Annotated in this window: 189 protein-coding genes, 3 tRNA genes and 4 pseudogenes (2 of these 196 running past the window's edge); 90 read left to right on the top strand and 106 right to left on the bottom strand. The window is 72.0% G+C overall.

The genetic code is table 11. The annotated features are described in order from the left end of the window. Positions 1–4, top strand: partial view of an ATP-binding cassette domain-containing protein gene (locus tag O7626_RS05200; protein ID WP_278059774.1) — the end only. The gene continues 653 nt to the left of window position 1, outside the view; the window shows 4 of its 657 coding nt (coding positions 654–657); its start codon lies beyond the left edge, outside the window; it ends in the stop codon at positions 2–4. Then, positions 1–861 (top strand): branched-chain amino acid ABC transporter permease, encoded by an 861-nt coding sequence (locus O7626_RS05195; protein WP_278059772.1) that lies wholly within the window; start codon positions 1–3, stop codon positions 859–861. Before O7626_RS05200 ends, O7626_RS05195 begins: the two co-directional genes overlap by 4 nt. After that, positions 858–1,970 carry a branched-chain amino acid ABC transporter permease gene (locus tag O7626_RS05190; RefSeq protein WP_278059770.1) on the top strand — a complete coding sequence of 371 codons (1,113 nt, stop codon included), beginning with the start codon at positions 858–860 and terminating at the stop codon, positions 1,968–1,970. Before O7626_RS05195 ends, O7626_RS05190 begins: the two co-directional genes overlap by 4 nt. Before the next feature lie 45 nt (positions 1,971–2,015). Here O7626_RS05190 and O7626_RS05185 read toward each other — a convergent pair whose 3' ends face one another. The 3 genes from O7626_RS05185 to O7626_RS05175 all read right to left on the bottom strand — a co-directional run bounded on the left by O7626_RS05185 (position 2,016) and on the right by O7626_RS05175 (position 7,113). Continuing rightward, on the bottom strand, positions 2,016–3,347 hold the full coding sequence (locus O7626_RS05185) for a PHB depolymerase family esterase (protein WP_278059768.1): 1,332 nt from the start codon (positions 3,345–3,347) through the stop codon (positions 2,016–2,018). A 205-nt stretch (positions 3,348–3,552) separates the two neighbouring features. Next, complete coding sequence (locus tag O7626_RS05180; protein WP_278059766.1) at positions 3,553–4,932, bottom strand: endo-1,4-beta-xylanase; 1,380 nt, start codon at positions 4,930–4,932, stop codon at positions 3,553–3,555. Between the two features lie 66 nt (positions 4,933–4,998). Further along, on the bottom strand, positions 4,999–7,113 hold the full coding sequence (locus tag O7626_RS05175; RefSeq protein ID WP_278059763.1) for a family 43 glycosylhydrolase: 2,115 nt from the start codon (positions 7,111–7,113) through the stop codon (positions 4,999–5,001). Between the two features lie 618 nt (positions 7,114–7,731). Here O7626_RS05175 and O7626_RS05170 point away from each other — a divergent pair. The 4 genes from O7626_RS05170 (at position 7,732) to O7626_RS05155 (ending at position 14,096) form a co-directional block, all read left to right on the top strand. Continuing rightward, a complete protein-coding gene (locus O7626_RS05170; protein WP_278059762.1) occupies positions 7,732–10,062 on the top strand; it encodes a beta-L-arabinofuranosidase domain-containing protein in 2,331 nt (776 codons plus the stop codon). A gap of 49 nt (positions 10,063–10,111) precedes the next feature. Beyond that, the gene (locus O7626_RS05165) at positions 10,112–11,761 is read left to right on the top strand and encodes a ricin-type beta-trefoil lectin domain protein (protein WP_278059760.1); all 1,650 of its coding nucleotides are present in this window, start codon (positions 10,112–10,114) and stop codon (positions 11,759–11,761) included. A gap of 200 nt (positions 11,762–11,961) precedes the next feature. Beyond that, positions 11,962–13,359 carry an enolase C-terminal domain-like protein gene (locus O7626_RS05160; RefSeq protein ID WP_278059758.1) on the top strand — a complete coding sequence of 466 codons (1,398 nt, stop codon included), beginning with the start codon at positions 11,962–11,964 and terminating at the stop codon, positions 13,357–13,359. Between the two features lie 14 nt (positions 13,360–13,373). Continuing rightward, on the top strand, positions 13,374–14,096 hold the full coding sequence (locus O7626_RS05155; protein ID WP_278059756.1) for a FadR/GntR family transcriptional regulator: 723 nt from the start codon (positions 13,374–13,376) through the stop codon (positions 14,094–14,096). A 65-nt stretch (positions 14,097–14,161) separates the two neighbouring features. Here the strand turns inward: O7626_RS05155 and O7626_RS05150 are convergent, their stop codons facing one another. The 4 genes from O7626_RS05150 to O7626_RS05135 form a co-directional block, all read right to left on the bottom strand. After that, on the bottom strand, positions 14,162–15,001 hold the full coding sequence (locus tag O7626_RS05150; RefSeq protein WP_278059755.1) for an ATP-binding cassette domain-containing protein: 840 nt from the start codon (positions 14,999–15,001) through the stop codon (positions 14,162–14,164). Continuing rightward, complete coding sequence (locus tag O7626_RS05145) at positions 15,001–16,056, bottom strand: ABC transporter substrate-binding protein (RefSeq protein WP_278059753.1); 1,056 nt, start codon at positions 16,054–16,056, stop codon at positions 15,001–15,003. Before O7626_RS05145 ends, O7626_RS05150 begins: the two co-directional genes overlap by 1 nt. A 43-nt stretch (positions 16,057–16,099) precedes the next feature. Continuing rightward, positions 16,100–17,104, bottom strand: a complete 1,005-nt coding sequence (locus tag O7626_RS05140) for an ABC transporter permease (RefSeq protein WP_278059751.1) — start codon at positions 17,102–17,104, stop codon at positions 16,100–16,102. A 278-nt stretch (positions 17,105–17,382) separates the two neighbouring features. Beyond that, on the bottom strand, positions 17,383–19,101 hold the full coding sequence (locus tag O7626_RS05135) for a family 43 glycosylhydrolase (RefSeq protein WP_278066058.1): 1,719 nt from the start codon (positions 19,099–19,101) through the stop codon (positions 17,383–17,385). Positions 19,102–19,967: 866 nt separating this feature from the next. On the opposite strand from O7626_RS05135, the gene O7626_RS05130 reads away from it, so the two are divergent. Both O7626_RS05130 and O7626_RS05125 read left to right on the top strand, forming a co-directional pair. Then, positions 19,968–21,008: a LacI family DNA-binding transcriptional regulator gene (locus O7626_RS05130; RefSeq protein ID WP_278059749.1), complete on the top strand. Its 1,041-nt coding sequence runs from the start codon at positions 19,968–19,970 to the stop codon at positions 21,006–21,008. Positions 21,009–21,433: 425 nt separating this feature from the next. Beyond that, complete coding sequence (locus tag O7626_RS05125; protein ID WP_278059747.1) at positions 21,434–22,756, top strand: hypothetical protein; 1,323 nt, start codon at positions 21,434–21,436, stop codon at positions 22,754–22,756. Positions 22,757–22,845: 89 nt separating this feature from the next. Here the strand turns inward: O7626_RS05125 and O7626_RS05120 are convergent, their stop codons facing one another. The 3 genes from O7626_RS05120 to O7626_RS05110 are packed head-to-tail and all read right to left on the bottom strand — an operon-like array spanning position 22,846 to position 25,990. After that, the gene (locus O7626_RS05120) at positions 22,846–23,670 is read right to left on the bottom strand and encodes a carbohydrate ABC transporter permease (protein ID WP_278059745.1); all 825 of its coding nucleotides are present in this window, start codon (positions 23,668–23,670) and stop codon (positions 22,846–22,848) included. Continuing rightward, positions 23,667–24,629, bottom strand: a complete 963-nt coding sequence (locus O7626_RS05115) for a sugar ABC transporter permease (RefSeq protein ID WP_278059743.1) — start codon at positions 24,627–24,629, stop codon at positions 23,667–23,669. Before O7626_RS05115 ends, O7626_RS05120 begins: the two co-directional genes overlap by 4 nt. Next, positions 24,626–25,990 carry an extracellular solute-binding protein gene (locus O7626_RS05110; RefSeq protein ID WP_278059742.1) on the bottom strand — a complete coding sequence of 455 codons (1,365 nt, stop codon included), beginning with the start codon at positions 25,988–25,990 and terminating at the stop codon, positions 24,626–24,628. The genes O7626_RS05115 and O7626_RS05110 overlap by 4 nt, the downstream gene beginning before the upstream one ends. A gap of 481 nt (positions 25,991–26,471) precedes the next feature. Here O7626_RS05110 and O7626_RS05105 point away from each other — a divergent pair, with 481 nt between their 5' ends. Together O7626_RS05105 and O7626_RS05100 are read left to right on the top strand one after the other, a co-directional pair. Next, positions 26,472–27,497 (top strand): LacI family DNA-binding transcriptional regulator, encoded by a 1,026-nt coding sequence (locus O7626_RS05105; RefSeq protein WP_278059740.1) that lies wholly within the window; start codon positions 26,472–26,474, stop codon positions 27,495–27,497. A gap of 27 nt (positions 27,498–27,524) precedes the next feature. Continuing rightward, positions 27,525–28,496, top strand: coding sequence for a glycosyl hydrolase family 32 (locus O7626_RS05100; RefSeq protein ID WP_278059739.1), 972 nt, complete (start codon positions 27,525–27,527; stop codon positions 28,494–28,496). Between the two features lie 214 nt (positions 28,497–28,710). Here O7626_RS05100 and O7626_RS05095 read toward each other — a convergent pair whose 3' ends face one another. Next, on the bottom strand, positions 28,711–29,394 hold the full coding sequence (locus O7626_RS05095) for a TetR/AcrR family transcriptional regulator (protein WP_278059736.1): 684 nt from the start codon (positions 29,392–29,394) through the stop codon (positions 28,711–28,713). 101 nt (positions 29,395–29,495) lie between these two features. On the opposite strand from O7626_RS05095, the gene O7626_RS05090 reads away from it, so the two are divergent. After that, positions 29,496–30,425 carry an NAD-dependent epimerase/dehydratase family protein gene (locus O7626_RS05090; protein WP_278059734.1) on the top strand — a complete coding sequence of 310 codons (930 nt, stop codon included), beginning with the start codon at positions 29,496–29,498 and terminating at the stop codon, positions 30,423–30,425. A gap of 194 nt (positions 30,426–30,619) precedes the next feature. Further along, positions 30,620–32,134, top strand: coding sequence for a glycerol kinase GlpK (gene glpK, locus O7626_RS05085; RefSeq protein WP_278059733.1), 1,515 nt, complete (start codon positions 30,620–30,622; stop codon positions 32,132–32,134). 85 nt (positions 32,135–32,219) lie between these two features. On the opposite strand, the gene O7626_RS05080 is transcribed toward glpK, so the two are convergent. Then, complete coding sequence (locus O7626_RS05080) at positions 32,220–34,883, bottom strand: RICIN domain-containing protein (RefSeq protein ID WP_278059731.1); 2,664 nt, start codon at positions 34,881–34,883, stop codon at positions 32,220–32,222. A gap of 558 nt (positions 34,884–35,441) precedes the next feature. After that, complete coding sequence (locus tag O7626_RS05075) at positions 35,442–36,578, bottom strand: epoxide hydrolase (RefSeq protein ID WP_278059729.1); 1,137 nt, start codon at positions 36,576–36,578, stop codon at positions 35,442–35,444. 85 nt (positions 36,579–36,663) lie between these two features. On the opposite strand from O7626_RS05075, the gene O7626_RS05070 reads away from it, so the two are divergent. Together O7626_RS05070 and O7626_RS05065 are read left to right on the top strand one after the other, a co-directional pair. After that, on the top strand, positions 36,664–37,317 hold the full coding sequence (locus O7626_RS05070; RefSeq protein WP_278059727.1) for a TetR/AcrR family transcriptional regulator: 654 nt from the start codon (positions 36,664–36,666) through the stop codon (positions 37,315–37,317). Between the two features lie 175 nt (positions 37,318–37,492). Further along, positions 37,493–38,536: an RNA polymerase subunit sigma-70 gene (locus O7626_RS05065; RefSeq protein ID WP_278059725.1), complete on the top strand. Its 1,044-nt coding sequence runs from the start codon at positions 37,493–37,495 to the stop codon at positions 38,534–38,536. A gap of 183 nt (positions 38,537–38,719) precedes the next feature. Here O7626_RS05065 and O7626_RS05060 read toward each other — a convergent pair whose 3' ends face one another. Beyond that, positions 38,720–39,610, bottom strand: a complete 891-nt coding sequence (locus O7626_RS05060; protein ID WP_278059723.1) for a LysR family transcriptional regulator — start codon at positions 39,608–39,610, stop codon at positions 38,720–38,722. Positions 39,611–39,716: 106 nt separating this feature from the next. On the opposite strand from O7626_RS05060, the gene O7626_RS05055 reads away from it, so the two are divergent. Further along, positions 39,717–40,376: a VOC family protein gene (locus O7626_RS05055; RefSeq protein ID WP_278059721.1), complete on the top strand. Its 660-nt coding sequence runs from the start codon at positions 39,717–39,719 to the stop codon at positions 40,374–40,376. A gap of 24 nt (positions 40,377–40,400) precedes the next feature. Here the strand turns inward: O7626_RS05055 and O7626_RS05050 are convergent, their stop codons facing one another. The 6 genes from O7626_RS05050 to O7626_RS05025 form a co-directional block, all read right to left on the bottom strand. After that, positions 40,401–43,334, bottom strand: coding sequence for a hypothetical protein (locus O7626_RS05050; RefSeq protein ID WP_278059720.1), 2,934 nt, complete (start codon positions 43,332–43,334; stop codon positions 40,401–40,403). Between the two features lies 1 nt (position 43,335). Next, complete coding sequence (locus O7626_RS05045) at positions 43,336–44,586, bottom strand: ATP-binding protein (RefSeq protein ID WP_278059718.1); 1,251 nt, start codon at positions 44,584–44,586, stop codon at positions 43,336–43,338. After that, complete coding sequence (locus O7626_RS05040) at positions 44,583–44,969, bottom strand: hypothetical protein (protein WP_278059716.1); 387 nt, start codon at positions 44,967–44,969, stop codon at positions 44,583–44,585. Before O7626_RS05040 ends, O7626_RS05045 begins: the two co-directional genes overlap by 4 nt. A 314-nt stretch (positions 44,970–45,283) precedes the next feature. Then, on the bottom strand, positions 45,284–46,510 hold the full coding sequence (locus O7626_RS05035; protein ID WP_278059713.1) for a hypothetical protein: 1,227 nt from the start codon (positions 46,508–46,510) through the stop codon (positions 45,284–45,286). Then, the gene (locus tag O7626_RS05030; protein WP_278059711.1) at positions 46,507–47,898 is read right to left on the bottom strand and encodes a hypothetical protein; all 1,392 of its coding nucleotides are present in this window, start codon (positions 47,896–47,898) and stop codon (positions 46,507–46,509) included. The genes O7626_RS05035 and O7626_RS05030 overlap by 4 nt, the downstream gene beginning before the upstream one ends. Before the next feature lie 18 nt (positions 47,899–47,916). Next, on the bottom strand, positions 47,917–48,609 hold the full coding sequence (locus O7626_RS05025) for a LuxR C-terminal-related transcriptional regulator (protein ID WP_278059709.1): 693 nt from the start codon (positions 48,607–48,609) through the stop codon (positions 47,917–47,919). A 150-nt stretch (positions 48,610–48,759) separates the two neighbouring features. Between O7626_RS05025 and O7626_RS05020 the strand changes: the two genes are divergently transcribed. The 3 genes from O7626_RS05020 to O7626_RS05010 are packed head-to-tail and all read left to right on the top strand — an operon-like array spanning position 48,760 to position 52,499. Next, the gene (locus O7626_RS05020) at positions 48,760–49,323 is read left to right on the top strand and encodes a sigma-70 family RNA polymerase sigma factor (RefSeq protein WP_278059707.1); all 564 of its coding nucleotides are present in this window, start codon (positions 48,760–48,762) and stop codon (positions 49,321–49,323) included. Beyond that, positions 49,313–49,756 carry a hypothetical protein gene (locus O7626_RS05015; RefSeq protein WP_278059705.1) on the top strand — a complete coding sequence of 148 codons (444 nt, stop codon included), beginning with the start codon at positions 49,313–49,315 and terminating at the stop codon, positions 49,754–49,756. Before O7626_RS05020 ends, O7626_RS05015 begins: the two co-directional genes overlap by 11 nt. 1 nt (position 49,757) lies before the next feature. After that, positions 49,758–52,499, top strand: a complete 2,742-nt coding sequence (locus tag O7626_RS05010; protein ID WP_278059704.1) for a CHAT domain-containing protein — start codon at positions 49,758–49,760, stop codon at positions 52,497–52,499. 134 nt (positions 52,500–52,633) lie between these two features. Here O7626_RS05010 and O7626_RS05005 read toward each other — a convergent pair whose 3' ends face one another. The 10 genes from O7626_RS05005 to O7626_RS04960 form a co-directional block, all read right to left on the bottom strand. Further along, a complete protein-coding gene (locus tag O7626_RS05005) occupies positions 52,634–53,896 on the bottom strand; it encodes a S8/S53 family peptidase (RefSeq protein WP_278059702.1) in 1,263 nt (420 codons plus the stop codon). Positions 53,897–53,995: 99 nt separating this feature from the next. Beyond that, positions 53,996–54,142 carry a hypothetical protein gene (locus O7626_RS05000; RefSeq protein ID WP_278059700.1) on the bottom strand — a complete coding sequence of 49 codons (147 nt, stop codon included), beginning with the start codon at positions 54,140–54,142 and terminating at the stop codon, positions 53,996–53,998. After that, entirely contained in the window at positions 54,139–54,561 is a 423-nt protein-coding gene (locus O7626_RS04995; RefSeq protein ID WP_278059698.1) for a hypothetical protein, read from the bottom strand. The genes O7626_RS05000 and O7626_RS04995 overlap by 4 nt, the downstream gene beginning before the upstream one ends. An 18-nt stretch (positions 54,562–54,579) precedes the next feature. Then, positions 54,580–55,476, bottom strand: coding sequence for a hypothetical protein (locus tag O7626_RS04990; RefSeq protein ID WP_278059696.1), 897 nt, complete (start codon positions 55,474–55,476; stop codon positions 54,580–54,582). A gap of 12 nt (positions 55,477–55,488) precedes the next feature. Then, positions 55,489–56,523 (bottom strand): GH25 family lysozyme, encoded by a 1,035-nt coding sequence (locus O7626_RS04985; protein ID WP_278059695.1) that lies wholly within the window; start codon positions 56,521–56,523, stop codon positions 55,489–55,491. 272 nt (positions 56,524–56,795) lie between these two features. Next, positions 56,796–58,229 carry an endo-1,4-beta-xylanase gene (locus O7626_RS04980; protein WP_278059693.1) on the bottom strand — a complete coding sequence of 478 codons (1,434 nt, stop codon included), beginning with the start codon at positions 58,227–58,229 and terminating at the stop codon, positions 56,796–56,798. Positions 58,230–58,676: 447 nt separating this feature from the next. Beyond that, a complete protein-coding gene (locus O7626_RS04975) occupies positions 58,677–58,901 on the bottom strand; it encodes a hypothetical protein (RefSeq protein ID WP_278059691.1) in 225 nt (74 codons plus the stop codon). Continuing rightward, entirely contained in the window at positions 58,901–59,179 is a 279-nt protein-coding gene (locus O7626_RS04970; RefSeq protein ID WP_278059689.1) for a hypothetical protein, read from the bottom strand. The genes O7626_RS04975 and O7626_RS04970 overlap by 1 nt, the downstream gene beginning before the upstream one ends. Positions 59,180–59,471: 292 nt before the next feature. Continuing rightward, positions 59,472–60,524, bottom strand: coding sequence for a peptidoglycan DD-metalloendopeptidase family protein (locus O7626_RS04965; protein ID WP_278059687.1), 1,053 nt, complete (start codon positions 60,522–60,524; stop codon positions 59,472–59,474). A gap of 501 nt (positions 60,525–61,025) precedes the next feature. After that, positions 61,026–61,101 (bottom strand) — tRNA-Lys (locus tag O7626_RS04960). A 188-nt stretch (positions 61,102–61,289) separates the two neighbouring features. Between O7626_RS04960 and O7626_RS04955 the strand changes: the two genes are divergently transcribed. Together O7626_RS04955 and O7626_RS04950 are read left to right on the top strand one after the other, a co-directional pair. Further along, the gene (locus O7626_RS04955) at positions 61,290–62,531 is read left to right on the top strand and encodes an Ig-like domain-containing protein (RefSeq protein WP_278059685.1); all 1,242 of its coding nucleotides are present in this window, start codon (positions 61,290–61,292) and stop codon (positions 62,529–62,531) included. Positions 62,532–62,770: 239 nt separating this feature from the next. Next, positions 62,771–64,081, top strand: a complete 1,311-nt coding sequence (locus tag O7626_RS04950; RefSeq protein ID WP_278059683.1) for an Ig-like domain-containing protein — start codon at positions 62,771–62,773, stop codon at positions 64,079–64,081. A gap of 79 nt (positions 64,082–64,160) precedes the next feature. Here O7626_RS04950 and O7626_RS04945 read toward each other — a convergent pair. Both O7626_RS04945 and orn read right to left on the bottom strand, forming a co-directional pair. Further along, positions 64,161–64,236, bottom strand: a tRNA-His gene (locus O7626_RS04945). A gap of 188 nt (positions 64,237–64,424) precedes the next feature. After that, positions 64,425–65,021: an oligoribonuclease gene (gene orn, locus O7626_RS04940; protein WP_278066057.1), complete on the bottom strand. Its 597-nt coding sequence runs from the start codon at positions 65,019–65,021 to the stop codon at positions 64,425–64,427. Between the two features lie 68 nt (positions 65,022–65,089). Between orn and O7626_RS04935 the strand changes: the two genes are divergently transcribed. Then, positions 65,090–66,391 carry a glycosyltransferase family 87 protein gene (locus tag O7626_RS04935; protein ID WP_278059681.1) on the top strand — a complete coding sequence of 434 codons (1,302 nt, stop codon included), beginning with the start codon at positions 65,090–65,092 and terminating at the stop codon, positions 66,389–66,391. A gap of 190 nt (positions 66,392–66,581) precedes the next feature. Here the strand turns inward: O7626_RS04935 and O7626_RS04930 are convergent, their stop codons facing one another. The 3 genes from O7626_RS04930 to O7626_RS04920 form a co-directional block, all read right to left on the bottom strand. Then, positions 66,582–68,498, bottom strand: a complete 1,917-nt coding sequence (locus O7626_RS04930; RefSeq protein WP_278059679.1) for a hypothetical protein — start codon at positions 68,496–68,498, stop codon at positions 66,582–66,584. 194 nt (positions 68,499–68,692) lie between these two features. Then, the gene (locus O7626_RS04925; protein WP_278059677.1) at positions 68,693–69,439 is read right to left on the bottom strand and encodes a YcnI family protein; all 747 of its coding nucleotides are present in this window, start codon (positions 69,437–69,439) and stop codon (positions 68,693–68,695) included. Between the two features lie 11 nt (positions 69,440–69,450). Then, positions 69,451–71,331: a copper resistance protein CopC gene (locus O7626_RS04920; RefSeq protein ID WP_278066056.1), complete on the bottom strand. Its 1,881-nt coding sequence runs from the start codon at positions 71,329–71,331 to the stop codon at positions 69,451–69,453. 359 nt (positions 71,332–71,690) lie between these two features. On the opposite strand from O7626_RS04920, the gene O7626_RS04915 reads away from it, so the two are divergent. Genes O7626_RS04915 through O7626_RS04905 form a run of 3 tightly spaced genes read left to right on the top strand, consistent with a single transcriptional unit; the run spans position 71,691 to position 74,168 of the window. Beyond that, a complete protein-coding gene (locus O7626_RS04915) occupies positions 71,691–72,248 on the top strand; it encodes a MauE/DoxX family redox-associated membrane protein (protein WP_278059674.1) in 558 nt (185 codons plus the stop codon). Beyond that, the gene (locus O7626_RS04910) at positions 72,241–72,960 is read left to right on the top strand and encodes a thioredoxin domain-containing protein (protein WP_278059672.1); all 720 of its coding nucleotides are present in this window, start codon (positions 72,241–72,243) and stop codon (positions 72,958–72,960) included. Before O7626_RS04915 ends, O7626_RS04910 begins: the two co-directional genes overlap by 8 nt. After that, complete coding sequence (locus O7626_RS04905; RefSeq protein ID WP_278059671.1) at positions 72,957–74,168, top strand: hypothetical protein; 1,212 nt, start codon at positions 72,957–72,959, stop codon at positions 74,166–74,168. Before O7626_RS04910 ends, O7626_RS04905 begins: the two co-directional genes overlap by 4 nt. 29 nt (positions 74,169–74,197) lie before the next feature. On the opposite strand, the gene O7626_RS04900 is transcribed toward O7626_RS04905, so the two are convergent. The 4 genes from O7626_RS04900 to O7626_RS04885 all read right to left on the bottom strand — a co-directional run bounded on the left by O7626_RS04900 (position 74,198) and on the right by O7626_RS04885 (position 77,084). Beyond that, positions 74,198–74,998, bottom strand: a complete 801-nt coding sequence (locus O7626_RS04900) for an ABC transporter ATP-binding protein (protein WP_278059668.1) — start codon at positions 74,996–74,998, stop codon at positions 74,198–74,200. After that, positions 74,995–75,765: a cobalt ECF transporter T component CbiQ gene (cbiQ, locus tag O7626_RS04895; RefSeq protein ID WP_278059666.1), complete on the bottom strand. Its 771-nt coding sequence runs from the start codon at positions 75,763–75,765 to the stop codon at positions 74,995–74,997. Before cbiQ ends, O7626_RS04900 begins: the two co-directional genes overlap by 4 nt. A 12-nt stretch (positions 75,766–75,777) precedes the next feature. Then, positions 75,778–76,302, bottom strand: coding sequence for a PDGLE domain-containing protein (locus tag O7626_RS04890; RefSeq protein WP_278066055.1), 525 nt, complete (start codon positions 76,300–76,302; stop codon positions 75,778–75,780). A 62-nt stretch (positions 76,303–76,364) separates the two neighbouring features. Then, positions 76,365–77,084, bottom strand: coding sequence for an energy-coupling factor ABC transporter permease (locus tag O7626_RS04885; RefSeq protein ID WP_278059664.1), 720 nt, complete (start codon positions 77,082–77,084; stop codon positions 76,365–76,367). A 141-nt stretch (positions 77,085–77,225) separates the two neighbouring features. Here O7626_RS04885 and bcp point away from each other — a divergent pair, with 141 nt between their 5' ends. From bcp to O7626_RS04870, 3 genes are all read left to right on the top strand, one after another. Then, a complete protein-coding gene (gene bcp / locus O7626_RS04880; RefSeq protein ID WP_278059662.1) occupies positions 77,226–77,702 on the top strand; it encodes a thioredoxin-dependent thiol peroxidase in 477 nt (158 codons plus the stop codon). A 30-nt stretch (positions 77,703–77,732) separates the two neighbouring features. Continuing rightward, positions 77,733–77,813, top strand: a tRNA-Leu gene (locus O7626_RS04875). 152 nt (positions 77,814–77,965) lie between these two features. Further along, entirely contained in the window at positions 77,966–78,484 is a 519-nt protein-coding gene (locus O7626_RS04870; protein WP_278059660.1) for a GNAT family N-acetyltransferase, read from the top strand. A gap of 54 nt (positions 78,485–78,538) precedes the next feature. On the opposite strand, the gene O7626_RS04865 is transcribed toward O7626_RS04870, so the two are convergent. From O7626_RS04865 to O7626_RS04855, 3 genes are all read right to left on the bottom strand, one after another. Then, complete coding sequence (locus O7626_RS04865; RefSeq protein ID WP_278059658.1) at positions 78,539–79,561, bottom strand: expansin EXLX1 family cellulose-binding protein; 1,023 nt, start codon at positions 79,559–79,561, stop codon at positions 78,539–78,541. 97 nt (positions 79,562–79,658) lie between these two features. Continuing rightward, entirely contained in the window at positions 79,659–80,495 is an 837-nt protein-coding gene (locus O7626_RS04860) for an MOSC N-terminal beta barrel domain-containing protein (protein WP_278059657.1), read from the bottom strand. Between the two features lie 101 nt (positions 80,496–80,596). Next, positions 80,597–81,430 carry a class I SAM-dependent methyltransferase gene (locus tag O7626_RS04855; protein ID WP_278059655.1) on the bottom strand — a complete coding sequence of 278 codons (834 nt, stop codon included), beginning with the start codon at positions 81,428–81,430 and terminating at the stop codon, positions 80,597–80,599. A gap of 68 nt (positions 81,431–81,498) precedes the next feature. Between O7626_RS04855 and O7626_RS04850 the strand changes: the two genes are divergently transcribed. The 7 genes from O7626_RS04850 (at position 81,499) to O7626_RS04820 (ending at position 90,106) form a co-directional block, all read left to right on the top strand. Continuing rightward, positions 81,499–82,365, top strand: coding sequence for a MurR/RpiR family transcriptional regulator (locus tag O7626_RS04850; protein ID WP_278059653.1), 867 nt, complete (start codon positions 81,499–81,501; stop codon positions 82,363–82,365). Positions 82,366–82,516: 151 nt separating this feature from the next. Further along, positions 82,517–84,166, top strand: coding sequence for a urocanate hydratase (hutU, locus tag O7626_RS04845; protein ID WP_278059651.1), 1,650 nt, complete (start codon positions 82,517–82,519; stop codon positions 84,164–84,166). Between the two features lie 11 nt (positions 84,167–84,177). Then, entirely contained in the window at positions 84,178–85,404 is a 1,227-nt protein-coding gene (locus O7626_RS04840; protein WP_278059649.1) for an allantoate amidohydrolase, read from the top strand. 152 nt (positions 85,405–85,556) lie between these two features. Next, complete coding sequence (locus O7626_RS04835; RefSeq protein WP_278059647.1) at positions 85,557–86,897, top strand: formimidoylglutamate deiminase; 1,341 nt, start codon at positions 85,557–85,559, stop codon at positions 86,895–86,897. Positions 86,898–86,958: 61 nt separating this feature from the next. After that, entirely contained in the window at positions 86,959–88,134 is a 1,176-nt protein-coding gene (hutI, locus tag O7626_RS04830) for an imidazolonepropionase (RefSeq protein ID WP_278059645.1), read from the top strand. Continuing rightward, positions 88,122–89,672 (top strand): histidine ammonia-lyase, encoded by a 1,551-nt coding sequence (gene hutH / locus O7626_RS04825; protein WP_278059643.1) that lies wholly within the window; start codon positions 88,122–88,124, stop codon positions 89,670–89,672. The genes hutI and hutH overlap by 13 nt, the downstream gene beginning before the upstream one ends. A gap of 158 nt (positions 89,673–89,830) precedes the next feature. Further along, positions 89,831–90,106 (top strand): DUF4190 domain-containing protein, encoded by a 276-nt coding sequence (locus O7626_RS04820; RefSeq protein WP_278059641.1) that lies wholly within the window; start codon positions 89,831–89,833, stop codon positions 90,104–90,106. A gap of 270 nt (positions 90,107–90,376) precedes the next feature. Here O7626_RS04820 and O7626_RS04815 read toward each other — a convergent pair whose 3' ends face one another. After that, on the bottom strand, positions 90,377–91,078 hold the full coding sequence (locus O7626_RS04815) for a TetR/AcrR family transcriptional regulator (RefSeq protein WP_278059640.1): 702 nt from the start codon (positions 91,076–91,078) through the stop codon (positions 90,377–90,379). 83 nt (positions 91,079–91,161) lie between these two features. Between O7626_RS04815 and O7626_RS04810 the strand changes: the two genes are divergently transcribed. Together O7626_RS04810 and O7626_RS04805 are read left to right on the top strand one after the other, a co-directional pair. Further along, positions 91,162–92,484 (top strand): glycosyltransferase, encoded by a 1,323-nt coding sequence (locus tag O7626_RS04810; RefSeq protein ID WP_278059637.1) that lies wholly within the window; start codon positions 91,162–91,164, stop codon positions 92,482–92,484. Continuing rightward, positions 92,481–92,681 carry a hypothetical protein gene (locus tag O7626_RS04805; RefSeq protein WP_278059635.1) on the top strand — a complete coding sequence of 67 codons (201 nt, stop codon included), beginning with the start codon at positions 92,481–92,483 and terminating at the stop codon, positions 92,679–92,681. Before O7626_RS04810 ends, O7626_RS04805 begins: the two co-directional genes overlap by 4 nt. On the opposite strand, the gene O7626_RS04800 is transcribed toward O7626_RS04805, so the two are convergent. Next, complete coding sequence (locus tag O7626_RS04800; RefSeq protein WP_278059633.1) at positions 92,653–93,774, bottom strand: EamA family transporter; 1,122 nt, start codon at positions 93,772–93,774, stop codon at positions 92,653–92,655. The genes O7626_RS04805 and O7626_RS04800 overlap by 29 nt on opposite strands. Before the next feature lie 142 nt (positions 93,775–93,916). Here O7626_RS04800 and O7626_RS41430 point away from each other — a divergent pair. Continuing rightward, positions 93,917–94,075: pseudogene (locus O7626_RS41430) on the top strand (GntR family transcriptional regulator); the annotation flags it as partial. Positions 94,076–94,149: 74 nt separating this feature from the next. Then, complete coding sequence (locus tag O7626_RS04790) at positions 94,150–95,142, top strand: PLP-dependent aminotransferase family protein (protein ID WP_278066054.1); 993 nt, start codon at positions 94,150–94,152, stop codon at positions 95,140–95,142. Between the two features lie 81 nt (positions 95,143–95,223). Here the strand turns inward: O7626_RS04790 and O7626_RS04785 are convergent, their stop codons facing one another. Next, entirely contained in the window at positions 95,224–96,012 is a 789-nt protein-coding gene (locus O7626_RS04785; RefSeq protein WP_278059631.1) for a helix-turn-helix domain-containing protein, read from the bottom strand. A gap of 63 nt (positions 96,013–96,075) precedes the next feature. On the opposite strand from O7626_RS04785, the gene O7626_RS04780 reads away from it, so the two are divergent. Together O7626_RS04780 and O7626_RS04775 are read left to right on the top strand one after the other, a co-directional pair. Beyond that, complete coding sequence (locus O7626_RS04780) at positions 96,076–96,657, top strand: TIGR03086 family metal-binding protein (RefSeq protein ID WP_278059629.1); 582 nt, start codon at positions 96,076–96,078, stop codon at positions 96,655–96,657. Positions 96,658–96,883: 226 nt separating this feature from the next. Next, positions 96,884–98,491, top strand: a complete 1,608-nt coding sequence (locus O7626_RS04775; RefSeq protein WP_278059626.1) for an ABC-F family ATP-binding cassette domain-containing protein — start codon at positions 96,884–96,886, stop codon at positions 98,489–98,491. A 42-nt stretch (positions 98,492–98,533) separates the two neighbouring features. Here O7626_RS04775 and O7626_RS04770 read toward each other — a convergent pair whose 3' ends face one another. Further along, positions 98,534–99,535 (bottom strand): DUF6346 domain-containing protein, encoded by a 1,002-nt coding sequence (locus O7626_RS04770; protein ID WP_278059624.1) that lies wholly within the window; start codon positions 99,533–99,535, stop codon positions 98,534–98,536. Positions 99,536–99,545: 10 nt separating this feature from the next. Next, the gene (locus O7626_RS04765; RefSeq protein WP_278059622.1) at positions 99,546–105,968 is read right to left on the bottom strand and encodes an RHS repeat-associated core domain-containing protein; all 6,423 of its coding nucleotides are present in this window, start codon (positions 105,966–105,968) and stop codon (positions 99,546–99,548) included. A gap of 337 nt (positions 105,969–106,305) precedes the next feature. Between O7626_RS04765 and O7626_RS04760 the strand changes: the two genes are divergently transcribed. Continuing rightward, positions 106,306–110,091: a ricin-type beta-trefoil lectin domain protein gene (locus O7626_RS04760; protein WP_278059620.1), complete on the top strand. Its 3,786-nt coding sequence runs from the start codon at positions 106,306–106,308 to the stop codon at positions 110,089–110,091. Positions 110,092–110,108: 17 nt separating this feature from the next. Here O7626_RS04760 and rdgB read toward each other — a convergent pair whose 3' ends face one another. The 7 genes from rdgB to O7626_RS04725 all read right to left on the bottom strand — a co-directional run bounded on the left by rdgB (position 110,109) and on the right by O7626_RS04725 (position 115,149). After that, positions 110,109–110,723 carry an RdgB/HAM1 family non-canonical purine NTP pyrophosphatase gene (rdgB, locus tag O7626_RS04755; protein WP_278059618.1) on the bottom strand — a complete coding sequence of 205 codons (615 nt, stop codon included), beginning with the start codon at positions 110,721–110,723 and terminating at the stop codon, positions 110,109–110,111. Further along, complete coding sequence (rph, locus tag O7626_RS04750; RefSeq protein WP_278059616.1) at positions 110,720–111,448, bottom strand: ribonuclease PH; 729 nt, start codon at positions 111,446–111,448, stop codon at positions 110,720–110,722. Before rph ends, rdgB begins: the two co-directional genes overlap by 4 nt. Before the next feature lie 142 nt (positions 111,449–111,590). Further along, on the bottom strand, positions 111,591–112,337 hold the full coding sequence (locus O7626_RS04745) for an MBL fold metallo-hydrolase (RefSeq protein WP_278059614.1): 747 nt from the start codon (positions 112,335–112,337) through the stop codon (positions 111,591–111,593). Between the two features lie 279 nt (positions 112,338–112,616). Beyond that, positions 112,617–113,093, bottom strand: coding sequence for a hypothetical protein (locus O7626_RS04740; RefSeq protein ID WP_278059612.1), 477 nt, complete (start codon positions 113,091–113,093; stop codon positions 112,617–112,619). Between the two features lie 143 nt (positions 113,094–113,236). Continuing rightward, entirely contained in the window at positions 113,237–114,202 is a 966-nt protein-coding gene (locus O7626_RS04735) for a pyridoxal-phosphate dependent enzyme (protein ID WP_278059610.1), read from the bottom strand. Positions 114,203–114,212: 10 nt separating this feature from the next. Next, complete coding sequence (locus O7626_RS04730) at positions 114,213–114,590, bottom strand: MoaD/ThiS family protein (protein ID WP_278059608.1); 378 nt, start codon at positions 114,588–114,590, stop codon at positions 114,213–114,215. Positions 114,591–114,660: 70 nt separating this feature from the next. Further along, entirely contained in the window at positions 114,661–115,149 is a 489-nt protein-coding gene (locus O7626_RS04725) for a M67 family metallopeptidase (RefSeq protein WP_278059606.1), read from the bottom strand. Positions 115,150–115,304: 155 nt separating this feature from the next. Between O7626_RS04725 and O7626_RS04720 the strand changes: the two genes are divergently transcribed. After that, on the top strand, positions 115,305–116,165 hold the full coding sequence (locus O7626_RS04720) for an aldo/keto reductase (protein ID WP_278059604.1): 861 nt from the start codon (positions 115,305–115,307) through the stop codon (positions 116,163–116,165). Between the two features lie 38 nt (positions 116,166–116,203). Here the strand turns inward: O7626_RS04720 and O7626_RS04715 are convergent, their stop codons facing one another. The 3 genes from O7626_RS04715 to O7626_RS04705 form a co-directional block, all read right to left on the bottom strand. Then, positions 116,204–116,725 carry a DUF2017 domain-containing protein gene (locus O7626_RS04715; RefSeq protein ID WP_278059602.1) on the bottom strand — a complete coding sequence of 174 codons (522 nt, stop codon included), beginning with the start codon at positions 116,723–116,725 and terminating at the stop codon, positions 116,204–116,206. Then, the gene (gene clpS / locus O7626_RS04710; RefSeq protein ID WP_278059599.1) at positions 116,701–116,991 is read right to left on the bottom strand and encodes an ATP-dependent Clp protease adapter ClpS; all 291 of its coding nucleotides are present in this window, start codon (positions 116,989–116,991) and stop codon (positions 116,701–116,703) included. Before clpS ends, O7626_RS04715 begins: the two co-directional genes overlap by 25 nt. A 70-nt stretch (positions 116,992–117,061) precedes the next feature. Next, the gene (locus O7626_RS04705; protein ID WP_278059597.1) at positions 117,062–118,747 is read right to left on the bottom strand and encodes a hypothetical protein; all 1,686 of its coding nucleotides are present in this window, start codon (positions 118,745–118,747) and stop codon (positions 117,062–117,064) included. Positions 118,748–118,898: 151 nt separating this feature from the next. On the opposite strand from O7626_RS04705, the gene O7626_RS04700 reads away from it, so the two are divergent. The 4 genes from O7626_RS04700 to O7626_RS04685 all read left to right on the top strand — a co-directional run bounded on the left by O7626_RS04700 (position 118,899) and on the right by O7626_RS04685 (position 125,010). Continuing rightward, positions 118,899–121,655, top strand: a complete 2,757-nt coding sequence (locus tag O7626_RS04700) for a LuxR C-terminal-related transcriptional regulator (RefSeq protein WP_347404750.1) — start codon at positions 118,899–118,901, stop codon at positions 121,653–121,655. Between the two features lie 151 nt (positions 121,656–121,806). After that, positions 121,807–123,105 (top strand): nicotinate phosphoribosyltransferase, encoded by a 1,299-nt coding sequence (locus O7626_RS04695; RefSeq protein ID WP_278059593.1) that lies wholly within the window; start codon positions 121,807–121,809, stop codon positions 123,103–123,105. A gap of 2 nt (positions 123,106–123,107) precedes the next feature. Beyond that, complete coding sequence (locus O7626_RS04690; RefSeq protein ID WP_278059590.1) at positions 123,108–123,689, top strand: isochorismatase family protein; 582 nt, start codon at positions 123,108–123,110, stop codon at positions 123,687–123,689. 67 nt (positions 123,690–123,756) lie between these two features. Next, the gene (locus tag O7626_RS04685) at positions 123,757–125,010 is read left to right on the top strand and encodes an MFS transporter (RefSeq protein ID WP_278059588.1); all 1,254 of its coding nucleotides are present in this window, start codon (positions 123,757–123,759) and stop codon (positions 125,008–125,010) included. A 139-nt stretch (positions 125,011–125,149) separates the two neighbouring features. On the opposite strand, the gene ctaD is transcribed toward O7626_RS04685, so the two are convergent. From ctaD to eda, 4 genes are all read right to left on the bottom strand, one after another. After that, positions 125,150–126,910, bottom strand: coding sequence for a cytochrome c oxidase subunit I (ctaD, locus tag O7626_RS04680; protein WP_278059586.1), 1,761 nt, complete (start codon positions 126,908–126,910; stop codon positions 125,150–125,152). 165 nt (positions 126,911–127,075) lie between these two features. Further along, on the bottom strand, positions 127,076–128,182 hold the full coding sequence (locus O7626_RS04675; protein WP_278059584.1) for an FAD-dependent monooxygenase: 1,107 nt from the start codon (positions 128,180–128,182) through the stop codon (positions 127,076–127,078). A gap of 110 nt (positions 128,183–128,292) precedes the next feature. Then, positions 128,293–129,390 carry a sugar kinase gene (locus O7626_RS04670; protein ID WP_278059582.1) on the bottom strand — a complete coding sequence of 366 codons (1,098 nt, stop codon included), beginning with the start codon at positions 129,388–129,390 and terminating at the stop codon, positions 128,293–128,295. A 123-nt stretch (positions 129,391–129,513) separates the two neighbouring features. Further along, entirely contained in the window at positions 129,514–130,137 is a 624-nt protein-coding gene (gene eda, locus O7626_RS04665) for a bifunctional 4-hydroxy-2-oxoglutarate aldolase/2-dehydro-3-deoxy-phosphogluconate aldolase (RefSeq protein ID WP_278059580.1), read from the bottom strand. A gap of 90 nt (positions 130,138–130,227) precedes the next feature. Here eda and O7626_RS04660 point away from each other — a divergent pair, with 90 nt between their 5' ends. Further along, positions 130,228–131,037 carry an IclR family transcriptional regulator gene (locus tag O7626_RS04660; RefSeq protein WP_278059577.1) on the top strand — a complete coding sequence of 270 codons (810 nt, stop codon included), beginning with the start codon at positions 130,228–130,230 and terminating at the stop codon, positions 131,035–131,037. Between the two features lie 262 nt (positions 131,038–131,299). Further along, positions 131,300–132,436, top strand: a complete 1,137-nt coding sequence (locus O7626_RS04655; protein WP_278059575.1) for a cellulose binding domain-containing protein — start codon at positions 131,300–131,302, stop codon at positions 132,434–132,436. A gap of 77 nt (positions 132,437–132,513) precedes the next feature. On the opposite strand, the gene O7626_RS04650 is transcribed toward O7626_RS04655, so the two are convergent. Next, complete coding sequence (locus O7626_RS04650; RefSeq protein WP_278059573.1) at positions 132,514–133,563, bottom strand: hypothetical protein; 1,050 nt, start codon at positions 133,561–133,563, stop codon at positions 132,514–132,516. Between the two features lie 217 nt (positions 133,564–133,780). Next, a pseudogene (locus tag O7626_RS04645) lies at positions 133,781–134,512 on the bottom strand (aldo/keto reductase). Between the two features lie 129 nt (positions 134,513–134,641). Here O7626_RS04645 and O7626_RS04640 point away from each other — a divergent pair. The 3 genes and pseudogenes from O7626_RS04640 (at position 134,642) to O7626_RS04630 (ending at position 138,741) form a co-directional block, all read left to right on the top strand. Beyond that, positions 134,642–135,860, top strand: a pseudogene (locus O7626_RS04640) (DNA polymerase ligase N-terminal domain-containing protein). Between the two features lie 148 nt (positions 135,861–136,008). Continuing rightward, positions 136,009–137,226, top strand: coding sequence for a threonine synthase (locus tag O7626_RS04635; RefSeq protein ID WP_278066053.1), 1,218 nt, complete (start codon positions 136,009–136,011; stop codon positions 137,224–137,226). Positions 137,227–137,262: 36 nt separating this feature from the next. Then, on the top strand, positions 137,263–138,741 hold the full coding sequence (locus tag O7626_RS04630; protein ID WP_278059571.1) for a hypothetical protein: 1,479 nt from the start codon (positions 137,263–137,265) through the stop codon (positions 138,739–138,741). A gap of 73 nt (positions 138,742–138,814) precedes the next feature. Here O7626_RS04630 and O7626_RS04625 read toward each other — a convergent pair whose 3' ends face one another. Further along, on the bottom strand, positions 138,815–139,207 hold the full coding sequence (locus O7626_RS04625) for a cupin domain-containing protein (RefSeq protein WP_278059569.1): 393 nt from the start codon (positions 139,205–139,207) through the stop codon (positions 138,815–138,817). Between the two features lie 542 nt (positions 139,208–139,749). After that, positions 139,750–140,181, bottom strand: coding sequence for a hypothetical protein (locus O7626_RS04620; RefSeq protein WP_278059567.1), 432 nt, complete (start codon positions 140,179–140,181; stop codon positions 139,750–139,752). A 261-nt stretch (positions 140,182–140,442) separates the two neighbouring features. On the opposite strand from O7626_RS04620, the gene O7626_RS04615 reads away from it, so the two are divergent. Both O7626_RS04615 and O7626_RS04610 read left to right on the top strand, forming a co-directional pair. Continuing rightward, the gene (locus tag O7626_RS04615; RefSeq protein WP_278059565.1) at positions 140,443–141,162 is read left to right on the top strand and encodes a fibronectin type III domain-containing protein; all 720 of its coding nucleotides are present in this window, start codon (positions 140,443–140,445) and stop codon (positions 141,160–141,162) included. A gap of 159 nt (positions 141,163–141,321) precedes the next feature. Continuing rightward, complete coding sequence (locus O7626_RS04610) at positions 141,322–142,371, top strand: NAD-dependent protein deacetylase (RefSeq protein WP_347404749.1); 1,050 nt, start codon at positions 141,322–141,324, stop codon at positions 142,369–142,371. 71 nt (positions 142,372–142,442) lie between these two features. Here O7626_RS04610 and O7626_RS04605 read toward each other — a convergent pair. From O7626_RS04605 to O7626_RS04590, 4 genes and pseudogenes are all read right to left on the bottom strand, one after another. Then, positions 142,443–142,883 (bottom strand): annotated as a pseudogene (locus tag O7626_RS04605) (GNAT family N-acetyltransferase); the annotation flags it as partial. 79 nt (positions 142,884–142,962) lie between these two features. Further along, positions 142,963–143,937: a DMT family transporter gene (locus O7626_RS04600; protein ID WP_278059561.1), complete on the bottom strand. Its 975-nt coding sequence runs from the start codon at positions 143,935–143,937 to the stop codon at positions 142,963–142,965. A 302-nt stretch (positions 143,938–144,239) separates the two neighbouring features. Further along, the gene (locus O7626_RS04595) at positions 144,240–144,554 is read right to left on the bottom strand and encodes an adhesin (protein WP_278059559.1); all 315 of its coding nucleotides are present in this window, start codon (positions 144,552–144,554) and stop codon (positions 144,240–144,242) included. A 331-nt stretch (positions 144,555–144,885) separates the two neighbouring features. Next, a complete protein-coding gene (locus O7626_RS04590) occupies positions 144,886–145,989 on the bottom strand; it encodes an NAD(P)-binding domain-containing protein (RefSeq protein WP_278059557.1) in 1,104 nt (367 codons plus the stop codon). 83 nt (positions 145,990–146,072) lie between these two features. Between O7626_RS04590 and O7626_RS04585 the strand changes: the two genes are divergently transcribed. The 5 genes from O7626_RS04585 to O7626_RS04565 all read left to right on the top strand — a co-directional run bounded on the left by O7626_RS04585 (position 146,073) and on the right by O7626_RS04565 (position 153,601). After that, a complete protein-coding gene (locus O7626_RS04585) occupies positions 146,073–147,377 on the top strand; it encodes a phospholipase D-like domain-containing protein (RefSeq protein WP_278059554.1) in 1,305 nt (434 codons plus the stop codon). Positions 147,378–147,507: 130 nt separating this feature from the next. Beyond that, positions 147,508–149,088: a malate synthase A gene (gene aceB / locus O7626_RS04580; protein ID WP_278059552.1), complete on the top strand. Its 1,581-nt coding sequence runs from the start codon at positions 147,508–147,510 to the stop codon at positions 149,086–149,088. Positions 149,089–149,183: 95 nt separating this feature from the next. After that, positions 149,184–150,650: an FAD-linked oxidase C-terminal domain-containing protein gene (locus O7626_RS04575; RefSeq protein ID WP_278059550.1), complete on the top strand. Its 1,467-nt coding sequence runs from the start codon at positions 149,184–149,186 to the stop codon at positions 150,648–150,650. 27 nt (positions 150,651–150,677) lie between these two features. After that, positions 150,678–152,099 carry an FAD-binding oxidoreductase gene (locus O7626_RS04570; RefSeq protein WP_278059548.1) on the top strand — a complete coding sequence of 474 codons (1,422 nt, stop codon included), beginning with the start codon at positions 150,678–150,680 and terminating at the stop codon, positions 152,097–152,099. Next, positions 152,099–153,601: a heterodisulfide reductase-related iron-sulfur binding cluster gene (locus tag O7626_RS04565; RefSeq protein ID WP_278059546.1), complete on the top strand. Its 1,503-nt coding sequence runs from the start codon at positions 152,099–152,101 to the stop codon at positions 153,599–153,601. The genes O7626_RS04570 and O7626_RS04565 overlap by 1 nt, the downstream gene beginning before the upstream one ends. Before the next feature lie 33 nt (positions 153,602–153,634). On the opposite strand, the gene O7626_RS04560 is transcribed toward O7626_RS04565, so the two are convergent. From O7626_RS04560 to O7626_RS04545, 4 genes are all read right to left on the bottom strand, one after another. After that, a complete protein-coding gene (locus tag O7626_RS04560) occupies positions 153,635–154,270 on the bottom strand; it encodes a pyridoxamine 5'-phosphate oxidase family protein (protein WP_278059544.1) in 636 nt (211 codons plus the stop codon). A gap of 101 nt (positions 154,271–154,371) precedes the next feature. Further along, a complete protein-coding gene (locus tag O7626_RS04555; RefSeq protein ID WP_278059543.1) occupies positions 154,372–155,295 on the bottom strand; it encodes a hypothetical protein in 924 nt (307 codons plus the stop codon). After that, positions 155,295–156,917, bottom strand: coding sequence for a Mu transposase C-terminal domain-containing protein (locus O7626_RS04550; protein ID WP_278059541.1), 1,623 nt, complete (start codon positions 156,915–156,917; stop codon positions 155,295–155,297). Before O7626_RS04550 ends, O7626_RS04555 begins: the two co-directional genes overlap by 1 nt. A gap of 5 nt (positions 156,918–156,922) precedes the next feature. Then, positions 156,923–157,105 (bottom strand): hypothetical protein, encoded by a 183-nt coding sequence (locus O7626_RS04545; RefSeq protein WP_278059539.1) that lies wholly within the window; start codon positions 157,103–157,105, stop codon positions 156,923–156,925. Between the two features lie 230 nt (positions 157,106–157,335). On the opposite strand from O7626_RS04545, the gene O7626_RS04540 reads away from it, so the two are divergent. The 4 genes from O7626_RS04540 (at position 157,336) to O7626_RS04525 (ending at position 162,139) form a co-directional block, all read left to right on the top strand. Next, entirely contained in the window at positions 157,336–157,923 is a 588-nt protein-coding gene (locus O7626_RS04540) for a hypothetical protein (protein WP_278059537.1), read from the top strand. 385 nt (positions 157,924–158,308) lie between these two features. Next, positions 158,309–158,830, top strand: coding sequence for a SigE family RNA polymerase sigma factor (locus O7626_RS04535; RefSeq protein WP_278059535.1), 522 nt, complete (start codon positions 158,309–158,311; stop codon positions 158,828–158,830). Beyond that, positions 158,827–160,158, top strand: coding sequence for a hypothetical protein (locus tag O7626_RS04530; protein WP_278059533.1), 1,332 nt, complete (start codon positions 158,827–158,829; stop codon positions 160,156–160,158). The genes O7626_RS04535 and O7626_RS04530 overlap by 4 nt, the downstream gene beginning before the upstream one ends. A 280-nt stretch (positions 160,159–160,438) precedes the next feature. Further along, a complete protein-coding gene (locus O7626_RS04525; protein WP_278059531.1) occupies positions 160,439–162,139 on the top strand; it encodes an IS1634 family transposase in 1,701 nt (566 codons plus the stop codon). Positions 162,140–162,623: 484 nt separating this feature from the next. On the opposite strand, the gene O7626_RS04520 is transcribed toward O7626_RS04525, so the two are convergent. Continuing rightward, positions 162,624–163,553: a hypothetical protein gene (locus O7626_RS04520; protein WP_278059529.1), complete on the bottom strand. Its 930-nt coding sequence runs from the start codon at positions 163,551–163,553 to the stop codon at positions 162,624–162,626. 227 nt (positions 163,554–163,780) lie between these two features. On the opposite strand from O7626_RS04520, the gene O7626_RS04515 reads away from it, so the two are divergent. Together O7626_RS04515 and O7626_RS04510 are read left to right on the top strand one after the other, a co-directional pair. Beyond that, positions 163,781–166,840, top strand: coding sequence for a tetratricopeptide repeat protein (locus tag O7626_RS04515; RefSeq protein WP_278059527.1), 3,060 nt, complete (start codon positions 163,781–163,783; stop codon positions 166,838–166,840). Between the two features lie 57 nt (positions 166,841–166,897). Further along, positions 166,898–168,586 (top strand): serine/threonine-protein kinase, encoded by a 1,689-nt coding sequence (locus O7626_RS04510; protein WP_278059526.1) that lies wholly within the window; start codon positions 166,898–166,900, stop codon positions 168,584–168,586. A 68-nt stretch (positions 168,587–168,654) separates the two neighbouring features. On the opposite strand, the gene O7626_RS04505 is transcribed toward O7626_RS04510, so the two are convergent. Together O7626_RS04505 and O7626_RS04500 are read right to left on the bottom strand one after the other, a co-directional pair. Next, positions 168,655–169,368, bottom strand: coding sequence for a response regulator transcription factor (locus O7626_RS04505; RefSeq protein WP_278059524.1), 714 nt, complete (start codon positions 169,366–169,368; stop codon positions 168,655–168,657). Further along, positions 169,365–170,753, bottom strand: coding sequence for a histidine kinase (locus O7626_RS04500; protein ID WP_278059522.1), 1,389 nt, complete (start codon positions 170,751–170,753; stop codon positions 169,365–169,367). Before O7626_RS04500 ends, O7626_RS04505 begins: the two co-directional genes overlap by 4 nt. Before the next feature lie 130 nt (positions 170,754–170,883). Between O7626_RS04500 and O7626_RS04495 the strand changes: the two genes are divergently transcribed. The 5 genes from O7626_RS04495 to O7626_RS04475 all read left to right on the top strand — a co-directional run bounded on the left by O7626_RS04495 (position 170,884) and on the right by O7626_RS04475 (position 175,530). Then, on the top strand, positions 170,884–171,783 hold the full coding sequence (locus O7626_RS04495) for an ABC transporter ATP-binding protein (protein ID WP_278059520.1): 900 nt from the start codon (positions 170,884–170,886) through the stop codon (positions 171,781–171,783). Next, positions 171,780–172,598, top strand: coding sequence for an ABC transporter permease (locus tag O7626_RS04490; RefSeq protein WP_278059519.1), 819 nt, complete (start codon positions 171,780–171,782; stop codon positions 172,596–172,598). The genes O7626_RS04495 and O7626_RS04490 overlap by 4 nt, the downstream gene beginning before the upstream one ends. A gap of 1 nt (position 172,599) precedes the next feature. Next, positions 172,600–173,409, top strand: coding sequence for a hypothetical protein (locus O7626_RS04485; RefSeq protein ID WP_278059517.1), 810 nt, complete (start codon positions 172,600–172,602; stop codon positions 173,407–173,409). A gap of 131 nt (positions 173,410–173,540) precedes the next feature. Then, positions 173,541–174,773 carry a serine hydrolase domain-containing protein gene (locus O7626_RS04480; RefSeq protein ID WP_278059515.1) on the top strand — a complete coding sequence of 411 codons (1,233 nt, stop codon included), beginning with the start codon at positions 173,541–173,543 and terminating at the stop codon, positions 174,771–174,773. A 124-nt stretch (positions 174,774–174,897) separates the two neighbouring features. Next, positions 174,898–175,530, top strand: a complete 633-nt coding sequence (locus O7626_RS04475) for a hypothetical protein (protein WP_278059513.1) — start codon at positions 174,898–174,900, stop codon at positions 175,528–175,530. Between the two features lie 78 nt (positions 175,531–175,608). Here the strand turns inward: O7626_RS04475 and O7626_RS04470 are convergent, their stop codons facing one another. Both O7626_RS04470 and O7626_RS04465 read right to left on the bottom strand, forming a co-directional pair. Then, positions 175,609–176,781, bottom strand: coding sequence for a hypothetical protein (locus O7626_RS04470; RefSeq protein WP_278059511.1), 1,173 nt, complete (start codon positions 176,779–176,781; stop codon positions 175,609–175,611). A 1,114-nt stretch (positions 176,782–177,895) separates the two neighbouring features. Continuing rightward, entirely contained in the window at positions 177,896–178,378 is a 483-nt protein-coding gene (locus O7626_RS04465) for a hypothetical protein (protein ID WP_278059510.1), read from the bottom strand. Between the two features lie 633 nt (positions 178,379–179,011). On the opposite strand from O7626_RS04465, the gene O7626_RS04460 reads away from it, so the two are divergent. Beyond that, on the top strand, positions 179,012–179,542 hold the full coding sequence (locus tag O7626_RS04460; protein WP_278059509.1) for a roadblock/LC7 domain-containing protein: 531 nt from the start codon (positions 179,012–179,014) through the stop codon (positions 179,540–179,542). Between the two features lie 76 nt (positions 179,543–179,618). Here O7626_RS04460 and groEL read toward each other — a convergent pair whose 3' ends face one another. The 3 genes from groEL to O7626_RS04445 are packed head-to-tail and all read right to left on the bottom strand — an operon-like array spanning position 179,619 to position 183,864. Beyond that, complete coding sequence (gene groEL / locus O7626_RS04455; protein WP_278059508.1) at positions 179,619–181,976, bottom strand: chaperonin GroEL; 2,358 nt, start codon at positions 181,974–181,976, stop codon at positions 179,619–179,621. Beyond that, positions 181,966–182,442: a hypothetical protein gene (locus O7626_RS04450; protein WP_278059507.1), complete on the bottom strand. Its 477-nt coding sequence runs from the start codon at positions 182,440–182,442 to the stop codon at positions 181,966–181,968. The genes groEL and O7626_RS04450 overlap by 11 nt, the downstream gene beginning before the upstream one ends. A gap of 57 nt (positions 182,443–182,499) precedes the next feature. Then, positions 182,500–183,864, bottom strand: a complete 1,365-nt coding sequence (locus O7626_RS04445; protein WP_278059506.1) for an MFS transporter — start codon at positions 183,862–183,864, stop codon at positions 182,500–182,502. A 46-nt stretch (positions 183,865–183,910) separates the two neighbouring features. On the opposite strand from O7626_RS04445, the gene O7626_RS04440 reads away from it, so the two are divergent. After that, on the top strand, positions 183,911–184,912 hold the full coding sequence (locus O7626_RS04440) for a DJ-1/PfpI family protein (RefSeq protein WP_278059505.1): 1,002 nt from the start codon (positions 183,911–183,913) through the stop codon (positions 184,910–184,912). Between the two features lie 49 nt (positions 184,913–184,961). On the opposite strand, the gene O7626_RS04435 is transcribed toward O7626_RS04440, so the two are convergent. The 3 genes from O7626_RS04435 to O7626_RS04425 form a co-directional block, all read right to left on the bottom strand. Beyond that, positions 184,962–186,566, bottom strand: a complete 1,605-nt coding sequence (locus tag O7626_RS04435; RefSeq protein ID WP_278059504.1) for a PQQ-dependent sugar dehydrogenase — start codon at positions 186,564–186,566, stop codon at positions 184,962–184,964. 85 nt (positions 186,567–186,651) lie between these two features. After that, positions 186,652–188,616 carry a hypothetical protein gene (locus O7626_RS04430; protein ID WP_278059503.1) on the bottom strand — a complete coding sequence of 655 codons (1,965 nt, stop codon included), beginning with the start codon at positions 188,614–188,616 and terminating at the stop codon, positions 186,652–186,654. Positions 188,617–188,618: 2 nt separating this feature from the next. After that, the gene (locus tag O7626_RS04425; RefSeq protein WP_278059502.1) at positions 188,619–190,136 is read right to left on the bottom strand and encodes a sigma 54-interacting transcriptional regulator; all 1,518 of its coding nucleotides are present in this window, start codon (positions 190,134–190,136) and stop codon (positions 188,619–188,621) included. Between the two features lie 96 nt (positions 190,137–190,232). On the opposite strand from O7626_RS04425, the gene O7626_RS04420 reads away from it, so the two are divergent. Further along, complete coding sequence (locus O7626_RS04420; RefSeq protein WP_278059501.1) at positions 190,233–190,403, top strand: hypothetical protein; 171 nt, start codon at positions 190,233–190,235, stop codon at positions 190,401–190,403. 34 nt (positions 190,404–190,437) lie between these two features. On the opposite strand, the gene O7626_RS04415 is transcribed toward O7626_RS04420, so the two are convergent. Beyond that, on the bottom strand, positions 190,438–191,538 hold the full coding sequence (locus O7626_RS04415; RefSeq protein WP_278059500.1) for a hypothetical protein: 1,101 nt from the start codon (positions 191,536–191,538) through the stop codon (positions 190,438–190,440). 190 nt (positions 191,539–191,728) lie between these two features. Here O7626_RS04415 and O7626_RS04410 point away from each other — a divergent pair, with 190 nt between their 5' ends. After that, entirely contained in the window at positions 191,729–192,049 is a 321-nt protein-coding gene (locus tag O7626_RS04410; RefSeq protein WP_278059499.1) for a DUF6506 family protein, read from the top strand. A gap of 29 nt (positions 192,050–192,078) precedes the next feature. Here O7626_RS04410 and O7626_RS04405 read toward each other — a convergent pair whose 3' ends face one another. Both O7626_RS04405 and O7626_RS04400 read right to left on the bottom strand, forming a co-directional pair. Next, the gene (locus O7626_RS04405; protein ID WP_278059498.1) at positions 192,079–192,252 is read right to left on the bottom strand and encodes a hypothetical protein; all 174 of its coding nucleotides are present in this window, start codon (positions 192,250–192,252) and stop codon (positions 192,079–192,081) included. Positions 192,253–192,433: 181 nt separating this feature from the next. Beyond that, positions 192,434–192,826, bottom strand: a complete 393-nt coding sequence (locus O7626_RS04400; RefSeq protein WP_278059497.1) for a hypothetical protein — start codon at positions 192,824–192,826, stop codon at positions 192,434–192,436. Positions 192,827–193,064: 238 nt separating this feature from the next. Between O7626_RS04400 and O7626_RS04395 the strand changes: the two genes are divergently transcribed. Continuing rightward, positions 193,065–193,607, top strand: a complete 543-nt coding sequence (locus O7626_RS04395) for an AAA family ATPase (protein WP_278059495.1) — start codon at positions 193,065–193,067, stop codon at positions 193,605–193,607. Here O7626_RS04395 and O7626_RS04390 read toward each other — a convergent pair. Further along, positions 193,581–193,976 carry a hypothetical protein gene (locus tag O7626_RS04390; protein WP_278059493.1) on the bottom strand — a complete coding sequence of 132 codons (396 nt, stop codon included), beginning with the start codon at positions 193,974–193,976 and terminating at the stop codon, positions 193,581–193,583. The two genes, O7626_RS04395 and O7626_RS04390, sit on opposite strands and share 27 nt — an antisense overlap. Positions 193,977–194,536: 560 nt before the next feature. Here O7626_RS04390 and O7626_RS04385 point away from each other — a divergent pair. The 3 genes from O7626_RS04385 to O7626_RS04375 are packed head-to-tail and all read left to right on the top strand — an operon-like array spanning position 194,537 to position 196,465. After that, positions 194,537–195,340, top strand: coding sequence for a helix-turn-helix transcriptional regulator (locus tag O7626_RS04385; RefSeq protein ID WP_278059491.1), 804 nt, complete (start codon positions 194,537–194,539; stop codon positions 195,338–195,340). Next, complete coding sequence (locus O7626_RS04380) at positions 195,331–195,519, top strand: DUF397 domain-containing protein (RefSeq protein ID WP_278059489.1); 189 nt, start codon at positions 195,331–195,333, stop codon at positions 195,517–195,519. Before O7626_RS04385 ends, O7626_RS04380 begins: the two co-directional genes overlap by 10 nt. Before the next feature lie 58 nt (positions 195,520–195,577). Further along, positions 195,578–196,465, top strand: a complete 888-nt coding sequence (locus O7626_RS04375) for a peptidylprolyl isomerase (protein WP_278059488.1) — start codon at positions 195,578–195,580, stop codon at positions 196,463–196,465. A gap of 93 nt (positions 196,466–196,558) precedes the next feature. Here O7626_RS04375 and O7626_RS04370 read toward each other — a convergent pair whose 3' ends face one another. The 4 genes from O7626_RS04370 to O7626_RS04355 form a co-directional block, all read right to left on the bottom strand. Then, positions 196,559–197,842, bottom strand: coding sequence for a hypothetical protein (locus tag O7626_RS04370; RefSeq protein ID WP_278059486.1), 1,284 nt, complete (start codon positions 197,840–197,842; stop codon positions 196,559–196,561). 29 nt (positions 197,843–197,871) lie between these two features. Further along, positions 197,872–198,417, bottom strand: coding sequence for a SigE family RNA polymerase sigma factor (locus tag O7626_RS04365; RefSeq protein WP_278059484.1), 546 nt, complete (start codon positions 198,415–198,417; stop codon positions 197,872–197,874). A 78-nt stretch (positions 198,418–198,495) separates the two neighbouring features. After that, on the bottom strand, positions 198,496–199,155 hold the full coding sequence (locus tag O7626_RS04360) for a response regulator transcription factor (RefSeq protein WP_278059482.1): 660 nt from the start codon (positions 199,153–199,155) through the stop codon (positions 198,496–198,498). Then, positions 199,152–200,516: a histidine kinase gene (locus tag O7626_RS04355; RefSeq protein ID WP_278059480.1), complete on the bottom strand. Its 1,365-nt coding sequence runs from the start codon at positions 200,514–200,516 to the stop codon at positions 199,152–199,154. Before O7626_RS04355 ends, O7626_RS04360 begins: the two co-directional genes overlap by 4 nt. Positions 200,517–200,678: 162 nt before the next feature. Here O7626_RS04355 and O7626_RS04350 point away from each other — a divergent pair, with 162 nt between their 5' ends. Beyond that, on the top strand, positions 200,679–201,536 hold the full coding sequence (locus tag O7626_RS04350) for a class I SAM-dependent methyltransferase (RefSeq protein WP_278059478.1): 858 nt from the start codon (positions 200,679–200,681) through the stop codon (positions 201,534–201,536). Positions 201,537–201,597: 61 nt separating this feature from the next. Here the strand turns inward: O7626_RS04350 and O7626_RS04345 are convergent, their stop codons facing one another. From O7626_RS04345 to O7626_RS04330, 4 genes are all read right to left on the bottom strand, one after another. After that, positions 201,598–202,473 carry a metallophosphoesterase gene (locus tag O7626_RS04345; RefSeq protein WP_278059476.1) on the bottom strand — a complete coding sequence of 292 codons (876 nt, stop codon included), beginning with the start codon at positions 202,471–202,473 and terminating at the stop codon, positions 201,598–201,600. Positions 202,474–202,697: 224 nt separating this feature from the next. After that, a complete protein-coding gene (locus O7626_RS04340) occupies positions 202,698–203,000 on the bottom strand; it encodes a cold shock domain-containing protein (RefSeq protein WP_278059474.1) in 303 nt (100 codons plus the stop codon). A gap of 154 nt (positions 203,001–203,154) precedes the next feature. Beyond that, positions 203,155–203,943, bottom strand: coding sequence for an ABC transporter permease (locus O7626_RS04335; RefSeq protein ID WP_278059472.1), 789 nt, complete (start codon positions 203,941–203,943; stop codon positions 203,155–203,157). 126 nt (positions 203,944–204,069) lie between these two features. Beyond that, a complete protein-coding gene (locus tag O7626_RS04330; protein WP_278059470.1) occupies positions 204,070–205,089 on the bottom strand; it encodes an ABC transporter substrate-binding protein in 1,020 nt (339 codons plus the stop codon). A gap of 582 nt (positions 205,090–205,671) precedes the next feature. On the opposite strand from O7626_RS04330, the gene O7626_RS04325 reads away from it, so the two are divergent. Beyond that, the gene (locus O7626_RS04325) at positions 205,672–206,493 is read left to right on the top strand and encodes a GntR family transcriptional regulator (protein WP_278059468.1); all 822 of its coding nucleotides are present in this window, start codon (positions 205,672–205,674) and stop codon (positions 206,491–206,493) included. 41 nt (positions 206,494–206,534) lie between these two features. Continuing rightward, positions 206,535–207,473: a DUF6282 family protein gene (locus O7626_RS04320; protein ID WP_278059466.1), complete on the top strand. Its 939-nt coding sequence runs from the start codon at positions 206,535–206,537 to the stop codon at positions 207,471–207,473. Between the two features lie 21 nt (positions 207,474–207,494). On the opposite strand, the gene O7626_RS04315 is transcribed toward O7626_RS04320, so the two are convergent. After that, positions 207,495–207,974, bottom strand: a complete 480-nt coding sequence (locus O7626_RS04315) for an OsmC family protein (protein WP_278059464.1) — start codon at positions 207,972–207,974, stop codon at positions 207,495–207,497. A 325-nt stretch (positions 207,975–208,299) separates the two neighbouring features. Between O7626_RS04315 and O7626_RS04310 the strand changes: the two genes are divergently transcribed. Genes O7626_RS04310 through O7626_RS04300 form a run of 3 tightly spaced genes read left to right on the top strand, consistent with a single transcriptional unit; the run spans position 208,300 to position 212,533 of the window. Beyond that, positions 208,300–209,253: a hypothetical protein gene (locus O7626_RS04310; protein WP_278059462.1), complete on the top strand. Its 954-nt coding sequence runs from the start codon at positions 208,300–208,302 to the stop codon at positions 209,251–209,253. After that, positions 209,250–210,215, top strand: coding sequence for an ATP-binding protein (locus O7626_RS04305; RefSeq protein ID WP_278059460.1), 966 nt, complete (start codon positions 209,250–209,252; stop codon positions 210,213–210,215). Before O7626_RS04310 ends, O7626_RS04305 begins: the two co-directional genes overlap by 4 nt. Continuing rightward, complete coding sequence (locus O7626_RS04300) at positions 210,212–212,533, top strand: hypothetical protein (RefSeq protein WP_278059458.1); 2,322 nt, start codon at positions 210,212–210,214, stop codon at positions 212,531–212,533. The genes O7626_RS04305 and O7626_RS04300 overlap by 4 nt, the downstream gene beginning before the upstream one ends. Here the strand turns inward: O7626_RS04300 and O7626_RS04295 are convergent. From O7626_RS04295 to O7626_RS04280, 4 genes are all read right to left on the bottom strand, one after another. Then, a complete protein-coding gene (locus tag O7626_RS04295) occupies positions 212,436–213,644 on the bottom strand; it encodes a cation:proton antiporter (protein WP_278059456.1) in 1,209 nt (402 codons plus the stop codon). The genes O7626_RS04300 and O7626_RS04295 overlap by 98 nt on opposite strands. Before the next feature lie 155 nt (positions 213,645–213,799). Continuing rightward, on the bottom strand, positions 213,800–214,867 hold the full coding sequence (locus O7626_RS04290) for a hypothetical protein (RefSeq protein WP_278059454.1): 1,068 nt from the start codon (positions 214,865–214,867) through the stop codon (positions 213,800–213,802). 23 nt (positions 214,868–214,890) lie between these two features. Continuing rightward, entirely contained in the window at positions 214,891–218,625 is a 3,735-nt protein-coding gene (gene fxsT, locus O7626_RS04285) for an FxSxx-COOH system tetratricopeptide repeat protein (protein ID WP_278059452.1), read from the bottom strand. Positions 218,626–218,689: 64 nt separating this feature from the next. Continuing rightward, positions 218,690–218,902, bottom strand: coding sequence for a hypothetical protein (locus O7626_RS04280; RefSeq protein ID WP_278059450.1), 213 nt, complete (start codon positions 218,900–218,902; stop codon positions 218,690–218,692). A gap of 308 nt (positions 218,903–219,210) precedes the next feature. Here O7626_RS04280 and O7626_RS04275 point away from each other — a divergent pair, with 308 nt between their 5' ends. Next, the gene (locus O7626_RS04275) at positions 219,211–220,527 is read left to right on the top strand and encodes an FxsB family cyclophane-forming radical SAM/SPASM peptide maturase (protein WP_278059449.1); all 1,317 of its coding nucleotides are present in this window, start codon (positions 219,211–219,213) and stop codon (positions 220,525–220,527) included. Continuing rightward, a complete protein-coding gene (locus O7626_RS04270) occupies positions 220,524–221,942 on the top strand; it encodes an HEXXH motif domain-containing protein (RefSeq protein ID WP_278059447.1) in 1,419 nt (472 codons plus the stop codon). Before O7626_RS04275 ends, O7626_RS04270 begins: the two co-directional genes overlap by 4 nt. Before the next feature lie 100 nt (positions 221,943–222,042). Here O7626_RS04270 and O7626_RS04265 read toward each other — a convergent pair whose 3' ends face one another. Beyond that, entirely contained in the window at positions 222,043–223,428 is a 1,386-nt protein-coding gene (locus tag O7626_RS04265) for a cellulase family glycosylhydrolase (RefSeq protein ID WP_278066052.1), read from the bottom strand. 99 nt (positions 223,429–223,527) lie between these two features. Further along, a complete protein-coding gene (locus O7626_RS04260) occupies positions 223,528–225,600 on the bottom strand; it encodes an MMPL family transporter (RefSeq protein WP_278059445.1) in 2,073 nt (690 codons plus the stop codon). A gap of 126 nt (positions 225,601–225,726) precedes the next feature. Here O7626_RS04260 and O7626_RS04255 point away from each other — a divergent pair, with 126 nt between their 5' ends. Then, on the top strand, positions 225,727–226,314 hold the full coding sequence (locus tag O7626_RS04255; protein WP_278059443.1) for a MarR family transcriptional regulator: 588 nt from the start codon (positions 225,727–225,729) through the stop codon (positions 226,312–226,314). Between the two features lie 119 nt (positions 226,315–226,433). Here the strand turns inward: O7626_RS04255 and O7626_RS04250 are convergent, their stop codons facing one another. Next, complete coding sequence (locus tag O7626_RS04250; protein ID WP_278059441.1) at positions 226,434–226,910, bottom strand: OsmC family protein; 477 nt, start codon at positions 226,908–226,910, stop codon at positions 226,434–226,436. A 156-nt stretch (positions 226,911–227,066) separates the two neighbouring features. Between O7626_RS04250 and O7626_RS04245 the strand changes: the two genes are divergently transcribed. The 3 genes from O7626_RS04245 (at position 227,067) to O7626_RS04235 (ending at position 229,172) form a co-directional block, all read left to right on the top strand. Then, on the top strand, positions 227,067–227,468 hold the full coding sequence (locus tag O7626_RS04245; RefSeq protein WP_278059440.1) for a cellulose binding domain-containing protein: 402 nt from the start codon (positions 227,067–227,069) through the stop codon (positions 227,466–227,468). A 119-nt stretch (positions 227,469–227,587) separates the two neighbouring features. Next, positions 227,588–228,202: an RNA polymerase sigma factor gene (locus O7626_RS04240; protein WP_278059438.1), complete on the top strand. Its 615-nt coding sequence runs from the start codon at positions 227,588–227,590 to the stop codon at positions 228,200–228,202. After that, the gene (locus O7626_RS04235; protein WP_278059436.1) at positions 228,195–229,172 is read left to right on the top strand and encodes a CU044_5270 family protein; all 978 of its coding nucleotides are present in this window, start codon (positions 228,195–228,197) and stop codon (positions 229,170–229,172) included. The genes O7626_RS04240 and O7626_RS04235 overlap by 8 nt, the downstream gene beginning before the upstream one ends. Positions 229,173–229,266: 94 nt before the next feature. Here the strand turns inward: O7626_RS04235 and O7626_RS04230 are convergent, their stop codons facing one another. Together O7626_RS04230 and O7626_RS04225 are read right to left on the bottom strand one after the other, a co-directional pair. Continuing rightward, positions 229,267–230,250, bottom strand: a complete 984-nt coding sequence (locus O7626_RS04230) for an NAD-dependent epimerase/dehydratase family protein (protein ID WP_278059434.1) — start codon at positions 230,248–230,250, stop codon at positions 229,267–229,269. Between the two features lie 50 nt (positions 230,251–230,300). Further along, a protein-coding gene (locus tag O7626_RS04225) for a PIG-L deacetylase family protein (protein ID WP_278059432.1) crosses the window boundary here: on the bottom strand, positions 230,301–230,686 show its 3' portion. The gene runs 328 nt beyond the window's last position; 386 of the gene's 714 nt are visible here — the last part of the coding sequence; its start codon lies off the right edge, out of view — the gene reads right to left on this strand; the stop codon is at positions 230,301–230,303.

Below are 230,686 nucleotides of genomic sequence, written 5' to 3'. Positions count from 1 at the left end.
ATGAGCGAACTGTTGCAGTACCTGATCACCGGGCTCGGTGGCGGTTGCGCGTTCGCGCTTGTCGGCAGCGGGCTGGTGGTGGTCTACCGGGTGACCCGGGTGGTCAACTTCGCGCAGGGCTCGTTCGCGGTGATCGCCGCGATGACCGCCTCGACGCTGCTGGCCGGCGGGCTGCCGCACGGGCTGGCCGAGGCGCTCGCCGTGGCGGTCGGCGCCGTCGCCGGCCTGCTGGTGGGACTGGTCGCGATCGGCAAGCCGGGCACCCCGCCCGGCGCCTCCCTGATCGTCACGCTCGGGCTCGGCGTCTTCGCGTACGCGGTCGAGGTCCTCCTCTGGGGCGACCAGCCGCGCTCGTTCCCCGGCGTACCCGGTGCGGTCGAGTTCCTCGGCGCCCGCTTCCAGGCGCACTACCTGCTCATCATCGGCGCCACCCTGGCGGTCTTCGCCGGGCTCGGCGGGCTCTTCGCGCGCACCGACGTCGGCCGCGCCCTGTCGGCGTGCGCCTCCAACCCGTACGCGGCCCGGGTGGTCGGGATCGACGTCAAGCGGATGGGCCTGCTCTCCTTCGCCATCGCCGGTGCGCTCGGCGGGCTGGCCGGGGTGCTGGTCACCCCGATCCAGCTGGTCACCTTCGACTACGACGTGACCCTCGTCGTCGGCGGCTTCGCCGCCGCCATCCTCGGCGGCCTGCTGCGGCCGGCACTCACCCTGGTCGGCGGCCTGCTGCTCGGCGTCGCGCAGGCGCTCGTCGCCGGGTACGGCGGCGGCGCGTACCAGTTGGAGGTCGCCCTGGTCCTGATGCTCGCCGTGATGATCTGGCAGGCGGCACGCCAACCGGTAGTACAGCAGGAGGTGGCGTGAACCCGGCGCGGGACATGACCCGATGGCTTCCCGTCGTGGCGGTGGCGGCGGTGACGCTGGCCCTGCCGCCGCTGCTCTCCGGCAGCCACCTGGCCGTCTACATCCTGCTCGGGCTGGCCGCGATCGTCACCATCGGACTGTCCATGTTGATGGGCTATGCCGGGCAGGTGTCGCTGGGGCAGGCGTCGTTCTACGCCATCGGCGGCTACACCGCCGGGCTGCTCGCCGTGCACGGCGTACCGTCGGTGGCGGGCCTGCTCGTCGCACCGCTGGCCGCCGCCGCGTTCGCCCTGGTGGTCGGGGTGCCGCTGCTCCGGCTGCGCGGCCACCACCTCGCCTTCGCCACGCTCGCCATGCAGCTCATCCTGCTCTCCCTGGTCAGCCAGGCCGACTGGGCCGGCGGTGCGATCGGGTTGCAGGGCATCCCCCGGCTCTCCGTCGGCGGCGCCGAGTTCGCCGAGGACATCTCCTACGCCTACCTGGTCTGGGTCGCGGTGGCGGTGACCCTGCTGGTGGCCCGCAACGTGGTGGCGTCCCGCCCCGGGCGGGGACTGCGGGCGCTGGCCACCAGCGAGACGGCGTCCGCCGCCAGCGGCGTACCGGTCGGGCGTTACCGGCTCGCCGTCTTCGCCCTGTCGGCCGCCTTCGCCGGCCTGGCCGGCGGGATCTACGCCTTCTACCTGGGCTACATCGCTCCCGGTTCGTTCCCGGTGCTGCTCTCCATCGAGTACGTCGTGATGGCGGTGGTCGGCGGGCTCGGCACGCTCTGGGGCGCACTCGTCGGCGCGACCGCGATCATCCTGCTGGTGCAGGTGCTCAACAACGTCGGCACCCAGCCGGGGATGCCGAGCTACGCGCCGAGCGTGCTGTCGTACGCCGTCTACGCCCTGCTGCTGGTGCTCGTGGTGCTCTTCCTGCCACACGGGATCGTGCCGGCCGTCCGGGACCGGCTGGCCCGGCTCGGCCCGGCCCGGCCGGGGCATCTACCGACGGGCGCCCTGGCGGGCGCGACGACAGACCCGGCCACGACCACGAGCGCGACCACGGACGCGTCGGACACCCCGACGGGCGACGACGCCGCACGGGCGGGGGTCACCCGGGACGGATGACCCCCGGCGACCCCCACGGCGGGTACAGGGTCAGCGGTGCCGGGTTCAGCCGGCGGTGCAGGTCGGGGTGATGCCGGACCCGCTTCCGCTGCCCTGGAAGCCGAACTCGGTGGCCTGGCCGGGGCCGAGCCGACCGTTGTAGCCGACGTTGCCGAACCAAACCGTGCCGGTGGTCCCGCTGGCGGTGGCGTTCCAGGTGTTCGTCACCGAGGTTCCGGCCGGCAGCGTCAGGCTGACCGTCCAGCCTTCGGTGCCGGCCGGGCCGGCCGTGACGCGCACCGTGGCGACGAACCCACCGGTCCAGGACTGCACCGAGACGCCGGCCGAGCAGGCACCGGAGGCCGGCGGGGTGGTGCCCGGCGGGGTGGTCGGGTCCCCGGGCGGGGTGGTCGGCGTTACAGGCGGGGTGGTCGGGTTGCCCGGCGGTGTCGTGCCGTGGGGCGTCGTCGGCGCGGTGGCGCTGTCCAGGGCGAGGAACCGGACCGCCTGGGCGGCGTCGAACGGGATCGAGTGGCCGTACCCCTGGAAGCTGATCGCCTCGACCGGCGCCGTGCCGCCGGTGCCGCCGTAGCGGGTCCGGGTGGCGCTCGACTGCGGATGGTCGGTGTACGCCGGCGTCTGGGACAGGCCGTGCAGGTTGGTCCACTGCTTGACCTGCTCGCCGAAGTTGACGTAGCTGAGGGTGGTGTCCGTGCTGCCGTGCCAGACCTGGATCCGGGGACGCCGGCCGGAGTAGCCGGGATAGGCGTCGCGGACCAGGTCGCCCCACGCCTGCGGGGTACGGGTGATCCGCCCGCCGGAGCAGTCGCTGTTCCACTCCGAGCCGTTGGTGGTGGCGAAGCAGCCGAACGGTACGCCGGAGGAGCTGACCCCGGCCTCGAAGACGTCCGGATAGAGCCCGAGCATCACGTTCGTCATCATGGCTCCGGAGGAGAGCCCGGCGACCTGGATGCGGTTCGGGTCCACCGGATAGCGCTGCCGGACGTGGTCGACCATCGACTTCAGGCCGACCGGGTCGCTGCCGCCGTCCCGGCGCAGGGCCTGCGCGGACGAGACGTCCCAGCATTTGCTGCTCCGGGTCACCGACGGATAGATCACGATGTAGCCGTACCGGTCGGCGAGCGAGCTGAACCCGGTGCCAGTGTGCAGGGCCGGCCCGCTGCCGGTGCAGTAGTGCAGGGCGAGCAGCAGGGCCGGCCGGGCGGCCACCCGGTCCGGCACGTAGAGGTGCATCTGGAGATTCGTCGGGTTGCTGCCGAAGTTGGTCACCTGGGTCAACGTGGCGGCCTGGGCCGGCGCGGCGAGCAGGGCCGCGGTGCCCAGTGCGGCCACGGCCGACGCCAGCACGGCGGTCAGCAGGGTGCTTTTCGATCTCATCGGCGCTTCCTCACCCGGCTTCGACGGCCGGAACCCGTATTCGACAGCGGAGACTCGGGAGCCGACAGCGGAGACTCGGGAGCCGACAGCGGAGACTCGGGAGCCGACGCCCGCCCCGGCCGGTCGGCGTCGCCGAACCGGGGCAGGCGTCGGCCGGTCCGGCCCGGCCCGGATCGGCGAAGCCCGGGCCGGGCCAGCGGGTGGATCAGCTGGCGGTGCAGGTGGGGGTCATCCCGGATCCGCTTCCACTCCCCTGGAAGCCGAACTCGGTCACCTGACCGGCCGCTAGCTGACCGTTGTAACTGACGTTGCTGAACCGCACCGTGCCGGTGCTGCCACTGGCGGTGGCGCTCCAGGTGCCGGTCACGCTCGCCCCGCCGGGCAGCGTCATCGCCACCGTCCAGCCCCGGGTGCCGCCCGATCCGGCGGTGACCCGCACGTTGGCGACGAACCCGCCGGTCCACTGGTTCAGCGAGACCGTCGCCGTACAGCCCGCCCCGCCGGCCGGCGGGGTGGTCGGGTTGCCGCCCGGAGGCGTCGTGGTGGGGTTGACCGGGGGCGTACTCGTCGGCGGGACGCCGGTGCCGGCGTTCAGCTCGGCGAGCACCGCGTCGTACGCCGCCTTCTTGTTGTTGTTGCAGTCGAAGAGCAGCGGGTTGGCGCCGGTACGCCACGACTCGCAGTCCCGGACGCCCCAGACCGTGATGCCGGTGCAGCGCGAGATCGCCATGCAGGCCCGGGTCACCGTACGGTAGATGTTCGCCTGGTTGGAACCCTGCTGGACGTCCAGCTCGGTGATCTGCACGTCGACCCCGAGATCGGCGAAGCGTTGCAGGTTCGCCTGGTAGTCACCGGCGATCGTGGTGCCCAGGTGCGACTGGAACCCCACGCAGTCGATCGGCACACCCCGGGACTTGAAGTCCCGCACCATGTTGTAGATGCCCGTCGACTTCGCGTTGATCCCGTCGGTGTTGTAGTCGTTGTAACAGAGCTTCGCGTTCGGGTCAGCGGCGTCCGCGGCCCGGAACGCCGCCTCGATCCAGTCGTTCCCGGTGCGTTGCAGGTTCGAATCACGCCGCCCGCCGCTACCACCGTCGGCGAACGCCTCGTTCACCACGTCCCAGGAATGGATCTTGCCCCGCCAGTGCGACGCGACCTGGGTGACGTGGTTGATGGCGGCGCTGCGCAGGTCACTGCCGGAGAGACCCTGCGCCCAGCCGGGCTGCTGCTGGTGCCAGAGCAGCGCGTGCCCGCGCACCAGCATCCCGCGGGACTGCGCGTGCGCGACGAGCTGGTCGCCACGGGTCCAGTTGAACTGGTTGCGCTGCGGCTCGGTGGCGTCCCACTTCATGCCGTTCTCGTTGGTGAGCTGGTTGAACTCGCGGTTCAGCACGGTCATGTAGCCGGAGTTGCTGAACATGTGCGGGTCGGTGGCGGTGCCGAAGTAGCGGCCCTTCTCGGCCGCCGAGGCACCCAGCGTGGTGCCGGCGCTGGCGGAGGTGGCCAGTGCCACCGTCATGCCGGCCACCAGCGCCCCGGCGACGGCGACCGCCGCCGTCAGCTTCAGTCTTCTTGTGCTAGCCATGATTCTGCCTTCTCGGTGTCGGTTCCTACGGTGGTCGTTCATCTGCCCGGACTCCCGCGCGGAACGTCAGGGGGTGGTGATGTCGAACCGGCGTACCGTGACGGAGCCGCCGAGTGCCTGGGTGGCGTGGTTGAAGATGCCGAATCGGTAGCCCATGAAGAACTGCCAGGCGTTGTTGAGGGTGAAGGCCGGCCCGAGGCTGGTGAACGTGCTCCCGTCGGTGCTGTACGAGAAGCGGGCCTGCCGGCCGCTGCCCGGCCGGATGTCGGCGTTGACGCGCAGCCAGATCCGGCCGCCGGAGACGCCTGCGGAGGCGCGTTCGGTGCCGGTGCCGGTGGTGGCCCAGCTGCTGTTCATGGTGAGGCCGTCGGTCATCACCACCCGGGTGGCACCGTTGTCGCGTTTGATGCCGATCCAGGCCGACTGGTCCCGCAGCATGGCCAGGCCGGACCGGTCGCCGTCCCGCATCGTGGAGTAGTCCAGCTCGATGGTGGCCGTCGAGGACGGTCCCTGGATCCGGTGGGTCAGGGTGTTGCGGGCGCTGTACAGGTCGTTGGTGACGGTGGCGGTCTGCAGCTGCAACCCGTTGTTGACCGACCAGCGGCTGTTGTCCGGGACGTGGTTCCACTCGTACTGCGGGCCGAGGGTGGTGCCGGCGAACGTGTCGGAGCCGGTGAGCGGCTTGACCGGGCGCAGCGGCAGCGGGTTGGGGTAGTTGACGCCCCAGCCGCCGTTCACGGTCTGGATGCTCGGCCAGCCGTCACCGCTCCAGGTGATCGGGGCGAGCGCCGGGACCCGGCCACCGGGGTAGGCGTCGACGAAGCTCATGTAGTACCAGGCGCCGTTCTGGGTCTGCACCAGTCCGCCCTGGTGCGGTACGCCGCCGCCGGAGATCGGGCCGGGCATGTTGAGCAGCACCTGGCGCATCTCGTACGGGCCCCACGGGTTGTTGGCCTTGAGCACGTACTGGCCGTTGGCCGGCTTGGTGAGCCAGATGTAGTAGCTGCCGTTGCGCTTGTAGAAGCGGGCGCCTTCCAGGGTGCCGACGCTGGACGGGGTCTGGAACACCTGCTGCGCGCGGACCTGGGACATGCCGTCGGCGGAGAGCTGCGCGACGCTGATGGTGCCGTTGCCGTACGCGACGTACATGGTGTCGTTGTCGTCGACGAGCAGGCCGGCGTCGTAGTAGCAGTTGTTGATCCGGGACCGCTTCGTCCACGGTCCTTCCGCCGAGCTGGCGGTGTAGACGTAGGTCCGGTTGAACTCGGCGCAGCCGATCCAGTAGAAGGTGTTGTTGCTGCGCCGGTGCCCGAGGGTGGACGCCCAGATGCCCTTCACGTACGCCCGGCCGCCGTTCATGCTGTAGGCGTTGTTCTCGAACTCGGCCAGGCTCGGCACGGAGTGTCCGATGAACTCCCAGTTCACCAGGTCGTAGGAGCGCAGCACCGGCGCACCCGGGGAGTAGTGCATGGTCGACGCCGTCATGTAGTAGGCGTCGTTGACCCGGATGACCTCGACGTCGGCGAAGTCCTGCCAGACCACCGGGTTCGTGTAGTTGCCGCTGGCCGGCGGTGTGGTCGGCGGTGGCGTGGTCGGGTCGCCGCCGCCGTCGACCCGGACGAGCTGCCACTGCTGGTTGGCGCCGTTCCAGTCGTCGTACTGCACGACGTTGCCCCCGTCGGCCGTGGAGGCGTTCTGTATCTCCATCACCCTGTTGCTGTTCCGGTTGACCAGCCGCACGTAGCCGCCGTCGGAGTCGGCCAGCCGGAACTGCTGGTTGTTCCCGTTGTGGTCACTCCACTGGATGATCGCCGCACCGTTGGCGGTGGAGGCGCCGTTGACGTCGAGCACCTTGCCGGACAGCCGCGACTTCACCCGGTAGTAGCCGCCACCGGAGTCGACGAACTGCCACTGCTGCTGGTTGCCGCTGTTCCTGGCCCACTGGGTGATCCGGGCACCGTCGTTGGTGGCCGAGTTGTAGACGTCCAACGCCTTGCCACTGTTCCGGTTGACCAGCACGTACCACGCGTTCGGGTCGACCGTCGCCGCGTCGGCGGGTGTCGAGACCACCGCCACCGCACCACCGCCCGCCAGCACCACCGCCGCCGCCGCGGCCACCAATCGTGGCAGCCGTCTCCGCCGTACTGGCGAGGGCGCCGACGACCCACCGGAGAATTCCATGAGTTTTCCCTCCAACTGGCAATACTCGGGGCAACCGCTCGAGTTCCGGACATGCCGGGGACGCCGCGAGCGGAGTGTCCGCGCTGCCTGACCTGGACCGCCGCCCGGGGTACGCATGCCCTGGCGCACGCTCCGGGCACGAGGTACGACGGGCGGCTCGCCCGGTGAGCCGGCTCCGCGTCAGTCCTCGTCCATCGACTGTGAGCGATAACATGCGAGGCGTCAAGTTGTAACGCCTCGGCAAAATCGATAAATGCCCTCGGCTTGCGGCGGGGTAGACCCCGGTGTATGTTACCGCTCACATCGATAGCTCGCCATGACATCGCTGACCTCCGCCCGTCCGCACGGAGAAAGGCGACGACTTCGGTCCGAGCGGTCCAGAAGCCACGGCCGGCTCGCCGGCCCCCGGCACGCTGCGTCGCGCGCAGCCCCGGGCGCGCCTCGAACCCCGCCCCGTCCCGAAGATCCGCCGCCCGCCGCGACAGGTCCGGGCACGAGGGAAGTCTCCACCGCTGTCGCCCGGCCGGCTGCCCGTCAGCCCGGCCCACGGCCCGCCTCGACCGCCCAGGGGCCACCGTCCCATCCGGCCCACCGCTCCCCGCGAGATGGAGAACCACCGTGTCGTTCCCGCCCGTGAGCCGGCGCCGGCTGTTCCAGGCCGCCGGTGCCGCCACCGTCGCCACCGCCGTCGGCCCCGGCATCGCCCAACTGGCCGCATCGGCCGCCGTTCCGCCGGCCCGTCCGGACATCGGCGTCTCCGCCTACCCGTTCGAGCTGGGCCAGGTACGGCTGACCAGCAGTCGGTGGTTGGACAACCAGAACCGGACGATGAACTACCTGCGGTTCGTCGACGTCAACCGGATGCTCTACAACTTCCGGGCCAACCACCGGCTGTCCACCAACGGCGCCGCCACCAACGGCGGCTGGGACGCACCGAACTTCCCGTTCCGCACCCACATGCAGGGGCACTTCCTGACCGCCTGGGCGCAGGGCTGGGCGGTGCTCGGCGACACCACCTGCCGGGACAGGGCGAACCAGATGGTGGCCGAACTCGCCAGGTGCCAGGCGAACAACTCCGCCGCCGGGTTCAACGCCGGCTACCTCTCCGGCTTTCCGGAGTCCGACTTCACCGCCCTGGAGGCGCGCACCCTCAACAACGGCAACGTGCCGTACTACGCCATCCACAAGACGATGGCCGGGCTGCTGGACGTGTGGCGCCAGATCGGCAACAACCAGGCCCGGGACGTGCTGCTCGCGCTGGCCGGCTGGGTCGACTGGCGTACCGGCCGGCTGAGCGCCAGCCAGATGCAGAACATGCTCGGCACCGAGTTCGGCGGCATGAACGCGGTGCTCGCCGACATCTACCAGCAGACCGGCGACGCCCGCTGGCTGACCGTGGCGCAGCGGTTCGACCACGCCGCCGTGTTCAACCCGCTGGCCGCGAACTCCGACCAGCTCAACGGGTTGCACGCCAACACCCAGGTGCCGAAGTGGATCGGGGCCGCCCGGGAGTACAAGGCGACCGGCACCACCCGCTACCGGGACATCGCCAGCAACGCCTGGAACATCACGGTCGGCGCGCACACCTACGCGATCGGCGGCAACAGCCAGGCCGAGCACTTCCGCCCGCCGAACGCCATCGCCGGCTATCTCCGGCAGGACACCTGCGAGCACTGCAACACCTACAACATGCTGAAGCTGACCCGCGAGCTGTGGCTGCTCGACCCGAACCGGGTGGCGTACTTCGACTTCTACGAGCGGGCCCTGCTCAACCACATCGTCGGGGCGCAGAACCCGGCCGACAACCACGGGCACATCACGTACTTCACCCCGCTCAACCCGGGTGGCCGGCGCGGCGTGGGCCCGGCCTGGGGCGGCGGCACCTGGAGCACCGACTACAACTCGTTCTGGTGCTGCCAGGGCACCGGCATCGAGGTCAACACCGCGCTGATGGACTCCGTCTACTTCCACAACGGCAACACCCTGACGGTGAACCTGTTCCTGCCGTCGGTGCTCACCTGGAGCCAGCGCGGCATCACCGTCACCCAGACCACGAACTTCCCGGTCGGCGACACCAGCACGCTCACCCTGGCCGGCAGCATGAGCGGCTCGTGGAGCATCCGGGTGCGCATCCCCGGCTGGACCAGCGGCGCGACGATAAGCGTCAACGGCACCGTGCAGGACGTCGCCACCACCCCCGGCAGCTACGCCACGCTCACCCGTACCTGGGCCGCCGGGGACACCGTCACCGTCCGGCTGCCGATGCGGGTGGTCATGCAGGCCGCCAACGACAACCCGAACGTCGCCGCGGTGACCTACGGCCCGGTCGTGCTCTCCGGTAACTACGGCAACACCGCCCTCTCCGCCCTGCCGTCACTCACCGTCTCGTCGGTCAACCGGACCGGCAGCAACTCGCTGGCCTTCACCGCCACCGCGAACGGCAGCACGGTCAACCTCGGCCCGTTCTACGACGCGCACGGGCACAACTACACCGTCTACTGGAGCACCAGCGGCGGCAGCGACCCGGGCGCCACCAGCTACCGGCTGCTCAACGCCGGCACCAACCTGGTGCTCGGGATCCAGAACATGTCCACCGCCGACGGCGGGCTCGCGGTGCAGTGGGGCGACAGCGGCACCGCCGACCACAACTGGGTCGTGGTCACCGAGGGCAGCGCGGTCAAGCTGCGCAACGTGCACAGCGGCAAGGTGCTCGGCGTGGAGAACATGTCCACCGCCGACAACGCCCGGGTGCTCCAGTGGGCCGACAACGGCACCGCCGACCACCTGTGGACGCTGCTGGACCAGGGCGACGGGACATACAAGATCCGCAACGTGCACACCGGCAAGCTGCTCGGCATCCTGAACGGCTCCACCGCCTGGGGCGCGCAGGCCGTGCAGGACCCGGACAACGGCAGTGCCGACAACCGCTGGCGCCTGGTCCGCAACTGAGGAACCCGTTCCCGGGCCTGGCGCGACCACCACAAGGATTGGAGAGGCAATGCGTACCCGTACCAGATGGCTGGCCGCGCTGACCGTGGCACTGGTCGCGGCCGGAGTGACAGTGGTCGAGGCGGTCTCCTCGCCCCGACCGGCGAGCGCGTTGAACAACGGGGTGGGCCGTACTCCCCCGATGGGCTGGAACAGCTGGAACACCTTCGGCTGCAACATCAACGAGACGCTGATCCGGCAGATGGCCGACGCCATGGTCAACTCCGGAATGCGCGACCTGGGCTACAAGTACGTCGTCGTCGACGACTGCTGGATGAACTCGACCCGGGACGCCCAGGGCAACCTCCAGGCCAATTCGAGCCGCTTCCCCAGCGGCATGAAGGCGCTCGGCGACTACCTGCACTCCCGGGGCCTGCTCTTCGGCATCTACCAGGCCCCGCTGGACCGCACCTGTGCGCAGTACTTCGGCTCCTACCCCGGTGCCACCGGTGCGCTGGGCCACGAGGCGCAGGACGCCCGGCAGTTCGCCGCCTGGGGCGTCGACTACCTCAAGTACGACTGGTGCTCCCCCACCGGCACCATCAACGAGCAGGTGTCCCGGTTCGCCCTGATGCGTGACGCGCTGGCCGCCACCGGCCGGCCCATCCTCTACAGCATCAACTCGAACAGCATCCACGAGAAGACCGGCCCGATGCGCAACTGGGGCGACGTGGCCAACATCTGGCGTACCACCGAGGACATCACGAACGCCTGGGACACCGGCCAGACCAACGGCTATCCGATGGGCATCCAGAACATCGTCAACGTGACCGTGCCGCTGGCCCACTACGCCAGCCCCGGCTCGTTCAACGACCCGGACATGATGGAGGTCGGCCGGGGCGGCATGAACGACACCGAGATGCGCAGCCACTTCGCCCTCTGGGCGATCATGGCGTCGCCGCTGATCGCCGGCAACGACCTCCGCAACATGGACGCGGCCACCCAGACCATCCTGAAGAACCAGAACCTGATCGCCATCAACCAGGACTCGCTGGGCCTCCAGGCGACCCAGGTGTCCAACGACGGCACCCGACGGGTACTCGCCAAGCGGCTGGCCGACGGGGACGTCGCGGTGGCCCTGTTCAACCAGGGTTCCTCGACCACCACGGTCAGCACCACGGCGGCGGCGATCGGCAAGTCCGGCAGCTCCTTCACGCTGCGGGACGCGTGGACCAACGCCACCTCCACCAGCACCGGCTCGATCAGCGCCTCGGTGCCCGCGCACGGCACCGTCGTCTACCGGGTCAGCGGCGGCGGCACCAGCACCCCGCCGCCGACCACCACGTTCCGGCTGCGCAGCGAGTCCAGCGGGCGCTGCCTCGACCTGGACAACGGCAACACCGCCAACGGCACCGGCATGCTCATCTGGGACTGCCACAGCAACCCCAACCAGCAGATCACCCAGTCCGGCCAGTCCCTCCAGGTGCTCGGCAAGTGCCTGCAGATCCCGACGAACGCCACCGCCGGCACCCGGGCGCAGATCTGGGACTGCAACGGCGGCGCCAACCAGCGGTGGACCTTCAACGCCAACGGCACCATCGGCAACGGGCAGTTCCCGTCGCTCTGCCTGGACGTCAACAACAACGGCACGGCCAACGGCACCACCGTGATCGTCTGGACCTGCCACACCAGCGCCAACCAGCGCTGGAGCCGGGCGTGACCGTGCACTGACGAAGCGGCGCCGAACGGTTGGGCCGGTGCGGGACCCCCGCGCCGGCCCAACCGTTTCTCCAGGTAGCCGGCCGCAATACATTAGATGTCTGGGTCTGTCGGCATGGTACGGCCGTTGACGGTACGGACGAATTCTCCGTACACTTCCGTAGTCATCAGATCTTTTGGCCAGCGCACCCCGAGGACCGCATGCCGCAGATCACCGCCGTGACCGTCGAGGACGTCCGCTTCCCCACCTCGCTCACCGCCGACGGCTCCGACGCGATGAACAAGGACGGCGACTACTCGGCGGCGTACGTCGTCCTGCACACCGACGGCGTCGATCCGCTCGGTGAACCGCTCGCCGGACACGGGCTGACCTTCACCATCGGCCGGGGCAACGACATCGTCGTCGCGGCGGCGGTGCACCAGGCCCGCCGCCTGGTCGGCTGGGACGTGCAGACGATGGCGGCGGACATGGGCGGGGTGTACCGCCACCTCACCGCCGACTCGCAGCTGCGCTGGCTCGGCCCGGAGAAGGGCGTGGTGCACCTCTCGCTGGCCGCCGTGCTGAACGCGTCGTGGGACCTCGTCGCCCGCGACGCCGGCAAGCCACTGTGGCGGCTGCTCACCGAGATGTCCCCCGAGCAGCTCGTCGACATCGCCGACCTGCGCTATCTCTCCGACGCGCTGACCCGGGCCGAGGCACTGGACATCCTGCGCCGGAAGGCGGACACCAGAGCCGACCGGGTCGCCGAACTCGCCCGCACCGGCTACCCCGCCTACACCACCTCGGCCGGCTGGCTCGGCTACGACGACGACAAGCTGCGCCGGCTCTGCCAGGAGGCGGTCGACGCCGGGTACGGTCACGTCAAGCTCAAGGTGGGCGCCGACCTCGACGACGACATCCGGCGCTGCGCCATCGTCCGCGAGATCATCGGCCCGGACCGCAGCCTGATGATCGACGCGAACCAGGTCTGGGACGTCGGGCAGGCCGTCGAGTGGGTCCGGGCGCTGGCCCGCTTCGCGCCGCTCTGGATCGAGGAGCCCACCAGCCCGGACGACATCCTGGGACACGCGGCCGTCCGGCGCGCCGTCGCACCCGTCGGGGTCGCCACCGGCGAGCACTGCCACAACCGGGTCATGTTCAAGCAACTGTTCCAGGCCGGGGCCGTCGACTTCTGCCAACTGGACACCGGCCGGCTGGCCAGCATCAACGAGATCGTCGCCGTACTGCTCCTCGCGGCGAAGTTCGACGTGCCGGTCTGCCCGCACGCCGGTGGTGTCGGGCTGTGCGAGATGGTCCAGCACGTCTCCGTACTCGACTACGTCGCCGTCTCCGGGGACCTGCACAACCGCGTCACCGAGTACGTCGACCACCTGCACGAGCACTTCACCGACCCGTGCCTCGTCCGGGACACCGGCTCCGGCAGCGCCTACCTGCTGCCGATCCGGCCGGGCTACTCTACGCAGATGCGTCCTGAGTCCGTGGAACGGTACCGGTTCCCCGACGGCGGCTACTGGGCCGAGGCGGCTTCCGCGCGGGCGACCGCCGCGACCGGGCCGTACCCGGCGTGGGACGCCTCGGCCGCCCCCGCCGGCCGCTGAGGAACCCGCCCGTCATGTCCCGCACCGACGACGTGGTGAACGGCATCAAGCGGATGATCCTGGAGGGGATGTTCCGGCCCGGCGACCGGCTTCCCGTCGAGAAGGACCTCGCCGAGTCGCTGGGCGTCTCGCGCGGCTCGCTGCGCGAGGGGGTGTCGGCGCTGTCGATCCTCGGCATCGTCAACACCCGGCAGGGCGACGGGACGTACGTCACGAACCTCGACACCACCCAGCTGCTGGCGCCGATGGGTTTCGTCGTCGACCTACAGGGCCAGGGCGACGCGCGGCACATCCACACCGTCCGGCGCCTGCTCGAATGCGAGGCGGCCCGGCTGGCCGCCACCAGGATCACCGACGAGGCGCTGGCCCAGGCCAAGGACCTGCTCGACGAAGCGGCCCGCTCCGTCGGCCAGACGCCGCCGGACCACGAGCGGATCATCGAGATCGACATCGCCTTCCACCGCATCATCGCGGCGCACAGCGACAATCCGGTACTCGTCGGCCTGATCGAGGCGTTCGCCGGGCGTACCGTCCGGGGGCGGCTCTGGCGCAGCCTGCACGAGGAGGGTGCGGACCGGCGTACCCACGAGGAGCACGTGGCGATCTGGACCGCGCTCGTCGCCCGCGACCCCGAACGGGCCAGGATCCGGATGGCCAACCACCTGGTCGGCGTCGAGGAGTCGCTGCACGGGCTGCCCGAGGATCCCGACCCGGCCTCGGACCTCCCGGCCGTCTGAGCGGGCCCGGAACTGCCGGCCGGCTGAGCGGGCCCGGAGCGCGCGGCCGGCGCGGGCGGTGGCCGTCAGTGGTCCTCCGGGGCGGTGGTCCGGGCGCCGGTCATCGCCGCGACCAGGTCGTCCGTGCCGACCTCGTCGGCCCGGAACCGGGCCGTCCGGCGACCGAGCCGCAGCACCTCGATCCGGTCGGCGATCTCGAGCACCTGCGGCATGTTGTGGCTGACCAGCACCACGGACATGCCCGCGTCCCGGGCCCGCCGCACCACGTCGAGCACCCGCCCGGTCTGCACCACGCCGAGCGCCGCGGTGGGCTCGTCCAGGATGACGACGTTCGTCGCCCAGATGATCGCCCTGGCCACCGCCACGCACTGCCGCTGCCCGCCGGAGAGCATCGCGATCGGGGTGCTGACCCGGGGGATCCGGACGCCCAGCTCGTCCAGCGCGGCGGCGGCCCCCCGGCGCATGGCGGGCTTGTCGAGCAGCCCGAGCCGGCCCAGCAGCCCGGGGCGGGAGATCTCCCGCCCCAGGTAGAGGTTGGCGGCGACGCTCAGGTCGTCGGCCACGGCGAGATCCTGGTACACCGTCTCCACCCCGGCCCGGCGGGCGTCGATCGGGCTGGCGAAGTGCACGGCCCGGCCGCCGACCCGGATCTCCCCCTCGTCCGGGGCGTGCACACCGGACAGCGCCTTGACCAGGGTGCTCTTGCCCGCCCCGTTGTCGCCGATCAGCGCCACGACCTCCGCCCGGTGCACGGTGAAGTCGGCGCCGCGCAACGCCTCGACGTGCCCGAACCGCTTGACGACGCCGCGCGCCTCCAGCACCGGCTCCCCGGCGGCGCCCCGCCCCGGCTCGGTGCTGCCCTGCCCCGGCTCGGTGGCCGTACCGCCGACCGGCGTCGTGCCCATCACCGCACCGGAGGGTTGTCGCAGTTCGGCTCGAGTACCGCCTTGGACTCGGCGGCGTCGATGTTCTCCTTGGTCAGGAACGTGACGCCGGTGTCCGCCGACGCCAGCGGCGCCTTGTCACGGAGGTGCTTCACCATGCTGTCCACCCCGAGGTAACCCATCTTGAACGGGTTCTGCACCACAAGCGCCGAGATCTGTCCGCTGCGCAGCCCGGCGATCTCGTCGGGGGCGGCGTCCCAGCCGATGATGACGACCTTGCCGGACTTGCCGGCCGCCTGGATGGCCTGCGCGGCGCCGAGCACGCTCGGCTCGTTGGCCGCGAAGACGCCGGCGAGCCGCGGGTTGGCGGTGAGGATGTTCTCGGTGACCCGGCGAGCCTCGTTGACGTCGCTGTGGCTGGGCTGCTGTCCCACCAGCTTCAGGTTGGGGTACTTCGTCAGGCCATCCTTGAAGCCCTCGACCCGTTCGGTGTTGGTCTGCGAGCCCGGCTGGAACTCGATGAGCGCCACGTCGTGGTTGCCGGCGCCGAGTTCGTCGGCGAGCAGCTTGGCCGCCTGCACGGCCGCGGCCCGGTTGTCGGTGGCGTACAGCGGCACGTTGTCCGGCTGCGGGTCGGTGCCGGAGTCGATCATCGCGACCGGGATCCCGGCCGTGACGGCCCGCTCGGTGGCAGGCGCCAGCGCGGCGGAGTCGGTCGCCGCGTAGACGATGCCGTCGACCTTCCTGGTGACGAAGTTCTGTAGGAGGTTGACCTGTCCCTCCACGTCGGTCTCGGCGGTCACCCCGTCCCACTGCACCGTGACGTCCCCGGCCCGCTTCGCGGCGCACTCGGCGCCGGCCCGTACCGTGTTCCAGAACTCGTGGCCGACGGCCTTGGGCACCACGGCGAGTTCCAGCGGCCCGCTCTGCTCCTTCGGCGCGCCGTCGTCGCCGTCGCGGACCTCGACACTTCCGCACGCGGTGAGGACCGACGTCGCCAGCAGGGCGACCAGAAGTGCCCGGCCGTACGGGCGGCGCACGCCCACCCACCGGCTGCTCGTGCTGCGGTATGACATTTGGTGTGTCCTTCCTCGTCCCGGGTGGCCGGAGCGGGGCACGTCAGCCACGTGCCTCCAGACGGCGGCGGCGGTACTGGTCGAAGTAGACGGCGGCCCAGATGATCAGACCGACGATCACCTGCTGGTAGTGGATGCTGATGTCGAGCAGTACGGCGCCGTTGCGCACCAGGGCGATCAGGAAGGCGCCGATCATCGTCCCGACGATCCGGCCCTGCCCGCCGAAGAGGCTGGCTCCGCCGATGACGGCCGCGGCGATGACGTCGAGTTCGAGTGCGATCCCGTAGTTGGGCTGACCGGAGTTGACCCGGGAAGCCGCGATCATGCCGCCCAGCCCGACCAGCACGCCGGCCAGTACGTACACCCCGGTCAGGTGACGGCCGACCGGGATGCCCGAGCGCCGGGCGGCCTCCGGGTTGGAGCCCATCGCGTAGGCGTACTGGCCGAACCGGGTCTGGGAGAGCAGGAACGCCACCCCGACGGCAACGACGGCGGTGAGCAGTACGGCGAACGGGACCCCGAACAGCTCGCCGTTGCCGAGCAGTTGGAAGGACTTGGGCAGCCCGTAGACCCCGACCGCCCCGGTGACGATGAAGACCAGACCACGTCCCGCCGACATCGTGCCGAGGGTCGCGATGAACGGCGGGATCCGGGCCACGGTCACCAGCAGTCCGTTCAGCAGTCCGGCGATCGCCCCGACGGCGACCGCGACCCCGGTGGCGGCCCAGACGGAGAAGCCCAGGTCACGGACGGCCATCGCGCCCACGACGCCGGCCAGGGCAGCGACCGACCCCACCGACAGGTCGATCCCCCGGGTGATGATCACCATGGTCTGTGCCGTGGCGATGATCGCGATCACGGCGGTCTGGGAGCCGATGTTGAACAGGTTGTCGGCGGTCAGGAAGTGTGGACTGGCGAAGCTGAGCGCGACGAAGAGCACCACCAGGGCGACGGCGGCGGTGAACTCCGAGACGGCGTGCGAGATCCGCTGCCGGAACCAGTCGGCCAGCCTTCCCCGCGTCTCGACGGACTGCTCGACGGTAGTCATCGCCGAACCCGACCTCCCCAGCTTCGCCGCAGCACCGTCCGGATAGGTCAGATGTTTGCAGCCGACCTGGCGTTACCCTGCCACGCCGGCCGACCGTTGCCAAGGTCCTTCGAGGAGGTTTCGACATCGTTGCAGCCCCAGGAACTCCCGGACGATCGGCGGGGCGATCCGACTGGCCACCACCCTGACTACAGCTCGTAACATCAGATGTATGGGTCGACAGGAGGCGGACCGCAGCGGTGTGCCGCGGTCCCCTCCCAGTTCGACGGCTGGCTCGGCTACGGGCTGGTGCAGCTGAACGACGGTGCCGAGGGCGTACCACCGGCGATGAAGCCGAACGTCGTCGAGCCGCCCGCCGCGAGAGCACCGTTGTACGACGTGTTCCGGACGGTGACCGTGGATCCGCTGGTGCTGGCCGTACCGTTCCAGACCTGGCCGACCGACTGCCCGGCGCCCAGGGTCCAGCGAACCGTCCAGCCGTCCACCGGCGCCGATCCGGCGGTCACCGTCACCTCGGCCTGGAAGCCGCCCGCCCACGAGTTGGTGGTGCGGTACGCCACCGTGCACGCGCCGCCGGCCGGCGGCGTGCTCGCACTCGCGCTCGGGGTGGGTGCCGGCGGCGTGGTAGCGGTCGGCTGCGGGCTCGGCGGCGCGGTGGGGGTGCCACGGACGTTGAACTGCCACCAGTCGACGTTGAACAGGTTGCCGCTGCCGCCGGTGAAGCGCAGGAAGAGGTCGTGGGTGCCGCTGACGTTGCTGACCGGGCAGCTGACTGTGGTCCAGGTCTGCCAGCCGCCCGTGCCGGGGACGGTGCAGGTGCCGACGACGGTCCCGGTCGCGCTGCCCAGCCGCACCTCGATCCGGCCGCCGCTGGTAGCGGAGGCGACCCGCGCGTTGAAGGTGGCGGCACCGGCGCCGAAGCCGACCCCCTTGACCTTGATGTAGTCGCCGTCGCTGATGAAGGCGACGTTCATGCCGCCCGCGGTGGAGACCTCGGTCTCCACCCCGCTGCTCCAGGCGATCGTCTCGGCCTCCTGCCGCGAGTACGGGTCGAGGGTGCCGATCTGCGGTGCGCCGGCGCTCGTCATGTTCATCGTCGGGATGGTCCCGTCGGCGTTGTAGCTGAACTTCTCGACCGCCACCGAGCGGGTGTATCCGCCGCCGCCGGGCAGTGCCCCGTTGTGGTAGAAGAAGTACGAGCCGCCGTTGAAGTCGATGATGCCGGGATGGTTGGTGAAGCTCCCGCCCTGCCGGGGCATGATCGTCCCGCGGTACGTCCACGGCCCGGTCGCCGACGGTCCGGTGGAGTAGGCGATGAACTCGCTGCAACACTCCGCCGCGAAGATCATGTAGTACTGGCCGTTGCGCTTGTAGACCCACGGCGCCTCCTCGTAGAGGGTGGGCCGGCTCGTGTTGCCGGACCGGGCGCCGAAGCCCGTCGCTGTCAACGGGATCTGCGTCGGCCCGCCCGAGAAGGAGATCATGTCGGCGTTCAGCCGCACGTACCACAGGTTCGGGTTGCCCCAGTACAGGTACGCCTGGCCGTTGTCGTCGATGAAGGCCGCCGGGTCGATCTCACCGTTCTCCACCAGCGGCCGGCCCAACGCGTCCCGGAACGGGCCGGTGGGGCTCTCCGACACCCCGACCCCGATCGCCATCCGCCCGGTCGACCGGTTCTTCACCGGCACGTACCAGTAGAACTTGCCGTTGCGGTAGATGGTGTGCCCGGCCCAGGCGTCCGCGGAGGCCCAGGCGAAGGTCGCCAGGCTCATCGGCGAACCGTGGTCGGTCCAGTTCACCATGTCGGCGGACGAGAACACCCGCCAGTCACGCATGGTGAAGTAGGTCGACCCGTCCTCGTCGTGCCCGGTGTACAGGTAGACCCGCCCCTGGTGGACCAGCGGTGCCGGATCGGCGGTGTAGATCGTCTGCACGATCGGGTTGTCCGCGCGGGCCGGTTGTTGCACGACGGCGACCAGCGCCGTGACGCAGACCAGACTGGCGAGCCAGGCGACGGCCCGGCTGAACCTGTCGACCGTGCGGGATGCGGGTACCTGTTCCACAACGACCCCTCGGGATGAGTGGCCGGGCACGCGGCGGCGTGCCCGGCCGGACGGATGGTTCGCCGCTACGTCCGCGCGCCGGTCGGGGTGGGTCACCCCGGACCCGACGGCGGATGCCCGTCTCGACATGACACAACTCCCTCTGCCGACGCACCGGCGTCGGTGGTACGACGCCGAAGAAGCCGCCCGCCATTCATCGATAGACGTCGTTGTCAAAGTAGGGCGACAGTCTGATGCATGTCAACGTGTAACCCCGGGCTTACCGGTGCATTGCTTCCATATCCCCCTGGGCGGGCCAGTAGGACTGTCTAATTAGTTCGATGAATGGGCCGGTACGTTGCGCTCCCGACACGGACACGACAACGCAGATGCAGTCACGACCGGCGATGTTAGCGCTCACATTATCGCCCGAACTGCACCCTTGACTCCCGGCCGTCGAGCCGGCCGGCCGGGCATCCCGGTTGCCCGCCGCCCCACTCACATGGACTCTGGCCGATGTCACCGACATCCGTCAAGATATGTCGGCGAGGTTTCGCGAAAGTGACCAACGGCCGGCGGCCTCCCGTCGAGCGTCGAGGTCCGGCACCGAATCCGTCACGGACCTGCCACACCCCCGCTGACCTGCCCCCGGACCGCCAGCCATGGCGCCCGGCGGGAGGGCCAGACCGGGCGAGGCCGGCAGACCGGATAGGCGGTACGAAATGTGGCCGCTAACATTCGTGCCGTCGTCCCAGGTCACCGCCGCCCGCCCGACCGCTCGGCCCCGCCGGGACCGTTCGCGATCGCCGTAGACTCCGGGCGTGCTGGAGGAAGGCCGACCGAGACGCCGTCCGGCTCGACGCCGTGGAGATCTGCCCATCGCGACGATCGCCGAGCTGGCAGGCGTGTCGCCGCCCACCGTCTCCAAGGTGCTCAACGGCCGGGCCGGGGTGGGCGAGCAGACCCGGCAACGCGTGGAGGCGCTGCTGCGCGACCACGGCTACCGCCGGCCGTTTCCGGCCAGGACCGCGCACGGCCTGGAGGTGGTGTTCCAGCAGATGCTCGGCTCCATCGCGATCGAGATCATGCGCGGTGTCGCCGGAGTCGCGGCGCTCCGCGACTGCACCGTCGGGTTCACCGACGTGGGCCCACGCGGCTCGGCCGGGGAGCTGTGGGTCGAACCGCTCCTGCTGCGGCAGCCCGCCGGAATCATCACCGTCTTCCCCGGAGTCACCGCCCGGCACCGCGAGATGCTCGCGGCCAGTGGTGTTCCGCTGGTGGCGGTCGACCCGATCGGCGACCTCTTCCCGACGCCGGCCGTCGGGACGAACAACTGGAGCGGCGCGGTCGCCGCCACCCGGCACCTGCTCGACCTCGGGCACCGCCGGATCGGCGTACTCGCCGGCCCGACCAGGGACCTGTCCGCACGGGCCAGGTTGGACGGGATCCGGGCCGCCCTCGACCACGTCGGCATCCCGTTCGACGACGGACTGCTCCGGCACGGCGAGTTCACCTTCGAGGAGGGCCGGGACCTCGGCCGGGAGCTGTTGACCCTGCCGGCGGCCCCCACCGCCGTGCTCTGCGGCGACGACCTACAGGCGATGGGCGTCTACGAGGCGGCGCGCCAGCTCGGCCTGCGCATCCCCGACGACCTCAGCGTGGTCGGCTTCGACGACGTCGAGCAGGCCGGCTGGCTCGCCCCGGGCCTGACCACCGTGCGCCAGCCGTTCGCGGAGATGGGCGCCACCGCCGCCCGGCTCGTCCTGGCCCTCGCCGAGGGCCGGGCCCTGACGCAGCACCGGTACGAGTTGGACACCACGCTCGTGCTGCGCGGCAGTACCGCGGCACCCGGTCCGCGATAGCGACCGCTCCGGAAGCGACGGTCACGGCCGGCGGGTGCGGACCGCCGGGCCCGTGCCGACGGCCGCATCCCGGAACCGGCCCCGGGATGCGGACGGGGGTGCCGCACACCGGGGCCGGGGCACTGCCCGGTGAGAGTCCACCGGCGGACCGAACAGCTGCGGGCCGCTCACGGATGCGTCGCTAAATCGAGTTAGCAGGTACTCTCGTCATCCGCGTCGCCGGTGTCAAGTCGCGGCCCTCGATTCGGGCCCGGGCAGACCGGTCGTCCCTTGACAATGGCGACCGGCGCCGAGCATCCTCCCGCTAAATCAATTTAGCGACTCGCTTCGCAGAGACCCGCCGCAGCACGCGGGCTCCGGCGCCGGTGCCGAGGATCGACCGGACGCCGGCCGGGCGGGCCGCGATCCGCGAGGAAGGGAACCGGATGAGGCTACGAAGAGGGGTGGTCGGCACGCTCGCCTCCGTGCTGACACTCGCCGCCGCGGGTACGGCGGCGTACGGCGGCCCGGCCGACCGGGGAGCCCCGGAGACCGGGATACGCAGCGTCACGCCGATCACCACCGTCTACACGTACGGCCAGAAGGTCTCCGCGGTGGCGGTCGAGTACGGCGCGACGGTCAACCCGCGCACGCTCGACAACACCACGTTCCGGGTCTCGGACACGGTGTACAACTTCCGGTTCAACCCGATCGAGGACCTGGCGAAGCTGGCCGACCGGACGGTCACGCACACCTACACCAACAGCACCCCGGCTCCCCGCCCCGACCGCCGGTCGGTGCCCGGCAGGTACGTCGTCGTCGAGTTGGACCCGGCCGACAGTGGTGGTTGGACGGTCGTGGTCTCCAAGTGCCCGACGTTCCTGTGCACCGTGAAGGTGAACCCCGAGCTGCCGACCCGGGTGGTGCAGCGCGGCGACGTGCACGGCCGGCCGGGACACGGGCACGGCAAGGGGCCGGTGCTGGCCAGGGGCGCGCCGCACCGGTCGTTCGGGGTCACCGGGAAGCCGGTGAACCTGCTCGTCGACGAGTTCCGCTACGGCTCGTTCCTGAGCGACGGGATGGTGCTGCCCTACCACTACCACCTGCCGAAGGGCTACCAGCCGGGCCGGAAGTACCCGCTGGTGGTGGTCCTGCCCGGGCACGGCATGGGCTGGGACGGGGACAACCTGGGGGTGCAGCTTGCCGCCGACATCCCGGCGACGGCGTGGCTGGGATCGAGCTGGACGGGCAGCCGTACCGACGCGATCGTGCTGGCGCCGCAGCACCAGCGGGTCGGCCCCGCCGCCGAGGCGGACCTGCTGGTCAAGCTCCTCGACCAGTTCGTCCGCGACTTCGCCGTGGACACCCGGCGGGTGTACGCGAGCACCGTCTCCTACGGTTCGCGGCTGCTCTGGGAGGCGTTCGCGAAGCGGCCGGACCTGTTCACCGCCGGTCTGGTGACGGGCGGATTCCAGGTCAGCCCCGAGCAGGCCGCCGCGATCGCCGCGGCCGAGATCCCGATCTGGATCACCCACGGCGTGCACGACCACCTGCTGAACGTCTCGCTGGCCCGCAACTCCGCCGCCGCGCTCCGCGAGGCGTACGCGGCGCGGGGCAGGACGCCGGAGCAGGTCGCCGCACTGCTGCGGTACACCGAGTACCAGGACGACGCGTTCACCCTGCCGGACTACCACGCGGCGTTCGGCCCGACGTACTCCGACAGCGGCATCCTGCGCTGGCTGCTCGGCCGGACGAAGCCGCCGGCCTGACCGGGTCCGCCCGGCCGGCACAGGGTGGTCCGTGCCGGCCGGCGGCCGCGTCACACGGTCGTGCTGCCGCCGGTGTCCCCGACGGCGGCTCAGCCCTTGACGGACCCCTGGAGCAGCGCCTTGATGAACTGGCGCTGGAAGATCAGGAAGACCACCAGGGTCGGGGTGAGGATGAGCAGCGATCCGGCGCAGAGCAGCACCAGGTCGGTCCCCCACTGCCCCTGGAACGCACCCAGCGCGCCGGCCATCGTGCGTTTGGTGGCGTCGTCGACGAGCACGATGGCGAGCAGGAACTGGTTCCAGGTCCAGAGGAACAGCAGGATGGTCAGCGATGCGATCGCCGGCCGGGCCAGCGGCACCTGGATCCGCCAGAACAGCTGCCAGGTGGTGCTGCCGTCCACCCGGGCCGCCTCGGAGAGCTCGGTCGGCACGTTGGCGAAGTGCGCCCGCATCCAGAAGACCGCGAACGGCATGTAGAGGCCGATCAGCGGCAGCACGATGGCCCAGCGGGTGTTGAGCAGCCCGAGGTCGCGCATCTGGTAGTAGATCGGGGTCACCACGGCCTCGAAGGGCAGGGTCAGGCCGAGCAGGAACAGGCCGAACGCCCACTTCGCGCCCGGCACCCGCAGGTGGCCGAGCCCGAAGCCGGCCATGGTGGCGATGACCACCGAGACCGGCACCACGCCGACCACGATCAGCAGGCTGGACCGGAGCAGCGCGGCCATGTTCGCCGCGGTGAAGGCGTCGACGAAGTTCCCCCACTGCGGATCGGCCGGCCAGGCCAGCCCGGTGGGCACCGTGCCGCGGGGCTGCAACGCCGCCGACAGCATGCTCACGAAGGGCAGCAGGGTGACCAGCACCAGCGCGACGAGGAAGAGCCGGCCGGTCAGCCACTCGCGTCGGCTCAGGTTCATCCCTTTTCCTCCCTGGTCAGCCGCTGGATCGGCAGCACGCAGGCCAGCACCAGCAGCATGAGCACGACGGCCAGTGCCGAGGCGAGCCCCACCTGGCGCTGCGAGAAGGCGAGCCGATAGATCTCCAGGCCCGGCACCGTGGTCTGTAGGCCGGGGCCGCCGCTGGTGGAGATGTAGACGATGTCGAAGCTGGCCAGCGCCGCGATCACGGTCACGGTCAGACACACCCCGATCTCCCGGCGCAGGCCGGGCAGGGTGACGGCGAAGAACTCGCGTACCGGTCCGGCGCCGTCGATCCGGGCCGCCTCGTAGAGCGCGGGATCGATCTTGCTCATGCCGGTGACCAGCAGGATCGTGCAGAGGCCGAGCAGCACCCAGGCGCCGATCACCCCGACCGAGGGCAGCGCCGTGTCGAAGTCGCCGAGCCAGGCCCGGGCCAGCCCGCCCAGGCCGACCGCCCGGAGCGTCTGGTTGACCAGGCCGCCCGAGGAGAGCAGCCAACTCCAGGCGATACCGGCCGCCACCAGCGGGATCACCTGTGGCAGGAACAGGATGGTGCGGACGGCGTTCCCGAACGGACCCGTGGTGATCCGGCGGACGAGGCTGGCGACCAGCAGGCCCAGCCCGACCGGGATGAAACTGAAGAAGACGATCAGGACGAACGCGTTCGAGATGATCTTCAGTAGGTCGCTGTCGGTGAAGACCGTGAGGTAGTTGTCCAGCCCCGCCCAGCGGGCCACGCCGATCCCGTTCCACTGGTAGAGCGAGTACTGGACGGTGAGCGCGAGCGGGCGGAGCACGAAGACGGCGTACATGAGCAGGGCCGGCAGCACGTACAGCCAGCCGCTCCACCGGGCCGTACGGCCCCACCGGCGTCGGTGGGGCAGTACGGGGGACGGACTCTTCGGCGAGCGGCTCGCCGTCGACCCGCCCGGAGCGCTGCCGAGGGCAGACGTCATCGGGACAGTTCCTTCGCGTACTCCGCCTGGACCGCCTGTACGTACCCCTCGGGGGTCTGCTGGCCGGCGACCAGCTTCTGCATCTCCGGGGTGATCGCCGCGGCGAAGATGCCGCCGGTGGCGTTGGCGGTGAAGTCCACCGCCCCGTTCTCCGCCCCGAGCTGCTGGGACGCGGCCAGGGTCTGTGCCAGCACGCTGCCCTGCGGGGCGGCCGGCAGGGACAGCTCGGACGGGCCGCCGGGGTGCGAGCCGCCGACGGTCACCGAGATCTCCCGGGCCTTGGCGTTGGTGTGCGCCCAGTTCAGGAAGAACGCCGCGGCGTCCGGGTTCTTGGCCTTGGCGCCGACCCCGAAGGTGTTGGGCGCGGACATCGCCACGTGGTTGCCGCCGCCGGACTCGGTCGGGAAGAGGAAGAAGCCGACCTTGCCGCTCATCGACTTGTCGAGGTTGCCCGACTCCCAGTCGCCGTTGAACATGAACAGGCCGTTGCCCTTCTGGAACTCACCCATCATCGTGGTGTAGTCCAGGGCGTTCGCGTCCTTCGGGAAGTACCCGGCCTGCGCCCACCGCTGGATCACCTGGGTGGCCTTCAGCGCCGCCGGGGTGTCGAAGGTGGCACCGGGCTTCTGGAAGATCCAGTCGGCGATCTGGGCCGGGTCGCCGTACTGGTTCTGCAGGGCCTGGTGCGGGAAGTTGATCCCGGCGGTGTTCTTGTTGAACTGCATGATCGGCTGCACGCCGGCGGTCTTGGCCTTGGCCAGCAGCTCCTCGAACTGGGCGATGGTCTTCGGCGGCTCGGTCATGCCGACCCGCTCGGCCAGCGTCCTGTTGTAGAAGACCCCGGTGACGCTGTAGCCGAGCCCCATTCCGAACAGCGAGCCGGTGCCGCGCGGTCCGCCTCCCTCGGCGACCCGCAGCTGCACGAGCTGGGAGGCCGGAAACCTGTCCCAGCCGTAGGCGGTGAAGTACGGGTCGAGGTTCTTCAGCAGGCCGTCCTTGACCAGGTCGACCATGGTGGGCAGCCGGATGATGTCCGGGGCGTTGTCCGAGGCGAGCACCCGCGGAGCGTTCTCCACGATCACCGTGAACTGGTCCTCGCGGACGTTGAACTTCACGTTCGGGTGCTGCCTGGTGAACTCGTCGGCGAGCGCCTTGGCCAGCGGGAAGCCGGTCTCCGCGTACATCTCCAGGGTGATCTGCTCGGTGCCCAGGGCGGTGCTGACCGGCGCGGCGGTGCCGCCCTGCGATGCCGGGTCGGCACCGGGTGCACTACAGGCAGCGGTTACGGCGACGGCGGAAAGTAGCGAGGCGCAGACGGTCGCCAGCCTGCGTCGCGGGTATCTCTTCGACAATCCGTACACTCCTACGGCTCCTTGACTCCTCCGCGCACCCTGCCGGTCGGCGGTCGCCGTACCCGGTCCGGACGGACCCGGCACGACGGCCAGCCGGCGTCGCCCGGATCGCGTCGCGGGCCGGTTGCCGACCTGGGCGCGCGGTAACCGACCATGGCCTCTTCCCGGCCGGGCGTGGCTGCGCCCGGTGGAAACAAAACGTCCCGCTAAACTGATTTAGCAGAGCATGCGCGCGGCGCACGGAGCTGTCAAGGAGGGGCTTGGCAACGGCTCGGAAACGGCTGCTTCACACGACCGCGGCCCACCCGGGCCCACCCGGCCGGCTGACGAACCCGGGCCCGAGCCGGCACCGGCCGAGCCCGGACCCCCCGGAACCGGTCCCGATCCGAACCGGGCCGGCACCGGACCGAGACCGGTACTGGACAGCGTCCGGCGACCCAGCATGATTGGCGGGGCGGTGTGCACCGACCGCCGGTGATTCGGAGGATTCATGGGCCGCAACAGAGCAACTCTGGCCGACGTCGCGCGCCGCGCCGGGCTGTCCAAGACCGCCGCGTCGATGGTGCTGAACGGGCGCGAGGGCACCCGGCTCTCCGCCGAGGCGCACCAGCGCGTCTTCGCGGCCGCGGAGGAACTCGGCTACCGACCCAACGTCGCCGCGCGCAGCCTGCGTACCCGCAAGACCGCCACCATCGCGTTCGTCTCCGACATCGTCGCCACCACCCGGTTCGCCGGCGGCCTCATCCGGGGCGCGCTGGACGCGGCCCGCGAGCGTGACCACGTACTGCTCATCACCGAGACGCAGGGCGACGCGACGTTCGAGCGGTACGCCATCGAGGCGATGCTCGACCGTCAGGTCGACGGCGTCGTCTACGCGGCGATGGCGACCCGGCGGCTGACCGTGCCGCCGGCCATCCTGAACGGCCCGGTGGTGCTGCTCAACGCCACCGGCGCGGAGGACCTGCCCTGCGTGCTGCCCGACGACGAGCGGGCCGGCCGGACCGTCGCCACCGCCCTGCTCCAGCGCGGCCACCGCGACCGGGTCGCGCTGATCGGCCGCAACCGGCTCAAGGAACGCGACCCGGAGGTCTCGCTCGCCGCGTTGGCCCGGCTGCGCGGGATCCGGGAGGCCCTGTCGGAGGCCGGCACCACCCTGCTCGCCGAGACGTTCTGCGGCGACTGGCTGCCCGAGCACGGCTACGCGGCGATGCGCCGCCTGCTGGGCGGGCCGGACCGGCCGACCGCGGTCATCTGCATGAACGACCGGCTGGCCTTCGGCGTCTACCAGGCCCTCGGCGAGGCCGGGCTGGCCGTACCCAGCGACATCTCGGTGGTCTCCTTCGACGACGACCCCATCGCCGCCTGGCTGCGCCCCGGCCTGTCCACCGCCGCCCTGCCGCACGAACAGATGGGCCGGCACGCCGTGGAGATCCTGCTCGACGGCGGCAGCAGTGGGCCGACCCTGGTGCCCATGACGCTGCGCCGACGCAGGTCCATCGCCGCACCCTCTAGCTAAACCGATTTATCTGGTAACTTGCCTGCCATGTTACGTCTGCCGGACCACTGGGTGTGGGACAGCTGGTACGCGCGGGACGACGACGGGCTGTGGCACGCGTTCTTCCTGCGCGCCTCCCGCGCCCTGCTCGACCCGCACCGCCGCCACCTGCGCGCCGCCATCGGGCACGCCGTCTCCACCGACCTGCGCTCGTGGGAGCTGGTCGCCGACGCACTGGCGCCGGCCGACTCACCGGGCTGGGACGACCTGGCCACCTGGACCGGAAGCACCGTACGCGGCCCGGACGGCCGGTGGTACATGTTCTACACCGGGGTCGGCCGCGCCGAGAACGGGCTGGTCCAGCGGGTCGGCCTGGCCGTCTCGGAGGACCTGGTCAGCTGGCACCGGCACGGCACCGAGCCACTGGTGGAGGCCGACCCCACCTGGTACGAACTCCTCGACCCGGAGGTGTGGTACGAGCAGGCCTGGCGCGACCCCTGGGTCTTCCCCGACCCGGCCGGCGCCGGCTGGCACATGCTCGTCACCGCGCGGGCCAAGCACGGTGCGGCGAAGGAGCGCGGAGTGGTCGGGCACGCCACCTCCGACGACCTGGTCAACTGGACGGTCCGGCCGCCGCTGTCCGCCCCCGCCGGGTTCGGGCACCTCGAAGTCCCCCAGGTCGCGGTCGTCGACGGCCAGCCCCTGCTGCTGTTCTGCACGAACGTCGCGGCGACCGAGGAGCGGTCCGAGCACCGGATCTGGGCCGCCGCCGGCCACACCGTCGACGGTCCCTGGGACATCGCCTCGGCACGGCCGTTCCCGCACCCACACCTCTACGCGCCCCGCCTCGTCGACACCGCCGACGGTTGGTCCATGATCGGCTTCCTGGACCACGTCGACGGCGAGTTCGTCGGCGAACTCAGCGACCCGATCCCCGTCCGCTACCGCCCCGAGACCGGTCTGGTCGCCGGCGTGGTCGCCGGGGAACCGAGCCCGACCTGGCTGGTTCCGCTGCGGTAGCGACCGCGGGTGCCGCCGAGCCCGACCCGGCTGACTCGGCCGCGCTGGCCGGCCGGGGAAAGGGACGGCGTCCGGACGTGCACGGGGACGGCGCCTCGCGCGTCCACAGGGACGGGGCCCGGGTCCACATGCATACGCGCCCGGGGCATTCACGACACGGGGTCCCGGGGGTCCCGACGCTCGCCGGGACGGGACGGCCGAGCCACCGTGCGGATCACCGGGTGAGTCCGGCGGCGGTGGCGGCGGAGCGCATCTGGTACTCGAAGAAGCCCTGCCGGTCCTCGTCGACGGAGTTGTGGAGCTGGCCGAACAGCTCGCCGCTGACCGCGCCGCAGAGCTGGAAGAAGAGCATGAGGGTGCCGGCCACCACGCGTACCGGGGTGTCCGGACCGAGCGCGTGGGTGACCCGGGCGAGTTCGTCGGCGTACCGGCCGGTGAGCGGCTCGCCGGGCGCCAGCCGCCCCGCGTGGTGGGCCGCCAGCAGGATCCGCCCGATGAGCAGCAGCACCCGGGCGCCCGGCCCGATGGTGTCCTCCGGGGCGCGGTAGCCGGGCACCGGGCTGCCGTAGATGAGTGCCCACCGGTGCGGCTCGGCCAACGCCCAGGCGCGGACCGCCGAGCTGACCGCCAGCCAGCGTTCCAGCGGGTCCGGCGCGTCGGGCAGCGCGCGCTCGGCGGCGTCGCCGACCGCGTTGTACGCGTCGATGATCAGGGCGGTGAGCAGGTCGTCACGGCTGGCGAAGTAGCGGTAGACGGCCGACGGAGCCATGCCCAGGTCGCGGGCGACCGCCCGCAGGGACAGGTTGGCCCCGTCGGTGGCCAGGTGGCGGTGTGCCACCGACTTGATCTCTTCGGTGAGCTCTGCCCGGATCCGGGCACGCACTCCTGGGGCACTCATCAGAGCAGTGTGCCACAACGAGAACAGCGTTCTTGACGCGACCGGCCGACGTGTGCGACTGTTGCTCCGGAACGAGAACACTGTTCACCAAGGAGAACGCCATGTCGAATTCTGTGGTCGTCGGTGCCGGCCCGATCGGCTCCCGGATCGCCCTGCTCCTCGCCGAGCAGGGCGAGCGGGTCCGGCTCGTCACACGCGGCGGCGGCGGGCCCGAGCACCCGATGATCGAACGGATCGCCGCCGACGCCGGCGACGCGCGCCGGCTGACCGAGCTGACCGACGGCGCCGAGGTGCTCTACAACTGCGCGAACCCGAAGTACACCGAGTGGGAACGGCTCTGGTTCCCGATGAACGACGCGATGATCGCGGCGGCCAGGTCCACCGGCGCCGTCTATGCCATCACCGGCAACCTCTACGGCTACGGCCCGCAGCCGGACGGGCGGATGACCGAGCACACCCCGCTGGCCGCCGTGGGCCGCAAGGGAAGGGTACGCGTCAGGATGTGGCGCGACGCCCTGGACAGCGGGGTACGTACCGTCGAGGCGCGCGGCTCCGACTACGTCGGCGCCGGTGCGGTCGGCGTCTTCTCCGCGGTGATCCTGCCGGCGGTCAGCCGGGGGGCCGCCGCCTGGGTGCCGGGCGACCCGGACCTGCCGCACACCTTCACCTACACCGGGGACATGGCCCGCACCCTGGTAACGCTGGCCCGCGATCCGCGCGCGCACGGCCGGGCCTGGCACGTGCCGTCACCCCCTCCGGTCACCATCCGGCACCTGGCCGACCGCTACTGCGAGCTGACCGGCAGCCCGCGCCTCAAGCTGCGCAAGCTGCCCCGGTCCGCCATGCGCGCGGCCGGTCTGGTCGTGCCGATGGCCCGCGAACTGGCCGAGATGGACTACCAGTTCTACGCACCGTTCGTGCTGGACAGCACCCTCACCGAGACCACCTTCGGGCTCACCCCGACCAGCCTGGACCAGACGATCCAGGAGACCGCCGACGCCGCCCGCACCACCGCCGCCCGACGGATGTGAGCACGGCGGGGCCGTGCTCACCGTCACCACGGACGTGTGCGGCGGGCCGGCCCGACTCAGGCCCGCCGCACCGCCGTCGCGCTGCCGACCGGAGGATGATGTCCGACAGTCGGGGTGGGGTGTTCGGCGGGCAGAGTGGATGTTCGACTCCGCCCGACCAGGACTCGTCGAGAGCGACAGCGAAGGAGACGGGAATGGCTGACTTCGTCGGCGCGGTGGACCAGGGCACGACGAGTACCAGGTTCATGGTCTTCGACCACGGCGGCAACGAGGTGGGGCGCCACCAGTTGGAGCACGAGCAGATCCTGCCCCGGGCCGGCTGGGTCGAGCACAACCCGCTGGAGATCTGGGAACGTACCTCGGCGGTGATCCGTACCGTGCTGAACAACCACGGTCTCGAGGCCGCCGACCTGGTCGCACTCGGCATCACCAACCAGCGCGAGACGACGCTGGTGTGGAACCGCCGCACCGGCCGCCCCTATCACAACGCGATCGTCTGGCAGGACACCCGCACCGACCAGATCGCCGCGGCGCTCGACCGGGACGGGCGGGGCGACGTGATCCGGCAGAAGGCCGGCCTGCCGCCCGCCACCTACTTCGCCGCCGGCAAGATCCAGTGGATCCTGGAGAACGTCGACGGGGTACGCGCGGCGGCGGAGCGCGGCGAGGCGGTGTTCGGCACCACCGACACCTGGCTGCTGTGGAACCTGACCGGCGGGGTGGACGGCGGCGTGCACGTCACCGACGTCACGAACGCCAGCCGCACCATGCTGATGAACCTGGAGACGCTGGACTGGGACGACGAGCTGCTGTCGTTCTTCGACATCCCCCGGGCGATGCTGCCGCAGATCCGCCCCTCGTCCGACCCGGGCCGGTACGGGACGACGCTGCGGACCGGTCCGCTCGGCGGCGAGGTCCCGCTCACCGCCGCCCTCGGTGACCAGCAGGCGGCGACGGTCGGACAGGTCTGCTTCGCCGAGGGCGAGGCGAAGAACACCTACGGCACCGGCAACTTCATGCTGCTCAACACCGGTACGTCGCCGGTGCGCTCGAAATCCGGCCTGCTCACGACCGTCTGCTACAAACTCGGCGACGCCCCCGCCGTGTACGCGCTGGAAGGCTCGATCGCGGTGACCGGCTCGGCCGTACAGTGGCTGCGCGACCAGCTCGGCATCATCAGCGGCGCCGCGCAGAGCGAGGCGCTGGCCGCACAGGTCGAGGACAACGGGGGCGTCTACTTCGTACCGGCCTTCTCCGGCCTGTTCGCCCCGTACTGGCGGTCCGACGCACGGGGCGCGATCGTCGGACTCTCCCGGTACAACACCAACGCCCACCTGGCCCGGGCGACGCTGGAGGCGATCTGCTACCAGAGCCGGGACGTCGCGGTGGCGATGGAGCAGGACTCCGGCGTACACCTCGACGTGCTCAAGGTCGACGGCGGGGTCACCGCCAACCGGCTCTGCATGCAGCTCCAGGCCGACATCCTCGGCGTGCCGGTGAGCCGTCCGGTGGTGGCCGAGACCACCGCGCTCGGCGCCGCATACGCGGCCGGGCTGGCGACCGGCTTCTGGCAGCACACCGACGAGCTGCGCCAGAACTGGAACGAGAGCGAGCGCTGGTCGCCGACCTGGTCCGACGAGCAGCGCGCCGAGGGGTACGCCAAGTGGAAGAAGGCGGTGCAGCGGACCCTGGACTGGGTGGACCTCTGACAGTCGTCCCTCCGGCGCGGAGTCGCGCGCCGGAGTGGGGTTGGCCCGGGGCCGGGCAGGTGCGGCCCGGCCCCGGGCGTACCGGTCAGTTGCGTCGGCTCCACTGCTGGTTCGCGCCACCGTTGCACGACCAGAGGATTATCTTCGTTCCGTTGGCCGAGGCAGCGCCGTTGGCATCGAGACACAGCCCGGACTGGGCATTCGTGATGGTGCCGTTGGCGTTGACGTTCCACTGCTGGTTGAGCCCGCCATGGCAGTCCCAGATGATCACCTGGGTGCCGTTCGCGGTGCCCGCACCGGACGCGTCCAGGCACTTGTTGCCGTACACGGTCAGTTGCCTGCTCGCGGTCTGGGCCCACCGTTGGTTCGTGCCGCCGGAGCAGTCCCACAACTGCACCTGGGTGCCGTTGGTGGTGGCGGAGTTGGGCACCTCGACGCACCGGCCCGACTGGCCGCCCACGATCTGGGCGTCCTGCTGCCCGCCGCCGCTCTGCTGCCGGACGATCGACCTGGACTCGGCCGACCGGTTGCCCTGGGCGTCGAGGACGTAGAGCCGGTATTCACCCGCCGCCGTCGGGACCGCGATGGAGGTGGCGGTGCCGCTCGCGCTTGTCATCGTCGGGCCGGCCGCGAAACTGGTCGTGCCGGCGGGGGCCAGCCAGACCGTCCTGGTCGCGTCGCCGCTGCTCCGGATCGGCACCGACGCCGTCCCGCTGGTGACGAAGGTACTGGCCGGCAGGACATAGTCCGGCAGAGCGACGTTACCCGCCGGGACGATGTCCCGGAACGAGTCCTGGAGTCCCGAGTTCACCGCGATGCCGTAGGCCGGCGCCGGCCAGACGTAGTCGGCGGAGACGATGATGTCGTGGATGGTGCTGTTCGGCAGGTTCTTGTTCGAGACCTTGTTTATCGGGCCGTAGGTCTGCGTGACGCTCAGGTCGTGCTTGCGCCCGAAGTCGTCGGAGTTGAGCAGCCAGGTGACGTTCTTGTCCACGCTCAGGACGTTGTCCCGGAAGGTGATGAACGCCGAACCCTCGTCCGGGTGCAGTCCGTACTTGTGACCGGCCGGAACGCCCTGTAGGTAGTTGTCGGTGATCGTGGTCCCCGGCTGGCTGCCGAGCGTGTAGATCGGCGCCGTGTCGCTGAGCCGCTGCACCGTGTCGATGATGTGGTTGTGGCTGATGGTGTTGTTCCTCGCCGTGGTGGTCGGCCGGTTGGGCACGATCGAGCCCGACGACCCGTCGAAGTTCCACCATCCCCAGCCGAGCGTGATGCCCGACCACGGAGTCTTCTCGATCCGGTTGTACTGGATGTTGAGGCTGTCGACGAAGTACGCCGAGATGGGGCTGTGCCCGTTGAACAGCACCGCACTGTCGTAGAGATAGTTGTTCCTGATCTCGATGTTCTTGGGCAGCCCCTCGACCTGCGGGGAGTACTTCTCACGGTTCGTCGAGGTGTGGTCGCCGATGTAGACGTGCTGGGGATGCCCCACGGTGACGGCGGAGCCGGCGATGTCGTTAGTGAAGTTCCCGATCAACTGGCTGTTCTGCACGTCGTTGACCATGTTGATCCCGTCGGCGCCGGTGTGCTGGACCCGGTTGCGCTGCAGGACGATGCCGTCGGCGTTCTGGATGTGGATGCTGCCGGGGGTCACGTCGACGTTGCGGTAGTAGTAGACGTGGAAGTTCCCCTTCGCGTACGCCTGCGCGCCCAGGTTGCCCTGCTGGGCCTGTTTGAAGGCGGCACCTGCGACGTTGAAGAGGTTCCAGTCGGAGTGCGCGACGGTGAGACCGGAGAACGTGAGGTTACGCGCGTGGCTGCTCGTCGAGGTGCCGGCGATCCGCAGCAGGGTGGGCACGTTGTTCGGTGCCACCACCGTCGCGGTCGACATGTTCTCGGTGCTGGCCTTGTAGTAGTACACCGTGCGGCTGGTCTTGTCGAAGTAGAACTCCCCCGGCGCGTCCAGGAACTCGTAGGCGTTCATGACCTTGTGGCTGCCGCCCACCTGGGCGTTGCCGTTGAACGCCCCCTGGGCGATGGCCGCACCCGGCTGCTGGAACAGCGCGACCCGACTCTGCCCGTCGGAGCTGGTGGTCACCTGGCGGACTCCCACGATGGCCGTGGTCCAGGTCGTGCCCGTCTCGATCTCGATGTCGTCCTGGTTGCGGGAGACGGCCGGGAAGTCGGCCAGGTTGTATCTGGCGCCGTCGCACTGGGACCCTGATTCCCAGGCCCACGCGGCCTGCCCGGCGGTGATGTTGTAGGTCCCGTGGCAGCCCGCCGAGTTGATGGTCTTCGAGGCCATGTAGGCGCGCTTGTCGTTGACGTAGAGTGCCCGCAGCTTGTTGGCGCGGTCGAGCGGCGCCTTCCAGATGTTGCCGCTGTGCTGCGTCCACCCGGTCACCCGGACGCCGCCGTCGAGGACCGGCGTCTCGCCTGGGTAGCCGGCGTATGTCACCCGGTAGCCATTGCTGCCCGAGTCGCCCGCACCGAACTCGATGGTGCTGCTCACCGGATAGTTTCCGCCCCGGAGATAGACCTGGATGTCGCCGGTCATGTTCGCGTTCACCGTGCGGACGACGTCCCGGGCGCGTTGCAGGGTCCGGAACGGCGACGTGATCGTCCCCGGATTGCTGTCGTTGCCGTCGGGAGCAACGTAGAAGGTTTCCTGGACGGCGGCTGCGGCCGGCAGCGGATCCGCGACCACCGCCGGCAGGGCGGCGGAGACGAGTACCGCGACTGCCAGCAACGACGTTCTGATGGTAGGACGGGCTGAATGCACGTACGTTCCTTTCACTCGCCGCTGACATGCGTGATCGCCGGACGGCCGTTCCCACGACGCGACCGCCGAGCTTCGGCACGGGTCGTGGGTGGGGTGGGACACCGGCCGACCATCCGCTGGCACCGCAGCCGGGCGTGCGACACGACGACGCGGCAACGCCGAACGACGAGCACCGAGCCTGCACGTCGGAGTCGTCGGACTGGGTTCAGCGGCGCGAAGCCGTGGTGCTCGTCAGGCGGACGGACGGGCCTCCAGCGGTTGGAAGATCGTGTTAGCGATCACATTGATGACCTTAAGGCTGGCAGACTGGACCCGGTTTCTCAAACGAAAGTTTCGGTTATCTACCGGCACCCTGGGAGGTCCGGGCGGCATCCCGCGTGCGGCGCCAGGTTGTCCGGCCGGCATCGCGCGGCGTGCCCGGGGCGCCGTGCCTGACGCGGCACCCGACCGGTAGGACCGCGACGGGTGGGACCGCGACGCAGCCCGCCCGGCGGGAAGCAGGGCGGGCAGCGGCGGGCGTGGTGGTCAGCGGAGGCTGGCGAAGAACTCCTGGATGTCGGCGACGAGCACCTCGGTGGCCTGGTGGGCGGCGTAGTGGCCGCCGACGTCGCCACGCCCCTCGACGTCCGCCTCGTACGCCGTCCAGCGGACGATGTTCGAGTGGTCCCGCTCGGCGAAGCGGCGAATGGACTGGAAGTCGCCGGGGAACATCGCGAGCGCGGTCGGCACGGTGGTCGGGCCGGTCGCCGGCTGCTCGGCGTGTGCCTCCTCCCAGTAGAACCGGATCGCCGAGGCGGCGGTGCCGGTGCACCAGTAGAGCGACACGTTGGCCAGGACGAAGTCGACGTCCAGGCTCTCGTCGAAGAGCTGGGCATTCCAGGCCAGCAGCCCGACCGGTGAGTCGGCCAGCCCGAAGGCGAGGGTCTGCGGCTGCTGGCTGTGCACCTGGTTGAAGGAGAACTTGTTCTCGTAGAACCACTGGAGATGCTTCAGCGCCGCCTGGTCCGCCTCGGAGAGGTCGGCGAACTCCGCCGGATCGCCGGACGGGAACGAGAAGAGCTGGGTGACGTGCACGCCGAGCACGTGCTCCTGGTCGATCCGGCCCAACTCCGGCGCGACCATCGAGCCCGCGTCGTTGCCGACCGCGCCGTAGCTGGCGTACCCGAGCCGGTTCATCAGCTCGGCCCAGGCGCGGGCCGTGCGGTACCGGTTCCAGCCGGCGCTGCGGGTCGGGCCGGAGAAACCGAAGCCCGGCAGTGACGGGACGACCACGTGGAAGGCCGGCGCGTCCGGGTCGGCCGGCTCGGTGAGCGGGGCGATCACGTCCAGGTACTCCAGCACCGAGCCGGGCCAGCCGTGGGTGAGCACCAGCGGGGTGGCGTCCGGCCGGGACGACCGGACGTGCAGGAAGTGGATCTGCTCGCCGTCGATCTCGGTGACGAACTGCGGGTACGCGTTGAGCCGGGCCTCGACGGCCCGCCAGTCGAACCCGCCCCGCCACCGCTCGACGAGCCCGCGCACCCGGTCGGCGCCCATCCCGTAGGTGTCGCCGGTGCCGGGCAGCTCGGCCGGCCAGTTCGTCCGGGCCAGCCGGGCGGCGAGGTCGTCGAGGTCGGTCTGCGGGATCTCGACGCGGAACGGACGGATCGCGGTGCCGGTCATCTCTGAACTCCTTCGGAACGGAATGTTTCGTTCTGCTTCCACTGTAGCAGACCGGAACGATCCGTTCCACTGTTAGTCTGGGATCATGCCGATATCCCCCGCGAGACCCGGAGCGCCGCTGGCCGGGCGCCGTGCCCAGGCGGCCCAGAACGACGAGGTGATCCTCGACGCCGCCCGCGCGGTCTTCCTCGAAGACCCCAGAGCGCCGATCGCGGCTGTCGCCGAACGCGCCGGCGTCGGCATCAGCGCCCTCTACCGGCGGTACGCGGGCAAGGAGGACCTGCTGCGCCAGCTCTGCCACGACGGGCTGCGCCGGTACGTCACCGAGGCCGAAGCCGCCCTCGCCGAGCGGGACGGCTGGACGGCGTTCACCGGCTTCCTGGCCCGGGTGGTCGACGCCGACGTGCACTCGCTCACCGTCCACCTGGCCGGCACCTTCACCCCCAGCGAGGAGATGGGCCGAGACGCCGTACGCGCCGGTGAGCTGGCGAACGCGCTGGTCGAGCGTGCCCGCGCCAGCGGGCGGTTGCGCCCCGACGTGGTCGCGCAGGACCTGGGACCGTTGCTGGAGGCGTGCGCTGCCGTGCGCGTACCCGATCCGGAGCGCACCCGGCAACTGCGGCGCCGCCAGCTCGCGGTGCTGCTGGCCGGCCTGTCGACGGTGCCGGACCCGGACCCGCTGCCCGGACCTGCTCCGGCGGCCGGCGAGTTCGACTGGCGGTGGCGGCGACGACAGTGAGCGGCCGGCGGGAGTGGCGACGGCCTGGCGGAAGCGGCGACGGGCGTCCTAGCGGTCGCTTCCCGCCAACGGATCCGGCACCGGATCCGCGTTGCCGACCGACCCTGGTGATGAGTTGTCGCGCCCGCACCCGTCACACCTACGACGGACTCCGACGAGGCGGAAGGATGACGAGATGAGCGCGGACAGGCGGCTGGCGGAACTGGGCGGGAACGGGTCGGGCGAGAGCGGCCCGGACCGGAACGGGCCGGGCGGGAACAGTCCGGGCGAGGTCGACGAGTCGGCGTTCTCGGGGCTGGCGGAGCGGCACCGGCGGGAGCTGCACGTGCACTGCTACCGGATGCTCGGGTCGTTCGAGGACGCCGAGGACACCGTGCAGGAGACCTTCCTCCGGGCCTGGCGGCGGCGGGAGACCTTCGAAGGGCGGTCGACCTTCCGGGCCTGGCTCTACCGGATCGCCACCAACGCCTGCCTGGACCTGCTCGCCAGGTGCCGCCCGCAGCCCGCGACCGGCGGCGAGGTGCGGTGGTTGCAGCCCTACCCGGACCGGCTGCTCGACGAGCTGCCCGCAGCTGACGCGGACGAACCGGAGACCCTGGCCATCGCGCGCGAGACGATCGAGCTGGCGTACCTGGTCGCGGTCCAGCATCTCGCGCCGCGCCCGCGGGCCGTGCTGATCCTGCGGGACGTGCTCGGCTGGCCGGCGAAGGACGTTGCGGAGCTTCTCGGGGACTCGGTGAACTCCGTGAACAGTGCACTGCAACGGGCCCGCGCCGGCATGCGGGAACACCTGCCCGCGCAACGGCAGGACTGGACCGGCGGCGAGGAGGACGCCGAGACCCGTGAGCTGGTACGCCGCTTCACCGACGCCAGCGTGGCCACGGACATCGACCGGCTCGCCACGATGCTGCGGGACGACGTCCGCTGCTCGATGCCGCCCACGCCGGGCCTGTACGTCGGCCGCGACGCGGTGCTGAACAACTGGGTCGAAGACGGCTACCCGGGCATGACGGGGCTGCGCGCGGTCCCCACCGCGGTGAACCGGCAACCCGCCGTCGCCTTCTACCACTGGCGGGAGCGGGAGGGTGCGTACCTGCCGCTGACGATCGACGTGCTGCGCATCACCGGCGGGGCGATCACCGAGATCCTGATATTCCACGACGACCAGTTCCCGCGGCTCGGGCTGCCGGACCGACTGCCGGCGGACGGTACGGAGTAGTCCGGGTGCGCACGCCCGCGCCGCGCCGCGGCGAGCGGATCGCGGTGGCCGCGGCAACCGGCCGGACCGGTAGGCCCCGCGACTTCGCAGGCTCGCCCTCACCGGCTTCGTTGGCACGCTGTCCGGGTCGGGGGACCGGAGGCCAGGGGATCTCCGGATGCCTGAACTGGCTGGCCAGTCAGGTCACCCCCGTGGTGCCGCCTCCCCGGGGCGGGTCTGCTGGACGGCGTGCTGCAGCGCGGTGACGAAGGCCGTGGTGGCCGGGGAGTCCGGCGGGTCGCCGTAGGTGGCGAGATAGACGCGTCGGCGGAAGTCGGACAGCGGGGTGGCTTCGATTCCGGGTGCCCGGTGCGTACGTAGGGTCAGGCCGGGCTCGGTGGTCACGCCCATGCCGGCGGCGACGAGGGACTGTTGGACGATCACGTCGTCGCTGGTGTAGGCGACGTGCGGGGTGAAGCCAGCCCGCTCACACGCGTCGACGAAATCGCGGCGGCAGTTCTCGCAGCCGGCGATCCAGGCCGAGTCGCGATGGTCCCGCAGCGTCTGGCCCGGTTCGAGACTGAGCAGGTGCATCGGGTCGTCGAACAGGTGCGTCGCGCGGACGCCGTCCGGCGTGCTGTCGTCGTAGCGGAAGACGACGGCGGCGTCGACCTGCCCGTCACGCAGCAGGTGCAGCGCCACCTGCGGGTGGGCGTCGACCAGGTGCAGTTCGATACCGGGGTGGTTGCGGCGCAGGGTGGCGGCGGTGTACGGAATCAGGGCGGCGAGTGCTGACTGGAAGCCGGCGACCCGTACCCGGCCGGTCCGCAGGCCCACCATCGCCGACAGTTCCGCGGCGGCGGTGTCGACCCGTCCGACGATCTCCGCAGCCCGGCGCGCGAGGTGCGCGCCCTCCGGGGTGAGTCGGATGCCCCGCCCGATGCGCTGGACGAGCCGGGCGCCGGTTTCGGCCTCCAGCCGGGCCAGGTGGTGGCTCACCGCTGGCTGAGAGTACTTCAACTGCTTGGCCGCCTTGGTTACCGAGCCGTGCGCGGCGACCGCCGCCAGGATGCGTAGCCGCACGATATCCAGCATTCATCCATCATAGTTATGGGTAGCCGCAGAAGTTGTCATTGGACGAATAGGTCTTGCTCGTAAGACGCTGAACGGGACGGCCCCGCTTGCGAACGAGGAGGACGACGTGGCGGGTACGGCTCTCCAGCACGTCGACACGCCCCCGGGCGGCTCCCCCGCCGACCCCATCGCCGATTCCCTCGCGGCTCCCATCGCGGCCTCCATCGCCGACCCCCTCGACGCTCTCGTCGGCGCGGTCCGCCGGGTGATCGGCATCCGGACCGACTGGGGGCGTACCGCGGCATCTTCGTACACCAGAGAATTCGTATACCAGAGAAGGAGTACCACCATGATCAAGCGGATGGACAACGTCCTCGTCGTTGTCGACGACCTCGCGGCTGTCATCGCGTTCTTCGTCGAACTCGGCATGGAGCTGGAGGGCAGGACGACAGTCGAGGGTGAGTCGGTGGACCAGCTCGTCGGGCTGGACGGCGTGCGGGCGGACATCGCGATGTTGCGGACCCCGGACGGCCACGGCCGGGTCGAACTGACGAGGTTCCACACCCCGACGGCGATCAGCGCGGAGCCGAAGGACGCACCGCTGAACACGTTGGGTATCCGGCGCATGATGTTCGCCGTCGACGACATCGAGGAGGTCGTCGCCCGCCTGCGCAACCACGGCGCCGAGCTCGTCGGCGAGCTGGTCCGGTACGAGAACAGCTACCGGCTCTGCAACGTCCGTGGCCCGGAAGGCATCGTCGTCGCCCTGGCCGAACAGCTCGGCTGATCGTCCCGTCCGGACCAGCCGCTGTCACGGAAACCACTCGCCGACGCTGTGGACAGCCTGTGCGGCTTCCTTGACTCCAGCCTCACCACCAGTCAGCGCGACCAGCTCCGCGACCGTTCCGAGCGTGGTCAGGGCGTCCTGTCGCCGGCCTCTCATCATCATCGAGCGCGCCGCGCCCCATAGTTGCTTCAGCTCCGGCCCGGGAGGATCGCGGAACCTCGCGGTCAGGGTGGCCAGCACCTGTGCGGCGTCTTCCAGGTCGATGTCCACGTCATCAAGGGCTTGCAACGCGGCGGGCAGCAGGTCCTCCGGCAGCCTGGGAGCCAGCGCCAGCAACAGGTCGACGCGATCGAGTTCACTTGGCAGGTCCTTGACGGCTCCGAGTAGGTGCGGCACCAGGTCGACGGGAGCCCGGCTGGCGAGGTAGACGAAGGACTGCCTGTTCCTGGCCAGGGCGTCGTTGTCACCCGGGCTCTCTTCGCGCATCCTGTGTTCGAGCTGTAGCACGCTCTCGGCCGAGACGGGACGGCCGAGAGCGGCGAACGCGACGTTGCGGCACCCTACGTCGTCGATCTCGTCGATCGCGGCGAGTACGCCCGGAACATCCTCGCCAACTGCGGCGATGGCCTTGGCCCTGTCTTCGAGCCGTTCGACCTGCCGCGCGGTCGCCAGCGCTGCGGTCAGGGTCTCGGCCCGGGCCCGCCCCTTCAGCCGGGCGGCAAGATCTACTAGGAAACGGGCGCGCTCGTCGAGGTAGTAGATCCGGTCGGCCTTCGCCCGCAGGTCCGGCAGGGAATCGTCCGGCGTGACGGGAAGCAGAGCCCGAAGGATGTCTGGTTCCTGCCTCACCCATTCGTCGTCGTCGAGCCTGTCGAAATCGGCGACCGCGCGAGCATAGAACCGTCGGCGGAGCTTCCCGGTCACCCGGTGGGCGAGCCGGGCATAGGCCAATGATGTCCACCTGGGGCAGTCGACGTCCGCCAGCAGGTCGTCGATGTCCAGGACCAACTCGGCTGGTACGTGGTCGCCAATTCTCGCGAGCGTCTCGGCCATGATCTCGAGCTCGTCGATCTCGTCGGTCATCGCCAGAATCCGCTCGAACGACCGGGCCGGCAGGATCGGTGCCAGTTCGACGATGCGGTCGCGCCGATCGTACGGGTCGATGATCTCGTCTGTCACGGCCAACGTCCACTCGAGCGCGGCGGTACGTTCGGGTTCGCCCAGGTACGCCAGCAGCCCGGTCAGCGCCGCGCTCCGGTCGACGGCGTCTCGGATCTCCCGGATCATCGAGACCGCCACCGACAGCTGATCCGCGTCCAGGTAGGGCACGAGTTCTCGCACGCTCGTGCGGACAAGCTGGACGGCCCGCCAGTCCCCCTCGTTCCGGTCTTCGCCGGCCTTCCCGGCGACTGTCAGAGCATCCCAGCGCAGCGTTCTGGACAACGCGGGCGCGATCGTGGTCATGGCTCTGAACCGGGCACCGTCCTCGTCCTCGTGGTCGCTCTGCCAATCGCGAATGGTGTGCAACGTCGTGCGCAGTACCTGCTCGCGCTCCTTCGCCAGCCCGGCTTGGGACAACCGCTCGGCCAGGGCCACTGCCATCTCCGGGGACATGCCCTCGACCAGTTCGACCGCGCGGCCGAGCAGCTCCGTGGGTAGCTCGGCAAACGTACGCGCCTCGCGCTTCCGCGTTCCGGGGTCACCGCGTGCGCCCTTCGGAGACTTCAGCCGCTGTTCGAGGATGTCGACCGCCTCGCTGAACAGCGTGGCCCGCTCGGCGGGCCCGACCACGAGTGCGGCGGCGGCGAGTACCGCCTGCGCGCCTCGCCGCCGCGCGTCGCGCACGACGACGTCGACGTCCGTCGAGGACAGCCGGGACGTCAGCGCGATGATCAGCTCATCCTGGCCCCAGAGACCATCGGCGGCCAGGGCGGTGCGCAACGCGGTGGAGGCGAGCTCCGGGGTGAGGACAGGTGCGATCGCGATGAGCGCCGCCAGGCGCACCTCACCTTCCAGGTTGTCGGTGGCGGTCATGGCCGCGGGAAGCAGTTCGTCGGACAGCGAAGGCCGCAGGAGTTCCAGGGCCCGCGCCCGCCAGAACCGGTCTTCTCGTTCCGTCGCCATCGCCGCGAGCAGCTCAGGAAGCACGGAGCTACTCAGCCGGTCGATAATTCCCGACAACGCGACTGCCCGGTGGTCCGGATCGACAATCGTGTCGGCGGCGGCCGTGATCGCGTCGACGTCGTCGGCAACGTGCTCTCCGATCGCCGCCAACGCCTGCGACCTGTCCCGTACGTCGTCGATCTCGGTGACGAGGTCCACAACCGTACGCAGCTGATCGGCTCGAACCCGGCCGGCCAGCCGCTCGGCCGGCTTCCGGCGCAGATGGCCGGGCAACCCTGCGAGTAGCGCCACCGCCCGTTCGCCGTGCCGGGCGGTCAGGTGGGGCGCGAGTTGCGCCAGCATGTTCGACCGGTCCCACGGCTGTGGCTGAGTCGACACCGTAGCCAGGGCGTCGGTCACCGCTCGTTCGGCCACGTCTGTCGGCAGATACCGGAGCAATGACGCCACGGCGCCGACGTCGCCAGAGGCAGCCCGCAGGGCGGTCTCTGGCGACCAGACCCCCTTGGCCACCATCGCCGCGAACAGCTCCGGCGGCATGTTGCCGACCTGGTCGACCACGGACAGGGAGAGCAGCAGGTAGTGGACCTCCCGGCCGATGTCCCGGGTCGTCCTGCCCTCGTCCAGCTCCATGTCGACGACCCGGCGCACCGTCCGCTGCGCGCGGTCCACATCACGCCGGTACCCGTCGACGTCGCCCTGTACGTCCTTCAGTCCGAACCACAGGTTCCGGCCGTGGGCGTCGCTGGCGGTCAGTAGCCGGTGCAACTCCGCGGTGTTGCCGGCCAGGTCGAGGTGCGCGACCAGGTGGCGCAGTTCGTAGGGATCCAGCGTCATCTCAGCCGTCCGGCACGAGGCCGTCGATCTTGTCGAGTGCGACGGCGCCGATCGTGTCATGGAACGGGGCCAGCCCCACCTCGTCCCGCAGAAATTCCTGGAAGCTCGTATGGTAGAGCCGGTACCGGGCGTCGGCGCCGACCCCTTCCTCGTTGAGGAACTCCCGCCAGTTCCGCACGACGCCGACCACCGTGCGCGGCCGGAACTCCGCGACGTCCCACCGGGACTGCTTCCAATATCTGGCTATCCACTCCGTCGACCGGGCCAGGGTCACCGGCTCGCGAGCGGTCGCCAGGAAGCACACCAGAGGCGCCTGGTACCGGTCGAACAGGTCGGGGTCGCGGGCCCGCATGATGCCCCAGTGCCGCTGGTAATAGGCGCGCAGACCGTGCGGCAGGGCGTCCACGTCCTCGATGTCCACCGAGCCTCTCAGGAGATCGCCCAGCACGTACACCACGTACATGAAATTGCCTTCGCTGCGGTCGACAAGGATCTCTGCCAGACCGTCGCGGCGCATACCGTGCTCGCGCAGGCGGTTCGTGACGTACGTGGCGATGTCCGCGAGGTTCTGGGGGTCGTCGTCGCGTAGATAGATGTCCCGTCGGCTGTCGACGTAGAGCTGGTGGTCGTGGCGCTCGCGGCTGCTCACCACGAAGAACACGCCTGGCGGCAGGGTCGGCGGCAGGAACAACCGGTTGGCACCCCCGGCCGCGTGGTCCTCGGCCTCGTCGAGCGCGTCGACGACCACGACCAGCGGCAGGTTGGCGGAGACCGCGCTGGCCTCTGCGAGGAGCTGCGCCAGGAAACCACCGTCGCGGGTGGCTGTGTCGGGCAGGTGGTCGTGGTCCAGGCCGTAGCGGACGATCAGCTGCGCACACACGTTGGCCAGAAACGCCTCAGGGGACCGGATGTTCATCGGCGCGATGTTGAGATGGTGCACGTACCGGCGGGAGCTGATCAGGTGAGCGAGCACCGACGTCTTGCCGATGCCCGGCTCACCCCGCAACACGACGTAGCCGGAGCGGAAGGACTCGTCGCGCAGCACGCCGTCGATCGCGTCCAGTAAGAACTCCCGGCCGACGAAGGCCCTGGTGCGATCGTCCACGACGCCGCTGAACTGGTGGACCCGAATGTGGCTGGCCAGCGGGGACGGCGCGGTGGTGAAGCTCTGGAACACGGTCGCGTAATCCCCGATGATCGCGCCCTGCCCACCCGACACCTGGGCCTCGTACTTTGCCGGCCCGGATGTCATGGGGCGTTGTGGTAGTTCTGGGTCACCGTGTTGTGCTCGCCGATGACCGCGCCTTGGCCACCAGACACGTGGACGCGGTACTTGCCTGTCCGCGTCCCCTCCGGGTCGGCGATCCGCAGCACCGCCTCCGCCGCCCCGACAATCTCCTCGTCGTCGCCCGCCTCGATTTGGATCAGCCTCGCGCGCAACGCCTCGGCGAAGAGGTCCGGGTCCTTCTCGTGCTGGTCCACCAGGACCGGGTCCAGCGGGTCGCGGTCGAGCTTTCGCTTCAGCAGCGACTTGAGCCCGAGGTAGCCGCTTCTGATCGCGTCCCCCGCCGTGTCCTTGAGTGCGGCGGACGCCCCGGCGACAAGCGCGGTCACGATCAGCGAGACCGGATCCATGCACCCTCCCGTGTGGATGAGCGGCCACGAGTCTCCGACGCACGGCCAGCCTACCGCGTTGCCTCCCGGTCGAGACCTCCCACGAGGATGCGTGCGCGGCCGACGCGCTGCCGGGCGGCTGTGTGACGAAGACGCTTCCTGAACTATGCGGCCTGACGATCCCGGCGAACCTGCCGCTGTGGCAGACCCCGGACGTGCCCGGAAGGCATCAGCCTTCCATCGTCCCGGCGCCAGCGCCGCCGCCGCCACATTGGACCGAGCCGGATGAGGTGGCTGAAGCGGCGGAACCACACTCCGCGTCAGGATCGCCTGGATCAGGCCATCCGCAGCACCACCTCGCCCACCGGCGCCTCGGGCGAGACGCGCAACGTGACCGCCGTCCACAGCAGTTGCTCGGCCGCAATGGCGAACTCCCCCCGGTAGCCCGGCAGCGGTAGGCCCGTGACCGGATCGACGGGCACCCCGGTCAGTGGATGCAGCCCCGGCAGTAGCGAGATGAGCTTCCTCGGTCGGGTGGGGATCCGTCGCCCGTACGGCCGCCCGACGACGACGGCCGTGTCGTAGGCCCGTCGACGCGCCTCCGCCTCGTGCCGCTCCCGCGCTGTCCACAGCGGACGTAGGAAGCCGAGTTCGATGACCGCGCCCCGGTCGTCGCATCGGGGCAGGCCCTGGAGGTAGAGATTGCGGCCGTCGCCCAGCACCTGAGCGGCCAGGCCGTCGCCGGCCGGGAGCGCCGTCCCGCGGAGGCGGCTGCCCGTCCAGGTCGCGTGCACGGCGTCGACCGAGCTCGTGACGACCGGTGCGAGCGTCTCACCGGGGGCCTTGTCAGCCGTCCGGATCGCGGCCAGGTGCACGACGTCGACGAGCAGCGCCTTGCCGGCCGCGAGCAGGGAGTCAAGTGCACGGCCGTCCTCCGTGGCGCCCAGGGCCTGCGCGATCCGCTGGCGCAGCGGGTCCTGCGCCGGGCGGCCGGTCAGCAGCCGGGTTCCGGCGATGGCACCGGCCGCCACCACGACGGCCCGGGCGAAGGCCATTCGACCGACGGACTCCCCACCCGGCGCGTCGAGCAACGGCTTGAGTCGGGTCACGAAGTCGGCCCGGGAGGCGACCCGGCCCAACCCGTGCAGGGCCTCGGCGTCGACGAACCCCAGCTGGCCGCTGGACGGGTCGAGGATCGGCACCTCACCGGCACCGCCGGCCACCGCCACGGAGGGCAGGGCCGCATTCCATGCCTCGACGGCCGCGGTCAGTTCGACCTCACCGGTCGGCGCGCAGCCGAGTACCGCGGTGAGGAACACCGACTCGAAGCCGCCGAGAGTGCCGGCCTGCCTGGCGACCACGGCAGCGTGGCCCAGCACCGCGCGCAGCGGAACCGCGTCCAGGACCGCGAGCTGGCCGAGAATCCCGGCCGTTGCGTTGGACAATGTGGTGAACGCCGCTCGTGACCCCTCCAGGGCCTGGGCGTGCAGGGTCGTGAGGGACCGCAGGGTCGGTGCCGGAAGGTTGGCCCGGACCAGACCCGCCTCGAGCGTCAGAGTCATCTCGTCCACATCCCGTACTCGTGCTGGTACTGGTACTGGCGCAGGACCGCGACGGCGTCGCGGACGGACGTCTCGGGTGGGACCCGGACCCGGCGCAGGGCCTCGACCGCGCGGCGCTGGTAGTCGTGCGAAGCGGTGAACTCCGTCTGCGGCACGAGCTCGAACCATCGCTCGACGCCCTCGGCGATGAGACGCCGCTCGGGCGTCCCCAGCAGTTCCTGGAAGACCACACCCGGGTCGTGCAACGTGCCGAGCTCGTCGATCTCGGCCAGCTCGCCCATCGACAACGAACCGGTCGGCGTCCGCTGGAAGAGACCCTGGCGGCCGGGCCCGATCGGCACCATGCCCCCGACAAGCTTGGCCTCGGCGGCCCAGAACGGCACGACGAAGTCCTCGTCGAACCGGCCCTCGACCTCGCACTTGTGCGGATGCGGCTCGATGGTCCGGTGGCCGAGCCCGTGGTGTGGGCGGTGGCCGGACGCCGGTGCGTGATGCGAGGGCCCGACCTGGCCGTGTGGATGGGCGACGTACGGCTTGCCGTCGCGGGTCTCCAGCCGCACGTCGGAGTGAACGGGCACCTTGTCACCGGACGCATGCTCGCGGCTGTGGTGGTCGCCGGACCCGCCGAAGATGCCCTGGAAGAAGCCGGCCACGGCGCCGATGATCCCGCCTGCCAGCGTGCCGACCGCGGGGACGGCCGAGCCGAGCAGAGCGCCCCCGGCCGCGCCGGCCGCCGTGGAGCCGATGACCTCCCCGACCTTGCCGGCCGCATGCCGGACCTCAGGGCCGCCGCCGAAGTCGCGGGCCAGCCCGGCCAGGTCCCGCGACATCTCCTGCGGGCTCGTCACGTGGGAGAAGACGTGTGCGACCTGGCCGATGGGCGACTGACCCAGCGTGCGGCTCGCAACGTCGAAGATCGTACTGTGCTGGGCGCCCCCGCCGGACCGGGCAGGCGCGCCGAGCGAGGAGGCCAACCACTGGAACTGGTCCATCTCCGTGGTGACACCGCCCAGCCGTGACGCGGACTGGAACGCCGCGGCGGCGGCCGACTCGAGCCCGTCGAAGCCGCGGTACAGCTGAACACTGTCGCAGATGGAGCCGAGCAGGTGGTTGCCGACGGCCGGAGAGGTCACGCCGATCTGGCCCAGCGTCGCCGCCAGCCCGTTGCTGTAGGCGGCGAACGCGTCGTCCGGCCACAGCTTGCCGGCATCGGTCAGGTAGCGGAATCCCTCGGTGCCGATCGCCGCGTGATGCAACTCCCGCATCCCCAACCAGGCCACGTCGGGCTCGACGAGCGCGATGAGCGATGGCGCGATCCACAGTTCGCCGGCCGCGTTGTCACCAGCGGCGTCCGGCGACTCGAGCCGCGAGAACCATTCGTCTGGCATGTCAGCCACTCCTTCGGGTCAGCCGGCGGCGGTGGCCGCGCGGTGCAGGTACGTGAGCACGGCGAGGACCCGCCGATGGTCACCGGGTGCCGGTTCGAGATCAAGCCGCGCGAATATGCTGCGGATGTGCGACTCGACGGTCTTCGAGGTGAGGAACAGCCGCTCGCCGATGCCCTGGTTGGACCGGCCGGCGGCCATCAGCTCGAGCACCTCGCGCTCGCGCTCGCTAAGCACGGCGACCGGATCCCGCCACACCGGCGGTGGCCCGGCGGTGGCGCAGCGGGCCCGCAGACCCGCCGCGACGGCGCAGCGACCGGCCGCGACCGCGCGGACCGCGGCGACGAACGCCGGCAGCCCGACGACGTCCGCCTCGACGAGGTAGCCGAGGCCGTCGGCGCCGGTCGCCAGCAGGGCCGCGAGCAGGTGCTCGTCGGTCCGGTCGGCCAGCACGACCAGTCGGTGCGTGCGGTGCAGCCCGACGAGGGTGTCCGTCGTGTGTTCCGTCGCCGCGCCACGCCGGTCGACGACCACCACGTCGGCCGCCATCCGGCGCAGAACGGCATCGAGAGCGGCCAGGGTCGGCGACACGAGGCGGACGGTGCAGCCGGATCCGCGCAGCGCCGCGGCGAGTGTCTCGCCGGCCAGACCGGTGCCGGTCAGGATGATGCGGGTCGCGGCCGGGCGGGCGGCCTGGTGCAGGTCCGTACGCATGCTCCTCCTTTCACGTCGGTACGCCTGGTAGATGCGGCCCGGTGTGCGTCTGATCCGTCCAGCGGCGGTCGTTTTTCAATTGCCGGGACGGACCGGGCGGATCAGGGCCGCCGTCGCAGGCATCTGGTAGGCAAGCCGTGGAGGTGAGCGATGGAGGTCGACGTCCTCGCGGCGGCCCGGGAGGGTGACCAGCGGGCCTGGGACGCCATCGTGGACCGGTACACCGGCCTGTTGTGGTCCGTGGCGCGGAGCTTCCGGCTCGACGCGGCCGACGCGGCAGACGTCGTGCAGCTGACCTGGTTGCGCCTGGTCGAACACCTTGACGATGTCGTCGACCCGGACCGGCTCGGAGCGTGGTTGGCCACGACTGCCCGCCGGGAGTGCCTGCAGCTGCTGCGGCGTCGGCGGGAGCGGCCGGCGGCGGTGGACGACTGGCTGTCCGCCGTACCCGACCCCGGTCCGCCCGTCGACGCCCGGATGCTTCAGGTGGAGCGCGACGCCGATCTCTGGCGGGCCCTGCACACGCTGTCGGTCCGATGCCAACAGTTGTTGCGGGCGCTGATGGCGGTGCCACCGCCGTCCTACGCTGAGGTGTCGGCCGCCCTCGACATGTCGATCGGCGGCATCGGCCCGGCCCGGCAGCGCTGTCTGGCCGCGATGCGCCGGGCACTGGACGACAGGCAGCTGTCCATGGGAGACCGCCGTGACGGATGACGAGCTGCTGGCCGAGCTGACCCGGGTGGGTGCAGCCGCCGACCCGCCCCCCGAGCTCGTCGTGGCGAGCGCCCGGCAGGCGCTGTCGACCCGCAGGCTGGACGACCAGTTGGCCGCCCTGCTTGCCGACTCCGCGCTCGACGCTGACCTGCGGGTGGTCCGTGGTGGCGACCAGCCCCGGCTGCTCTCCTTTGCCCACGCCGACACGACGATCGACCTCCAGATCCAACGCACCGCCGGCGGCCTGGCGGTGCGCGGCCTGGTCGCCGGCGCCGCGGGCGAGGTCGTCGTGGACGCGAGCGACGGCCCGCACGCCGCCCCGCTCGACGAGGCCGGCTGGTTCACGGTGGCCGACCTGCCGGGCGGGCCGCTGCGGGTGCGACTGCGGGGCCGGCCGGCCGGCGGCATTTCGACCGGCTGGATCGCGCCGTAACGTGTCGACTGCCGCCGCGCTCGCCGCTCGCGCCCTGGAGCTGGTCGGCGTGGATCCCCGCCGCGCGCTGGAGACGGCGGACGCGGCGATCCGGGCGGACGGGTCGGTCCGGGCCGACAGGTCGGACCGGGCCGACAGGTCGGACCGGGCCGACAGGTCGCACCAGGCCGACAGGTCGCACCAGGCCGACAGGTCGCACCAGGCGGACGGGTCGGACGGGTCGGACCGGGCCGACGGGTCGCACCAGGCCGACGGGTCGGACCAGGCCGACGGGTCGGACCGGGCGGCCGTCTGCCGGGCGCACCGGGCAGCCGCGCTCGCGCTGCGCGAGCTGGGCGATCCGGCGGCGGCCGAGCGCCGCCTCCGGCTGGCCGTGCGTAGCGCCGGGTCCGCCGCCGACGCCGCGGCGGAGGCACGGATGAGTCTCGCATTCGTGCTTGTCGACCGGGGCCGGCTGCGGGCGGCGCTGGCCGAGGCCGACCGAGCCGCCGGCGCGCTCGACGGGCTGCCAGCGGTGCGCCTGGCGGCTCAGCGGGCGTTGATCCTGCAGCGGGCCGGACGGCTGGCCGAGGCTCTCGCCGGGTACGCCGCCGCGCTCCCCGCCCTGCGATCGGCCGGTGACACGCTGTGGGAGGCGCGGGCCCTCAACAACCGTGGCCTGCTGCACAAACACCGCGGGACCCTGGAGGCGGCCGAGACCGACCTGGTGCGGGCCGCGGCCCTCTACACCGAGCTCGGTCTGCACAGGTTCGCGGCGGACGCCGAGTGGAACCGGGCCACGGTGGCGGCCCACCGTGGCGACGTACCGGCCGCGCTGGCCGGCTTCGACCGGGCGGAGGCGGCACACGCCCGGGCCGGCACGCCGCGGCCGCAGTTGTGGCTCAACCGCAGCCAGGTGCTCATGTCGGTGGGGCTGACCGCCGAGGCGTTCGCCACGGCCGTCCGGGCGGTGGCGGCCCTGCGGGCCAGCGGGCACGCGACCGATCTGGCCGAGGCGCGGTTGCTGCTGGCCGAGACGGCCGTGGCCGACGGCCGTCCGGCCGAGGCGGTGACGCAGGCCCGCGCGGCCGGTCGGGCGTTCACCCGGCAGGGCCGCGACGGCTGGACGCTGCTGGCCCGGCTCGCCGCGCTACGCGCGACGTCGGCCCGGCACCGGGCCGGCCTGCGCGACGCACTGGCCTGCGCCGAGGCGCTGGCCGCGGCCGGCTGGCGCGGCGCCGAACAGGACGCGCGGCTCCTGGCGGCCCGGTTCGCGCTCGCCGTCGGCGACCCCGCGACGGCCGCCACCCAGCTCCGGCGCGTCCGGCCGCGGCGGGCAACCGCTCCCCTGGACCTGCGCGTGCGCTGGTGGCACGCCGAAGCCGACCGGCGCCGGGCCGGCGGTGACCGGGCCGGCGCCCTGAGCGCGCTCCGGGCCGGCCTGCGCCAACTCGACGACGCCCAGGCGGTGCTCGGCTCGGCCGACCTGCGGGCCCACGTGGCCGGGCTCGGTCAGATCCTGGCCGCGGACGGGCTGGACCTGGTGGTGGCCCGCGGCCCGGCCCGGGCGGTGCTCGGCTGGGCCGAACGGTCGCGGGCACGGGCGTTGCGACTACGTCCGGTCCGTCCGCCGGGCGACCCGGAACTGGCCGCGGCCCTGGCCGACCTGCGCCGACTGGCGGCCGAGGCAGGCCCGGCCGGCCCTACCGCCGCGGCGCGGGCGGCCGCCGAGAGCCGGGTGGTGCGGATCAGCCGTACGGCCGGCGGACCGCTGCACCGGCCGGTGGAGCCGCCCCCCGACCCGACCGTGCTGGCGGCGGAGCTGGACGCTCGGGCACTCGTGGCGTACGTCCGCCATCGCGACGAGCTGCTGGCGGTCTCCCTCGCGGGCCGACGCTGCACGCTGCACCGGCTGGGTCCGGCCGCCGCCGTGACCGCCCCGTTGGAGGCGTCCCACTTCACACTGCGTCGACTCGCCCTCGGCCTCGGTCCGGATGCGGCCGCCGACCGCATGCGGCAGCTGGCCGAGTCGGCCGGCCAGGCACTCGACCGGCTGCTCCTGGCCCCGCTGCGACGTGCGGTCAGCGACCGGCCGCTGGTCGTCGTACCCACCGGCCTGCTGCACGCCGTGCCGTGGGGGCTGCTCCCCAGCGTGTCGGGCCGGCCGCTGACGCTGGCTCCGTCGGCGGCCGCCTGGCTGCGGGCCGAGCGCCGGCCCGCGCGCCGCGGGCACCGGCTCTTCGCCGCCGGCCCGGGGCTGGCCGGCGCCCGCCAGGAGGTGGCGGCGCTGGCCGGCGGTACGGCCCTGCTCGACGACGCGGCATCCGTCGAGGCGGTACTGTCCGGGATGGATGGCGCCGCGCTGGCGCACGTCGCGGCCCACGGTGTCCTGCGCGTGGACAACCCGCTGCTGTCGGCCCTGACGTTGGCCGACGGCCCACTGACCGTCTACGACCTCGAACGGCTGGCCGTCGCACCGGACACGGTCGTGCTGCCGGCGTGCCAGTCCGGCGTCGCCGCCGTGCGGGCCGGTGACGAGCTGCTCGGCCTGGCGTCGGCCCTGCTCGCACTCGGCACCCGAACGGTCGTCGCGACCGTCCTGCCGGTGGCCGACGGGGCGACGGAGCCGCTGATGCGCGATTTCCACCGGCGCCTGGGATCGGGGCAACTTCCGGCCGCGGCGCTGGCCGCCGCCCGGACCGGCGCCGGTCCCGGGCACGCCGCCTTCGCCTCGGCGGCGAGCTTCGTCTGCCTCGGCCGCTGACCACCTGGTACTCCCGATCGCCCCGTCAGCATGCTCTCGATCGCCCTACCGGGGTGCTCTCGAACGCGCTACCGAAGTGCTCTCGAACGCGCTTCCAACTGCGCCCGGCTGCCTACCAGCTGCTCTCGATTGCCCTACCAGCTGTTTTCGATGTCGTCGGCCCGCAGCAGTCGGCCGGTGAAGCCGGGCCACGGCACCGGCGGCAGTTCGGCCAGCAGCCGGTCCAGGTGTGCGGCCGCCGTGCCACCGGCGGGGTCGGCGATCAGGCGCCGGGCCAGCTCGGCCGCGAACAGAGGTGCGGCGAACGACGTACCGCTCCAACTGGCCCAGCCGGCGAAGGCCGCCCCGGTCTCGTTCTCATATTCGTCGACGTAGACGCTGCGCAGCCGGACGCCTGGCGCGTACACGTCGACCCCCGGCCCCCGGTTGGTGAACGGCGCCGGCGCCGGCCCGCCGTCGAGCGTCTGGAAGGCGCCGACTGCGACCACCCCGTCGATGGCGGCCGGCCAGAACGGCCGCTCGGCGCGCTCGGCGCGCTCGCCGTCGTTGCCGGCGGCCGCCACCACGACCCGGTCGGCGGCGAGAATCCGGCGTACGGCAGCGATCAGCGACGTCGGCGGGATGTCGCCTTCGGTGTAGCCGCCCAGCGAGAGGTTGACGATGGGTGCGCTCGCCTCCTCCAGCAGAGCCAGCGCGATCCGCGCCTCGTCGCCCTCGCCGCTGGCGTGCAGCACGGTGGAGACCGAGACGCCCGCTGCCGGCGCGACCCGGCCGACCAGTCCGCAGATGAAGTAGCCGTGCCCGGCCTGCCGGTCCAGCCGCCCGTCCCGGTTCTCGTCCAGTGGATGGCCGATCCGGTCCGGTACGGGGAACCGCTCGACGACGAGGGCCTGCAACCCGCCGGGAAGCTCACGCCAGAGCGGTGGCATCGCGGTGTCGAGGATGGCCACCTGCGCCGTGCCGTTCGCCGCTGCGTGGGCAGGCGGCCAGTGCGTCGGCGGCGGCACCGGCCGTGGCCGGTCGGCAGGGCCGCCGTGATACCAGTCTTCGCCGACGAACACGTGGTTGAGCCCGACGCTGGCCCCGCGCGCCCGCAACGCGGCCACCACGTCGGGCAGGTCGCGGCCGCGGCGGTCGATGACCGTCCACAGCCGATGGTCCGACCCGGCCGCGGTCAGACGCTCGTTGACGTCGCCGTACTCCGGCCCGGCCACCCGGTCCCGCCAAGCCGTGTGCTCGGGCACGTACGGCTCGGCCGCCACGTCCGCGGCGTCCAGCAGGTCGGGCAGATCTGGCTCGACCTCCACCCCGACCAGGAGCTCGTCCGGCCGAAACCAGCCGTCGCGGCCGGCCACGACCGGGGAGACGGCACCCTCGGGCAGCCATTCGGTGGTCATCGCGGATCCTCTCGTGGCGATGGTGGCACCAGCATCGCGCCGGTGCCACCGCTTGCACCATTGGCCGCCTGCACCATCGGCCCCTTGCACCATCGGCCGTCAGAGCGCCAGGAGCGCCAGTCCGACGACGAGTAGTCCTTCCAGCAGTCCCACCCCGCCGGTGCCGTCGCCACCGCCTTCCGGCAGGATCGCGGCTTCGTCGATGGTGGCGATGACCTGTCCGAACTGGTCGACCACGGTGATCATTGCTGGTCCCCTCCTTCCATCTCGGTCCGCAGCTGGGTGGCGGCGGTCGCCACCCGGCTGGCGATCAGCTTGGTGAACGCGGCGACGTCGCCGTCGGTGGTCTGGTCGATCAGCGTGCGGATCTGCACCATCGCGTTCTCGAACGCGTGCGCGGCATCCGGCTCGCCGAGCGCGGTACGCCGCTCTCGCAAGGCGTCCAGCTTGGATCGCACCTCGTCGGCCCGGCCGGCCAGTACGTCGGCCAGCCGGCTGGTAGCCGCCACGTAGTCGTCCATGGTGCGGCCCAGCCGATCGCGCGCCGCGGCCCGGCCGTCGGCCGATCCACCGAGCACCGGCACGGACGCCCGCAGCTCGGCCACGAGCCCGACCGTACGGGCCACGTCCAGCCGCTCGTCGATGGTCTTCCTGTCGGTCATCATCTTTCCCCCTTCGGATCTCTACCCCAGGTCGAAGTGCATGACGTCGCCGCTCTCGCGAGCGCCGAAGTCGCTGGCGCCCCACCTCATCCGCCGTGGGGCGCCGAGGATCGCGTCGCCCACGTGGATCAGCGAGCACACCAGCTCCTTGCGAAGCTGGAGGAACCCGTGGGCCGGGTTGCGGGTCTCGGTGATCGGCCGAGCCGGGTTGCCGTGCAGCATCGGAGTGCGGACGGTCTCGTAGTCGCGCAACATCTGCCAGTACTGCTGCTCCGGCGCGTACGGCCAGCCCTGGTGGTTCTGGGCCCAGAACTCGTCGGCGTAGAGGAACTCGATCGCCGGGATGGCTGCGTCGACCGGCCGGGACAGCTCGGAGGCGGGGATCCCGCGCAGCGCCGGATGGCCGTCGGGCAGGGCGTACGCGTCCGTGACGGGCGGTCGGTCCACCCGCACGTGAACGCTCGACACCGCCCAGGACAGATAGAACACCAGCGCGTCGGACAACTCACGGAACCGGTCGTACGTGAACTCGATCGTGTCGTTGACCCGGATGCTGGTGTCGGACCGCCGACCGGCGAACGTGAAGAAGGCGACTGCCCGGTCGTAGACCTCGACCACCCGCCGGCGCATCTCCTGCTGGTCGTGCGCGGCCGCCTCGCCGCCGTACGTCTCACCGGTGCGGGTGACAATGTACGGGCACACGGCCACGTTGAGGTCGACGGCCGCGCCGGTGGCGTGGCGGCCGTCGCCGGGCCGGGTGCCGATGACCGGGCCGACCAGACCGGCCCAGGTGTGGAAGTCTCCCTCGTCCGGCGAGCCCTTCCAGGTGCTCCACAGGTCTTCCTCCACCGCGCTGAGGACCTGTGCCATGGTCGCGTTGACGCCGCCGGTGATCGGCTGCCCGAGGAAGGTGTCCATCGTTCTCTCCCGTCAGCGCAGGAACTCGACGAGGCTCTGACCGCCCGGCACCGCGACCGTGTTGCGGTCCACGAGGCCGGAGATTCCGGGGATGCCCGCACTTATCGCGTGCTGCCAGACCGAGTAGTCCGACCAGCCGTGCGGCAGCAGCGGCCCGTTGGGCCGGGTGGCGTGGGCGCCGTGGCCCAACGGCCGGCCGTAGCTGGCGATCCACAGGTGGTGCTTGCCGTCGAAGGTTGCGTTCCCGCGCATCTGACTCGTCCAGAAAGACGGGTACGTGTAGATCAACGGACGCTGCCCGGTCGCCTGCCAGACGATGCTGACGAAAAACTGGAGCGACGCCACGGCCTGCTCCGCGCTCACCCCCGGCGGCAGCGTCTCGACGTCGACCGCCGGCGGCAGTTCACCGCCGCCGCCCGCCGCCGTCAGCACGTCCGTGAAATGGTCGGCCTGGGCGCGGGTCGCGTCGGGCGTCGTGCGGGCGTGAAAATAGTGGTACGCCCCGCGCGGCATGCGGCCGGCACTGCCCGCCCAGTTGTGGGCGAACTGGTCGTCGGTGTGGTTGTCGCCCTCGGTGGCCTTGATATAGGCGAAGCCGAGACCCGCCTGCCCGACAGCCGACCAGTTGATGCTTCCCTGAGCATAGGAAACGTCGATGCCGTCGACGATTTCGAAGGCCGACCCGGGGGCGCCGAGCGCCGACAACTCCAGCAGGGTGCCGTCGTGGTAGAAGATCGAACCGTGCTGGAAGTGGCTCACCCGGCCGACCGGCTGCCCGCTGACGATGTCGTCGACCTCGTCGCTGACCGGGAAGCCGAGGGCCAGCGGGCCGCCGAGTTCGAGATAGCGGGCCAGGATCGCACCGTGCACCTCGAACGTGCCGGTGTCCGGGTGCTCGTAGATCGTGACCGTTACGCCGCCGGAGAGCACGTACCCGAAGAAGCGTCCGTGGGTGCCGGGTACCGGCAGGGGCACCACCGGCAGCGGCACGGCTGGGCGCCAGCCCCGACGCAGCAGTTCCTGGTACTTCTCATCGATCCCGCTCATGGACCCCAGAGTCCGGCCTGGGGTCGGATCAGCCATCCGGGTTATCCCTGAAGTCGACGGACGGATCCAATCTCGACCGGTCGCATCCGGTTACCACCGTAAGACGCCAGGCCGAAGCCTCCATCGCCGGTGCGTCGTCAGGGACCCGAACTTCGAACCCGCAGATCAAGAGCCCGCGTCAGCAGTGCACAGGTGTCCACGGACGGCGGTCGTGTGAGGCCCAGCGGACCGGTCCGAGCCGGACCGGTCCGCTGGCGTGTTCCTTCCGCGTCTCAGGCCCTTGCCCAGCGTTGGTTGGCGTTGCTGTGGCAGCCCCAGACGATCACCGCGGTGCCGTTGGCGGTGCTGTTGCCGTTGACGTCCAGGCACAGTCCGGTCTGGGCGTTGCTGATCGTCCCGTTGCTGTTGAGGACCCACTGCTGGTTCGCGCCGCCGTTGCAGTCCCAGATCTGCGCCCGGGTGCCGGCCGCGGCGTTGTTCGCCACCTCCAGGCACTTGCCCATCACCTGCAATGCCCGCCCGTTCTGGGTGAACTGCTGGTTGGCCCCACTGTGGCAGTCCCAGATGAGCATCTGGGCACCATTGGCCGAGCTGGCGCCGTTGACGTCCAGGCATCGGCCGGACGCCTCGTTGCGCAGCCTGTTGCCGCTCGGATCCGGGGGGTTCGGGTTCGTGCCGCCGTTGAGGGCGTCGAGGACCGCCGTGTACGCGGCCTTCTTGTTGCCGGCGCAGTCGAACAGTAGGGCGTTGTCGCTGCCGCGCCAGGAGTCGCAGTCCCGTACGCCCCAGACCGTGATGCCGGTGCAGCGCGAGATCGCCATGCAGGCCCGGGTCACCGTACGGTAGATGTTCGCCTGGTTGGAACCCTGCTGGACGTCCAGCTCGGTGATCTGCACGTCGACCCCGAGATCGGCGAAGCGTTGCAGGTTCGCCTGGTAGTCACCGGCGATCGTGGTGCCCAGGTGCGACTGGAACCCCACGCAGTCGATCGGCACACCCCGGGACTTGAAGTCCCGCACCATGTTGTAGATGCCCGTCGACTTCGCGTTGATCCCGTCGGTGTTGTAGTCGTTGTAACAGAGCTTCGCGTTCGGGTCAGCGGCGTCCGCGGCCCGGAACGCCGCCTCGATCCAGTCGTTCCCGGTGCGTTGCAGGTTCGAATCACGCCGCCCGCCGCTACCACCGTCGGCGAACGCCTCGTTCACCACGTCCCAGGAATGGATCTGCCCCCGGAAGTGGGTGGCCACCTGGGTGACATGGTTGATGGCGGCGTTGCGCAGGTCACTGCCGGAGAGGTTCTGCGCCCAGCCGGGCTGCTGGGCGTGCCACAACAGGGTGTGCCCGCGTACGCTCATGCCCTGCGATCGGGCGTGGCTGACGATACGGTCGCCGGCGCTGTAGTTGAACCCGCCCCGCTGCGGCTCGGTCGCGTCCCACTTCATCTCGTTCTCGGCGACAAGGCTGTTGAACTCACGGTTCAGCACCGACATGTACGTGTTGTCGGAGAACTTGTACGTACCGACCGCAGCGCCGAAGTAGCGGCCCTGCTCCGCCGCCGAGGCGCCCAGGGTGGTGGCCGCGTAGGCGGCGCCAGCGGGCACCAGGACCATGCCGGCGGCCAGCAACCCAGTCGCCAGCGTCGACAGGATCGCCTTGGACCGCCCTGGTCGCCGCGGAGAACCGCTGGAACGTAAGAGGTCTTTCATCTGCGTCAGTCCTTCCGGAGACGAACCGGGCACATGTGTTAGCGCTAACATCACAGCCCAGGCAGATGCCCGACAAGCGGCACGGGAGGCGGGGAAAGCGCTACACGTCGATTAACTCGAGGTTGCCACAAAGTTTCATGACATTCAAGTAGATCGTTGCTATGCGGCGGGGTGGCAGCGCCTCGGACCACCTGCTGCCGACCCGCCGCGAGCCGTACTCAGGCTCAGGCGGTTTCGGGATGATCTCGGGCATCGCTGCGGCGCCGGTCGGCGACGTCATGGGATCGGTCCCTGGTAGCCCATCCACAGATCGACGGCGGCGGCCCGTGGGCGGGGAGCGAGGGTGACGCTGTCCCCGAATTGCACCACCTGCTCGGGCGCCTGCTCCACGGTGGGCCAGTGCGGCAGGCCGGGCACGCTCGGGTCGCCGTCCTGGACGAAACTCGTTCAGTAGGCGGTCATGTGATCGCGCAGCCGGAAGTCGGCCGTCCAATAATCGGCGTCGCCGTCCTTGCCGAGGTTGTGGTAGGCGTACATCACCTCCGCCCCGTGGTAGGCGCCGAACTTCTCGAGGCCTTTCTCCGGCGGCGTACCCGTGAAGAACCAGAGGTAGACCGCCGACTTCCCCGACCGGGTCTGCAGGCGGGCCCAGCGATGCATGGCCCGAGTCATCACCCGGTCGGTCTCGATCCGTGAACGTTCTGGGCGCGTACGGGAATCCGAGGGTGGGCGGCCGGCCAGTGCTCGCACCCGTCGGGCGCACCGGTGGACACGACGACGCCCGGATCCATGAACGGCGTCGACGTGAAGATCGCGGCTCGCAGCTCGTTGCCCTGCTGCTCGCTCAGCCGCTGCTCGTCCATGCAGTTGATGGCGTGGTTGGCCTCGGCGAAATTGGTCCGTGCGCCCTTTGCGTCCCGGCCCGAGAAGTCGAAGCCGAGCTGGGCCAACTCGTCGCCGCGGCCCTGCTCCAGTTGGCTGAGCCCGTTGATGATGCGCGGCCGGCCGGCCGCCCGGGTGCGAAGCCGGAGATATCGAACGCGACCAGATCGAACCGTTCGACGAGCGGGCTCTTCGCCTTGACCAGTCCGCGGAGGGCTCGTCGGGACGGGTTCACGGCGATCACTGGCGGACGGTGGCCGATGTTCCAGTCGACGGGCGGCGGTGGCACCAACCCGTCGCGGCACCCCGCGCGTCGGGGCGCCGCAGGTCGGGCCGGTCGGGCTCCGAAGGGGGCGCCGCTCAGCACCAGCCGTTGATCGGGCCGCCCATCCCGGTCCAGAGGAAGGCGTCGGAGACCCAGGCGCCGTCGCTCAGTCGGTTCCACAGCGCGGTGGTGCCGTAGCGGCCGGTGTGCGAGGTGCCGTTGGCGGAGCACGAGACGGTGACCGTGGTGCCGTCCCCGACTGATCCGAGCACGGAGTAGCCGGTGCCGGGCCCGGACCGCTTGGTCAGCGTGCCCCCGCCGTTGGCGTCGACCACCGCCTGGTTGAGGCCCAGCGCACCGTAGTTGTAGAGGCCGCCGCCGGCACCGACCCAGGCCGACCCGTGTCGCGCGCCGCCCTGGTACGCCCCGGCGCCGTTGACGAACTCCCACTTGCCGATGCCGTGCGCGGCGATTCCCACGTACGCGCTGTTCTGCCGCAACCCGAAGTGGACGTGCCGGCCGGACGCCGCCCCGCCGCAGGTCACGTCGGTGCCGGTGTTGCCGAGGAAGGTGCCCTGACTGACCGCGGCACCGTTGACCGAGATGCTGCTCCACAGGTGGTAGTAGTCGGTGGAGTAACCCCGGTCGTGGATCACCCGGATCCATCCCGTGCACATGGTGTACGCCGTGCCGGCCCGCGCCGCCCGGACCACCTGGTCACCGCCGGCCAGGTCGACGGAGCTGTACGGCGTCTCGTAGCCGCCCCAGCCGTGCGGGCCACTGGTCAGCGTCCACGTCTGGCCGACGGCGAACGGTAGGGCCATCCCGGTCCGGTAGTCGCCACCCGTGGCCCTGGTGCTCGGAGCGGTCGCGAAGACCTTCTTCTCCTGGCTGTTCACCACGGGCGACCCGGCGGCCAGCTCGGCGAACCCGGCTTCACCGTCGAACTGGACCCGCCACGTCCCGGCCTCGGCGCGGGCGAGGAAGATCGCGCCGGTCGGATGGACGTCCTCCTCGTGCGAGGTAAGCGCCACGGCGGTGCCGAAGGCCCAGTCGCCGCTGCGGCGGGTGACGGTGACCCGGGTCCCGGCGGCGTCGGCGTGCGCTACGGCAGTGGCGGCGACCTGCCCGAGTAGCTTCGCCGTCACGGCGCCCTCGACGCTCGTCCGCCCCGGGTCCGGCATCGGCGCGGCATGCGCGGCGGCGCCCGTAACCAGGAGTTCTGTCGCCAGCAGGGCCGTGAATACCGCAGCCCATCGTCTGGAATGCACCATCGCACGACCTCTTCCGAATCGGAGGACATCGCTCCAGGCTTGTGCCGACGATAGGCGGCGCATGGAAATTTGTCTACATAATGAATCGGCGACGCTGAAAGTAACCTTCGAGCTGGCGGGCCGTCCCCCCCGAGTACCCGAGCCCGACCGCCTACCTCGCCCCGGTCAGCGCCTCATGCCGCTCTCCGGCGAACTCGTCATCGACGAGCGGATCATCGAGGGCAACTACACCCGACCCGGAAGTCCACGAGGATCGTGCCGCGTCCCACCGAGGCCAGCCAGGTCCAACGGCTCTCGAGCACCCACCGAGCCACCACCGGCGTACGCGAAAAGGCCCCGACCGGCACAGTAGCGCCAGGTCAGGGCCTTGATCGTTGGTGCGCCGCCAGGGACTCGAACCCCGAACCCGCGGATTAAGAGTCCGCTGCTCTGCCAGTTGAGCTAGCGGCGCTCGCTGACAACGGGTGAAACCTTAACACGCCCCCAGCAGGACGTTCCAACCAGTTCCCCGCACGCTCGTGATCAGCATCTCCGGCTCAACAAACCGGACATTACACCCGTAAGTTTCGCCATCCGGGGTCAAAAGTGTGGCCCCGATAGTGCACGATGTCTCCCGGGATCGAGTGGACCGAGGTGGGGATGGGCAGGAGCACGCGCAACTGGGCGATGGTCGTCGCGCTGGCGGTCGTCACGCCGCTGGGTGCGGCGGCGTGTGGCAGCGACGGGGACAAGAAGCCGCAGTTCGTGAGCGGCAACGGCGGGTCGGTCGCGGAAGCGGGCGCGACCCCGACGCCACCCGCCGAGCCACTCGAGTTCGCGGTGACTCCGGCCAACGGCGCCAAGAAGCAGCCGGTGAGCGTGGAGATCGGCACCAGCGTCAAGGGCGGGAAGATCAGCAACGTCAACCTGACCCTCGCCGGAGGCAGCGCCGTCAAGGGGACCATGCGTCCGGACGGCTCCTCCTGGGTGCCGGCGGCCCCGCTGAAGTACGGCAAGACCTACACCGCCCAGGTCACCGCGACCACCGAGGCCGGACAGACCGAGACCAAGACCACCTCGTTCACCACCATGGCCAAGCCGAAGTCGGTGATCGGTTCCGGCCTCTACCTCTTCGACGACAAGACCTACGGCGTGGCCATGCCGGTGGTGGTGGAGTTCTCCCCGGGGATCGCCAAGAAGGACCGGGCCAAGGTGCAGCAGCGGATGTTCGTCGACTCCGACCCGCCGCAGCCGGGCGCCTGGCACTGGGTCTCCAACGGCACCCAGGCATACTACCGCGCCCCGGAGTACTGGCAGCCCGGGACGACGCTGCGGGTCCGGATCGGCCTGGAGGGCATCCCGCTGAGCAACGGCCGGTACGGCAACGTCGACCGCAAGGCGACCGCCAAGATCGGCAGCAGGTTCGAGATGAAGGTCGACAACAAGACCAAGAAGATGACCGTCCTGGAGAACGGCAACGTGGTCCGGACCATCCCGGTGAGCCTCGGCAAGAAGAGCACCCCCTCCTCCAGCGGCACGATGGTGGTGATGGAGAAGAAGGAGTCCACGGTCTTCGACACCCGCGACGACCCGGACCCGGCCAACCGCTACGTCACCGACATCGACTTCGCCCAGCGGCTGACCTGGGGCGGGGAGTACATCCACGCCGCGCCGTGGTCGGTGGGCGACCAGGGGCGACGCAACGTCTCGCACGGCTGCGTCAACGTCTCCACCGCACACGCCCGTTGGCTCTTCGAGAAGACCAAGACCGGCGACCCGGTGACGATCACCGGCACCGAGCGCAAACTCGCCTCCGGCAACGGCTGGACCGCCTGGAACCTGCCCTGGAAGGAGTACGTCAAGGGCAGCGCCCTGCCGGTCCCAGCCGACCTGGGCACCTGACAGGCCGGCGAACCGGCGAACCGGCGAACCGGCCACCCATGCGCCCGGCCGGCCAACAGGTCGGGTGGATCGAGGACGATCTTCGTCGCATTTGCCACCTAACCGGTTAAACCGACCTCATCGTTCTGGTGTTCTACGGCACGCGGGGAAACGAAAACTTGCTCACGGACGTCATTGGGAGAGGATGACCGTGGTGACCGAGTGGGTACAGCTGTGGGAACCAGCAGTGTGAGGGGATCATGCGACCAGGCCGAGACCAGTTGATCCGTCCCGCCTCCGACCGGGGTGGAGCGGCGCGGCGACGACCCGCGCCGTTCCGCGCTCTCGCCTCGGTCCTGCTCGCCGGGGCCCTGGCGGTCACCGCGACCGCTTGCACGGACGACGGCGGCAAGGGGTCCGGGCCGTCGTTCCAGGGCGGTAGCGAGGCCGAGCAGAAGCCGAAGGCGTCCGCGACGATAACCACACCGGCGGCGGACGCCAAGGACGTGCCCGCCGCCACGGAGATCGCCTTCGACAGCAAGGACGCCGTCGAGACCACCGTCGAGGTCAAGAACGCGGCCGGCGAGACCGTCGAGGGCGCGCTGACCGCCGCCGGGACGTGGCTGCCGGAGAAGGCGCTCGACTACGGCACGACGTACACGGCGACCGTGACCGCGACCGGCGACGACGGCAAGCCGGCGACGACGACCAACACCTTCACCACCATGGCCAAGCCCGACAAGCAGATCCGGGTGACCAGCTTCCTCGGTGACGGCCAGACGGTCGGGGTCGGCATGCCGCTGATCGTCAAGTTCGGCCGGGCGGTCCCGGAGGACTACCGGGACGACGTGCAGCGCCGGATGACCGTCCGGGCCACCCCGGCCCAGGAGGGAATCTGGCACTGGGTCAGCCCGGCCGAGGTGCGCTACCGCCCCAAGACGTTCTGGAAGGCGAACAGCAAGATCTTCTACAAGATCCAGGCCGGTGGGCTGCCGATGGGCGACGGCTGGTACGGCCGGGCCGACCTGACGGTCGACATCAAGACCGGGCCGGCGGTGGTGATGACCGTCGACAACAGGACCAAGAAGATGACGGTCAAGCGGGACGGCAAGGTCGTCAAGACCATCCCGGTGAGCCTCGGCAAGAAGAGCACCCCCTCCTCCAGCGGCACGATGGTGGTCATCGAGAAGCTCAAGGAGACCGTCTTCGACACCCGCGACGACCCGAACCCGGCCAACCGCTACGTCACCGACATCGAGTACGCCCAGCGGCTCACCTGGGGCGGCGAGTTCATCCACGCCGCGCCCTGGTCCGTCGCCAGCCAGGGGCGGACGAACGTGTCGCACGGCTGCGTCAACATGTCCACGGCCAACGCGGCCTGGCTGTTCAACCAGACCCGGGTCGGCGACCCGATCGTGGTCAAGGGCACCGAACGCAAGCTCCAGAACGGCAACGGCTGGACCGACTGGAACATGAGCTGGGACCAGTACGTCAAGGGCAGCGCGATCCCGGTCGGCGAGACGGCGACCCCACCGGGCACCGAGCCGAGCGCGGGCACCGTCACCGGCTGACCCGGCCCCGAACCCGCCCCAAACGATCGAGACCCCCTCGCAAGAGGGGGTCTCGGCTGCGGATCTGTCGATCCGACCGTGGGGTGACTGATGGGATTTGAACCCACGACACCCGGGACCACAACCCGGTGCTCTGCCAACTGAGCTACAGCCACCATGTTCAGTTTGATCAGGAACATCTGCCGGCACCGGATCGGCGGACCCGGCGGGGCGACGACCAATGATAGCCATACCCCTACGCCCGCCGTCGACCGGGTTACACCCCGCCCGACACCGGGACCCGGACCCGGACCGGCCCGACACCGACGGCGGCAACCGGTCCGCCCGAGCGACGAGCCGGCCGTCAGAGTTCGGCGGCGATCGCCTTCGCGGTGTCGACGTCCGGACCGGGCAGCGGCACGAAGATCGTCCGCCGGTAGTACTCCAGCTCCCGGATGCTCTCCCGGACGTCCGCCAGGGCCCGGTGGGCCAGCCCCTTCGCCGGCTGCCCGAAGTAGACCCGGGGGTACCACCTCCGGCACAGCTCCTTGATCGACGACACGTCGATCAAGCGGTAGTGCAGGTGGGCGTCGAGTCGCGGCATGTCCCGGGCCAGGAATCCCCGGTCGGTGGCGATCGAGTTGCCGCAGAGCGGTGCCGTACGCGGGTCCTTGACCAGTGAGGTGACGTACTCCATCACCATCTCCTCGGCCTCGTGCAGGCTCACCGCCGAGCGGCGTACCTCCTCGGTCAGGCCGGAGCGTTCGTGCATCGCCCGCACGATCTCCGGCATCCCGGCCAGCGCCGGCTCGTCGGCGTGGATCACCACGTCCACACCATCGCCGAGCACGTTGAGGTCACGGTCGGTGACCAGCGCCGCGACCTCGATCAAGGCATCCTTGCCCAGGTCGAGCCCGGTCATCTCACAGTCGACCCAGACGAGAAGATCAGCCACGACGATCAGACTACGCGCAGCCCGGGGACCCGCGCCTCAACGCTGTGGACAGAACGGCCCGCTAGGGTTTTCCCGTGCCAGCCGATCCTGCCGCACCATCCGCCACGGACGAGGACGACCCCGGCGGCCGCTCCGCACGCCAGATCATCGTCGTGGTGCTGGTCGCCGCGGCGGTTCCGCTGCTCTATCTGCTCAGCACCCCGCACAACTTCTACGATCTCAAGATCTATATGAGCGCGATGCGCTGGTGGGCGGACGGGAATCCGCTGTACGACTACGCGCAGGCAGACGATCTGCAGGGCCAGTTGTTCTTCACCTACCCACCGTTCACCGCCCTGCTGCTGCGCCCGTTCGTCGAGTTGCGGATCGGGGTCACCGCCGCCGTCTTCACCGCGCTGACCGTACTCGCCCTGCTGGTGACGACCTGGTGGCTCGTCGCCTCGGTCGCCGACCGGCACGGGGTGTCCCGGTGGTTCGCGGCCGGACTCGCCGTGCCGCTCGTCTTCGCCGTGGAGAGCACCCGGGAGACGATCATCTTCGGCCAGATCAACATGCTGCTGGTGGTGCTGGTCCTGGCCGACCTGCTGCGCGCCGTACCCCGGAACTCGCGCTGGGCCGGTGTCGGGATCGGGCTGGCGACGGCGCTCAAGCTCTATCCGGGGATCTTCATCGTCTACCTGCTCGTCACCCGGCGGTGGCGGGCCGCCCTGGTCTCCAGCGCGGCGGCGGCCGGCGCCACGCTGCTGGCGGCGGCGATCGCCCCGACCGACTCATGGCGGTTCTGGACCCACGAGCTCTGGCTCACCGACCGGGTCGGCCGGCCCGACTACACCGGCAACCAGTCGCTGTTCGGGCTGCTCAACCGGTTCACCACCCCGGAGGAGCCGAACCAGCTCCTCTGGCTGGTGCTGGTGGTCGCCGTCGGGGCGTACGGGCTGTGGCGGGCGGCGCAGGCTGCCCAGGCCGGCGACGAGGTCGCCGGACTGACCCTCACCGGCCTGGTCGCCGTGTTGGTGAGCCCGATCACCTGGACCCACCACGCGTACTGGTTCATCCCGGCCGTGGTGGTGCTGGTCGACGCCGGGCTACGGTCCCCCGATCTGGCCGCCGGCCCGGCCGGGCGCCGCCGCCGGGTAGCCCTGCTGACGCTCGCCGCGCTGGTCACCGCCGTGATCGTCTACGGCGTGGTCTCGTACTACGACTGGGGGCGGGCCTACGAACGCACCGACGCCCCCGGCGAGTTCCTGCTGCGCAACCTCTACGTGCTCTTCGCGCTGCTCCTGCTGGTCGTCCTACCGATCCGGCGGAAGCCGGCGGGGCTTCCACCAGGTCCCGCTACCCAGGTCGCGAAACATGAACCAAGCAGCCGGCAGTAGGAGAAGTTGCACCAAATGGACAGATCTATCTAGTACGCCTGGATGCGGTTAATCTAGGGACAACATCTTAAACGTCCCTTCGGTACACCGATCCCCCGGTGAAGGTGGCCCCCCGTGTCGGCAGCGCGGGGGGCCACCTGCTTCTGCACCTACCGTCCGCTTCAACCGGGCGGCCGGATCGGGTGGATCGTCAGCGGGACGTCTGGTTCGGGCTGGAGTGCCTGATGGCAGCACCTCTACTCACCGACTCGTCCGCCCCGACCGCGCCCTGCCGGTACCCGGGTCCGGTGTTGTTGCCGCCGCGTCGCCCCAGCGCCATGTCCATCGCGGCCGACCTGGTCATCGGCTCGTAGCCCCTCGGCCGGTTCAGCCCGCTACCCGCCGTACCCGGCTGCCCGGCGTCGAACGGGGCTGCCCGTGGGGCCGCCGGACGTAACGGGACCCGCCCCTCCCCGTCCGACGTCGTCCGGCTTTCGGTGCTCGGCTCCGCCACGGAGTCCACCGGAGGCGCAGCCAACTCCTGCGGCGCATCTGCCGGTCGTGCCGTGGCGGTGGCCGCCGGAACGGGCACGGGCCTGGGCGGCGCCGGCATCGGCGGAGCCGGGACCGGCAACGGCGGTGCCGGCGAGGGTGCCGGCACCGGGGTGGGCGGCGGCGCCGGTACTGGTGCTGGTGCGGGAGCAGGGGCGGGAGCACGTGCCGAACCGGCCGGTGCCACCGCGCCCGGCGACTGGGTGGGACCGGCCGGGGCGGCAATGGTGGCTTCGACAGCAGGCATCGTCTCGGCGCCGGGCCAGGCGCTGACGGCCGGATTGATCGGTGGCCAGACCAGGCGCCCCGCCGGTCCGGCCGATCCTGCCTGTCGGGCACCGCCGCTCTCCGGAGCCGCCCCAACCTGCGGAGCGGCCCCAACCTGCGGAGCAGGCGGGTCCGGCGGAGTCAGCACGTCCGCAAGCGTCGCCGGCCGGCCCGTAGCCACCAGTCGGCTCGACGGCACCACCCTGGTCCGCGCCGCCCCCGAAGACGACGCGTGCCGACCTTCCAGGGCTCCGATCCGAGGTTCCCGGGCCTCGCCCCCGGGCTCCCGGGCCACAGCCAGGCTGGGCGGCTCCCCGTGCCGCGGCCGCCGGTCACCGGCCTGGGCCGGCACGGTTCCAGCCCGTTCCGGCGGACTTGCGGGCTGAGCCGGCACCTCGACCGCCTCTCGCCCCTTCCTGCCGGGCCGCTCAGAATGCTCGCGACCGACAACCTGGTCACGACCGTCAGCCTGGTCAGCCTGGTCAGGATGGTCAGATCGTCCGAGTCCGTCGAGGGTGGCCACACCCAGCTTGGCGGCGAGCGCCGGGACCTGACTCGGTTCGACCACGAAGACCACCTCGCGGGGGCGGACCGGCCGGGCCAGCAGCAGTATGCCGAACAGCGCCAGCAGGCTGCCGACGCCCAGCGAAGTCCAGACGACCGGGTCGAGCCAGCCGACGCGTACCTCGGCCCGCAGGTCGGCGGCGACGTTCGCTCCGGCGTCCGGGCGCATGACGACCAGGGCGAGCCGCGGTGCGCGTACCTCGTCGGCACTCAGCTCCAGTGTGCCCAGGCCGCTGCGGATCCAGAGTCCCTGCCCACCGGGAGGTGCCGGCACTGCCGCCGGGCCGCGCTCGCCGGCTGGGCCGCGCTCGCCGGACTGGCCGTGCTGGTCGGCTGGGCCGCGCTCGCCGGACTGGCCGCGCTCGTCGACGGTGCTTGTGCGTACCGGCAGGCTGCCCCGGGTCACGCTGACCCGGTCGACCCGGGCGCGCGGCGACGTACCGAGGTAGTTGCCGACCTCCGCGGCCGGTGCGAGGCCGAGGAACGCCGGCTCGGCGCCGATCCTGGCGACGACCCGCAACCCGGTCCGGCCGGCTGCCAGAAAGGGCGCGTCCCGGCGCAGCATGGCGGCCAACTCGGGTACGACGACCGCGTGCCCGCCGGTCTCGATCCGGTCCAGATGGCCGGCGAACGCGCCCGTGCCGCCGCGTTGCTCGGCGACCATCCACAGTGCACCGCCGAGGAGCAGCACCGGCAGCCCGATCGTGAGCAGGAGTGTCCCGGCGATCAGCCGCACGAAGCGCATACAGGTCTCTTTCTCTCCGGTTGCGGCGACCCGCCGTCGGAGTGACGCACCGGCGGCGGGTCGCAGTACCCGCAGACCATACCGAGCGAAATCCCTTCAACACGGATTATTGACCAAAAACGCCGCTGGCCCGTCGGCAGCTCTGCCGACGGGCCAGCACGGGGCACCGTTGTGGACGCGGAAGCGTCCGGAACTCAGGCGGCCGGCGGTGCGGCCTGCCGACGGGTACGCGCGAACGCCAGACCGCCCAGCGTCAGCCCGGCGAGGCCGGCGACCAGACCCGCGATCCCCAGCGCCAGGGCGGCCGAGTCTGCACCGTCCTCGTTCGACGACGACGCCGCCGGCTGCTTGGCCACCGCAGGTCCGCTGGTCGCCGGTGCGCCGGCTCCGGCTGCCGGAAGCAGCTTCAGCACCGGGGCGGGGTCGTTCTCCGGTTCGCTGCCGTCAGCGGCCGGCGGCTCGATCCAGCGAGCCGTCTTCCCGTCCGAGTAGTGCTGGAGCACCCGGAACACCAACTGGTCGGCCTCGGGCAGCGGTCCCATCGAGACCGGGAACTCCTGGAACTCGCCCGGCTTGATCCCGGCGTCCGCCGACGCCGTCCAGGTGATCTTCGAGACCACCTCGCCGACCTGGCTGCCGTGCACCTCCACCGGCGGGTCCACCTTGCGCTTCTCGACCGCCGCCGTCCAGCCGGGCACCGGCATGGTGGAGACCGAGGCGAGCGGCGCGTCGTCGGGGAAGGTGACTTCCAGTTTGACGGTCGACGCGGTGTCGCTCTCGGTCGGCACCCGGAACGCCACGCGACCGTAACCGCCCTGGTTGGCCTCCCTCGGATTCACCGTGACGTGCGCGGCGGCCGACGAGGCCAGCCCGAACACGCCGACCACGGCGGCTCCGAGGACGAGGGCGGCGGCACGCGCGGCCCGACGGTGACGGATCATGTTGTACCTCTCTAGTTGACTGGCACGGTGCTGGTCACCGTGGCCTGGTCGATATCGGATATCCGGACCGTGAAGCTGAGCTGCCAGTTCCCGGCCCGCGGCAGGCTGATCTCGCCGGTGGCGTGGTTGTCGGTGAGCGGCAGCAGGGGAATCTCGATCGGCTCGATGCCCTGGTCCGGCAACGCGGCCGTGGCCCGCCACTCGACGACGGGCAGGGGCTTGTTGTCCGGGGTGTACGCGTACAGGTGGACCGAGTTGCTGCCGGTCCTGGCCGGGTCCACCTCGACCTGCAACGAGTAGACCGCACTGGTGAGCGTGGTGGTGTAGTAGCCGGGACCGCCCGCGTCGGCGTACTCGCCCGCGGTCCGGGCCGGCGGGGTCTGCACCAGTACTGCGGAGAGGGCCAGCACGACCGCCGTGATGGCGAATTCCACCCAGATCGCCCGTCGCAGCCGCCCGGCCGAGGCGACCGGGCGGGACGGTTCGGCCGCGACCATTGCCTCGTGGCCGCCCCCTGCCCGGCCTGCCCGCGCACGGAGGTCGGTCTCATCCAGGGCGTCCGCGTCGTCGACCTCGTCCGAGTCGTCGACCTCGTCCGAGTCGTCGACCTGGTCCAGGACTCCCGCGTCATCCGCTTCTTCGTCGGCGTCGCCCACGTCGTCCACGTCCACGTCGTCCGGGGCGTCCGCGAGGAGGCGGCGTCGGACCAGTTGCCGGGAGTAGGCGGCCACCGCGATCACCACCGCGAAGAGCACGGTCTTGGCGATGATCAGCCTGCCGTAGGTGGTCGAGACCAGCGCCGACAGCGTGGCCACCTCGATCAGGGCCTGGACGATCCCGGCGAGCAGCAGCGCGGAGACGGCGACGGTGGCCCAGCGGGACCAGACCGGCAGGATCGCGTCGAGTTCCCGGTCGTTGGCGCGGCGCAGCAGGAACCCGCCGAGCATGACCAGTCCACCGAGCCACACCGCCATGCCGGCCAGGTGCACGCTGTCGACCACGACCGAGACCGCCGGCACCGGTGAGGCCGCCGCGTGCCCCGCGATCGGCCAGGTGCCCAGCCCGGCCACCCCGAGCACGGTCAGCAGGATCTGGTCGCTGCGTCCGGCCCGGCCGGTGACCACGGGGCGGAGCAGGATCGCCGCTGCCGCCAGGATGCCGAGCCGGACCAGGTGGGCGGCGCCGAAGGTACTGCCGAGGACGTCGCCGAGGGCGCTGCCGTCGACCGCGAACGGCCCGCCACCGGTGGTGTACGGCACCTGGAGCCAGAGGCCGCCGAGGGTGGCGAACGCGATCAGCCCGATGCCGACCCAGATCAGCCGGGCCGGGCCGTGCCGGTCGAGTCGCCGGGGCCAGAGCAGGCTGAGCACCATCACCGGGCCGACCACCAGGAGCAGGCCCGCGTAGCCGACGTACTTGAAGACCCGTACCGCCGCGCCGACCGCCGGGTGCACCTCGTCGGCAGCACTGTCCGACGGCGGCGTCGAGGGGGCACCGACGGAATAGGTGTACGCCCCGGTCACCGGATGGTTGTCCGCCGAGATCACCCGGTAGCTGACCAGGTAGCTGCCCTCGCCGCCGGACGTGTCGACCGGGATGGTGATCACCGCACCGTTGAACGTCGGGTCGCCCCGGTCCACCCGGTTGCCGTCCGGACCGAGGACGCGGATCTTGTCCGGCACCTCGCGGACGCTCTCGCTGAAGGTGAGCACCACCTCGGCGGGCGAGTTCGGCAGTACCACGTCGGCAGCCGGGCTGCTGCTGACCAGTATCGCGTGTGCGCTGGCCGGGACGGCCGGGCCGAGCAGCAGGGCGAGGGCGGCCAGCAGCAGGCCGACACCGGCACCGGCACGGGCCAGCCATCGACGATTCGCAGCAATCATGCCCGATATCGTGGCCGACCGTCCCGGCAGCGCGCGACCTCGGGTCACGCCCGGTCCGCTTCGGTCACACCGACCGGCAGCGGACCGTCGGCTGCTCGACGCCCGAGTCCGGCCCAGTGAGCTGTCACGGATCGATAGTCGGCGGCGTCGCGGGAAAAGTTCCCGGCCTGTCGTCGATGTTGCCGCCACCACCCGACCCCGATCAGTCGACGCCGGCTCCGATCGGCCGAGGGCCGGTACTTCTGACCGGTAATGCCCACCCGCGACCGTAATGCCCCCTACGTTGGTGAGCGTGATCTCAGCGGTGCGGCACCGGATGACCGACGCCACACCGGAGCCCGAAACCCTTTCGCCGACCAAGACGACTAATGACTGTGACTGAGCGGACCACAGCAAGCACCCCGGCGCCGGGTCGCGGCCGTTGGCTGGTCGCCCGCCCGTGGCTCGGCCTCGCCGCCCGGCTGGGACTGGCTGCCGTCTGGCTGGCCGCCGGGGCTTCCAAGGTCGGTGACCTGGCCGCCTCCGGCCGGGCGGTGAACGCGTACAAGATCTTCCCGTACGAGCTGGCGGTGGTGATCGGTGCCGCGCTGCCGTTCGTGGAACTGGCACTCGGGCTGATCCTGCTGGTCGGGCTCGCCACCCGGCTCGCCGCCGGGATCTCCGCGGCACTGCTGGTGATCTTCATCGCCGGGATCGTCTCGGCCTGGGCCCGCGGTCTCTCCATCGACTGCGGGTGCTTCGGCAGCGGTGGCGACCTCGCCGCCGGCCAGGACCCGACGTACGGCACCGAACTGCTGCGCGACGTGGGCTTCCTGCTGCTCGCGGGTTTCCTCCTGCTCTGGCCACGCACCCCGGTCTCGGTGGACGCGGCGTTGGGTCGGGACACCCGCGAGGAGGAGAGCGAGGAGGAGGACGACGATGAGTGACCGCAACCGCAAGGGGCAGCGCCGACCCGCCCGGGTGGTGCGCGAGCAGATGGCCCGGGAGCGGCGCCGCAAGCGCACGCTCTGGACCTCGGTCGGCGCGGTCGTCGTGCTGGTCATCGCGGGCCTGATCGGCTGGGGAGTCTCGGCCAGCCGGGACGCCGGCGACTTCACCCCGCCCGGCGGGGCCAATCCGGAGGGTACCGGCATCGTGATCGGCTCCGGACCGGTCAACATCGACGTGTACGAGGACTTCATCTGCCCGATCTGCCGCACCTTCGAGCAGCAGGCCAGCGGTACCCTCGACCAGCTCGTCGCCGAGGGTAGGGCACGGGTCACCTACCACCCGGTGGCGTTCCTCAACCGCTTCTCCAGCACCGACTACTCGACCCGGTCGTCCGCCGCCTCCGGCTGCGCCGCGCAGAGCGGCAAGTTCCGGGAGTACGCGGGGGCGCTGTTCGACCGGCAGCCGCCGGAGGGTGGGGCCGGCCTCAGTGACGACCAGCTCGTCGAGATCGCCGGCAGCGTCGGGCTGGACGGGGCGAGTTTCCGCAACTGCGTCGAGGAGAATACCTTCGAGAAGTGGACCGAGCACGTGACCGACGAGGCGGCCCGGGCCGGCGTTACCGGCACGCCGACGGTGCTCGTCAACGGCAAGCAGGTGCAGGCCAGCGCCGAGGCGATCACCGCGGCGGTGGCGGCGGCCGGCGGGTGACCCGCCTGCTGTCGACCCGCCTGCTGACGGGTCTGCTGGTCGGGCTGGTCGGCGTACTCGCCTCGGCTACCCCGGCCAGCGCGCACGCCGCCGACACCCCGGACGGCACCGACTACCGCACCGAGGTGACCGGGGTGACTCCGGCCCTGCCCGGGCTGCGGGTGCGCGTGGTGGAGGGCGGGGCCAGGCTCGAGTTGGAAAACCGGACGGGACGCCCGGTCGAGGTGCTCGGCTACGCCGGTGAGCCGTACCTGGAGGTCCGCCCGGACGGGGTCTACGAGAACACCGCCTCCCCGGCGACGTACCTGAACCGGACCCTCGCCGGGGACACTCCGGTGCCGGCCGGGGCCGATCCGGCCCGGCCGCCGTCCTGGCGGCGGGTCGGCACCGAGCCGGTGGCCCGCTGGCACGACCAGCGCAGCCGCTGGCTGGAGGAGACTCCGCCGCCGGTGGTCGCCGCCGATCCGGACCGGCCGCACCGGGTACGCGACTGGGTGGTGCCGCTGCGCGACGGGCTGCGCGGGATGGAACTGCGCGGCACCCTGGACTGGCTGCCACCGCCCGACCCGCTGCCCTGGTGGAGCGGCAGCCTGCTCGGTGCGCTGGTGATCGGGGCGCTGGGGGTGCTGCCCCGGAACTCCCGGCCGGGGCGCCGGGTCACGGTCGCGCTTGCCGTGCTGGCGATCGTCGGCGGGCTGGCGGCGCTGGGCTTCGCGCTGGCCCGGGGTGCCGACGCCGGGCTCGGCGGGATGCTGCTCGGACTCGTCACGGGGCAGCTCTGGCCGACGGTCACCGGTGCCGCCGCACTGGCCGCCGGGGCGTACGCGCTGACCCGCCGGCCGGCCGGCGACTTCGCGCTGGCGCTCGCCGGTACCTGCCTGGCGCTCTTCACCGGCGTCACCAACTCGGCGGTCTTCCTGCGCTCGGTGGTCCCGCTGCCCTGGCCGGCCGGCTGGGCCCGGCTCCTGGTGGCGGTGGTGATCGCGGTCGGCGGCGGCCTCGCCGCGGCCGGGATTCTCCGCCTGCGCGCCACCGGCCGCTCCGCCGGCACCGGCCCGGCCGGTGCTCCCGGGCCGGCACGCCGCGCCGCGGGCCGGCCGACCGGCAGCGGTGCGTCGCGACGGCCGGCCCGCCGCTGGTCGGTCGCCCTGCCCGCGGACGGGCCCGACCCCGCGACCGGGGCCGGCACCCCTCCGAACCGACGCTGACCGGGCTCAGCCGCAGACCAGTCGTAGGCTCAGCCGTTGCCGGCGAGCTGGCGGGCGGCCACCGCCGGGTCGAAGCCGTACGGCAGTTCCAGCCGGTGCCGGGCGAGCAGGTCGGCGTCGGCGAGGATCCCGGCGGTCGCCCCGTCGGCGACGATCCGACCGGTGTCGATGATCACCGACCGGTCGCAGAGCTCCAGCGCGTACGGCAGGTCGTGGGTGACCATCAGCAGGGTCACCGGCAGCCGGCGCAGGATCCCGGCCAGTTCGCGGCGGGCCGCCGGGTCGAGGTTCGAGGAGGGCTCGTCCAGGACCAGGATCTCGGGCCGCATCGCCAGCACCGTGGCGACCGCCACCCGGCGGCGCTGCCCGAAGGAGAGGTGTTGCGGCGCCCTGTCCCGGTGCTCGGCCATCCCGACCGCGTCCAGCGCCTCGGTCACCCGTTCGGCCAGCTCGGCGCCGCGCAGGCCAAGGTTCGCCGGCCCGAACGCCACGTCCTCGGCGACGCTGGGCAGGAAGAGCTGGTCGTCGGGATCCTGGAAGACGATGCCGACCCGGCGACGGATCTCGGCCAGGGTGGCCCGGTCCCGGTCCACGGTCAGCCCGCCGACGGTGACCGTGCCGGCGCCACCGCCGAGGATCCCGTTCAGGTGCAGCACCAGGGTGGTCTTGCCGGCGCCGTTCGGGCCGAGCAGCGCGACCCGCTCGCCGGGCAGCAGGGTCAGGTCGACGCCGCGCAGCGCGACCTGCCCGTCGGGGTAACTGAACTCGACGCCGCGTACGTCCAGGGACGGCGGGTCGGCGCCGGGAGCTGGTTCCACGTACCCGATCATCCCAGCACGACGGCGGCGGCGGCGATGCCGGTGGCGGCGAGCGGCACCGTCGCCGCCACCAGCCAGTGCCGGGTGGTGGCCGCACCCGTGCCGAGCCAGGCCGCCGGCATCCGCCCCTGGTAACCCCGGGAGACCATCGCCAGGTAGACCCGCTCGCCCCGCTCGAAGGCGCGGAGGAAGAGCGCGCCCACCCCGGCGGCGAAGCCGCGCAGCTGCCACAGGAACCGGGGATCGTCACCCCGGGAGATCCGGGCGACCCGCATCCGCCGCGCCTCGCCGACCAGGACGTCCAGGTAGCGCAGCATGAAGGTGGCGATCTGGGTGAGGATCTGCGGGCAGCGCAGCCGGTCCAGCCCGAGGATCAGGTCCCGCATGGTGGTGGTGCCGGCGAGCAGCAGCGAGGCGAGCACCCCGAGGGTGCCCTTGGCCAGGATGTTCCAGCCGCCGTAGAGCCCGTCCACCGACAGGTCCAGCCCCAGCCAGCTCACCCGCTCGCCGGTGCCGAGGAACGGCAGCGCGAACGCGAACAGCACGAACGGCAGCTCGATCAGCGAACGGCTGGCCAGCCAGCGCAGCCCGACCCGGGCGATCGCGGCGACCAGCAGTACCAGCAGGAGGTAGCCGCCGAACGCCCAGAACGCCTCCCGGGGGGTGGCGACCACGGCGAGGGTGAAGACCACCATCGCCGCGATCTTGACCTCGGGCGGCAGCCGGTGCACCGCCGACGTCCGGTCCCGGTAGAGCACGTGCGCGTGCCCGGCTCCCATCTCCGGCCGTCCCTACTCCGTCGTGCCCTCGGCCCGGCTCCGGCCGCCGGCCGCGCCGGTCGGCGGCGTCGGCGGCGTCGGCCGGCCAGCGGTGGATCCGTCTGTCCGGCCGGTGGCGGTCGCGGTGTCCGGCTGGCCGGCGGCGGTCACGGTCGAAGTGTCCGGCTGGCCGGCGACCGTCGGCGCCTCGCTCGGGGCGGCGGCGGATCGGCGGCGGGTCAGCCAGAACAGGCCGCCGCCGACGGCGAAGGTGATCAGCACGCCGAGCACCCCGGAGAGCCCGGTGGAGAGGTACCCGTTGTCCACTCCCCGGACGCCGTAGTCGGCAAGTGGCGAGTCGGCGAGTTCGTGCTCCCGGGCCTCCTGGGCCGGGCAGCTACCGCCGGTGATGTTGTCGTCCGCGTCGAAGGTGCACCCCTCGCGCAACGACGAGTCCAGGCCGTCCGGGTGGGCCGAGGCGAAGTTGCTGACCACTCCGGCCAGCAGGAGCGCGACCAGCAGACCGCCGAGGACGAAGGCGCCGGTGCGCTTCGAGATCCGGTTCCCTGCGGTCGCCTTTCCTCCGGCCGTCTTCTCTGCGGTCGTCTTTCCTTCGGTGGTCATCGGGTACCTCCGGTCACCGGGATCCGGTTGGCGGCCCGCAGCGGACGCAGCGAGCGCAGCGCGTAGACCAGGTCGGGCCGGACCTTTGCCACGGTCAGCACGGTGGTCGCGGTGATCAGCCCCTCGCCGATGCCGATCAGCAGGTGCACCCCGGCCATCGTGCCGGCCAGGGCGCCGAGGCCGCTGCCGAGGTCGGTGGTGCCGCCGAGCCAGTACTGGAGGACGAAGCCCTGGGAGGCGACGAGCACGCTCAGCACCGAGGCGACGAACGCGGTGGCGGCCAGCCCGGTCGCCGTGCGGGGCAGGAGCCGGAGCAGGAGCGCGACCAGGAGATACGCGACCGCGACGCCGATCAGCGCCATGTTCGTGACGTTCAGGCCGAGCATCGCCACCCCGCCGTCGCCGAAGACCAGCGACTGCACGATCAGCACCACCGCCACGCAGAGCGCACCGACCCAGGGCCCGACCAGGATCGCGGCGAGCGCTCCGCCGAGCAGGTGACCGCTGACCGCGCCGGTGAAGATCGGGAAGTTGATCATCTGGACGGCGAAGATGAAGGCGGCGACCAGCCCGGCCATCGGGGCGAGCCGGTCGTCCAGGTCCTGCCGACCGCGGTGCACGCACAGCGCGAGCGCCACCAGGGCGACCGCCCCGAACGCCGCCGCCACGGGACCGTCGACGATCCCGTTCGAGATGTGCATTGCCAGGTTGTCCACGCCACCTCCCCAGAGATGCCGGCGCGGGATCCGCCGTACCGGCCGGATCAGCGTAGGAGCCGGCCATCGTTGTTGCAAAGATTTTGCAAGAGCTGTGTGCCAACCGCAATCTCCGGTCCACCTGGCGATAGGGTCACCGTCATGACCTCGCCGATCCGCCTCGCCGCCGGGGACGCCGCGCCCGACTTCGCGCTCTCCACCGACACCGGGGAAACCCTCTCGCTCAAGGAACTGCGCGGCCGCAAGGTGGTGCTCTACGCCTACCCGAAGGCAATGACGCCGGGCTGCACCAAGCAGGCCTGCGACTTCCGCGACTCGCTAGCCTCGCTCCAGGCCGCCGGCTACGAGGTGGTCGGCATCTCACCGGACTCCCCCGCCGCGCTGGCCAAATTCCGGGAGCGGGACGCCATCACGTATCCGCTGGTCTCCGACCCGGACAAGGCGGTCCTGGTCGCGTACGGGGCGTACGGCGAAAAGCAGTCGTACGGGCGGACGATCACCGGGGTGATCCGGTCGACGTTCGTCATCGACGCCGAGGGCCGGATCGAGCGGGCGCTCTACAACGTCAAGGCCACCGGGCACGTCGCCAAACTCCGTCGGGACCTCGGCCTGGACTGAGCCCGCCGGCGGTCTAGACTTTGACCGCGAGCGGGAGTGGTGTAATGGCAGCCACGCAGGATTTAGGTTCCTGTGCCTTCGGGCGTAGGGGTTCGACTCCCCTCTCCCGCACGATCCGGCCCTCCGGCGCCCGGCCGGTCAGTGCCCGCACCACCAGTGCCGAAGCGTCGCGTCGTCGGCACCGGCGCCGCCGCTGTGGTCATCCTCACCCGCGCCGTGCCGACCCGACAGGGGCGGCGGGCGGGCCGGCGAGGATGACCGGCGTGGGCATCCGTTTCGTACTTGATCCGCCGTCGACCCCCGAGTTGCGCGAGAAGATCGTCCGGCTCTGGACCGAGGTGACAAATGCCGGCGGGGCGGTCGGGTTCGTCGACCCGGTCACCGAGGACGAGGTCCGTCCGACGGCACTGGCCGCCCTCCGGGAGGCGGCCGACGGTCCGGACCACCTGCTGGTCGGCTACCGGGGTGACGAGCTGGTCGCGCTGCTCTTCCTGACCGACAACCGGTTCCACCTGAAGGCGCACTGGTGCGTCCTGAAGCGGGTGATGGTGCGCCCGACCCGCCAGGGCAACGGCTACGGCCAGGCCCTGCTGCGCGAGGCCGAGCAGGTGGCCCGGAAGGCCGGCCGGGAGGCCCTGCACCTGACGGTCCGGGACGGTCAGGGTGTGCAGGACTTCTACCGGCGGCTCGGTTACCGGGAGGTCGGCCGGCTCCCCGGGGCGCTCCGGGTCGGTCCCGCTGACGACCGCGACGAGATCCAGATGTGGCTGCCGCTGACCTGACGGATGACCGCCGCCGGCCCCACCGTCGCCGTCGGACCGGCGGTTGCCGGAGGGTCAGCCGCAGCCGACCGCGGCCGGGTCGCCGGCCGCACCGGCCACCGGCTGTCCGGACTGGTCCGCCGCGCTGGCCGGGGTGGCCGGGGCAGGTGTCGGCGAGGTGGTCGGGATGGCGCCGGTGTCCGGGGTGGGCCGGGCCGACGGCGTCGGCGAGGCGGCAGCCAGACCGGACTCGTACATCCGTACCGTGCTCCGCTGCACCTGCCGGGGCGCCAGCCGGATCCCGTTGGCGACCGCCTGGTGGCCGTAGACGTCGACCACCCGGATCGAGTACGGCCCAGGGCCGAGCCCGCCGTCGACCACCCAGTAGTTGTCGGACCCGCGCTTCGCCGCCCGCCAGCCCGAACCGGCGCGCCTGGCCGCCATCGACCGTACCGGATTGCCGTGCTGGCCCACCTGCACGGCGAACCAGTACTGCGAGACGCCGCCCTTGAGCCGGAAGGTGAGCGGTCCGGGCAGCGGCGGGTCCACCACCGCCCGGTAGCGCACCGGGACGATGCCCTGGGAGAGGTCGGCGATCTTGGCGAACGCCTGCCGGGACAGGTCGATCTTGTTGTTCGTACAGCCCGCGCAGCGGTCCAGCACCATCACTCGGACTGTCCCCTTCGGACCGGTCACGTCCAGGAAGCTGCCGCAGGCGGCCGAGCCGGCGTACCGGGCGGAGCCGAGCGCGGCGTAGAGCCGGTTGGCGGGCGGGCCGGGCAGCGAACAGTTGCCACCCGAGTTCCCTCCGTCGTAGTGGGACGCCTTTCCCTTGAAGACGGTCGGACCGGACGGCGTCGTGACCCGCTCCACCGGCAGCCCGGCCCGCTCGGGCGGCGGGGCGGCGAGCGCGGCCGCGCAGGCGGCCGGCTCGGAGAACTGCCAGACGAGCAGCAGCCCGACGACCACGGCGAGTACGGCGGCGAACCCGCCGGCCACCCAGCGCCGCCCCCGCCGCCACCGCACCGGCCCGGCCGCCGGACCTCCGATGCCCGGAGCACCGCCGCCCGTGTCGTCGGGAAGTTCCGCGTGGGTCACCCGGGGCATGTTGCCGTAGCCGTCGCGCCTTCCGCAAGATCCGGCGAACCCGGCGTGGCGTAACCCGGTGCGGCGTGTCCGGCCTGGTCAGCTCAGCTCAGTCGAGCAGCCGCACCGGGTCGCCGACGGTGAGTGTGTCGGGCGCTCCGGGCGGGCCGGTCACCGGGACCAGGTTCTGCCCGAAGACGAGCTGCCGGTTGATCCGCCGGTACTTCGCCAGGGTGCGCAGCGGCTCGCGGCCGCGTACCCCGGTCTCCTGGTCGGTGGTGGTGACCAGGCACCGGCCGCAGGGCTTGGCCACCAGGAAGGTCACCGGGCCGATCCGGAGCCGGCGGCCGGTCCAGTCGTCCTCGGCCCACGGCGCGGCACCGCCGACCACCACGTTCGGCCTAAACCTGGTCATCGGAAGCGGCGCGCCGACGTCACCCGACCCGGCTAGCGCGGCGTTCAGCGCGTCCAGCGAGGCGTGGTTGGCCAGCAGCAGCGGGTAGCCGTCGGCGAAGCTGACCCGGTCGGCCGGGTCGACCAGGTCGGCGTCCGGGATCGGTCGGACGGACGGATCGCCGAGCCAGACCAGCCGGACCTTGCGGTCGAGCAGCCGGGAGAGCCAGTCGTCGGCGGCCGGGTCCGCCCGGCGGGCCGGTGCGGCGGCCAGGTTCGAGAAGACGCGTACCGCCACCTGCTCGCCGTCGGTCGGCTCGGTGACCGCCAGGGTGGGCCGGCCGGCTGCGTGCAGCAGGAGCCCGCCGGGGCGCGGTTCCGGTCGGATGGCCACCAGGCCGGTCAGCTGGCGCTGGGTGACGCCGATCCCGTCGTCGTCCACGATCATCCAGCGCCGGTCGCCGGCCAGGCCCCACGGCTCGACCCGGGCGGCTGGCAGGTCGCGCCGGTAGCACCCCTTCACCGGGTACGTGTGCAGGGAGACCAGCCGCATGCCGTTCACAGTGCCACAGCGCCGCCGACCGCCGGGCAGGGGTTCCGGCCGCCGCGCGCAGGGGTTCCGGCCGCCGCGCGCGGGGTGCGTCGGAGGGCGCGTTACCAGGCCATCCCGATCCCGTCGCCGGGGTACCAGTGCCGGGCCGGGGTCTCCCGGTAGGCGAGGAACCGCCGGCCGGTCCGCTCGGCGTGTTCGGCCAGCACGTTCGTCACCGTGACATTGTCGGTGAGCAGCCGGGCGCCGGGTGCCAGCTTCGGCTCCACCGCCTGGAACTCCCGACGCTCGTGCCCGGCGCTGTGGTCGCTGTCGTGCAGGAAGAGGTCGACCGGGCGGTCCGTCGCCCGGATCGAGGCGAGCGAGTCGCCGACGACCAGGTCGACCACGCCGGCCCACGGCTCGGCCCTGGCCAGGTAGCCGGCCTCCGGGTTGACGTCCAGCGAGGTGACCCGGCCGGGTACGCCGTCGGCCGCGTTGCGCAGCAGGGCCGAGGCGAGTACGCAGGTGCCGAGCCCCTTGTCCACCCCGGTCTCCACGACGTGCCTGGGCCGGGTGGCCCGGACGATCGAGTACCAGCCGATCCGGCGGGCGTACCGGACGCGCCGGTCGGCCAGGCCGCGCCGGTTCGCCCCGGCGGTGGCCCGCTCGATGTGCCGGCGCAGCGGCTCGTCCCGTTCGATCTCGGTGAGGTACGCCCGCACCTGCCCGACCGGCACCTCGCAGGTGACGCTGACGAACCAGGCGAGGTGCTCCCGGCTGAGCCGGGTCAGGTCGTAGGTGTAGTTGTGGTGTTCGCGGGAGGTGAGCAGCCACCTGGCCGACAGGCCGAGCACCCGCGCGTCGTGCCGGGCCACCCGCAGCAGCCGCTTCGGGAACGCCGCGACGGGAGCGAGCCGGGTACGGACGACGGCCCGTCGAAGACTTGTACCATTCACCCGAATTGTTCTACCATGTTAACCGCAGCCCATTGCCTCCTGAATTCTTTTATGCATAAAGTCTTCTTGTGAATGACAGCGCTGTCATCGCGGCGCCGCCGGTGGACCGCGTACTCGACCTGTTCCAGGGCATCCGGCTGACGCCGACCCAGCGACGGATCGCGCACAGCCTGGTCCAGCACGCCGCCTCCGCCGCCTACCTCTCCGCCGCCGAGGTCGCCGAGCTGGCCAAGGTCAGCCAGCCCTCGGTCACCCGGTTCGCCATGGCGCTCGGCTACGACGGCTACCCGGCGCTGCGCCGCCGGCTCCGGGAGATCGCCGCCGCCGGTCACGGCCGCGCCGACCTCGGGGTACCGGCCGGCAACGAGATGCAGCGGGCGATCCGGGCCGAGGCCGTCAACCTGGACCGGCTCGCCGAGCAGCTCGCCGACCGCGACGGGGTGACCGCCGCCGGGACCCTGCTGGCCGGCAGCCGCCCACTCGTCGTACTCGGGCTGCGGGCCGCTGCCCCGCTGGCGGCGTACTTCGCGTACTTCGCCGCGAAGGTGCACCCGGACGTACGGGTACTCGACTCCGGCGGCACGCTCCTCACCGACCGGCTGGAACAGGCCAGGGCCGCCGGGGCGAGCGCCCTGCTCGGCATCGTGCTGCCCCGGTACCCCCGGGAGTCGCTGGACGCGCTCGCCACCGCCCGCGCGGCCGGGATGTCGGTGGTGGTGATCAGCGACTCGGCGGTCACCCCGGCCGCCGAGTACGCCGACATCGTGCTGCCGGCCGCGGTCGGCGCCCAACTCGTCTTCGACCTGCACACCGCGCCGATGGCGCTGTCGATGGTGCTGCTCCAGGCGATCTGTGACGCCGCACCGGCCGACGCGCAGCGCCGGCTGGAGGAGTTCGAGCAGTCCGCTGCCCGCCGCCAACTCTTCGTCGGCTGAGCAGCCGTCGGTCACGCCGCAGAATCCACCCCGCACAAACAACCACCCCGCACAAACAACCACACCGCACAAACGACCACGCCGCAGAAGCCACACCGCACGAACCACGCCGCAGAAGCCACACCACCGTCCCAGCGCAGGAGGAGTTGTCATGCCCGAGCCGATCCGCGCCGCCCGCGGCACCGCCCGGACCGCCGCCGGGTGGCCGCAGGAGGCGGCGCTGCGGATGCTCATGAACAACCTCGACCCGGAGGTCGCCGAGCGCCCCGACGACCTGGTCGTGTACGGCGGGACCGGCCGGGCCGCCCGGGACTGGCCTTCGTACCACGCACTCGTGCGTACCCTCGGAACGCTCGCCGACGACGAGACCATGCTGGTGCAGTCCGGCCGGCCGGTCGGGGTGCTGCGGACCCACGAGTGGGCCCCCCGGGTGCTGATCGCCAACTCCAACCTGGTCGGCGACTGGGCCACCTGGCCGGAGTTCCGCCGGCTCGAACAGCTCGGCCTGACCATGTACGGCCAGATGACCGCCGGATCCTGGATCTACATCGGCACCCAGGGCATCCTCCAGGGCACCTACGAGACGTTCGCCGCCGTCGCCGCCAAACGGTTCGGCGGCTCGCTGGCCGGCACCCTGACGCTCACCGCCGGCTGCGGCGGGATGGGCGGGGCGCAGCCGCTCGCGGTGACCATGAACGGCGGCGCCTGCCTGGTCGTCGACGTCGACCCGGAGCGGCTGGCCCGCCGGGTCGGCACCCGCTACCTCGACACCGTGGCCGGCTCGCTGGACGAGGCGGTCGAACAGGTGCTGGCCGCCAGGCGGGAGCGCCGGGCGCTCTCGGTCGGGGTGGTCGGCAACGCCGCCACGGTCTTCCCCGAACTGCTCCGCCGGGGCGTCGAGATCGACGTCGTCACCGACCAGACCAGCGCACACGACCCGCTCTCGTACGTCCCGGAGGGGGTGGAGCTGGCCGAGGCCGCCGAACTGGCCCGGGCGAAGCCGGTCGAGTACACCGAACGGGCCCGGGCCGCCATGGTGAAGCACGTCGCCGCGATGGTCGGCTTCCTGGACGGCGGTGCCGAGGTCTTCGACTACGGCAACTCGATCCGGGGCGAGGCACAGCTCGGCGGGTACGACCGGGCGTTCGCGTTCCCCGGCTTCGTGCCGGCGTACATCCGGCCGCTGTTCAGCGAGGGCAGGGGACCGTTCCGCTGGGCGGCACTGAGTGGCGACCCGGCCGACATCGCCGCCACCGACCGGGCGGTGCTCGACCTCTTCCCGGAGAACGAGTCGCTGGCCCGGTGGATCCGGCTGGCCGGCGAGCGGGTCGCCTTCCAGGGACTGCCGGCCCGGATCTGCTGGCTCGGGCACGGCGAGCGGGACCGGGCCGGGGTCCGGTTCAACGAGATGGTGGCCAGCGGCGAGCTGACCGCCCCGGTGGTGATCGGCCGGGACCACCTGGACGCCGGGTCGGTCGCCTCGCCGTACCGGGAGACCGAGGCGATGGCCGACGGCTCGGACGCGATCGCCGACTGGCCACTGCTCAACGCGCTCGTCAACACCGCCAGCGGCGCCTCCTGGGTGAGCATCCACCACGGCGGCGGGGTCGGCATCGGCCGCTCCATCCACGCCGGTCAGGTCTGCGTCGCCGACGGCACCCCGCTGGCCGGGCAGAAGATCGAGCGGGTACTCGCCAACGACCCGGCGACCGGCGTACTCCGGCACGTCGACGCCGGCTATCCGGAAGCCGTCGACGCGGCAGCCCGCGGCAACCTCCGCATCCCGATGGCCGAAGTGTAAGGAAGGGCCCCTTGTTATCGGATTCTGTTGTGGAAGGGCCCCTTCCTTTCCGGCGGGCCTGGGCGGAGATCGCGCCGATCGGCCGGGACCCGGGCACCGGCGGCTACCTGCGGTACGGCTTCACCGCGCCGGTGCGTGAGCTGGAGCGGTGGTTCCGGCACGTCGCCACCGCCGACGGGGCGCACGCGGTCGAGGAGGACGGCAACGGCAACCTGTTCGCCTGGTACGGCCCGCCGCCGGAGCGGGGCGACGCCGTGCTGCTCGGCAGCCACTTCGACTCGGTACCGCACGGCGGCGGCTACGACGGACCGCTCGGCATCGTCAGCGCCCTGCTGGCAGTCCGGGCGCTCCGGGAACAGGGTCGGGAGTTCCGGCGGCCGGTCGGGGTGGTGGCGTTCGCCGAGGAGGAGGGTTCGCGGTTCGGCGTACCGTGTCTCGGTTCGCGGCTGCTCACCGGGGCGCTCGACCCGGAGCGGGCGGCGGCGCTGACCGACCGGGACGGCGTCAGCCTGGCCGAGGCGGCCGGCGGGCGGCCGGCCGGAGCCCGGCCGGAGCTGCTGGCCCGGATCGGCGCCTTCGTCGAACTGCACGTCGAGCAGGGCCGGGCGCTGGCCGACCTCGACGCCCCGGTCGGGGTGGCCAGCGGGATCTGGCCGCACGGCCGCTGGCGGCTGGACTTCACCGGCGAGGCCAACCACGCCGGCACCACCCGGATGGCGGACCGGCGCGACCCGATGTTGACCTACGCCTTCACCGTGCTGGCGGCGAACAAGGAGGCCCGGCTGCGCGGTGCGCACGCCACGATCGGCCGGGTCGAGGTGGAGCCGAACGCCACGAACGCGATCCCGGCCCGGGTCCGCGGCTGGCTGGACGCCCGGGCCGCCGACGCCGGCACTCTCGAAGCACTGTTCGAGGGGGTACGCGGCAAAGCCGCCGACCGGGCCAGCCGGGACGGTACGACGCTCACCGTCACCCGCGAGTCGCTCAGCCCGGCGGTCGAGTTCGACGGCGGACTGGTCAGCGCGTTCCGCGAGGTGCTCGCCGAGGGTGTGCCGATGCTGCCGACCGCCGCCGGGCACGACGCCGGGATCCTCGCCGAGCACGTGCCGACCGCGATGCTCTTCGTGCGCAACCCGACCGGGGTGTCGCACTCCCCCGCCGAGACGGCCAGCGACGACGACTGCGCCGAGGGCGTACGCCGGCTCGCCGACCTGCTCGCCCAGCTGGCCGCCGGATGACCGCCCCCGACCCGGCAACGGCCCCGACAGACATTCCGGTGGCGGCCCCGACAGACGCTCCGGCGGCGGGCCCGGCCCCGACGGCAGCGCGGACGGACGCTCGGGTGGCAGCGCGGACAAGCGCGCCGACGGCAGCGCGGACGGACGCTCGGGTGGCGGAGCGGATCCGCTACCACGCCGAGTACGCCTGGCTGCCGGACCGCCGGGAGCCGGACGCCGGCGTGTTGGTCGAGGTGGTCGACGGCCGGTTCGGCGCGGTCACGCCCGGGGTGCCGGTGCCGCCGCCGGACGCCCGCCGGCTGCCCGGGTTGACCCTGCCGGGGCTGGCCAACGCGCACTCGCACGCCTTCCACCGGGCGCTGCGCGGGCGCGGCCACGGTGCCCGGGGCGACTTCTGGTCCTGGCGGGCGGCGATGTACGAGGTCGCCGACCGGCTCGACCCGGACCGCTACCTGGCACTGGCCCGCGCCACGTACGCCGAGATGGCGCTCGCCGGCATCACCGCCGTCGGCGAGTTCCACTACCTGCACCACGGTCCAGGCGGCACCCCGTACGCCGACCCGAACGCGATGGGCGCGGCGCTGGTCGAGGCCGCCGCCCAGGCCGGCATCCGGCTCACCCTGCTGGACACCTGCTATCTGACGGCCACAGTGGATGGTGCGCCGCTGGCCGGGCCGCAGCTGCGGTTCGGTGACGGCGACGCGGCACGCTGGGCGGAGCGGGCCGGCGCGTTCACCCCGGCCGGCGCACACGCCCGGGTCGGCGCGGCGGTCCACTCGGTCCGGGCGGTCCCGGCCGGCCAGCTCGCCGAGGTGGCCCGCTGGGCGGCCGACCGGGCCGCCCCGCTGCACCTGCACCTGGCCGAACAGCCGGCCGAGCACGAGGCGTGTCTGGCGTACCACGGGAAGAGCCCGACCGCGTTGCTGGCCGAGGCCGGCGTGCTCGGCCCGGCCACCACGGCGGTGCACGCCACCCACCTGCCCGGGCCCGACATCCGGGCGCTCGGCGGCAGCGGCACCGGGGTCTGCGCCTGCCCGACCACCGAGCGGGACCTGGCCGACGGGGTGGGACCGTTCCGGGAGCTGGCTGACGACGGCGTCCCGCTCAGCCTCGGCAGCGACAGCCACGCCGTGCTCGACCTCTTCGAGGAGGCCCGCGCGGTGGAGTTGAACCTGCGGCTGACCACCCTGGCCCGGGGCCACTTCACGCCGGTGGAGCTGCTCCGGGCCGCGACCGGGACCGGGCACGCCGCGCTGGGCTGGCCGGACGCCGGCCGGCTGGCCCCGGGCGACCGGGCCGACCTGGTCACCGTCCGGCTGGACAGCACCCGGACCGCCGGTACGCCACCGGTCGGAATCTTCTTCGCGGCCGGTGCCGCCGACGTGACCGACGTGATCGTGGACGGCCGCCCGGTGGTCCGGGAGGGCCGGCACCGGACCGTCGACGTACCGGCCGAACTGGCGGCGGCGATCGGGGCGGTGACGGCGGCATGAGACTGCTGATCGGTGTGGCGCGCGACGGTGCCGACCTGTCGACCGGGGCGGTGACCGCGGCATGAGACTGCTGATCGACAACATCGGCGAGCTGGTGACGAACGTCGCCGGGATCGGCGAGGGCGGACCGCTGGGCATCCGGCGCAAGGCGGCGCTGCTGGTCGAGGAGGGCGAGGTGGCCTGGATCGGGCCGGCCCGGTACGCGCCGGCCGCCGACCGGCGGATCGACGCCGACGGCCGGGCGGTGCTGCCCGGTTTCGTGGACAGCCACTCCCACCTCGTCTTCGCCGGGGACCGGGCCGCCGAGTTCGCCGCCCGGATGGCCGGCGAGCCGTACACCGGTGGCGGGATCCGGACGACCGTCGCCGCCACCCGGGCCGCGCACGACGACCAGCTCCGGGACACCGTCGCGCGGCTGCGCGCCGAGGCGGTCCGGCAGGGCAGCACCACGATCGAGATCAAGAGTGGGTACGGTCTCAGCGTCGCCGACGAGGCCCGCTCGCTGCGGATCGCCGCCGAGTTCACCCCGGAGACGACTTTCCTCGGCGCCCACGTCGTGCCGCCGGAGTACGCCGACCGCCCCGACGACTACGTCGGACTGGTCTGCGGGCCGATGCTCCGGGCCGCGCTGCCGTACGCGCGGTGGATCGACGTCTTCTGCGAGCGGGGCGCCTTCGACGCCGACCACGCGCGGGCGATCCTCACCGTCGGGCAGGCCGCCGGACTCGGCGTACGGGTGCACGCCAACCAGCTCGGCCCGGGGCCGGGGGTGCAGCTCGGGGTGGAGCTGGGTGCGGCAAGCGTCGACCACTGCACCCATCTGTCCGACGAGGACGTCGACGCGCTGGCGATGTCGGAGACGGTGGCGACGCTGCTGCCCGGTGCCGAATTCTCCACCCGGTCGCCGTACCCGGACGCGCGCCGGCTGCTCGACGCCCGGGTGACGGTGGCGTTGGCGACGGACTGCAACCCGGGGTCGTCGTACACCTCGTCGATGCCGTTCTGCATCGCGCTCGCGGTCCGCGAGATGGGCATGACCCCGGCGGAGGCTGTCTGGGCGGCCACCGCCGGTGGCGCGCGGGCGCTGCGCCGCCCGGACGCCGGGGTGCTCCGGCCGGGCGTACCGGCCGACCTGAGCATCCTGGACGCGCCCTCCTACCTGCACCTGGCCTACCGGCCCGGTGTTCCACTGATCAGCCAGGTCCTGCACAACGGAGTACCGCAATGTCAACCGTGACCCGAACCGTCGTCGTCCAGCCCACCGGGGTCTCCCCGGCCGACGTGCTGGCGGTGGCCCGGGGCACCGCCACCGTCGCCCTCGATCCGTCCACTCTGGATGCGATGGCGGCCAGCCGGGCGATCGTGGACCGGATCGAAGAGACCGGCCGCCCGGTGTACGGCGTCTCGACCGGCTTCGGCGCCCTCGCCAATACCTTCGTGGCGCCGGACCGGCGGGCCGAGTTGCAGCACGCGCTGATCCGCTCGCACGCCGCCGGGGTGGGCGCCCCGATGCCCCGCGAGGTGGTCCGGGCGATGATGCTGCTGCGGATCCGCTCGCTGGCGCTGGGCCACTCCGGGGTACGCCCCGAGCTGGCCCTGGCGCTCGCCGACCTGCTCAACGCCGACATCACCCCGTGGGTGCCGGAGCACGGCTCGCTCGGCGCCTCCGGTGACCTGGCCCCGCTGGCGCACTGCGCGCTGGTGCTGCTCGGCGAGGGCTGGGTGGTCGGCCCGGACGGCAGCCGGCAGGACGCCGGTGTCGCACTGCGCGAGGCCGGGCTGCGCCCGGTGGAGCTGGCCGCCAAGGAGGGGCTGGCGCTTGTCAACGGCACCGACGGGATGCTCGGGATGCTGCTGCTGGCCGTCGCCGACGCGGGCCACCTGTTCACGATGGCGGACGTGACGGCGGCGCTCGCCATCGAGGCGATGCTCGGCTCGGAGCGGCCGTTCCTGCCGGAACTGCACGCCATCCGCCCGCATCCGGGGCAGGCGGTCTCGGCGGCCAACATCCACCGGCTGTTGCAGGATTCGTCCATCATGGACTCGCACCGGGACGACCTGTCGCACGCCGTGCAGGACGCGTACTCGATGCGCTGCGCTCCGCAGGTCGCCGGGGCGGCCCGGGACACCCTCGCCTTCGTCGACCAGGTCGCCAACCGGGAACTGCTCTCGGTGGTGGACAACCCGGTGGTGCTGCCGGACGGGCGGGTCGAGTCGACAGGCAACTTCCACGGCGCCCCGCTCGGCTTCGCCGCCGACTATCTGGCGATCGCCGCCGCCGAGGTCGGGGCGATCGCCGAACGCCGGGTCGACCGGCTGCTCGACGTGACCCGGTCCAGGGAACTGCCGGCGTTCCTCTCCCCGGACGCCGGGGTCAACTCCGGGCTGATGATCGCCCAGTACACCGCCGCCGGCATCGTCGCGGAGAACCGGCGGCTGGCCGCGCCCGCCTCCGTCGACTCGCTGCCGACCAGCGGCATGCAGGAGGACCACGTCTCGATGGGCTGGGCGGCGACCAGGAAGCTGCGTACGGTGCTTGCGAACCTGACCAGTTTGCTCGCGGTGGAGCTGATCGCCGGGGTACGCGGCCTGCAGTTGCGGGCCCCGCTCACCCCGTCGCCGGCCGGTCGGGCGGCGGTGGCGGCGCTCCGGGACGCGGTCGGCGAGCCGGGGCCGGACATCTTCCTCGCCCCGGCGATGGAGGCGGCCCGCGCGGTCGTCGCCAAACCGGAACTGCGGGCCGCCATCGAGGCGAAGGTCGGACCCCTCGGATAGAAGCCGCGACCGGCGGTCGTCAAGATTCTTGTTGTCTGGTGGCGTCTGGCTCGCCATGGATCAACAAGGATCTTGACCGGATCGTGCCCGTCGAACGGCGTTAGTCGGGCAGCCGGACCGGGTAGGTCCGGTGTGGACATCCACACCGAGGAGGAGAGATGGCAACGCAGACCACCGACGGGGCGGCGGGGCACGCGGGCGGGACGGTTCGCGGCACCAACGTGATGGCGATCCTCTCGCTCATCTTCGCCTTCGTCTTCTCGCCGCTCGGCATCGTCTTCGGCGTCATCGCCAAGCGGCAGATTCAGCAGACCGGCGAGCAGGGCAGCGGGCTCGCCAAGGCCGGCTTCTGGCTCGGCATCGTCTTCACCGTGCTCAGCGTGCTCTGGTTCGTCGTGGTCTTCGCCCTCATGGCCAACTCGACCCCGGCCTGATCGCGGATCCGGTCACCTGGTCGCGGTACACCTCAACCTGGTCCTGCGCACACACCCGACGCCGGACGGTCCGGCCGGTCCGATCACGGGCCGGCCGGACCGATCAGCGCGGGATTGCCAGCACGGCGTCGGGCGGCGCTGTCCGCCACCACGGGCGGTCGGGCCGGTCCGGCCAGCAGCCGCCACAGCCCGCGGCGACGGGACTGGTAGGTAGGTCGACACCAACGGTCCGGCCGGACGGGCGCCCTGGAGAGTGCCGATGGCGACGGTTCACAGCCGGTGATCCGAGGCCGTCCATCCTGACGCGACGCCCGCACCGGCTTGTCGGACAAGGATCGAGTCGCGGATCGTCCGCGTGACGAAAGCCCGGTATTCCTCAGGCGATTTGCCGTCCATGCGCACGAAGCGCAGGTAGCTTTCGACGCTGGTGATGACGCAGCACGCCTCGACCAGATCGTCGAAGGGCACGTCGGATCGCAGCCAGCCGCGCTCGGCGACCATCCGGAGGACCTTCGTGACCTGCCGCCTGATCCCGGCGAGCCGCTCGGTGAGGTGGCCGCGGAGTTCGCTGTCGCCCTGTGCAGCTCCGGTGACCGCGAGCCAGACACCTGCCGCCGACTCGTTCATCGCGAGCATCGCCTCGCCCAGAAACGCCGCGAATCCGTCCGGGTCGGCGACCTCGACCAAGGCTTTGCCGACATCGGTGGCGACAAGGTCGATGTCGCGTCCTTCGACGCCCACGGACGCCACCTCGACCGCAGCCCACATCAGGGCCGCCTTCGGGCCGTGCGTCCGCACCGTCTCGACCGAGACGCCGGCACGCTTCGCGATCTGCGCGAACGTCGCGGCCTGGTATCCGTGCTCGCTGAACACCTCGCCTGCGGCTTCGACGACCCGCCTGCGGGTCTGCGCCGCCTGACGCTGCCGAAGCTCGGAACGGTAGACGCGGGTGCGACCTTCACCCTCGACCATATTGACTACCATCGCGTACAGATCGATACTGCGTCATGGTCTCGAATTCTATCTCATCGCCTCGGGACCGATCGGAGGTCGTGATGTCTTCGATCTTGATCGCGGCAGCGCCCATCCACGGGCACGTCACGCCGCTGCTCGCGGTCGCACGGCACTTCGCCGAGCGCGGAGACCGGGTGCGGTTCATCACCGGGTCCCGATTCGCCGGCTCCGTCGAGGCGACCGGGGCCGAACACCTGGCCTTGCCGGCCGAAGCCGACTTCGACGACCGGCAGGACTGGAACCACACGTTCCCCGAACGAGCCGCGCTGACGGGCACGAGGGCGATCGCCCACGACATCGAGCACATCTTCGTACGCCCTGGGCTGCCTCAACACGAGGCGGTGATGGCGGCACACGCAGCCGAGCCCGCCGATACGCTGCTGGTCGAGCCGGGGTTCGTCGGCGGCGCGTTCCTGCTCGGGCACCCGCTCGGGGTCCGACCGCCGATCGTGCTGGGTGGCATCTGCCCACTGACCTTCGCCAGCCGCGACACGGCACCGTTCGGCATGGGGCTCATGCCGCTGCGGGGTCCGCTCGGCCGAATCCGGAATGCCACGCTTGCCACGATCACCCGCAAGCTCGTGTTTCCGCCGAGCCAGCGAATCGCCGAGCAGACCTTCCAACGGCTGCACGGCCGCTCGATCCCCTTCGCGGTGCTCGACTGGCCGCGGCACGCCGAAGCGATCGTGCAGTTCACCGTGCCCAAGTTCGAGTACCCACGATCCGACGCCCCCGCCACCCTCCACTTCGCGGGACCGATCTCGGCGTCCGGCTCGCATGCGCCACTCCCGCCGTGGTGGCCAGAACTCGACCGCTCGCGCCCAGTCGTCCACGTCACACAGGGCACGATCGCCAACCGGAACTACGGCCAACTCATCGCACCCACGCTCGAAGGCCTGGCCGACGAAGACGTGCTGATCGCCGTCGCGACCGGTGGACGCCCGGTGGAGTCGCTGCCGCCGCTGCCCGCTAACGCCCGCGCCGCCGAGTTCCTGCCCTACGACGACCTGCTGCCGAAGACCGACGTCTACCTGACCAACGGCGGATACGGCGGCGTGCAGTACGCCCTGCGCTACGGCGTGCCGATCGTCGCGGCCGGCAGCCAGGAGGACAAGCCGGAGGTGATCGCCCGGATCGCCTGGGCCGGTGTCGGACGCCGCCTCAAGACCGAGACCCCGACGCCAACCGCGATCCGCCGTGCCGTGCGTACCGTGCTCGACGACCACCGGTACCGGGATGCCGCCGGCCGCATCGCCAGACAGATGGCCGCCTCTCGCGGGGTGTACCGCCTTGCCGAAATCGTCGACGAGCTGATCGCCGACCACCGACAGCGCGGGCACCGACGACCGAGGCGATTCTCGTGACCGTTCATCCTCGCCTCGCCGCCGGTGCCTCGATCGCGGCAACCACCGCCGACTGGCTGGCCGCCTCGCTGGCCGGATTCGCCGCAACCGACCGTCGCAGCCGCCGCTACCTCGCCGAAACCAGCGGGCTGCCCGGCCAGACGCTGCTGCTGGACGGCCTCTTCGGCCTCACTCGACGACGACCCCAGGGGACCTGACGGGACCCGCGTTGGCGCCGTCGAGCGGGCTTCCGGCCCGGTGGCCCGGATCCGCCTCGGCACCCCGGCGGACCGGTTCCACCGGGTCCGTGCTCGGTGGCTCGGCGCTGCCGGGCGACAATGTGCCGGTCGACGGTGCGCTGGTCGACGGTGCGCTGGTCGACGGTGCGCTGGTCGACGGTGCGCTGGTCGACGGTGCGCTGGTCGACGGTGCGCTGGTCGACGGTGCGCTGGTCGACGGGATCGCGGCACGTCGGGTGGCCAGTACCGAGCCGGCCAGGATCAGCGTGAACGCGGCGAGGACCGGGACGGTGAGCGGTTCGTCGAGCAGCAGTACTCCGGCGGTGACCGCCACCGCCGGGTTCACGTACGTGATCACCACTGCCCGGGTGGCCCCGACCTCGCGGATCAGCGCGGCGAAGAAGACGAACGCCAGTGCGGTGCAGACCACGGCCAGCCCGGCGAGGGCGGCCAGCACCTCACCGGTGGGCAGCGCCGCCGGCCAGGTCAACGCGGCCGGGGTGGCGTAGACCAGGGCGGATCCGCCGAGGCAGACCACTGTCAACGGCAGCGCCGGCACGTCGGCCAGCCGGCGCGCCAGGATCAGCGGGGCGACGGCGTAGCAGACGGCGGCGACCAGCACCTCGACTACCGAGCGTAGGTTGCCGCCGCGCAGGCCGGGCGCGGCCAGTACCGCCACTCCGGCGAGCCCGACCGCCAGCCCCGCCAGGCGCGACGCGCCGAGCCGCTCGACGTCCCCGGCCAGCCGTGCGGCGAGCACGGCGACGATCGGCGACGCGGCGATCAGGAGTCCGGTCATCGAGCTGCTGAGCTGCCGTTCGGCGTCGGCGAGCAGCCACCACGGGACGAGGATCTCCAGCGTCGCGAAGACGACAAGCGGTCGCCAGTGCCGGTGCAGGCCCCGGAAGCCGCGCACGGCCAGCGGCAGCAGCACCAGCGCACCCAACGCGGTCCGGACGAAGACCAACACCGGCACCGGTACGCCGCCGTCCACCGCCACCTTGATCAATAGGTACGGGATCCCCCAGATGACGCTCATCGCCCCGAAGAGCAGCCAGCCCCGTTTCGTCACGACACTCTCCTCAGTGGAACTTCGGATCCCGGTCGACCCACCGTGCCAGGTGCGTACACCACCGACAGAAAGGTTAGGTGTCAGATTGGCCGCCGGTAAGCTCCAATTCCGAGCAGAATGATTGGGCCAATCAGGGGGTCGGGTGGAACTGCACGTACGGCTCTCCGGTCGGGGAGAGCTGGCCGCCCAGATCTACCGACAACTGCGGGAGGCCGTGCTCGACGGGCGGCTGCGCCCCGGGGAGCGGCTGCCGCCCACCCGGGACCTGGCAGAGCGGCTCGGGGTGGCCCGCAACACGGTGGCGACGGCGTACGAGCGGCTCGGCGCCGAAGGGTTCCTGGTCGGCCGGGTCGGCTCCGGGCCGCGACCGTCCGGCTGCCGGCCTACACCGAGCCGGACGGGCATCCGGGACTGCGCGCGGCGCTCGCCCGGCACGTCGGCGTCTCCCGGTCGGTGCGGGCCGGTGCCGACGACGTGCTTGTCACCCAGGGCGCGCAGCAGGCGCTCGACCTGGTCGGCCGGGTCCTGGTCGAGCCGGGCGACCGGGTGGCGGTGGAGGAGCCGGGCTATCCGCCGGCCCGTCGGTTGTTCCGGTCCCACGGCGCCCGGGTCACCGGGGTACCGGTCGACGCGGAGGGACTCGTCGTCGCCGCGCTGCCGGCCGACACCCGGCTGGTCTACGTCACCCCGTCCCACCAGTTTCCGCTCGGCGTCCCGATGTCGCTGGCCCGGCGCACCGCGCTGCTCGACTGGGCGGAGCGGCACGGCGCGGTGCTGGTCGAGGACGACTACGACAGCGAGTACCGGTTCGGCGGGCGCCCGCTGGAACCGTTGCAGAGCCTCGACCGGCACGGCCGGGTGGTCTACGTCGGATCGTTCTCCAAGACGCTGCTGCCGATGCTGCGGGTCGGCTTCCTGGTCGCGCCGGCCTCGCTGCGGTCCGCGTTGCGCACCGCGAAGCATCTCGCCGACTGGCACGGCGACCTGACCACCCAGGGTGCGCTGGCCGAGTTCGTCGACGAGGGCCTGCTGGCCCGGCACATCCGCCGGACCAGCCGGGAGTACGCGGCCCGCCGCCGGGCGGTGCTGGCCGCGCTGCGGGACCGGCTCGCCGGCCGGCTGGACCCGGTGCCCTCGGCCGCCGGGCTGCACCTCGCCGCCCGGCCCGCGCCGGGCAGCAGGGTGGACCTGGCCCCCGTGGTGGCGCGGGCCGGCGAGCGCGGGGTCGCGGTGGCCAGCCTGGCCGGCTACTGCGCCGAGCGTCCCCGGCCGGGCCTGGTCATCGGGTACGGCGGCATCGCGCTGGCCGACGTCGACGAGGGCATCCGCCGCCTCGCCGCCGCCTTCCCACCGGCCCTGCTCGGATAACCGGCCACCTCACCGTCCGACGTCTCCGGTGCTGTTCCGCTGCCTGGCGGCGGCCGCGCCCGGGCACTTCCCCGGCGCCGGTCAGTAGCGTTCCGCGTAGCGGCTGGGCGGCTCGCCGAACATCTTCCGGAAGTCGCGGGTGAAGTGCGCCTGGTCGGCATAGCCGAGTTCGGCGGCGAGTGCGGCCCAGTCGACCGGCTCGCCCCGGGCCAGCCGCTCGGTCACCTCGTGCAGCCGATACCGCCGGATCACCCACTTCGGACCGATCCCGACGTACTCGGCGAAGAGCCGCTGCACGGCCCGGACGCCCGTCCCGAGCCGCTCGGCCAGCACGTCCACCCGGTCGATCCCGGGGCTGGCGGCGATCGTGCCGACGATCCCGGCGACCTCCTCCGCCCGGGCATCGGGCTCGGGCCGGCGCCGACGCAGGTAGTCCTCCACCGCCCGCACGTCGAGCGGACCGGCCGCGTCCGGCGGATCGGCCAGGCTCGGCGGATCGGCCAGGCTCGGCGGGTCACCGGGGAAGATCTCGGCCGCGTCGATCGAGCGGTCCGTGATGGTCGAGGCCGGGGCGCCGAGGAACGGGCGGAAACAGCCGGGCCGGAACGCCACCCCGAAGACCCGGCCGACGCCGGCCAGCACCCTGACCTGGTGCCCGCTGCTGACGCCGGTCACCGTCCCCCGGCCGCCGTGGAAGGTCAGGTGCACGTTCGGGTACGGCACGATCAGCTGCCGGTACGGCTCCGCGTAGTCCCAGGAGACGGCCCAGTACCGCTCGACGTGCCGGGCGAGGTCCGGTGACGGGGTCGGGGAGGCGTGCCGCTGGTATCTCGTCCACGCGCCGCCGAGTTCGCGTGCGTCCCTGGCCATGCCCGTCAGGTTATGTCGCGTTCGTTCAAGACGCGGCAGCCACCTCCTGGTTTGCTTGCCGGCATGTCTGACCCGCAGATGGTGGTCCGGGCGGCCGCACCCCTGGTCGAGATCATCCGACATGTCAAGCCCGACCAGCTCGACTCCCCCACCCCGTGCGCCGAGTACGACGTCCGCAAACTGGTGAACCACCTGCTCTTCTGGGGCCCGTCGCTGGCCGGTGCCGGGCGGAAGAAGACCGTACCGCCGCCGGCCCGCAGCGAGACGGAGCTGGACCTGACCGGACCCGACTGGGCGGCCGCGTTGACGGCGCAGGTGGAAGGGATCGTCGCCGCCTGGGCCGAGCCGGCCGCCTGGACCGGCACCACCCACATGGGCGGGCCGACCGAGCTGCCCGCCGCGCTGGTCGGCGGCATGGTGGTGAGCGAGTTGGTGGTGCACGCCTGGGACCTGGCGCGAGCCACCGAGCAGCAGCCGGACTGGGACGGGGAACTGCTCGGATACGTGCACGACGAGGTGGGCAGGACCGCCGAGCAGGGCCGGCAGATGGGCGTCTACGGACCCGAGGTCGAGGTGCCGGAGACCGCGCCGACTCTGGACCGGATTCTCGGGCAGGTCGGCCGGGACCCCGGTTGGCCCCGCTGAGCGCAGCCGCCGCCGAGCGCAGCCGTCGAGCGTGCTTCCGGGCTGATCGTCCGGTTCCCGGGAACCCGGCTGGACCGATCCCGGCGGAGTTGAAAGATCCGTTGCGGCGATCGGGCGGGGCCGGTTATGTTGAAGGCGATGTGAGCCGCTGACACTTTCCGCGCCCGCGCCCGAGGCACCTCTGCCCGGCGGGCGAAAGGCTCGATTTCCGCCTGGTGGTGTCGCAATGTCCCAGTCTGCCCTGCTCGCCCATGACCTCGTCCGTACCCTCGGTGGCCGGCGAGTCCTCGACGGTGTCTCCCTGACCGCCGCGCCCGGACACCGGATCGGGTTGATCGGCGAGAACGGCGCCGGCAAGTCCACCCTGCTCCGGCTGCTCGCCGGGGCGGACGAACCGGACGGCGGCGACGTCGTCCGGCCGCCTGAACTCGGCTTCCTGCACCAGGAGATGCCGTTCGAGCCCACCTCGACGATCACCGACGTACTCGACGACGCCCTCCGGGAGGCCCGCGCGGACCTCGCCGAACTCGACCGGCTCAGCCAGGCGCTCGCCGACACCCCCGACGACGCGCCGGGCTATCCCGACCTGCTCGGCTCCTACGGCGAGCGGCTGGACAGCGCGGAGCGGCACGCGGCCTGGGACGCGGACCGGCGGGCCGAGATCGTCCTCGCCGGGCTCGGCCTCGGCGACCTGCCGCACGACCGCACCCTCGCCTCGCTCTCCGGCGGGCAGCGCGGCCGGCTCGCCCTGGCGGCGCTGCTGGTCCGCCGCCCCGGCGCGCTGCTGCTCGACGAGCCGACCAACCACCTCGACGACGCCGCCGCCGTGTTCCTGGAGGAGCAGTTGCGCGAGCTGCCCGGCGTGGTGGTGGTGGCCAGTCACGACCGGGCCTTCCTGGACGCCGTCTGCACCGACCTGCTCGACCTCGACCCGTCCGTCGACGGCCCGACCCGGTACGGCGGCAACTACACCGCCTACCAGGCGGAGAAGCGGGCCGAGCGGGACCGCTGGCAGCGACGCTTCGCCGAGGAGCAGGAGGAACTCGCCGAACTGCGGCACTCGGTCGCGGTGACCGCGCACCAGGTGGCACCGGGCCGGGCCAAGCGGGACAGCGAGAAGATGGGCTACGGCCACACCACCGGCCGGGTGCAGCAACAGATCTCCCGCCGGGTACGCAACGCCAGCCGCCGCCTCGACGAACTCGAACGCGACCAGGTGCGCAAGCCGCCGGAGCCGCTGCGGTTCCGGGCCACCGGGCTGGCCAGCAAGTCGCCGGACGGGATCCTGCTGTCGCTGCGGGACCTCCGGGTGCCCGGCCGGCTCGCCCTCGACCGGCTCGACGTGCAGGCCACCGACCGGCTGCTGGTCACCGGCCCGAACGGCGCCGGCAAGTCCACCCTGCTCGCGGTACTGGCCGGTCGACTGGCGGCCGAGGGCGAGCTGCACCGGCGCAGTGGACTGACGGTGGGGCTGCTGACCCAGGACACCGTCTTCGACCGCCCGGACCGTACGGTGCGGTTCACCTACGAGCAGCTGCTCGGGGCGGCCCGGGCCGAGGCCGTACCGCTGCGCTCGCTCGGCCTGCTCGGCCCGCGTGACCTGGCGCGGCCGGTCGGGGAACTCTCGGTCGGCCAGCGTCGCCGGCTCGCGTTGGCGCTGCTGGTGGCGGACCCGCCCGAGCTGCTGCTGCTCGACGAGCCGACCAACCACCTCTCGCCCCGGCTCGCCGACGAGTTGGAGGAGGCGCTCGGCGGTGGACCGGGCGCCATCGTGGTGGCCAGCCACGACCGGTGGCTGCGGTCCCGCTGGCCGGGCCGGGAACTCCGGCTGTGAACTGCCACGGACCGCCCGGGGTGCCGACCGGGCCCCCGGGCCTCAGCGGAGGATCGAGAGCAGCCAGCAGAGCCCGACATTGAGGGCGGCCACCGCGAGCAGGAACCGGCCGTTGGTTTTCCAGTCCCCCACCGAGGCGGTGCCGGCATCGTCCTGAGCCGCCCCGACCCGTAGCACGCCGGAGCTGGTGAGATTGGCCGGAGCTTCGTAGTCGACGACTGTCTCGACGCCGTCGAGCACGGTCACCGTCTCGGTTACCGTGCCGAACACGGCGCCCTCGGGGAGGACGGCGGACACCTCCATCCGACGCGGCCCCGGAGCCAGCGGGAAGCGGTGCGTGGACCAGTTCAGCACGTCGAGGTCCGTGGCGTCGACCGACAGCCTCGGTCGGGCCTGCTGGTAGACCTGGGTGGCCGGTTCCGGATACCAGAAACGGATCCGCAGCGAGCCGGTGCCCGGCGGCAGCGCGCCCAACGGCTCGTACGGCGAATCGTCGGGCGAGGGTTCGGCGGGCGGCGGGGTCTGTGCCGCCTCGGGTGACCGCCTCCCGAACCATCGCTCGACCCGAGCGGGGCCGAGCAGGGCGATGAGCAGGGCGGTGCCACCGACGAACGCGGTGCAGACCAGCGCCGCCAACGACAGCAGCATGGCGAACCACCCGAGAAGGCCGAGGAACAGGTTGCGGCCTTCCCGGGTGAACGAGCAGTCGTCCGGCTCCGTGCGGGAGCAGTAGCCGACCAGTGCGGGTGGCCGGCCCCGGTCGTCGGGAGTGACGACCGACGGGCCGACGACCGCCGCCACGGCACGCCCGTCCGGCAGGGTGACCGTGATCTCGCAGTACCACCAGTAACCGAAGCCAGCGGCGCTGGCCGGACCGACCCGATCGCACGCGCCGACCTGGACGGTGCCGGTCACCCGCTCACCGGAGACCCGGGGAGGCTCCCCGGCGTACAGGTTTCGTACGCCGAGGAGCGTCCCGCAGACGACCAGACCGATGACGTAGCTGGCGATCGCGGCGAGGAACGTCTTCCCGCGGGTATGCACCGGACCGACGTTACGACCTGATGCCGGGGGCGGCCCCGCCGAGCCCTCCCCACGGGTTGAACTGTCCGAGCTTGGAGAAGTCGCTGATGCTCGCGGGCAGGTAGCCGCCCACGACACCGCCCACGCCCATCGCCCATCCATCAGTCTTGAGCACGCCTCTGGTCAAAGAGCTCGGTTTCATTCCGAACTTCTTCGCCATGCTCCTCATTTCCTTCCTGGCCGTGAAGGCCCTCTTGTAGTGGGAGGGACTCACCGCCGTCTTGAGCTCGTGGAGCATGGTCCTGCCGGAGGGCAGCAGCTTTCCTCGGCCGGCCGTCTGCCATCCCTTGCTGAATATTCGCGTCACCCCGGCCTTGGCCGCCGTCTTGACGATGGCCCTCTTCGCGACTTCGCCCAGGATGCTTGTGGTCCCGGCGCCGATTGCGCCCATGACGGCTCCCAGACCCGTGTTCAGCGCCACCTTCCCGAGGCTGTCGCCCTTGAGATAGGAGGTCATGCCCGAGCCGACCGCACCCCCCAGTGCGCCGCAGGCCAGCGTCGCTGTTCCCATCGTGACCGCCGTACAGGTCAGGCCGACGGCGACACCGGCGATGACCCCGACGAGGTCCGGGTTCCGCTTCGCCCAGCGGACACTCGCGTCCCAGCCGCCCTTGGCCTTGCACAGGAAGTTGCACTTCTTCTTCTTCTTCGGCGGCGCGCTCTTGTTGCCGCCGTTGTTGCCACCGCCCTTGTTCTTGCTCCGCTGCTTCGGCGCGCCGTTCGAGTGGTAGTACTTGGTGCCCGGCCAGCCGTTCGCGGCGGTGTTGGTCTTGTTCGGGCTGGCGGTTTCCGAGCGGTCGTAGTTGCCGTACCCGCAGTTGTACCTGGCGCACGGCGTCTGGCTGTCGTACGCGTTGGTACCGCCCGGATCGGACCGGTTCACCGGATCGTCGCCGGCGTACGTGTAGCCGCCGATCTGGTTCGGGTCCTCGGTGTTCAGGATCGGGTCGACGCTGACGAACCGCCCCGCCGCCGGGTCGTAGTGCCGGGCGCCGAGCACCGTCAGCCCGGTCACCTCGTCGGTGGGCTTGCCGAGGTAGCCGCGCTTGTTCGGCCAGTTGGCCGGTGCGCTGCCGCGTGGCGCGCCGTACGGGGTGAACGCCCGCCACTTCGGGTTGGTGCCGTTGTTGTCCAGGGTCAGCGTGGCGGTACCCAGCCGGTCGTTGACCAGATAGCTGTACGCCCCGGCGGCGGTGCCGCTGCGGACGCAGGTGGTGCCGTCCGCACCGGTGTAGTAGCGCCGGCCGCTGACCGTGCCGCTCGCCGTGTCGAGCGTCAGCTCCTGGCCGGGCAGATAGAGGGTGGCGTTCTTCTCCTTCAGGTTGCGCTGGAGCAGCAGCTCGCCGTCGGCGTCGTAGACGTAGGTCGCGTCGGTGGTCGCACCGGTGCGCACCTTGGTCAGCCGGCCGTCGGTGTTCCAGTCGAGGGTCTGGTTGCCCCGGTCCGGGGTGCCGCGGCCGGTGTTGTTGCCCAGGATGTCGTACTGGAAGGTCCGGGTGCTCGTTCCGGCCGGGCCGCTGACCTCCTCGGAGCGGACCGCGTGCGGCTGCGCACCGCCCGTCGGGTACTTGTAGTTCGTGGTGGTGTCGCCGCTCTCGCCGGGCAGGGCGTGCTGCACCTCCCTGGTGCGGTCGCCGACGTCGTTGTAGGTCCAGCTCGTCCAGTAGGGGGTGATTCCGCCGACGGTGGCGTTGCTGCCCCCGGCCGAGAGGTCGACCCTGCAGTCGTCGTTCGCGGTCCACGCGGTGCCGAGCCGGCCGAGCAGGTCGTAGCGGAAGCACTGGGTCTCCCGCTGCGCCCCGGCGTTACGGGCGTCGACGACCTTGACGACCTTGCCGGCGGCGTTGTGCTCGTAGACGACGTCGTTCATCCGGGACGTGCCGGTGCCGTTGCGGTCGACGTACGTGTTGCGCAGCCGCTTGCTGTGCTCGTCGTAGACGTAGCTGGTCCAGGCGGTGTTGGTGGTGCCGAAGCCGAACTTGCTCTGCGACACCTGCCCGAACGCGTTGTATCTGGTCGAGTCGACGTAGTTGCCGAGCGAGCTGCCCACCCCGGAGGGCAGGTCGAGTGCGGTGTAGGTGTGGTTCACCGTCTCCGCCGGCAGGCCGCCGCCGGCCGGGAAGAGCGACTTCTTCAACAACCCGTTCGTCGTGGTGAACTCCCGGGTGAAGGTGTAGGTGCCGGCCAGGCTGCCGTTGGCCGGGTCGCTCGGGATCGTGACGTTGACCCCGACCTCCTCGCCCCAGACGTTGTAGCCGCTCGGCGCGGAGACGTACGCCTTCCCGTTGTCGTAGCTGGTCTCGCTGGCCACCTCGCCGATGCCGTTGGTGATGGTCGTCGAGTCGTAGGTCCAGATGGCCCGGGGCGGCGCCGTCGTACTGGGCCCCTCGTACTCGCCGGTCCGCCGGTCCAGCTCGTCGTAGCTGGTGGTGACGGTCCGACCCAGCGGGTCCCTGGTCGAGGTGACGTTGCCGTTCGCGTCGTAACTCAGCTCGCTGGTGCCGGCGTCCGGGTCCTCCCGCTGCACGGCACGCCCGCGCAGGTCGTAGGTGGTGGTCCAGGAGTTGTTGTCGTCGTCGGTGACCCGGTCCGGGTTGCCCCGGCGGTCGAACCGGTAGCTGATCTTCACCGGGTTACCGCCGCTGACCACCGAGCCGGAGACGGACGGCATCGACTGGTAGCTCAGCCGCTCCACCACCCGGCCACGGCCGTCGACCACCTCCGTCGTCGGGGTGCCGCCGTCCGGCGGGATGGTGGTCGTCCGGTCACCGCCGAAGATCGACCGGGTCTGCCACTTCGTCTGGCCCTTGGACCGCGACACGATGAGCGTCTTGCGGCCCACCCCGTCGTAGGTGATCAGATCCTGGTTGAGGATCTGCTGGTCCTTGCCCCGCATGTCCAGCATCTCGGTGTTCGGTGTGCTGGCGCTGTCGTGGTAGTCGTTGTTCGCCGTCCGCAGCCAGCCGCGCGAGTCGTAGAACGAGTCGCTGAGCAGCCGACCTCCGACCGGGGTCGACGACTGCTTCTGCCGAGGCCGGGCCAGCGCGTCGAAGAACTCCACCTCGACCCGGTAGGTCCCGTCGTCGTTCAGGTTCGACGTCGTGATCGTCGACGGGACCGAGTTCGAGACCGTGTAGTCGTACTTCTCGTTCGCGCCCTGGCTGAGGCTCCGGCCGGGGAACCACACCCCGACCAGCCGGCCGAGTGCGTCGTACCGCTGGGTCGTCTTGAGGTCGTTCTCGTCGACCTCCTCGATTTCCAGTCCACGGGTCGGTTCGAGCGTGGTCAGGGTCTCGTGTTTGCGCGGGTTGGTGGAGAGCACCGACGTGGTCAGACCGTTTGTCATCGTGTACGTGGTGCTGGTCTTGTTGCCGTTCGCGTCGAACGACTCGACCGGCCGGCCGTAGTCGTCGTACTGCGTCTTGGCGACGACGACGTGGCCGTCCTCGGTGTAGTGCTGCACCACGTTGACGTTGCCGATGCTCGGTGCCGGCTGCGGCCAGGTGGTGGCGTAGGTCTTGGTGTCGAAGAAGGCCCGGGTGCTGGAGATCACGTCAGCGGGCCGGTTCACCGAGGCGGGCGCGGTCTGGCCGTTGATCCCCGAACCGCCGCAGGGCAGCGCGAACAGTTCCGTCTGGGCGGCCTGGTCGACGATGTACGCCGTCGTGTTCGTCGGCGCGTACGTGGTGACCGAGCAGGTGGCCTGGCTCGGCTGGCTGACGTCGCCGTAGTCGTGCACGACGGTCGGCAACCCGGTCGAGGTGGAGTACGTGGTGTCGGTCCGGGTGGTCCGGTAGCTGGTCGGGTTGGTCGAGGTGATCGCCGTGGTGGTCTTCGTCGAGGCGGGCCGCGCCATGTGCGCGGTCAGGTCGCCGACCGAGCGCTTCCGGGTCGCGGTGGCCGGGCTGACCCAGTAGTCGGTGACGGTGGTGTCGTGCACCGGGCCGCCGTCGGATTCGAACCGGAGGACCTGCCGGATCGAACCGGCCAGTTGGGGCTGGTCCGGCACCTCGGCCGTGGCCCCCGGCACGGTGACCGCGGTGGAGAGCTTCACCTTGGCGCTGCGCCTGGCGTTGTTCGGCAGCCGGTCGCCGTCCAGCCCCCGGTAGTAGACGGTCTCGGTGAGCGTCTTCTGGTCGACCCCGGCGCCGGTGCGGACCTGCACCCGGCCGAAGCCCCGCCATTGCCCGTAGGTGCGGTGCTTGTCCTTGACGATCTCGCTGTCGTCGTACGCCCAGGCGCCGCCGTCGAGGTAGTCGTACTTCGTGTAGACCGGGGTGCTGCCGCCGGTCGGGTCCTGGTCGGTGACCTCGTCGACCACGTACTTGTGGAACCAGTCGAGGGTCTGCTTGTCCTCGCCCTCCTTGGTCCAGTAGACGGGGTAGCAGAGCTTGGTGTTGCTCTCCGGTGCCAGGGTGACCGGGGCGGTGCACTCGGTGCGGTAGCCGATCCCGACGACCTCGCCGGTCTCGGTGGTGATCGTCGAGATCCGGTTGTGGTTCATCGCCGGGGCGCCGTCGATGCCGTCGGCCCGGTTCGGCAGCTTGGTCGGCTCGAAGGTCACCGCCGGCAGGGTGACCGCGTCCGCGCCGGTGCCGGCGGTGTGCTGGATCGAGGTCAGCCAGAGCGCCGGGCTGGTGCCGTCACCCGGTGCCGGGAAGGTGTGGCTGAGCTTGTGGGTGTCCACAGTGGTGTGTGCGGTGCCGTTGTTGACCTGGGTGGCGATCGCGGTGAGCCGCAACCGGCTCCAGAAGGTGACCGAGTGCATGTAGCAGTCGCCCGTCGACTTGCAGTTCAGGTCGTACGGCGTGTCCGGCCACTTGGCCTTGTCCTTGTCGATGTTCGCCGGGGCGCAGACCGTGTCCGACTCGACGCAGCGCTCCGCGTAGCTGAACTGGACCCGGCCCGGTGCACGTCCGGCGTACGGGTTCGGGTCGCGCAGACCGTAGTCGATGTGGTCGAGATATCCGCCCCGGACGTACTTGACCGGGGTGAAGCTCTTGTTCGGCCCGTAGTAGCCGGTTTCGGTGCCGTAGTAGTACGCGATCGCGTTCTTGTGCGGGTCGACGATGTAGTCGAGGTTCCACTTGTAGGCCATTTCGCAGTGCGAGTTGGCGAAACCGCTGGACTTGTAGCAGGGGTCGGTGGAACGGGGGTGGTAGACCCGCTGGGTCCACGCCGAGTTGGTGGTCGGGTTGTTGCCGCTGTGTCCGGGCAGCTTGTTCTTCCCGAACCAGTACTGCGTACCGTCCTGGGTGGTTATCTTCCAGTGCTCGCCGTCGTGGCTGCCGTTGTCGGCACCGGGCAGCAGCTCGACCTTCACGCCGTTGTCGCTGGAGAGCCGCCACTTGGTCGGCACGGTGGCGTCGTAGACCAGGTCGCCGGCACCGGCTCCGAAGGAGACGCTGACGATCGGGCCGGCCCAGCACGAGTCGTTCACCTTCGGCGCCGCCGAGTCGTCGGCGCATGTCCGGTAGGTCCGTTCCACCGCACCCGGCGAATAATCCCAACCATCGCCGATCGCCGAAGACTGGTTGTTGGTGGACACCTGCTTGCCGTCGATCGACTGGGCCGAGTAGCTCAGCTCGACCTGTGGCGACAGGTCGCCCGGCACTGGCGGCAGGTCGACCGGGTAGCTGTAGCCGAAGTCGCCGGAGTGGCCACCGGCGGTCCACGAACCGGAGGGCTTGAGCGGGGTCGCGCTGTAGTCCCCGGAGTTGCCGGCCGCGCCGGCGGTCACCGCGAAGACGGCCTCCCGGTGCTGCGGTGCGGTCCGGTCGGCCCGCGGGCCGGACCGGGTGGCCGGCAACGTCACCTCGGCGGTCAGCCGGCCGTCCTCGCTCCGGGTCGGCAGCGGGGTCTGCACCCGGCAGGCCGGCACCTCCGGCGTGCTCGCCGCGCACGCCGGCAGCGCCACCAGGCGGAGTCGCTGGGCCCAGTCGCCGCCGTACTCGCCGACGATCCCCGCCGGGTCGACCCAGACCCGGACCCGGCCGGAGGTGCCCGGGTCCGTCGTCGGGGTGGCCCGGAGCAGCAGGCCGTCCACGCCGGTACGCCGGGCGGTCGCCCGGTCGGTAAGGGTCAGCCGCAGCCCCGAAGGCCCGTCCGGGGTCGCCTTCGCGACGCGTACCGGCAGCTCACCGGCGTCCACCGCGGCGCTCGCGGCGGACGACCTGCCGGCGGCCGGACCGGCGGCCAGGTCGACCGTGGCGGTGCCGGCGCCCGGCCAGCTGACCGGTGGCGCCACCCAGCGCTCGCCGAAGTTCGGCTTCCGCTCCGGCGCCGGCGGCATCGGGGTGCCCCGCACCCCGGTCCAGCGCTGCTCGGCCGACGCCGGGGCGGCCGACGCCGGATCCGGCGGCATCGCCGCCAGGCCGAGGGTGGCCAGCAGCACCAGGCCGAGGCCGGATCCGGTACAGCGGCGGTACGAGGCGAACCGGCGTCCGGCCCTCGAAAAACCGCTCCCGCCGGATCTCGTACGTCGAGAGTGGACGGCTGACGGACGTCGATCGGCCGGCTCCTGGACAGCGTTCGTCATCTTGACTACCCCCGTGGTCTGCGATGCGGTGGCCGGACTCTACCGTCCAGCTATCTAAATGCGTAACTCTCGACTTTTCCGCGACGGAGCCATATCGTGCGGCCCGCAGGGTCCACATCGTCCTGTCACATCTGCTGCCCTATTCGGACAGACAGTCGCAATCGCTTTATCTCGGCACGCAACGGGGGATTGAATGACTGACCATGCCTTCAGACGCTTTCTTCGACCAGGCGCCGTAGCCACCCTGGGCCTCGTACTGGCCGCCTCCGGGACGGTGGTGTCCGCACCGGCCGCCGCGCTGGCGGAGCCGGCGCCGGTCCGCCAGCCGACCCCGGTCGGCCGGCTCGGCGAGACGGAGCGGGCCGCCGCCGAGGCCAGAGCGACCGGCCAGTCGGTCGAGGTCGGCTCGGCGACCACCGCCACCACCCGGACCGTCGCCAACCCGGACGGCACCTTCACGATGGACGTCGCGCCGCGACCCGTACGCGTCGAGCGGGACGGCGGATGGGTGGCGCTCGACCCGACCCTGCGGCGCAACCCCGACGGGAGCTACAGCCCGGCCGCCACCCCGAACGACCTGGTGCTCTCCGGCGGCGGCACCGACCCGTTCGCGCTGATCACCAACGGCGACAGCGAACTCGGCCTGCGGTTCCCGTCCCGGCTGCCGACGCCGACGGTCTCCGGCGCCACCGCGACCTACCCGGCGGTGCTGCCCGGGGTCGACCTGGTGGTCACCGCCAACGAACAGGGCGGCTTCGCACACGCGCTGGTGATCAAGAACGCGACGGCCGCCGCCGACCCGGCGGTCCGGAATCTCACCCTGCCGCTCGTCACCCGCAACGCGACGGTACGCACCCAGCCCGACGGGAGCCTGGCCGCCGAGGACGGGTACGGCCGCACCGTGTTCAGCGCCCCCGCCCCGGAGATCTGGGACTCCGGCAGCACTCCGGCCGGCGCGCGGACGGCCGACGCGAGCCGGGCCGGCGCGCCGGAGCGGTCCACCCCGACCGAACCCGGCCCGGGTGCGAAACGCGCCGCGGTCACCGCCCGGGTCAGCGGCGACGCGCTCACCCTCTCGCCGGACCCGAGCCTGCTCGCCGACCCGGCCGTGCGCTACCCGCTCTATCTGGACCCGGCCTGGAACGCCAACTCGACCGCACCGACCCGCAACGCGTGGACGTACGTCGACAGCTCCCGCAAGGACAACTCGTACTGGAACAACTCCGGGCGGGCCCGGGTCGGCTACAACGGCTGGGAGTCGCCGTACTACATCGGCCGGTCGTACTTCCAGTTCCCGGTGGCGAGCGCGCTCTGGGGCGCCAACATCATCAGCGCCACCCTCCAGACGAAGTCGGTCTGGTCGGCCAACAACAGCAACTCGTTCTGGTTCACCGTCTACCGGGTCGGCGTGATCAACAGCTCGACGACCTGGAACCGGCAGCCCACCCGGTACGAGGAGTTGGACACCCGGCAGCTCGCCGGCAACTGGCGCAGCGACGGCAGCGAGAACCCGAAGCAGCACGACTTCAACGTGCTCGGCCTGATCAAGAGCGCCGCCTCCGGCAAGTGGTCCACCGCCACCCTCGGCCTGATCAACGACCAGGAGGGCAACCGGGACGCCTGGCGGAAGTTCCAGAACAACCCGACCATCTCCATCACCTTCAACTCGATCCCGCGTACCCCGGACCGCTACGCCACCAGCCCGTCGGTGCCGTGCAACAGCAACCCGGTGGGGCAGATCGGCAACACCTCGGTGACCTTCTCGGCGAACCTCTCCGACCCCGACGGCGCCCAGACCCAGCTCGAGGGCCAGTTCAGCATCGTCAACGAGACCACCGGCGTGACGGTCGCCTCGCCCAAGGTCACGGTCAGCAACAACAAGGTCGCCTCGGTCACGCTGCCGGCCGGCCAGTTCACCGACGGGCAGCGGTACGCCTGGTACGTGAAGGCGTACGACGGCAAGGACACCAGCCCGGCGACCCCGACCTGCCGGTTCGTCTTCAACAGCCGGCAACCGGCGCCACCGGCGGTCAGCTCGACGGCGTACCCGGACGGGACCACCGGGGCGCCGGTCGGCACCGCCGGCAGCTTCACCTTCACCCCGCCGGCCGGCACCGACCCGCCGATCAGCTACGTCTACAGCCTGAACACCGCGCCACCGGCGACGGTGCCGCAGTCCTACGGCCCGTTCCGGGGCGGCACCCTGCTGCCAGCGCAGCCGGACAACGCCGCCACCACGGTCAGCATCACGCCCCGCCGGTTCGGCCCGAACATCCTGTACGTCTACGCCATCAACGGCGCCGGCAACCCCGGCCCGGTCAGCAGCTACCGGTTCAGCACCGACGCGCCGACCGCACCCGCCCCACCGGGTGACTTCACCGGGGACGGCCGTCCCGACCACCTCTCGGTCGGCACCGTCTTCCGGCCCGGGGCGTGGCTGTACGCCGCCGCCGACGGCACCGGAAAAGTGGAGACCGCGGTCCAGGTCGGCACGGACGGGCCCGGCGGTGCCGGCAGCACCGGCGCGCTCGTCGACTGGACCGGTTCGACGGTCAGCCCGCTGGACCTGAACGGCGACGGTGCCCAGGACCTGCTGGTACGGCTGCCACGCAGTGACGCCGACGGCAACGTGCACGTGCTGCCCGGTGCCGGCGACGGCAGCGCGTTCGATCCGGTGGACCGGATCCGGATCCAGCTGCCCCGGGTCGACGGCGAGGCCGGCAACCAGGTCGTCGACCAGATCGTCGCGTCGCCCTGGCCCAGCATCACCGGCTCGCCGCTGCCGGACCTGTACGTGGTCGTCGGCGACGTCCTCTACCTCTATCCGCCGGGCTTCCCGCCCGGGGCGTACGACTCGCCGATCGTGCTCAGCACCGGCTGGACCGGCCGGACCATCACCGCCGCCGCGGTCGGGGCCAACCCGGCGCTCTTCGCCCGGACCAACAGCACCGGGCGGCTGGAGCTGCTCACCGGGGACACCGCCACCGGCACCCCGGCCGGGGTCACCGGCGGCCCGGTCACCGTCTACGCCACCAGCGGCTTCGACTCGGCGTCGACCCCGGTCATCGACGGCACCGACGTCAACCGGGACGGCCGGCCGGACCTCTGGACCAACCGCGGCCACAGCTCCGTCGAGGGCCGGCTGAACACCGGCAGCAACACCCTGGCCGCGCCGGTGGCCAACCCGACCGGCGCCAGGGGCCTGCTCCGGTCCGCGATGGCCGGCGCGTTCTGCCTGGACAACAAGGGCGGTGCCAGCACCGACCGCAACATCATCTGGGCGTACTCGTGCAACGCCGGAACCAACTCGCAGGTCTGGCAGGTCGTCGGCGACGGTACCGTCCGGATCGCCGGCAAGTGCCTGGACGTGACCGGCAACGGCACCGCGAACAAGACCCTGGTGCAGCTCTACACCTGTGCCGGCACCACCGGGCAGCGCTGGCAGCCCGGCCCGAACGGGTCGCTCGTGAACCCCTCCTCCGGCCGCTGCCTGGACGCGCCGACACCGCTCGGCAACGGCGCCCAGCTGTACATCCACGACTGCCACGGCGGGCAGAACCAGGACTGGCGGCTGGACGGCAGCGGGATCGGGCTGGTCCGGTCGATGTTCGCCGGCAAGTGCCTGGACAACGACCGGGGCGTCCTGGCGAACGGCAACCGGGTGCAGATCTGGGACTGCAACGGCGGCGACACGTCGCAGATCTGGTCGATGCTCGGCGACGGGCGGATCCGGATCGCGACGTACTGTCTCGACGTCGCCAGCTACGCCACCGCCAACAAGTCACCGGTGCACCTGTACGCCTGCCAGGCGGGGGCGGCCACCAACCAGGAGTGGCGGATCGGGCCGAACTTCAGCCTGGTCAACCCGGTGTCGGGGCGCTGCCTGGACGTGCCGGGCTCGGACACCACGAACGGCACCGGACTGTGGATCCACGACTGCAACGGCACCAACGCGCAGCGCTGGATGCCGTCGACCTGACCGCCGCCTCGCGGTAGCTAGTTCACGTTGAGGGTCCTGGCCATCACCTTGGCCAGGGCCCGCAACGCCTTACCCCGGTGGCTGATCGCGTCCTTCTCCGCCGGGGAGAGCTCGGCGTTGGTCCGGTCCTGCCCGTCGGCGAGGAAGATCGGGTCGTAGCCGAAGCCACCCTCACCCCGGGGTGCCCGGAGCAGCCGCCCGGCCTGCCGGCCGTCGACCAGGTGCTCCTTGCCGCCGGGCAGCACCAGGGCGGCCGCGCAGACGAAGGCGCCGCCCCGGTACTCGTCCGGCACGTCCGAAATCTGGGCGAGTACCAGCTCCAGGTTGGCCCGGTCGTCGCCGTGCCGGCCGGACCAGCGGGCGCTGAACACCCCGGGCATGCCGTTCAGGGCGTCCACCGCCAGCCCGGAGTCGTCGGCGATCGTCGGCAGGTTGGTCCACTTGACGCCCTCGCGCGCCTTGAGCAGCGCGTTCTCCCCGAAGGTCAACCCGGTCTCCGGGACCTCCTGGTACTGCTCGACGTCGGCCAGCCCGACCAGTTCGACCCGCCGTGCCCCGAGGGCCTGGTCGAGGATCCGCTGTAGTTCGGTCAGCTTCTTGGCGTTGCGGGTCGCCAGCAGTACCCGGGTCATCCGGCCAGCGCCTTCCGCTGGGCCTCGGTCAACTCGGCGCAGCCGGCCACCCCGAGGTCGAGCAGCGCATCGAGCTGGTCCCGGGCGAAGACGCCGGCCTCGCCGGTCCCCTGCACCTCGACGAAGTCCCCGGTGCCGGTGCAGACCACGTTCATGTCCACCTCGGCCGCCACGTCCTCGACGTAGTTCAGGTCCAGCCTCGGCTCGCCCTCCAGCACGCCGACGCTCACCGCCGCCACCGACCGGTGCATCACCTTCGCCGGCTTGCCGGCCAGTGCCTTCCGGTCGGCCAGCCAGTTCACCGCGTCGTGCAGCGCGACGTACGCCCCGGTGATGGCCGCGGTCCGGGTGCCGCCGTCGGCCTGGAGCACGTCGCAGTCCAGCACGATCGAGTTCTCGCCGAGCGCCTTCAGGTCGATGCAGGCCCGCAGGCTCCGGCCGACCAGCCGGGAGATCTCGTGGGTACGGCCGCCGACCTTGCCCCGGACGCTCTCCCGGTCGGACCGGGTGGTGGTGGAGCGGGGCAGCATCGAATACTCGGCGGTGACCCAGCCCAGGCCGGAGCCCTTGCGCCAGCGCGGCACCCCCTCGGTGACGCTGGCCGTGCAGAGCACCCGGGTGTCGCCGAACTCGACGAGGACGGATCCCTCCGGATGGATGCTCCAGCGTCGGGTCAGGGTCACCGGTCGGAGTTGGTCGGGCTGCCGCCCGTCAGGTCGCGCCATCCCCGCAGCCTATGTGTTCGCCCGAACGCCCCGTCCGAGGGTGTCCGGATGCCGGATCCGGCGGGTTCTCGGCTCCCACGGATTCGCCACTCCGACGGGTTCGCCGATCCGGCGGGGGTTCGCCGATCCGCCGGCGGCGGAGCTAGATGTCGTAGCGGGCGCCTGGACGGACGATCTCGACCGGGCCGGCGAACGCGCCCAGGGCCGCCTCGTGGGTCACCGCCTCGCTGCCCCAGGCGGCGACCAGGTGGGTCAGGAGCAGCCGGCCGACCTCCGCCTTGGTGGCGATCTCGCCCGCCTCGCGCCCGGTCAGGTGCAGGTCCGGCGGGTTCTCCACCCCGTCCAGATAGCTGGCCTCGCAGAGGAAGATGTCGGCGCGGTGGGCCAGCCGGAGCAGCGACTCGCAGGGGGCGGTGTCGGAGGAGTAGCAGAGGGATCGGCCACCGTGCTCCAGCCGGACCCCGTAGGTCTCCACCGGATGGTTGACCCGGTCGACGGTGACCGAGAACGGCCCGATCGGAAACGTCCCGGGTTGCAGGCCGTAGAAGGTGTAGACGTCGTCCAGCACCCCCTCGTCCAGGCTGTACGCGCTGGCCAGCCGGTCCGGTGCGCCGCTCGGGGCGTACACCGGGAGGGCTGGGTAGGGGCCGTCCGGGGCGTACCGGCGCACCACGATGTAGGGGATCGCGTCGAGGATGTGGTCGCCGTGCAGGTGGGTCAGCAGGATCGCGTCGACCGCCTTGAGCCCGACGTAGCGCTGGAGGGCGGAGAGCGAACCGGAGCCGAAGTCGAGCAGCAGGCGGAAGCCGTCGGCCTCGACCAGATAGGCGGAACAGGCCGATTCGGGGCCCGGAAAACTGCCCGCGCAGCCGAGAATGGTCAATCGCATCAAGTCGTCCCGCCATTACTGATGGTCACGGACAGCCCGCCGACCAACAGGTCGATGATCAATGCCGGAAGGTCTGTCACGGTGCGCAGCCTACGCCGCGACACCTGGGCACAAGAAAGATCTGCACTCAGTTGTCGCCAACGTGACATCCGGTCCGGGCGACCCCTCCCGGTACGGGCCAGACGCCGCAATCGGCCCTACCGTTACGTTCCGTCACCTTCGGTGGGCATGTCGGTATCAGGCTGCGGCCGGTCCGCCGAGCAACCTCGGTCACCGCCGTCAGAGGCAGCACCAGCAGTAGAGACTGTCGCCCTCGGACCGGGCCGCCCGGGCCAGCCCGGCCAGATCGGTGAGGACCGACTCCGCCATCTCCAGGTCGGGCCCGAAGTCGCGCAACTCCTCGATGCCGATCCACTGGACGGCCAGCCCCGGCACCCGCTCGGCGGTCACCCCGGCCAGAGCGTCCCGCGCCCGCTCCCCCACGGTCAGCACCCACGGGCCGTCGCGGTCGCCGCCGTCCGTCTGCTCCGGTGCCGGCCAGACCAGGTCGGCCGGCACCAGGTCCGGCTGCCACGGCTCTTCGAGGACGAACCCGACCAGCCGGCCGAGGACGACCATCGGATCGAGGCCCTTCAGGGCCAACACATCCGTCCACGGATGTGCCGTCGGGTCCGGCGAGCATCCTCCGGTCGCGGCCATCAGCGCCCGCACGGCGTCGTCGCCCGGCGCCCGGAAGTAGTCGTAGAGCACGCCCACCGAGACCTCCCCGCCGGCCTCGCGCGCCCCTCGCGGTCGGCCTGGGACATCAGACCAGCCGGGTACGACAACAGCGGCCGGAACCCCGCCGGCCGGGCCGGAGCGGTTCGTCCGCCCCGATCCGGCCGGCCGGGATCAGTCGGTCACGCCCAGAGCTGCCCGTCCAGGGCGTCCTCGGCGTCGGCGAGGGTGCCGCCGTAGGCACCGGTCGACAGGTATTTCCAGCCGCCGTCGGCGACCAGGAACGCGACGTCGGCCCGGCGGCCGGCCTTGACCGCCTCGTGCGCCACGGCGAGCGCGGCGTGCAGGATCGCCCCGGTGGAGAAGCCGGCGAAGATCCCCTCCACCTCGACGAGCTGCCGGGTGCGGAGTACGGCGTCCCGGGTGCCGACCGAGAAGCGCCGGGTCAGCACGGTGGCGTCGTACAGCTCGGGGACGTAGCCCTCGTCGATGTTGCGCAGCCCGTAGACGAGTTCGCCGTACCGGGGCTCGGCGGCGACGATCTCGATCTCGTCGACCTTCTCCCGCAGGTAGCGGCCGGTCCCCATCAGGGTGCCGGTGGTGCCGAGCCCGGCCACGAAGTGCGTGATGGTGGGCAGGTCGTGCAGCAGCTCCGGACCGGTGGTCTCGTAGTGCGCCCGCGCGTTGCCGGCGTTGCCGTACTGGTAGAGCATCACCCAGTCCGGGTGCTCGGCGGCGATCTGCTTCGCCGTCGCCACCGCCTGGTTCGAGCCACCGGCCGCCGGCGAGAAGATGATCTCCGCACCGTACATCCGGAGCAGTTGCACCCGCTCCGCCGAGACGTTCTCCGGCATCACGCAGACCAGCCGGTAGCCCCGCAGCTTCGCCACCATCGCCAGCGAGATCCCGGTGTTGCCACTGGTCGGTTCGAGGATGGTGTCACCCGGGCGGAGCCGGCCGGCCCGCTCGGCCTCGCGGACCATGAACATCGCCGGCCGGTCCTTGACGCTGCCGGTCGGGTTCCGGTCCTCCAGCTTCGCCCAGAGCCGCACCGGCGGTGCCCCGTCGGGCACCGTCGGCGACAGGCGGGGCAGCCCCACCAGCGGAGTTCCGCCGCACGCGTCGAGCAGGCTGTCGTACCGCGTCATCGCGGCCGCCTCAGCCCGCGGCGGCCGGGGCCGGCACCGCCGCGCCGCGCCCGAGGCTCGGGGCTGCCGCCGCACTGTGTCCGATGATCGCGGCTGCCGCCGCGAAGCCGAACGCGCCGCCGGCCACCGCCGGCAGGATGGTGACGGTGTCGCCGTCGGAGAGCTTGGCGTCCAGCGCGCCGAGGAAGCGGACGTCCTCGTCGTTGACGTAGACGTTGACGAAGCGGTGCAACGCGCCCTGCTCGGTGACCAGCCGGCCACGCAGGCCGGAGTACTTGCCGTCCAGGTCGGACAGCAGGTCGTTGAGCGAGTCGCCGGCCCCCTCGACGACCTTGGCGCCGCCGGTGTAGCTGCGCAGGATGGTCGGAATGCGAACCTCGATAGCCATGACTTGGGTGCTCCTTGGGAGAACGACGGAGTGCGGAACGGACTACGACAACGGCTGCTGAGCTGTGGAGTCAGCGGCCGGAACACTCGTAGTCGACCGTCGCCGGGCTCTGCCCGAACATGTACGACTGCACGGCGTTCGGATCCACCGTGGCGTCGACGACCCGGACCGGCTCCTCGGTCACCACCCCGTCCACGATCCGGAACGACCGGATCTCCGCGGTCTCCGGGTCACGCGTGGCGACCAGCAGGTAGTGCGCGCCCGGCTCACCGGCGAACGAGATGTCGGTGCGGGACGGATAGGGCTCGGTCGCGGTGTGCGAGTGGTAGATGACCACCGGCTCCTCGTCGCGATCGTCCATCTCCCGCCAGACCCGCAACTGCTCCATCGAGTCGAACTCGTAGAACGTCATCGAGCGTGCGGCGTTCACCATCGGGATGTGCCGGGTCGGGGTGTCGGCGCCGGCCGGGCCGGCGACCACGCCGCACGCCTCGTCCGGGTGGTCCCGGCGGGCGTGCGCAACGATCGCCTCGACTATCGACCGGTCGATGCTCAGCACAGGCCCAGCCTACCGCCTGTCCGGCCGACCCGGAGCGGTCGATCCCGGCCGGCGGGAGTGGCCGACCTCACGTGCCCCGACCGGGCGGACGGGGCCGGCGTGTGGCAGAAAGAGGCGGAAAGAGGAGAGACAGGCGACTGCGAGGAGGCAGTGCGATGAAGTTCCGCCGCATCGGAAACACCGAGGTGAGCGCCATCGGTCTCGGCGGCATGCCGATGTCGATCGAGGGCCGCCCCGACGAGGAGCGGTCGATCCGCACCATCCACGCCGCGCTGGACGCCGGTGTCGCCCTGATCGACACCGCCGACGCATACCACCTGCACGCGGACGAGGTGGGGCACAACGAATCGCTGATCGCCCGGGCGCTGGCCAGCTACGGCGGGGACACCTCCGGGGTACTGGTCGCCACCAAGGGCGGGCACCTGCGCCCCGGCGACGGGAGCTGGACCGTGAACAGCTCACCGGAATACCTCAGGAGCGCCTGCGAGGCGTCGTGCAAGCGGCTCGGGGTGGAGGCGATCGGGCTCTACCAGCACCACCGCCCCGACCCCCGGGTCCCGTACGCCGACTCGATCGGGACGATCCGGGAGCTGGTCGACGCCGGCAAGGTCCGGATGGCCGGCATCTCCAACGCCAACCCGGAGCAGATCCGGCAGGCCCGGGAGATCCTCGGCGACCGCCTGGTCTCGGTGCAGAACCAGTACTCGCCGGCGTTCCGCGGCTCCGAGCCGGAGCTGGCACTCTGCGACGAGCTGGACCTGGCCTTCCTGCCCTGGTCCCCGCTGGGCGGGATCGCCCGGGCCGGCGAGCTGGGCAGCCGGTTCGCGCCGTTCGCCGAGGTCGCCGCCGCCCGGGGCGTCAGCCCGCAGCAGGTCTGCCTGGCCTGGCTGCTGGCCAGGTCGCCACGGGTGCTCCCGATCCCCGGATCGAGCCGGCCGGAGACGATCCGGGACTCGGCGGCCGCCACCGAACTCCAGCTCGACCCCGACGAGCTGGCCGCACTCGACGCGGCCTGAGCCGCCGGCGTGCTGGTCGGTCGGGACGGAAGGGCTGTTCAGTCGACCAGGGCGGTGAGCAGGGACTCCTGGAGGTAGCCGAGGTAGGCGTAGATGGAGAGCTGGAAGGCGCGGGTCGAGGTCGGGTCGTGCAGCACCGCGTCGTCCAGCTCGTCGCCGAGGTCGGTGTCGGCGGAGATGTCCAGGCGTACGCCCATCGCCAGCCGGGCGTCGTTCAACGCCCGCAGCCACGCCTCGGCCGCCTCCGCGTCGAGGCGTACCTCGCCGCCGGTGGGCGGCGGCAGCGCGGCGAGTACCGCACCCGCCTGGTCGATCTTGCCGGTCTTCAGGTCACCCTCGGTGTACTGCCGGAACTCGGCCGAGTCACCCGGGCTCTCCGGATAGGTGTCCGGGAAGAGCCGCCCGACCACCGGGTCGGAGTGGTCGAAGCCATCCGTGAGCAGGCCCACCACCTCGGAGGCGACCTTGCGGAGCACCCGTACCTCGTCGGTGCCGAAGGTGGCGACGCAGTGCTCGCCCTGTCGACGGAACGTGCTCACGCCCGGTCCACCGTCGCCCACAGCCCGTACGCGTGCAGCTGGGATGCGTCGTGCTCCATCCGCTCGCGGGCGCCGCTGGACACCACCGCCTTGCCCTTGTGGTGCACGTCGAGCATCAGTTTCTCGGCCTTCTCGTGGCTGTAGCCGAACAGTTTCTGGAACACCCACGTCACGTACGACATCAGGTTGACCGGGTCGTCCCAGACGATCGTCACCCATGCCCGGTCGGCGACCGGCACCTCGTCGGTGTCCGGCGCGTCGACCGGTGCAACCTGTGGAGCGGCCATGCCCCCCATCGTGCCACCGCCGACCGGGAAGCGAGGAACCGGAGCGCCGCCCGGCCCGGCGACGGATCGCTCAGGCGAGTAGCCGGCCGTGCCGGACCGCCTCGGCCAGCACGCCGGCAAGCGACCCGGCGATCGCCTCGAACCGCCGGGACACCTGGCGGCACAGCTCCAGCTCGGTCCCCCGCAGCGCCTGGCGCAGCCAGGACCGGGCCCGGATCGGATCGGCCCGGAACGGGCGGCGCCAGTACTGGTAGCAGCCGCCGGAGAGGCCGACCCCGAGCGGCGGCAGGATGGCTCCGCCGGTACCGCCCGGATAGCCGGCGAGCATGGCGACCGCGCCGAGCCCGTACACCGTCTCGACCTCACCGGTCTCCCGGATCAGGAGTACCCGGTCGAAGTCCCGGGCGCCCCGGTCGGCGGCGAGCCCCCAGCCGACCGCCGCGGCGGCACGCAGCCGTACGCCCTCGTCGGGCACCTCGCCGAAGACCCGGGCGAGCGACTCGGCCAGGAGCTTGTCGACACCCGCGTCGCAGCTCGCCACCACCTCCAGGGAGAGCGCCTCGACCTCCCGGTCAAGCAGGCCGGGCAGCCCCGGTACGCCGGCGTCGCCGACCACCTCCCGCACGCAGCGCAGGTGGATGGCGGCGATCTCCAGCGCGATGTCCTGGCGGAGCCGGTGCGCCAGTTCCCGGGAACGCCGGTCCAGCCGCTCGGCCCAGTCCGAGGTCCGGGCGGCCGGTGCCACCGGCACTGCCCGGGTGGCCCCGGGCGGCACCGGCGAGGTGAGGCTGGCCCGGCGCAGTCCCTCGGCACTGGCCCAGTCGATGAGCGCCCGGCGCAGGTACGCGGTGTCGGCGGCGGCCGGGTCGAGGTCGATCCAGTCCACCCCGGCGAGCGCGGGCACCGCCGCCACCAGGGTGGCGCGGCGTGCCTCCAGCCAGCTCTCCGGACCGTGCTCGGCCGGTGATGGTTCCGCATCCTCGGCGTCGGACGGCGGTTCCGCGTCGGACGGCCGTTCCACACCCTCGGCGTCGGACGGCGGTGCCGGACCGTCGGTGCTGCGGGTGCGGGCGGCGGGGTCCGGCCCGGCGGACCGGGGGTGGGCGGTGCCCGGGGTGCCGACCAGGAACACGGCGGTCTCCTCCGCCACCTCGGCGAGCAGGTCCAGCTCGGTGGCGGCGACCGGCTGGTCGGCGGGGAGGACGTAGAGCAGCGCGCCACCCCGGCGGACGGCGTCGCGGACCACCCGGCCGCCGGCCACACCGAGGGTGCCGGTGTCCGGCGCGTCGACCAGGGTGAAGTGCCGCAGCAGCGGGTCCGGCACGGTCAGCTCGACCCGGCGCGGCGGACGGGCCAGCGCCGGGCCGGCGCCGACCGGCTCCGGCCGGTACTCCCGGGGAGAGCGCAGCCCGGGTACGTAGGCGGCGCCACCCGGCGTCGGCGCGTGGTCGACCACCAGGAAGCTGCCCGGCGGTACCCGCAGCGGCGGGGCGGCGGGCCCGAGCAGTCCGGCGAGCACGGCGCGGCGGTCTTCGGCCGACGGCCCGACCGTGATCACGGCGAGCGGTTCGTGCGGCGGGGGCTCGACCAGCGCCGGCTCGTCGCCGCAGCCACGGCGGGGCGTCCGGGTGCCGGAGCTGCCCGGCGGCCCGGAGACGGGGAGCGAGCGGAACTCCATCGCGGTGTCCACCTCCCAGCGGCCGGAACGTTCCGGCCGGGACCGCTGCCGTCGGCGGACCACCGTCGTGGTCGGCACCACTGCCGTCGTCGGCACCACTGCCGGCGGCTGCCGTGGTCGGCACCGCAGCCGTCGTCGGGGATCGACAGGTGGTGGTGGCGGCAGGAGCCCGCCGAATATCGGAACGCTACGTGTCGATGCCCGCACACTACGAGCACCAACGATACTCATGGATGGCCGGCGAGCTACTCAAATTCGTTCAGTCACCAGGCGCGCGCGGATGGCATCCGGTCTATATGCTGCCCCGATGAGGCGGTGGGGCTTCGTTGGTCGAACGGATGAACTCAGCCGGTTGGTGAGCGCCGCCACCAGTCCGGGAAGCCGAGGAATCTTCTTCAGCGGCACCGCCGGAGTCGGCAAGAGCCGGCTGCTCGCCGAGGCGCTGGCCGGGCTGGCCGCACAGGACTGCGCCGTCTGGTCCGCCTCCGCCAACATCGCCACCGCCGGCATCCCGTTCGGCGGCCTCGCCCAGGTGCTCCCGGCGGACCAGCCCGCCGGCCTCACCCCGGCCGGCGTCATGCGCTGGGCCGTCGACGCGCTGCACCAGCAGGCCGCCGGTCGGCGGATCGTGATCGGCATCGACGACGCGCACCTGCTCGACCCCTCCTCGGCCGCCCTGGTCTATCTGATCGCACGCTCCGACAACGCGACGGTGCTCGGCACGCTGCGCAGCGGCGAGGCGGTGCCGCTGCCGATCCGCGCGCTGTGGACGGACGACCTGGTCGACCACGCCGAGCTGGGCCCGCTGACCGAGGCCGACAGCAACGAACTGCTCACCGCGATGCTCGGCGACCCGATGGACGCGCCGTCGGCGGACCGGCTGTACCGGCTCTCCGCCGGCAACGCCCTGATGCTCCGGGAACTGGTGATCGCGGCACACGCCAGCGACGAACTGACCCGGACGTACGGCGTCTGGCGCTGGACCGGCCGCAGCCAGCTCTCGCCCAGCCTGGACAAACTGATCGACGCCCGGATCGGCCAGCTCGACCCGGGGGTACGCGCGGTCGTCGAGCTGGTCGCGATGGGCGAGCCGATCGGGCTGACCCTGCTGCACCGGGCCACCGACAGCTCCAGTGTGGAGACCGCCGAGGAACGCGGCCTGATCCGGGTCGACGTGCACGACCGCCGCTCGGACGTCCGGCTCGCCCATCCGCTCTACGGCGAGGTGGTCCGGCGCCGGTGCCCGGTGACCCGGGCCCGCCGGCTCAACGCCCACCTCGCCGAGCTGGTCGAGCAGGCCGGCACCCGGCGCCGCGACGACCTGCTCCGGGTGGCGGTGTGGCGGCTGGACTCCGGCACCGCGCAGGACCCGGCGCTGCTGCTGCGCGCCGGCGGCCAGGCGTTCAGCCAGTTCGACGTACCGCTCGCCGCCAGGCTGGCCCGGGCCGCGCTGGAGGCCGGTGGCGGCTACCAGGCGGCGGAGTTGCTGGCCACCATCCTGATGTTCGGCGACCAGGCCGAGGAGGCGATCCGGGTACTCGACTCGGTCGCCGACCAGATCTCCTCGGACGAGCGGCGCAGCCGGTGGCTGACCGTACGCGGGATGGTGTCGTACTGGGGACTCGACCGGGAGTCCACGGTGGCCGAGATCGCGGCGGACGCGGAACGGCTGACCGACCCGGCCGACCGGGCCCGGGTGGTCGCCTTCGAGGCGATCATGCGGCTGCACCGGCTGGAGTGCGCCGAGGCGCTGCGGCTGAGCCGCTCGGTGCTCGACCGGCCGGCCGCCACGGTCGCCGCCCGGGGCCTGGCCCGGTGCACCATCGCGCATCTACAGGCCGCCCGGGGCGAGCTGACGCTCAGCGGCCGGGCCGTCGACGGGGTGGCCGCCGAGGCCGCGCAGTGGCGTGCCGAGATGCCCTACCTGCAACTTGCCCTGGAGCTGGCCCGGGGCACCCGGCTGGCACTCGCCGGTGACCTGGCCGGGATCGACGCGATCGTCGCCGCCGAGTTCGCCGACCTGGCCGACGCGGGCGACTTCCGGCTCGGCTCCGGCTACCTCTCGATCCTGCGGGCCCAGGCGGCCCGGTTGCGCGGCCAGACCGGCGAGGCGCTGCGGACCAGCCTCGGCGCCTGTGCGGTCCTCGCCACCAGCCGGGTCTTCGCCGGGCTGGCACACGCGGAGCGGGCCCAGGCGGCGGCGATGCGCGGCGACGTCGCCTCGGCGATGGAGGCGATGGCCGAGTCGGACCGGTCGCAGACCTCCGGGATGGCCGTGCTCTATCCCTGGCTCGAACAGGCCCGGGCGACCGTGCAGGCCACCACCGGTGAACTCGCCACCGCGGTCGGCACCCTCCGCGAGCTGGTCCACCGGCTCGAAGCGGACGGCTTCGCCGGCCACGAGGTGCTGGCCCTGCACGACCTGGTGCGGCTGGGCCGGGCCGACATCGAGGTCGGCGAGCCGACCGTCACCGGCCGGCGGCGCACCGTCGCCCAGCGGCTGACCGAGCTGAGCGAGACGGTCGACGGCCCACTGCCGGCGCTGGTCGCCCGGCACGCCCGGGCCGAGTACGGCCACTCCGGCGACCAGTTGCTCGCGGTCGCGGACGGTTTCGCCGAACTCGGCCTCAACGTCTTCGCGGCCGAGGCGACCAGCCGGGCGGTGACCAGGCTGCGGGCGGCCCGGTCGAACCGGTCGCACGAGGCGAACCTGCGGCTGGCCGGGCTGCTCCGGCGCTGCGACGTGCTGCGTACACCCGCGCTGTCGGTCCGCCAGCCGGCGCTGACCGACCGGGAACGGCAGATCGCCAGGCTGGCCGCCCGGGGCCTGGCCAGCCGGAACATCGCCGAGCAGCTCTACATCTCCACCAGGACCGTGGAGAACCACCTCCAGCGGGTCTACAACAAGCTCGGGGTGGCCGGGCGCGGCGAGCTGTGGCCCGCGTTGAAGGCGATACCGGAGCAGGAGGGCGAGCCGGACCGCTGAGCCGAGCGGCCCGCGGAAACGGGCGCCGCGCGGAAACGGGCGCCGCGGAAACGGGCGCCGCGCGACATTGCGGAGCCTGCTCGGCCGGGCGGCGTGCTCGGCCGGGCGGAGCAGCCTGTGTGCGGCGGCGCGGCACGCTTAGGCTGGCCTGGTGCACAGTTCCCGCCCCGCGTTGCTCACCGACCACTACGAGTTGACCATGGTCAGCGCCGCCCTCCGCGACGGCACCGCCGACCGGCACTGCGTCTTCGAGGTCTTCACCCGCCGGCTGCCGACCGGCCGCCGCTACGGCGTGGTCGCCGGCACCGGGCGACTTGTCGAACTGCTCGCCGACTTCCGGTTCGACGAGGCGGAGATCGCCTTCCTCGAGCAGACCGGGGTGGTGGACCGGCCGACCGCCGAATGGCTGTCGACCTACCGGTTCAGCGGCGACATCGACGGCTACGCCGAGGGCGAGCTGTACTTCCCGGGTTCGCCGATCCTGACCGTCTCCGGCACCTTCGCCGAGTGCGTACTGTTGGAGACGCTGACGCTGTCGGTGCTCAACCACGACGCGGCGATCGCGGCGGCGGCGGCCCGGATGGTGACGGCGGCCCGTGGTCGTACCCTGATCGAGATGGGGTCCCGGCGGGCCAACGAGGCGGCGGCGGTGGCCGCCGCCCGGGCCAGTTACCTGGCCGGGTTCGGCTACACCTCCAACCTGGCCGCCGGGCAGCGCTACCGGATACCGACCGCCGGCACCGCCGCGCACGCGTTCACCCTGCTGCACGACGACGAGCCGGCCGCGTTCGCCTCGCAGGTCGCGGCGCAGGGCAAGAGCACCACGCTGCTCGTCGACACCTACGACATCGCCCAGGGCATCCGGAACGCGATCGCGGTGGCCGGCCCCGACCTGCGGGCGGTGCGGATCGACTCCGGTGACCTCGCCGTGCTGGCCCAGCACTCCCGGGAACTCCTGGACTCGCTCGGCGCCACCGAGACCAAGATCATCGTTTCCGGCGACCTCGACGAGTACGCCATCGCGGCGCTCGCCGCCGAACCGGTCGACATGTACGGCGCCGGCACCGCCGTGGTGACCGGCTCCGGCGCACCGACCGCCGGGCTGGTCTACAAGCTGGTCGAGGTGGACGGCCGCCCGGTGGTGAAGCGCTCCGAGCACAAGGCGACGGTCGGCGGGCGCAAGACGGCCGTCCGCCGGCACAAGCCCAGCGGCACCGCCACCGAGGAGGTCGTCGTCTCGCAGGGCGCGCCCGAGCCGCGCCCCGGCGACCGGGCGTTGCAGCGGCGGTACGTCACCGGCGGCGAGCCGGGACCGCTGCCGAGCCTCGCCGAGTCCCGGGAGCACCTGCGGCAGTGCCTGATCTCCATCCCGTGGGAGGGACTCAAGCTCTCGGCGGGCGACCCGACCGTCCCGGTCACCGTCGTCGCCGCCGACCAGCCGGAAGGGTGAGCATGAGCCGAGCACTGATCATCGTCGACGTGCAGAACGACTTCTGCGAGGGCGGCTCCCTCGCCGTGGCCGGCGGGGCCGGGGTGGCGGCCGGGATCTCCCGGCTGCTGGCGGCCGAGCCGGACCGCTGGGAGCACGTCGTGGCGACCAAGGACTACCACGTCGATCCGGGGGCGCACTTCGGTGACCCGCCCGACTACGTGGACTCCTGGCCCCGGCACTGCGTCGCCGGCACCGAGGGCTCGCAGTTCCATCCGGACCTGGCCACCGACCGGATCGAGGCGGTGTTCCGCAAGGGCGAGCGGGCGGCGGCGTACTCCGGATTCGAGGGGACCACCGAGCCGGCCGAGGGGGCGCAGGGGCTGGCGGACTGGCTCCGGGAGCGGGCGGTCGACCGCGTCGAGGTGGTCGGGATCGCCACCGACCACTGTGTCCGGGCCACCGCGCTGGACGCCGCCCGGTCCGGCTTCGCCACCACCGTACTGCTCGACCTGACCGCCGGGGTGGACCCGGGCAGCACCGACGCGGCGCTGGGCATGCTCCGGGAGGCCGGCGTGACCCTGCGGGGTACGCCCCGGACCTGAGCCGGCGGCGCCACCGGGTACGTCACACCGGCCGGGCAGGATGGCGGCCGGAGGTGACCCGCCCGAGATGACACTCACGCCCTACCGGGAGACGCTGGCGCTGCCCGGAGTCCGGTCCCTGATGCTGCTCGCCCTGCTGGTCCGGATCCCCAAGACGATGACCCTGCTGGCGCTCACCCTCTATGTGGTGACGCACCTCGGGCACGGGTACGCGGCGGCCGGGCTGGGGGGTGCGGCGATGACGGTCGGCTCCGCGCTCTCCGCCCCGGTGCTGGGCCGGCTGGTGGACCGGCGGGGCCTCCGGCCGGTACTCGTGCTGACCACCGTCGCCGAGGCGGCGTTCTGGTTCGGCGCGCCGCTGATGCCGTACCCGGTGCTGCTGGGCGGGGCGCTGCTTGCCGGGCTGCTGACCCTGCCGGTCTTCTCGGTGGTCCGGCAGTCGATCGCCGCGCTGGTGCCGGAGCAGCGGCGCCGGCCGGCGTACGCGCTGGACTCGATGGGGGTCGAGCTGTCCTTCATGGTCGGCCCGGCCGTGGCGGTGCTGCTGGCCACCAGCGTGTCGCCCCGGGCCACCCTGCTGCTGGTCGGCGCCGGCATCCTGCTGGCGGGCGGGGCGCTGGTCTGGCTCGACCCGCCGACCCGGGACGGTGGCGAGCCGGCGGCACACGGGGCCACGCCGGCCCGCCGGGAGTGGCTGACGCCCCGGCTGGTCGGGATGCTGGCGATCACCGCCGCCGCCACCCTGGTGCTCGGCGGCACCGACGTCGCCGTGGTGGCCGTGCTGCGTGACGCCGACCAGGTGCACTGGACCGGGCTGGTGCTAGCCGTCTGGGCCGTCTGTTCCCTGGTCGGCGGCTTCGCGTACGGCATGCTGACCCGGCCGGCCCCGCCGCTGGCCATCGTCGTGCTGCTCGGGATCTGCACGGTACCGGTCGGACTCGGCGGCCGGCAGTGGTGGACGCTCTGCCTCGCCCTGCTCCCGGCCGGGCTGCTCTGCGCACCGGCGCTGGCCGCCACCTCGCACGCGGTGAGCCAGCTCGCCCCGTCCGGGGCCCGGGGTGAGGCGATGGGTCTACAGAACTCGGCGCTCACGGTGGGGCTCGCCCTCGGCGCGCCACTGGCCGGCGCGGTGATGGACGCCTCCGCACCCGCCTGGGGGTTCGTCGCCACCGGCCTGGTCGGCACGCTGCTCGGGCTGACCCTGCTCCCCGTCGAGCTGCGCCGCCGCCGCGCCGCGGCCGCACGGCCGGTCCCCGCCGACGCCACCGGGGCCCCCGGAGCCGCCGGAGCCGGCCGGCCGGCTACTCCGACGAAGGCGTGAGGACGCCTGCGGCCGAAAACGCGAGCGACCGGAAGCGCGAGGCGACCGACCGGGAGCGTGAGAGTGCCGGAAGCGTGAGAGTGCCTGCGGCCGGCACCGGAGTTCTCCTGGTGCCGGCCGCGAGATCGGGCGGGCTGGACTACCGCTTGTCGACGTTGCTGGCGGTGTCCTCGGTATAGCTGGCGCCGTGGTCGGATTCGCTGGTCAGCGGCTTGGCGCCACCCTCGGGCGGGCCGGCCAGCGACTGCCCGCCGGCAGCCAGTTCCGGGTACTTGTGGTCGAACGCCGGCCGCTCGGAGCGGATCCGGGGCATCCGGTCGAAGTTGCGCAGCGGCGGCGGGGAGCTGGTCGCCCACTCCAGCGAGTTGCCGTGCCCCCACGGGTCCTCGACCTCGACCACCGGACCGGCCTTGTACGACTTCCAGACGTTGTAGAGGAACGGCAGGGTCGAGATGCCGGTGATGAACGAACCGATCGTGGAGATCATGTTCAGCGTGGTGAAGTTGTCGATCGCCTGGTAGTCGGCGTACCGCCGGGGCATGCCCTCGTTGCCGAGCCAGTGCTGCACCAGGAACGTGGTGTGGAAGCCGATGAAGGTCAGCCAGAAGTGCACCTTGCCGAGTCGCTCGTCCAGCATCCGGCCGAACATCTTCGGGAACCAGAAGTAGATGCCGGCGTAGACGGCGAAGACGATGGTGCCGAAGAGCACGTAGTGGAAGTGCGCCACCACGAAGTACGAGTCGGAGACGTGGAAGTCGACAGGCGGGCTGGCCAGCAGTACGCCGGTGAGGCCGCCGAAGAGGAAGGTGACCAGGAAGCCGATCGACCAGAGCATCGGGCTCTCGAAGCTGATCTGGCCCCGCCACATCGTGCCGATCCAGTTGAAGAACTTCATGCCGGTCGGCACGGCGATGAGGAAGCTCAGGAACGAGAAGAACGGCAGCAGCACCTGGCCGGTGGCGAACATGTGGTGCGCCCAGACGCTCATCGAGAGCGCCGCGATCGCGATGGTGGCGCCGACCAGGCCCTTGTAGCCGAAGATCGGCTTGCGGGAGAAGACCGGGATGACCTCGCTGATGATGCCGAAGAACGGCAGCGCGACGATGTAGACCTCGGGGTGCCCGAAGAACCAGAAGAGGTGCTGCCAGAGCATCGGCCCGCCGGTCTCGGCGTCGAAGACGTGCGCGCCGAGGATCCGGTCCGCGGCGAGCGCGAAGAGGGCCGCCGCGAGCAGCGGGAAGACCATGATCACCAGGAGGCTGGTGACCAGGATGTTCCAGGTGAAGATCGGCATCCGGAACATCGTCATGCCGGGCGCCCGGAGCGTCAGGATCGTCGTGATCATGTTGACGCCACCGAGGATCGTGCCCAGACCGGAGATGGCCAGGCCGACGATCCACATGTTCGCGCCGACCCCGGGCGAGTGCTCGACGTTGCTCAGCGGGGTGTACGCGAACCAGCCGAAGTCGGCCGCCCCGCCGGGGGTCAGGAAGCCGCCCATCGCCAGCGTCCCGCCGAACAGGTAGAGCCAGTACGCGAAGCTGTTCAGCCGGGGGAACGACACGTCCGGCGCGCCGATCTGGATCGGCACCACGAAGTTCGCGAACGCGAAGACGATCGGCGTAGCGAAGAAGAGCAGCATGATCGTGCCGTGCATGGTGAAGAGCTGGTTGTACTGCTCCGGCGACAGGAACTGGAGCCCCGGCCGGGCCAGCTCGGCGCGCATCAGCAGCGCCATCAGGCCACCGATCATGAAGAACGCGAACGCGGTGACCATATACATGATCCCGATCTGCTTCGCGTCCGTCGTACGCAGCAGCCGCGTGAATGCCGAGCCCTTGACCGGCTGGCGGACCGGCCAGGGCCGGGTCACGATCGGCTTGGGTGCGACGGTGGTCACGAGTGGCCTCCGGTTCTCGTTAGTCCCACTCGGCACGCGCTGTTGATCTGCGAGCCGTACCTCGCAGGCAGAATAGTCCCCGGCAGCGGCGGGTCCCTCCTCGGGTACTCCCCGACCCGCCGGGACCACTCCACCAGGCCGCCCGACGCTCGGGTCAGCGGGCCGTCAGGCCGGGTCGACGAGGAGACGGTAGTGCTCCTGGAAGATCTTGCCGCCCCGGATCCGCAGCAGCGGGTCGCGCAGCGGGGCGGGGACGTTCCGGGTCCGGTCCCGGTCCCGGGTCCGGTCCAGCACCCACTTGATCCGGGGGCGGCGCCGGCACTCGTAGCCGTACAGCGCCTCGGGCACGGTCGCCGACCGGGCCAGGCAACGGGCCAGCACCAGGGCGTCCTCGCAGGCCATCGCGGCGCCCTGGGCCAGCGTCGGCGCGGTGGCGTGCGCGGCGTCGCCGACGAGCACCACCCGGCCCCGGGACCACGCACCCAGTTCCACCTCGTCGGCCCGGGTCACCTGCACCCGTTCCATCGCCTCCAGGATGGCCGGCACCGGGCCGCCGTACCCGGCGAAGAGTTCCCGGACCCGGGCCAGCGGGTCGGCCGGCGCCACGCTGCCGACCTCGTCGGCGTAACAGTGCAGCCGGCCGGCACCGATCGGCACGGCCACGAACGCGGCCCGCTCGCCGAGCAGCCCGGTCCACTCGGTCAGCGGCGGCCCGCCGCTGACCACGCTGCGATAGCCGACCTGCCCCGCCGGCCGGGCCGGGCCGCCGAGCGCGGCCAGCGCCCGGATCGCCGAGCGCCGTCCGTCGGCACCGACCACCAGGTCGTACTCGTGCTGGCTGTCGTCGCCGAAGGTGACCGTGACGGCGTCCCGGTGCAGCTGGAGGGCGCGGACCTCGGTGTCGTACCGGACCTCGCCGCCGGCTCCGCTGAGCAACACCCGGTGCAGGTCGGAACGGGGCAGCCCGCGACACTCGCCGACACCCGACCAGAGCTTGTCGAGGTCGACCTCGCAGAGTTCCCGGCCCTGCGCGTCCAGGAACCGCTGGCAGCGGATGACCTGGCCGAACGGCCGGACCGGATCGTCCAGCCCGATCTCCCGCAGCGCCCGTTCGGCGTTGCCGGGAAGGAAGAGGCCGATCTCGGGCGCGTCGAGCCCGGACGACCGCTCGGTCACGTCGGGCCGGAACCCGGCCAGCCGGAGGGTACGCGCGACCGCCAGGCCGGCGATCCCCGCACCGACGACGAGAACGCGCAGCTGGGATGCGGCCATCTGGTGACGCCTCCGGAGGGATCGACACGCGTTGAAGGCAAGACACTACTCCGCGCTATCGCCCCAGCGGAAGATCCGATCGGATGTGCCCAGCTCATCCGGTCACCGGCTCAGCGCTGCACCCGGGCACCCGCTCCCCGGACCAGCGCCTCGACCTCCTTCAGGCTGGCCATCGAGGTGTCGCCCGGGGTGGTCATCGCCAGCGCGCCGTGCGCCGCGCCGTACTCCACCGCGCTGGCCAGGTCTCCGCCGGTCAGCAGCCGGTAGATCAGCCCGGAGGCGAAACTGTCGCCGCCGCCGACCCGGTCCAGGATCTCCAGGTCGGCCCGGTGGGTCGCCTGCACGAATCCGCTGCCGGCGGACCAGCCGATCGCCCCCCAGTCGTTGACTGTCGCGCTGCGTACGGTGCGCAGCGTGGTCGCCACCACCCGGAAGTTGTCGTACTCCCTGGTGACCGCCTCGATCATCCGCTGGAAGTTCGCCACCTCCAGCTCGGCGAGCGAGGCGTCGGTGTCCGGCACCTCGAAGCCGAGCGAGGCGGTGAAGTCCTCCTCGTTGCCGATCATCACGTCGACGTACCGGGCGAGGCGCCGGTTGACCTCCTGCGCCCGGCTCTGCCCGCCGACCGCCTTCCAGAGGCTGGGCCGGTAGTTCAGGTCGTACGAGATCAGGGTGCCGTGCCGGCGCGCGGCGCCCATCGCGGCCTCGATGGTCTCCGGGGTGGTCTCGGAGAGCGCCGCGTAGATGCCCCCGGTGTGCAGCCAGCGCACCCCGAGGGTGCCGAAGAGGTGGTCCCAGTCGACGTCGGTCGGGCGGAGCTGGCTGGCCGCGGTGTGCCCCCGGTCCGAGGTGCCGACGGCGCCGCGCACCCCGAAGCCCCGCTCGGTGAAGTTGAGCCCGTTGCGGACGCTCCGGCCGATGTCGTCGTACGGCACCCACCTGACGAACGAGGTGTCCACCCCACCGGTGAGGACCAGGTCCTCCAGCAGCCGGCCCACCTCGTTGTCGGCGAACGCGCTGACCAGCGCGGTACGCAGTCCGAAGCACCGGCGCAGCCCCCGGGCGACGTTGTACTCGCCGCCGCCCTCCCAGGCCCGGAAGGTCCGCGCGGTGCGCACCCGGCCCTCACCGGGGTCGAGCCGCAGCATCACCTCGCCGAGCGAGACGAGGTCGAATCGGCAGTCGTCGGCGGGTCGGATCGGCAACATGGGTGGACCTTTCGAGCGGGTGGGGCGACGTCCGGTGCGGGTCGCCGTTCGGTGCGGGTCGACGTCCGGTCCGGGTCGGTTGGTGGCCGGCGGGGAGGATCGGTCGCGAGCGTGGACGGCGGGTCAGCCGGCGGGACGGCTGGCCGCGACGGCGGCGGCGGTCAGTCGGGTGACCTCGTCCCAGCGGCCCTCGGCGAGCAGCTGGGGCGCGACCATCCAGGTGCCGCCGACCGCGAGCACGGCGGGCAGCGCCAGGTAGTCGGCCAGGTTGCCGGTGTGCACCCCGCCGGTCGGGATGAACCGGACCGACCGGAACGGTGCGGCCAGCGCCTTGACCATGCCGACCCCGCCGAGCTGCTCGGCCGGGAAGAACTTGACCGTGTCCAGCCCGGCGTCCAGGGCCAGCTGGATCTCGGTGGCGGTGGCGGCGCCGGGGAAGACCGGCAGGCCGCGCTCCTGGCAGTGCCGCACCACCGCCGGGGAGAAACCGGGGCTGACCACGAACCGGGCGCCCGCCTCGGCGGCCTGGTCGACCTGGGCCGGTGTCAGCACGGTGCCGGCGCCGACCAGCAGGTCGGGCCGCTGGGCCATCAACCGGATCGCCTCGGCCGCCGCCGCCGTCCGGAAGGTCACCTCGATGGCCCGCAGGCCACCCTCGGTGAGCGCGGCGGCCAGCGCCGGCGCCGAGGAGGCGTCTTCCAGGACCACGACCGGCAGGATCCGGGTCGCCGCGATTGTCTCGGTCACCCCGGCTATCTGTTCATCACCTTGAACGCTGGTCACATACCCGACCCTACTGTCTGTCCGGACGCTGTCAACCCGACTAGAGTGGCCGGCATGACGACGGGTACCGCCAGCGACGCCGGGCCGGGGGCGGCGGCGCAGGCGTTCCAGCCGGTGAAGTCGGCCGGCCGGACCCTCGACGTGCTGGAGGCGCTGGCCGACTCGCCGCAGCGCCGCTCCCTGGTCGAGCTGGCCCGCGCGCTGGAGATCCCGAAGAGCAGCCTGCACGGCCTGCTCCGCACGATGATCCAGCGCGGCTGGGTGGAGGCGGACGCCACCGGCACCCGGTTCGGGCTGGGCGTACGCGCCCTCCAGGTCGGTGCCGCCTACCTGGAGGCGGACGACGCCACCGGCCTGCTCGCCGGGATGCTCGACGAGCTGGCCGGCCGGTTCGGCGAGACCGTCCACCTGGGCCGGCTGGACGGGCCGCACGTCGTCTACCTGGCCAAGCGGGAGTCGGTGCACCGGCTGCGCCTCTACAGCGCGATCGGCCGGCACCTGCCGGCGCACGCCACCGCGCTCGGCAAGGTGCTGCTGGCCCAGCGTGGCGACGAGGCGGTGGACCGGCTGCTGAGCTGGCCGCTGCCGGCACTCACCCGGCACACCATCACCGATCCCGAGCTGCTGCACGCGGAACTGGCCGCGGTGCGGGACCGGGGTTACGCGGTGGACCGCGAGGAGAACACCGAGGGGATCGTCTGCTTCGCGATGGCGGTGCCGCTGCACACCCCGGCGGTGGACGCGATCAGCCTCTCGGTCCCCGCGAGCAGGCTGGACGCGGGCGCCGAGGAACGGATCGTCGCCGCACTGCACGGCGTGGTCGGCCAGGTGCGGGCCGCCCGCACCCTGCTGGCCGGCGACTGAACCCGGCCGCCGGCGCGACCCCGCCGGTCGCCCTCCTGCTCCGGTACGCCGTTCAGCCCGGCTGCGCACCTGGCATAACCGGGCCCACCGCCACGAAAGGCCCCGGCCGGCGCGCTCCCAGTTGCTTTCCGATTTCAAGCATGTAAATGTGTGCTAGCTGCCATGGGAGCGCTCCCTCGGATCACCACCCTCGCCGCACGCCCGTTACCCCGCGGCACCGCACCACTTCCACTCCACGGACCCACCACGTTCAAGGAGCATCATGAGACGTTCCGTCCCCGCCTTCGCGGCGGTCGCCGGCCTGCTGGTCAGCGCCACCGCCGCCGTACTCGTCGCCGCCGGTCCCGCCCAGGCCGACGTCCAGATCTGTGAGCAGTACGGCTCGACCACCATCCAGGGCAGGTACGTGGTCCAGAACAACCGCTGGGGCACCACCGCCCAGCAGTGCATCAACGTCACCGACAACGGGTTCTCCATCACCCGGCAGGACGGCCAGGGCAGCACCAGCGGCGCCCCGGTGTCGTACCCGTCGGTCTTCCTCGGCTGCCACTACACCAACTGCTCGCCCGGGACCAACCTGCCGATGCAGGTGAGCCAGATCAGCAGTGCCAACAGCAGCATCAGCTACAACTTCGTCGGCGGCGCCACCTACAACGCGTCCTACGACATCTGGCTCGACCCGTCGCCGAAGCGGGACGGCGTCAACCAGATGGAGATCATGATCTGGTTCAACCGGCAGGGCTCGATCCAGCCGATCGGCTCCCCGGTCGGCAACGGCACGGTCGGCGGGCGCAACTGGGAGGTGTGGCGCGGGAGCAACGGCTCCAACAACGTCATCTCGTACGTCTCGTCGTCCCCGATCAGCAGCTGGAACTTCAGCGTGCTGGACTTCATCAACGACACCCGCAACCGGGGCGCGATCACCAACTCGTGGTACCTGACCAGCATCCAGGCCGGCTTCGAGCCGTGGATCGGCGGCACCGGCCTCGCGGTCAACTCGTTCTCCGCCTCGGTGAACGGCGGCGGCAACCCGCAGCCGACCAACCCGCCCACCGGGCAGCCGACCAACCCGCCGGGCGGCGCCTCCTGCCGGGTCGCCTACACGGCGAACTCCTGGAACAACGGGTTCACCGCCTCGGTCACCATCACCAACACCGGCTCCAGCACGATCAACAACTGGTCGCTGACCTACAACCTGCCCTCGGGTCAGCAGGTCAGCCAGGCCTGGAACGCCACGGTCACGCAGAGCGGATCGGCGGTGACGGCCCGGAACATCAGCTGGAACGGCACCATCGCACCGGGCGGTACGGCATCGTTCGGCTACCAGGGCACGCTCAGCGGCGCGTACTCGTCGCCGACGTCGTTCAACCTGAACGGCTCCGCCTGCAGCCGGGCCTGAGGCGTACCCGCTCCGTCCTGACGCACTCCCAGCCAGCCGCCCCCTACCGGGCGCACGCACCACCACCACGGGTGCTCCTACCGCCTCCAGCAGGGGCGGTAGGAGCACCCGCAACTCGTCAGCGGGTGGCGAGTCCCGGGCCGAGGTCGAGGTCGAGGCGCTGGCCGGGAAGCTGCCGGTGCGCCGCACGCGGATCGGCGAGGACCACCCGGCTCAGGTCGTGCCCACCCGGGTCGCCGGCCAACACCCCGGGCACCGCCGACAGCATCGACGACCCGGCGGGCGGCACGGTGGGCAACGCACCCGGTTGCCCGGGTGGCAGCACCGGGGCCAGGGCGCGGAAGACCTCGCGTACCCGGTCGGCCTGGTAGTCGGCCGGATCGTCGGTGGCCCAGGAGCAGCAGTCCGCCGTGCCGCAGCGGCCGCACCTCGGCGAAGGCGCCGGTGGCCCGGAGCCGCTCCGCCCCGCCGAGCGTGGCCGCCAGCTCGCGGGGACAGAGCGTCACCCACTCGTAGCCGCGCAGCCGGCTCCGGCACTGCTCGGCCGAGGACTCGGCGGAGCGGCCGAGCGCCGCGTCCAGCATCGTCGCCGGGGGCAGCAGGCCGGCGTTGGCGACGATCTCGCCGTACGCCGGATCGGTCGCGTCACCGACCAGCCGGGCCAGCTCGACCAGGGCCGGCAGCACCAGCGGCAACCCGCCGGAGCGCCCCTCGAAGCCGACCGAGATCTGCAACCGGACGTGCCGCCGACCGGCGAACCGGGCCAGGAAGACGTCCAGCTCGGACGCGATCGCGGTCGGCGCGACGTCGAACCACCGGGCAGAGAGCTGGGCACACTCCTCGGTGAGCCCGTCCGCCCAGCGGGCCGGCCGGCGCCGTCGCCCGCGCCCGGCGGCGTCCTGCTCGAACGCGGTAAGCGAGACGGCCGGTGCCGCCGCGCCGGCCGGACCGACGAACGGCAGCAGCAGCCGACACACCTCGTCGTGCCACCAGTGGGCCAGCGAGGCGAGCCAGCCCTGGTCCTCGGCCCGGTCGAGATAGACCAGCCAGGTGACGAAGTCCGGCTCCGGCCCGTTCTCCTCCGGGCCGGGTGGCCCGAGGCCCCCGCCGAGCAGCTGGTCGTACATCCCGCAGCCTCCCCTCGCACCGCCACGCACCCGGTGCACGACCCGGGGTGCCGGACGGCGCTCTACGCGCGGTGCCCCGGGTGGCGGTTGCCGGTCAGGGTAGTCGCTCGGCCCGACGCCGGCTCGGCGGCCCGAGCGGGACCGCCCGGCGCCCGGAGGAGAAGTGGCAGGTCAGCGGCAGGAGGAGACGAGCGGCCGGGTCGCCTGCCGGCCGGGCTCAGCCGGCCAACGCATCGAGCTGACGCAACTCGTCCTCGGTCAGCGAGAAGCCGAAGAGATCGAAGTTCTCCCGGATCCGGGACGGGGTGCCCGACTTGGGAATCACCACCACGCCGTGGTCCAGGTGCCAGCGGAGCACCACCTGGCCCGGGGTGACCCCGTATCTCCCGGCGATCTCCCCGAGCACCGGGTCGGTCAGGTCGGTGGTCTTCAGCGGGCTGTACCCCTCCAGCACCACCCCGCGCTCCCGGTGCTCGTCGAGCCGGCCCGGGTCGTGCAGCGCCGGACCCCAACGGATCTGGTTCACCGCCGGAACCTCCCCGGTCGCCTCGACGAGCGCGTCGAGCTGGCCGGCGCCGTAGTTGCTCACCCCGACCGTCCGGGCCGCCCCCTCGTCCCGGACGGCCAGCAGCTCCCGTCAGCTCGCCAGGCTGGCGCGGCTCGACGGCGGGGGCCAGTGGATCAGCCACAGGTCGACGTAGTCGGTCTCCAGGGCGGCGAGGCTCTCCGCGATGGTCCGCCGCTCCTGGCCGGCCCGCTCCGGCGGCAGTTTGGTGGTGACGAAGACGTCCTCCCGGGGCACCCCGCTGTCCCTGATCGCCCGGCCCACCTCGGCCTCGTTGCCGTACATGGTGGCGGTGTCGAGGTGCCGGTAGCCGACGTCGAGCGCCTCCCGGACAGCGTCGTACGCCCGGCTGCCGCGCAGCTGCCAGGTGCCGAAGCCGACCATCGGCATCCGGACGTCGCCGGGCAACGACACGCGGGGCTGGTCGATCGCAGAGGTCATGCCGAAGTTCTACCCGGACAGGCCGGCAGCATGCATCCGGCGCGCGCCGCCGGATCGGCGCAGAATGGCCGCATGGCCGACCGGCTGGACGAGTACCGGCGCAAGCGCGACCGGACCCGCACGCCCGAACCGGTGCCCGAGCCCGAGACGGAGTCGGTGCCCGAGCCGGAGTCGTTGCCCGAGACGGAGCCGGAGTCGGAGCCGGTCCCCGAGCCGGGCCAGGACCCCGAGCCGGCGGCGGGGACGGGGGTGCGGCCGGCGGCAGGGCGGGCCGGGGGCCGGTTCGTGATCCAGCAGCACCACGCCCCGCGCGCTGCACTGGGACCTGCGACTGGAGCGGGACGGGGTGCTCGCCTCCTGGGCGGTGCCGCGCGGACTGCCCCGCGAGCCCGGACGCAGCCACCTCGCCGTGCACACCGAGGACCACCCGCTGGAGTACCTCGAGTTCGCCGGCGAGATCCCGGCCGGCGAATACGGCGGCGGGCGGATGACGGTCTTCGACCGGGGCGACTACAGCTGCGAGAAGTGGCGCGACGACGAGGTGCTGGTGACGCTGCGCGGCGGGCGGGTCTCCGGGCGCTACGTACTGTTCCGGGCCGGCCGGGGCGGTGAGCCGGACCGGGGCGGTGGGCGGCGCGGCACCGGCAGCGGGGACCGGGACTGGATGGTCCGCCGGTTGGACCCGGCGCCGCCGGGCTGGCAGTCGATGCCGGACCGGGTCAGCCCGATGCGCGCGGCGGCAGCGGACGTGTTGCCGGCCGACGACCCGGCCTGGGGTTACGAGATGCGCTGGAACGGCCTGCGGGCCATCGGGTACGTCTCCGGCGGCCGGCTCCGGCTGCGCTCCGCCGACGACGAGGACCTCACGTCGGTGTACCCGCGGTTGCGGGAGCTGGCCGAGGAGCTGGCACCTGTCGAGGCGGTACTCGACGGCGAACTCGTCGACTTCGACCGGTCCGGACGGGTACGCCCGGCGGCGCCCCCGACGGCCGGCCGACGGAGCGCGGGACGGGACGGCAGCCAGTACCTGATCTTCGATCTGCTCTGGCTGGACGGGACGAGCAGCCTCGACCTGCCGTACGCCCAGCGCCGGGAACTCCTCGACGGGCTGGCCCTGTCCGGGCCGCACTGGCAGACCCCGCCGTACTTCCCCGGCGGCGGCCGGTACGCCCTCGACGCCAGCCGTGAGCAGGGCCTGCCCGGGGTGCTGGCCAAGCGACTGGACGCCGGCTACCTGCCGGGACGGCGCAGTCGCCGTTGGCTCGCCGTCGACAATGATCGGCCCAACTGAGCCGCCTCGCTGATCGGCCCACTGATCGGACCCGCTGATCCGCCCCGCTGATCCGCCCCGCTGATCCGCCCCGCGTGCGGCCGTTACCTCGCCGGCTGGGCGCCCGGCAGGGATCATGGAGGAAACCGAGGTCCCGGAGGCCGCCGCCGTGTACCTGACCCACCTGCACTGCCCGCGCTGCGACCGCAGCCATCCCGCCGACCGCCCGCAGAACCTCTGCCCGTGCGGCTCGCCACTGCTGGCCCGGTACGACCTTGCCCGGGTACGCGAGGCGGTGGACCCGACCGCGCTGGCGGGACGCCCGGCCGACCTGTGGCGCTACCGCGAACTGCTGCCGGTGGCCGAGGACCGGCACGTCACCACCTTCGGCGAGGGCTGGACCCCGCTGCTGCCGGCAGCCCGGTACGGCGAGTCGGTCGGCGTACCGGGGCTGCTGGTCAAGGACGAGGGGCTGGTGCCGACGGGCTCGTTCAAGGCCCGGGGCGCGGCCGTCGGCGTCTCCCGGGCCCGTGAGCTGGGCATCCGGCACGTGGCGATGCCGACCAACGGGAACGCGGGCGCGGCCTGGGCCAGCTACGCCGCTCGGGCCGGGCTGCGGGCGACGATCGCGATGCCGCTCGGTGCGCCCACCATCACCCGTCGGGAGTGCGTGGCGGCCGGCGCGGAACTGCACCTCGTCGACGGCCTGATCGGCGACGCCGGCCGGTACGTCGGGCAGTTGGTCGCCGAGCGCGGCGGCTCCCCCGGCGGGGAGGTCTTCGACGTGGGCACCCTCCGGGAGCCGTACCGGCTGGAGGGCAAGAAGACCATGGGGTACGAGATCGTCGAGCAGCTCGGCTGGCAGGTGCCGGACGTGATCGTCTATCCGACCGGCGGCGGGGTGGGGCTGATCGGCATCCACAAGGCACTGCACGAGCTGCGGGAGCTCGGCTGGATCGGCGAGACCCTGCCCCGGCTGGTCGCCGTGCAGTCCACCGGCTGCGCCCCGATCGTGCGCGCCTTCGGTGCCGGGGCACCCCGGGCGGAGCCGTGGGCCGACGCCTGGACGGTCGCCTTCGGCATCAACGTGCCGGCGCCGCTCGGCGACGAACTCGTCCTCGGCGCGCTCCGGGACACCTCCGGTACGGCGGTCGCCGTCGACGACGAGGCGATCCTCGCCGACCTGCACGAGTTCGGCGCCCGGGAGGGCCTGCTGCTCTGCCCGGAGGGCGCCGCCTGCCTCAGCGCCGTACGGCAGCTCCGGGCCGGTGGCTGGCTCCGCGCCGACGAGCGGGTGGTGGTGCTGAACACCGGCGCCGGGTTGAAGTACCCGGAGACGGTGGACGTGGACAGCCTGCCGGTGGTGGCCGGGTGGACCGAAAGTTGACAAAGACGGCGTACCGGCACTAGGCGTTGAGTGGTTATGTCTTCCACCGCGAAGCGCGGCCGGGCAACCGGGTCGAGCGAACCAGCTGTCGTCCCGGCCCACCTCGGCGAGGCCGACGCCGAAACCTGGCGTGCTGCGGCCGCGATCCTGGCCGCCAACTGGACCGGCAGCCACACCGTGCCGTCCCGGACCCTCTATCCGCACCAGTGGAGCTGGGACGCCGGCTTCATCAGCGTCGGGCTGGCCCACGTCGCCCCGGACCGGGCCTGGCGCGACCTGCGCAGCCTCTTCACGGCGCAGTGGCCGGACGGTCGGGTGCCGCACATCGTCTTCGACCCGGGAGTCACCGAACGCGACTACTTCCCGGGCCCGAGCTTCTGGACCGGCAGCCCGACTGCGCGGCAGCGCCTCCACACCCCGAACGACAGCGTCTCGGACAACGGCGTCTCGGGCAACGGCGCCACGAACGACAGCGCCGCGGGCAACGGCGTCTCGGGCAACGGCGCCGGGGCGGAGCGGGCGACCAGCGGGATCGTGCAGCCGCCGGTCCACGCCGTCGGCGCCTGGGAGGTCTACCGGCGCGGGCCGGACGAGGCGGCCACCGCGCAGCTCCGCTGGCTCTACCCGCGACTCGTCGCCCAGCAGGAGTATCTGGCCACCGCCCGGGACGTGGGCGGCGCCGGGCTGGCCGCGATCGTGCACCCGTGGGAGTCCGGGCTCGACAACAGCCCGTCCTGGGACGAGGCGCTGGCCGCCGTACCGGTGGCGGTGGAGGTACTGCGTCGGTACGCCCGGCGGGACAACCAGGTGGTCTCCTCCGCGCACCGCCCCACCGACGACGACTACGCCCGCTACCTGAACATCGCGCTGTCGTACCGGGACGGCGGCTACCGGGACAGCGACCTCGCGGTACGCCATCCGTTCCTGGTCGAGTGCCCCGGGTTCAACGCGCTGCGCGGCGCCGCCGAGCTGGCACTGGCCCGGATCGCCGAGGTGGTCGGCGCCGACCCCGCACCGCACCGCGAGCGGGCCGGCGTACTGACCCGGCAACTTGTGGACCGGCTCTTCGTCCCGGAGACCGGCATGTTCCACGCCCGGGACGTGCGGACCGGCCGGCACAGCCGGGCCCGCTGCGTCAACGGGCTGCTGCCACTGGTCCTGCCGGAGTTGCCGGCCGCGCAGGTGGCGAGCCTGGTGACCGCGCTGGAGTCACCGCGGTTCGGGATCTGGCCCGTGCCGGCGCCCAGCTACGACCGCTCCGCCGTCGACTTCGACGCGTACCGGTACTGGCGGGGCCCCGTCTGGTTCAACATCAACTGGCTGCTCCGGGCCGGCCTGCGTACGCACGGACGGCACGGAGAGGCCCGAACGCTGCGCTCGGCCCTGCTCGACCTGGCCCGGCGCTCCGGCCACTACGAGTACTTCCATCCCGACAGCGGCGCCGGGATCGGTTCTCCGGCCTTCAGCTGGACGGCCGCGCTCACCCTCGACCTCCTCGCGGAGCAGTCGGACTGAACGCGGCCGTCGGACTGAACGCGGCCGTCGGCCGGAACGATCCGCCGGCCGGAAACCCTCGGCTCGGCTCGACTCAGCTCGTCGGCGGCTCGTCCTTGCCGGCCTCCTCCATCGCGTCGGCCTCCTCCTTGGTGTGGTGCACCGCCTGGTCGGCGTGCTCCGGAGGGCCGTAGATGGTGTAGAGCACCAACGGGTTGGGGCCGGTGTTGACGAAGTTGTGCTTACGGCCGGCGGGTACGACCACCAGGTCACCCTGGGCCACCTTGCGGGTCTGGCCGCTGACCCGGGCCTCACCGGTACCGCTGACGAAGGTGAGGATCTGGTCGATCTCCTCGTGCACCTCCTCACCGATCTCGCCGCCCGGCGGGATCGTCATGATGACCAACTGGGTGTGCTTGCCGGTCCACAACACCCGGCGGAAGTCCGGGCTCTCCTCGGCGACGGTAGCGATAGTGAAGTGCTCCATGCCGCCTTCCTTACCCAGAAAGCGGTGCGTTGATTCCGGGCAGACTGCGACGGATGTGACGGCTGGGACCGGCGGGTCGAGCCGTACCACCGGGGCCGCTCGGCCGCTCCGGAACCAGGTCCGAAGCTCCCACACCAGGTCCCGCCAGGACGCCACCACGGGCGCCACCAGGGCTTCTACCAGGTTCGGCGATTTACCGGGTTTGCTTCGGGGCAGGGTGGGGAACGCCACATCTAGCCGGAACGATCCACAGGGCGGACCGGTCGAGCCAGGTCCCCGCTGGGCGTACCGCCGATTGGCTGCGCGGGCGGGAGACGGCCAGAGCGCGGCGACGCCACGATGCACCGGCGGCGCCGCGCGCTCGTGATCGGGCCCGGCCCGCCGGCACCGCCGCCGGGCGACGAGGGCCGGACGCCCACAGGACTGTGCGGGGCCGGTCCCCGCGGCGCCGGGCCGCACCGCGGGGACCGGGGCCAGGCGAGTTCGCCTGGCCGGGGACGCCCGGCCGGTGGCGCGCCGGCCAGGCGTCCGGGGAACGCCGGTCAGGACGAGACGTGCAGGTGGAACGAGCGGTCGGCGGGTACGCCGGCGCTGGTGAAGGTCTGCACGAAGACCCCGTTCGCGTTGCCGGCGCGGCCGACCACGGCGATCTCGCCGGGCGGCGAGGCGCCGAGGCTGCCGGTCAGGCCGAGCGTGGCGGTGAAGGCCGACCGGACCACGCTCTGGATGAAGACCACCTGGTACTGGCCGGTGGTGATCCGGCTGGACGAGAGGACGCCGAACCCTCGGGCGAGGGTCCCGTTCGCGTTCACCACGGCGAAGTGGCCCTGGGCGGTGGCCGGCAGTCCGGCCGCGGTGGCGGGTACGGCCGCTACGCCGGCCCCCTCGTCGATGCCCTCGGCGGGTGGTTGTTCGCCGATGGCGTCGGCCGGCAGTTCGTCTGCCGTGAGCCTGGCCTCGTTGTTTTCGGACATGGTGGTGCTCCTTGCTGGGTCGGGCCGCTGCCGGCCCGTGGACGAGGGATTGCGGGTCTGGCCACGACGGGTGGTGGCCGTGCCCAGGAGGGGCGGTACCTACCCCGCAGCCGACATTACTCTCCGTCAACACATGACCACACTTAGTACGCCTGTCCGATCGAGGACACCGACCCTGGACAGCAATGCATCGACATAGTTAGATAGTTTTCTGTCGGGACCGGGCGTTGCCGCAGTCGTACCTCCAGAAAGGCTCTCGTCATGCCCGGACGCATCCTGCCCGTCCTGCTCCGCGCTGCCCTGCTCACCGTGGCCCTGCTGGCTCTGCCGGCCGTGCCCGCGCAGGCCGATCCGCTGATCCCGCTGCCGCCGCCCGGTCAACCGGTGGCCACCGACATCACCCCGACCGGTGCCACCCTGACCTGGACCCGCCCGATCGGCCCGGTCTTCCGGTACTCCATGCAGCGGTTGGTCGACGGCGAGTGGCAGGGCTTCTCCTCGATGCCGTTCAATACGGTCACCTTCGTCGCGCTGACCCCGGACACCGAGTACACGGTGGCGGTCCGGGCCGCCGCGCTGGCCGGCTCCGGTTACACCATGAGCCCGCTCTCCGAACCGGTAACCTTCCGTACCCCGCCGGCCGAGCCGGCGCCCGCCTGGAACTGCACCATCGCCATCTCCGTCAGCCAGTACGGCAGCTACCGGGTACGCGGCACCCTGAACTGGTCCGGCCCGACACCGCCGTCGGGCTGGACAATCCGCTTCGACATCGCACAGAACGTCTCCATCACCCAGTGGTGGAACGCGACGGTCTTCCGCACCGGCACCGGGGCCAGCATCACCGCGCTGCCCTGGGACGGACCGGCAGGCAACCCGCCGGCCACCCAGACCTTCGACTTCTCCGGCCGGTGGACCGGGACGTTCGTCCCGCCGAGCGACTTCACCGTCGCTTCCGGCACCCCGTGCACGATCCTGCGGTAAAGCGCTGTCGATCAGGGGGTCGGTGATCCACGTTACGCCCGGCCAGCACCGCGCGGCGGACGGGCGCCCGCCCGGGTTCCCGTTCGCCGCGTCGGCGTACGGCGAGGCGGCAGGGGTTCCCGTTCGCCGCGTCGGCGTACGGCGAGGCAGCATGGAGGGGTGGACGACCCGAGCGCCGGAGGATACGCCCCGCTGGCCCGACTGCTGGCCGGCGGCGACGTCGTGGTGCTCAGCGGTGCCGGCCTGTCGACCGACTCCGGGATTCCCGACTACCGGGGGCCGAGCGGGGCACTGCGTCGGCACACCCCGATGACGTACCAGACCTTCGTCGGCGATCCGCTGGCCCGGCGCCGGTACTGGGCACGCAGCCACCTCGGCTGGCGGACCATCGTCCGGGCTTCGCCGAACGCCGGGCACCGGGCGGTCGCCGAACTCGACCGCCGTGGGCTGCTGGCCGGAATCCTCACCCAGAACGTGGACGGGCTGCACCAGGCGGGTGGCGCCCGCTCCGTGGTCGAGCTGCACGGCAGCCTGGCCCGGGTGGTCTGCCTGGGCTGCGGCGAGATCACCGACCGCGAGGTGCTGGACCAGCGGCTGCGCGCCGCCAACCCCCGGTTCGCCGCCCGCGCCGAGACCGTCAACCCGGACGGTGACGTCGAGCTGCCGGACGAGCTGGTCGAAGGCTTCCGGACCGTGGACTGCCGGTCCTGCCCGGGCGGCATGCTCAAGCCGGACGTGGTCTTCTTCGGCGAGACCGTGCCGGCGGACCGGGTCCGGACCTGCTTCGACCTGGTCGAGCGGGCCCGGCTGCTGCTGGTGCTCGGCTCGTCCCTGACGGTGATGTCCGGCCGCCGGTTCGTGATCCGGGCGGCGAAGCTCGACATCCCGGTGGTGATCGTCAACCAGGGACCGACCCGGGGCGACGACTACGCCGAGCTGACCCTCGACGCGCCGCTCGGCGAGGTACTGCCGGAACTCGTCCGGCTCGCCCACCCGGCCCGGCCCACCACGCAGACCCGGCCGGCCACGCCGACCCGGCCCGCCGCCCCGGCAGGCGCCGAGGCGCGCACCGGTCAGCCGCCGCGCACCACCGGTCCCGCACCGTCCGGCACGGGCGAGCCGCCGGCACCGTCGGGCGTGGGCGGGCCGCCGGCACCGTCGGGCGTGGGCGGGCCGCCGCTGGGTGCGGTCGACACCGTCAGCCGGTAACCCCGCATCCGGTACGGTCCGATGCGCGGGTCGTCCGGCCGGCGGTGGCCGTCGTCCAGCCAGCCGTTGCGGGCGTAGAAGCGGCGGGCCCGCTCGTTGAAATCCCAGACGAAGAGCCGGGCGGAGTCGACCCCGGCCGCCCGCCACCGGTCGACGCACCGGGCGAGCAGTCGGCGGGCCGTGCCCCGGCCCCACTGCTCGGGGTCGACATGGATCTTGTAAAGCTCGACCGTGGTGCCGGGAAACGGGTCCGGGTGGTTGACCGGGCCGGCGAGGGTGAAGCCGACCACACGGTCGCCGCGTACCGCGACGCAGCCGTCGACCTCCGGCGAGCCGAGCAACGCCCCGTAGTAGCTGTCCCGGCGCTCCCGCAGCACCGCGTCGGTCGCGGCGATCTCCGCCGCCGGCCGGACCGCCCGCTGGTAGGCGGCACGGCTGCGCAGGTGCAGTTCGAGCACCGCGTCGGTGTCGGCCGGAGTCGCCTGGCGCAGCACGATCGGCGGCTCGGTCATCGTCTCCCTCTCGCACTCCCTCGTCCCCGTCCCCGCCCGGAACGATGCCGGGCGGGGACGGTTGCGGCCCGGTCCGACTCTACGAGGCCCGGTCAGCTCCCGCCGCTCCCTGCGGGGCGGCCCGGTCGACTCCGCTCCGGCCCCCCGGCGAGCGGGCGGCGCGCAGCACCGCCGCACCGAGCAGTGCCGCGCCGAGCAGGCCGGCCGGGCCCAGCCGGTCGCCGAGGAGCAGCGCGGCCAGCACCGCACCGACCAGCGGCTCCAGCAGGGCCAGCAGCGCCGCGGTGCCGGGCCGGACGGTACGCAGCCCCCGGAAATAGCACAGGTACGCCACCGCGGTCGGCCCGATGCCGAGCGCGACCAGCAGCCCGAGGGCGGCCGGACCGGGCTGGAAGCCGAGCCCGACCGTGCCGGCAGCCGCCGGCACCAGCAGCAGTCCGCCGAGGGTGAAGCCGTACCCGGTGCCGGCGAGTTCGTCGAGGCCCGCGACCGGCCGGGCGCCGACCAGGGTGATCGCGGCGAAACCGGCGGCCGAGACCAGCGCCAGCGACGCGCTGCCGAGTACGGCGAGTTTGCCGAGGTCGCCGGCCGGCAGCCCGACCAGCAGCAGCAGACCGGCCACCGCCAGCGCGCAGGTTCCGGCGGTGCGCCGGTCCGGTCGACGCCGGCCGGTGACCGCCTCCGCGCCGAGCACCAGCAGTGGCGCGGCACCGATGGTGACCAGGGTGGCCAGGCTGACCGAGGTCAGCGACACCGCGCCGAAGTAGCAGGCCTGGTACAGCGCGGCCAGTACGCCGAGGACGGCGATCCGGGCCCAGGCCGCCCGGCCGCGCGGCGGGCGCCGCCCGGTGAGGACGAGAAACGCCACGATCAGGGTTCCGCCGACGGCCAGCCGGTAGCCGGCGACCGCGACCGGGGCGAGTCCGGTGTGCTGACCCAGCAGGGTGCCGGTAAGCCCACCGGTGCCCCACAGCGTGCCGGAGATGACGAGGAACCACAGGCCGGTGCCGGTGTGCCGGCGCACGGGGACCAACGGGGTTGCGGAGGTGTGCATGGGGATTCGCGCTCCTGCGACGGGAGAAGGGATCGGTCGCGGAAGCGGGGCGAGCCCGGATCAACCAACAGGGGACGGCGCATCGGCCGGATCGGCACGACGCGCCGGGGTTGTCGCCCCGCTCAGGAGCGCGGCGGCGGGGTGATCGGGAAGCACCGGTGCACGGCTGGACAGTACCGGCACTTGGCCGGGCTCCCACCGGCGATCCCAGCCGGCGGGAGACCCGGCCCCGGCGTGGCTGAAGGGTCTACAGCGTCAGACGTCGGGCCCTGGCTCGTCGGACGGTCGGGCCCCGGCTCGGGTCAGACGGTCGGGCCCTGCTCGGCGAAACCGCCCTGGCCCTGCTCGGCGAAGCCGAACTGCACCGCACCCTGCGCGTCGACGGCCGCGTCCAGGGCCTTGTCGTCGAGGATCTGCGCGGCCTGCGGGTCGAGGAAGACCCGGGCGCCGTCGCTGTCCACCACCTGGTCACCCTGGGCGGGGCTCTCCGCCAGGGTGAGGTTGAGCGACCCGGCGGAGAGGTCGCTGGCGATACGCAGGCCGGCGCCGTTCGGCACCTCCTGGCGGGCGGTCAGGTCCCGGATCACGAGTACGGCGTTCTCGGTCATGGTGAGCATGCGGACTCCTCGTGGATTGTCGTGTGCTCGGCCCGTACGCCCGACCGGCGGGCTGTCCCGGGCATCCGCGTCAGGCCGGCTGCGGCCCTACAGAGATCGCGGTGGCATCGGTCATGTAGCCAGCCCGTTCGTCTGGTCCGCACACACAGTGCGCAGACCGGGCTGACGCCTGGGTACGGCCGCTGCGGGTCACCCCGGGCACTCGGCTCGGGCGACGGGCCGTACTTGCCCTACGTTGCCGCTTCCAACCCGATTCGTCAAATGCGGCGAGTCGTCCGGCGGGTCGTGCTACGGGCCGCACCGGGCCGGACAGTCCGAACGTTTCCCCAGGTCAGCGCGGCGTTTCGGCGGAAGCCCGGTCCCGGTCGAGCAACCGCCGGATCTCCCGTACGGCGGTCCGGCCGGCCCGGTTCGCGCCGATCGTGCTCGCCGACGGCCCGTACCCGATCAGGTGTACCCGCTCGTCGGCGACCACCCGGGTGCCGTCCATCACGATCCCGCCTCCCGGGCCACGCAGTCGCAGCGGCGCCAGGTGGTCGAGTACGGCCCGGAAGCCGGTGCACCAGAGGATGACGTCGGCGATGAACCGGGTGCCGTCGGCCCAGACGACGCCCTCGGGGACGATCCGGGTGAACATCGGCAGCCGGTGCAGCAGGCCGCGTTCCCGCATCCGGCGCAGCTGCTCCGTCCACACCAGACCGGTGGCCGCGACGACGCTCGTCGGCGGCAGGCCGGCGCGTACCGTCGCGTCGACCCGGGCCACCGCGGCCCGGCCCCACTCCGGGGTGTACCTCCCCTCGGCGATCACCGGCGGTCGCCGGGTGACCCAGCGGGTCTCGGCGGCGACCGTGGCGACCTCGTCCAGCAGTTGCAGGGCGGAGGTGCCGCCACCGACCACCACCACCCGGCGGCCGGCGAACTCGGCCGGTCCCCGGTAGTCGGCGGTGTGCAGTTGCCGGCCGGCGAACGACTCCTGTCCGGGATAGTGCGGCCAGAACGGGTGCCGCCAGGTGCCGGTGGCGTTGACCAGCGCCCGGGTCCGCCACTCGCCGGTGTCGGTCCGCACGGCCAGCCGGCCGTCGGGCCGGTCGTGCACCCCGGTCACCCGTACCGGTCGGTGCACCGGCAGGCCGAACTCCCGCTCGTACGCCGCGAAGTAGCCGGCGACCACCTCGGCGGCCGGGCGGTCCGGGTCGACCTCGCCGAGCGGCCGTCCGGGCAGGTCGCGTACGCCGTGCACGGCGGCCATCCGCAGCGTCGGCCAGCGGTCCCGCCAGGCACCGCCCGGCCCGGCACCGCCGTCGAGCAGCACGTATCCGGTCTCCGGGGCGAAGCCGGACCGGCCCAGGAAATAGCCGGCGGACAACCCCGCCTGACCGGCGCCGACCACCAGCACGTCCACGTCCCGACCGTTCACGTCGTCCCGACCGTTCACGTTCGCACCAACCGCGCCGGGCCGGCGATCCGTACCGGGCGACGGTGGTTCCGTCGGTCACAGTTCGGTGCGATCATCAAGCCATGCGGATGCGTAAATATTTTCCACGCCCGACCGCACGGTCGGCACTCGTCTTCATACTCGCCGCCGGCACGCTACCGCTGCTGGGCAGCGGCCCGGCCGCCGCCGCCGAGCCGGATCCGACGATGAACGACGCGGTCTTCAACCGCCCCACCGGCACGGCCGCCCAGCAGAACGCCATCTTCGTCCAACTCGCCCGGATCATCGACCGGGTACCGGCCGGCGGCGAGATCCAGATGTCCTGGTTCGGGTTCGGCGTCACCGACGTCACCGACTCGGCGACCACGCCCGACCTGCCCGGCCGGCTGCTGAACGCGCACCAGCGGGGGGTACGCGTCAAAATCATCCTGGACCACGAGCAGGTGAGCCAGCGGCCCTACCAGCGGCTGCTGCCGGTGCTCGGCAGCAACGACACCGCCGGGTCGTACATCGTGCACTGTGCCGACAAGTTTCCGACCGCCGACCGGGGCTGCATCGGCACCCGGCGGATCGACTACACCGACTCGTCGGTCACCGCCTACAACCACAACAAGTTCCTGACCGCCTCCAGCATCGTGCGCAACGACGGCTCGACGGTGTCCAACGTGGTCTTCCAGGGCTCGGCGAACCTCGGCTGGTGGGACGCGAACGAGGCGTACAACAACGGGTCGACGTTCAGCGACGCCACCACCTACCAGGCGTACCGGCAGTACTTCGCGGACCTGCGGTCCCACCGCTACAACTCGGCCGGGAACAACGACTACTACTGGGGCACCCCGACCGGCAGCACCTACCGGGCGTACTTCTTCCCCCGGCGGGAGCGCTCCGGGCAGCCGGTCAGCGACCCGGCCACCGACACCGTCGTCAGCGTGCTCGACTCGGTCGCCTCCTGCTACTACGACGACAACGGCACCCGCCGGCAGACCGACGTACGGGTCAACATGTTCTCGTTCAACCGCCCCGAGGTGGCCAAGAAGCTCACCGCGCTGCGCAACGCCGGCTGCTGGGTCGACGTCGTCTACAGCGAGGCGAACAGCGGGGTGCTGAACGCACTGGGCAGCAACGTCCAGCTCACCAAGTGCCACTACAACGTCGGGCCGGGCCGGGACATCCGTACGCACAACAAATACATGATCATCGACGGTGCGTACGACGACGACATCGTGCCCCGGGTCTTCACCGGCAGCCACAACTACAACGTCTCGGCACTGCGCCAGGCCGACGAGGCGATGCTCCGGATCATGGGCCGAGGCATCCACGACGACTATCTCGCCGACTTCTGGCACGTCCGGGACACCTGCCGCGCCAACGGCGGCGCCATCCGCTGAGGTGCAAGGAAGGGGCCCTTCCTATACAAAAAACGATAGGAAGGGGCCCTTCCTTACCGCCCCGGCGCACGACGCGCCGGAGCGTCCGGAGCGCCGTACCCTGATGGGATCACCAACGAGGAGGTCGGCGATGAATCTGCCGGATGGCGTCCAGGTCACCGGACCGATGAGCGACCGCTATGCGGAGATTCTGACCGCCGAGGCGCTCGACTTCGTCGCCCGGCTGCACCGGTCGTTCGACGGGCGCCGCCGGGAGCTGCTGGCCCGCCGCGACGAGCGGGCGGCGGAGCTGGCCGCCGGTGGCGCCCTGGACTTCCTGCCCGAGACGGCGGACGTCCGGTCCGGGGAGTGGCGGGTCGCCGAGCCGGCACCCGGGCTTGTCGACCGGCGGGTCGAGATCACCGGGCCGACCGACGCCAAGATGACGATCAACGCGCTCAACTCCGGCGCCAAGGTCTGGCTCGCCGATCACGAGGACGCCAACACGCCGCTCTGGCAGAACGTGGTCGAGGGGCAGCTCAACCTCCGGGACGCGATCGCCCGCAAGCTGGAGCTGCACACCCCGGAGGGGAAGCACTACCGGCTGCGCGAGGGCGAGCTGGCCACCATTGTGGTCCGGCCGCGCGGCTGGCACCTGCCGGAGAAGCACGTCCTGGTCGACGGCGAACGCACCTCGGGCAGCCTGGTCGACTTCGGCCTCTACTTCTTCCACTGTGCCCGGCCGCAGCTCGATGCCGGCTCCGGCCCCTACTTCTACCTGCCGAAGCTGGAGAGCCACCTGGAGGCGCGGCTCTGGAACGACGTCTTCGTGGCCGCGCAGGAGCAGCTCGGCATCCCGCGCGGCACGATCCGGGCCACCGTACTGATCGAGACCTTCCCGGCCGCGTTCGAGATGGACGAGATCCTCTACGAGCTGCGCGAGCACTCCGCCGGGCTGAACGCCGGACGCTGGGACTACATGTTCAGCGTGATCAAGAAGTTCCGCACCCGGGGCGCCGACTTCCTGCTGCCGGACCGGAACGCGGTGACGATGACCGCGCCGTTCATGCGGGCGTACACCGAACTGCTGGTCCGGACCTGCCACCGGCGCGGCGCCCACGCGATCGGCGGGATGGCGGCCTTCATCCCCAGCCGGCGCGACCCGGCGGTCAACGAAACCGCGCTGGCAAAGGTCCGGGACGACAAGACCCGGGAGGCGAACGACGGCTTCGACGGCTCCTGGGTGGCCCACCCCGACCTGGTGCCGGTCTGCCGCGAGGTCTTCGACGGCGTACTCGGGGACCGGCCGCACCAGCTCGACCGGACCCGCGAGGAGGTGGCGGTCAGCGCGGCGCAACTGCTGGACGTGGCGGCCACCCCCGGCACACCGACCGAGGCGGGACTGCGCAACGACGTCAGCGTCGGAATTCAATACCTGGCGAGCTGGCTGGCCGGCTCGGGTGCGGTGGCCATCTTCAACCTGATGGAGGACGCGGCTACGGCCGAGATCTCCCGTTCCCAGGTCTGGCAGTGGCTGCACAACGACGTCACCCTGGACACCGGCGTCCGGGTCACCCGGGAACTCGTCGAGCGGATCGCCGACGAGGAGATCGAGAAGCTCGGCGCCGACCCCGGCCGGTACGCCGAGGCACGCGGCCTGTTCATGGAGGTCGCCGTGGCCGACGAGTTCGTCGACTTCCTCACCCTGCCGGCCTACGAACGAATGCCCTGAAGCGGATGCCGAGAGGCGGATGCGCTTAGGCGGATGTCCTGAGGCCGGCGACGAGCGGATGCCCTGACCAGCGCGGAGACGACCGGAGGTCGACGATGGCCGCGACGGTGATCGAGAGGTTGACCGGTGAGCTGCGCGGCGCGCTCGGCGCCGAGCAGGTGATCGACGACCGGGCCCGGTTACGGACCTACGAGTGCGACGGGCTGGCCCAGTACCGCGTGGTGCCGGCGCTCGTGGTGCTGCCGCGAACCGCCACGGAATGCGCCGTGGTGGTCCGGGCCTGCGTCGGCGCGGGCGTGCCGTTCGTGGCCCGGGGCTCCGGCACCGGGCTCTCCGGCGGCGCCCTCCCGCACCCCGACGGGGTGCTGATCGTCACCTCCCGGCTGCGCGCCATCCGCGAGGTGCTGCCCGCCGACGAACGGGCGGTCGTCGAACCGGGCGTGATCAATCTGGCGGTGACCCGGGCCGCCACCCCGTACGGCTACTACTACGCCCCGGACCCGTCCAGCCAGCAGATCTGCTCGATCGGCGGGAACGTGGCGGAGAACTCCGGCGGGGCGCACTGCCTCAAGTACGGCTTCACCACGAACCACGTGCTCGGGCTGGAGGTGGTCACCCCGGACGGCGACCTGGTCCGGCTGGGCGGGGCGGCACCGGACAGCCCCGGTTACGACCTCGTCGGCGCCTTCGTCGGCTCGGAGGGAACCCTCGGGATCGCCACCGAGGTCACCGTACGGCTGGTCCGGTTGCCGGAGTCGGTGCGTACCCTGCTGGCCGCCTTCCGCACCACGGACGCGGCCGGTGCGGCGACCTCGGCGATCATCGCCGCCGGCGTGGTGCCGGCGGCGGTGGAGATGATGGACGCACTCGCCATCGAGGCGGCCGAGGCGGCGGTGCACTGCGGCTATCCGGCCGGGGCGGGGGCGGTGCTGATCGTCGAACTGGACGGCCCGACCGCCGAGGTCGAGGCACAGTTCGCCGAGGTGGAGCGGCTGTGCCGGGCCAACGACGCGTTCGAGATCCGGATCGCCGCCGACGACGCCGAGCGGGCACTGTTTTGGAAGGGCCGGAAGTCCGCCTTCGCGGCGGTCGGCCGGATCAGCCCGGACTACATCGTGCAGGACGGGGTGATCCCGCGTACCGCCCTGCCGGAGGTGCTGCGCCGGATCGACGAACTCGCCGCCGAACGGGGCATCCGGGTGGCGAACGTCTTCCACGCCGGGGACGGCAACCTGCACCCGCTGGTGCTCTTCGACGACGCCGTCGAGGGGCAGGCCGAACGCGCCGAGGAACTCTCGGGCGCCATCCTCGACCTCTGCGTCGCGTACGGCGGGTCGATCACCGGGGAGCACGGCGTCGGGATGGACAAGGCGAAGTACCTGCCCCGGATGTACACCGACGACGACCTGGACACCATGCAGTTGCTGCGCTGCGCCTTCGACCCGCGTTCGCTGGCCAACCCCGGCAAGATCTTCCCCACCCCCCGGCTCTGCGGCGAGGTGCCCGGCCGGCACCGGGGCGCGCACCCGCTCCAGGAGGCCGGTCTCGCGGAGGTGTACTGAGCGATACTCCCGGAGGTGTACTGAGCCATGCTGCCGCTCGACCCGAACACCGAGCAGCTCGACCCGAACACCGAGCAGCTCGACCCGAACACCGAGCAGCTCGACCCGAACACCGAGCAGCTCGACCCGACCACCGAGCAGCTCGCCCGGCTCCGGGCCGCGCTGGCCGAAGCCGGCACCGCCCCGCCGGCCGGGCCGGACGACGCCGGAATCGTGCCGATGGTCCGGGCGGGTGGGCCGGTGGACGTGCTCGGCGGGGTGCGGGCCCGGATCGTGGCGGCGCCCGGCTCGACCGCGCAGGCGGCGGCGCTGCTGCGGGCCGCCGCCGAACTCGGGCTCACCGTGGGGTTCCGCGGCGGCGGCAGCCGGTCGGACTGGGGCAACCCGCCGCGCGCCCTCGACCTGCTGGTGGAGACCCGCCGGCTGACCGGAGTGGTCGAGCACGCCGCCGGCGACCTGATCGCGGTGGTCCGGGCCGGCATCCCGCTGGCCGACCTCCAACGGGCGCTCGCCCCGGCCGGGCAGCAGTTGGGGCTGGACGACCCGGTCGGCGGCGCCACCGTCGGCGGCGCGGTCGCGTGCAACGGCAGCGGGCCACGCCGGATGCTCTACGGCACCGTCCGGGACCTGCTGATCGGCGTCACGATGGTCCGCGCCGACGGGGTGGTGGCGCACGCCGGGGGCAAGGTGGTGAAGAACGTCGCCGGCTACGACCTCGGCAAACTCGTCACCGGGGCGTACGGCACGCTCGGGCTGGTCACCGAGTGCGTGTTCCGGCTGCATCCGGTGCCGGCCGCTCGGGCGTACCTGCGCTGCCGGGTCGACGCCGGACGCGGCGACGGTGTGGCGGACGGGCTGGCGCGGGTCGGGCGGCTGCTCGGCAGCGTGCTCGGCGCCCAACTGGTGCCGGCCGCCCTGGAGGTCGACGCGCCGCCGGAGGGCGGTCACGAGGTGGTGCTGCTGCTGGAGGGGACCCCGGCCGGAGTCGCCGGCCGGGCCGAGGCCGCCGCCCGGCTGCTCGGCACCGACAAGGTGACCGGCGCGACGGCGCCACCCTGGTGGGGGCGGTACCCGTGGCAGCCCGGCGACACCGGGCTGAAACTGACCGGGGTGCTCTCCGGAGTACCCGATCTGCTGGCGGCGGGCCGGGCGGCGGCCGACCGGCACGACGTGCCGGTCGGGGTGCGCGGCTCGGCCGGCACCGGGGTGCTCTACGCCGGCCTGCCGGCGGCGGCCGACCCGGACCGGGTGGCCCGGGTCGTCGAGGAGCTGCGGGGTGCCGCCACCGAGGTCGGCGGGCACGCGGTGGTGCTTACCGCGCCGGAGCCGGTCCGGGACCGGGTCGACCTGTGGGGGCCGGTGGAGGGGCTGGAGCTGATGCGCCGGGTCAAGCAGCGGTTCGACCCCGATGCCCGGCTGGCGCCCGGCCGTTTCGTAGGAGGAATCTGATGCCTTCGCCCGCCGCACCAGCACCCGACCCGGGCATCCCGAACAACGATCTGGACGCTGTGCCCGGTGGGCCGCCGCCCGCTCCCGATTCGCCGTCACCCGCTCCCGATTCGCCGTCGCCCGGCGGTACCCGGCCGGCGAGTGCGCCCCGGGACGTGCTCGGGCTGCTCGGGCCGGCGCCCGGTGGGCCGGCATTCGACGGGCACCGGCCGCCACCCGCCGCCCTCGTCGCCGACTGTGTGCACTGTGGATTTTGCCTGCCCAGCTGCCCCACGTACGTGCTGTGGGGCGAGGAGATGGACTCGCCCCGGGGACGGATCCACCTGATGCGGCAGGGGTTGGAGGGCGAGCCGCTGCGCGAATCCATGGTCGGGCACTTCGACGCCTGCCTCGGCTGCATGGCCTGCGTCACCGCCTGCCCGTCAGGAGTGCGCTACGACACGCTGATCACGCACACCCGACAACAGGTGGAACGCCGACACCGCCGCCCCGCCCGGGAACGCGCGCTGCGGGCGGCCATCTTCGCGCTCTTCCCGTATCCGAAGCGGCTGCGGCTGCTGCGCGGACCGCTACGGGCGTACCAGGCCAGCGGGTTGCGGGCGCTACTGGGGCGTACCGGACTGCTGCCCCGGCTGGCGCCGACGCTGGCCACCCTGGAGTCGCTGGCTCCCCAGCTGACCCGGGCGCCGAAGGCCCCGGACCGGGTACCCGCGTACCGGCCGCGCCGGGCGGTGGTCGGGATGCTCACCGGCTGCGTGCAGAGTGCGTTCTTCCCCGGGGTGAACGCGGCGACGGCCCGGGTGCTGGCCGCCGAGGGCTGCGAGGTGCTGCTGAACCCCGCCCGGCAGGGCTGCTGCGGCGCGCTCAGCCTGCACAACGGCCGGGAGGAGGAGGCGCGCCGGTTCGCCCGGGACCTGGTCGACGCCTTCGACGGCACCGGCATCGACTACTTCGTGGTCAACGCCGCAGGCTGCGGCTCGGCGCTGAAGGAGTACGCCGACCTGCTCGCCGACGACCCGGCGTACGCCCAGCGGGCCGCCGCGTTCGCCGCCCGGGTACGCGACTTCTCCGAACTCCTCGTCGAACTCGGCCCGGTCGCCCGGCGGCACCCGCTGCCGGTGAGCGTCGCCTACCACGACGCCTGCCACCTCGGGCACGCCCAGGGCATCCGCAGCCAGCCCCGGGAACTGCTGCGGGCCATTCCCGAGCTGGAGCTGCGGGAGATCGCCGACCCGGAGCTGTGCTGCGGCTCGGCCGGGGTGTGGAACGTCCTCAACCCGGAACCGGCGGCCGAACTCGGCGAGCGCAAGGCCCGGAACGTGCTCGGCACCGGCGCCCGGCTGCTGGTGACCGCCAACCCGGGCTGTCTGATGCAGATCGCCGCCGCGCTGCCCCGGGCCGGCGGCGGCCGGATCGGGTTGGCGCACACCGCACAGGTGCTTGACGCCTCCATCCGGCGACTGCCGGTGCGGCGGCTGCCGGTGCGGCGGCTGCTCTCCTGACCCGCCCCGGCGGATCGGACCCGTCGGGGCGGGTCAGCTCTGGTAGAGCCGGCGGGCGTACTCGGCGCCGTAGTAGCGCTCCAGCTCCTCCAGCGACTCCTCGGTCTTCTGGACCCGCTTGACGATCTGTGCCTGCGGCGGCAGCGCCTCCGGGTGCCAGCTCTCCGGCCGCCACAGCGCCGAGCGCATGAACGCCTTGGCACAGTGGAAGAAGATCTGTTCGATCTCGACCACCAGGGCCAGGATCGGGCGGTGTCCCTTGACCACCATCTGGTCGAAGAACGGCGCCTCGCGGACCAGCCGGGCCCGGCCGTTGATCCGCAGCGTCTCGCCCCGGCCGGGAATCAGGTAGACCAGCCCGACGTGCGGGTTGGCCAGGATGTTGCGGAAGCCGTCCGCCCGCCGGTTGCCGGGGCGTTCCGGGATGGCGATCGTGGTGTCGTCGAGCACCAGCGTGAAGCCGGGCGGGTCGCCCTTCGGCGAGACGTCGCAGTTGCCGTCCCGGTCGGCTGTCGCCACCAGGCAGAAGGGTGCGGCGGCCAGCCACTCGCGGTCGATCTCGTGCAGACGTACCCGTTCCTTCGTCACCGCCCGGGGGATCGGTTCGCCGAGCAGCTCGCGCAGCTCCGCCTCGGACGCAATCTCCACCAGCTCCGCCGGTGCCACCATCGCCGCCTCCCCCGTCAGACTTCTACCCCCTCCAAGCTACGCCCGTGCCGGGCGGTTGGTAAGGACCCGATGGCGGAGTGGGAACTCGGCGGGCCCGGTGGTCAGAGGCCGAGTGCGCCGATGGCGGCGGGGAGGGTGGCCGCGGTGGCGAGCTGGCGTACGTCGTCGCGCTCGCGGAGCCAGATCTGGCAGGTGGTGCCGTCGAAGTGGGCGGCGACGGGCTGTCCGGGATGATGGCGGGCGAGTCGACGGAGTAGGGGTACGGGATCGTCCACGGTGCCAGGGGTCGGGTGCTGTGGGACCGGGATCGGCTCGCTCGGATCGTCGGGGACGTTGGCGGCGACGGCGAGTTCGAGGTATTCGAGGCAGAACGCGGTCGCGGCTTCCGGGGTGTGCCGGGTGGGCGGGTCGGCGGGGGCGGGCGGGCGGCCGGGGCGGTCGATGGTGACGTCCCAGCTCTCGCCCTGGACGAGCCGGAGGTCGCCGACGTTGCGGCGGTGGTCGGTGAGGGTGATCGTGGCCGTCAGGCGCAGCCCGAGCACGAGCCGGACCAGGTCGGCCAGGGGTGGCACGTCGGGTCTGCGGGCGAGCAGGAACAGTCGGCCACCGGCCCTGCCCCGGGCGGCCCACCGCAGATGCTCGGTGAGCGGATCGGCGTCGGGCTGGTGCAGGGTGACGGTCCCGTCCCGGAGTTGCTGGTCGAGGTTGCCGCCGCCGTCGAGTTCCACCAGGTCCTGCGGGCGTACGCCGAAGTGGTCGGCCCAGGCGGCGAGGCGGAACTGTCCGGGAAGCTGGTGTAGGGGTTTGCCGCCGGGGTGGGTCGCCACGTGCGGTGCGGAGACGTGTCGACCGGCCCGCCAGTGCTCCTCCTCCCCCGCCGGCCTGGTCGGCCCCACCCCGGCCGGACCGTGAATGACGCCGGTCGCCGTGTTGGCGACCAGGTCGTCGATGATCCGGCTGGTCAGCTGGTACTGGCCGGTGACCAGAGTGTTGGCCCCCTGCAGGCCGAGGAAGTGCCCGGGCATCAGCGTCCGTTCTCGTCGGTGGGCTTCGGGTAGGACTGCCCCGGCGGCAGCGCGTACGGCTCGACCAGCCCCAGCAGGCTGGTCGACGCGCGGCGGCGCAGCGCCTCGTCGTCACGCCTGCGGGCCGCCGCCTCGCCGGCGGTGCGGGGCACCAGCTTCGACTCCGCCTCGTCGGTCTGCCCGTCGCTCAGCGAAGCCAGCACCGAGCGTGCCCGACGGGTGGCCCGTCGGCGGGCGGTGGCCAGCTGCTTGGCCTCGGCCCTGGCGTGCTCGCGGTACTCCTCGCGCTGGGCAACGGACAGCTGCCCCTGCGGGTATGCGGTGCATAGGTGCTCGCCGTCGAGGTACACCTCAATCTGCCGGTCGTCGTGCGGCATGTAGCGAATCTGCACCTTCTGCCCGCCCCGGCCGGTCATCCCGGCGCCGAGGTAGTACAGGTTGTTGTGCCGCACGCCGTACGGACCGATCGTCTTGTCCTCGCCAGCGAGCATCAAATGCCGCAGCAGCGCCGCGTCGACCCGGTGCAGCACCGTCGAGTCCTCGTTCCACGTCTGCAACGGCGTCAACCCGTCCAGCATGGAATGCGGCCGCTCGGTGTTGTACCAGGCCACCCAGGGGCTGAAGTAGTCGGCCACGAACCGCTCCAGCCGCATCGGCCGGATCACGGCGTCCTGGGCGGCCTCCCGGTTGCGGGCGGTATCGGACAGCGGCCCGTGCAACCGGCCAGCCGCGTCGCGCGGGCCGTGGGTGTAGCCGGGCAGCCCGCACAGCAGGGTCTGCTCGATGGTCAGATGGATCCGCTCGATCTTGCCCTTGAGGTAAGGGGTGAATACCGGCAGCTGGTGCTGATCGACCACCAGCGCAGCGAGGGCCTCTTCCACAGCCTGGGCGGCGAACTCCAACCCCCGGTCAATGCGGGTCCGGGCCGGCACCGCCCCGAACGGGCCGCGCTGCGCATCGTGGGTCAGCGCCATCCGCAGCGCGGTCAGCACCGTCGCCGTCGACGGCGTCAGCGTGATCGCCCAGCCGACCAAGGCCCGGGTGTCGTCGTCGATGACGCTGGTCAGCCACGGTGTGACCGCACGGCCGCGCCGCGGCAGCAGCAGGATCGGCAGCTGCCTGTGGTCAAGCTCCCAAACCTGGTTGCGCGGCGTCCATGGCCGCTCCAGGTACACGTCGGCCGCCCGGCGGCCGCCCTCACCGGTCGTCCAGTACGCCCGCTCGCCCGGGGTCATCTGCTCGGCGAACGCGCGTTGCAGCGTACGCAGCGCCACCGGCGCGGCGCCGGCCCAGCCGTCGACGAGGAACTGAGGCACCGGCACCCCGGCCGCCCGGTCACCGCCGGCCACCACCGTCGCCCGTGCCCGGGCCACCGCGGCGACGTTGCCCCGGAAGTACGCGAACGCCTCTCGGTCCGCCTCGCTCAGCGCGTACCGCTCCGGGCGCACCGGCCGGGTCTGCCGCTGCCCGCGGGCCAGCCATCGGCGTACGGTGCGCTCATCAACGCCGTGCCCGGCCGCAGCCAACCGCACATGCGCCACCGTCAGCTCTCCGGCATCGCGCAACTGCACCAGCCGGGCCACCGTCGCCGCCCGCTGCTCCTCAGCGACCTGCCGGCCCACGAGGGCTACCGGTTCCGCGGCGTACGGCGGCTCTTCACCGCCCAGAACAGATTCCCCGCACACACCACCGCGCAAGCGCCGAACGTGACCGGCGGCCACCACACCCCGCCCGGGGTCCACCAGGACGCGAGCGCCAGCCAGGCGAACACGATCAGCAGCACCGTCCAACCGATCGCGAACCAGGGCACCCGTCGACGGCCTCCTCCTATGCCCTGGCGATGCCCTTGACACTCCCTTCGCTCTGCCCGCGCGGCCGTGGTCCAAGCCGTGCAGGCACCCATCGGCTCGGCGTTGGAACCTCTACTTCCACCGATCGCGTCTATGATCTCCCCGACTGTATCGGCCGGGTCGAATGGACGGAGATCGGTTAAGTGGGCATGAAGCCGCGATCAGACCGGACACATGCACGATGAGTGTCGTGAAACCCGAGGTGCCATTGGCAGTTCGTGCGGCAAGGCATATCGCGGTCGTCGGGGCGGCCACCCAAACCGTCGCCGCTATCCTGGCGCTGACATACATACGGTCGTCGGCTATCGGAGTGCCTCAGCCGGGATACCCCAGCGAGGACGCGCACAGCGGCGAGTCGTTGTTCGAGTTGCTTGCGATGCTTGCTGCCGGCTCCGTCGCGGTGCTGGCCATCGTGACAGCCGGGCTACTGGCCTTAGCCCGGCGCGGTGCGCAGGTGCTCTGCATTGTAGTGACAATCGTATACGCGGTGGTCCTGCCCTGCGGGTGCTGCGGTGCCTTCGGCGGTACTGACGACGCAGTCGAATTCGGGACACATGGCGGGGAGCCCGGTCTCGTGTTGACCTACCCGGGCTGGTATGAACCTGCCCAACAGACGCTGAGCGTAGTACTGCTCTTGGCCTGTGCAGTCGTTGTGACGCTGCTGTGGACTCCGGCATCGTTCCGGTTCTTCCGCGAAGTCCCAGCGCCGATCCACCTGGGCCCCGTTCGCGCTGCCAGCGGACATTCACCCACCCACCGAGCCGGACGACCAGAGTGACAGCGGTGTCGGCCGCATCTGAGAAACCCCCGCGGCGGGTCTTGGTGGCTGGGCTCATCATCGCATCGCACTCAGGATTCGGCGTCACCCGCCCCACCATCTACCGCCACCTCGCCCGGCTACCCGGGACGTGACGACTACCCGACCCGCCCACAGCTTCCAACGAACCCCAACGCCAAGGATTATCGATCTTCGCGGATGAGTGGACCCGTGGGTGGGGGGCAGCATCCTGGCCAGGTCCCGGGGATGGGATGGCGCACACGTCGATGCTGTGGAGCCCCGGCTGTGGGCAACGGGATGGATTCGTCGAGCAAAGTTGCAGGATCGGTAAACCTCGCGAGCTGACGCGGGTGTCTTGCTGGGTAACGAGGCATGCGGAGGTCAGATGAGGGATTCGCGTGGGGCGGAGTTTGATGACTTCGTTCGCACACGGTCGATAGTGCTGTTGCGGGTTGCCTTCTTGTTGACCGGGGACCGGCACGCGGCGGAGGACCTGCTTCAGGAGGTTTTGGAGCAGGTGTATGTGCGGTGGCGTCGGGTGCAGAGCAGCCCGGAGGCGTACGCGCGGCGTGCACTGGTGAATCGGTCGATCAACCGGTGGCGTTGGCGTGCTCGGCGTCCGGAGCAGGCGCTGGGTGACCACGACGGGGTTGGCCGAGACCATGCCGACGCCGTGGCGGTTCGCGAGGTGGTCGTTGGGGCGCTTCGGGTGTTGCCGGCTCGGCAGCGGGCCGCGGTCGTGCTCCGTTACCTGGAAGATCTGCCAGTCGCTGACGTTGCGACGGCGATGGGTTGCTCTGAGGGTGCGGTGAAGAGTCACGCCTCGCGCGGCTTGGCTCGGCTGCGACAGGTGCTAGCCGAATCGAGTCTCGTCATGCCCATCACTGAAACCGGGAGTTCGCGATGACCATGAACGACAGTGACGTGCGCGACGTCTTGCATCGCGCGACGGAGGATCTGGTCAGCCCGCCGGGTTTGCTCGGTGAGGTGCGCCGGGGTGGGCGCCGCCGGGTGGTGCGCCGCCGAGCCGTGCTGGCGACGCTCTGCGCGGCCGTGGTTGCCCTACCCGTGGCTGGCGGGCTCCAACTGGCAAGCGACGGCGGAGAGGTGCAGGTTGCTTCACCGCTGCTGGACGAGCCCACTCGTGGTGATCTAGCTCGTAACGAAGGGTATCTGCGGCAGGTCCGCGACGTGTGGCAGCGCCGGCGGGCGGAGTTGGAAACGCCAATGTCCGGCGAGCCGCATATCGTGTGGGCCGGACAGACCCCCGCGGGCCCTGCCGCTTACATCGCCCACCGCACCACGCACAACCCGATTGTGAGCGAGCCGGCCAACGACCGACTGGTCGCGATGGCAGCGTTCGTCGAACCCACCGCCAACGGGCCGAGCGTCATGACGACCGAAACGATCACCGACGCCGGAACTGACGGCAACTCCCAAGCAGTACTGCTCGGACCGCAGCGCGACGTGCTGCTCGTCCTTGACTTCGGGCAACCAGTGGAGTTCTCACCAGAGCTCCAGTACATGCCTGACGGTAAAGTCAAGCGAACCTTCCAGCCTGTGGCATTCCGAGACGGTGCGGCCATCCTCGCGGTGCAGCCGCAACGCACGAAGATCACGGTCGGCCTCGCCAGGACGCCGGTCAAGCGGGAAAACGTCGTTCACATCACCAACGCCACCGAAATTCTCTCCCCGAACGGCGATAGCCCATCACGGAAGCGACTCCGGTACACGTTGCCCGGCGCGGACCCGGCGTGGGGTGGCGACCCCACCACGCCTGAATACCAAAACAAGCCGGGCGCTAAGGAAGTCAGCGCCCAGGGGACCGAAGCTCTCGCGGACTACATCGACCCCCTCGGCGCGCACGTTGGCGACGGTTCTCCCCTGCTGTCCATCTACGGGGCAACCCCCGACGGCCGGCGACTCCTCGTCGAAACCATCCAGTACGACGACGAGCCCGCGCGCGTCATCGCACTAACCGCCCGCAACGACGAGTCCTTCCAAGCTGTGGCCAACACGGTCGCGGACTGGACGGCACCCCTGCAGGTGCGGCTGCAACTGCCTGACAATCAGGGCACCTTAGTCGCCGCTGAGGGCGCAACGCTGAGCTACCGAGTCGCCGATGGTGAATGGGTGGACGCCGGCCGGAACGCAGCACTCCTACCCGCCAATGCCACCGACGTACGTGTCACCAACGCCAGCGGAACCGTCACCAACGTCGCAGTCGCTTCCTGATTCAGTCCAGCGTCAACCGAAACGCCTGCCAGCTCACAGCTAGGTGTGAGCTGGCAGGCGTTTCGGTTGACGAACCTCGAACACGGGCCGACAGCCGACGTCAAGGCCTGCGTTCCGCAGCTTCGCGTCGATATAGTCGGCTCGCGGGATTGAACCTGCAGGTCAGCGGGTTGCGGCCTGGCGGAAACCGGGAAAACTTCTAGTGACACGTTTGCCTGTGGATATCTTCGTCTAGCTGTGGATCTATCGGTCGAGCCCTAGTCGGTGTACGGTCTGGGCCGTGTACGTGAAGGCGTCGACGCGTAAGACCCGCGGCGGGCAGACGATCCGCTACCTGCAGTTGGCCCACAACGAGTGGGACCCGGCGGCGAAGGCGTCCAAGACGCGGGTGTTGTACTCCTTCGGCCGCGAGGACCAACTCGACGTCGCCGGGGTGCGCCGGCTGGTCGACGCGCTGTCGCGTCTACTGGACCCGGCCGACGCCCTCACCGCGACCGCCCCGGCGGGACTGTCGTTCGTCCAGTCGCGGCCGCTGGGCGGGGCGTGGCTGCTCGACGGCCTGTGGACTCAGCTGGGCATCGACAAGATCGTGCGGGGCATGGTCAACACTTCCCGTCGTGAGGTCGACGTCGAGCGGGTGCTGTTCGCGCTGGTCGCCAACCGGGCACTCAAGCCATCGTCGAAGCTGGCGGCATCGGAGTGGGTCTGCCACGACGTGCACCTGCCCCGCCTGCCGTCGGTGACCGACGACGCCTGCTACCGGGCGATGGACGACCTGATCGGTGTCGAACCCGCGCTGACCCGGGCGATCTACGACCAGATCGCGGACCTGCTCAACCTGGAAGTGGATCTGCTGTTCTTCGACACGACCAGCACCTACTTCGAACTGGACGAGACCGACGACCCGCTCTGGCGCGACGAGCGGGGCAAGGTCGTGGCCGAGGGCGACCCGGCCGCGGTCAAGCAGGCCGGGTTCCGCACCCACGGCAAGAGCAAGGACCACCGCGACGACCTGCCCCAGGTCGTGGTCGGCATGGCCGTCACCCGCACCGGCATCCCCGTGCGGGTGTGGTGCTGGCCTGGCAACACCAGCGACTCGGCGTTGATCCGCCAGGTCAAGACCGAGATGCGGGAGTGGAACCTCGCCCGCATCGTGTGGGTCGCCGACCGCGGCTCCGCCTCCGCCGAGAACCGCCGATTCCTGCAACAGGGCGCAGGCGGCTACATCCTCGGTGAGAAGCTGCGCGCCGGCACCGCCGAGGCCGACGCCGCCCTGACCCGGCAAGGCCGCTACGCCACCGTCGCCGACAACCTGCAGGTCAAAGAGGTCAACATCGGCGCCGACGACCGGTTCGTGATCTGCTTCAACCCCGAAACCGCCCAGCGTGACGCCGCCATCCGCGAGCGGCTGACCGCCCAGCTCACCATCAAGATCGACGGTTCGGACAAGCTGAGCCCCACCAAACGCGCCGAGCTGCGCGGGGTGATCTCCACCAAGCCCGGCCTGAACCGCTACCTACGCGTCACCCCCGCAGGGCTGCTGCGCATCGACCAAGCGGCGGTCAAGGCCGAACAGCGCATGGACGGCAAGTACCTGCTGCGCTGCTCCGACCCCAACCTCTCGGCCGAGGACATCGCGCTGGGCTACAAGCAACTCCTCGAAGTCGAACGCGGCTGGCGCGACATGAAGACCACCCTCGACCTGCGACCGGTGTTCCACCGCCGCGAGGACCGCATCCGCGCCCACATCCTGCTGTGCTGGCTGGCCCTGCTACTCATCCGCGTCGCCGAGACCACCACCGGCCACACCTGGGCCAAGATCCGCACCGACGTCGAGCGGCTGCATGTCGGCGTGTTCACCGGCCCCGCCGGTACGTTCTGCCAGCGCACCGACCTGTCTCAGCCCCAGAAGGCGCTGCTCGCCAAACTGAAGATCCCCGAGCCGCCCCGCGTCATCAAGGCGATACCCGCAACCGCCTGACCAGCACGAACACCCCGGCCTAGTGACACGCCAGGCCACCGGGCCCACCGGTGTTTACCCAGCTCAAACCCCAGATCCGCGGACTATATCGAAGCGAAGCTGCGGAACGCAGGGTCTGCCACAGGAACATTCCAGACAAAAGTCGACGTCCGCATGCCCGACGCCTCGATCGCAAGCCGCCGCACGCTCGACCTGGACACCAGAGGCGTTACGCAGGGCCGGTAACGCCTCTGGTGTCCAGGTGAGCGGTCAGGCAACCGCGCTCGGCGGACCAGCGAGCGCGGGACGGGTCAGCGGGTTGGGCGGTCTGACGGGACGGTCAGCACGATCGAGCCGGCCGCCCGGTCGTGCAGGCGCACACTCGTACGCCTCACGGCTGCGACTGCGGTACGGAGTGAAACATGCGTAGATCGACCTGACCTGCAATGACCCGATCGGCGACCAGTGCGGGCCTGGCGACGGCGACTACGGACGCCGTAAGGATTCACGCCCCGGCGGTCCGGGTACGCCGCCAGTAGCCGAGCGACGCCACCGTCAGCCCCAGCCCCCAGAGCAGGTACGCCGGCATCGAGACCCAGAAGAACCAGAGCGGGTACCGCCCGTCGCCCGGATCCCAGCTCCCGGTCGCCGTCTCCACCGCCAACTGCCCGGTCCCGATTCCGAAGTAGACCACCAGCAGCAGCCCGAGCCCGAATCCCGGCCCCAGCAGCAGCCAGCGCGGCACCCGCCACCCGGCCAGCAGTGGCACCCAGCCGGGGAAGACCCGGCCCCAGCCGTGCACCAGGGCCAGCGGCAACAGCAGCCCGGCGAGCAGGAAGCCGACCTCGAACACCAGCACCGCCGGACCGGCCGCGAACGGGATCTCGTCCATCCCGACGGCCACCTGCGTGCCGAGCCGGACCAGGCAGCCGGCCGCCGCCAGGTACGCCGCCGCGAACGCCCAGCCCGGCGTCCTGGTGAGCGGGCCGCCGAGCAGTGGACGGTCGCCCCGGACCCGTCGCCGGTAGCCGTCCGTGGCGACGGCGAGCAGCACCCCGCCGGTCAGGCAGCCGAGCCGACCGGCTATCCCGGCCGGGTCGACGGCGAGGCCGAGCCCGGGGACGAGCACGGCGACGACGTCCAGCAGCAACAGTGGGCAGAGCATCACCAGGGCCACGCTCACCGCCCAGGCAGCCGCCGCCAGCGGCCACCGCCAGCGTGTCGCACGACGCAACGCGACCGCCAGCGGCGCCGCCGCGCCGACCAGGGCGACGGCGCCCCAGCCGGCCACCGGGAACAGATCGGTACCCAGCGGCGGGAACTCCGGGGCGTTCCCCGCCGCCCAGTAGACCCGCAGCCCCCCGTACCCGATCGTCCAGAGCAGCACCGCGGACGGTGCCGCCTTCGCGGCCCGGCCGCGCCATCCCCTGCCCATGTCCGCAAGGGTCGTCGCCGCCGGCCGCGCCGGGATCCCCCGCCCGGCGGGCCCGGGTCCCCCGCCGGAGGGAGACGGGCGAAAGCCCTGATGGCAGCGGTACGGCGGAGACCAACGGTACGGATGAGAACGGGCATTCCGGACCTGCGCCGTTACCACGATCTCTAGCCTGGAGGTGCTGATTCGTCAGGGAAAGGGGACCGAGCCGAGCACCGTCGGTGGCCGAGATGCCTCATCGAGCAAGAAGAACGTCACACGGTATCCAGCGATCCGAGCAGTGGGAGCAGCCGACGCCCCGGCGGATCGGCAGGGAGTCCCGGGCCGCGCCCGCCGCGCTGCCGGTCCCCCGGACCGGTCCGGCACTCGGCTGGCAACTGCTCAGCAGCCTGGCCCTGCTCGCCGCACTGGTCTGGATCGGCCGGGCCCAACTCCGGGCCGGTCGCCCCGACACCTGGCTGCTCAGCCCGCTGGACGGCCTCGCCATCGCACTCGGCGGCGACGGGGCGTACCCGATGCGGCAGCGGCTCGGGCTGCTCCTGATCGCCCTCGTCTGCTTCGCCGCCTGGCGGCATCGGCGCCGGGTCCGGCTCGCCTACCGTCCCGGCCCGGTGGACGTGCACGAGTTCACCGACGCCACCCCGGACCACAATGCCCCGGTCGACGACCTGAAGAGCCAGTTCTGCCAGCGGCTCTCCGAGACGCACATCTACCCCCCGTACGCCGGACCCGCCGACCCGCCGCCGGAGACCTTCCTCGACGTGGCCAGCGGGGTCGACCCGCGCACCGGCAACCCGCTGGCCATGCTGCTCCAGATGCTGCCCCGGCTCTGGCCGAGGATCGGTTACCGGGTGACCGGGGTGTTGCAGGTCCGGGCCCAGGAACCCTGCTACGGCGTCTCGGCGACCGTCACCTCGTTCCTCGGCGGCGGCCGGAGTGCGATGACCACCCAGTGGGGCGGCACCTGGGAGGAGGCGACCGGGCGGGCGGCGTACTGGGTGCTGGCCACCATCCTGCCGGTGACCCGGCTCGGCCGGGCCGCACCGTGGCGGAACTGGTACGGCCGGGAACTGCCGTCGGCGCTCTTCGCCGCGTACAACCGGGGCAAGGAATCGCAGGACCGGCGGCAGTTCGACGAGGCGCTGCGCTACTACGGCGAGGCGCTGGGGCTGGACCCGTTCAACGCCGACCTGCGGGTGATGGTGGCCAGCGTGCAGGAGGAGATGGGACTCTTCCTGGACGCGCTGGACACCTACCAGTCGGCGCTGGTGCTGCGCGAGCAGGGCGGCTGGTACGACGACCACGTCTGGACCACCCGCGCCGACCGGCTCCGCCACCTGCCCCGGCACCTGCTCGGCACCCTGCGCTACCTGCGCCGCCGGCCCGACTCGATCCGGCTGCGCTACCAGTACGCCTGCACGCTCGCGTACACCGAGCGGACCGTGCACCAGTGGTTCAAGTCCGACGGCGTCGGCGACCGGGAGAAGGTACGCCGGCAGATGCGGCAGCGCCTGGAGAAGGCGTTCGTCGACAGGTACTGGCCGGTGGTGGTCACCTTCGCCGACGCGCCCGGTGAGCCGGCCGCCAAGGAGTGGCTGCGCCGGACGTTGCGGGAATATCCGGAGGCGACCCGGGTGGTCTTCCAGATCGCCGCCGCGCAGGAGCTGTACCGGCTGCGCGAGGACACCGTGCTCGCCTGGTTCGTCCGGGCCACCCGCTCCGAGGTGACCCACTCGGCGCTGCTGCTGCTCCGGGACGTCTGGGCACCGCTGCGGCTGGCCAGGGCCTGGCACGACTGGGCCGCCGCCGGCTGGCAGCCGGCCCGGCCGGGCACCGCGACCGGACCACTGCCAGACCCGTCCGCCGACGGTGGGCGGCCGGTCGCGTCGGTCGGTGCCGGCCAGCCCCCGGTCTCGTCCGTCGGTGCCGGCCAGCCACCGGCGGGGCCGGTCGGGCCGTTCGAGGACGGGGGCTGCCTGGCGGGGTGGTGGCGGCGCGGTCCGCGTACCCGGGCCCGGACGCTGAGCCGGGAGTGGCCGTGCGGCGGCGTGCTGCTGGACCGGGCGATCCGGCGCGCCCAGCGTAGGCGCTGGCCGAGGCAGCCGCTGCGGTCGTTCGACTTCTACAACGCGGCCTGCACCTACGCCTTCGCGCTCAAGGGGTACTTCCCGGAACGGGAGCACCCCGCTCCGGCGCACCTGTCGGCGGCCGGCCGGGCACTGTGGCGGGGCCGCCGGCTGATCGCCGACGCGCTGCCACTGGCGTACCCGCCGCGCTGGCACCGCCGGCCCGCCGCCCCGCCGGCCATCCCCGTGCCCCCGCCGGCCATCCCCGTGCCCCCGCCGGCCAGCCCGGCCGGGTCGGGCAGCCCGGCCGGGTCGCCGGACGGCGCGGGCGCCCGGCCGGACGGCGCGACCGGCGCGGTGCCGCCGGAGCCGAGCCCGCACCCGCTGCCCCCGCCGGTCGCGTCGCTGGTGGCGAAGGCGGTGGAGCAGTTGCGGGCCGCGCTGGCCTGCACCGAGAGCGGGGTCGCCGCCGACCGGCTGCGGCGGTGGATCCTGAGCAGCGAGCCCGACCTGGCGCCACTGCGCCGGTTGCAGGACTTCGGGTACTTCGAGGAGGAGGTCTATCCCAGCCTGAAGGTGGTGCTGCCGCGCCCCGACAAAGTGATCAACTCCCGGATGTCGGCGTACGCCAAGGAGCTGCTCTGCCAGGGTGCCGTACTCCTCGAACAGACCTGGCACGACCGTGCCCTGCCGCCGCAGACCGCCGACCCGCACCAGCTCATCGGCTGGCTCGGCCTGGACGCGGAGACCTGGGACACGCTCTGCCGGATCGCCCTGGACCACGCCCGGTACTGGCGGGACCGGACCGAGTTCATCCGGCTGCTGCGCCGGGCGGTCGACCCGGTACGCCTCGCCGAGGCCCGCTTCCCGCCCTCGATCCCCCGCTACGACGACCTCAGCCTGGCCGGTGCCGACCGGCTGGTCGGGGACGGCAGCCGGCCCGAGGAGAACATCGAGCGGCTGGCCCGGCACAACATCGCGCTCGTCGACCGCCGGCTCAACGCGATCTACCAGACCGTGGCCGAGCACGCCGGGGACGGCAGCCTGCGGGCCCGGCGCCGACTGGCCGAGTTGGACTACCGGGGCGAGCCGCTGCGCGGCGACGAGGCGCAGGGCATCTGCACCCGGCAGGCCGGCCGGTGGCACCAGGTCGCGGAGCGGATGCGCGAGACCGGTCCGGTGGTGGACACGAGCGGCCTCGGCGTCCTGGAGCCTCGCAACTGACACCGGACACGCGGTAGGGTGCCGTCGGTCGTCCGGGTAGCGTGGGGAGTACGAGTCTTGTCGAGGTTTCCCCTGCGTGCCGACGACCCGGAACACCTCGGCGGCTACGAGCTGGTGGGCCGGCTCGGCTCCGGCGGAATGGGCACCGTGTTCCTGGGCCGCTCACCGCAGGGCCGGCCGGTGGCGATCAAGATGGTCCGGGCCGAGTTCACGCACGACCCGGAGTTCCTCGGCCGGTTCCGCAGCGAGGTGAACCGGGCCCGTCAGGTGCCGCCGTTCTGCACCGCCGAGGTGCTCGACGCCGACCTCGACCACGACCCGCCGTACCTGGTCGTCGAGTACGTCGACGGGCCGAACCTGTCCGACGTGGTCCGCGAGCGGGGGCCGCTCTCCGCCGGTGCGCTGCACAGCGCGGCGCTCGGCATCGCCACCGCACTGGCCGCGATCCACGGTGCCGGGGTCATCCACCGCGACCTCAAACCGGGCAACGTCCTCTTCGCACTGGGCGGCCTCAAGGTGATCGACTTCGGCATCGCCCGGCCGCTGGAGGCGACCAGCCAGCACACCCGTACCGACCAGATCGTCGGGACTCTCGCCTACATGGCGCCGGAACGCTTCGACGAGCAGCCCGGCCTGCGCACGAGTACCGCCTCCGACATCTTCGCCTGGGGTGCGGTGGTCACCTACGCGGGGACCGGCCGGACCCCGTTCGTCGCGGACTCGGCCCCGGCCATGGCGGTGCGCATCCTGACCCAGCCGCCGACGCTGACCGGGCTGCCCGCACCGCTGCGCGACATCGTCGCCCGGACCCTCGCCAAGGATCCGGACGAGCGGCCGACGGCCCGGGAACTGCTCGACCTGCTGCTGGCCGTGGACCCGTCGAGCGGTGCGGCACCGACCCGGCCGGCGGCGCCGGTCGCCGCCACCCGGCCGGCGCCGGCCCAGCCGGCAACCGTCGCCCCGGACCAGCCGGTGCGGGCTGGCGGCGAGGGGCCCGGACGACAGCAGCAGCCCGCCGCCGAAGTCGCCGACCAGGTTCCGCAGCGGCGCGCGGTCGGCCGGGCAGCCGTCGCCGTGGTCGCCCTCGGTGCCCTGCTGCTGGCCGGTTTCCTGGGCTACAACCTGCTGTCCGGCAGCGGGTCCGACCCTGACGCGAGCCGCGAGAGCCCGTCGCCCGCCGGCCCCACCGGGACGTCGACGGGGTCACCCCGGCCGTCGTCCACCGGCGCCCCCGGGCCCTCGGCCGGCTCGCCGACGGGTCCGTCCGGGCCGGCCGGGAACGACGCGATCCTCGCCGGCACCCGGCAAACCTTGATCCACTTCGCGGAGAAGGACAGGGATCTGGCCCTGCCGCTGCCCGACGAGGTGGTACCGTCCGACGGCACCAGCGTCGAGTCGCTCTTCGCCCTCGTCCCGGTGGGCGTCGACTACATGATCAAGTCGATGCAACCCAACAACGGCGAGCCCCGGTGTCTCGGGGTGAAGATCAACCCGACCGACTGGGCCACCCTGGTCGGGACCGAGTGCCGGCCCAGCAAGGCGACGCTCTTCTCGATCACCTCCACCGGCCGCAGGGACGACAAGGGCCGGCCGACCTACACGATCTTCAACGAGGAGGAGGGCCTCGTGCAGTGGTCCGAGTCCAAGTCGGAGATCTACGTGCAGTTCCCCGGGGACGCGGATCCGAACGCGACGTTCAGCTTCGTCGACCGGGGCCCGCTCGACGGGAAGCCGCTCGACCGGTAGCCGCTCGACGGGTAGCCGCTCGACCGGTAGCCGCTCGACGGACAGAGCCTCGACTGACAGCCTGCGGCTCAGACCAGGTCGGCGTCGTGGACCAGCAGGGCCACCTGCACCCGGTTGTTCAGCTCCAGCTTCGCCAGCAGCCGCGAGACGTACGCCTTCACCGTGGCCACGCTCATGAACAGCGCGGCGGAGATCTCGGCGTTCGACCATCCCCGGCCGATCGCGACCGCCACCTCCCGCTCCCGCTCGCTGAGCCCGCCGAGCAGCCGTACCGCCCGGGTTCGGCGCAGGTCGGCGTCGCGGTGGGCCGGCGTACCCGCGCCGGTCACGTGCGCGATGAGTCGACGGGTGACGGTCGGCGAGAGGGTCGCCTCCCCGGCGGCCACCCGGTGGATCGCCTGCACGATCTCCACCGGTGGGGTGTCCTTGAGCAGGAAGCCACTGGCACCGGCCCGCAGCGCCCGGAGCACGTACTCGTCGGCGTCGAACGTCGTCAGCACCAGCACCTCCGGCGGGTCCGGCGAACGCCGCAACGCCTCGGTGGCGGCCAGCCCGTCCATCCGGGGCATCCGGATGTCCATCAGCACCACGTCCGGCCGGTACGCCCCGACCGCCGCCAGCACCTCGCTGCCGTCGGAGACCTCCCCCACCACCCGCAGCTCCGGCACCCCGCCGATGATCATCGACAGTCCGGCCCGGACCAGCGCGTCGTCGTCGACGATCAGCACCCGTACCGGGGCCCCGGTCCCAGGCGCCGGAACGGTGGTCTGCTCGCTTCTCACGACGGCCACGGTAGCCAGGCCGCGAGCCGGAAGTCGTCCGAGTCGGTACGCCCGTGTTCCAGCCAACCGCCGAGCAGCGCAACCCGCTCGCCCAACCCGACCAGGCCGGTGCCGGTACCCGGAATCTCCGGTCCCGGCGCCTGCCCCACCGGCCGGCGGTTCCGGACCTCGACGCTCAGCCCCAGCCCCGGCCGCCCCCGGGCGGTCACCGTGACGACGGTCCCCGGGGCGTGCTTCCGGGCGTTCGTCAGCCCCTCCTGCACGATCCGGTACGCCGCCCGCCCCAGCCCGGCCGGCGCCGACTCCGTCATGGTCAACTCGGTACGCAGGTCCACCCGCATCCCCGCCTCCCGGGACTCGGCCACCAGCGCCGGCAGGTCGCCCAGGGTCGGCTGCGGTCGTTCGGGAACGGCCTCCGGCAGCTCCGGCGCAACGCGCCCGGCCCCGGTCCCACCCGGCACCGGCGGGTACGGCGGATCCGGCGGGTGCCCGGGGATCCGCTGGTCCGTCCCGGGGGCCGGCACGGGCTGGTCGAGTTCCGCAATCGCCTCCGGCTGGTCCTCCCGGAGCACGCCGATCACCTCACGAAGGTCCTGCAACGCCTGGTGCGCGCTGGTCCGGATCACCCCGGCCGCTCGGGCGATCTCCTCCGGCGGGGCGTCCGGGCGGAACTCCAGCGCCCCGGCGTGCAGGCTGAGCAGCGAGATCCGGTGTGCCAGCACGTCGTGCATCTCACCGGCGATCCGGGTCCGTTCCAGCCGGCGGGCCGCGTCGACACGCAGCCGCTGCTCCGCCTCGGCCCGGTACGCCCGGTCCCGCCAGGAGAGCACGAGCTGCCGCCGGGCCCGGATGAACATCCCCCAGGCCAGCACCGAGCCGGTCAGCACGAGACTGAGCACCATCCCCACCCACGGCCCGTCGGTCGGGTCGGGATTGCGGTACTCGTAGAGCAACGCGACCCCGAGGTGCGCCGCGAGCAGCGGCGCGGCCAACGAGAGCGGCCGGTGCACCACCAGGGTCAGCAGGATGATCAGGACGGTGATCCCGGACGGGGTGGAGAAGAGCGCCACCGGCAGGGCGGCCAGGGTGAGCGCGACCGGCCAGCGGCGGCGTACCCAGAGCGTCAGGCAGAGCGCACTGCTGACCACCACGTCGATCGCGACCGCCAGCTCGGAGTCGGCCCGGTCCGCCACCAGGGTCGGCTGCGGGCGCAGCACGTCCCAGAAGGCGGCGAAGGCGTAACCTGCGGCGAGCAGGAAGCAGATCGTGTCGACGAGCCAGTCCCGGGTCGACCGGCGGAGCCGGCGCCGGCCAGCGGCCGGATCGGCGGTCAGCGCGGCCGGCAGCAGCCAGGGATGCTCGGGTCGGGCCGCCACACCGGTCATCAGGCAACTGTACGAACCCGCGGCGGCACCGGACACCGACCAAAGTCGACGTCCGGAACTAGCCGAAGGTCGCCGGATGTCGCCGCCGGGCCGCAGCGCCCGACCGGTCGGACCAGACACGCTCGATCCCATGATTGCCGTCGAACATCTGACGAAACGGTACGGCCGGCACACGGCGGTCGACGACGTCTCCTTCAGCTGTGAACCGGGCACGGTCACCGGGTTCCTCGGCCCGAACGGGGCCGGCAAGTCCACCACCATGCGGATGATCTGCGGCTTCACCCCGCCGACCGCAGGCAGCGCCGTTGTCGACTCGGTGGACTACCGCCGGCTGCCGAACCCGGGCCGGCGGGTCGGGCTGCTGCTCGACGCCGGTGCCCAGCACCCGGGCCGGACCGGTCGGGAGGCGCTGCTGATCTCGGCCCGCACCATGGGAGTGCCCGGCCGCCGGGTCGACGAGTGCCTCGACCAGGTCGGCTTGACCCCGGTCGCGGCCCGGCGGCGGGTCCGGGCGTACTCGCTGGGGATGCGGCAGCGGCTCGGCCTGGCGCAGGCGCTGCTCGGCGATCCCCGGGTGTTGATCCTGGACGAGCCGGCGAACGGCCTCGACCCGGAGGGCATCTTCTGGATGCGCGGCCTGCTGCGCGACTTCGCCGACCGGGGCGGCACGGTGCTGCTCTCCTCGCACCTGCTCCGCGAGGTGGAGGCGGTGGCCGACCGGCTGGTGGTGATCGGCGGCGGCCGGGTGGTGGCGCAGGGCAGCAAGGACGAGTTGCTGGCCGGCGCGGGCGCGCTGGTCCGGGCCCGGGACCCGGAGGCGCTGCGCGGCGCCCTGGACCGGGCCGGGCTGCGGGTGCGGTCCGGCACCGACGGCGGCCTGCTGGTCGAGGCCGAGCCGGGCGCGGTCGGGCAGGCCGCCGCCGACTCCGGGGTGGCGCTGCTGGAGCTGCGGCCGGCGGAGAGCGCCGGCCTGGAACAGATCTTCCTGACCCTGACCGCCGGGAACTCGATCCGGGAGGCCCAGAAATGACCGTCGACGACATCACGCGCCCCGCCGCCCGCCCGGCCGGTGGGCATCCCGACGGTCCGGACGGGTTCGCCCGCCCGACGCTGCTCCGGCTGACCCTGGTCGAGCTGCGCAAGCTCGCCGACACCCGGGCCGGCTTCTGGCTGCTGGTCACCATCGGCCTGGTCGCGGCCGCCATCGTGGCCGTGCTGCTGCTCACCGCGCCCGAGCCGGAGCAGCGGTTCGAGATCTTCTTCGCACTCGCCCAGCTCCCGGTCGGCATCCTGCTGCCGATCCTCGGCATCCTGCTGGTCACCAGCGAGTTCTCCCAGCGCACCGTGCTGACCACCTTCGCCCTGGTGCCCCGGCGACACCGGGTGGTGGTCGCGAAGGTCGGCGCCGGGGTGGTCGCGGCGCTGCTCTCCGTCGCGGCCACGCTGGCGACGGCGGCCCTCGGCACCGTACTCGCCGGGCTGGCCGGTGACGGCGGCTCCTGGTCCACCGGCGTGATGGCGTTCGTCGGCGCGGCCGTGTTCCAGATCGGCAACGTGCTGCTCGGGATCGCGTTCGGCCTGCTGTTCCAGAGCACCCCGCTGGCGATCGTGCTCTCCCTGGTGTTGCCGATCGCCTGGTCCATCCTCGGCGGGATGGTCGAGCGACTGCACCGGGCCGCCGAGTGGCTGGACACCAGCCTCACCATGGCCCCGCTGGTCGAGCCGCCGAACCCGGGCGACCTCGACGGCGGCCAGTGGGCCCGGCTCGCCGTCTCGGTCGCCGTCTGGGTGCTGCTGCCACTGCTCGGCGGACTGGTCCGGACGGTACGCCGGGAGGTGTCCTGAGGTGCCCGCCGACCCGACCCCGCCGGACCGCACCCCGGCACCCGAACCGGTTCCGGCGGACCGCACCCGGACACCCGGCCCGATCCCGGAAGACCGCTCCGGGACGTCGAACGCGGGCGGGTCGACCGTGGTGGCCGAGTCGGCCGGGCTGGTGGTGCTGGTCTGGGTGCTCTGCCCGGTGCTCGGCGCCGGCCTGCTCTGGCTGGTGCAGGCGTGCGCCGGCTGGGTGGCGTCACTGCGCTGGATCCCGATGCGCGGCCCGTTCATGCTGATCGACCAGGTCGCCGACGCCGAACCCTGGGCCAGTCTCGGCGCGCTGTTCCTCGGCACCCTGGGCGGGCTGCTGGTAGCCGTGATCGCCGCCGCCGAGCGGCTGACCGTCACCGTCGCCGGGGACGCGGTCACCCTGCTCCGGGACGGCACCGCCCGGCGGGTCGACCGGGCGGAGATCACCGGGGCGTTCCGGGACGGCAATCGGCTCGTCCTGCTCGGGCCGGCCGGCGAGGAGGTCGCCCGGGAGTCCTCGGACCTGCCGGCGGACCGGCTCCGCGCCGCCTTCGAGGCGTACGGCTACCGCTGGCACGCCGACGGCGACCCGTACGCGGCGGATTTCCGGCGCTGGACCGACGGCGGCCCAGGACTGCCACCAGGGGCGAACTCGCTGCTCAAGGCCCGGCAGCGGGCCCTGGAGAAGAGCGACCGGACGGATCTCGCCGAGCTGCGGACCGAGCTGACCCGGCTCGGCCTGGTGGTCCGGGACGACGGCAAGCGGCAGTACTGGCGCCCGATCCGACCGCCCGGCCAACCCTAGGACGGCCCGCCCCGACCGTCCGGCCAGCCGTAGGACGGCCCGCCCCGACCGTCCGGCCAGCCGTAGAACGGCTCGACCGGACGACCCGGTGTCGTTGCCGGCTCTTCCGGGGCCGCAGTAGGGTTCGGCGAATGAGCCTCCAGCGCAGCGTCGACCCTGACCAGGTCGGCTTCGACCCGGCACGGCTGGCCCGCGTCGACGAGCACTTCGCCCGGTACGTCGACGCGGGGCAGTTGGCCGGTTGGCAAGTCGTGCTGACCCGCCGGGGCGAGATCGCGCACTCCTCGACCTACGGGCTGCGGGACCGGGAGGCGGGGCTGCCGGTCGACCCCGACACCGTCTGGCGGATCTACTCGATGACCAAGCCGGTCACCTCGGTCGCCGCGATGATGCTCTGGGAGGAGGGGCGGCTCCAGCTCACCGACGAGATCAGTCGCTGGCTGCCGGAGTTCGCCGACGTACGGGTCTACGACCGGGGGTCGGCGCTCAAGCCGTACACGGTGCCGGCGGTCGAGCCGATCCGGGTCTGGCACCTGCTCACCCACACCGCCGGGCTGACCTACGGCTTCCTACAGACCTCGGTGGTCGACGGGCTCTACCGGGCCGCCGGATTCGACCTCTATCCGCCGTCGCACTTCGACCTGGCCTCCGCGACCGAGGGGCTGGCCCGGTTGCCGCTGCTCTTCCAGCCGGGTACGGCCTGGGGCTACTCGGTCGCCACCGACGTGCTCGGCCGGCTGGTCGAGGTGGTCTCCGGCAGGCCGCTGGACGTCTTCTTCGCCGAACGGATCTTCGGTCCGCTCGGCATGACCGACACCGGCTGGTGGGCCGAGGGCGCCGCCGCCGACCGGCTGGCCGCGCTGTACGCCGCACACCCGGCGACCGGCCAGGCGGTCCGGTACGACGAGGTGGGCGCGCTGGCGCTGAAGCAGCCGGCCCTGCACTCCGGTGGTGGCGGCCTGCTCTCCACGGCGGCCGACTACCACCGGTTCACCCAGTTCCTGCTGCGCGGCGGGGAGCTGGACGGGGTACGCCTGCTCGGCCCGCGCACGGTCCGGTTCATGACCCGCAACCACCTGCCGGAGGGGCAGGACCTGGGGCGGCTCTCGACCGGCGGCTTCGCCGAGACCAGCTTCGACGGGATCGGTTTCGGGCTCGGCTTCGCGGTGGTACTCGACCCGGTTCCGAGCCGTACGCCGAGCAACGCGGGTGAGTTCTACTGGGGCGGGATGGCGAGTACGGCGTTCTGGGTCGACCCGGTCGACGAGGTCACCGCGCTGCTCTTCACCCAGCTCGTCCCGTCCAGCAGCTATCCGCTGCGCGCGGAGCTGCGCCAGCTCGTCTACGCGGCCCTGGTCGACTGACCCCCGACCACCGTCCGGTCGGCCGAGGCGCCACGGGAGCTGACCGAAGGTCGGCACGGTGCCGCCCGGCAGGGTTGGCGTGGCAGGAGTAGCGTGTTGACCGCACTTCGGGGGAGGTTCGTCCATGGCGATGAGGGCGAAGCGGGTGAGTCTGCTCGACATCGGACTCGACTCGTCGTTCGACGCGGCGATGACGTTCGTGCAGTCCACGTTGCAGAACATCAACGCCGAGCACCAGCAACCGGTCGTCGACATCGACTTCGTCCGCTCCCGGGACCCGGACACCGTGCTGACCGCGTTCACCGCCTCCTGCGACGTACTGCACGTGATGGCGCACGGTGATCGCAGCGACACGCCGACCTTCGCCAGCAGCGACGGCCGGACGAAGATCTCGCTGGAGGCGCTGGGCGAGGAGGCGGCCGCCCGGGGTCGGGGCATCTCGGCGCACGCGATCCTCGCCGACGGCTGCCGCACCGGCACCGGCGCCTGGCAGAAGGCGGTCCGGGACTGCCTCCAGGACGAGGTCACCTACATCGGCACCTCGGCACAGGTCGGCTGGCACGAGAGTGGAGTCTTCTGCTCCGCCTTCTACGGCGCGCTGTTCCGCAACCGGGGCCGCGGGATGACCCCGGCGGAGCAGGCCCAGGACGCGGCCGAGCGGGCGATCGAGGCGTACACGCTGCTCACCGACCGGCACTGCCCGTTCCGGGTACTCACGCTGAGCCCGAGTCGCTGGGCCCGGATGGCGCTGGCCTGACCGTGCGCATGGTGTGGTCGGTTCGGCAGTGCTCCGCTGACAGCTGGCAGCAGTGGGTGTGGCTCTTGCACTGACCGGTCAGGCTGCCGAGCGCGGCGGCGTCGCCCGGGAGAACCGGCTCGTCCCGGCGGTCCGGCGCCCGGCCGGGGCCGGTGGCCGGGAGATGCCCGGCGGAGCCAGCACCTGCTGCCAGTGGTCGAGCATGGGCAGCAGTTCCCAGCCCACCTCGCGACGCCGGGAGGCGGCGGCGGCGCAACGGGCCCGCCAGCTCCACTCGTCGAGCTGCACCGACGGCCCGGTCAGCTCGGCACGCAGGTCGAGCAGGACGTCGACGGAGTGCCGGAACGCGGTGCGGCTCCGCTCGCCGTCCGGCCGGTCCAGCAGCCAGCCCAGCCCCCGGCCGGCACAGGTCGCGCAGTCGCAGTGCCACATGCCGTTGTCCGGGTACCGCCGCAGGGTCGTCTCGATCTCGGTGAGCGGCGCGTACGACAGGCACTGCCGGACCACCGCCGACGGTCGGGGCACCCCGGCCGGTGGCCGGACTCCGGCGGGCCGGCGCGGGTCGAGCCGGCGCAGCCCGGGTTCGGTGCCGACCGCCACCGCGGTCGCGCCGGAGCAGAGCAGGCCGAGCGCCGGCAGGTCGGCCCGGAGCAGCAGCACCGGTACGCCGCAGCCGAGCAGCTGGAGCAGCCCGCGCACGGTACTGGCCGGGCTGAACGGGTTCGCCGACTCCTCCACGACCACCGCCACCGGTACGCCGACCGCGGCCACGTAGCGGAGCAGGGTCTGCCGGGCGATCCGGTCGGCGAGCCAGCACGGGTGCATCGGCAGCAGCGCGATGGCGTCGCCGAGCCGGGCGGCCCGTTCGAGGATCCCGGCCAGGCCGGTGGTGTCGTCCCGGTCCAGGTAGCCCGAGTCGGTGAGCACCGAAAGTCCGAGGTCCCGCTGGCAGTCGATCCACCGCGGGTCGAAGGGGGCGGCGGCGGGCAGCCGGTGGGCACCGGCGTACCGGGCGGCGTCGAGCAGCACCGGCCGCCGGTAGTGGTCGACCTCCCGCAGGTGCCGGGCCCGGCTCAGGCAGCCGCGCAGGTTGCCCCGGTCGACGGTGACGACCAGGCCGCCACCGGTCCGGTCGGCCGCCTCGGCCGCCTGGGTGACCTGGTTGGTCCGGCAGTGCAGCAGCAGACTCCGATCGAGGTCTCCGATCCGCCGCCCTGTTCCGCCTGATCGCCTGTCGAGGTCCCGCGCCACGAACCCTCACCCCGCTGATCGTCGTCAAGACATTGATCACCATGAGTGGTTAGATGGTAACTTGGCGCAACCGCACGAGGTAATGGGCTGCTATTCCTTTGGCAGATTGCGGAAAGTGTCTTGGCCACCGCGACCTGTTCCGGTATCGGGTGCGTAGGCCGCCCGGGTGGACGCGCAACTCCGCGTCGACGGGTGACCGTGACCCCGCGACGGGATACCGCTTCTCGGATCTGTTACGGATCGCGAGCCGCTGGACAGTTCTGCGCGACCAACCGGACGGCGGTCGGCTCAGAGCACCATCTCTCGCCAGCCCGAGCGTCCACCTAGCCAGGCGTCCGCGAGGATGCGCGCGGATGCCTCACCGGGACACTGCTGCACCTTCGAGCGCCCTTGAGCGCCCCCGACCTGGGCCTCGACTTCCCATCGCTGCCCATCCGTACGAATGTAGACGTCGCGCCGTGCGCGCGGACCCCGATCGCCGTTCCACCAGTGCCGCTCGACTCTCACCCGGCCACGGTATAGCACCGACGGACCCGCTGGTAATCCTCGATAAGCAAACCTTGACCTCCCGGTTACCGTCCTAGCCCGATCGGCGTCCGCCAAGTCGGCCCGATCCGACCGCAAACCCACCAATCGGCCGGACGAGGAGGATCACACCGAGCACGGCCGGGTCGATACCGGGCACGCGGTCGCTCGGGGCTGCGACCCGACAGCGTCGGCCTGCGGCTGCGACCCGACAGCGTCGGCCTGCGGCTGCGGCCAACGGTGACAGAGGACCGGGCGGCCGCGGGCGGGTGGAGAGATCGGCACCGGGGCGGGCTGGACCGGCCGTCAGCTACGGGGGAAGGTGACGGCCGGGTTGCGGGCACCCGCCCCGGGCCTGTTCGGGGTCGGCCACCGACGAGGTCACCCCGGTGACCGACCCTCCACCGGTCCGCCGCCACGTCGGCGGAGGGCGGCCCGCCGACGTCGGGTCGCGCGGCGAACCGACAAGCGAAGCATGTCGTCGCCCCGGACCCCGACGTCGGACAATCCGTCCGGCTACCCGCGAACCGCCGACAGCCGGTGCGCACCCGGCCGTTCCGCCGGCCGCCGGACCTCCGCCGGCAGCCGGTCAGCCCTCGGTCGCGCGGAGGATCTCGGTACGCCCGACCCGCGCCGCCCAGACCTGCAACAGGTACTCCTCCGCCCGGTCGGCACCGGGCCGGCCGGCGCAGGGGTGCCGTCCCCGGGCGTGCACCCGGATCCGGTAGCTGCCCGCGCCCCGGAAGCTGACCCGGGGGAAGTCGCTACCGCCGCCGCGCGCCGACCGCACGTGCGACTCGCCGACCGCCGTCCGGTACGAGATCTCGACCGCCTCGTCCCAGCCAGCCGTCTCGACCGCCGGCGGTTCCGGGTGCAGTTCGACGGTCAGGTCGACCCAGCCGCCACCGCGGCCGGTGCGCACCAGCATCGCCCCTTCGGTGGCTCCGACCAGGCCGTTGTCCCGGGCGTTCGCCTGCCAGTGCCAGCGTGGCGGCGGATCGGGGTCGGTCAGGCAGAAGCAGAACCGGGCGACGGGTACGCCCCCGGCACAGACCCACGTCGCGTCGGTCACCCGGTATTCGAGTAACGATCCGGCCCCGATGGGTATCAACGTCGCTCACCCGAACCTCGTCGGGCGGTGATGGGCAACACCGCGCCTCTCCCCGTGTCAGCGCATCAAATAGTTGCGTCCGTAAATATCTTCGCCTTGCACTCTGACACAGCACCTCGGTGCCGTCCACTCCGTCGCAGCGGTGACCTGGGAAGCGCACGTGCATTTGTGGTTTGCAGACGCCACGTGCAATCACCCTGCGTTTTGATTACTGTGCGCAGTGGCGTGATGCGTAGAACGACCGCCCATGCCGCGCAACATCGGTCGTATCGCCCTGTTCCCTCGCGGACGGGTCAACAGTAAGTTAGCTGCACAGACAATTACCTGTCTCGCGAGATGCAACTTGCACCACAGCATGCGACCCTCCCGGAAGGAGCAGCTCGCGCGTCAGACCGGCCGACCGCCTGGCCCACCGTCCCGCAATGACGGTGCTACGGGCAGTGACGCTCACAGAAGAATGGAGGCGCTGTCAGTGGCGAACCACCACCTGATCCGGCCGCTGAGTTCCCGCGCGGGCGAGGCACCCTTCCGGCATGCCGCTCCGGCCGCTCCCGCGTCCGCCGCCCGGCACACGCGCAAGGTCGAGGAGCGGTGATGACCGTGACGCAGTTCCAGCCCGCCGGGGACCTGTCCGAGACCCCGCTGCCCCGGCGCTCACCGGGGGCCCGACTCGACAGCGGCGGCGAGGAGTTCCTCCCCGAGGGCGCCTTCCACCGGCCGGGGACCGCCGCCGGTCCGCCCCGGCCCGGCCAGTCGGCCGTACACGCCGAGTTGAGCCTGCTCCGGGACCGGGTGCCCGGGGTGCGCGGCGCCGTGCTCGCCGGTGTCGACGGGCGGCTGCTCGGACACGACCTCACCGCCGGCCCCGAGCCGCTCGACCTCGCCGCGCTCGCGGCGACCACGTTCGGGCTGGGCCGGCAGTGCGGGCTGACCCTCCAACAGGGTCCGCTGCGCGAACTGACGGTGCACAGTCACCAGGGCTACTTCACGGTGTACGGCGTGAGCGACCAGGTCCTGCTCGCCGTGCTCGGCGACGACCGGTTGAACGTGTCGTGGCTGCACCTGGAGGCCGGACCGGTCGCGGAACGGATCGCTGACCTGCTGCACGTCGGCGGCACCACGTAGCAGCATGGGCTGGGGCCGGCGCCGGGGTTCTCCCGGCGCCGGCCACCCGCCAACTCTGCGGCGCGCGGGACGGACCTCAGCCGATCATCAGGTACCGGGTCACCACCCCGGCGGCGGCGGTGACCGCCTGGCGCAGCGTCGCGGCCGCGTCCACGATCCCGGCGTCCAGCGCGCTGACGTAGCTGCCGCCGACCACGTCGAAGGTCACCCACGGTCCGCGCCGGTCCAGGTCCGCCGGCCCGGCCGCCGGGTTCCGCCCGGCGTTGCGCATCAACTCCTCGTACGGCGCCACGAGCGCGTCGACCACCACCGCGTAGCCGAGCGACTCGTCGCCGCCGGGCGGCAGCCGGGCACCGATCCGGCCGGCGACGGTGATCAGCGCCGCGCCGCCACCGGGGACCAGTCCCCACTCGACGGCCGCCTTCGCGTTGCGTACCGCGTCGTCGATCTGGCGCTTGCGCTTCTTGAGCTGGCCCTCGGCCGACTCGCCGACCCGGATCACCGCCACCCCGCCGCCGAGCCGGGCCAGCCGTTCCCGCAGCAGTTCCCGGTCGTGCCCGGCGGACCGGCGCTCCAGCTCCGCCCGGAGTCCCTGCAACCGCCGCCGGGCCAGGGCGGGGTCGCCGGCCCCGTCCACCACAGTGGTGTCGCGGCGGGTGGTGATCACCTTGCGGGCACCGCCGAGCACCTGCGCGGTGGCCGCGGCCAGCCCGCCCTCGGCGTCGCCGACCACCTGCGCCCCGGTCAGCAGTGCCAGGTCCGCCATCACCGTGCGGCGCTCCTCGTCCGGCCAGGGCAGCCGGACCGCGACCGAGTCGAGGGTGTGCCGCATCTTCCCGACGATCAGGGCGGTCAGCGCGGCGTCCCGGACGTCCCGGGCGAAGACCGCCAGCGGCCGACCCGAGCGGCCGACCTCGTCGAGCAGCGGTTGCAACTCGGGTACGGCGGAGAGCCGCTGGTCGACGATGAGGATCGACGGGTCGTCGAGTACCGCCTCGGCCTCCTCCGGATCGGTCACGAAGTACGGCGAGACGTGCCCGGCCGGCACCCGGGTCCCCCGGGTCAGTTCGAGTTCGAGCCCGAAGAGGTTGCTCTCCTCGACGATCACCACGCCGTCCTTGCCGACCCGCTCCATCGCGGTGGCCAGCAGGTCGCCGATCACCTCGTCGCCGGAGGCGATCGTGGAGACCATCCTGAGCTGTTCCTTCGTCTCCACCGGTACGGCCAGGTCGCCCAGCTCGGCGAGGACCGCCAGGGCGGCCGACTCGATCCCCCGGCACAGCGCCACCGGGTTCGCCCCGGCCCGCAGCGCCGCCGAGGCACCGTCCAGCATGGCCTGGGCGAGCACCACGGTGCTGGTCGCGCCGTCGCCGACCCGGTGCCGTACCCCCTCCACCAGTTCCCGGACATAGCCGGCGCCGATCGCGTCCCGGGTGTCGTACGCGGTGAACAGCCGGACCACGCCCGCCGCGTCGGCCAGTTCGTGGTACGCCCCGGCGGCGTCCTCGACGAGTACCCGTCGGCCGAGCGGCCCGTAGGTCCGGCGTACCAGGTCGGCGCCGGCCCGGAAGCCGCGGGCCACGACCGCCTGGTGCCGGGTGTAGTTGCTGGGCCGGGGCGGCGCCGTCCGGCCGGCCTCGGCCACCTCGCCGGGGTCGGGTCCGGTGCCGGGCAGGTTGGCCGTGGGCGGGACGGTGGCCAGATAGATGTGCGGCTCGGCGTTGTAGGCGCTCCACTTCGGCTTCTGGTCCGGCCGGCGGCGCACCACCCCGTCGTGGACGTACCGGAACAGTTCGTCGGCACCGACCCGCCCGTCGCCGTCCAGGTCGGCGCCGCCGGTGGCCAGCCCCTCCAGCAGTACGTCGGTGAAGATCGAGCCCCGGGGCGCGGACTCGACCAGGCCGTCGGACTCGAAGGCGTACTCGTAGCTGTCGCAGGCGCTGATCACCACGTATCCCCGGCCGACCTGGCCCTCCAGCGCGCCCTGCGGGGCCGACTTGAAGCCCTCGGCGAAGGCGCCGGCGAAGCAGCAGTCCAGGACGAGCACCTTGGCGGCGGCCCGGCACGCCTCCAGTTGCTCGTTGACGAAGGAGCGGGAGATGGCGGTGCTGGCCGGCCGGGTCCGCACGGTGTTGGCGGCGGCGAAGTAGAGCCGGTGGAACGGGTCGACGATGCCGTGGCAGGAGAAGTAGAGCAGTACCAGGTCGTCGTTGACCCGGTCGGTGAGCAGGTCCTCGACCTCCCGGCGTACCTCCTGGTCAGCCGGGTCCTGCAAGGTACGGACGGTGAAGTTGCCGACCGACGGGTCCTCCAGCACGGCGGCCAGCCGTTCCACGTCCTGTTCCGGGGCACGGAGCTGGTCCAGCGACGGATCGTCGTACTCGCCGACGGCGACGAGCAGTGCGTAACGCCCGGCCGGCGGGTTAATCGGCACCGGAGTCGGTGCCACTCTGTGTCGGCGGCACGCCGAGCCACTCGACCACCATCTGCTCGGTGTCCTCGCCGGGTGCGCTGATGGTCAGGGTGCGCCGGCCGTCCCGCAGGGTGATCCGGCGGGCGGCACCGCGTTCGACGAAGGCGACCGCGACCTGGGCCAGGGCCGCGACGGTGGTGGCCGAGAAGAGACCGGTGACCACGAGTTCGGCGAGTGAGCCGGGTCCGCCGCCCTTGCGGGTGAGCGCCGGGTCGTCGTCGCGGGTGAGCGCCGGGTCGGAGCTGTCGTAGCGGGGTGGCGGGACTGGGTCGGGCGGCACGGCGGGATCGTCGACACCGGAGCGGACGACGTGCAGGATCGTCCGGGTGTGCAGCTCCCGGGCCAGTGCGGAGGCGGACTCGGCGTCGCCACGCGCGCTACCGGGGACCGGCCCGGAAACCATCAGGGTGAGCACACCAGCATTCATAGAGTAATGGTGTAGTGACGATGAGTAATCGACTGTCGGGTTACCGTCACTGTCCCGTCAGCCTGCCGACACCGCCGTCCCGGCCGGCACGGCGGAGCCGCCGGTGGCCCCGGCCGAAACGGCGGTCGGCTGGCCGGGGCGGCGGCGGAGCAGCATCGAGAAGAGAGCGGCGGCGGCGCAGAGCGCCCCGGCGGCGTACCAGGCCAGGGTGTAGCTGCCGAGCTGGTCCCGGATCAGCCCGGCGCCGGTCGCCGCGACGGCCGCGCCGAGCTGGTGGGCGGCGAAGACCCAGCCGAACACCACGGCGCCACTCGACCCGAAGTACTCCCGGCAGAGCGCCACGGTCGGCGGCACGGTGGCCACCCAGTCCAGCCCATAGAAGATCACGAAGACCAGCATGCTCGGCCGGGCCGAGTCGCCGAACAGGCTCGGCAGGACCATAAGGGACAGCCCGCGCAGCGCGTAGTAGCCGGCCAGCAGCACCCGGCTGTCGAACCGGTCGGTCAACCAGCCCGACGCGATGGTGCCGGCGATGTCGAAGAGCCCGACCAGGGCGAGCAGGCCGGCCGCCGCGGTCTCGGTCATCCCGTGGTCGTGCGCGGCCGGGATGAAGTGCGTGCCGACCAGGCCGTTCGTCGACATGCCGCAGATCGCGAAACCGCCGGCGAGCAGCCAGAACGCCGGGGTCCGGGCGGCGGTGCGCAGCGCCCGGAGCGCGTGGCCGGCCGCCCCGCCGGTCCGGGCCGGCGCCGGCACGACCTCGGTCGCGCCGTAGGGCGGCAACCCGAGATCCGCCGGGTGGTCGCGGAGCAGCCACGCCACCAGGGGTACGACGGCCAGCGCCGATCCGGCCACCACCAGCGCGGCGGCCCGCCAGCCGTACGCCGCGACGAGGTTCGCCAGCAGCGGCAGGAAGACGAGTTGCCCGGCGGCGCCGCCGGCGGTGAGTACCCCGGTGACCAGCCCTCGGCGCCGGACGAACCACCGCCCGGTCACGGTGGCCACGAAGGCGAGCGCCATCGACCCGGTACCCAGCCCGACAAGTACGCCCCAGCAGAGGATCAGTTCGGCACTGGTCCGCATGAACACGGTGAGCCCGCTGCCGGCGGCGACCAGGGTCAGCGCGGCGGCCACCACCCGCCGGATGCCGAACCGGTCCATCAGGGCGGCGGCGAAGGGTGCGGTCAGCCCGAACAGCAGCAGGTTGACCGAGACCGCGGCGGAGATGGTGGCTAGCGGCCAGCCGAACTCGGCGTGCAGCGGGTGCAGCAGCACGGACGGGGTGGCCCGGAACCCGGCGGCGCCGACCAGCGCGACGAAGGCGACGGCGGCGACGATCCAGGCGGGGTGCAGGCGGCGGCGAGGACTCACCCGACGAGTGTGCGGGGCCGGTGGGCCGGGGACGAGTGGCCGGAGAGCCATGATGCGCAATAATCGGGCCAACATCGTCGCCAGAGCGGAGCAGCAGGTGACCACAGTCACGCCAGGGGTTCGACCGGCACCGCCGCACCGGGTGGTGGTGCTCGCCCTGGACGGTGTGGTCGGGCTGGACCTCGGCACCCCGGCCCAGGTCTTCGGCACCGCCCGGAACGCCGGCGGCGAGTCGCTCTACACCATCACCAGTTGCTCGGTCGGCGGCCGGCCAGTCCGCAGTACCGCCGGGTTCCAGGTGTTGCCGGACCACGGGCTGGAGATCCTGGCCGAGGCCGACACGATAGTGCTGCCCGGCATCCACGACGGCGCACCGTTGACCCTGGGCACCGTCGACCCGGAGATCCGGGCGGCACTGCGCGCGGCCCACGACCGGGGCGTACGCATCATGTCGATCTGCACCGGTGCGTTCGTACTCGCCGCCGCCGGCCTGCTGGACGGCCGCCCGGCCACCACCCATTGGGCGTACGCGGCCCGGTTCCGCCGGTTCCACCCGAGCGTACGGCTCGATCCGGAGGTGCTCTTCGTCGACGACGGCGACCTGCTCACCTCGGCCGGGGTGGCGGCCGGGCTCGACCTGTGCCTGCACGTGATCCGGACCGACCACGGCAGCGGGGTGGCGAACCGGACGGCCCGGCGCTGCGTGGTGCCCTCCTGGCGGGACGGCGGGCAGGCGCAGTACATCGAGCGCCCGCTGCCCGAGCCGGCCGCCACCGGCACCGGCCGGACGCGGGAGTGGATCCGGGCCCGGCTGCACGAGCCGCTGACCCTGGCCCAGATGGCCGGGCACGCCAGCATGAGCGTCCGGACCTTCACCCGGCGATTCCGCGAGGAGACCGGGCTCAGCCCGGCACAGTGGCTGCTGCGGCAACGCACCGAGCACGCCCGGCTGCTGCTGGAGAGCACCGACCTCGGCGTCGACCAGGTGGCCCGGCGTTCCGGCTTCGGCACCACCGCCGCGCTGCGCCAGCAGCTGCACCAGCGGATCGGGGTGCCGCCGAGCACCTACCGCCGCACCTTCCGGGCGCCTTCCGAATGAGGAAGGCGCCCCCGCCGTCACTCTCGTTCGGCTCAGCCCTCCGTCGGGCTCAGCCGCAGGTGTTGCCGTTCAGGGTGAAGCTGGTCGGTGCCGGGTTCGGGCCGGTGTTGCTGGCCAGGAAGCTGAACGCGACGCTGCCACCGGGCGGGATGGCCGGGTTCCAGCTCGCGTTCCGGGCGGTCACCACCGCGCCGGACTGGCTGCCGGTGGCGTTCCAGAAGGTGCCGGCGCGCTGGGCGCCCGGGAAGGTCCAGCCCACCGTCCAGCCGCTGACCGGCTGGCTGCCGGTGTTGGTGACCGTCACGGTGGCGTTGAAGCCGGTTCCCCACTGCTGGTCGACCCGGTAGCTGACCAGGCAGGCGGCCGGCGGGGCGGTGCTGCCGAACTCGATCCTGTGCAGCTGGCCGGGCAGGTCGTTGACCAGGTACAGCTCACCGTTCGCGTCCTGGCCGAGACTTGTCGGCTGGATGGTCAGCTCGGTGAGTGCCCGGGTGGCGTACGCACCGCCGGGGCTGGCCGGGGGGCGGACCACGAACGCCGTGCCGGAGCAGTAGTCGGTGGCCAGGTAGGTGCCGGTGGCGATGTCGGCGTACTGCTGGCCCCGGTAGACGTACCCGCCGATCACGGCGCAGCCGTCGGTGGAGGTGCGGTACGAGTAGACCGGCTCGACGTACTGCGCGCCGGCCTGGCAGCGGTCGGGGTCGAAGACCTGTGGCCCCTCCCGGCAGGACCAGCCGAGGTTGGCGCCGCCCTGGTCCGCCCGCAGGTGGTCGATTTCCTCGTAGGTGCCCTGGCCGACGTCGGCGATCCAGAGCGACCCGTCCCCGCCCAGGTCGTGCGAGAACTTCCACGGGTTGCGCAGCCCGTACGCCCAGATCTCCGGCCGGGCGTTCGCGGTGCCCACGAACGGGTTGTCGGCCGGCACGCAGTACGGCCGACCGTCGCAGGAGCGGCTCACGTCGAGCCGGAGGATCTTGCCGAGCAGGGTGTTCAGGTTCTGCCCCGTGTCGAGTACGTCGTCCGAGCCGCCGCCGTCACCGAGGCTCCAGTAGAGGTGGCCGTCCGGGCCGAAGGTGACGTGCCCGCCGTTGTGGTTGGAGTACTCGCTGTGCGGCTGGCTCAGGATCACCTGCTCCCCCTCCGGCGGGACGGGGTTCTGTCCGGCCGAGTCGAGGGTGAACCGGGAGAGCGTGACCGCGCCGTCGGGCAGGGCGGTGTAGCTGACGTACAGCGTCCGGGTCTGCGCGAAGTTCGCCGGGGTGACCAGACCGAGCAGGCCGCGCTCGTTGCCGGAGGTGTCGACCCGGTCCCGGATGTCCAGCAGCGGCGCGGCGGCCAGCCCGGTCTCCGGGTGGTAGACCCGGATCGTTCCCTGCTTCTCGGCGATCAGCAGCCGGTCGCTGCCGTCGTCGAGGCCGAAGATCGCGGTCGGCCGTTGCAGCCCGAAGGCGAGCTGGGTGGTGCTGACGGTGAGCTGGTCCAGCGGGACCGCCGCCGCCGCGACCCCGCCCGGAGCGGTCTGCCCGGTGGGCGGGGCGGCCCGGTCCGGGGCGGGCTGGCCGGCCGCGGGCGGCGTGCCGAAGGCGACGAGCGGGGCGATCAGGGCGGCCGTACCGGCCAGGCAGAGCCGCCCGAAGAATTGACCACGCAGCATATTTACTCCCATCGGTTAACAGGAAGGTAATGCTGCGGATGATTTCTAGATCATGACGTCCCGGATTATGGGAACGCTCCCACCGTCAGCCGTTCGGGCACCGGCCGCGCCGGGACCGCAGGTAGTCGGAGACGACGTACTCGCCGAGGTCGTCGAGGTCCGGGGTGAAGACCCGGCCGCCGCTGCGCCGCGCCATCGCGTCGACGAACCGGCGCAGCCCGGCATCCTCGCCGAGCATGAAGAGGTTCATCGTGGCGCCGTACCGGGTCAGCTTGTCCACCTCGGCGACCGTCAACCGGATCGTCTCCGGCAGCGACGGCCAGTTGAAGACCCCGCCGCCGAGTTCCGGATCGAGGTGCGCAGTCGGCTCGCCGTCGGTGACCACCAGCACCACCGGCTCGGCGCCGGGATGCCGGCGCAGGTGCCGGCCGGCCAGCATCAGCGCGTGTTGCAGGTTGGTGCCCTGCACCATGTCCGGCTCCACCCCGGCCAGCTCCTGCTGGGTCAGCGGCATCGCCTCCCGACCGAACCCGACGATCTGCAACGCGTCCTGCGGGAAGCGGGTGGCGACCAGGTGCGACAGGGCCAGCGCGGTCTGCTTCATCGGCCCCCAGCGCCCCTCCGAGATCATCGAGAAGGAGAGGTCGACGCAGAGCGCCACCGCCGCCGAGGCGCGCCGCTCGGTCTCCACCACCTCGAAGTCCTCGACCGCCAGCGCCACCGGCACCCCGGCGCCGCCGCGCCGGACCGCGCGGGTCAGCGTACGCACCACGTCGAGCGGCTGCTCGTCGCCGTACTCCCAGGGGCGGGAGGCACCGGTCACCTCACCGGCGGCACCGGCCGAGCGCAGGTCGTGCTGCCCCTGCCGGCCGGTGGAGAGTTCGGCGAAGATCCGGCGCAGGGCGGTACCGCCGAGCCGGCGCAACGCCTTCGGGCTCAGGGTCAGCCCGTCGGCGCCCCGGGTCAGCCAACCCTGCCGGCGCAGTTCCCGCTCCAGCTCGCGCAGCCGGCGTACGTCGTCGGCGGCGTCCCGGCCCAGGTTGCGCCGCACCGACTCGACGTCGATGTCGTCCAGGGTCGCCCCCGGATGTTCCTGGCCGAGCTGGTCCAGCAGGTCGTCCAGGTCGGCGATCTCGCCGAGCGCCCCGGCCGCCTCGCCGAATCCGAGCGGCTGGTCGCCCCGGACCCGCTCCCGGCGGTCCCAGGCCAGGTCGGGGCGGAGCGAGCGCAGGTTGGCGTCCAACGCGGAGAGCTGACCGGCCAGTTCCGGGCCGAGCGAGGAGTCCATCAGCCGGGACAGCTCCTCGCGCTGGGCCGGCGACAGCGAACGCATCAGCCGCTCCCCGGCCGCGGCCCGGCGGGCCAGCGCGTCGACAAGCTCGTCCACCGTCTCCGGATTCTCCGGGAAGAACTCGCCGTGCCGCCGCATGAACTCGGCGAACGCGTCGGTGGTGTCCTCGCCCCGGTCGTGCCGGGCCAGCAGGTCGTTGAGGTCGCCGAGCATCTCGGCGAGCTGGCGCTGGGCGGCCGGGTTCGCCGCTCCCCGCATCGCGTCCCGCAGCCCGCTGAACCGCTGCTCCAGCACGTCCCGACGCAGCCCGTCGAGGATCTGCTGGTAGGCAGCCCGCGCCTCGTCGCTGACCCACTCGTAGCCGGCCAGTTCCTCCACCGCCCGCGCGGTCGAGGAGGGCAGGTTGTCGAGTACCGCCTCGGCGAACCGGGCGTCGTCGTCGTCTCGGCCGCGCAACTCGTCGCGTTCGGCGGCCAGCGCCTGGTCGAGCAGGGCCCGGGACCGGGTCACCGCACCGTCCAGGTCACCCCGGCGCAGCGCCTCCCGGCGCAGCCGCCGGGCCCGGGCCACCAGGTCGTCCAGGCCGCCCCGACCCTGCGGGCCGCGCCGCAGCAGGTTGCGCAGCGCCTCCCGCAGGCTGCCGCCGGACAGCACCTCGGCGCCGACCGAATCGACCGCGGCCCGCACGTCGTAGGGCGGAGCCAGCGGGTCGGGGCCGCCGCGCCAGGAGCCGTACCGGAAACGGTTTCCGCCGGCCACGGTCAGGCCCAGTCGTCGTCGCGGGCCGAGCGCTCACCGGGGCTCCGGCCGCCGTCGGGGCTGCGCCCGCCGTAGCGGGTACGTCCCTCGTCGGTCACGTCCTTGGCCAGCCGCCGGGTCAGGTGCAGCCCTTCGAGTACGAACTCGATTCCGGCCGCCGCCTCGGCCGGCGTGGGCGCGTCGCCGAGCCCGAGCCGGTCCAGCGCCTTGGCCAGCCCCGGCACGGTACCGACCTGCCGGAGCAGCTCGGTCGGGCCGACCAGCTCGCCGGTCTCGACCGTCGCACCGTCGGCGACCAGCGCGGTGAAGCCGGAGACGTCCAGCCCGGCCAGCCGGGCCCGGAAGGTCTCGGCGGTGGCGGTCCGGAGCAGGTGGCCGAGGATCTCGACCTCCCGGCCCTCCTCGCCGCTCTCGAACTCGACCTTGCCGCGCAGGGTGCTGGTCACCGAGACCGCGTCGCCGACCCGGGCCACCGGCTCGGTGTCCGCCGGTGCGGCCGGCTGCCCGTCCGGGCCACCGGCGCCGAGCAGCCCGGCCCGGCGCAGCGCGGCGGCCGAGACGGTCTCGGCGGCGGCGATCGCGAACCGGGCCGAGACGCCGGAGCGCGGGTCCACGGCCGGGGACTCCCGCACCGCGCGGGCGAACCGGGCCAGCACCTCGATCACGTGCTCCGGCACCGCCGCGACCAGCTCCGCCTCCTGCCGGATCAGCTCCAGCTCCAGCTCCAGGTCGAGCGGGTAGTGGGTGCGGATCTCGGCGCCGAACCGGTCCTTGAGCGGGGTGATGATCCGGCCCCGGTTGGTGTAGTCCTCCGGGTTGGCGCTCGCCACCAGCAGCAGGTCCAGCGGCAGCCGGAGCTGGTAGCCGCGTACCTGGATGTCCCGTTCCTCGAGCACGTTGAGCAGCGCCACCTGGATCCGCTCGGCCAGGTCGGGCAGCTCGTTGACCGCGAAGATGCCCCGGTTGGTCCGGGGTACCAGCCCGAAGTGGATCGTCTCCGGGTCGCCGAGCGTACGGCCCTGGGCCACCCGGATCGGGTCCACGTCGCCGATCAGGTCGCCGACGCTGGTGTCCGGGGTGGCCAGCTTCTCGCCGTACCGCATCGACCGGTGCAACCAGCCGACCGGCAGGTCGTCGCCGGCCTCCTGCACCGCTCGGCGGGACGCCGGGGTCAGCGGGTGCATCGGGTGCTCGTTCAACTCCGAACCCCGGATCACCGGGGTCCACTCGTCGAGGAGCTGGCCGAGGGCGCGGATCAGCCGGGTCTTACCCTGGCCGCGCTCGCCGAGCAGCACCATGTCGTGCCCGGCCAGCAGCGCCCGCTCCACCTCGGGCAGCACGGTCTCGTCGTAACCGACGATGCCCGGGAAGCGGGGCTGCCCGGTCCGGAGCCGGGCCAGCAGGTTGTCCCGGAGTTCCTGCTTGACGGTCCGGTACCGGTGCCCGGCGGCGCGTAGCTCGCCGAGGGTGCCGGGCAGCTCGGCCGGCGGGGTCGGTGGGACCTGGGAAGTTTCCGTCACGCACCTACGCTAGCTCTCGATCGTGTCGATCGCGGTCGCGCACGGAGCTGTCAAGATCAGCCGGTGTCGCGGACCGTTCACGAAACGGGGAGGGTCATGAGCACACCAAGCGAAACCGGGACGAAGCTCGGCATCGCGATCGGCCTCGGGGTGTCCGCCGGGGTGCTGTTCGGGCTGCTGATCGGCAACATCGGGCTGGGGATCGCGTTCGGTGTGCTGGGCGGTGTGATCGTCGGCACGTTGCTCTCCCAGCGCGACGGCGACTGACCGGGCCCCGCCGCCGGTCAGCCGCCGCAACTGGTCAGCAGTGGGGACAGGCGCCCCGGCGGCGCAGGTGGTAGCCGAGGGTGGCGGCGCCGAGGGCGATCCCCCAGACCGGCCAGAGCGCCATCGGGATCAGTGTCAGGCTGCCGCCGCCCAGTTCGGCGAGGAGTTCCGGCTGCCCGTAGAGGGCCAGCCCGGCGGCGGTGATCGCCACCGCGACCCCGGTGGCGGGGACCACGGCGAGCTTGACCGGCACCCGCCGGCCGGCCAGCCCGACCATCCAGCCCGGGAACCGCTCGCCCCAGCGCTGCACCAGCCCGAGGGTGAGCACCGCGCCGACCACCCCGAACGCGGCCAGGCCGGCGCCGGCCCAGACCAGCCCGGTCCGGTGCATCTCGCGGAGGAACCCGTCGGTGATCCCGAGCGGGATGCCGATCGCCCAGGCGAACCTGGTGACCGCGTAGAGCACCGGGATCACCGCCGCGATCCCAACGGCCCAGCGCCCCCAGCGGGCCGCCGACTTCGCCGAGGTCCAGCCCTCGCCGCCGGCCCGGCGCCCGCACGACGGGCAGGCTCCGGCGGTACGGAACTGCCAGGCGAGCACGGTCCGGGCCAGCAACAGTCCGGTGGCGACCGAGACGACCTTGTAGCCGAGCGCCAGGGTGAAGAGTTCGGCGTAGTCCACCGGCGGCCAGCCGAACGGCAGCCCGCCGATCAACATCGGGGCGTACCCGAGATAGGTGAGCACCTGCACGTCCGGCACGACGAGCAGCAGTACGGCCACCGCCAGCCAGCCGTAGCCGAGCAGCGCGAGCCGGGCCGCCCCGGGCAGGCGTACCGCGTGCGGGCCGGTCGTCGCCAGCGCGGTGACCGCCGCGCCGAGCAGCAGTACCGCGAAGATCGGCGCACCGACCTCGGCCGGTACCCGCCAGAGCAGGCTGCCGGCCCCGTCCGGGTCGGCGGTGCCGAACGGGTAGCCGCGACCGGTGACGGTCCAGACCAGCGCGAGCGACCCGAGGAGTGCGCTGCTGCCGGCGGCCAGGTAGCCGGTCCGGTGTAGGCGCCGCTCGGCGGTCCGGCGCTGGCGCCGCACGGCGGTCCCGTCCTCCGCCCGGCCGGCCTGTTCGGTGTGGACCATCGCGCCGCCTCCTCGACATCGCCGGGCCGCACCCGCTGGCCAGCCCGGATGTCCCCACCCTCCGGGCTCGCGCCCCAGCACACCTCACGTACCGGGGTGACCCGCTTCCCCCGCCGGAGGGAACGGGTTGACCTCAACCAACATTGAGGTACGACGATGGTGTCCTCCGAGCGGCGAAGGAGTGGTCGGGATGAGCACCAGTTGGGCGTACATCTACGGACAGCCCGGCGCCGATCCGGTCGCCGACCGGGTGGTGCTGGACCGGGCCGGCCAGCGCACCACGCTGGTGCCCGTACCGGACGAGTCGCTGGCCGTGTCGATCGCCCTGGAACTTGTCGAGGAGGGCGTCGGGCTGATCGAGCTGTGCGGTGGTTTCCCGGTACCGGCCGTCGCCCGGGTGATCGAGGCGGTGGCCGGTCGGGTGCCGGTCGGGCACGTCACCTTCGGCGCCGAGTCGGTGGCCGGCGCCGCCGCCTACAGCGCACAGTTCGACCCGACGTCACACGGTTGAGCCCGCCCATCTACCGACAAACGGCGGAGCTACTGTTCGTCGAACACGTCATCAAGAACCAGCCTTGCCCGGCCCGGAACTTCTTCCTCGGGAAAAATCTCCCCGCAGAGGCTGAGTACCTGCTCGGTGCTCGTCAGCCCGAGGCGCTCGACCAGGAATCGAATATCTTCGGCGTCCCGACGTCGTGCCGCGAGCACCTTCATCGCCAATAGATGCTCGGGAGACGCCGCCGCAACCCGCAGTCCGGGGTGATCGAAGACGCGTGGGGCGCCGCGCCACCAAAAACGTACAAGTCTGCAACAACCCCGCGCCGGGCCAGCCGATCTCCCAGCCGGCGAAAGGCATCCTCGATCGCAGCACGGTCCAACAGCGGATCGGCAGCGCTCACGCGACGTTCAACTCCTGGGCGGCAACGTATACGCCGCGACGTCGAAACGCGGCGGGAGCGTGCACCATCGCATCGACCCGGGCCGCTCGGGTGTTGAAGGGAAACCAGAGCCGCCGCAGCGAACGGGACTCAACCCACCGCGGCGCACCGCGTCCGTCTTTCGCCGACAGATGCTCCGCCAGGGCTGCGAGAAACACGTCCCAGCGCTCGTCTCCGGTGGGAGCCGGCTCCGATGTCAAAAGATCTCGGCGTGAGTCGACTGGTTCCCAGCGGTATTCTTCCAGGAACTCCGCCACGAGCCGCCACCGTCGCGCTTCGTCGGCCCCGGCGAGCAGTACGCCGAGGCGCTCCAGCGTCAGGGGTTCGTACGGGGAGATGCGATTCGTCACAGCTCTGACGCTAGTACAAGGACGGCGAGAACCCCGCCCGACTCCGGTGGCCAGTCGAAGCTCTGTTCCGACCCTGCCGTTGGTCGGCCGGATCAGCCCGGCCCGATCCTCCGTCGACGCGGGTTTGCTGGCCTCGAAGAGGGCGACGCAGCGCAGTTCGAAACAGCCACCCAGCCCTGAACGGCCCGCAGGGCCGCAGGCCAGCGTGCGGCGGCGTGCGGTAACTTCGGTCGCTGAGATGATCGAACTGTCCTCCGCCGTGCTGGTGCTGACCGGGGCCATGGCCGCCGGCAAGTCCACCGTGGCCCAGCGGCTCGCCGAGCGGCTGCCCCGGGCCGCGCACGTCCGGGGCGACGCCTTCCGCCGGATGATCGTCTCGGGCCGTCGGGAGTTCACCCCGGAGGAGCCGGACGAGGCCGCCGCGCAGCTCCGGCTGCGCTACCAGCTCGCCGCGGCGACCGCCGACGGCTATGCCCGGGCCGGCTTCACGGCGGTACTCCAGGATGTCGTCCTCGGACCCGTCTGGGCCGACTACCTGGACCTGGTCGCCACCCGGCCGCGCTTCGCCGTCGTGCTGGTGCCGCGCCCGGAGGTGATCCACCGCCGCGAGCAGGGCCGGACCAAGTCGGGGTACGGCGCGTGGACCGTGCAGGCGCTCGACTCGGCGGTGCGCGACGGCACGCCCCGGCTCGGTCTCTGGTTGGACAACTCCGACCAGACGCCGGACGAGACAGTGGACGAGATCCTGGCGAAGCTATCCCTCGCCCGGCTGCCCGACTGAACCGGATGGGTTGGCGGGGCCGGCGGGATCGGCGGAGCCGGACGCCTGCTCCCGCCGCCGGATGATCTCCATGCGCGGGGCGACCCAGCCCAGGAACCGGGCGTACATCCGGGCCGGGTCCGGCCCCGGCTCGGGATTGAGCAGGTAGAGGTCCCCCATCGCCGCCGCGAACGCCTCGGCCAGCCAGGTCGTCAGGCCGGCGGGGTCCCGGACGTGGTCGAGCGGTAACAGCGAGCGGGCGGCCAGGCAGGGCCACTCCACCCCGCAGGCCCGGCAGAGCCAGACCGGCCGTTGCGGCAGATGCGCCCGTTCCGGCCGTCCGTCCGCCTCCCGACCGGTACGTCGACCGCCCGGCGCAGACCCGGTCACCGCTTGCCGCCCCCTGCCCAACCGGTGTGGCGGGTTGACCAACCGGTGTGGCGGGACGGTTCGATCTTGACAGGCACCCGACGGCCGGCATGCCGAGCGCCGTTCACGCCGGTCGGGACGTTCCAGTCCCGCAACTGCCCCTGGTTCGTCGGCCGTACCCGCCCACGCACCGACGGCCTCGGCTCGGGCGGCACCGGAACGGGTGGCGGCCACGCCGGAACCTGCGGCGGGAGCAGACCGAGACACCCCCAGCGGTGCCCGCACCGGCAGTACCGCCAGAGCCGCCGCCAGTCCCGGCGGTGGATTCGCGGGGTACGTCGAAACCAGCTCACGCCCGGCACCTCCTCGTTGGGTGGAGCGGGGGCCGCCTCGGGTGGGGAAGGGAAACCGACGGCCCCCGCGCGGTTCCGCCCGTCCTTTCCAAGGCCATGGCTCCGAGCAGTTCCGCTCGTGACACTCTGCTGTGGATAGCACTACGCTGGGGAGCTTCTCGACCGGTACGAGCAGTGCGTATCCGGGCCTGTCCCGCCAGGTATGCCGCCGTCATGGAGGAGTCATAAGTGGAACTGTCTCCGATGCTCGAACACTTCGCCGAGGAGTTACGCCTCGCCCGAGCCGCCGCCGGCATGTCCCAGGCCGCGCTGGCCGAGACGATCAACTACTCCCAGCCGATGGTCGCCAAGGTGGAGGGTTGCGAGCGCCGGCCGAGCATCGACTTCGCCCGCCGCTGCGACGCGGTCTTCAACACCGACGGCCGTTTGGTACGCATCCAGAAGCGGATCAGCCGGGAGATCGTCGTGCACTACTTCCGCGAATGGGCCGGCGTGGAGCAGGAGGCGAAGGCCCTGCGGTCCTTCGAGCCGGCATACGTCCCCGGGCTGTTGCAGACGGAGGCGTACGCGCGGGCGGTTCTCTCCGGGCCGGGACTGCTCTCCGCCGAAGAGGTCGAGGAGCAGGTGACCGCGCGACTGGACCGGCAGGAGATCGTCACGCGGGCCAAGCCGCCGCTGCTCACCTTCGTGTTCGACGAATACGTGCTCCGCCGCCCCGTCGGGGACCGGGCCGTGACGCGCGAACAGTTGCTGCACCTGGTCAAGACCGGCACCGACGTGCCGCAGGTGCGGATCCACGTCGTGCCGGCCTCGGCCGGCTCCTACGCCGGGCTGGACGGTTCCTTCGTGCTTGCCACCTCACCGGCCGGCGAGACGCTCGTCTACTTCGACGGGCACCGGCACGGCCAGATGGACGACCGCGCCGAGTACGTCAACTATATGATCGACGTCTGGGAGACCGTCCGGAGCGTGGCACTGCCGCACCAGCAGTCGCTCGATCTGATCGCAGAGGTGGCGGAGACGTGGATCTGACCGGCGCCGGGTGGCGCAAGAGCACCCGCAGCAACAGCACCGGCGGCAACTGTGTCGAGGTGGCCGACAATCTGACCGGCGTCGTGGCCGTCCGGGACAGCAAGGACCCGGCTGGACCGGTGTTGGCCTTCGGGCCGGACGCGTGGCGGGCCTTCGTCAGCGAGTTGGCCGGGCGGTAGGCCGGGTGCTGTGCCGTCGACACCCGTAGATCCGCAGTCGGGTCGGTAGTCTGGCCGGGTGAGTCAGCCACCAGCCGGACCCCCACCCGCCGAGCCACCGCCCTCGGGGTCGTACCCGCCGGGGTCGTACCCGTCCGGACAGCCGCATGCCCAACCCCCGCCGCCCGGTGCCGTCCCGCCCGCTCCGGCGTACCAGACGGGAGCGCCACCGAAGCCGAACCGGCGCCCGTTGGTGATCGGGCTGGTGGCCGCGGCCGTGGTCGCCGTGCTCTGCCTCGGCGTCGGCTGCGTCGGCGTGGCGGTCTTCTACCTGCAGGACGGCAAGTTCGACGGCGGCAGCAGCAGCGACACCCCGCCGGGGCCGGGCACCACGTCGGCACAGTGCGCGGGCACGGTCATCCAACCGCACGCCCAGACGAAGTCGGTCGGGCTGCCCGACTTCGACGGGGCGCCGGTTTCCGGCACCGCCACGATGCGGATGAGCACCAACCTCGGCCAGATCGAGATCAGCATGGACCGGTCGCGCACCCCGTGCACCGTCGCCAGCTTCCAGCACCTCGCCGACCGGAAGTTCTTCGACGGCAGCAGTTGCCACCGCCTCGTCACCGAGGGCATCTTCGTGCTCCAGTGCGGCGACCCGAGCAGCACCGGGATGGGCGGCCCCGACTACCGGTTCACCGATGAGAACCTGGGCGGCGCACAGTACGGCCGGGGCGTGGTGGCGATGGCGAACACCGGCGAGCCGGGCAGCAACGGCAGCCAGTTCTTCATCATCTTCCGGGACAGCTCGACCGGGCTCCAGCCGCTCTACACCCCGTTCGGCACCGTCACCACCGGGCTCGACGTGGTGGACCGGGTGGCCGCCGGGGGCCACGACAACTCCATCTCGGCCGGTGGCGGGAAGCCGAACCAGGAGATCACCATCCAGACCCTCTCGGTGGGCTGACCCACCGCCCGGGTCACCGACCCGACGAAGCAGCCCGCCCCCGCTGCCTGACCAGCGGAGGCGGGCTGCTTGCTCCGACAACTCTGTCGGCCGTCAGCGGACATTCAGCGGTACCCAGTGCCAGCCGTCGGTGGAGCCGTAGCTGACGTCACCGTCGCCCCGGGCGTAGAGCCAGCCGTCCGGGGTACGCCGCACCGGGCTGAAGATCCTGGGCAGGCCGGGAAGTTCGACCGGTCGGTAGTCCGGTGCACCCGGCCGGGCGGCCCAGAACCGGTACGTGCTCGTCGGGCCGGCCCGGCCAGTGGACGCCTGGTAGACGACGTGACTGCCGTCCGGGGTGACGAACGACCCGGAGTCGGCGCCCTCGTACGGGATGCTGTCCGCCGCGTCGCGTCGCTGCCAGCCCCCGACCGTGGTGTACCGGTAGACCGCCCGATGCCGCCCGTCCGTCAGCATCGCGTGGTCGACCCCGCCGGGACCGGTGGCCACCTGCACCATCGGACAGTTGTCCGCACCGCACACCGACGACTCGGTGAAGGTGTGGCTGGACCAGTTCCGGCCGCCGTCCGTACTCGTCACGATCGCCGGCCGGGAGGACTCCCGGTCGTAGCCGGAGACCCGGAGCCGGCCGTCGCCCTGCTCGATCACCTGGCGGTCGACGAGTGTCGACGGCGGCTGGACGGCCAGCGGCGAGATCCGGTTGGCGACCGGGTCGAAGGCGTACACCCGGCACGGCTCGGTCCCGGGAATCCGCTCCGACGAGCCCGCGCCCGCTGTACCGGCCTCGGGCCGGCAGACGGCGTGGCTGCCCGGTGCCACCGCCGGCACCGCCGGACCGGTGCCGGTGGCCCGCCAGCTCCGCCCGCCGTCCCGGCTGGCCAACAGCGTCCACGCCCCGGCCCCCGACGACTCCGGCGGCCGGTCCACCAGCAGCAGCCCCGGGCCGAACACCTGCATCCCGATGAACCACCCGGGGTTACCCCGCTCGGTCCAGGTCCGGCCGCCGTCGTCCGTGCCGACCAGTTGCCAGGTGGTCTTGCACGGGCCGCCCTGCGCGCAGGTCGACAACCCGAGGTAGACGTGCCGGGGATCGGCGGCCCAGATCGACTGGGTCGTCCCCTGGTGCGGAAGTCGACCGGGTTGCCCGGCGGTACCGGGCGCCGCCGCCCGCTCGGGCGGGGCCGGCGCGGTGCCGGGCACCGCCACCAGTGCGGCGGTGGCGGCCACCACCGCGGTCACCCCGAACGCGGTACCGGCGATCGCGGCGCGTCGGCGGCGCAGCCGGCGCCGGCCCGCCGCGTACACCTCGTCGGCGAGCAACCGGGTCGGTGGCGGTGCCGGGGCCGCGTCCTCGAAGAGTTCCCGCAGCTCGGTCATGTCCTCTGGTGCTCCTCTCCTCCGCCCGGTCATCTCCTGCCCTCCGCCGGCACCGGGACCAGCCTCTCCGGCGGTACGGCGTCGCCGAGCAGCCGGCGCAGCGTGGCGAGTCCCCGGGCGGTCTGGCTCTTCACCGTCCCCTCCGAGCAACCCAGCACGGCAGCCGTCTCGGCGACGTCGAGCTGGTGGTAGTAGCGGCAGACCAGCGTCACCCGCTGCCGGGGCGGCACCTCCCGCAGCGCGCGGGCGAAGACCACCCGTCGGGTGGCGCGCTCCGCGTCGTCGTCCGGCCCGGCCAGCTCGGGCGGCTCGGCGACCGTCCGCTCGCGGCGCCGCCACACCCGCCTGGTCTCCGCCAGGTACGACCGGACCAGGCAGGTACGCAGGAACGCGTCCAACGCCTGCGGGTCGCGTACCCGGTGCCACGCCGACGCCAGCCGGATGAACGCGGCCTGGGCCAGGTCGTCGGCCCAGTGCCAGTCCCCGCACATCAGGTACGCGGACCGCCGCACCATGTCCCGCCGCGCCGCGAAGTACTCGCTGAACTCGCGCCGATCCTCGTCGTCGCCTCGCATCCCGCTCCTCTCACCGGTTAGGTGCGCGGCGGGACCGGAACGGGTTGCCCGGGACACCGGGAAAAACCCGCCGGGTTCTCAGCCTCTCGGCGACGGCACCACGAAACCCGCCTCGTACGCGGCGATCACCGCCTGGGTGCGGTCCCGGGCACCGAGCTTGGCCAGTACGTTGCCGACGTGCGTCTTGACGGTCTCGACACCGAGCACGAGTTCGGCGGCGATCTCGGCGTTGGACAGGCCGGTGGCCATCAGCCGCAGCACCTCCGCCTCCCGTTCGGTGAGCCGGGCCCGGTCGAGCCGGTCGCCGGCCGGACCGGGGGCGTGTGCCGCGACGAGCCGGCGCAGTGCCGCCGGGAAGAGCAGCGACTCCCCCTTGGCGACCATCCGGATCGCATCGACGATTTCGGTCGGGCGGGCCCGCTTGAGCAGGAAGCCGTGTGCGCCGGCCCGGAGCGCCTGGTAGACGTACTCGTCGTTCTCGAACGTGGTGACCACCAGGATCCGGGGTGGTTCGGCCGAGGTGGCGAGCAGGTGCCGGGTGGCCTGGATGCCGTCGATCGCCGGCATCCGGACGTCCATCAGCACCACGTCGGGGCGGAGCTTGGCGACCAGCGGCGGCACCTCGGCCCCGTCGGCGGCCTCGCCGACGACGGTCAGGTCCGGCTGCGCGTCGACGATGGCCCGCAGGCCGACCCGGATCAGTTCCTCGTCGTCCACGACCAGCACCGTGACGGTCACGTCCGCTCCAATCCGCGCCGCTCCGGCGCCTCCCGCTGGTCAGCCGGCATGCTGCTGCCGGTGGTGGGCAGCCAGACCGCCACCCGCCAGGCACCGTCCTCGGGTCCGGCGCTGACCCGGCCGCCGAGCAGGACGACCCGTTCCCGGATGCCGGCCAGCCCTCGCCCCCGCCGCCCGGACCGGTCCGGTGCCGGTGCGGAGGGTTCGCCGGCCGCGTCGACCGGCCGCCCGATCGGGTTGACCAGCTCGATCTCCAGGGTGTCGGCGCGGGCCGCGACGCGCAGCCGCACCGGGCGGCGGCCGGCGTGCCGGGCGGCGTTCGTCAGTCCTTCCTGGACGATCCGGTAGCCCTCCCGGGACACCGCCGCCGGCACCGCCCCGAGGTCGCCGGCCAGCTCGGCGCTGACCGCGAGGCCGGTCGCCCGGGTGTCGGCCACCAGCCGGTCCAGCTCATGCAGGGTACGCTGCGGCGCCCGGGACGCCCGCGCGGCGCCGTCGGCCTCGTCCGCCGGGCCGGCCGGTCCGGTCTCGTCCTGCCGGAGCAGCCCGAGTACGTGGTCCAGGTCGGCCATCGCCGACCGGCCGGTCTCCTCGATCGCCCGCAGCGCCCGCCGGACGAACTCTCGGTCGGTCTCCAGCAGTTCCCCGGCGGCCGCCGCCTGGAGGGTGGCGACGGTGAGCGCGTGTCCGACCGAGTCGTGCAGTTCCCGGGCCAGCCGGTTGCGTTCGGCGAGCCGGGCGGCCTGCTGCTCGAGCGCGGCGATCCGCTCGGTCTGGGAGGGGCCGAGCAGTACCGGTGCCATCAGCCTGGCCAGCGCGCCGAGCCCGGCGACCGCGTAGCCGAGCAGCACCAGCACGCCCAGTCCGACCAGGCTGAGCCAGCCCCGGTGCCAGTCGGCGAGCGGGCCGATCCGCGCTCCGTCGAGGGCCTCGGCGCCGATGCCGAGCTGGACGAAGAGGAAGACCAGCGCCATCGGCAGCGTGGCGATCAGCGCGAACCCGACCAGGCCGCCGGAGACCAGGTGGACGCCGATCCAGAGGGCGCTGCGCAGCCGGGTCTCCCGGTCGATCCGCCCGTCGGCGACCGGCTCGGCCAGCTCGGCGTCGAGCAGGGTACGCGCGGCGGCGATCTCCAGCGCCCGGGTGCCGCGCAGGAACAGCGGTACGGCGGCGATCGTCGCGGCGACCGCGAGCAGCAGCAGTACCGCCGGACGGGGCACCTCGGCGCTGCGCAGCATCTCGGCGAAAACCGTGCCCAGCAGCAGGTACGGCAGCAGCAGGACTCCGCCGAGCAGCAGGAAGACTCCTCGGCGGTAGGTGGCGCCACTGGTCAGCGGTGCCAGGGCGGCCCGGAGTGTCACCCGGCCATTCTCTCCCGGGCAGCCGGGTCGGCTCCGCCCCGGTCCACGCCCTCGGCCACTTCTCGGGCACGCCTCGGCCACTCCTCGGGCCCGATAGGCGCGGAAGATCCGATTTTGCGGGCTACTAGCGAAAGTATCGCGATAAAGGACAGAATTCCCCGCATGGCTGTCGGAGAGTTCCAGACGCAGGTCGTCCGGCGTGCCCGGGGGATCAGCGCCGCCCTCAGCACGCCGCCGTACGTGAAACCGGGCCACTTCTACTCGCCGGCCACCTCGCCGACGGACCGGAGCACCGCGGTCGGCTGGCGCGAGCTGTCTCCGGTCGGTGTGGACCTGCGGGAGGCGGAACAGCTCCGGCTCGCCACCCGGCTCGGTCCGCTGATGGGCGACCTGCCCAGCGACCGCTGGCACGACCACAACGGCATGTACGGCCGCGCCGACGCCGCCGTGCTGCACGCGATGCTCCGGCATCACCGGCCGGCCCGGCTGATCGAGGTCGGCTCCGGCTACTCCACGGCGGTCGCCCTCGACGTCGCCGACCGCTACCTGCCGGAGCTGCGGATCACCTGCGTCGAGCCGCATCCGGAGCGGCTGCGGTCCCGGCTGCGCCCGGGTGACCGGGTCGACCTGGTGCAGCGCCGGGTGCAGGACGTCGACCGGTCCAGCTTCGCCCGGCTGGACTCCGGGGACATCCTGCTGATCGACTCCACGCACGTGGCCAAGGCCGGCTCCGACGTGGTCTGGCTGCTGCTGCACGTACTGCCCACGCTGCGTCCCGGGGTGATCGTGCACATCCACGACATCCACTGGCCGTTCGAGTATCCGGAGCGGTGGCTCCGGGAGGGCCGGGACTGGACCGAGGTCTACCTGCTCCGGGCGTTCCTCACCGACAACGCGGCCTGGCAGGTGCTGCTCTTCACCTCGTGGCTCTGGTCGTGCCACCCGGAGGTGCTGCCGCCCGACCTGCGGGGCCTGCCCACCGGGGCGTTCTGGATGCGCCGCGCCGCCGGCGCTGGCTGACCGGGTCGAGCGCGCTGCCGTTCGACTCCGCCGGTGCGAACGCGGTCGGCCGGCGGCGACGTCACCAGACCAGGTCGCGGTGTGTCTCGGTCGCCTCGACCGGGAGGATCGGCCGGGGACAGCGCGGCGGGTGTGACCGGGGCTGCCACTCGCGCGGATAGCCGAGCGACACCTCCTCGAAGCGGACCCCGTCGAACCAGTTGACCCGGGGGATGTGCAGGTGCCCGTAGACCACCGCCGCCGCCCGGTGGCGCAGGTGCCAGTCGGCGGTGTGCACGGTGCCGCACCACTGGGCGAAGACCGGATAGCGCAGGATCGAGGTGACCTCGCGGACCAGCGGGAAGTGGTTGACCAGCACCGTCCGGGTGTCGGGGGCGAGGTCGGCCAGCCGGCTCTCGGTGTGCGCCAGCCTGGCCGCGCACCACTCCTCCCGGCTGGAATACGGGTCGGGGTGCAGGAAGTACTCGTCGGTGCAGACGACCCCGGCCTGCTCGGCCAGCGCCAGGCCCTCCTCCTTGTTCCGCGCGCCGTCGGGCCGGAAGGTGTAGTCGTAGAGCAGGAAGAGCGGCACCACCGTCACCGGCCCGTCGGCACCGGTCCACACCGGGTACGGGTCCTCCGGGGTGACCACCCCGAGCCGCCGGCACATCTCGACGAGCAGCTCGTACCGGGCGACTCCGCGCAACCGGACGGAGTCCTGCCGGGGTGTCCACAGCTCGTGGTTGCCGGGCACCCACACCACGGTGCTGAACCGCTCCTTGAGCAGCCGCAGCGCCCAGTAGATGTCCTCCACCCGGTCGGCGACGTCACCGGCGACCAGCAGCCAGTCCTCGTCCGAGTTCGGCACGAAGCTCTCGACCAGCTTGCGGTTCTCGGCGTATCCGACGTGCAGGTCGCTGACGGCCAGCAGGTCGCCGCCGGGACGGGAGGTGGCCATCGGGCGATCCTAGCGGCCGGGCGGCCGGCGGCGACGTGCGCGGGCCCGACCTCGGCCAGTCCGGCCGGACCGGGCAGCCGCCGCGTCGACGCAGGTCGCCCGGCAGGGGACGCTCGCTGCGCTCGCGGCTCAGGGCTCGACCCAGCCGTGCGACCGGGCCAGCCCGGTCATCTGTTGCCGGACGACGGCGATCTGGGCGCCGGTGAGCGACGGCACCTTCTCGATCAGCAGTTCGGTGACCTCGGCACTGAACTCGGCCCCGGAGAGTACGTCGCACAGCTCCTCGTCCCCGGCGGTGCGGCCGGGTGCGTCCTGACCGCCGGCCGGTCGACGATCCGGATCGCGGCCGCCTTCAGCCCCCGCTCGCCGTGCTCGACCTCGTATTCCAGGCGCATGCCCGGCTGGATCAGGTGTTTCTCCTCGCCGAAGTCGTTGGCGTGCACGAAGACGTCCTCGCCACCGCTGTCCGGGGCGATGAACCCGTAACCGCGTACCTCGTCGAACCTGAGCAACTTCCCGGACGCCACGCCCAAACCCCCGCCAACCTCGCCCTGACGAACACCGGCACACCGGGCCACACCCCGCCGGCACCGCCCGCAGGAGCGCGGGGAGCGGCCCTGGCCACACCCTAGTGAGCGGACCGGCCGGCGGGCAGCCCCGTCCCGGCCGCGGGTAGAACAGCTAGGCGGTGATCGCTCTCGCCCAGGGTACGAGCAGCCGCTCGACCGCCACCACCAGATAGAACAGTGCCGCGCCCATCAGCGCCAGCAGGGTCAGCGCGGCGAACGCCAGCGGGGTGTCGGCGGAGTTGCCGGAGCTGACGATGACCGCCCCGAGTCCCCGGTCGGGGTTGACCACCTCCCCGATGATCGCGCCGATGATCGCCAGCGAGATCGCCACCTTCAATCCGACGAAGATCTGCGGCAGCGCCCAGGCGAGTCGTACCTTCAGGAAGGTCTGCCACCACGAGGCGGAGAGCGAGTGCACCAGCTCGCGCAGGTCGCTGGGGGTCGAGGTGAGCCCGGCCATCGTGGAGACCACGATCGGGAAGAAGCAGACCAGGATCACCATGACGATCTTGGGCTCCGGGCCGAATCCCATCCAGACCAGCAGCAGCGGCGCGAGCGCCACCTTGGGTACGGCGTTGACCGCCGCCATCAGCGGCATGGTCATCCGCTCGACCGTCCGGGAGACCGCCAGCAGCAGCGCGACCAGCAGCCCGGTGCTGGCGGCGATGCCGAACCCGACGACCGTCTCCAGCAGGGTCACCCAGCTCTCCGCGAGCAGGTAGCCGGGCAGCCGGAGGAAGGCGTCGACCACGTCCGGCGGTGCCGGCAGGAAGAACGACGAGATGTCGAAGAGTTCGGCGGTCAGCCACCAGATGCCGACCGCGAGCACGGCGCCCAGCAGGGGCAGTCCGGCATCGGACCAGAGTCGGTGCGGGCGGCTGTTCGTCGACGTACCGGTCATCACGGCCTCCTGGGGGGTGTGGCGGCGACGGCACGGGGCGGGAGGCGACGACGGCGGAGAAACAGTCAGCCGGCCCCGGACCGGGACGGCGGTCGAGGCGACCGCCGTCCCGAGGGTCCCGGCCGGTCAGGACTTCGGCACGAACCCGAAGTCGACGACCTTCTCCGGGGTCAGTCCGCCGGGGATCAGGCCGGCGCCCTGCATCACGGCGATGGTCCGCATCACCCGCTGCTCGTCCATGAAGCCGACCGGCGCACCGCCGACCGGTGCCACGTACGGCGTCATCGCCTTGATCTCGCCGACCCCGGACGGCACCGCGTAGCTCGGCTCCGCCCTGTTGAGGATCTGCGCCGCCTCCTCGGGGTGCTCGATCGAGTACTGCAGGCCCTTCAGCAGGGCACCGGTGAACCGGCGGACCAGGTCCGGGTTCTTCTCGATCAGGCCCGGAGTGGTGATGACCGCGTTGCCGAACAGGTCCCGCAGGTAGTCGCTGTACGGCAGTACCACCACCTCCTTCTTCGACGCGGCTCCCAGGGCCGTGCGGCTGAGCAGGAAGGTGCCGAGCGCGTCGACCTGCCGGGACGCCATCAACCCGTTCAGCGCGGTCGCCTGCGCCGGCTGGATCTTCACCTTGCCCGCGTCGATGCCGGCCAGCCGGGCGTACGCCGGGAAGAGCAGTTCGGTGACCGAGCCCTTGCCGGTCGCCATGGTCTTGCCCTCGAGGTCCTTCGGGGTGCTGATGTTGGTGTCCTTGGTGGTCATCACCGCGACCAGCGTCTGCTGGTGTACGGCGGCGACCGCCCGCCAGTCGGTGAACTCGCCCTTGCCGGCCTGGATCACCGCACCGGTGAAGTCCAGGGCGGCGAACTGCACCTTGTTGGACTTCAGCGCCGTCAGGTTCGGGACGTTGCCCGCGCCCTTCTGGATGTCCACCTCGATGCCGGCCTCGGCGAAGTAGCCCTTCTCCTTGGCCACCCAGGCGAAGGCGTCCCGGCCGACCGCGCCGAAGGCGGTGATGTATCCGACCTTGTCGGGGTTCTTCTTGGACGCCTCGGCCTCCGACCCGGAGTCGCCGCCGCACCCGCTGGTGACCGCCAGTGCCGCCGACAGTAATGCCGCGGCCAGCAGGCGTGAACGTCTGGTCATGTGTGCCTCCCGCTTGTGGATGGGCCCGAGGGCGGGCGACCGACGCCTCCCACGCGGACAGCGCGCCGCGACCCCTCGGCACGTGTCCGGTCCGCCGGCCCTCGTTCGGTCGAGAATCGTAAATGAGTGATGTCCGAAATGTCATCGACAAGATCCGGTCAAGATTCTGGCAAGAAGCCGCGCAGTCGTTTCCGTTCGCCGGATATCAGCAGCTCAGGACGGTTGACATCCGACATCCACAGCCGTACGCCTGTCTGCAATATTGTTGATAATCTGGAGACAATGTTGCGGTCAGCCGTACCGAGCTGGGAGGTGACGGGGTGCCGGGCCCGGACGACCCGACCGGCACCGGCCGCGCCGGGCCGGCGTACCGCCCGGTCGGGAGGCGCGCTCCGGCTAAGGTCCCACGCGTGCATATCCCCGTCGACAGGGTGGACCTCGCGGACCCGACGCACCAGTCTTCCCGGCCCGATCGATTCCGTCGCGACCGTCAACGAAATCGCCCGGATGTTGACCGACGGTGGACATCGGACAGATTTCGGCCCGGATCCGTCCGGCCCGGCGGGCTGCGGTGACCACATCATGACCGAATCCACGGACCGGCCGACGAACCCGGCCCGCGGCCGCACCCGGGTCGTCCGGCAGGCACCGCCGAGCGGCCGGCCGCCGGGCGACGACCCGGCATCGGCCTCCACCGTGGCGGCCACGACCGGCGGCCGGCGGGTCCCCGCGCGCTCCGCCGACGAGGCGTACGACCAGCTCCGGCAGGAGATCTACCGGGGCGACCTGATGCCCAACGAGCGGCTGATCGAGATCGAGCTGGCGACCCGGCTACAGGTCAGCCGGGCGGTGGTCCGGACCGTACTGGTCCGGCTCGGTCAGGACGGGCTGGTCGTGCTCACCCCGAACCGGGGCGCACACGTGCGGCTGGTGACCGAGGAGGAGGCGGTGGAGATCCTCCAGGTGCGGGCCGTACTGGAGGCGCTCACCGCACGGCAGGCGGCCCGCAACGCCACCGCCCGGGAGATCGCCGGAATCCGCCGGCAGCTCGCCCGGATGGCCCGGAAACTCGACGCCGACGACCTGCTCGGCTACTCGGAGGGGAACGCCGCGCTGCACGCCGCGATCATCGCGGCGGCCCGACACGAGACCGCGTCCCGGCTGATCACCGGGCTGCGGGCCCAGCTCGTGCGGTTCCAGTACCGCACCATCCTGGTGCCCGGCCGGCCGGCCCGGTCCCTGGCGGAGCACACCGCGATCGTCGAGGCGATCGCCGCCCGGGACCCGGACGCCGCCGAGGCGGCGATGCGGCACCATCTCGGGTACGTCGAGTCCACTCTGGCCAGAACCGCGACGGCGATCCGCCGCCGGAGCGGCCGGCCCGATCCCACCCGTCCGGGCTGACCGGCCGCCGGTCCGCCCCGCCCACCCCTCAGGGAGCGTCCTTGTCCGAGCACCCCGTCCCGTCCGCCCGCGCCCGTGCCCTGGTCACCGGGGCGTACGACACCCACGTGCACGTCGCCCCCGACGTGATGCGGCGGCGCGTCGACGACCTCGACCTGGCCGCCCGGTTCGCCGACGTCGGGCTCGCCGGCTTCGTGCTCAAGTCGCACTACGTGCCGACCGCCGAACGGGCGGCGGTGGTCCGCAAGGTCCACCCCGGGGTCGACGTGCTCGGCGCGGTCACCCTGAACGGCTCGGTGGGCGGGATGAACCCGGCGGCGGTCGAGATCGCCGGCCGGCAGGGCGCCCGGGTGGTCTGGATGCCGACCGTCGACTCCGGCAACCAGCGCCGCAGCAGCGCCACCGACCTGCCCGGAGCCAAGCCGGCGATGTGGGGGGCGCTACAGGCCGACCTGCACGCCCAGGGCATCGTGCCGGACGTGGTGGAGGTGGTCGACCCGGACGGACAGGTGCTGGACCGGGTCCGCCAGGTGCTCCGGGTGATCGCCCGACACGACCTGGTGCTCGCCACCGGACACCTCTCCGGCCCGGAGATCCTGGCCGTGGTCCGGGCCGCCGCCGAGCAGGGGGTACGCCGGATCGTCGTCACCCACCCCGAGTTCACCTCGCAACGGCTGCCCGCCGCCCAGCAGCGCGAACTCGCCGAGGCGGGCGCGCTGCTGGAACGCTGCTTCACCACGCCGTACACCGGGAAGGTCGGCTGGCCGGAGCTGTTCGCGAACATCCGGGCCGTCGGGGTCGCGCACTCGGTCCTCTCCAGCGACCTCGGGCAGCCGTTCAACCCGCCGGTCGAGGACGGGCTCGCGCTCTTCGCCGACCGGCTGCTGGAGGCCGGCTTCTCCGAGCGGGACGTCCGGACGATGGCGGTGGAGAACTCGCGCCGGCTGGCGACGGTGTCACCCGAGCGGGTGCCGGCCTGACCGGCGACGAGCGGGCACGGCTCAGGCGCCGGCCGCGACCTCGACGACGGGTTCGTGGCGTACCGGGAAGTTGACCGAGCTGGCGATGAAGCAGAGCCGGTGCGCCTGCTCGTGCAGCTCGGTGGCCCGGCGCACCATGTCGGCTCCGGCCACGGTCACCCGGGGCCGGAGCACGACCTCGGTGAACGCGCCGCCGCCGTCCCCGCTCTCGACCATCGTGCCGACCGCCTCGTCGACGTACCCGGTGACCACCACCCGGCCCCGGGCGCAGAGGCTCAGGTAGGACAGCATGTGGCACTGGGCCAGCGCGGCGACCAACAGCTGCTCCGGGTTCCACCGGGCCGGGTCGCCCCGGAACGTCGGGTCGGCGGAGCCGAGCAGCGGTGCCGGGCCGTCGGCGCTGACCCGGTGGTCCCGGCCGTAGTCGCGGTAGTTGACCGTGCCCGCCTCGCCGGCCCCGGTCCAGGTGACGGTCAACTCGTAGTCGTGACTCCTCGGCACTGGCTTCCTCCTGGGCGCCACATGTTCCTCGGCGGCGTCTGCTGCTGGATCGGTCGAGCCCTGCCCGCCCGACGGTCGCCACGGGGCCTGTACCGAGGATAGTTGCCGATCGGCCCCAGCGGGCCCGCACCTCGGGCCGTCGGTCAATACACTGATTGTGCCGAATGCGTCGACGATCGCTTTCTTTCCACGCTCGATCGGTCGGCAAGACGGAATTTCGAGAGGTCGGCATAGTTCGGAAGTGCGCACATGCACGCCCTGTCGCAAATTTGTCATGCGGATGGGCCCCCCAGAACTGTGGTGTCGATCGATAGAGTTGATAACCATGCCGGTGCTCACGCTGACCCGTGTGCCACGCGGCCTGCTCACCCACTCTCTCGGCGCCGTGCTCGCGATGGTGGCGCTGTCGTCCGGCTGCGCGGGCGGCACTGATTCCACGCCATCGGCCAACCGCGACGCGACCACGGTGCGCTGCCTCTCCCTCCGCTATCGCGCCGAACTCGTCGACGCCGCTGTCGCCCTCGGCCTGGCGCAGCGGGGCAGCAGTCCCGACACCCTCGTCGTCCGCGGGGAGACGCTCTCCCTGGAGCAGTGGCGGCAGCGGTATTCCACCGACTTCAACCGCGGCTGCGCCGCCCTCGTCGTCGCCACCGGCGGACTTCCCGCCCCAACCGGAGCGGGTGCCGGCGGTGGTGGCGGCAGCCCGGATCCGGTCGCATTGGCCTTTCTCGCCGCCCTGCTGTCGCTGCTGGCCGGCCTGGTGACCGCGGTGTTCGGCGGCTTCGTCACCAGTCTGCTGACCTCGGCCGGCCAACGCCGGCTGCACGCCGACAGCCTCCGCCGGGCCGGGCGCGACCTGGCGGAGGCCGCCGCCCGTTACCTCGACTCCTGGCTCGGCGACGGCTCCCGGGAACCCGCCGAAGCACTGCTGGAGCGCCGTCGCGCCGTGCTTGCTCTGCTGCACCAGCAGCAGCTGACCAATCCGCGCTGGGACGGGCTGCGAGCAGCCCGAGCCGAGTTCGACGCGGCGCCGTTCGACCGCCCCGAGATGCTGGACACCTTCTGGCTCGATCCGGATGTCGACAGGGCGGAGTTCGCGCAGCGAATCGACGAGCAGGTACACCGGATGACGGCGGTGACGTACTGGGTCGCGGACGGGCTCGATCATCCGATCCGGTTCCGGTGGCGGACCGGTAATCGGCTGCCCTCCCCGGCAAAGCTGGCGTCGGGTGTGCCGGACCTGCGGGCGCGGTCCGCCGAGGGGCGGGGCCCGGGATGACCAACCCGTTCGACATTCCCGAAGCGCCTCCGGGGTTCAACCAGCCGCTCTGCCCGTGGCGTACCCCGGAACACGCCGGCCTCTACGCCGACGTTGACTCGTCGCTCGCCCAACTGGACCGGTTCGCCACCGCGATCGAAGACTGGGACCTGCGTAGGCAGGGCAAACTCGTGCTGGTGACGGGTGAGAGCGGCTGTGGGAAGACCTCGGTGGTCAACCATTGCGCCGACGTCCTGGACCGGAGGATGAACGGTCGGCCGGATCCCGGGCGCCCGCCGGAGCTGGTGATCGACCTCGCCCGCCATCGGTACAGCCGGCGGATGAACGACGACCAGGTCGCCCGGGTCCGTGAGGTCTGCGAGCAGGTGATCATCAAGCTCGGCGACGTGCTCGCGTTCCCGCCGAACTTCCCGACCGACGCCAAGGCTTGGCGGATCGTCTATCCACAGCTCTCCAAGGTGCTCGGCCGGTACAGCCGGATCCTGGTGGTGTTGCTGCCGAGCACCGATGCGGCGAAAGACCTCGACGAATACGCCTACCTTGCCGGGGAGTGCGCAAGGATCGTGTTCTTCAGCGAAAGCTCCGAACGGGACGAGGTCGATGCCTCCCTGGACGCTCTGAACGAAACGGAGCGGCGAGGCATCGTCCGGTTACGGGTGCAGGCAGTGGAGCCGTCACTCGCCGGACAGCACGCGATGCAGCTGATCCGGCACCGGGTCGACGACCCCGAGGCGTGGGTCAATCCGGAAGACGTGATGGAGGCCTTCGGCTATCTCGCCGGAGGGTCGCCGACGATGTCGGTGGGACGGATGAATGTCATCTTCCGCCGGTTGTGGGACGACTGGCAGGGACGGCGGTCCGAGGGACCCGTGCCGAAAGCCGACATCTACAAGAGCATGCTGGGCGAGCCGTCCGGCGGCTTCGAGAAGCGCGGGACGGCCAGCCAGGAGGAAGGGCCATGAGCAGACCTACCGGGGCAACCGCCCCGCAGAATCCCTTCTCGGCCCTGGCCATCGCCCGGACCGACGAGGGTTCCGGAGACTTCGTCACCGTGGAGACCCCCGCGGTCCGGGTCGCCGTACGGCTTCTGGACGACTATCTGGCGCCGGCCCCGGAGGAGTCGACCCGCCGGCAGTCCAGGGAGGGCAACCTCGTCGCGATCGTCGGCGACCACGGCACCGGCAAGACGCACCTCGCGATGCACCTGGTGCACCGGGCCACCGCCGCCGCACCGCCGCTGGTCGTGCACCCGTTCTATCTGGAAGCGTCGTCGAACACCTTCGAGACGCTATACCGGGGCTTCGTGGAGAAGCTCCAGCAGGAGGACGTGCTGGAGACTGTCCGCGACTACTACGCCGACGTGGTCGCCCGCGACCTCGAACTCGGCGGCGACGTACCCGGCTCGCAGTTCACCCGGGACACCATCGCCGGCCTGCGCGGCCGGGAACTCGACCCGGCCAGTGTGGTACGCGGCCTCGGCCTGACCGACAGCCGGCTGGCCCGTCAGCTACGCCAGGAGCTCGTCACGGTCACCCGCAAGCAGCAGTTCGGCGTCGCACTGACCCTGCTGCTACGTCGCCACGAGTTCGCCCAGGAGGCGTGGACCTGGCTCACCGGCGGGCCGCCGTCACCGGCCTTGATCGAGCGGGGCATCACCAGTGCGATCAGCGGCGAGCAGATGGCCCTGGAGGCAATGGGGGTCTTCGCCTACTTCTACGGCCGCAGATACCATCGCTTCCTCCTGGTCATCGACGAGCTGGACCGGATAGCCGAGGTGCACCGCAACGCCGACCGGAGCGCCACGGCGGCGTTCCGGAAGATGTTCGAGGTCTTCGAGGGGGCAGGCGCCTTCCTGGTGATCGCCGGTGTTCCGGACCTGCTCGACACGCTGGGCACGAACGTCCGGCAGCGGATCGGCCACGTCGTCACGATGTCCGCCCTGGACGGCGCTGCCGTGCGCCGGCTCATCGAGCGGACCAACTACCAGCACTTCGGCGTCTCGCAACTGGCGCCGTTCGCGCCGGCCACGCCCGAATTGATGGCCAAACTCGCGGACGGCACCGCCCGCCAGGTGATCCGACTCTGCTACCAGTCGTTCCGCAGGCACAACGAGGAGCAGGCCGCAGCCATCACCGAGGCGACGGTCACCGCCGTCGCCCGGGAGCAGTTCGACTTTCCGAGCCTGGAAAGCGCGCGCACAGACGTACGTCGAGTGCTCAACCGACACGGCCTGAGCTACATCCGCCAGCACTGGGTGGGTGCGGCCACGGAGCCCATCGACTTCTGGGTCACCGTCGGATCCCGGGAGGCCGGCTGCGCCATCCTGATGTCCCGGTCGCTGATCAGCCCGGACGACCTCCGGGCGGTGGAGCAGCAGGTCAGGGCGATCCGGTCGGAGCTGCCCGGCAGCGAAACGCTCCTGGTGATCGACGGGTACGTGCACGTCGACCTCCGGGACCAGATCCGGGCCACGATCGACTCCGAGCCGCTGGAGTTCATCCGTTACTCGTTCGAGGACGACTTCGCGGCCCGGGTCAAGGCGGCGCTCGGCCGGATCGAGGGCGGCCAGGCCGGTACCGCCTCGGATCGCATGCTGGAACGTCTGGTCTGGCTCAACCAGCAGCAGTCGTACGCGCAGGGATTCGCCGAACGCCTGGTGAGCCGGATGGAGGAGACCCGGGCCGCGCTCGAGGAACAGCTGAACACCATCCGCACCGAGCTGCGCGCCGGTCCCGCCCCGACCGGCGAGGGCGGCCGGCCGTCAGCGATGCCCAGCGCGGTCGCGCAGCTCTTCGAGCATGCCCTGGCTCGGCTCTCCGGGGCAGTGCTGTCCCTGGACGACCTCTTCAACCCCGGGGTGAGCCCGTACGACCTGGTCGACCGCCGGACAATGGTCCGCGCCGCCCTCCGCCGCGATGAACTGTACGCCGCGGTGGGCGTGGCTAGCCTGCTACGCGGCCTGGTCGAGGCGTTCCGGGACGGCGTCGAGGCGTGGTTCGACCTCCGCACGCCCTTCGGATCGGGACAGGTACGACTGAAGCCGGCCGAGGAGGACAAGCTGATCCAGCTCTGCCACACCTACGAGGCGGTCTACGAGAACCTGCCGGTGTCCCGTCTGGAGGAGTTGCCGGCAGTGCCCGACGACGGCAGCGTCTACGACGACGTCGACCAGGTGTCCTGGGCTACCCGTCGAAGTGGCGTGCGGGAGACGTTCGACGATCTCGGGCGGGCGGTGCGCCAAGCAGTCCTTCAGGCGACGCATCCGCCACCGCGGGACTGACCACGGCCTCGACCGGATCGGGCAGGGGTCCCGGCCGCGCCGGCCGAGGCAGTTCCCACCAGGCGTTGGCACCGAAGTGCAACAGGTTGATCAGCAGGATCGCCGGCGCCACGATGGCGACCGTGCCGGGCAGCGCCGGCTCCAGGACCAGCGCCAGGATGATCGCGGTGATCCCGTTCTGCTGGCCCAGTGCGAGATATACCCGGTCGGCCCGGGTGAGTTTGGCCGGCAACACCGCGGCGGCGACCATCTGGGCCGCGAACGCGAACCCGGCGAGCAGGGCCCCGCTCACCAGGTCGATCCCGGGCACCAGGAGTAGGCCGAGGGCGAAGGCGGCGGCGAGCAGCGCACCGCTGGTCACCCAGCGCAGCACCGCCTCGATCCGCGGACGGAAGAAGAGACCGGCCAGCGCCACTCCCAGCATCAGCACGAGGTGCACGGCGGCAGCGAGCATCGCCGCCAGCACTGCGAGGTTGGTGCCGAGCCATACCCACTCGGCCGGACCCCGCCACCTGGGCCGGAGCCAGCGTGCAGTCGCCCGGCTGGCAGCGACCAGCAGCAGCCAGACCACGAGCGCACCAAGGGCGAAGCCGAGATTGGCGAGAATTCCGCCCGCGTACGAGATCGGGCTCGGGGCGGCATCGTCCAGTGCGATGCCGGCGGTGCCGAGCAACCATCCCGACGCGTAGACGGTGAGCAGGGTCGTGATCGGATCGTCGAACGACGACCATGCGTAGAGCAGGGTCCTGGCCTGCTCAGACATGCCGGGCCGACGGCCTAGCGCGGCCACCGCGAGCGGGTCGATCTGTGCCACGACCAGGCCGAGTACTGCGTACTCCGGACCGATCAGGTGGTACGCGGCCAGACCGATCAGTGCTGCCTTGAGCAGTACGCCGACGGTGACCGCGAAGACGATCGCGCTGAGGTTGCGGCGTGCCTCGGGCAGCGAGATGCCGGAGGCACTGGCGAACAGGCCGATCGCGAGCAGCACCAGCACGACGACCTGATATGTCGGCGAGCGATCAAGCCCATCCGCACCGACGAGCGCGGCGGTGGCCCAGCCGGAGAAAGCGGCGCCGAGAATGGCACCGAGCCAGACGAGCGCGGCCACCGGGCATCACCTTCCCTCCAATCCAGGCGCCACGCCGCGCACACCGGCGGATCACGATCGTGCCGGGCCCGCCGTCCCCATGGTAAATCGCCGGGCGGCCGGACAATACGTCAAGGCCCGGCAGGCTTTCTCGGTGTCTTCCCGCCGTTGCCGAACTATCGTCCTGAGGTCTCCGCCGCGGAGAGTTCGCGGAGCCGATCAAGCAGCCGGTGGATCTCGGCATCGGCCCGGCTCACCTTGCGCTGCTTCAACGTGACACCGAGCAGGAATTCGGCGATGCCGAGCCGGTGGTAGAAGAGCGCCCCCTCCAGGACGTCGAAGACCACCCGGTGCAACGGGCCACCCGCGGCCACGAAGGCGACCCGACTCAGCTCGGCGACTCGCGAGCCGAGTTCCCCGCCGAAGTCGTAGTAGAAGCGCCGCTGCCGACCCACGTCCGTCGGTGCGAGCAGTTCCTCGAGGTCCGGATGATCGAAGACGTCGACGGCGAATTCGAACCGACCTTTCCGGAAGTACGCCAGGTAATGCAGATCGTCCGGCGACAATGCGGCCCGGCAGACGGCGACGCGGGAGCCGGTCCTCTCGCCGAAAACCGCTACCAGGTCGTCCGGAACCCGGACAGACGGGCTCGGGTCGGTGTCGTCGAACCCGCCCGGATCCTCGGCGGTCAGGTTCATCAGGTCCCGGATCTCCCGGACAAGATCCGCCATGGCCCGGTCGCCGGCATCCACCACGGCACCGCCGGGTGCCGCCGGACTGACCGCCGGCCCCGGCTCCGGCCCGGAGCTGCCGGAGAGCCCGAGCAGCGCGCCGATCAGGTAGGTGCCCGACTTGAGCCGGTCGCAGATGAGCGCCCCTCGTGCGCCCTGCAGGACGAGCCGGATCAACGGTCCCGTACGCGCACCCAGCAAGCGGCGCTCCAACTGGGTCGCCTTGAGGCTCACCTGTTCGTCGGTCCGGTGCGCGGTGCGCCGCTTCTGTGCCAGCGACAGCTCCGGGTAGACGTGCTTGAGCGCGTCGTCACCCAGCGCGTCCAGCGAGAAATCGAGCTGTCCGTCGGTGCACTGTGCGATGTGGTGCAGCGGTCCGGTGCCGCCGACCCGCACAGCGCAGCGCTCGCGCCGCTCGTGGAACCCCGTCCCGATCCGAGGTGCGAGGTATTCGAACGGACCTGCCGGCTCCGGTGGCCGGACCGGACCAGGAGACTCCGCTGGACGAGTCATGGCATGCCCTCCCTGCCCCGGGCTTAGGTCGGTGGAACCTCGATGACGATGAACGGCCCGTGGTTGTCCGCAACCGCCGTGTACGGATGTCCCTGCGGGAGGAAATCCCGGCAGGCTACCGACAGCTCCGCCCAGACAGGCTCGACCGACTCGCCGAGGGCGGTCCGCATCGGCAGCTGATTGATCCGGGCCGCGAGGGTCCACGGATGCGGGACGTCGAATCGCGCCTCGAGCAGATCCAGTCCCTCCTGGACTGCTTTCCGAGCGGCCCTGCCGCGCCCGGACGTGAACAGGAACACCCCGAGGTTCACCAGGCAGAGGCCGATGAACGGATGCCCTTCGGGATAGCACTGCCGAAACGCCGACAGCACCGTGTCGGCCTGCCTGGCCGCCTCCGCGGACCGGTTCACCGCGTTGTGGTCGGCCGCCAGCGTCAACCTTGCCGCCCAGGTCTGCGGATGGTCGGTAGAGAGCAGGTCGACGTACTCCTCCACCACGCTCCTGGTGATGTCCAGTGCGCGCGCCGGATCACTCTTGCGCTGCAGCACCGCGAGGTTCCGACGGATGGTGAGCGCCGCCGCGACGCTCGGCGTACTCCCGATCTCCCTGGCCTTCTCCCAGGCCTTGCCGAGCCGGCTCTGCGCCTCGGGATCACCCAGTTCCCGCTGGTACGCGCCGAGACTGCCGGCTGCCCGCCAGGTGCGCGGATCCGCCCAGCCGAACTGCTCCTCACGCAGTTTCAGCACCGTGGCCTCGAGGTCCCGCGCCGTGCGCGCGTCGCCGTTGAGAAACCAGGACAGCGCGAGATCGTGCCGGGCCATCAGGGTGTCCGGGTGCTCCTCGCCGACCACCCGCAGGAAGGCCTCGTGTGCGGCGTTGTCCTCGACCAGGGCGTCCCGGAACCAGCCCTGCTCGCGCAACTCGGCGGCGTGGCCGAGCCGGGCCAACAGGACCCGCAGGTCGTCAGGACGGGCCTGCTCACGCCGTTCCCGTCGCAGGTCCCGCTCGGTCGGAGCGGTGCTACGCCCCAACTTGCGATAGAGGTCGGCGATGTGGTCGCCGAGCCGTAGCCGAAGGTCCTCGTCGCCGCGTGGCTGTTCCCACCAACGCTTCTGGGTTTCCTCGGCAAGCCGGATCATGGCCTCCCACGCCGGCCGGTCGCCGTACCGGGCGGTGTGCTGGACCTGGGCCACCACCCAGCGCCGGACCGACCGGTCGTCGGCGTTCAGCGCGCCGGACGGCTCCAGGTGCCTGCGCAGTTCGGTCAGCCGGTGCCGGTCCGTCGCGACGTGGTCCTCGGCGTCGCTCGGCGCGTACTCGGCGAGGCCCCGGAGCACGTACTCGCGGACCAGGTCCCGCTCGGCGCTTTCCATCGCGGCGCGCAGCGCGTGCGCGACCAGCCGGTGCATCCGGACCAGATCGGCGCTCCAGGAGACCTCGACCAGCCCGAACTGGGCGGCGGTCCAGAGCACCCGGTCCAGTTCGATGGAGTCGGCGGCGAGTTGGGCGCCGTCGGCGCTGGCCAGCGCGGTCAGCGAAGCCAGCATCGGCCGGGATCGCAGCAGTGCCAGGGACGCACCCTCCGGGGAGAGGAACGCGCACACCTGGGCGAGTTGCACCGGCAGTCGGCCAGCGGGGTCGGACCGCATCGCACCGACGGTCACGGTGATCGCGGCCGTGACGGGTGCCGGGCCCCCCGCGCCGGCTGTCGGTGCCAGTGCGGCCGACGCCTCGCTGATCCGCTGCCGGTACTCGGTCACCGCCCGAGCGGTGGCGGTCGACTCCAGCAGTCCGGTGGCGCTGTGCGCCCGGGCACGGTGCCGCAGCCACTTCGCGGCGAGGCGCAGCGACAGCGGAAGGTGCCCAGCCCAGTCAGCGAGCCACTCCGCGTCGTCCGGGGCGAGTCCGGCGAGGTCCCGGTTCAGCAGGGTCAGACTGTCGGCCCGGTCGAGCGGCTCCAGCACGGCCCCGTCCACCGGGTCCGGCGCGACGGAGCGGCTGGTGACCACCACCCGCCCGGAACCGCCCGTCGGGCGTAGGTCGTCGATTGCGGCGAGGTCGTCGACGTTGTCGTAGACCAGCAACCACCTGCCGGTCGGCCGGTCCGCCGTCAGCCTTTCGAGGGCGACCGACGCCGCTGGGGAGATGTCACCGGCCTGGACCCTCGGCTCGATCCTGGCGGAGAGCCGGGAGAGACTGGCCCGGACCGCGTCGGAATTGTCACCGGGGACCCACCACACCACGTCGTAGTCGTACGCGAACCGATTGACGTACTCTCGGACAAGCTCGCTCTTGCCCACGCCCGCCACCCCGACCCGCAGCAGCGGCGACGGCCCGTCGGCGGGCGTCCGCAGTTCGTCGCGGAGCGCCTCCAGGTCGGACTCCCGTCCGACGAATCCCGCATTGCGCTGAGGGAACTCGTATGTGCCGTTCGTGGGGCGGCCGGGAACCGGGATCGCGGCGGCGGTCCGGGCGGGCGGTCCCGGCGCCGGGGACAGCCCGAAGTGTGCGAGCAGCAGCCGTTCGACGGACGTCGGGTCATCGGGCGCCGGCGACATCCAGCGGGCACCGGGCGGCGGTGGGGACAGCGGATCCGGTTGGTCGCCCGGTCGGTCGACGTAGACCACGTCCGTCACCGGTTCGGCACGCCGTGCCTGTGCGGCGATCTCCCCCGGATATCCTGCCGGGGCGCCAATCATCACCAGGGCCGGGTCGGTCTCCTCCCGCCACCAGTCGCCGGTGGCGGGAAGCCTGCGCACCAGCGCACCGGCCAGGCCGAGCTGATCGGATATCCGGTCCGCCCAGGGCCGGTCAGCGACCGCGTACGCGAGGTAGACGACCTCGCGGCGAGCCGCCGGCCCGATGCCAAGTGCCCGCCGGTAGCGCGCCGGCGTCCGGGGACGTACCGCCGGCACGAGCCCGGTCGTCCGGCCGCGCACCGCAGCGGCCAGCCGGTCGTACCCCTGGTAGCGGCCGAGACCGGTCTCTGGCCCGGCTGCCGTCGGGTCGTCCGGCCCGGAGCCGGGCGGTGGGGCGAGGTAAACCACCAACCCGTCCCCGTCGACCTGGTAGCCGTCGGGGTCGACCTCCACGATGTCCACGTTGGTGGACCGGAACGCGGTGACCGTCCGCTCGATCGACGCGCGCAACTGACCGGCAGGCCGGTGGTCCGGGCCGCCTGACCGGGCGCCGACGACCACCCGGGGTGCGGGTCCGGCCTCCCGCAACAGCGACCACGTCAGGTCACCGATCTCCCGGTGTGTCCGTCCGGCGGTCGGCACGCAGAGCACCACCACATCGGCGTCCGGACCGGTGCCGCCCGGCGGTGCCGATCCGGCGGGCCGGTCCACGAGCACGACGTCGTAGTCGGTCGGCGGCAGCGCGCCGTCCACCGACGCCGTCGGGGCGGGCGTCGGAACCCCCGGGGCGATCACGTCGAGCGGGAGGTCGGTGTCGGGCAGCGCGTACCGGACGAGGTGGCTCTGCCCGGACGACCCCGTACCGCGGGCCGCGCTGGGAGGACGAGTCAGCCACTGCCGGATACGCGGGTGCACCCGCTCGGGCGGCGGCCCGACGGCGGGAAACGGGTGAAGACGCCGAACTACGAGTTGTCCGGGCGTCACCACCAGAACCCGTTCGCCGGCCAGTGCGAGCAGCACCGCGACGTTCGCGATCGCCGTGGCGTGCCCCGCGGGGTCGGCTGCACCGAGAAACGAGACGACCTGGGGCTGTGCGGCGACACCCGTCCTGAGGTTCATGGTGCCTCCTGCCGGGAATGGCGATGTTCGGTGGGCTGGGCAACAGATCGGACCCTGGCGAGTCCTAATTGATGTCCCTTTCAAACCCTGCGTACCAGTCGAGGGCCAGCGGGTCCTCGTCGGCAATCCGGCGCAATGCCACCATTAGGGCGGAGCGGGGCAACGCGGCGAGCCCGTCGAGATCTATCCCCGTCACGTCGATGAGGTCCGACTCGATCGCCGGATGGTGGATGTCGGCCTGGTCGCCGTACGCCTGCCGCGCGTCGTCACGTTCCACATCGACCCTTCCGGAGGCGGGTGCCACACACAAGTCTGCCCCGTTACGTCCGTAGACTGCCATGGTAATCACCGAGCGCCCACCGCGCCGTCGGCCGGTTATCCAGACGGCGCAAGATCGACGTTCGAGCATTGACCAAGCGGTATTTTGCCTGGCATATCGGCACCCCCGTCCACTGTCAAATATACGACCCTGGGGATCGATCGAGCTCACAGGACGGATGCCTTCCCAGTTCTGATATCAAGGTGCAGGATGGAAAGATGCACGGTCGCGTCGCGGATGGGTGCCCGGCCGACCCGTCTGCCCCATTGCCGATACGGCAGTTCATTATCAAGATCCATAGCCGCTGCAATCTCGCCTGCGACTACTGCTACGTCTACACCATGGCGGACCAGCGCTGGCGCGAGCGACCCCGGGTCATGTCCCGGCGCATCGTCGATGCGACGGCCGAACGGCTCGCCGAACACGTACGTGGGCACGCGCTGCCCGCTGTCGACATCGTCCTGCACGGCGGCGAGCCCTTGCTGGCCGGAGCGGAGACGATGACCCGATGCGTACGCGCGATCCGCGCCGCGCTCCGGGACGGCCACGCCGACGGACCGGCGTCGGTGCGCTTCTCCCTACAGACCAACGGCGTACTGCTCGACCACGGCTTCCTGGAACTCTTCCGGGACCTCGACGTGCGGGTCGGGATCAGTCTGGACGGGACCCGACAGGTGCACGACCGGCACCGGGTGGACCGGGCCGGACGGGGCAGCCACGCCCGGGTCAGCCAGGCACTGCGGCGGTTGGCCGCGCCGCGCTACCGGGACATCTACGCTGGTCTGCTCTGCACCATCGACCTCGACGGCGATCCGGTGGCGGCGTACCGGGCGCTGCTCGATTTCTCGCCGCCCGCGGTCGACTTCCTTCTCCCCGACGGCAACTGGCAGAGCCCACCGCCCGGCCGGCCAGCGGATCAGGGCGACCCCCGGTACGGTCGCTGGCTCGTCGCCGTCTTCGACCAGTGGTACGCGGCGCCCGTCCGGCAGACCCGGGTACGTCTCTTCGAGGAGATCATGGCGCTCTGGCTCGGCGGCAGGTCGCGGACCGAGGGAATCGGCGGCGGCCCGAGCCGTACGGTCGTGGTGGAGACCGACGGCAGCATCGAGGATTCAGACCGGCTGAACGCGACCTATCCGGGCGCCGCCGCGACCGGTCTGGACGTGCTGTCCTCGTCGTTCGACGCGGTACTCCGACTGCCGTCGGTCGAGCGACGCAGACACGCTGCCGGCCGGCTGCCCCGGGCCTGCCGGCCGTGTCGGCTACGGCGGATCTGCGGCGGCGGATACCACGCACACCGGTACCGGGCCGGGACCGGATTCGACAACCCGTCGGTCTACTGCGCCGACCTCTGCCTGCTGATCACGCACATCGGCCGCCGGCTCGCCCGGGATGTCGCCGCGCTCCGGAACCCGGCGGCGTTCCAGGGTCGGCCCGGTGTGCCGGGGCAGGGTGCCAACTGGGCGACGACCGGGGAATCCGTCCCGTCGGCGGCACCGGGAGCCCTCGGAGAAATTCGCCCTCCGGACACGCGGACCGCCGGGACGGCCACCCGCGCAACGGACGAGGGCCGACCCAGATGACAGCGGGTACCCAGGAGACGCAGGCGGCGCTGCCCCGGCACCGGCTTCCCGCCGGAATCCTGCGCGGACTGGCCCGGGGTGCCGGCGGTGTCGCGGCAGTGACCCGGCTGGTCGTCGCCCAACACAGCAAGAACGTACTGGCGATCCGCTGGCTCGCCGAACTGGCCGAGGATGTCGGGCACCCGCAGGCGGCACTGACCCGGGCTGCGCTCGACGCCCTCGCCCGGCTCGAAGGCAGGGCTCCCGAGGCGGTGCACCGGACACTGCGCGACCCCATGATCGGGGCATGGGCAATGCGCACCGCTCTGCGCCTGCATCGCGCACCGAGCCTGACCAGCCAGCCCGGCCACTTGGCCTCGGTCGCGGTCAGCGCCGCGGCGCGAGCCGGCGTACCGCTGTCGATCACGCTGCCCGGCCCGGTGCCGGGGCAACACGCCGTGGACCTGCCCACGCTGGGCCGGGCCCACCTGCCGCCGCCCCGCTCCGGCGAGCACCTTTCCGCCATCCAGGCTCGGGTCGAGCCCGGCGGGCGGGTGGAGTTGGCGTACGGCGCTGCCCTGCTGTCGCTGCCGACCGGGCTGGCGTCCGACACTCCGGGGTGGACCACCCTGCCGCGCTTCGAGACCGCCAGCGCCGGCCTCGCGATGCGAGTTCGGTTCGACGGCACCGCGCTGGCCTGGCCGGATGACGACCGGGCCGAGACTGACCCGCCGAGCCGGGCAGATCTGCTGCGGCTGGACGCGGCCGACCGCGCGACGCTGCACCGCTGGCACCAGCGGCTGGCCGGCGGCTGGGATCTGCTGGTGCGCCAGCACCGGCGGGTGGCGGCGGAGACGGCGGCTGCGATCACCGTGATCGCGCCGCTGCGGCCACCGGCCAGCGGCCAGTCCAGCGGGACCTTCCGGGGTGCCTTCGGCTGTTTCGCCCTGTCGCTGCCACCGGACGACGTCACCGCCGCCGTCACTCTGGCCCACGAGATACAGCATGCCAAGCTCGCCGCGCTGATGGACCTGGTCCCGCTCGTCCGGCCAGGCGAGGCACGGCTCTTCTACGCGCCGTGGCGGGACGACCCGCGACCGGTGACCGGCCTGCTGCACGGCCTGTACGCCCATCTCGGGGTCGCCGGCTTCTGGCGCCGTCATCTGCGGGCCGAACGCCCCGGACAGGGTCGAGCCTTGGCCGAGGTGGAGTACCTGCGCTGGCGGGATGCCTGTCGCCAGGTCGCCGGCGTACTCCGCAGAGAGCCAGCGTTGACGCCGACTGGCGAGTGGATCGTGGCGCAACTCGCCGACGTACTCGGCATCTGGTGTCGACAGGACGTCGTCTCCGACCAGGCCCGGCGCGCGGCGGCGGAGATCGCGACCCGGCACCGGCTGCGGTGGACCGAGCAGTACGGCGAGGGCCCGTCGCGCTGACCCGACGAACGGCCGCGCGCCGTGTGGACATTGCGCGGCGCGGCTCCGGGCCGTCGGCGGCGTACCGCCGACGGCCCGGGTCGGGCTGGGGTGCCGGGTGTCAGAAGTCGTCCGGGGTGCGGATCCGGTCCCGGATCCATACCCCCGCCTCCTTCAACCGGGCGGTGCCGCCGAACGCGCCGGCCGCGCAGGTGCCGGTGGTGAAGACCGCGCCCGAGCGGAAGTCGTCGGAGAAGTTCCAGTTCACCCAGCTGATCTTCCGGCTGGCGAAGAGGTCCAGATAGCGCTGGGCCATCACGAAGTCGTTCGGGCCGTCCCCGGAGTAGTCCTGGGTGCCGAACTCGGTGACGAAGAGCGGCAGCCGGTCCGAGGCGCTGCGGACCGTGTCGAGGTAGTAGTCGTCGTGCGAGGCGGCGTAGAAGTGGAAGACGTACATGACGTTGCCCGCGTCGACCGGGTTGGCCGCGATCACGTCCGCACCGCCGCCGCTGCCGGATGCGCCCAGCGAGGACCAGTCGGGGGTGCCGACCAGCACCACCGCGTCGGCGTCCCGGCTGCGGATCACCGGGATGACCTGGTCGGCGTAGCTCTTGATGGCGCTCCAGGCCACCCCGTTCGGCTCGTTGGCGATCTCGTAGATGACGTTGGTCTTCGCCCGGTGCCGGTCGGCGATCTCGGCGAAGAAGGTACGCGCCCGCTCCAGGTTGTGGTTCGGGTCGCCGGGGGTCAGCATGTGCCAGTCGACGATGGCGTACATGCCCCGGGCGGTGGCCAGCTCGATGTAGTTGTGCACCATGTCGGTGAACCGGCGCGGGTCGGTCTCGTACCCGTCCTCCTGGATGTACATCGAGATCCGCAGTACGTCCGCCTGCCACTCCCGGGCGAGTACGTCCAGCGAGGCCGGGGTGGCGCAGTTGGCGTACCACTGGAGACCGTGCGTGCTCATCCCGCGCAACTGGATCGCCTTGCCGGCGGCGTTGCAGAGCTGCCGGCCGCAGACCCGCAGTTGCCCGTTCGCCGCCACCGGGGTGCTGCCGCCCGGCGGGACCGTCGGCGGGACACCGGTCGGCGTCGCCGTCGGGGTCGGGGTCGGTGCGGTGCCGCCGCCGCAGGGCTGGCCGTTGAGCAGGCAGCCGTTCGGCGCTCCGGAGCCGGAGCCGATGAAGCCGAAGCTCACCGAGGCGCCCGGGGCGATCCGGCCGTTCCACGGGACGTTGCCGAAGGTGTGCCGCTGGCCGCTGCTGGCAAGCGTCGCGTTCCAGTAGGAGCCGACAGTCGTGCCGGCCGGCAGCTCGAACTGCACCTGCCAGGAGGTGATCGCGCTGCTGCCGCCGTTCGTGATGGTGTAGCGGCCCTCCCAGCCCGACCCCCAGTCGGAGACCTTGGCGAACGAGGCGGTCGGGGTCGCGGCGGCGGTCACCGCCGCCTGGGCGACCACCGTGACGGGCGCGGCGGCGACCGCCGCGACGAGCCCGGCCAGCAGCAGCGATCTGCGGGTACGCCTCACGATTCCTCCGGGCACTCGACGGCGGCGGCCCGACCGGCACCCGGCGAGCCATCAACTTCCGTCGAACTATAAGGAGGACTAACTGTCCGCCGCAACAGAACGGTGCGGTCGGCCCGGCCACCAGAACCGCTCGCCGCACAGCGTCGCGATCGCCGGGACGAGCAGGGTACGCACCAGCAGCGTGTCCAGCAGTACGCCCACCCCGACGATGATGCCGATCTCGGTGAGGGTGACCAGCGGCAGTACGCCCAGCACGCCGAAGACCGCGGCGAGCAGGATCCCGGCACTGGTGATCACGCCACCGGTGGCCGCGAGCGCGGTCAGCACTCCCCGGCGGGTGCCCTGGTCCACCGCCTCCTCCCGGGCCCGGGTGGAGAGGAAGATGTTGTAGTCGACGCCGAGGGCGACCAGGAAGAGGAAGGAGAGCAGCGGTACCCCGGTGTCCAGCGCCGCGTAGTCGAGTACGTGCACGAAGAGCAGGTTGCCGACGCCGAGCGCCGCGAAGTAGGTGGCGACCACCGTGCCGACCAGCACGAGCGGGGCGACCACGGCGCGCAGCAGGAGTACCAGGATCACCGTCACCACGCCGATGACCAGCGGCACCACCCGGCGCAGCCCGTCGATCGCCGCCGTGCGGTTGTCCAGGTTCGCGGCGACCGCCCCGCCCACCAGCGCCTCGGCGTCCGGTACGGCGTGCACCGCCGTACGCAGCGCCTCGATCGTGTCGTAGCTCGCCCGGCTGTCCGGCTCGGCTTCGAGTACGACGTCGACGGCTACCAGCCCGTCGCCCTGCTCGGCCGGACGGGCCTGGGCGACGCCCGGCGTACCGGTGACGGCGGCCAGCACCTCCGCCTGCCGGTCCGCCCGGGCGACCACGACGGTCGGGTCGGCGGCGCCGGCCGGGTAGTGCCGGCTCAGGGTTTCCAGCGCCTCGATCGACTCGGCCTGCACCCGGAACTGCTCGGTCCGGCTGAGCCCGAGCCGCGCGTCGGCGACCCCGGCCGCGAGGATGGCGAGGAAGACCAGCGAGAGCGCGGTGATGGTCCGGGGTCGGCGGGCGACCAGGGCACCGGCCCGGGCCCACACTCCCTGGTGCCGGACCGGCTCGCCCGGCCGCGGCACGAAGGGCCAGAAGAGCCCGCGACCGCAGACGACCAGGGCGGCGGGCAGCAGGACCAGCCCGAACAGGGCGGCGACGGTGATCCCGACCGCCCCGGCGACGCCGAGGCTGCGGTTGGTGGTCAGCGGGGCGGCGAGCAGGGTCAGCAGGCTCAGCGCCACGGTCATCGCGCTGGCCGCGATGGCCGGCCCGGCCGAGCGCAGGCTGCGGCGCATCGCCTCGCGCAGGTCGTCGTGCCGGCGCAGCTCCTCCCGGTAGCGGGCGATGAGCAGCAGCGCGTAGTTGGTGCCGGCGCCGAAGACGAGTACGTCGACGATGCCGATCGTGGACGGGTCCAGCCGGAGCCCGGCTTCCCGGCTGAGCAGCGCGAGCAGCGAGTTGGTGGTCAGGTCGGCCAGGCCGACGACGGCGAGCGGGACGAGCCAGAGCCACGGGCTGCGGTAGGTGACCAGCAGCAGCGCCGCCACCACCAGCACGGTGATCACCAGCAGTGTGACGTTCGCCCCGGAGAAGGAGGAGGCGATGTCGGTCCGGAACCCGGCACCGCCGGTGACCTGTGCGGTCAACCCGGCCGGCAGCCCGGCGGAGGCGATCTCGCGTACCTCGGTGACCTGGTCGACGGTCTCCTCGATCGGCCGCTCGGCCGGCATCGGGATGGGGACCAGCACCGCCCGCCCGTCCTCGGCCGGCACCTGCGGGCCGACCCGGCCACCCTCGGCGAGTGCCGCGAACCGGGCCGACTGGTCGGCGATCACCTGCCGGTCCGCCTCGGTCAGCGGGCTGCCCTTCCGGGCGTAGACGACGAGGGCGGGGTTGAGCTGCCCGCTCGGCAACCGGTCGCGCAGCGCCTCGACCCGGGCGGACTCGACGTCGGCGGGCAGCCCGCCGGCCGGGTCGTCGTCGGTGCTGGCACTGCCGCCGACCACGATCAACGCGGCAGCGGCGGCCACCACCACGGGCAGCACCAGCCAGGCACCCACCCGGCCGGTGATCGTTCTCAGGATCGCGCTGACCAACCGTCCGACACCCACGAGCCCTCCCGACCTATAGCCTCGACAGGGAAGCATCTTGGCACACAATTATCTCGGTTGCAGAGATAGTCTGCCGACGAGGCGATTGGGCCGGCGGTATAGTGTCGGCGGCCGGAGAGGGGGCAGGTGTTGGCCGAGAGCGTCTTCCAGCGGCCTGACCAGCCCCGCGCCCGGCTGATCAGCTCGATCGTGAGCCAACTGCGCCGCTACGTCTCGCACGCCCAGCACATCGGCGAATCCTTCGCCGCCCACAACGCACTGGGCCACGCCGACCTGCACGCGCTGCTGGTGGTGATGGAGGCCGAACTCGCCGGTCAGCCGGTCACCCCCGGCGACCTGCGTGCCGAACTCAACTTCTCCTCCGGCTCGGTGACCGGGGTCGTCGACCGCCTGGAAGCCGCCGGGCACGTCTACCGGGACCGCGACACCGCCGACCGCCGCAAGATCTTCCTCCGGTACGCCGAACCCGGCGCCGCCGTCGCCAGGGACTTCTTCGCCCCGCTGGCCCGGCGCACCGAGCAGGTGATGCGGAACTTCAGCGACCAGGAACTCGAACTCGTCCAGCGGTTCCTCAGCTCGATGGTGGAGACCACCCGGGAACACCGGGACGAGCTCCGGGCCGGCGCACCGACACCCCCGCGGAACCGTTCGCGACGCCCCCACCGGCCGGACCCGGCGGGCGGGCCCGGTGCGACACCGGCCGGCGTCGAGTAGCCGCCGGAGCACCCTAAGTCGCGCCGCCGGAGCACCCGAAGCCGCGCCGGGCCGCCGCAGCACCGTGCCGCGGGAGGCTCCGGTCCGGCTCGGCCGGGCCCGGCCCCGGATCGGGCGGGTCAGACCGGGACCGCGCCAGCGGGCGGTGACGAGCCCGGACCCGACGCCGAACCGGCCGGGGACACCGCCGGAGCCAGCGGCATCGGCGCCACCGTGACGTCGACCTGCGGCGGCTGGCGCAGCGAGTTGTGCACCGTACAGCGGTCGACCGCCGCCGCCAGCGGGGCGCGCAGCTCGGGCGGCACCCAGCCGGGCGGGGTGACCCGGACAGCGATCCGGCCGACCCGGGCAGGCTCACCGGCCCGCATCATCCAGTCACACTCGACCCGGAGCCCCTCGAACGGCAGGCCGTGCCGGCGCAGGAAGCGCTCGGCGTAGAAGCCGACACAACTGGCGAGGCTCGCCACGAAGAGTTCCACCGGCGTGACGCCGGCCTCGTCGCCGGTACGGTTCGGCTGGTCCACCAACAGGGTGTGGCCCCGCACGTCGACCCGGAACGCGTCGTCGGACAGATGGGTCACGGTCAGAAGCGACATCGCCAACCACCTCCACTGACCCGAAACTACGGTCCGGGGCGGGCACCGGTCAGAGGAGTCGGTCCCGAACCCGGGGCCGGTCGGCCCTACCCGCGGACGCCGAGGTTTTCCCGCCGGACCGGACCATCAGGTTATCGATGGCGGTATATTGCCTCCATGACCGCCCGGATACGCTCCGCAGTAATATTCGTACTGGTCGTGTTCACCGTGGCGATCGGTGCCGCACCGGCGCACGCGGCGTCGAGCACCGCGTCGGCCGATCCGTCGCTCTGCGACGTCACCACCACGACCAACGCCTGGGCCGGCGGCTTCACGGTGAGCGTCACCATCGAGAACACCAGCGACGTGACCATCACCTGGCGGGCGACGCTGACGCTGACGAACGGGACCCTCAGCACCGCCTGGGGTGTGACCACCAGCTACGCCAACGGCAGGCACACGATCGTGCCGGAGCGGTACGGCGAGTTCATCGCCCCCAGGCAGAGCTACCGGTGGGGTTACAACGGAACCGGGCACCCCGCCATCCCCGAGGTCGTCTGCACCCGCGCCCTCCCCTGAGGCCAGGCGCCAGGCGCCGGACGCCGGACAGGTTCGTCGACGGCAGCGTGAGCGCGTGAACCGTTTCCCCGCGGCATGCGGATAACAGATGACGGTTCCCGCTCCGCGAAAGGTCGTGCATGAACCACTCAAGACAAGCCGAGCATGCCGGCGTCGACGCGCTCACCGACGCAGCGGTCATCGAACGCTCCGTCCGGGATCCCGAGAGCTTCGCGGTGATCTTCGACCGGCACGCACCGTACGTCCACCGGTACCTGGCGAGGCGACTCGGTGCCGGGATCGCGGACGACCTGGTCGGCGAGACGTTCCTCGCGGCGTTCCGCCGACGGGAGCGGTTCGACACCGCCCACCCGGACGCCCGGCCATGGCTGTACGGGATCGCCACCAACCTCGTCGGGCAGTACCGCCGCGACGAGGAGCGCGAGTACCGGCTGCGCCAGGCGTACCGGCCGGCGCCGTCGGAGGCGTCGCACGCCGACCGGGTCAGTACGGCGGTGACCGCGCAGTCGCTACGCCACCTGTTGTTCGGTGCCCTGGCCACGCTCTCCACCGGCGACCGCGACGTGCTGCTGCTGACCGCCTGGGCGGACCTGAGCTACGAGGAGGTGGCCGCCGCGCTGGCGATCCCGGTCGGCACCGTGCGGTCCCGGCTCAACCGCGCCCGGAAGCTGCTCCGCGAGGTGCTCGGCAGCGACCCCACGAACACCATCGAGGAGACCCGCCACAATGGATGAACTGCGACTGGTCCAACAGCTGGACGCCGAGATCCCGCCGGCGTCGCCCGAACAGTTGGCGCCGGCCCGTAACCGGCTGATGGCCATGGCGACCGCCGCATCGCCGGCTCTGTCGGAACCGCCGCCCGTCCGCCGGGAGAACACGTCACCGGCCGCGTCGAGGGAATCCTCCCCCGTCACGGCGAGGAACCGGCGCTCGACCTGGCGGAACTGGCGGCTCGCGCTCGGCTCGGTGATGGCGGCAGGGGTCGCCGCGGCGGTCGCGGCGGTACTCGTGCTCGCTCCCGACCGGCTCGGCGGCGACGTGCCGGCCGCCCGGGCCGACGCCACCCAGGTGCTGCGGAACGCGGCGGCGGCGGCGCTCCGACTGCCCGACGTCGCCCCCCGGCCCGACCAGTTCATCTACCGGCGCGCCCAGGACGGCCCGGCCACCTCGGAGAGCTGGCTGTCGGTGGACGGCACCCGGGACGGCCTGTCGAGAGAGACGTCCGCCGGCAAGCGCACGGATGCAATCCTGCCGGGCTGCCGGAACGGGCGGGCCGCCGTGATGAAGGGCAACGAGGTGGTCGCCGGCCAGACGGAGAAGTGCACCCCGCAGCCCGGGTACCTTGCGGACCTGCCCACCGACGTCGCCGGGATGCGGAGCTACCTGGCCGAGCACGGCAGCGGTGAACCCGGCTCGGTGAACGCCGCCGGCAAGGACGTGCTCGATCTCGCCGACAGCTACCTGCGACCGCAGTCCCGGGCGGCGCTCTACGAGGCGGCCGCCACGGTGCCGGGCCTGCGTGCCGTCGAGGGCGTCACGGACGGCGCGGGCCGGACGGGCGTCGGGATCGCCTGGCCGTCGACCGCAGGGGCGGGCGAGATCGTCCTGGTCTTCCACCCGGAGACCTACGCCTTCCTCGGGATGTCGGAAACCTCGGCGGTGCTGGCCGTCGCCGTGGTCGACAGGGTCGGCCAGACCGGCTGACCGCCGGCCCGGCCACACCGGCTGACCACCGACCGGGCGGGCCGCCACCGCGCGGCCCGCCCGGCCCGTTGCCCGCCGGCACCGTCCTCTCCGGTCAGACCGGCTGCCTGACCCGCTGCCGCTGCGCGATGTCGTCGGTGATCGACCGCACGATGTCGGTGAGGTCGTACCGGGGCGTGTACCCGATGAGTTCCCGGGCCAGCGACAGGTCCGGCATGCGCCGGCGCATGTCCTCGAAGCCGGCCCCGTAGGCGAGGTCGTAGGGCACCAGGCTGATCTCGCTGGTCGAGCCGGTGAGTTCCTTCACCAGCTCCGCCAGCCCGCTGATGGTGATCTCCTGGCGGCCGCCGAGGTTCACCGCCCTGCCGTACGCCGCCGGGGTGTGCAGCAGCTTCACCATCGCGGGTACCACGTCCTGCACCGCACCGAAACAGCGGCGCTGCGTGCCGTCGCCGTACACCGTGATCGGCTCGTCGGCGAGCGCCTGCGCGACGAACCGGGGCAGCACCATGCCGTACCGGCCGGTCTGTCGGGGGCCGACGACGTTGAACAGCCGGTAGGTCACGCACGGGGTGCCGGTCTCGGCCGCCCGGGTGTGCGCCACCAGCTCGTCGAGGCCCTTGGCCGCCGCGTACGACCAGCGGCTGAGCAGCGGCGAGCCGAGGATCCGGTCCGAGTCCTCGGTGAGCCCGTCGGCGTCGTTCTTGCCGTACACCTCACTTGTCGAGGCGACGCTGAACGGCACCCCGTGCGCCACCGCCGCCTCGACGACGTTCTCGGTGCCGTGCAGGTTGACCCGCAGCGAGTGCAGCGGGCTGTCGATGATGGTCTGTACGCCGACGGCGGCGGCGAGGTGGAAGACCGCGTCCTTGCCCCGGACACACTCGCCCACCACGGCCGGGTCGAGGATCGACCCCTGCACGAGGCGTACCGCCCCGGCCTCCACCAGGCCGGCGATGTTCGCCGCCGAACCGGTGGAGAGGTCGTCGAGCACGGTGACCTCGTGGCCCTGGCCGATCAGGAATTCACATAGGTGGGAGCCGATGAACCCGGCGCCCCCGGTGACGAGAGTTTTCATGGGTTCCTTTCGACGGTGCGGGAAGGACGGCGTGCCGGTCCGGCAGGCCGTCAGGCCAGGTTGCGCATGATGTGGTAGCCCTCGGCCAGCGCTACGCCGGCCTGCATGCCGCGCAGTACGGCGAGGCTGCGCAGCGTCTGCTCCGAGCGGGTGTGCGGGTGTTCGTGGATCTGGGTGGCGTACAGCCGCAGCGCCTCCAGCTTGCTCTCCAGGTTCTCCTCGGCGAGCTCGACCAGCAGGTTGGGCATCGGAGCCGGATCGTACCGCCACTGGTCCGCCGCCTCCTCGTAGCCGAGGACCAGCGCGGGGTGGTGCCGGACCCGGCCGTTGGACGGCCGCATCGCCGTGTGCGCGGCCTCCGCCACGGCCTGGTGGTCCTGGTTGTAACTGGTCCGGTGCGGTGCGATCACCACCGTCGGGCGCAGCTCGGCGATGG

The sequence above is a fragment of the Micromonospora sp. WMMD1102 genome, from assembly GCF_029626265.1.
In the GTDB taxonomy this organism is placed as follows: Bacteria; Actinomycetota; Actinomycetes; order Mycobacteriales; family Micromonosporaceae; genus Plantactinospora.
The sequence above is the reverse complement of the archived record's forward strand: the minus strand, read 5'-3'. Positions and strand labels throughout refer to the sequence as shown.

Bases quoted from the DNA above. Each gene is read 5' to 3' on its own strand.
- O7626_RS04235 (WP_278059436.1), top strand. From the start codon at position 228,195: ATGGATGAACTGCGACTGGTCCAACAGCTGGACGCCGAGATCCCGCCG.
- O7626_RS04585 (WP_278059554.1), top strand. From the start codon at position 146,073: ATGCGGATGCGTAAATATTTTCCACGCCCGACCGCACGGTCGGCACTC.
- O7626_RS04300 (WP_278059458.1), top strand. From the start codon at position 210,212: ATGAGCAGACCTACCGGGGCAACCGCCCCGCAGAATCCCTTCTCGGCC.
- O7626_RS04420 (WP_278059501.1), top strand. From the start codon at position 190,233: ATGAGCACACCAAGCGAAACCGGGACGAAGCTCGGCATCGCGATCGGC.
- rdgB (WP_278059618.1), bottom strand. From the start codon at position 110,723: ATGACCCGGGTACTGCTGGCGACCCGCAACGCCAAGAAGCTGACCGAA.
- O7626_RS05065 (WP_278059725.1), top strand. From the start codon at position 37,493: ATGAGCGCGGACAGGCGGCTGGCGGAACTGGGCGGGAACGGGTCGGGC.
- cbiQ (WP_278059666.1), bottom strand. From the start codon at position 75,765: ATGGGAGCCGGGCACGCGCACGTGCTCTACCGGGACCGGACGTCGGCG.
- O7626_RS04240 (WP_278059438.1), top strand. From the start codon at position 227,588: ATGAACCACTCAAGACAAGCCGAGCATGCCGGCGTCGACGCGCTCACC.
- O7626_RS04445 (WP_278059506.1), bottom strand. From the start codon at position 183,864: ATGGCTCTCCGGCCACTCGTCCCCGGCCCACCGGCCCCGCACACTCGT.
- O7626_RS04700 (WP_347404750.1), top strand. From the start codon at position 118,899: ATGGATGGCCGGCGAGCTACTCAAATTCGTTCAGTCACCAGGCGCGCG.
- O7626_RS04560 (WP_278059544.1), bottom strand. From the start codon at position 154,270: ATGGTGGCACCGGCGGAGCTGGTGGAGATTGCGTCCGAGGCGGAGCTG.
- O7626_RS04565 (WP_278059546.1), top strand. From the start codon at position 152,099: ATGCCTTCGCCCGCCGCACCAGCACCCGACCCGGGCATCCCGAACAAC.
- bcp (WP_278059662.1), top strand. From the start codon at position 77,226: ATGACCTCGCCGATCCGCCTCGCCGCCGGGGACGCCGCGCCCGACTTC.
- O7626_RS05195 (WP_278059772.1), top strand. From the start codon at position 1: ATGAGCGAACTGTTGCAGTACCTGATCACCGGGCTCGGTGGCGGTTGC.
- fxsT (WP_278059452.1), bottom strand. From the start codon at position 218,625: ATGAACCTCAGGACGGGTGTCGCCGCACAGCCCCAGGTCGTCTCGTTT.
- O7626_RS04990 (WP_278059696.1), bottom strand. From the start codon at position 55,476: ATGGACACCTTCCTCGGGCAGCCGATCACCGGCGGCGTCAACGCGACC.
- O7626_RS04630 (WP_278059571.1), top strand. From the start codon at position 137,263: ATGTCTTCCACCGCGAAGCGCGGCCGGGCAACCGGGTCGAGCGAACCA.
- O7626_RS04345 (WP_278059476.1), bottom strand. From the start codon at position 202,473: ATGGCCACCTCCCGTCCCGGCGGCGACCTGCTGGCCGTCAGCGACCTG.
- O7626_RS04395 (WP_278059495.1), top strand. From the start codon at position 193,065: ATGATCGAACTGTCCTCCGCCGTGCTGGTGCTGACCGGGGCCATGGCC.
- O7626_RS04730 (WP_278059608.1), bottom strand. From the start codon at position 114,590: ATGGCTATCGAGGTTCGCATTCCGACCATCCTGCGCAGCTACACCGGC.
- O7626_RS05125 (WP_278059747.1), top strand. From the start codon at position 21,434: ATGAGGCTACGAAGAGGGGTGGTCGGCACGCTCGCCTCCGTGCTGACA.
- O7626_RS04995 (WP_278059698.1), bottom strand. From the start codon at position 54,561: ATGATGACCGACAGGAAGACCATCGACGAGCGGCTGGACGTGGCCCGT.
- O7626_RS04415 (WP_278059500.1), bottom strand. From the start codon at position 191,538: ATGGTCCACACCGAACAGGCCGGCCGGGCGGAGGACGGGACCGCCGTG.
- aceB (WP_278059552.1), top strand. From the start codon at position 147,508: ATGAATCTGCCGGATGGCGTCCAGGTCACCGGACCGATGAGCGACCGC.
- O7626_RS05030 (WP_278059711.1), bottom strand. From the start codon at position 47,898: ATGCCAGACGAATGGTTCTCGCGGCTCGAGTCGCCGGACGCCGCTGGT.
- O7626_RS05005 (WP_278059702.1), bottom strand. From the start codon at position 53,896: ATGACCACCGAATGGCTGCCCGAGGGTGCCGTCTCCCCGGTCGTGGCC.
- O7626_RS04860 (WP_278059657.1), bottom strand. From the start codon at position 80,495: ATGCGGCTGGTCTCCCTGCACACGTACCCGGTGAAGGGGTGCTACCGG.
- O7626_RS04785 (WP_278059631.1), bottom strand. From the start codon at position 96,012: ATGGCCAGGGACGCACGCGAACTCGGCGGCGCGTGGACGAGATACCAG.
- clpS (WP_278059599.1), bottom strand. From the start codon at position 116,991: ATGGCCGCTCCACAGGTTGCACCGGTCGACGCGCCGGACACCGACGAG.
- O7626_RS04975 (WP_278059691.1), bottom strand. From the start codon at position 58,901: ATGACTCGGGCCATGCATCGCTGGGCCCGCCTGCAGACCCGGTCGGGG.
- O7626_RS04930 (WP_278059679.1), bottom strand. From the start codon at position 68,498: ATGCGCTTCGTGCGGCTGATCGCCGGGACACTCCTGCTCACGATCGGG.
- hutU (WP_278059651.1), top strand. From the start codon at position 82,517: ATGCCCGAGCCGATCCGCGCCGCCCGCGGCACCGCCCGGACCGCCGCC.
- O7626_RS04675 (WP_278059584.1), bottom strand. From the start codon at position 128,182: ATGGCCGCATCCCAGCTGCGCGTTCTCGTCGTCGGTGCGGGGATCGCC.
- O7626_RS05025 (WP_278059709.1), bottom strand. From the start codon at position 48,609: ATGCGTACGGACCTGCACCAGGCCGCCCGCCCGGCCGCGACCCGCATC.
- O7626_RS04365 (WP_278059484.1), bottom strand. From the start codon at position 198,417: ATGCGAGGCGACGACGAGGATCGGCGCGAGTTCAGCGAGTACTTCGCG.
- O7626_RS04435 (WP_278059504.1), bottom strand. From the start codon at position 186,566: ATGCTGCGTGGTCAATTCTTCGGGCGGCTCTGCCTGGCCGGTACGGCC.
- O7626_RS04530 (WP_278059533.1), top strand. From the start codon at position 158,827: ATGACCATGAACGACAGTGACGTGCGCGACGTCTTGCATCGCGCGACG.
- O7626_RS04250 (WP_278059441.1), bottom strand. From the start codon at position 226,910: ATGTCGCTTCTGACCGTGACCCATCTGTCCGACGACGCGTTCCGGGTC.
- O7626_RS04555 (WP_278059543.1), bottom strand. From the start codon at position 155,295: ATGCCCGGGCACTTCCTCGGCCTGCAGGGGGCCAACACTCTGGTCACC.
- hutI (WP_278059645.1), top strand. From the start codon at position 86,959: ATGAGACTGCTGATCGACAACATCGGCGAGCTGGTGACGAACGTCGCC.
- O7626_RS04780 (WP_278059629.1), top strand. From the start codon at position 96,076: ATGTCTGACCCGCAGATGGTGGTCCGGGCGGCCGCACCCCTGGTCGAG.
- O7626_RS04595 (WP_278059559.1), bottom strand. From the start codon at position 144,554: ATGCTCACCATGACCGAGAACGCCGTACTCGTGATCCGGGACCTGACC.
- O7626_RS04410 (WP_278059499.1), top strand. From the start codon at position 191,729: ATGAGCACCAGTTGGGCGTACATCTACGGACAGCCCGGCGCCGATCCG.
- O7626_RS04450 (WP_278059507.1), bottom strand. From the start codon at position 182,442: ATGAATGCTGGTGTGCTCACCCTGATGGTTTCCGGGCCGGTCCCCGGT.
- O7626_RS04290 (WP_278059454.1), bottom strand. From the start codon at position 214,867: ATGACTCGTCCAGCGGAGTCTCCTGGTCCGGTCCGGCCACCGGAGCCG.
- O7626_RS04500 (WP_278059522.1), bottom strand. From the start codon at position 170,753: ATGACCGGTGTGGCGGCCCGACCCGAGCATCCCTGGCTGCTGCCGGCC.
- O7626_RS04570 (WP_278059548.1), top strand. From the start codon at position 150,678: ATGCTGCCGCTCGACCCGAACACCGAGCAGCTCGACCCGAACACCGAG.
- O7626_RS04760 (WP_278059620.1), top strand. From the start codon at position 106,306: ATGACTGACCATGCCTTCAGACGCTTTCTTCGACCAGGCGCCGTAGCC.
- O7626_RS05045 (WP_278059718.1), bottom strand. From the start codon at position 44,586: ATGACATCCGGGCCGGCAAAGTACGAGGCCCAGGTGTCGGGTGGGCAG.
- O7626_RS04670 (WP_278059582.1), bottom strand. From the start codon at position 129,390: ATGTTGCCGATCCGACCCGCCGACGACTGCCGATTCGACCTCGTCTCG.
- O7626_RS05185 (WP_278059768.1), bottom strand. From the start codon at position 3,347: ATGAGATCGAAAAGCACCCTGCTGACCGCCGTGCTGGCGTCGGCCGTG.
- O7626_RS05000 (WP_278059700.1), bottom strand. From the start codon at position 54,142: ATGATCACCGTGGTCGACCAGTTCGGACAGGTCATCGCCACCATCGAC.
- O7626_RS05050 (WP_278059720.1), bottom strand. From the start codon at position 43,334: ATGACGCTGGATCCCTACGAACTGCGCCACCTGGTCGCGCACCTCGAC.
- O7626_RS04620 (WP_278059567.1), bottom strand. From the start codon at position 140,181: ATGTCCGAAAACAACGAGGCCAGGCTCACGGCAGACGAACTGCCGGCC.
- O7626_RS04490 (WP_278059519.1), top strand. From the start codon at position 171,780: ATGACCGTCGACGACATCACGCGCCCCGCCGCCCGCCCGGCCGGTGGG.
- O7626_RS04650 (WP_278059573.1), bottom strand. From the start codon at position 133,563: ATGTACGACCAGCTGCTCGGCGGGGGCCTCGGGCCACCCGGCCCGGAG.
- O7626_RS04230 (WP_278059434.1), bottom strand. From the start codon at position 230,250: ATGAAAACTCTCGTCACCGGGGGCGCCGGGTTCATCGGCTCCCACCTA.
- O7626_RS04370 (WP_278059486.1), bottom strand. From the start codon at position 197,842: ATGACCGAGCTGCGGGAACTCTTCGAGGACGCGGCCCCGGCACCGCCA.
- O7626_RS04910 (WP_278059672.1), top strand. From the start codon at position 72,241: ATGAGTGACCGCAACCGCAAGGGGCAGCGCCGACCCGCCCGGGTGGTG.
- O7626_RS04615 (WP_278059565.1), top strand. From the start codon at position 140,443: ATGCCCGGACGCATCCTGCCCGTCCTGCTCCGCGCTGCCCTGCTCACC.
- O7626_RS04405 (WP_278059498.1), bottom strand. From the start codon at position 192,252: ATGAAGGTGCTCGCGGCACGACGTCGGGACGCCGAAGATATTCGATTC.
- O7626_RS04495 (WP_278059520.1), top strand. From the start codon at position 170,884: ATGATTGCCGTCGAACATCTGACGAAACGGTACGGCCGGCACACGGCG.
- O7626_RS05075 (WP_278059729.1), bottom strand. From the start codon at position 36,578: ATGACCGGCACCGCGATCCGTCCGTTCCGCGTCGAGATCCCGCAGACC.
- O7626_RS05100 (WP_278059739.1), top strand. From the start codon at position 27,525: ATGTTACGTCTGCCGGACCACTGGGTGTGGGACAGCTGGTACGCGCGG.
- O7626_RS04685 (WP_278059588.1), top strand. From the start codon at position 123,757: ATGACACTCACGCCCTACCGGGAGACGCTGGCGCTGCCCGGAGTCCGG.
- O7626_RS04985 (WP_278059695.1), bottom strand. From the start codon at position 56,523: ATGAGCGGGATCGATGAGAAGTACCAGGAACTGCTGCGTCGGGGCTGG.
- rph (WP_278059616.1), bottom strand. From the start codon at position 111,448: ATGGCGCGACCTGACGGGCGGCAGCCCGACCAACTCCGACCGGTGACC.
- O7626_RS04330 (WP_278059470.1), bottom strand. From the start codon at position 205,089: ATGACCAGACGTTCACGCCTGCTGGCCGCGGCATTACTGTCGGCGGCA.
- O7626_RS04520 (WP_278059529.1), bottom strand. From the start codon at position 163,553: ATGGGCAGGGGATGGCGCGGCCGGGCCGCGAAGGCGGCACCGTCCGCG.
- O7626_RS04915 (WP_278059674.1), top strand. From the start codon at position 71,691: ATGACTGTGACTGAGCGGACCACAGCAAGCACCCCGGCGCCGGGTCGC.
- O7626_RS05155 (WP_278059756.1), top strand. From the start codon at position 13,374: ATGTCCCGCACCGACGACGTGGTGAACGGCATCAAGCGGATGATCCTG.
- O7626_RS04515 (WP_278059527.1), top strand. From the start codon at position 163,781: ATGCCTCATCGAGCAAGAAGAACGTCACACGGTATCCAGCGATCCGAG.
- O7626_RS05090 (WP_278059734.1), top strand. From the start codon at position 29,496: ATGTCGAATTCTGTGGTCGTCGGTGCCGGCCCGATCGGCTCCCGGATC.
- O7626_RS05035 (WP_278059713.1), bottom strand. From the start codon at position 46,510: ATGACTCTGACGCTCGAGGCGGGTCTGGTCCGGGCCAACCTTCCGGCA.
- O7626_RS04535 (WP_278059535.1), top strand. From the start codon at position 158,309: ATGAGGGATTCGCGTGGGGCGGAGTTTGATGACTTCGTTCGCACACGG.
- O7626_RS04720 (WP_278059604.1), top strand. From the start codon at position 115,305: ATGAAGTTCCGCCGCATCGGAAACACCGAGGTGAGCGCCATCGGTCTC.
- O7626_RS04690 (WP_278059590.1), top strand. From the start codon at position 123,108: ATGAGCCGAGCACTGATCATCGTCGACGTGCAGAACGACTTCTGCGAG.
- O7626_RS05160 (WP_278059758.1), top strand. From the start codon at position 11,962: ATGCCGCAGATCACCGCCGTGACCGTCGAGGACGTCCGCTTCCCCACC.
- O7626_RS04735 (WP_278059610.1), bottom strand. From the start codon at position 114,202: ATGACGCGGTACGACAGCCTGCTCGACGCGTGCGGCGGAACTCCGCTG.
- O7626_RS04655 (WP_278059575.1), top strand. From the start codon at position 131,300: ATGAGACGTTCCGTCCCCGCCTTCGCGGCGGTCGCCGGCCTGCTGGTC.
- O7626_RS05060 (WP_278059723.1), bottom strand. From the start codon at position 39,610: ATGCTGGATATCGTGCGGCTACGCATCCTGGCGGCGGTCGCCGCGCAC.
- O7626_RS04460 (WP_278059509.1), top strand. From the start codon at position 179,012: ATGACCGTGACGCAGTTCCAGCCCGCCGGGGACCTGTCCGAGACCCCG.
- O7626_RS05150 (WP_278059755.1), bottom strand. From the start codon at position 15,001: ATGGGCACGACGCCGGTCGGCGGTACGGCCACCGAGCCGGGGCAGGGC.
- O7626_RS04305 (WP_278059460.1), top strand. From the start codon at position 209,250: ATGACCAACCCGTTCGACATTCCCGAAGCGCCTCCGGGGTTCAACCAG.
- O7626_RS04745 (WP_278059614.1), bottom strand. From the start codon at position 112,337: ATGCGATTGACCATTCTCGGCTGCGCGGGCAGTTTTCCGGGCCCCGAA.
- O7626_RS04810 (WP_278059637.1), top strand. From the start codon at position 91,162: ATGTCTTCGATCTTGATCGCGGCAGCGCCCATCCACGGGCACGTCACG.
- O7626_RS04775 (WP_278059626.1), top strand. From the start codon at position 96,884: ATGTCCCAGTCTGCCCTGCTCGCCCATGACCTCGTCCGTACCCTCGGT.
- O7626_RS04625 (WP_278059569.1), bottom strand. From the start codon at position 139,207: ATGGAGCACTTCACTATCGCTACCGTCGCCGAGGAGAGCCCGGACTTC.
- O7626_RS04575 (WP_278059550.1), top strand. From the start codon at position 149,184: ATGGCCGCGACGGTGATCGAGAGGTTGACCGGTGAGCTGCGCGGCGCG.
- O7626_RS05040 (WP_278059716.1), bottom strand. From the start codon at position 44,969: ATGGATCCGGTCTCGCTGATCGTGACCGCGCTTGTCGCCGGGGCGTCC.
- O7626_RS05105 (WP_278059740.1), top strand. From the start codon at position 26,472: ATGGGCCGCAACAGAGCAACTCTGGCCGACGTCGCGCGCCGCGCCGGG.
- O7626_RS05145 (WP_278059753.1), bottom strand. From the start codon at position 16,056: ATGTCATACCGCAGCACGAGCAGCCGGTGGGTGGGCGTGCGCCGCCCG.
- O7626_RS05120 (WP_278059745.1), bottom strand. From the start codon at position 23,670: ATGAACCTGAGCCGACGCGAGTGGCTGACCGGCCGGCTCTTCCTCGTC.
- O7626_RS05180 (WP_278059766.1), bottom strand. From the start codon at position 4,932: ATGGCTAGCACAAGAAGACTGAAGCTGACGGCGGCGGTCGCCGTCGCC.
- O7626_RS04815 (WP_278059640.1), bottom strand. From the start codon at position 91,078: ATGGTCGAGGGTGAAGGTCGCACCCGCGTCTACCGTTCCGAGCTTCGG.
- O7626_RS04820 (WP_278059641.1), top strand. From the start codon at position 89,831: ATGGCAACGCAGACCACCGACGGGGCGGCGGGGCACGCGGGCGGGACG.
- glpK (WP_278059733.1), top strand. From the start codon at position 30,620: ATGGCTGACTTCGTCGGCGCGGTGGACCAGGGCACGACGAGTACCAGG.
- O7626_RS04310 (WP_278059462.1), top strand. From the start codon at position 208,300: ATGCCGGTGCTCACGCTGACCCGTGTGCCACGCGGCCTGCTCACCCAC.
- O7626_RS04925 (WP_278059677.1), bottom strand. From the start codon at position 69,439: ATGATCCGTCACCGTCGGGCCGCGCGTGCCGCCGCCCTCGTCCTCGGA.
- O7626_RS04480 (WP_278059515.1), top strand. From the start codon at position 173,541: ATGAGCCTCCAGCGCAGCGTCGACCCTGACCAGGTCGGCTTCGACCCG.
- O7626_RS05115 (WP_278059743.1), bottom strand. From the start codon at position 24,629: ATGACGTCTGCCCTCGGCAGCGCTCCGGGCGGGTCGACGGCGAGCCGC.
- O7626_RS04245 (WP_278059440.1), top strand. From the start codon at position 227,067: ATGACCGCCCGGATACGCTCCGCAGTAATATTCGTACTGGTCGTGTTC.
- O7626_RS05140 (WP_278059751.1), bottom strand. From the start codon at position 17,104: ATGACTACCGTCGAGCAGTCCGTCGAGACGCGGGGAAGGCTGGCCGAC.
- O7626_RS04350 (WP_278059478.1), top strand. From the start codon at position 200,679: ATGGCTGTCGGAGAGTTCCAGACGCAGGTCGTCCGGCGTGCCCGGGGG.
- O7626_RS04325 (WP_278059468.1), top strand. From the start codon at position 205,672: ATGACCGAATCCACGGACCGGCCGACGAACCCGGCCCGCGGCCGCACC.
- O7626_RS05175 (WP_278059763.1), bottom strand. From the start codon at position 7,113: ATGGAATTCTCCGGTGGGTCGTCGGCGCCCTCGCCAGTACGGCGGAGA.
- O7626_RS04600 (WP_278059561.1), bottom strand. From the start codon at position 143,937: ATGCACACCTCCGCAACCCCGTTGGTCCCCGTGCGCCGGCACACCGGC.
- O7626_RS04950 (WP_278059683.1), top strand. From the start codon at position 62,771: ATGCGACCAGGCCGAGACCAGTTGATCCGTCCCGCCTCCGACCGGGGT.
- O7626_RS04900 (WP_278059668.1), bottom strand. From the start codon at position 74,998: ATGATCGGGTACGTGGAACCAGCTCCCGGCGCCGACCCGCCGTCCCTG.
- O7626_RS05070 (WP_278059727.1), top strand. From the start codon at position 36,664: ATGCCGATATCCCCCGCGAGACCCGGAGCGCCGCTGGCCGGGCGCCGT.
- O7626_RS04980 (WP_278059693.1), bottom strand. From the start codon at position 58,229: ATGAAAGACCTCTTACGTTCCAGCGGTTCTCCGCGGCGACCAGGGCGG.
- hutH (WP_278059643.1), top strand. From the start codon at position 88,122: ATGTCAACCGTGACCCGAACCGTCGTCGTCCAGCCCACCGGGGTCTCC.
- O7626_RS04335 (WP_278059472.1), bottom strand. From the start codon at position 203,943: ATGACCGGTACGTCGACGAACAGCCGCCCGCACCGACTCTGGTCCGAT.
- O7626_RS04270 (WP_278059447.1), top strand. From the start codon at position 220,524: ATGACAGCGGGTACCCAGGAGACGCAGGCGGCGCTGCCCCGGCACCGG.
- O7626_RS05165 (WP_278059760.1), top strand. From the start codon at position 10,112: ATGCGTACCCGTACCAGATGGCTGGCCGCGCTGACCGTGGCACTGGTC.
- O7626_RS05020 (WP_278059707.1), top strand. From the start codon at position 48,760: ATGGAGGTCGACGTCCTCGCGGCGGCCCGGGAGGGTGACCAGCGGGCC.
- O7626_RS04660 (WP_278059577.1), top strand. From the start codon at position 130,228: ATGACGACGGGTACCGCCAGCGACGCCGGGCCGGGGGCGGCGGCGCAG.
- O7626_RS04475 (WP_278059513.1), top strand. From the start codon at position 174,898: ATGGCGATGAGGGCGAAGCGGGTGAGTCTGCTCGACATCGGACTCGAC.
- O7626_RS05095 (WP_278059736.1), bottom strand. From the start codon at position 29,394: ATGAGTGCCCCAGGAGTGCGTGCCCGGATCCGGGCAGAGCTCACCGAA.
- O7626_RS04955 (WP_278059685.1), top strand. From the start codon at position 61,290: ATGGGCAGGAGCACGCGCAACTGGGCGATGGTCGTCGCGCTGGCGGTC.